The organism is Streptomyces sp. NBC_00683 (assembly GCF_036226745.1).
Classification (GTDB): Bacteria; Actinomycetota; Actinomycetes; order Streptomycetales; family Streptomycetaceae; genus Streptomyces.
Genome location: NZ_CP109013.1, coordinates 1,607,224 through 1,837,909, shown reverse-complemented (window position 1 = coordinate 1,837,909; position 230,686 = coordinate 1,607,224). Strand labels below are relative to the sequence as shown.

Genomic DNA, 230,686 nt, shown 5'->3' with positions numbered 1-230,686 from the left:
GTGGGGGATTGAGCTACCGAGGGGATGGCGCTGTACCTGCGGAGGCGGTCATGAGGGACCGCGGGGTCAGGGGGTGGTAGGGGACACCGAGGGCGTCCAGCCGCGCGGTGTGGTGGCGCAGGCGCTCGACGAACCCCGGCCAGTCACCGCCGCTGCCGGACCAGGCGCGGTCGGCCAGGGCGCACAGGCGGGGGTAGGTGAGGTACTCGATCCGGTCCTGCGTCCGCACGTACTCGGTCCACAACTGCGCCTGGGTGCCCAGGACCAGCTCGGCCTCGCCGGCCTCCCAGTCCTCCGGCGCCGGCTCGTTGCCGTACACGGTGTGCAGACCGACGGGGTCTCCCGGCTGCGCGGGCGGCTCGCCCGGATCCGTGGACTGGGCGTAGTCGAGGTACGTGGCACGGTGATGCGCGCTCACCACCCGGTGGCCGCGGCGGGCGGCGGCACGGGCGTGGGCCGGGTCGCGCCAGGTCATCACCGTGAAGTCGAGGGGGAGTTCGGTGCCGGTCTCGGCCCAGCCGGTGGGCCTGCGCCCCCGCTCCACGAGGAACGACCCGATGCGGCCCATGAACCAGCCGTGCAGCGCCCCGGGACCGGCGAGCCCCTCGGCCGCCGCCCGGTCACGGGCCGCGGGGCTGTTCTCCCATTCGGTGGTCGGGCACTCCTCGCCGCCGATGTGGATGTACGGGGACGGGAAGACGTCCATGACCTCCTCCAGCACCGTCCGGCAGAAGTCGAAGACCTGCTCGTGGACGCCGAGCACGGTGTCGCAGACGCCCCATTCGGTCCAGACATCGAGACTCCGGCCCGGGTGGTTGCCCAGCTCGGGGTAGGCGGCGAGGGCCGCGCGCACATGACCGGGCATCTCGATCTCGGGTACGACCGTCACCCCGCGGGCCGCGGCGTGGCCGACCAGGTCCCGCAGCTCCTGCTTGGTGTACGCCCCCGAGTGCGGGACACCGTCGGACAGCGACTCGGCCCGGTGGCTCCCCACCGAGGTCAGCCGCGGAAAGGCGTCCACCGGCATGCGCCAGCCCTGGTCGTCGGTGAGGTGCAGATGGAGCGTGTTGAGTTTGTGGAAGGCCAGGAGGTCGACGTACCGGCGCAGATACGACACGGGCTGGAAGTGCCGGGCCACATCGAGCATCGCGCCGCGCCACGGGTAGCGCGGCACATCGCTGATCTCGACGCACGGCAGCTCCCAGGACGCGGCCCGCGCACCGCCCGAAAGGGCTTCGGGGGGCAGCAGCTGACGGATCGTCTGCACCCCGCGGAGCAGTCCGGTCGGCCGGGCGGCGCGCAGCAGAAGCGCCTGCGGTCCGACGGTGAGGCCGTACCCCTCCTCGCCGAGCCCGCCGAGCTGCGGGTCGAGCGCCAGGACGATCCGGCCGTCGGCCGCGGGGGCCAGCGGCAGGCCGGTGGCCGGGCCGAGCAGCGTACGCAGCAGCTCGGCCGCCGCTTCGGTGCCCGGCAGGGCACGGACGCAGGTGCCGGCGTCGAGGACGAAGCGGCCGGGGCGGGGCGAGACCTTGCGGGGCCGGGGTACGAGGGAGAGCTCGGGGCGTGATGCGGGCATGGGGGCCTCCGGATTCGGATCTCGGGCGGTTCGCGGTACGGCGACGGGGGTCAGCCCTTGACGGCGCCGGCCGCGAAGCCGGAGGTGACATGGCGCTGGAGGAGCAGAAAGATGACCAGCGCGGGCAGGGCGAAGAGCGTGGAGGCGGCCATGGTGGCGCCCCAGTCCGTGCCGAAGGTGTTCTGGAAGGACGACAGCCAGACCGGCAGGGTGCGGTTGTCCTGCTGCTTGATGATCAGGAAGTTGGCGTACGCGAACTCGTTCCAGGCGGTGATGAATCCGAAGAGCGAGGTGGCCATCAGGCCGGGAGCGAGCAGGGGCAGCGCCACTCGCCGAAAGGCGCCGGTCCGGGTGCAGCCGTCGACCTGCGCCGCCTCCTCCAGCTCGGGCGGGATGGTCGCGATGAAGCCCCGCAGCACCACGATCGTGAACGGCAGCGTGATCATGAAGTAGACCAGGGTCAGCGTCGGCAGCCGGTCGAGCATGTCCGTGTCGCGGGAGATGATGTAGATGGGGATGATCAACGACTCCCAGGGCGCCATCTGGGCGATGAAGACCAGCAGCATGAACTGGCGCCGGCCCTTCCACCTCATCCTGGCCACGGCGAACGCCGACCCGAGCGCCACGACCAGCGCCAGCAGCACCGCGCCGAGCGTGACCAGGATGCTGTTGCGCCAGAACAGCTCGAACCCGTCGGCCTGCACGGCCCGTCGGAAGTGGTCCAGCGTCCAGGTGTACGGAACGAGCTGCGGGTCGGCCGACTGGATGTCCCGGGACGGCTTGAAGGCCGTCGAGATCATCCAGTACACCGGGAAGAGGCAGACGACGACGGTCACGACAGCGGCGGCGTTGAGCGGGATCCGCCGGATCCGGGGGCGTAGCAGGGTCATCGGAGTTCGTCCTCCTGGCGGAACATCTGGCGGAAGTAGAGGACGAGCACCCCGGACATCAGCACCACGGTGACCATCGAAGCGGCGGACCCCAGGTCGTAGCGCTGGCTGGAGAGCGCCGTCTGGACCGCGTACACGGGCAGGATCGTGGTGGAGTCGCCGGGACCGCCGCGGGTCATCACCCAGATCTGGACGAACGCCTTGAACGTCCAGATCACCTCGAGCGAGAAGACCAGCATGAAGATCGGCCGGAGCATCGGGAAGGTGACCGAGCGGAAGATCCGGACGCCGGACGCACCGTCCAGCCGGGCCGACTCGTAGAGCTCGGCCGGGACGGTGGTGAGCGCCGAGTAGAGGGTGATCGCCGCGAACGGCACGGACTGCCAGACGATGAGTACCACCAGGATCACGAAGGCCGCCGTACCGTTCGCGAACCACGGGTAGCGGTCGAACGAGCCGAAGCCGAGCGAGGTCAGCAACCAGTTGACGATGCCGAACTCGGAGTGGAACAGCCACTGGAAGACCGTGGTGGCCGCGACCACCGGCATGGCCCAGGCGAGCACCAGCGCACAGAGCACCGCTGTGCGCCCCGCCCGGCCGAGCCGCTCCGTCATCAGCGCGACCAGGGTGGAGATGACCATGATCAGTACGACGTTGACGGCCATGAACACGAAGGTGCGGCCGACCACCTCCCAGAACCGCGGGTCGGACAGCAGCGTCCGGTAGTTCCGCAGTCCGACGAACTCCGCGTCCCCGCTGATCAGCTGGCGGAGCCGGAAGTCCTGCAGCGAGATCAGCACGGCCCGCGCGAGCGGGTACACGAGCAGGTAGAGCATGCCGCCGATCGCGGGGGCGATCAGGGCGTACGGCCAGAGGTTGCGCGAGGGGCGGGGCCGCCGCCCCGGCGGTGCTCCCGCGGGATGATGGACGCGTGGTGCGGTCCGTTCACGGACGACCGGCACGGCAGGCCTCCTTTCGGTGAGGGGAAGGGCAGGGCGGAAGCGGGCGGGGTCAGGAGCCGGCGTTCATGGCCCTGGTGATGTCCGCCGAGGCCTTGGCGGCCTCCGCCGCGGCGTTCTTGCCGGTGAGGACCGCGGTCATGTAGTCCTTGATCGGGTTCTCGGCCTCGACCGCTGCCCAGCCGGGCGTGTTGGGCGTCGCATGGCCGTTCGCCGCGCCGACCGCCATCGCGGAGGCGCCCGGGTCACCGGCCACGGACGAGGCCAGCGTGGTCCGGTTGGGCACATAGCTCATGGCCACGGCGAGCTTCTTCTGCCAGGCGTCGCCCGTGAGTTCCTTGATGAACGTCAGCGCCTCGTCGGGGTGGCCGGCCGCGGCGGGCACGACCAGATCGGATCCCCCGGTGAACACCGCGCCCGGAGTGCCGGCCGTCTTGCCCGGGATCGGGAAGAAGCCGAGCTTTCCCTTGAGCTCCGGGTTGTTCTCCATGACCACGTTCGCCCCGCCCGGAGTGGAGATCACCTGGGCCACCTGCCCCTGCGCCATCACCTCGGCCTGCGGCGGATCGTCCTCGTCGGAGTCCTTGGGACCCTTGCCGAGTGCCTGGAGCTGGGCGTAGAACTCCATGCCGCGCAGCGCCTCGGGCGAGTCCAGCGCGCCCTTCCAGCTGCCACCGGACTCGGTGGCGAAGTCGCCGCCCTCGTCCCAGATGAAGCCGCCCAGCGCGTACCAGAGCTGTCCGGGCAGGTAAATGCCCTGCGTGCCGCCCTTGTTGAGCTTGGTGGTGGCAGCGATCCACTGCTCACGCGTGGTGATGGAGGCGGCGTCGACCCCGGCCTTCTCGAACAGGTCCGTGCGGTAGATGACGACCCGGTTGGCCGCGTAGTAGGGGATCCCGTACTGCTTCCCCTTGTACGAGCCGGGCTCGGCCAGGCCCTTCAGCCAGTCCTTCCCGTTCAGCTCGTCCTTCTTGTCGCTGAGGTCCAGCAGCCCGCCGCTCTCGGCGAACTGAGCCACCTGGGTGTTGCCCGCCTCGATCACGTCCGGGGCGTCGTTGCTGGCCAGCGCCGCGGTGATCTTCTGCCCGATCCCGTCCCACTCCTGGATCTGGACCTTGACCTTGATCTCCGGGTGCTGGGCCTCGAAGCCCGCGACGAACTCCTTCTGGAAAGCGGCCGAGACGCTGTCGCGCATCAGCCAGACGTCGACCGTCGTCACACCACCGGCCTCACCGGCGTCGTCCGAGGAGGAACTACAGGCACTGAGGGCGGCGGCCATCACAAGCGCGCAACCACCGGCAAGCAAGCGGTACTTCACGGTTCACCTCAACGAGAACAGGACCTGACCACCTGACCAGTGAAGCCCACTGGACAGCTCACCTCTTGGTGGTGGATGAAGGTGGCATAGACCAATGGGGCCGTCAACCCCTTGTGTACAAAGGGGTCTTGATGATCTCTGAGTGCCGGAGTCCTCTGTCCTTCTCGTAAAGGGCGGCTACACTGCCCTGACCAGTGAGAGCCTGTTGGTCAACTGGTCAGGTGAAACCTGACGTCAGGAGGGTGAAGGCATGGCAGACGACGTACCGGGGACGGTGCTCAAACGGGAGCGGGCCCGCGACGCCGTCCTCGAGCTCATCGAGTCGCGCAGTCCCGGGGACGCCATTCCCTCCGAGCGCGCCCTCTGCACCCTGCTCGGCGTGTCCAGGCCCACGGTGCGCGCCGCGATCGACGAGCTCGTGGCCGCCGGGCTCCTGGTCCGCGAACACGGCCGCGGCATGTTCGTCGCACCCGAGAAGATCACCCAGGAGCTCGTCTCCGCCGACCTCGCCCTGGGCGTCCCGCAGGCGGCCGGGGCGTGGTCGAGCCGCCTGCTGGAGTTCACCACCCTCCAGGCCGGCGCCCGGGTCGGCCGCAAGCTGCGGATGTCGCCCGCCGAGGAGATCGTGTACGTCGCCCGGCTGCGCCTGGTCGACGGGGCGCCGATGGCCATCGAGCACCTGCACATCAGGGCGGCGTTCGTCCCCGGCCTGTCGGCCCACGAGCTGGAGAGCGGCGACCTGTACGAGCACCTGCGGGACACCCACGGAGTGCACGTCCACGAGGCGGTCCAGGCCATCGAGCCCACCGTCGTCACCCGGGCGGAGGCGCGGCTCCTGGAGGTTCCGGAACTGTCCCCGGCGCTCCTCTTCGAGCGGCTGACCTCGGACACCGCCGGCCGGCCCGTGGAGTACGTCCACTCCGTCTACCGGGGCGACCGGTACCGGATCGTCTCCCGGCTCGCGCTCGGTCCGGCGGCCGCCGCCGCGGGGCTGGTCAGGGACGGGCACCACCCCGGCATCCCGCCCGGCGACTTCGCGCACGGCGACCCGATCAGCTCCTCCACCCGCGGGGACATCCAGTCGGGCTCCTGACCGCCGTGCCTTAGGGTCGGGAGCCAGCCGTGCGAGCAGACGACCGCGGCGGGGACATGAGGGAGGCACAGTGCGCTTGAGGGTGGAATTCACCACCGAGCCCTTCGATCTCGACGAGGCGCCCGCCCATGCGGTGGTGGCCCGCGAGGTGATCCGGACGGCCGAGCTGGACTCGGTGGATGTCGGACCGTTCGGCAACACGGCCGAGGGCGGCGCCGACCAGGTCCTCACGGCCGTGGACTCCCTGCTGCGCAAGGCCCTGGCCTCGGGTGCCACCCGGGTGTCGCTCCAGGTCAACGTGATCGGGGAGGACACCCCGTGACCGGACAGGGGGAGCACCCCCTGGTCGCCGCGGTGAAGCCGCTCGTGGACGCCATGGGCGCCGAGCTGCTCGGCCCCGAGCAGGCGCAGGCCGACGATGTGGTGCTCGCCTGGGAGGGGGAGGACGTCATAGCCGTGCGGCTCCCGCAGCTCTCCGACTCGCTCGACCACATCCTGGCCGGAATGGAGCGGCGGCACGGGATGCCGCTCGCCGACCTGGACCGCAAGACCAAACAGCGGATCGTGCGGACTCTGGAGGCACGCGGTGCCTTCGCCGTACGGCACGGCGTGGAGACCGTGGCGGGCGCCCTGGGCGTCAGCCGCTTCACCGTCTACAACTACCTCAACCGCGAAGACGGTACCAAGGGTGAGTAGTTGACCGAGGGGTGAGCCGTGCGCACCGAGAGCCGCTGTCCGGATGCCGGGACGGCGGCTCTCCGCGTTCGCGGAATTTCAACAAACTGTTGACGTGATGTTGTGAAAGGCGTTAGCTATCCGCAGCCCGTACAACGCACAGCGAAAAACAGCCACGGAGGCTCCCGTGACTTCGAGCTCCACACCGGGCCTCGCCCGGTTCAACACCCTGGCGGCCGTAGAGGCCACTGCCGCGCTGCACGAGGTGTGCGCCAGCGCGGCATGGGGGAGCACGGTCCTCGCTCACCGGCCGTACGCCACCGCAGAAGCCCTGTTCTCCACGAGCGACGCCGCCACGGCCGAGCTCTCTGTGGAGGACCTGGCCGAAGCGATGGCAGGCCATCCGCCGATCGGCCGCCCGAAGCCCGGGGATCCGGCCTCCGCCCGCGAACAGCGGGGGATGGCCGGAGCGTCCGAGGAGCTCAGGACCGAGATGCTCGAACTGAACCTGGCCTACCAGGAGCGGTTCGGCCACGTCTTCCTGATCTGCGCCACCGGAGCAACCGGTGAGCAGATGCGCGACGCGGTGAAGTCCCGGATCGGGAACTCGCCCGAGCAGGAGCGTGAGATCGTGCGCACCGAACTGGGCAAGATCAACCGTATCCGGCTGACCCGCCTCGTACAGGAAACCCCAGAACAAGGAGCGTGACGGCCTTGAGCACCGACACCACCGCATCGGTGTCCACCCACATCCTGGACACCAGCATCGGCCGCCCCGCCGAAGCCGTCACCGTCTCGCTCGCCGCCCGCGGCGGCGACGCGCAGTACGTGACGCTCGGCGGATCCGCGACCGACGCGGACGGGCGCTGCAAGGACCTGCCGGCCCTGCCGGAAGGCACCACCCACGTACGGCTCGTCTTCGACACCGAGTCGTACTTCACCAGCCAGAAGCAAGCCGAGGCGCAGCAGGACGCCCCCCGCGTAAGGGACAGCGGTGCGTTTTTCCCGGAGGTGGCGATCGCATTCGCCGTCACGCCGGGCGAGCACTATCACGTACCGCTGCTGCTCAACCCGTTCGGCTACTCCGTTTACCGAGGGAGCTAGCAGACAATGCCCACGATTCTCGGCCAGAACCAGTACGGCAAAGCAGAGAACCGCGTCGTCAGGATCACGCGGGACGGCGACACCCACCACATCAAGGACCTCAACGTCTCGGTCGCCCTCTCCGGCGACATGGACGAGGTCCACTACTCCGGTTCCAACGCGAACGTCCTGCCGACCGACACCACCAAGAACACGGTGTTCGCCTTCGCCAAGGAACACGGCATCGCGTCCGCCGAGCAGTTCGGCATCCACCTCGCCCGGCACTTCGTGACCTCGCAGGAGCCGATCAAGACGGCGCGGATCCGGATCCAGGAGTACGCCTGGGAACGCATCGCGACCTCGGACGGCAACTCCAAGTTCATCGGCGCCGACGAGGTCAACCACTCCTTCGCCCGCAAGGGCCAGGAGCTGCGCACCACCCAGATCACCTTCGACGGCGAGAACTGGGAGATCATCTCCGGTCTCAAGGACCTCACCGTCATGAACTCGACCAACTCGGAGTTCTGGGGCTACGTCAAGGACAGGTACACGACGCTCAAGGAGGCGTACGACCGCGTCCTGTGCACCGACGTGTCGGCCGCCTGGCGTTACAACTGGACCAGCGACGACGAGCGGATGCCCAACTGGGAGAAGTCGTACGAGCAGGCCAAGAAGCACATGCTGCAGGCCTTCGCCGAGACGTACTCCCTCTCGCTCCAGCAGACCCTCTACCAGATGGGTTCGCGCGTCATCAACAGCCGCAGCGAGATCGACGAGATCCGCTTCTCGCTGCCGAACAACCACCACTTCCTCGTGGACCTGGAGCCCTTCGGACTGAAGAACGATACCGCCGACGGTGCCGTCTACTTCGCCGCCGACCGGCCGTACGGCCTCATCGAGGCGACGGTGCTCCGGGACGGTGTCGAACCGAGGATCCCGGTCGACATGACCAACCTCTGACACAGCACCGAGCCGGCCTCCCGCCACCCCGCAGTCGTGCGGGGGGCCGGACGTCCTCCTCACACCTCGGCACCCACGGCCTCGACGCTGTGGCACTCAAATCCTCCTAGGGTCCTGCCGTGCCCACATCGCCAGAGACAGAAGAAGGAAGCACCATGGCAGCTTCGGCGGACCCCAGGCCCACAGAGCGCATCGTCATCGAGAACTGTTCGATCGCGACCGTCGACGCCCACGACACCGAGTACGCCTCGGGCCATGTCGTCGTGGCGGGCAACCGCATCGAATCCGTCGGCGCGGGCAAGGCGCCCGAAGGCCTCACCGATGTCGTACGACGCATCGACGGCACCGGCCACCTCGTCACACCCGGACTGGTCAACACCCACCACCACTTCTACCAGTGGATCACCCGGGGGCTCGCGACCGACCACAACCTCTTCGACTGGCTGGTCGCCCTGTACCCGACGTGGGCGCGCATCGACGAGCGGATGGCCGGCGTGGCCGCGCAGGGCTCGCTCGCCATGATGGCCCGCGGCGGTGTCACCACCGCGATGGACCACCACTACGTCTACCCGCAGGGCGCGGGCGACCTGTCCGGCGCGATCATCGGCGCCGCACGCGACATGGGCGTACGGTTCACCCTCGCCCGCGGTTCCATGGACCGCAGCGAGAAGGACGGCGGACTGCCGCCGGACTTCGCGGTCGAGACCCTCGAAGGCGCCCTCGCCGGCACCGAGGCGACCATCGACGCACACCACGACGCTTCGTTCGACGCGATGACCCGGATCGCCGTCGCGCCCTGCTCACCCTTCTCCGTGTCGACCGAACTCCTCAGGCAGGGGGCCGAGTTGGCCCGCCGACGCGGAGTGCGGCTGCACACGCACGGATCGGAGACCGTCGAGGAGGAGCAGTTCTGCAAGGAACTGTTCGGCATGGGCCCCACCGACTACTTCGAGTCGACGGGCTGGCTCGGTGACGACGTGTGGATGGCGCACTGCGTCCACATGAACGACTCCGACATCGCCGCCTTCGCCCGCACCGGCACCGGTGTCGCGCACTGCCCGTCCTCCAACGCCCGCCTCGCCGCAGGCATCGCCCGTGTCCCCGACATGCTCGCCGCGGGCGTCCCCGTCGGTCTCGGCGTCGACGGCACCGCGTCCAACGAGTCCGGCGAACTCCACACCGAACTGCGCAACGCCCTCCTCATCAACCGTCTCGGCGCCCACCGCGAGAAGGCCCTCAACGCCCGACAGGCCCTGCGCCTGGGGACGTACGGCGGCGCACAGGTCCTCGGCCGCGCCGAGGAGATCGGTTCCCTGGAGGCCGGCAAGCTCGCCGACCTCGTCCTGTGGAAGCTCGACACACTGGCCCACGCCTCCATCGCCGACCCGGTGACCGCGCTCGTCTTCGGCGCCGCGGCACCCGTCACCCTCTCCCTCGTCAACGGCAGAACCGTCGTCGAGGACAACCACCTCATCACGGTGGACGAGGACGCCATCGCCCGCGCGACCCGCGACGAGGCCAGACGCCTGGCGCAGATCGCCGCCGGAGCCTGACGCATGGCCGCCGGAGCCTGACGCTCCGCGCGCTTCCCCCGACTGGCCGGCCGAGGGGGACGGCCCTGGGCCGGCCGCCGTGGCCCGAACCGGGTCCACGGCAGCCGTTGCGAGGGCGCGTACCCATACGTACGCGCCCTCGCACCGGTGACGAAAGCTGCCGCATCAGCTGCACGACCTGCACCAACGCACCACTCAGCACCACCTCCCTGACACCCGCGTCCCCGACGCGTACCCGACCGGAGGAAGCCGTGGCAGCTACGCCCAGGTTTCGCACAGAGATATCCGAAGGAACCGACCGGAAGCACCCGGTCGACGAGACACTTCCCCCACTGAAGATGTTCACCAGCGGTCTGCAGCACGTGGCCGCCATGTACGCCGGTGTCGTCGCCCCGCCGATGATCGTGGGACCCGCCGTCGGCCTCACCGCGAAGGAGACCGCCTTCCTGATGGGGGCGAGCCTCTTCACCGCGGGCATCGCCACCCTCCTGCAGACCCTCGGCTTCTGGCGCGTCGGCGCCCGGCTGCCGTTCGTCAACGGGGTCTCGTTCGCGGGGGTCACCCCGATGATCGCGATCGGCAAGGACCGGGGGCACGACGGCATCGCCGTCATCTTCGGCGCGATCATCGTCGCCAGCCTCCTCGGCTTCGTACTCGCCCCGTACTTCTGCAAACTCGTCCGGTTCTTCCCGCCCGTCGTCACCGGCACCGTCATCACCCTGATCGGCGTCTCGCTGCTGCCGGTCGCCTTCAACTGGTCCCAGGGCGGCAACGCGGGTGCCGACGACTACGGTTCGACGACCAACATCACGATGGCCGCCGTCACCCTCGTGATCGTGCTCGCCCTGCGCAAACTCCTGCGCGGCTTCCTCCAGCAGATCGCGATCCTGCTCGGCCTGGTCATCGGCACGCTGATCGCGATCCCGGTCGGCATCACCGACTTCGGGACCCTCGGGGACGCCGACCTGGTCGGCTTCCCGACGCCGTTCCACTTCGGCGCCCCGCAGTTCGAGATCGCCGCGATCGTCTCGATGTGCATCGTGATGCTGGTCTGCATGACCGAGTCCACCGCGGACATGCTGGCCCTCGGCAAGATCGTCGGACGTCCGGCGGACGAGCGGACCATCGAGGGCGGTCTGCGCGCCGACACGCTGGGCAGCGCCATCAGCCCGCTCTTCAACGGCTTCATGTGCAGCGCGTTCGCCCAGAACATCGGGCTGGTCGCGATGACCAAGGTCCGCAGCCGCTTCGTCGTCGCGGCGGGCGGAGCGATCCTCGTGGTGCTCGGACTGGTCCCGGTCGCCGCGTCCGTCATCGCCCTCGTACCGCTGCCCGTACTCGGCGGCGCCGGCATCGTCCTCTTCGGCTCGGTCGCCGCGAGCGGTATCCAGACGCTGGCCGCCGCGGCCCTGGAGAAGGGCGAGAACGCGCTGATCGTCGCGACCGCCGTCGGCATCGGCCTGATCCCGATCGCCGCGCCGGACTTCTACCACGCCTTCCCCGAGGACCTGCTCGTCGTCCTCGACTCGGGCATCTCCACCGGCTGTGTTGTGGCGATCCTGCTGAACCTGGCCTTCAACCACCTGGGCCGGAAGCCGGCGGGCGACGAGGAGGCCGCCGGAGGCGAACCGTCGAAGGATCCGGTGGCCCTGCCCGTCGCCCACTGACCGGGCGGCTTCGGCGCCCGAGGCGCGTACGACGGCCCCTTGCGGGAACCGCCGTACGCGCCATGGGTGTTGGCGGGGTCAGCCGATGTGGAAGCTGTCGCCGTACACGTGCCAGTCCAGCGGCGGATCCAGATTCAGATTGCCGTTCCGAAGGAACACCCGCTGGGCGGTGTCCACCCGGCTGGTGTCCGAGTGGGCCTCCTCCTGCTTCATCGCCCAGACCCGCGCGTCCAGGAAGGCGTCAAGGTAGGCCACCTCGTCGCCGCCCTGCGACGGCGGTCGTGCCTGCTCCAGAGCCATCCGGCGGATGGAGCCGAAGCTTGTGCTGTCACTGCCGCCGCCGTGCATGACGATGGCGTCGTAGTACGCGAACTGGCCGAGCGTGCCGAGGCCGTCGGACTTGCCCTGGCTCACGGCCGGATCGAAGTACACCCGGTCCCGCTCGTCGTTCTGGGCCTGTTCGAAGGCGGGGTCGGACGCTGCCTCGGCCCAGTCCCCGGTGAAGCCCGGGTCGAGCCCCTCGTGCGAGTCGGAGCCGTCCACCGCGCGCAGGGCGGGCAGGTACTTCGCGAGTACGTTGCCCGGCTTGCGCTCCGTGTAGAGCTCGACCAGACCGAGCATGTCGCCGGTGCCGGAGCAGAATCCGATGATGCCGGCGGTGTAGCCGCGGCCGTCTCCGATGTCCTCGATGTAGCCGTACTGGGCCTTCCAGTCCAGTGAGGAGTTCTCCGCGCTGGACACCAGTTGCATGGCGATGTCCTTCTTCGCGGGGTCGTCGAGCCCGGTCGCGGCGGCCTCCAGGTGATGCGCGGCCGACGGCGTGGGGGCGCCGGCCTGAGCGGTGAACGGAATCGCCGTGAGCGTCAGCCCGAGGGCCACTGCGGCGAGACCGAGGGGTCGGGTGAGGCGGGGGAGACGGGTTCGGCGGGTGAGACGGGTGGTGCGACGTGCGGTGCCATTGTGGGGGTAGTGCACCAGTCCTCCAAACGGGAGTTCGTCGTTCCGATGTTCTGTTAGGAAGCTTTCCTATCAGGTAGTTGAGCCTGCGGTACAGACCCCGGACACGGATGTGCGGGGCTCTTTTTCCGTACACGCAAGAGCCCCGCACTGCGTGCAGACACGCGGTACGGGGCCCGGAACGATTACGCTCAGTAGTCGATGTGGTAGCTCTCGCCGTACACCTTCCACCGCAGCGGCGATTCCAGCTGAAGCTTTCCTTCGCGTACGAACACGCGTTGGGCGGTCTCCACGCGGCTGGTGTCGCTGTGGGAGGGCTCCTTGCGGATCGCGGCCACCCGGGCATCGAGGAAGGCGTTGAGATAGGCCTCCTCGTCCCCTCCGGCGGAGGGTGGCTCGGCAGTCGCGAGGGCCTGGGCACGCATCGTGCGGAAGCCGACCGTGCCCTCCGCGTCCTCGTAACCGTGCATCACATAGGCGTCGTAGTAGATGAACTGGCCCAGGGCGCTGAGTCCGTCGGCCTCGCCCTGACCGACTGCGGGATCGAAGTAGGAGCGGTCACGCTCCGTGTTCTGTGCGGCCCGGAACGCCGGGTCGGACGCGGCCTTCGACCAGGCCTCGGTGAACGGGTCGCCGAGCCCAGCGTGCGAATCGCTGCCCTTCACCGCGCGCAGCGCCGGCAGGAAGCGTTCGAGCGTGTTTCCGGGGCGCGCCGCCCCGTAGCGTTCGACGACCTTCAGCATGTCGCCGGTGCCGGAGCAGAATCCGATGATGCCGGCGGTGTAGCCGCGGCCGTCGCCGATGTCCTCGATGTAGCCGTACTGGGCCTTCCAGTCCAGCGAGGAGTTCTCCGCGCTGGACACCAGCTGCATGGCGACGTCCTTCTTCGCGGGGTCGTCGAGCCCCTTCTCCGGGGCGTCGGCGTCCGGTCCGGAGCAGCCCGACAGGGCGAGGACCACGGCGACGGCGAGGGAGCTGCACAGGTGCTTCACGCGACAAGCCTGCCAGGCACGTGCCCGGGACCGGACCACGTCCTTCGGCTGTAGCGTTCGGGGCATGGAAGATCGGTCTGTTGTCGATGTCGGCGAAGTGCGGCTGGCGTACCGGACCTGGGGTGACCCCTTCGGCTCGCCGGTGGTGCTGCTGCACGGCCTCGGCGGCTCCGCCGCGAGCTGGGAGCCGGTGGCGCGGCTGCTCGGCGAGGAATGGCGGGTGTACGCACTCGACATGCGCGGACACGGCGAGAGCGACTGGCCCGACGCGTACGCGCTCGAGGAGATGCGGGACGACGTCCTCGGCTTCCTCAACGAGTGCGACCTCGACCGGGTGGGCGTCGTGGGCCACTCGATGGGCGGAGTCGTCGCCTACCTGCTCGCCGAGGAGTACGCGGACCGGGTCGAGCGGCTGGTGCTGGTGGAGACCCCGCCGCCGTTCCCGGGGCAGGCGCTGGACGGTCGCCCCACCGGACCGGTGGACTGCGACGAGAACGCCCTCCCGGCCGTCAGGGCGCAGATCGCCGCGCCCGACCCGCAGTGGGAGGAGGAGCTGGGACAGATCGTCGCACCGACACTGATGATCGCCGGCGGGCCGGAGAGCGGTATGCCGCAGGAGCGTCTGCCGGACATGGCCTCCCTCATCCCCGACTGCCGGCTGATCACGCTGGGCGGCGGGCACCAGGTGCACCAGCGGCACGCGGACGAGGTGGCCCAGCAGATCACCGAGTTCTTCACCAGCTGAGCGGCCCCGGACTCCCGCTTTCCGTCCCGGACTCCCGCCTGCGCCCCGAACTCCCGCTTGCGCCCCGGGCTCCCGCCTCCGTCAGTCGCCCGGCTTCCAGTCCGGCCGACGACCGCTCAGCGCGATCACGCGGTCGAGCAGCGGCGCGTCCTGCGCGACCGGGACAGGCGGGCCGAAGATCGCGTCCGGACCGGACCTGTCGTCGTCCCCGGGCGCCAGCAGCGCCTCCGACGAGCGCAGGCTCGCCTCGTCGGCCCGGAATTCCTGCCCGGTCGACCGGGCCAGGTCCCAGCCGTGCACGACCAGCTCGTTCGACACGACCATGGCGGCCACCGAGCCGGGCAGGTCCACCCCGCCGGCCTGGGTCATCCCCTCCCGGGCGGCCGGGTCGCGCCACGCCGCGACGAGCTCGTCCAGCAGGGGAGGCAGCGACTTCCGCCAGTCGTCGGGGAGGACCGGCAGACCCGAGGACGGTGAGGTGCCCGTCGTCGGCCCCAGGTCCTTGCGTGCCGCGTCGCGGAAGGCGACGGACAGTCCGAGAATGTGGGCGAGCAGGTCGCGGACCGAGTACTTCGGGCAGGGCGTGGGTCCGGAGAGCTGCCGGTCGTCGACGGAGCTGATCAGTTCGGCGATCTGTCCGGCCGCCGGTTCCAGATCGAGGTCGGGTGTGGTCCCGCTGAGCGTATCCATACTCCTCTGACTGCTCGGGCGCCCGGAACTCATCGCACTCATCGCAGGACATTGCGGAACGTTCTGATCCACGCCCTTGTGGACACCCCCACCTGCATGGCATACAGGTCTGGACCAATTGCCGCCGGATGGAAGGCATCACCGTGCAACGCCCCCACGCACGCACCGCGTTGGCCTGCTCCGCCACCCTGCTCCTCGCCTCTCTCACCGCCTGCGCGGGCGCCGCGGAAGCGGACACCCAGAAACCGACGGCACCCCAGGGGGTGACCGCGCAGGCGGGCAGCTCCACGTCCGTCCACGTCATGTGGGAGCAGGCCACGGACAACAAGAAGATCACCGGCTACGAGGTCTACCGCGAAGGGAAGAAGGCGGCATCCGTCCCGGCCACCAAGCAGATGACGGACATCGTCGGCCTGACCCCGGCCACCGCCTACACCTTCACCGTCCGCGCCCGTGACGGCGGCGGGAACCTGTCCGCGCCGAGCGCGGCCGTCCCCGTCACCACCCCCGCCCCCACCCCTGCCGACGAGGAGCCCCCGACCCGCCCGGTGAAGCTCCGCGGCACGGCCGACGGCAGCCGGACGGCCACCCTCTCCTGGGGCGGCTCCACGGACAACGTGGGCGTCACCGCGTACGACGTCTACCAGGAGGACGCCAGGATCCACACCGTGCCGGGCACGCAGACGACGGCCCGGCTCACCGGACTGCGCCCCGGCACCGTCTACACCTTCACCGTCCGGGCCAGGGACGCCGCCGACAGGTCCTCACCCGACAGCAACGCGCTCGACCTGACCACCGCCTCCGCCCCCGGTGCCCCCGCGAGCACGGCACCCACCGGGCTGCGGACCAGGACGACCGCCGGGAGCAAGGAGTTCCTGGTCGACCTCTCCTGGGACCAGCCGGACACCGGCGGCACGATCCCGGCGTACGAGCTGTACCTGAACGGGAAGCTGACCACCACGATCGTCTGGGGCGGCACCCCACCCGCAGGCCGAGCGACGTACCGGCTCACCCTCAGCGATCCGCCCGGCACGCGCTACTCGCTCAAGATCCGGCCGAAACTGCCCGACGGGACGTGGGGCGACTTCTCGGCCCAGCGCACGGTCGTGCTCACCGGCTGAAAAGGCACGGCCCGGGCGGGGGCCGCGCGCGGTAAAGTACCGGCCCCCGCCCCCGGGCCGCCCGGGGCGCCGGCCCAGGAGGAGGCGAGCCCGCCATGCCGGGTGCGGCACCTGCCCGACGCGTGGTGAGCCGGGGCCACGTCGTGCACAGCGCCTGCCGGTACTTCCTGCGGCACGGCACGGTGGACATGGACGCGCTCGCCCAGGACCTCGCGATCAGCCGGGCCACGCTCTACCGCGTGGTGGGCAGCCGGGACGGCCTCCTGGCCGACGTGCTGTGGCAACTGGCGGACCACCTGCTGGACCGGGCGCGGCGCCGGCGTACCAGCGCGGGCGTGGACGGAGTCCTGGAGATCACCCGGTACTTCGTCACGGCCCTGCGGCGGTCCGCCCCCTTTCGGGACTTCCTCCGTGCCGAGCCCGAGACCGCCCGGCGTCTGCTGACGGGCGGGGGCGTGCACCGGCAGGCCGTGCTGGCCCAGCGGGGCATCCTGCTGGAGGAGTCGGGGGAGAGCGGACCGCTCTGGCCCGCGTCGGGCATCGACGAGCTGGCCTACCTCTACGTCCGGGTGGTCGAATCCGCCCTGTACGCCGAGCTGCTGAGCAGCCGCAGGCTCGACCCCGCCCTGGCCGAACGCACTGCCCGTGCCGTACTCCACCAAACCCTCCGAACGGTGCCGGGCCGGATCTGAGACCGCTGTCTCACGCTCGCGGCGGCGACTGGTGGGCCGTCGGCGCCGGCCGTAGTTTCCGACTCCGACGGCGCAACGACCCCGCACACGCCACCCGGAGGAGATCATGACCGGTTCCTTACCGGCCCGGACCATCCTGCTCGCTGTGTTCCTGGCCATCGCAGGGACGCTCACCGCCCTGACGACCCCGACGCAGTCCGCGGCCGCACCGCGCACGACGCCCAACCCGGTGATCTTCGTCCACGGTCAGCAGGGCTCGGCGCAGCAATGGCAGTCCCAGGCCAAGCGGTTCTCCGGCAACGGCTACCGCGACGACCTGTTGTACGTCCACGAGTACGACACCTCCATCGCGACCGACGACCACGCGATCGCCGGTCTGGAGGCACTGGTCGACTCCGTCCGGGCACGCACCGGAGCGGCGCAGGTCGACATCCTGGCGCACTCGCGGGGCACGAGAGTCCTGCACGCGTACCTCTCGGTGCCGGAACGGGCGGCCGAGGTCGCCAAGTACGTTAATCTGGACGGCCGTACGGCAACCGCGCCTCCCGGCGGGGTGCCCACGCTCGCCATCTGGAGCAGCCTCCAGCCGAACGGATCGATCGGCGGAGCGGTCAACGTCCACGAGCCACAGGCGGGACACACGGAGAGCGCCACATCCGCCGAAAGCTTCGCGCACATCTACGAGTTCCTCCGCGGCAGACCACCGCTCACCACCCGTGTGCTGCCCGAACTGCCCGGCCTCGTGAAGATCGCCGGCCGCGTCGTGCACTTCCCGCAGAACACCGGGCTCCAGGGCCGCCTCGAGGTCTGGAGGCTGGACCCCGCCACCGGTGCACGTGCCGGCTACCTGCCGCAGCACATCGTGCGGGTGGGTGCCGACGGCGCCTTCGGCCCGCTCGGCGTCAACGGGCGCGGACACTACGAACTGGCCCTCATCCGCAGCGGCGAGCGCACCAGCCACTTCTACTTCGAACCGTTCGAACGGAGCGACCGCTTCGTACGGCTCCTCGTCTCCCCGCCCGGCGGTGTCGCGGACAACATGGACACCTGCCCCGGTCACACGGCACTCACCATCGTCCGCGCCCGCGAGTGGCGGTCGGGCACGGCGGACGACGACCGGCTCCGCATCGCCGGGACCGACGTACTCAACCCGGCCATCGCACCCCAACTGCGGCAGATCCTCGGTGTGTTCGCGTTCGACAAGGACTGCGACCGCGCGAGCCACCTCGACGCGCCCCTGCCGCCCTTCGACAAGGTCCCGTTCCTGACGGCCACCGACCTCTACCTCCCGGCCGACGCCCAGGCCGGCGGGACGATCCCCGTCACCCAGACGATGCGCGGGACCGGCGGGACGGACGAAACCATCACGGTGCCCAACTGGCCCTCGGACGAGCACGCGGTGTCGCTGCAGTTCAAGGACTACGCGGACACGCCGTCCGCCGAAGGCGCCGCACCGCGCTGAGCCGGAGACCGTACGCACGGCTGCGCTGCTCCCGGACCGGCCGGGGGCGGCGCAGCCTGTTTCCGGGCTGCGGCTCAGCGCGGTGATGCTCACCGACCCTCCTCTCGGAGATAATTCGGTCCCTCTGGGTGGCCAGGAGCGGGGGCTGAGGCCGGCCGACGTGGGGGAGAAGGGTCATCCGAGGACATCAGGCGAGGAAGGCATGAAGCGCAACGAGCGGGCAAGGCAGGTTCTTGGGCGATTCGGGGATGTGGTGTGGTTCAGGTCGCCGGTGGAGCGCCACCCCATCTATGGCTACCGTCAGGTCGCGTTCGTCGGGTGGCGTTTTGCCGAGCCCCACGAAGAGCTGAAGGAAGTATTTGAATCAGCAGTGCGGCAAGCATCGACGCAGGTCGAGTGGACCTTCAGGCCGGTGAGGAACTGGATGATCGTTCCCACTCGTCTGATTCAAGAGGCCGGACCGAACGCTCAACATTTCAACGAGGCGATGGATGCGATCCGGGAAAGCGACCAGGATTTCTGTGCAGCAACAGCTGTAGATCTCGAAGGGATTTTCCGGGTGTTGTCGGGCAATCCGGCAAGGGAGGGATCTCCTAGTGGAAAGAGCAAATGCCCGATCAAGTAGAAGTCTCTGAAGTGTCGCTGGCGCGCGAAATCTTTGGTCCGCTCGGGGGAATCGTAGAAATCGGGGCCGTAGTCGACGCAGGGGCAGGTGCAGCACTTGCTCGTATTTCAGTTGGCGACTTCACTGCTCGAAACAAGTCCGAGCTGACTCATATTCTGCGGACGGTGCAGGCGGTCGGAAATTTTCATCCCTCAACCATGAATCTCGTGGACGAGCTCGGCTGGCACGCTGATCACGAAATTACCGCTGCGTCCCTGTTGCTGTGGTCCCGTGGAATCGAAGAATTCTCGTCGCATCTTGGCAGTCCTCGATCGGTGCGGCGAATGGTCAGTGCAGGTGCCGACCTTCACCTCGTGCACTTCACTCACGCTTTGGTAGGAGCGGCTGTTGCCCTGGGGAAACCCGCCGCCGCATCGTCCGAACGGATTGTCGAGACAGTGCGTCGTGCTGCGAGACTGACTGGCACGGATGCGCCTGGGGCCCCCTGGGATGTCTACCGCATGTGGCGGGCTTCTCTGCTGCCCACGGTCCTGATGCCGGCATCGGGATCCCCGAATTCCGTAAAAATGGGCTACAGGTCGTTCGCTCACGCTCTTGAGCTGTCAACTACCGCGAAAGCGATTTGAATGGACTTGGTGGGCTCACCGGGACTGGATTTCTGGAAGCTGAAGATATTTGTCGCTTCGTCAACTTCAGCGCAGCAAGCTGGGGGCATCAGGAGTGGAGTGCATCGACTATGTGGAGAGCGAGTATTTTCGACCTTGATTAATCCAGTAAACGTGATCGAGCCCGGCAGGTTGCAGATCTACGAGGTTGAGCGTTCTAGCGACCTGGAGGGAGTCTGCATCGTCAGGTGCATCGGTGGAGTCGTTCGGCGTGGGCAGATCTTCGTGCCCGAGGGCATCACCGAGAAGTTGGCTACTGATGTTCACCTCACCATCGCCGAGATCGAATGGTATGGGAAAAATGTAGATTTCATCGATCCGCCGCATGCAGCCAGAGTCTATTTTTCCGGAGGGTCGGTGGGGAATTTGACCCGGGGATCGGTGCTGACTGGACCTGCTTCCTGACACTCGCGAGCAGCCACGGTCGACGGCCGGTGCGCGCTGTGCGGATTCCAGGCGACGGTCCGAGACCGCTTCTGGGGCGAGTCAACTCCGCCCCGGCGACAAGGTGATAGGTTTCGAACGTGTTCAATAACGATGGTGTGGTCGGTCGAACCGAGTGGCCGCTCTCCGGTGCGCCGTGACGAGAGGACCGCAGTGATGGGCCGTTCCAGCCGTCCCCGTACCGCCCGGACCGTGGCCCTCGTGTACGTCGTCGCCATGATCGTCGGCGGGTTGGTCATGGGGGTCCAGGGCTCCTCGCACGTCGGTCCGTTGCTGTTCTGGTTGTCGCAGCCCGGGCTGAACTTCCTGTACGTCTTCGTTCTCATGCCGCTCACCGCGGTGTTCGGCGACCTCGGTGGGGGTGGGGGCGACGCCGGTCCGTTCAGTCTGGCTCTCTCGTGCGGGCTCGGGGCGGTCGTGAATGTGCTGCTCGTCCGGGCCGTGGTGTGTCTCGGGCGCATGGTCGCCGCCGACCTGCCCGTATGCCGGAAGCGCCGTACCCCGGCGCGGTGACCGTCCCGGAACGTGCGCGGTCGGAAAGCCAACCAGTGCGTGCTGATCTGCCGCCCGCTCCCGAGTGGAGCTCGCGGGCGTCGTGTACGTGCTGCGAACCGGTGTCGCGTGGTCCCTGCGGAGACGGTGGGCCGAGATCGGCGTCCGGTCCTCCTGCATGCTGCCCCGCCGGGGAGATGCATAAAGGATTCATATAAATCTGTTATGCTTCAAGCATGAGCCGCCGAGACGCCGCGCACGGCGCTTCCGATGCCATCGGGTCAGCCCTCTACGGTCTGGCCACCAGGGCCGTGAGACGCCTTCCCCGCGACATGAGCCTGACGTCCGCCGCCACCTTGGCCACCCTGGACAAGACCGGCCCGCGCCGGATCACCGATCTGGCGGTGGCCGAGGGCGTCACCCAGCCCGCGATGACCGTCCTGGTCCGCGTGATGGAGGAATCCGGGCTGGTCGAGCGGAAGGGCGATCCGTCCGACAAGCGGGTCACGCTGGTGTGCCTGACCGAGGCGGGCGCGTCGTACGTCCGGACGCGACGCCAGGCGGGCGTCGACGCGTACGCGCGGTTGATCGACGAACTCACCGGTGACGAGGTCGAGGCCTTGGCGGCAGCCCTTCCGGCGCTGCAGCATCTGGCGGAGCTCGAAAGCAACGCCCGAGAGGAGTCGGACCGGTGACCGCGGCCCAGGCTCATGACCAGCCCATGAGCACTGCCCCGATACGTTCCGAGGCACGTCTGCTGGTCCCCGCCCTGGTGTTCATCGCCCTGGTCGTGGCGGCGGTCGCCAGCCTCGGGACGCCGCTCATCACCAGCGTGGCGACCACGTTCCACGTCTCCCTCGACAGCGCGCAGTGGACGCTGACCATCGCCCTGCTCAGCGGCGCCGTCGCCACACCCGTCCTCGGCCGGCTCGGAGCCGGTCCGCACCGGCGGGCCACGATTCTCGCCACGCTGGCGATCGTCGTCGTCGGCAGCGCGCTCACCGTGCTGCCGCTGCCGTTCGCCTGGCTGCTCATGGGCAGAGCGGCCCAAGGCGTCGGACTCGGTCTCACGGCGCTGATGATGGGCGTGGCCCGCGACCACCTTCCCGAGGAGCGCAGCGCGGCCACGATCGCCCTGATCTCAGTGGTCTCCATCATCGGAGCCGGCGTCGGCTACCCGCTGGCCGCGTTGCTCGCCGAGTTCGGCGGACTGCGGGCCGCCTACGGCCTCGGCCTGCTCGTCACCGCCATCGCCTTCGTGACCGCGTGGCGCTCCATGCCCGCAGCTCCCGAAGGCCGCTCCGCTCACGTGAACGTGGCCGGTGCGCTCGTCCTGGCGGGCGGATTGCTCCTCGTCCTGTTCCTGGCCGGCGAGAGGAGCCTGTGGAGCCGACACCTCGCCGTGGCGGTGACCCTTGCCGTCGCCGCCGTACTCCTGCTCTGCGTCTGGACCGTTTCCGAACTGCGAACCAAGACGCCCCTGGTCGACGTCCGGGCGGTACGGCACCCGGCGGTCGCCGGGGCGAACATCGCCATGTTCGTCGGCGGGAGCGGCATGTACCTCCTGCTCACGCTCATCACCCGCTACGCGCAGACGCCGCACAGCGCCGGCTACGGCTTCGGACTGACCACCTTCGTGGCGGGGCTGGTCCTCATCCCGTTCTCCGTCCTGGGGTTCGTCGCCGGCAAGCTCACGCCGTGGGTCCGCGAACGGATCGACGGCCCCTTGCTCCTGGCCGGCAGCGCCGCGATCGTCGGCGGCGGGTTCGTCCTGTTCGCCACCGCCCGGTCCAACCTGGCCGAACTGCTGGCGGCCATGGGCGTGCTGGGCTTCGGCGTCGGCAGCTTCTCGGCCGCCATGCCCGGCGTCATCCTGGCCGTCACCCCCAAGAGCGAGACGTCGAGCGCCATGAGCTTCAACTACGTCGTCCGCAGCGTCGGGTACTCCCTGGGCAGCGCCATCGGCGGTCTGGTCCTGGCCGCCGGCACCGCCACGGGCCGCCTCTTCCCGAACGACGACGCCTACACGACCGCGGCACTGGTCGGCGTCGCCGCGATGGCGATCACGACGATGGCCGGCCTCGCCCTCGCCCGTCGACGCTCACCCGAGACCAACCCGGTCACAGCCCCAGTCGGTGTGCCGGGCCCGGGCCGGTCGAGTCGAACCGGAAGCTGAGGATCGAAGCCGTCCGACTTCGAAGCTTCTGAGCATCAATTCCGAACACAGGAGGAACCGTGGTCAAAGGCTATTGGGTCAGCGCCTACCGCACCATCGCGGACCCCGAGAAGCTGGCTGCCTACAACAAGCTGGCTGGTCCAGCCGTCGAAGCCGCGGGCGGGCGGCTGCTCGCCCGCGGCAGCCGGGTCGTCGCACACGACGCCGGAATCGCCGAGCGCACAGTCCTGATCGAGTTCGACAGCTTCGAGCAGGCGGTCGCCGCACATGCGAGTGCGGCCTACCAGGAGGCGCTGGCCGCACTCGCTGACGGCGTCGAGCGCGACTTCCGCATCATCGAAGGCCTCGACTGACGATCGAGGCCGCATCGGCGACGAACACGAAGGCGACTACGGGAATCGTCACACCGGCAACGCCCCACCAATGCAATCCGACAAGATCGTGTGCCGAGCTCTACGGACCCGGACCGGCAACGCTCCAAAATGTGTTACGCGCTCTTGCCGCGGCCCCGGCCCAGGTCCCAGGGCACGTCGGTGTACTTTCCCGGGGCGAATCGCTCGACCGCATCAACGATCAGGTCGTGGTGAGCCGGCCTCAGTCGGCGCCAGAAGGAGTTTCCGAGCGAGTAGTAGGGCACAGCCGCCGTCTGCCCGCCTACGGTGTTCGGCTTCCCCGGGCGGGAGCCTGCCTTCACCACCAGGACCAGGACGGCCCCTTTCCTGCTGAACTGAACCTTGTCGACATCAGCCCACCGCACGGTCTCCGTACCGCCAGGCCGCACCTTGCTGATGCCCGTTGAATCGATGCGCAGGGACGGATGCCGCCACACGACCGCGAGCAGAGGCAGGCACACCAATCCCTGGATCACCGGTAGTCCCGCATATCCGCCGACGCCCGGTGCGCCCATGATCTCCATGTCATCACCCGCGACCAGCACGCAGATCACATAGATCAGCAGGGCTTCGAGGATCAACAGGCACAGCATCGCCGTGAGGATGAGGCCGAGGTAGGTCACGCCTCGGCGCGCCCGCTCAGCGGGGAGCAGTATCCCTTCACCGGCTGTACGGGAGGGTATGGACAAGGCGTTCCCTTCGTCAGGTTCCGGGCGACTGTACGTCGCCAAGGAAGATCGTGTTACGAGCTCCTGGCGGCATGGCACTGCCCCCGGTGCCGACGGCGCCGGGGGCAGTCGCGTATGCGGGAGGGGGTCAGCGCAGCTGCTCGTACGCCGGCAGTGTCAGGAAGTCCGCGTAGTCCTGGTCCAAGGAGACCTGGAGCAGCAGGTCGTGGGCCTGCTGCCACTTGCCCGCGGCGAACGCCTCGTCGCCGACTTCCGCGCGGATCGCGGCCAGTTCCTCGGCGGCGACCTTGCGGGCCAGGTCCGCGGTGGCGTGTTCGCCGTTCTCGAAGACCACGTCCGCGTTGATCCACTGCCAGATCTGCGAGCGCGAGATCTCCGCGGTGGCCGCGTCCTCCATCAGGTTGAAGATGGCGACCGCGCCCATTCCGCGCAGCCACGCCTCGATGTAGCGGATGCCGACCGCGACGGCGTTGTGCAGGCCGTCGTACGTGGGCTTCGCGTCCAGGGTGTCGATGGCGATCAGGTCGCCCGCCGCCACCGAGACGTCCTCGCGCAGCCGTTCCTTCTGGTTCGGCTTCTCGCCGAGCACCGCGTCGAACGAGGCCATCGCGATCGGGACGAGGTCGGGGTGTGCGACCCAGGAGCCGTCGAAGCCGTCGTTCGCCTCGCGGTCCTTGTCCGCCTTGACCTTCTCGAAGGCGACCTTGTTGACCTCGGCGTCGCGCCGGGAGGGGATGAACGCGGCCATGCCGCCGATGGCGTGCGCGCCGCGCTTGTGGCAGGTGCGGACCAGGAGTTCGGTGTAGGCGCGCATGAACGGGGCGGTCATCGTGACGAGGTTGCGGTCCGGCAGGACGAACTTCGAGCCGCCGTCGCGGAAGTTCTTGACGATGGAGAAGAGGTAGTCCCAACGGCCCGCGTTCAGCCCGGAGGCGTGGTCGCGCAGCTCGTAGAGGATCTCCTCCATCTCGTACGCGGCGGTGATCGTCTCGATCAGGACGGTCGCGCGGACCGTTCCCTGCGGGATGCCGACGTAGTCCTGGGCGAAGACGAAGATGTCGTTCCAGAGGCGGGCCTCCAGGTGCGACTCCGTCTTCGGGAGGTAGAAGTACGGGCCCTTGCCGAGGTCGATCAGCCGCTGCGCGTTGTGGAAGAAGTACAGGCCGAAGTCGACCAGCGCGCCGGGCACCGGGGTGCCGTCCAGCTGGAGGTGGCGCTCGTTCAGGTGCCAGCCGCGCGGGCGCGTGACGACGGTCGCGAGCTCCCCGGCGGGCTTGAGGGCGTACGACTTGCCGGACTTCGGGTCGGTGAAGTCGATGTTCCGGGTGTACGCGTCGATCAGGTTGAGCTGGCCGGTGATCACGTTCTCCCACGTGGGGGCGGACGCGTCCTCGAAGTCGGCGAGCCAGACCTTGGCGCCCGAGTTCAGGGCGTTGATGGTCATCTTGCGGTCGGTCGGACCGGTGATCTCCACCCGGCGGTCGTCGAGCGCGGCCGGGGCCGGCGCGACCTTCCAGGAGTCGTCCGCGCGGATCGCCGCCGTTTCCGGCAGGAAGTCCAGCGTGGAGGTGCGGGCGATCTCGGCGCGGCGCTCGCCACGGCGGGCGAGCAGCTCGTCACGCCGGGGCGTGAACTGCCGGTGCAGCTCCGCCACGAACGCGAGAGCCGCGTCGGTCAGGACCTCGTCCTGCCTCGGCAGGGGCTCGGCATCGACGATGGCCAGCGGGGACGGCGCTGGTGCGGACATGAGCTGTCACTCCTTCAGCGGGTGGTGCGGGCGGCGGCCCACAGCCGCCGGGTCGCCTGGGACGGCACTGCGTGCCATGGCTCCGGGATGCGGCCGTGGGTGCCGTCCGGGTGCGGAAGTGGTACTCCGCGCTTCTGATCAGTGGATATTAGTTTCCTCATGGTGGAAGTTCAATGGTTTGTTGATATCGAGATTCTCCGGGTCGACAGAAGTGGGGAGGAGATGGCGCACCGTGCCAGGGTGGGTACCCTCCGTTCATTCCAGGTGCCCCAGGTCCTCCGCCGTGTCGATGTCGTACGCCTGAGCCACATCGGAACACTCGACGAGCGTGATCGCATCGCGGTGCGTCCGCAGATACGCCCGCGCACCCTGGTCGCCGACCGCGCCCGCCCCGACGTCCGCCCACCGCTCGGCGCCGAACATCACCGGATGGCCCCGTTGCCCGTCGTACGTCGCCGCCACCAGGCTCGTCCGGGACCGGTACGCCGACCGCACCCGCGCCACCGCCTCCGCGCCGATACCCGGCTGGTCGACAAGCAGGACGAGTGCCGCGTCCGCGTCCGAACCGGTGAGCGCATCGAGCCCCGCACGCAGCGAGGAGCCCATGCCGTCCTCCCAGCGGGGGTTCACGGTCACCGTGCACCTGGAGAGGTCCGCCCGTGCCCGTGCCTCGTCGGCCGAGGCGCCCAGCACCACATGGACCGGGCCGCACCCGCCGTTGCGCAGTGCCCGGACCGCGTGTTCGACCAGGGGGCGCCCGCGGTGTTCCAGCAGGGCCTTCGGCCGGCCGCCGAGCCTGCGGCCGCCGCCTGCGGCGAGCAGCACGCCGGCGACGACGGGGATCCTTTGTTTGTCAGCCATGCGCTCTGGATACCACTGCTCTGTTCGCACTGGCGAAATGGAGGTCACTCTCAGGGAGTACCCTCATTTTCCGGCCGCGGAGTGGCGCACGCCACCTTTCATGGCGTTAACTTGACGACGGACCCAGGCACTTGACCGCCGCCCGGGACCTGGTCGGTACACCGGCACAGAACGTGCGAGGGGGAGTGCTTTGTTGCGAAGCGTGGGGCAGAAGCGGTTGACCGGCAGTGATGAGGATCCGAGAGTCGCGGAGTTGCGTACGGCCGTGTCCCGGCTCCGCCGTGAACTGGCCGGGCACCCCGTGGAGTTCCCCGACCGCGGAATCGCCGAGGACGAGCTGGCCGCGCTGGACGCCATGGCGGTCAGCGGAACGCCCGAGATTCCCCGGCTGCGACGCTCCCTCCTCCTGGTGGCGGGGGCGATCGGCTCGGTCAGCGCACTCGCTCCCGGCCTGCGGGACGTCAGGATCGCCGTGGACCTCTTCGGGGAGCCGCCGCGCCCGTGAGGGCGCCGTGACGGGCCGGTCCGCCGGAGCTGCCGCCGCGCCCGTGGGGGAAGCGCGTCCGGTCAGCGGCGGATCAGGCGGCGTGCGGTCGCCGCGGCGACGGCCGAGGTGCGTGAGTCGACGCCGAGCTTGGCGTAGATGTGCACCAGATGGGACTTCACCGTTGCCTGGCTCAGGAAGAGCCGCTTGCTGATCTGCTGGTTCGACAGGCCCTCACCGACCAGCTGGAGCACTTCGAGTTCACGTTTGGTCAGGGCCTGGGCAGGGGTCCGCATCCGGTCCATCAGGCGGTGCGCGACCGCCGGGGCGAGCGCCGAGCGGCCGGCAGCCGCCGTGCGCACCGCTGCCGCCAGCTCCGTGGGCGGGGCGTCCTTCAGCAGGTAGCCGCCGGCCCCCGCCTCGACCGCGGCCAGGATGTCCGCGTCCGACTCGTACGTGGTGAGGATCAGCACCCGGGGCGCGTCCGCCGCCGCGGTGATCGCGGCCGTGGCCTCCGAGCCGTGCATCCCCGTGCCGAACTGCAGGTCCATCAGGACGACGTCGAACTGCCCGGTCGCGGCAAGGGCCACGGCCTGCTCCGCCGTGGACGCCTCGGCGACGACCCGGAAGTCCGGCTCGGTGTCGAGGAGGGCGCGCAGGCCTGCCCGGACCACCGGGTGGTCGTCGGCGAGCAGCAGCCTGATCGGGTCGGTCATGCGGCGGCGCCCTCCGGCTCGGCGGACGGCAGCGGCAGCGTGACGGCGACGGCCGTACCCTGCTCCGGCGCCGACTCGACGCTCAGCGTGCCGCCCAGCGAGCGGGCCCGCGAGCGCATGGCGGGCAGCCCGAAGCCCCCGCTCTCCGTGCCCCCGCGCTTCCCGTCAGCCGCCGGGTCGAAGCCCTTCCCGTCGTCCACCACGTCCAGGGCCACCGACGTCCCCATGAAGCTGAGGGTGATCTCCGCCCGCCGCGCACCCGAGTGGCGCACCGCATTGGCCAGCGCCGACTGGGCGGTACGGAGCAACGCCACCTCGTACGGAGTGGGCAGCTCCACCGGCGTACCGCTGACCGCGAACTGCACGGTGAGCTCCGGTGCCGAGGTGCGCGACGAGAGACGGGACAGGGCAGCGGCCAGCGAACCGTGCTCCAGGTCCGGCGGGCTAAGGGCGCGCACGAAGCGGCGGGCCTCGGCCAAATTCTCCTGTGCCGCCTCACGGGCCCGGCGGACATGGGGGGTGGCCGGAGCATCCTGGGGGAGCGTGCGTTCGGCGGCCCGCAGGAGCAGCTGGATGCTGGACAGGCCCTGGGCGAGCGTGTCGTGGATCTCGCGGGCCAGCCGCTCCCGTTCGGCCAGGGTGCCCGCGGTGCGTTCGGCGTCGGCCAGCTCCGCCCGGGTGGAGACGAGCTCCTCGATGAGCTCGCGGCGCTGCTCGCTCTCCCGGAACAGCGCGTCGTACCCGAGCACGGTCGCCACGGCCACCGCCGCACCGAGCAGCGGCCCGATGAAGGTGCCAGGTGTGACGGCGTCGCCGTGCACGACGAAGCTGGTGATCGCAGCCGCCGCCGTGGCCGCCACGGCGGGCAGGCCCCACCGCACGGGGAGCAGGTGCAGCTGCAGGAAGTAGAGCGGGAAGGCCACCCACAGGGCGTCGGACGACAGTGCGAGCAGGGCGAGCCAGACCGCGCCCAGGGCGGCGAGCCAGACGGCGGCGGCACGGGTCTGCGGCTGTACGAGGGGGGTGAGCGCGCCCGCCGCGTACAGGGCGGCCATCACCCCTGCCACGACGACGACGGCGGTGGAGTGCGCCGTGCCGTCGCCCGTCGCGCGTGCGGCGGCCAGCGCCAGCAGGCCCAGCAGCAGCGCGTGCAGGCAGAGCCGCAGCGCGGCGGTTACTGGGGTGTGCGAACGCGAATCCATGGTCGTTCCAGCGTAGACGCGCCGGACGCGCGGCCGGTCAATCGAAAGGTTGATGTCCGCCCCCTCCGGCGCGCGATGTCTCCCGAGGCCCGCGGCCCGAGTCTGGAGTCATGTTCGTTGCATGGAGAGACCTGCGGTTCGCCAAGGGACGGTTCGCCCTCATGGGCACGGTCGTGGTGCTGATCACGCTGCTGGTGGGCCTGCTGTCCGGTCTCACGGCCGGCCTGGCCAGGGAGAACACCTCGGCCGTGACAGGGCTGAACGCCGACCGGCTCGCGTTCGCCGCCCCGCCGGACGGCCAGTCGGAGTCGTTCACGGATTCGACCGTCGAGGAGAGTGCCTGGCGTACCTGGGCCGGCCGGCCCGGGGTCACCGCCGCGGAGCCGCTCGGGATCCGGACGCTGAACGCCGGGACGGCCGACGGCGACCGCACGGCCGCGGTCTCGGCGTTCGGAGTCGACCCGCACGGAGGGCTCGCGCCCGGCACCGTGGGAGCAGGCCGGGTCGTGCTCTCGGAGAAGGCCGCGGACGACCTCGGCGCCGGGGCCGGCGACACGGTCCTGCTCGGCGCCGTCGAAGTGACCGTGGACGCGGTTCGGGGTGACGCCTCGTACAGCCATACGCCGGTGGTGTGGACGTCCCTCGCCGACTGGCAGCGCATCGGCGGCACAGGGAATCAGGCCACCGTGGTCGCCCTGACCACGACCGCCGACGCCGATCCGGCCGCCGGTGACAGGGCGGCGGGCACGAGCACCCTGACTCTCGACGGCTCCCTGCAGGCGATCGGTTCGTACCAGGCGGAGAACGGCTCGCTCCAGTTGATGCGCGGCTTCCTCTTCGCCATCTCCGCGCTGGTCATAGGCGCCTTCTTCACCGTCTGGACGATCCAGCGCGGCGGCGACGTCGCCGTACTCAAGGCCCTGGGCGCCTCCACCCCGTACCTGCTGCGGGACGCGCTCGGACAGGCCGTGGTGATGCTCGCCCTCGGTACGGGGGCGGGCGCCGGGCTCGCCGCGGGCATCGGTGCGCTGGTCGGGGGCCCGGACGGCACCGTGCCGTTCGTCCTCGACGCGTCGACCGTCCTCGTGCCGGCCGCGGTGATGATCGCCCTCGGCGTGCTCGGGGCCGCCCTGTCCATCCGGCGGATCACCGCCGTCGACCCGCTCACCGCACTCGGGAGTGCCCGATGACCCTCACCCTCAGCGACGTCACCCTGACCTACCCCGACGGGGACGGCCGGCTCACGGCGCTCGACCAGGTCTCGCTGGACGTCGCCGCGGGCTCGCTGACCGCGGTCGTCGGACCGTCCGGCTCCGGCAAGTCCAGCCTCCTCGCGGTGGCGGCCACGCTCGTCACTCCGGACCGTGGACGAGTCGTCGTCGCGGGTACGGAGACCGCCGGGCTCAGCCGCGCGGACAGGGCGGCGCTGCGCCGGGAGCGCATCGGCATCGTCTTCCAGCAGCCGAACCTGCTGCCCTCCCTGACCGCCGCGGAGCAGTTGCAGGTCATGACCCACCTGTCGCGCGGCTCGGCACGGGCAGCAAGGCGCCGGGCACTGGAGCTCCTGGACGCGGTGGGTCTGGCGGACAAGGCCGACCGCAGACCGCACCAGCTGTCCGGTGGTCAGCGCCAGCGGGTCAACATCGCGCGGGCCCTGATGAACGAACCTGCGGTGCTGCTCGTCGACGAACCGACCAGCGCGCTCGACCACGAACGGGGCGCGGCGGTCCTCGACCTGCTGACCGGGCTGACCCGGCAATGGTCGACGGCGACGGTGATGGTCACCCACGACCGGGCCCACCTGGACCGGGCGGACGGGACGGTGGCGATGGGGGACGGCTGCCTGTCGGTGCCGTTGCGGGTCTGACCGCGGGGGCCGTCCCGGCCCCGGTGGTTCAGCCCGTCGAGCCGTTGCTGGCCAGGGCCTCGGAGAGCTCCTTCGAGATCTGCTGGAGGATCGGCACGATCCGCTCCGTCGCCGCCTCCGTCACCCGTCCCGCCGGACCCGAGATGGAGATGGCGGCCGAAGTGGGGGAGTTGGGCACGGACACCGCGAGGCAGCGGACCCCGATCTCCTGCTCGTTGTCGTCCACCGCGTAGCCGGCCCTGCGCACCTGTTCGAGCGCGTCGAGGAAGCCGTCCGGTGTGGTGATCGTCTTCTCGGTGGCCGCGGGCATTCCCGTACGGGCCAGCAGTGCCCGGACCTCGTCCGCCGGCGTGTTCGCGAGCAGGGCCTTGCCCACCCCCGTGGAGTGCGGGAGAACCCGGCGTCCCACCTCGGTGAACATGCGCATCGAGTGCTTCGAGGGCACCTGTGCGACGTAGACGATCTCGTCCCCGTCGAGCAGCGCCATGTTCGCCGTCTCGCCGGTCTCCTCGACCAGGCGCTGGAGATACGGACGCGCCCAGGTGCCCAGCAGCCGGGACGCGGACTCGCCGAGTCTGATCAGCCGCGGGCCCAGCGCGTAGCGGCGGTTGGGCTGCTGGCGCACGTAGCCGCACACGACCAGCGTGCGCATCAGCCGGTGGATGGTCGGCAGCGGAAGGCCACTGCTCGCGGAGAGTTCGCTGAGCCCGACCTCGCCCCCGGCATCCGCCATGCGCTCCAGCAGATCGAAGGCGCGCTCGAGGGATTGCACCCCGCCACTGGGACCGGCGGGCTTGGAGTCGGAAGTGCTGGCGTGGGACGGCGGCACGTCAACGGTCCTTTCGAAGCGGAGGCAAGGCAGCAGCCTACCGGGCTGCTCCCGATCGGCCCACTGCTCCCGGTGCGGCGTCCTTGCCGGTCAGAACCTGTTTTGTCCCGGTGTCGACAGTCCGGGCCACGGTCTGTCCGGAGTGTGGTGGTGCCGCTCCTGGCCCATTCTACGTTCCGCCTGGCGAAATTGGACTTCTACTTTGTGGAATTCTCCAATCTGCACCGTTCCGGGGCCGCCGGTGGCCCGCTCGTCGCCCCGCGGGGAAAGTGAGGTCTTGACGGGGTGCTTTCCCGAGTGAAGACTCCTTCAACAATTCGTTGAAATTCTGAGTGAGGAGCACGGGTGCCCGGTGCGGACGTGAAGGCGGACATGAAACTGGTACTGCGCTCGACGCGCGTCGTCACCCCCGAGGGGACCCGCGCGGCCGCGGTCGTCGTCGCCGGCGGGACGATCGAGGCGGTCCTGCCCTACGACACCGAGGTGCCCGACGGGGCACGTACCGAGGACTTCGGCGACGACGTACTGCTGCCCGGCCTCGTCGACACCCACGTCCATGTGAACGACCCCGGCCGCACCGAGTGGGAAGGCTTCTGGACCGCCACCCGGGCAGCCGCGGCAGGCGGCATCACCACGCTGCTGGACATGCCGCTCAACTCCCTCCCGCCGACCACCACCGTCCCGCACCTGCGTACCAAGCAGCAGGTGGCGGCGCCCAAGGCGCACGTCGACACCGGATTCTGGGGCGGTGCGATCCCGTCGAACACGAAGGATCTGCGTCCGCTGTACGAGGCCGGGGTCTTCGGCTTCAAGTGCTTCCTCTCGCCCTCCGGGGTCGAGGAGTTCCCCGAGCTTGACCAGGAGCAACTGGCCCGCTCCATGGCCGAGATCGCCGGATTCGGCGGACTCCTGATCGTGCACGCGGAGGACCCGCACCACCTGGCGTCCGCACCGCAGCGCAGCGGCCCCGCGTACGCCGACTTCCTCGCCTCCCGGCCGCGCGACGCCGAGAACACCGCCATCGAGGGGCTCATCGCCCACGCCAAGCGGCTGAACGCCCGCGTCCACGTCCTGCACCTCTCCTCCAGCGACGCCCTGCCGCTGATCGCCGCCGCCAAGCGCGAGGGCGTACGCGTCACCGTCGAGTCCTGCCCGCACTTCCTCACCCTCACGGCGGAGGAAGTCCCCGACGGTGCGACGGAGTTCAAGTGCTGCCCGCCCATCAGGGAGGCCGCCAACCAGGACGCGCTGTGGGCGGGCCTCGCGGATGGCACCATCGACTGCATCGTCTCCGACCACTCGCCCTGCACCACCGACCTCAAGACACCGGACTTCGCCTCCGCGTGGGGCGGCATCTCCTCCCTCCAGCTGGGTCTCCCCGCCATCTGGACCGAGGCGCGCAGGCGCGGCCACACGCTCGACGACGTAGCCCGCTGGATGTCCGCCGCCCCCGCCGCGCTCGCCGGTCTCACCCGCAAGGGCGCCATCGAGGCCGGACACGACGCGGACTTCGCGGTCCTCGCCCCCGACGAGACCTTCACCGTCGACCCGGCCGAGCTCTTCCACCGCAACCAGGTAACCGCCTACGCGGGCCGGACGCTGTACGGCGTCGTCAGGTCGACCTGGCTGCGCGGGCAGCGGATCGCCGCCGACGGCGTACTCGGCGAACCCACCGGCCGCCTCCTCGAAAGGAACCACTGACCATGACGGCGACACCCCACTTCACCGGCGACGCGAGCCCGTACGGAGGTGGCGACGAGTACGCCGACTACCGGACCGCGGACTTTCCCTTCACCCATCTCGTGGACCTCGCCGACCGCCGGCTCGGCGCCGGCGTGATCGCCGCCAACGACGAGTTCTTCGCCGAGCGCGAGAATCTGCTGAAGCCGGAGCCCGCCGCGTTCGACCCGGAGCGCTTCGGGCACAAGGGCAAGATCATGGACGGCTGGGAGACCCGCCGCCGACGCGGTACCGGTGCCGCCGAGCCGCACCCCACCGACGAGGACCACGACTGGGCCCTCGTACGCCTCGGCGCACCCGGAGTCGTGCGCGGACTCGTCGTCGACACCGCCCACTTCCGTGGAAACTACCCGCAGTCGGTCTCCGTCGAGGCGACCTCGGTGCCCGGCTCCCCGTCGCCCGAGGACCTCCTCGCACCCGACGTGAAGTGGACAACACTCGTACCCCGTACGGCCGTCGGCGGCCACGCGGCCAACGGCTTCACGGTCGACGCCGGGCAGCGCTTCACCCACCTCAGGGTCAACCAGCACCCGGACGGCGGCATAGCCCGGCTGAGGGTCCACGGCGAAGTGGCCCCCGACCCCGCCTGGCTGTCCGCCCTCGGTACGTTCGACCTCGTGGCCCTGGAGAACGGCGGTCAGGTCGAGGACGCCTCCGACCGCTTCTACTCCCCGGCCACGAACACCATCGCGCCCGGCCGCTCCCGCAAGATGGACGACGGCTGGGAGACGCGGCGCAGGCGGGACAAGGGCAACGACTGGATCCGCTACCGGCTGGCCGCGCAGTCGGAGATCCGCGCCGTCGAGATCGACACCGCCTACCTCAAGGGCAACGCGGCGGGATGGGCGACCCTTTCGGTGCGCGACGGGAGCAGCGGTGACTGGACCGAGATTTTGCCCCGCACCCGGCTGCAGCCCGACACGAACCACCGCTTCGTCCTCACGGAGCCCGCGCTCGGCACGCACGTCCGGATCGACATCTTCCCGGACGGCGGGATCTCCCGGCTGCGGCTCCTCGGCTCGCTGACCGAACAAGGGGCGGACCGGCTGGCCGCCCGTCATGAGGAGCTGGGCGGTTAGAACCGCAGGGCCCGTCGGCGGCACACGGGTGTGCCGGGCATGCCCTGGTTGATGGCATATGGGACCCTGGTCGACGCCCGCACCGCGGCACGCCGTCGACCAGGAGTCGCCATGATCTTCATCGCCGTCAGGTTCACCGTCCGTACCGCCGAGCGTGACAACTGGCTCCCGGCGGTCGACGACTTCACCCTCGCCACCCGTCAGGAGCCGGGCAACCTCTTCTTCGAGTGGTCGTACAGCGTCGAGAACCCGGACCAGTTCGTCCTGCTCGAAGCCTTCGCCTCTCAGGAGGCGGGTGTGGCGCACGTGAACTCGCAGCACTTCAAGGCGGCGATCGAGACGATGTCCGGGCTGGTCTCCGAGGTCCCGGAGATCATCAACGTCGAGGTGCCGGGCGACGACTGGTCCCGGATGTCGGAGGTCACCCCCCGCAACCGGTGACCCGGGCGTCGGCCGGCCGCCTGCGGCAACCGGTCGCGGCACCCGGCCCGACGTCAGAACTCCTCGTGCGTCTCGGGGTCGCCGCCGAAGCGGTGCTGCGGCCGGCCCCCGATCCCTGCCAGTTCCTCGGGCGTCAGCTCGAACCCGAACAGGTCCAGGTTCTCGCGCTGCCGCCCGGGATCGGCCGACTTCGGGATCGGTACCGCACCGAGCTGCGTGTGCCACCGCAGCACGACCTGGCCCGGCGTCACCCCGTGCGCCCCGGCGGCAGCCACGACCTCCGGGGCCTCGAGCACCTTGCGCCCCCGGGCCAGCGGGCTCCAGCTCTCCGTGAGGATGCTCTTCTCGGCGTGCACCGCCCGCAACTCCTCCTGCGGCAGCAGCGGATGCATCTCGATCTGGTTCACCGCGGGCAGCACGCCCGTCTCCTGCTCCAGCCGGGCCAGATGGGCCGCGGTGAAGTTGGAGACGCCGATGGAACGTACGAGCCCTTCCTCGCGGAGCTTGATCATCGCCTTCCAGGTGTCCACGAACCTGCCGACGCCGGGAAGGGGCCAGTGGATGAGGTACAGGTCGACGTACTCCAGCCCGAGATTGCCCCGGGACTCCTCGAAGGAGGCCAGCGTCTCCTCGTACCCGTGATGCCGGCCGGGCACCTTGGTCGTCACGAAGACGTCCTCGCGCGGTACGCCGCTGCGGGCGATCCCGCGTCCGGTGCCGGTCTCGTTGCGGTAGTTCAGAGCGGTGTCCACGAGCCGGTAGCCGAGGCCCAGCGCCCCGGCGACCGCCTGCTCGGCCGCCTCGTCGTCGAGCGGCCAGGTGCCGAGACCCACCGCGGGGACGGTGCGGCCGTCGTTGAGGGTGTGGACCGGGGTCGGGGTCTGGCTCATGGTCTCCCACTTCGTTCGCTGTCGTCCCCGTCAGCGTATGACCGGCAGCGGTACGGGGCAGCGCGGCGGGGCCCCAGTCAGCAGAGGTCGTTGTGCCACCCGCCGTCCTCCAGGACCCATGTGGACGTCTCGTCGAATCTCGGCTCACCGACGCCGTAGGTCACTTGTGCGGTGTCCTTCGTGACCCTGCCCACGGTCAGTCGCCGCAGGGTGTACGTCGTTCCGAGCTGCCGGGCCGTCGCCGTCGCCCGTTCGGGGAGTTCGGCGAAGGACTCCTCGGTCCACTGGTCCCGGCACGTCGCGGAGAGGAGCCGGTAGGCGGCGGCGGTGTCGGGCTCGTAGTAGGCCTTCACATAGGCGCGTACGGACGATTCCAGAGCCGCTGTGTCCACCGGTGCGCTCGTGGGCGCCGAAGTGGTCGGCCGCTGCCCGGGCGAAGTCGCCGCCCCGTGCGTGCAGGCGGTGAGTGCCACCAGTGCGCAGACTCCGGCGGCGGTGGTGAGAAGGGCTCGCATGGAGCCATCCCACCCCACCCCCGTGCCGGTCGCGGCCGAAGTGTTCGATCCGTGACGATCAGGCCGCGTGGCCTCCGTCCACCACCACCTCGGTCCCGGTGATGTACGCGGCCTCGTCGCTCGCCAAGTAGGCGATCAGGGAGGCCACTTCGTCCGCCGTGCCGAACCTGTCCAGTGCGGTGGCGGACCGCTGCCCGGCGGCGAACGGGCCGGACGCCGGGTTGAGGTCGGTGTCGACAGGGCCCGGCTGGACGATGTTCACCGTGATGCCGCGCGGGCCGAGCTCGCGGGCGAGCGGCTTGGTGAGACCGGCCAGGGCGGACTTGCTCATGGCGTAGAGCGAGCCGCCGGGACCGCCCGCGTGCCTGCTCAGCGCGGTGCCGAGCGAGATGATGCGCCCGCCGTCCGCCATCCGTCCCGCGGCCGCCCGGCAGGCCAGGAACACGGCGCGCACGTTGACGGCGAGTACCCGGTCCACGTCGGCAGTGGTCAGGTCCGTGATGGGGCCGAGGACACCGATACCCGCATTGTTGACGAGGATGTCGAGCCGCCCCAGCGTGTCCGCCGCCTCGTGCACGGCCGCCTCGGCCGCACCGGCGTCGGCCGCGTCCGAGTGAAGGGCGACCGCGCGGCGGCCGTACCCCTCGATCCGGCGGACGACTGCCTCGGCGGCCTCCTTGTCACGGACGTACGTCAGTGCCACGTCGACGCCGTCCCGGGCGAGCCTGAGGGCGGTCGCCGCACCGATGCCGCGGCTTCCGCCGGTCACGAGCGCGGTCCTGTTGGTGCTGGTCATCGCGTATTTCCCTGTCTGCCGGAGCTGCCGCGCCGTTCGGCGGCGGCAACAATAAGGAAAGCCCTCCGGAAGCCCGCTCACCGGCGGGAAACGGACAGGGAGCCCGGCGCCCGCCGGGCCTGCCGAATGAGTTGCGTCCGGGGGCCGGTTCCGCAGGAGCGGACGTGCGGACTGCCGGGGCCGACCGGCGAGTCAGGCCCCGGGAGGCCGCGGAGGAGGATCGCCGGTGCGACCGGTGAGCCGTCGCGGCGTTCAGGGGGCTGCGGGCAGCAGCGAGACGTCCGTCGCGGCGCCGCGCAGGCGCGCGAGGATCGCCCGCGCCGCCTTCGCGTAGCCGGGAGTGTTGCTGTGCAGGACCGACTCCGCGTTGGCCAGCTCCATGAACGCGATCAGCTCGAAGGCCAGTTGGGAGACGTCCGTGTCCTCGGCGAGCTCGCCCCGGACCCTGGCCTCGTCGATGGTCTCCTCCACGAACGTGACCCAGCCGGTCTGCGAGGAGGCCAGTGCGTCGTGCACCTTGCCGTCACGGGAGTCGAACTCGGCGATCGTCGAGTAGAAGAAGCAGCCGCCGAGGAACACCCGCCGGCTCGAGTAGGAGAGCCAGCTCTCGCACATGCGCCAGACACGGCCCAGCCCCGGGGCCGCCGCCCTGGTCGGTGTCAGCACGTGCTCCACGAAGACCGTCACGGCGGCGCGCACCGTGGCGAGCTGGAGCTCCTCCTTGGAGCCGAAGAGCGCGAACACCCCGCTCTTGCTCAGCTTCAGTTCCGTGGCCAGCCTCCCGAGCGACAGGCCCTCCAGGCCCTCCGTCGAGGCGACCTGGACCGCATGCTCCAGAACCAGCTGCCTGGTCTGGTTGCCCCGCTCGACCCGTCCGTCCGGCCGCGCTCCAGCCATGCGTCAACTCCGTGTCTCAGAGGGCCATAAGACCGACATTCTAGGATGTCCCGCCACCGGCGGAGGACCGCTTCGACGGGGGACAACCCCTGAGGGCGCGTGACAGGTCCGGTCACCGGACAGGTGTTCCCGCAGGTGGCGCGCGCCGGGTAGCGTGATCGCTCCGCGTGTGAGCCGGCGAGGTCTCCACATCGTTTCCCGCTGTGGAGAACCAGGAGAAGCCGACGTGTCCTCTGTCGCCCTGCCCGCCCTCGCCCCGCCCCGCCGGGCGTGGGCCACCGATCTGCCCGTACTGCTCGTCGCCTTCGTCTGGGGCGCCAGCTACCTCGCGGCCAAGGGCATCACCACCACGCACACCGTGATCGCCGTGCTGGTGCTCCGCTTCGCGATCGTGCTGCCGGTCCTCGCCGTGGCCGGCCGGCGCAAGCTGCGGGCGCTGAGTGCGGAGCAGTGGAGGGGCGCCGGGCTGCTGGGACTGGTACTCAGCGTGATCTTCCTGCTGGAGACGTACGGCGTCGTGCACACCTCGGCGACCAACGCCGGTCTCATCATCAGCCTCACCATGATCTTCACGCCGCTCGCCGAGGCCGCGGTCACCGGGATCAGGCCGCCCAGGGCCTTTCTCGCCGCGGCCGGCCTCTCGGTCGCCGGTGTCGTGCTCCTGACCCAGGGCGGCGGATTCACCAGCCCCTCGGCGGGGGACTTCCTGATGCTGCTCGCCGCCCTCGCCCGCACGGTCCACGTCCTGGCCATGTCCCGCATCAAAGCGATCCGGTCGGCGGACTCGCTGTCGCTGACCACCGTGCAGCTCGGCAGCGCGGTCGCCGTCTTCGCCGTGCTGGCCGCGGTCCCCGGGACGGGCCCGGCCCCCTGGACGGTGGCGGCGGACTTCGGCGCCGCCGAGTGGGCCGGGCTGGTCTTCCTCTCCGTCTTCTGCACGCTCTTCGCGTTCTTCGTGCAGGCGTGGTCCGTACGCCGTACCTCGCCGTCCCGCGTCAGCCTGCTGCTCGGTACGGAACCGCTCTGGGCGGCCGCGGTGGGCATCTCCCTCGGGGGCGAGCGGCTGGGCCTCCTCGGAGGGCTGGGCGCGGTGCTCGTGCTGGGGGGTACCGCCTGGGGGCGCCGCAGCGTGGACAGGCGGACGGCTACGCCCTGATGCGGTCCGCCGCGATCATCACCGCCCCACCCGTCACCACCAGCACGATGCTGACGAAGAGCCCGTGGTCGTCGAGGAAGTCCAGTCGCGCCACCACGGCCCACAGCCGGAACCACCTCGTCCACTCGTAGAGCAGTCCGGCGGCCCCCTGGACGAACACGATGAACCCGGCCGTCTCCACGAATTTCTTCATGACCCGAGCCTGTCGCGCACCGCCCCGCCCCGGCATCGGCCACCGGTCGTGCGGGGCCCGCCGAAAGTCTGGGATCGTGCGACTTCGGTCTCTGCCCCGGCCGCAACGGGCCTGCGGCGGCCCCGGCCTGCGTAGTTTTGTCGATATGACGCGCACGGAGTACCGCTGGCTGCTGCCCTCGGCCCTGGCCGACCACGAGCTGTCCGGCGGCGACGGGGGCCGGTCGCGCCGGACCGTACGGGACTGGATCGACGACATCACGGCCTTCCTCTGCGCAGCCTCCATCGGGGTGCTCGCCCTCGCCGCGATCGACGCGGACCACACCACCCCGGACGGTGTCGTCTTCGTCGACTCCCTGGTCGGTGCCGCCGCCTGCTGCGCCCTCTGGCTCCGGCGCCGTTGGCCCGTGGGGCTCGCGGTGTCGCTGACCGCCGTCGGCATCGTGGAACCCGTCGCGGCCGGCGCGCTGCTGATCGCCCTGTTCAGCCTGGCCGTGCACCGGCCGTTCAAGCCGGTGGCGATCGTCGGCGCGGGCGCCCTCGCCGTGGCCCCCCTGCAACCCCTGCTCCGCCCGGACCCGACCACCTCCTTCATCGCCTCCACGATCATCGGGGTGCTGCTGGTCCTGCTGGTGGTCAGCTGGGGCATGGTCGTACGGTCACGGCGCCAGCTCGTGGTCACGTTGCGTGAACGGGCGCGCCGGGCGGAGGCCGAGGCGGCACTCCGGGCGGAACAGGCCCAGCGGCTGGCCCGTGAGGCCATCGCCCGCGAGATGCACGACGTCCTCGCCCACCGCCTGACCCTGCTCAGCGTCCACGCGGGAGCCCTCGAATTCCGGCCCGACGCACCCCCCGCCGAGGTCGGCAGGGCCGCCGGAGTCATCCGGGACAGCGCCCACGAGGCGCTCCAGGACCTCCGCGAGATCATCGGCGTCCTGCGCGGCCCCGGGGAGGGCGACGAGGGCAACCGGCCGCAGCCCACGCTCGTCACCCTGGACGCGCTGGTCGAGGAGTCGGTGTCGGCCGGGATGAAGGTCACCCTGGACAACCGCGTCGCCGACCCGGCCGAGGCGCCCGCGGCCACCGGACGCACCGTCTACCGCATCGCACAGGAAGCCCTCACCAATGCCCGCAAACACGCACCCGGCGCCCCGGTCACCGTCACCGTGACCGGCGGCCCGGGCGACGGGCTCACGATCGAGGTCCGCAACCCCGCCCCCACCGAACCCTTCGAGCGGGTCCCCGGATCGGGCCAGGGCCTCATCGGCCTCACCGAGCGCGCCACCCTGGCCGGGGGCGGCCTGGAGCACGGACCCGGGCCCGACGGCGGATTCGGTGTCCGGGCCTGGCTACCGTGGCCCGCATGAACACCCCGACGCCCGAGGTACCACCACGACCGGTCCGGCTGCTCATCGTCGACGACGACCCGCTCGTACGGGCCGGGCTCACCCTGATGCTCGGCGGAGCCGACGGCATCGACATCGTGGGGGAGGGCGCCGACGGCACCGAGGTCGAGGGCCTGGTCGACCGGCTGCGCCCCGACGTGGTGCTGATGGACATCCGGATGCCCGTCATGGACGGACTGGCCGCGACCGAGGCACTGCGAAGCAGGCCCGAGGCCCCCGAGGTCGTCGTCCTCACCACCTTCCACGCCGATGAACAGGTGCTGCGGGCCATCCGCGCGGGGGCGGCAGGATTTGTCCTGAAGGACACCCCGCCCGCCCAGATCGTCGAAGCGGTCCGGCGCGTCGCAGCCGGCGAGCCCGTCCTCTCACCCGCCGTCACCCGCCGTCTCATGGCCCGTGCCGCGGGCGGCACGGCGGACGACCGGCCGGCCCGAGCGGACCGTGCGCGGCAACGGTTCGCCGAGCTCGCGGACCGCGAACGGGACGTGGCGCTGGCCGTCGGACGCGGCAGCTCCAACGCGGAGATCGCCGCCACCCTCTATCTGAGTGTGGCCACGGTGAAGACGCACGTCTCCCGGATCCTCGCCAGACTCGGGCTCAACAACCGTGTCCAGATCGCGCTGCTGGTCCACGACGCGGGCCTGCTGGACGAGGACGGACCGGCCGACGGCGGCCTACGCTGAACGGAGTCAGACCAGGACAGGGGGCGGGCCGATGTCCGTGATCGATCTGCGTGAGGTGCGGGACTTCACGGCGAATCCGTATCCGCACTACGCGAAGTTGCGCGCCGAGGGGCCGTTGCACGCCGTCCGTACCGACAACTTCGACCGCATCTGGCTGATCGTCGGATACGAGGAGGCCCGCGCGGCCCTCGCGGACCAGCGGTTCAGCAAGGACCGGCGGGTGGCGGAGCGCTGGTCGGCGGCGGGCAGTCCGATCAACGCGAGCATGCTGGAGCTGGACGCACCCCATCACACGAGGCTGCGGCGGCTCGTCGCCCGTGAGTTCACCCCCCGGCGGATCGAGGCGCTGCGTCCGCGGATCGAGCAGATCACCGCCGGACTCCTCGACGCGATGGTGCCCGCCGGGAGCGCCGACCTCGTCGACGCGCTCGCCTTCCCCCTGCCGATGACGGTGATCTGCGAACTCATCGGCGTACCCGGCTTGGACCGGGACGCCTTCCGGCTGCTGTCCAACGCCATCGTCGCGCCCGTCTCGCACGAGAAGGAGGACGCGGCGGTCCACGCCATGGGCGCCTACCTCGACGAGCTGATCGAGGACAAGCGCTGCGCGCCCGGCGACGACCTGTTGAGCGCCCTGATCCAGGCGCGCGACGAGGGGGGCGACCGGCTGTCGTCCGACGAACTGGTCGGCATGGCCTTTCTGCTCCTGGTGGCGGGCCACGAGACGACGGTGAACCTGATCGCCAACGGGGTACGCGCGCTGCTCGACCACCCCGATCAACTCGCCCTGCTCCGGGCCGATCCGGAGCTCATCGACGGGGCCGTCGAGGAGATGCTCCGGTACGACGGACCGGTCGAGAACGCGACCCTCCGCTTCACCAGGGAGCCGGTCCCCGTCGGCTCCCGTGTCATTCCGGCGGGGGAGGCGGTCCTGGTCGCCCTCGGCTCGGGGGACCGCGACCCCGACCGCTACCCGGACCCGGACACCTTCGACATACGGCGCGACGCCCAGGGGCACCTCGCGTTCGGGCACGGCATGCACTTCTGCATGGGCGCACCGCTGGCCCGGATGGAGGGGCGGATCGCGATCCGCGCCCTGCTGGACCGGTGCCCCGGCCTCGTACGGGATCCGGACGGCGGGGAGCCGGACTGGCTGCCGGGGATGCTGATCCGGGGGGTCCGTAGTCTGCCCGTGAGCTGGTAGGAACGGAATCGGGAGAAACGCCATGACGGAACCGTCTCTGCGGATGGCACAGAAGATCCTCGACAGTCAGCCCTTCAGCGGGCTCGTCGGTGCGCGGATCACGGAGTTCGGGGACGGGGCGGCCACCCTCGAGATCGACGTCCGTGAGGACCTGGAGCAGCAGAACGGGTACCTGCACGGAGGCGTGCTGGCCTACGCGGCCGACAACTCGATCACTTTCGCGGCCGGGACGACGCTCGGCCCCGCCGTGCTCACGGGCGGCTTCTCCATCCAGTACGTCCGCCCCGCGGCCGGCCGCACCCTCGTTGCCAGGGCCACCGTCGTGCACACCGGCCGCCGACAGGCCGTCGTGCGTTGCGAGCTGTACACCGTGGACGACGAGGGGGCCGAGGTGCTGTGCGCGGTCGCCCAGGGGACGGTTCTCTCGACCGGGCCGGCAGCCTGACGTCAGCCCCCGGCGAGCTCGGTCATCAGCACGGGGCGGCGCTCGCGGCGCGACAGTTCGCAGGCCTCGGCGATGCGCAGGGCGTGCAGCGCCTCCCGGCCGTCGCAGGGGTTCGCCAGTTCACCGCGGACGACGCGTACGAACGCGTCCAGCTCCGCCTCGTACGCCGCGGCGAACCGCTCCAGGAAGCCCGGCCACGGCTTGTCAGGGGCCGCGGGCCCCTTCGGCTCGGCCGACGTGATCGGCGTACGGTCGTCGAGGCCGACCGTGATCTGGTCCTGCTCGCCCGCCAGTTCCATCCGTACGTCGTATCCCGCCCCGTTGCACCGGGTGGCGGTGGCCGTGGCGAGTGTTCCGTCGTCCAGGGTCAGCAGGGCGGCCGCAGTGTCGACATCGCCCGCCGCCCGGAACATCGGGTGCCCGGCATCCGACCCGGTGGCGTACACCTCGGTCACCTCACGGCCCGTCACCCAGCGCAGGATGTCGAAGTCGTGTACGAGACAGTCCCTGAACAGGCCCCCGGAGAGCGGCAGATACGCGGCGGGCGGCGGAGCGGCGTCGGAGGTCGTCGCCCGTACGGTGTGCAGCCTGCCCAGGGCGCCGCCGCGCACGGCCGCGCGTGCCGCGGCGTAGCCGGGGTCGAACCGGCGCATGAAACCGAGCTGGAGCACGCTGCCCGCCCGGTCGACCTCGCGCAGTGCGCCGAGCGTCCCCGGCAGGTCCAGCGCGATCGGTTTCTCGCAGAAGGCGGGCAGACCCGCCCGTGCCACCCGGCCGATGAGCTCCGCGTGCGCGGAGGTGGCCGAGGCGATCACCACGGCGTCCACCCCCGCGCCGAGGACGTCGGCGGCGGAAGCGACGGCCGTCGCACCCGTCCGGCCCGCGACCTGTGCGGCGCGGGCCGCGTCGGGATCCGTCACCACCAGGGTGTCGACCCCGGGATGGCGTGCCAGGACGCCCGCGTGGAAGGAGCCGATCCGGCCGGTGCCGATGAGTCCGATGCGCATGGACCCAACGTGCCGCCCGCCCGGTGCCCTGTCAACTATATGTCCTGACAAATCGAAGGGTGCTGTGGTGCGGGACGGGGTACGCTCCCTGCCGTGTCCAAACCCACCGCCGACTCCGCCGCTCTGGGGCTTGGCGTGGACCGCACCAGCCCCGTCCCGCTCTACTACCAGCTGGCCCAGCAGCTGGAGGCGGCCATCGAGCAGGGCAGGCTCACACCCGGCAGCCTCCTCGGCAACGAGCTGGAACTCGCCGCACGGCTCGGCCTGTCCAGGCCCACCGTCCGCCAGGCCATCCAGTCGCTCGTCGACAAGGGGCTGATGGTGCGCCGCAGGGGCGTGGGCACCCAGGTCGTCCACAGCCGGATCAAGCGCCCGCTCGAACTGAGCAGCCTCTACGACGATCTGGAGGCGGCCGGTCAGCACCCCGCGACCCGGGTCCTGCGCAACACGGTCGAGGCGGCGACGGCCGAGGTCGCCGCGGCGCTCGGTGTCGAGGAGGGCAGCGACGTCCATCTCGTGGAGCGGCTGCGGTACGCGCACGACGAGCCCATGGCTCTCCTGCGCAACCATCTGCCCCCGGACCTGCTCGAACTGACCACCGAGCGGCTGGAGTCGACCGGGCTCTACCGGATGATGCGCCTGTCGGGGATCACGCTGCACAGCGCCCGCCAGTCCGTCGGGGCGCGGGCCGCGACCGCGGAGGAGGCGAAGCGGCTCATGGAGGACGAAGGGGCGCCGCTGCTGACGATGGAGCGGACCACGTTCGACGACGGAGGCAGGGCGGTCGAGTTCGGCTCCCACGTCTACCGTGCCTCGCGGTACGCGTTCGAATTCCAGCTGCTGGTACGGCCCTGAGCCCTCCTCCCCGTCCCGCTCTCGGTAAGAATGTTCGGACAAACTCTTGACGTGACCATGTAAGGCCGCTAGAACTCCCCCAGCCGCACTCGGGCGGCCGGGAGAGAAGGCGGGCCCACGATGCGTACGACTCGCACGGCAGCAGTCCTGATCGCCGTATGCGCCCTCGCGGTCGCCGGATGCAGCGGCTCCGGCGGCAAGGACTCCGAGGCCGGCTCCGGGGACGGCGCCCCGAAAGGCCCCCGGGGTGTCTCCACCCCGGAGATGAGGATCGCGATGGTCACGCACTCGGGCGAGGGCGACACCTTCTGGGACATCGTCCGCAAGGGCGCCGAGCAGGCCGCGGCCAAGGACAACGTCGACTTCCTCTACTCGGCCAACAAGGAGGGCAAGGAGCAGGCCCAGCTCGTCCAGGCCGCCATCGACCAGAAGGTCGACGGAATCGTCGTCACCCTCGCCAAACCGGAAGCCGTCCGGGACGTGGTGGCCAAGGCCGTGAAAGCCGGCATCCCCGTCGTCACCATCAACTCGGGCGCGCAGCACTCCCAGGCGGTCGGCGCCCTCGGCCACATCGGGCAGGACGAGGCGGTCGCGGGCCAGGCGGTCGGCGAGGAGCTCAACGCGCGCGGCCGGAAGAAGGCCCTGTGCGTCATCCACGAACAGGGCAACGTGTCCCTCGAGGAGCGCTGCGCGGGCGTGAAGAAGACGTTCGGCGGCACGGTGGAGAACCTCGGCGTCGAAGGCACGAACATGCCCGCCGCCACCTCCTCCATCGAGGCGAAACTGCAGGCGGACAAGGGCATCGACACGGTCGTCACCCTCGGCGCCCCCTTCGCCGCCGCCTCGGTCAAGGCCAGGGCGGGCGCGGGGAGCACGGCCGAGATCGACACCTTCGACCTCAACGCCGAGGTCGTCAAGCAGCTGAAGGCAAAGGAGATCGGCTTCGCCGTCGACCAGCAGCCCTACCTCCAGGGCTACCTCGCCGTCGACGAGCTCTGGCTCAACCGGTCCAACGGAAACGTCATCGGCGGCGGGAAACCCGTACTCACCGGGCCCGCGATCGTCACCGCCGACGACGTACCGCTGCTCGAGAAGTACACCGCTCGCGGAACCCGATGACGGGCCGGACCGTGGCCGTGCCGAATCGCCGCCGAGCCCCTGCCGAGCGACGGCGGCACCGGCTCGGGGATACTTGGGCGGCCGGGCCGGGAGTCCACTCTCCCCGGCTCCACCAGGCAGCACAGCGAGCAGCACAAGAAGGGCACGGCGTCGTGGCAAGGGTTCGGACAGGGGTACGTGCGATGGGTGCCGTGCTGGCAGCGGTGCTGGGAGCCTCCCTCATGGGATGCAGCAGCACCGGTGGCAAGCGGGCGGAGGAGCGCGCGGCCGAGGAGGCCGCAGAGGGCCGGTCCGCGGTGAACACGCCCCGCTGGACCTTCGCCATGGTCACCCACTCGGGCGACGGCGACACCTTCTGGGACATCGTCCAGAAGGGCGCCGAGCAGGCAGCCCTCAAGGACAACATCAACTTCCTCTACTCGCACAACGACGAGGCGCAGCAGCAGGCCGAGCTCGTCCAGACCGCGATCGACAAGGGCGTCGACGGGCTGATCGTCTCGCTGGCCAAGCCCGACGCGATGAAGGCCGTCGTCGCCAAGGCCACCGAGGCCGGCATCCCCGTGATCACGGTGAACTCCGGCTCCGCCGAGTCCAAGTCCTTCGGCGCCCTGACCCACATCGGACAGGACGAGGCCATCGCGGGCGAGGCCGTCGGCGACGAGCTCGACAAGCGGGGCCGCAAGAAGGCGCTCTGCGTCCTGCACGAACAGGGCAACGTCGGCCACGAGCAGCGCTGCGGCGGAGCGAAGGAGAGCTTCGACGGCACCATGCAGAACCTGTACGTCGACGGCACCAACATGCCCGACGTCCAGGCCTCCATCGAGGCGAAGCTCGACGCCGACAAGAGCATCGACGCGGTCGTCACCCTCGGCGCCCCGTTCGCCGCGGCCGCGGTCAAGGCGAAGGAGACCGCGGGCAGCAAGGCCGAGATCGACACCTTCGACCTGAACGCCAGTGTCGCCACCGGCCTGCAGAACAAGACGCTCGGCTTCGCCGTCGACCAGCAGCCCTACCTCCAGGGGTACGAGGCCGTCGACCTGCTCTGGCTCTACCGCTACAACCGCAACGTGCTCGGCGGAGGCCTGCCCGTCCTGACCGGGCCGCAGATCATCACCGCCGACGACGCCGACGAGCTCGCCGAGTACACGAAGCGGGGGACCCGATGACAGCGACCGGGCAACCGGTGGCCCCGGAGAAGACCGACGAACGGCTGCTGCGCACCTCACCGCTGCGCAGGCTCCTCGGCCGCCCCGAGCTCGGCTCCGTCGTCGGTGCCGTGGCCGTCTTCCTCTTCTTCGCGGTCGTCGCCGACAACTTCCTGCAGATGTCCAGCTTCGGCACGGTGCTGTACGCGGCGTCCACCATCGGGATCATGGCGGCGCCGGTGGCGCTCCTGATGATCGGCGGCGAGTTCGACCTCTCCGCCGGTGTGATGGTGACCAGCTCCGCGCTGATCTCGTCGATGTTCAGCTACCAGATGACGGCCAACGTCTGGGTCGGCGTCTTCGTGTCGCTGCTGGTCACCCTGTGCTTCGGTGCGTTCAACGGCTTCATGCTGACCCGCACCAAGCTGCCCAGCTTCATCATCACGCTCGGCACGTTCCTGATGCTGACCGGCCTCAACCTCGGCTTCACCAAGCTGATCAGCGGCACCGTGTCGACCAAGGCGATCGGCGACATGGAGGGCTTCGACTCGGCCCGCAAGGTCTTCGCCTCCCACCTCACGATCGGCGACATCGAGCTCAAGGTCACCATCCTGTGGTGGGTGGTGATCGTCGCCGTCGCCACCTGGATCCTGCTCCGCACCCGCTTCGGGAACTGGATCTTCGCCGTCGGCGGCGAGGCCGACGCCGCGCGGGCGGTCGGTGTACCGGTGATCCGTACGAAGGTCGGGCTCTACCTCGGTGTCGCCTTCGCCGCCTGGGTCTCCGGACAGCACCTGCTGTTCTCCTACGACGTGGTGCAGTCGGGCGAGGGCGTCGGCAACGAGCTGACGTACATCATCGCGGCCGTCATCGGCGGCTGCCTGATCACCGGCGGCTACGGGTCCGCGATCGGTTCCGCGGTCGGCGCGATCATCTTCGGCATGACCAGCAAGGGCATCGTGTACGCGGAGTGGAACCCCGACTGGTTCAAGTTCTTCCTGGGAGCGATGCTGCTCCTGGCCACCCTGCTCAACGCATGGGTACGCAAGCGCGCGGAGGCGACGAAATGACGGCCCCCCAGGATCCGGCTCCCCGGGACACGGCCCAGCGGGCGCTCGTCGCGCTCGAGCACGTCAGCAAGTTCTACGGCAACATCAAGGCCCTGGAGAACGTCTCGCTGGAGGTCCACGCGGGCGAGATCTCCTGTGTCCTCGGGGACAACGGCGCGGGCAAGTCCACCCTCATCAAGATCATCGCGGGACTGCACCGGCACGACTCCGGGACGTTCCTGATCGACGGCGAGGAGACCACGCTCGCCAACCCGCGCGACGCCCTGGACCGGGGCATCGCCACCGTCTACCAGGACCTCGCCGTCGTCCCGCTGATGCCGGTCTGGCGCAACTTCTTCCTCGGCTCCGAGCCGACGAAGGGGACCGGCCCGTTCAAGCGCCTCGACGTGGAGCTGATGCGCAGGACGACCCGCGCGGAGCTGCTGCGCATGGGCATCGACCTGCGGGACGTCGACCAGCCGATCGGCACCCTGTCCGGCGGTGAGCGCCAGTGCGTGGCCATCGCCCGTGCCGTGTACTTCGGCGCCAAGGTCCTCGTCCTGGACGAGCCCACCGCGGCGCTCGGCGTCAAGCAGTCCGGTGTCGTGCTGAAGTACGTCGCGGCCGCCCGGGACGCGGGGCTCGGCGTGGTCCTCATCACGCACAACCCGCACCACGCCTACCTCGTGGGCGACCGTTTCGTCCTGCTGAAGCGCGGCGCAATGTCCGGCAGCCACACCCGGGACAGCATCACGCTCGACGAACTGACCCGTCAGATGGCCGGTGGCAGCGAACTGGAGGAGCTCAGCCACGAGCTCGAGCGGGCCCCCGCGCCGGACCACATCGGCGGCCGTCCGGCCGGCGACGACACCCCGTAGCCGTCCTTGATGTTCCCCGTCCCCGGGCCGTCCAGCGGTTCCGGGGGCCCGGGAATGGCAGAATCGAGCACGGCGGGCACCGTCCGCCGCCGGAGGAACGACCAGCCGGCCCCCCGACCTGCGCAGGGACGATGAGCACGTACCGCGACTTCGCACACCGCGGCTCCGCCCGCGCCACCGTCCTGCGGACCGTAGGGACCCGGGAGCGGCGTTCGCACCTCACGGCGCCCCGCGTCCCCACCGTCGGCATCGACATCGGGGGTACGAAGGTGATGGCCGGCGTCGTCGACGCCGACGGCAACATCCTGGAGACCCTGCGCACCGAGACGCCGGACAAGTCCAAGAGCCCCAAGGTCGTCGAGGACACCATCGTCGAACTGGTCCTGGACCTCTCCGACCGGCACGACGTGCACGCCGTCGGCATCGGCGCGGCGGGCTGGGTCGACGCCGACCGCTCCAAGGTGCTGTTCGCCCCGCACCTGGCCTGGCGCGACGAACCCCTCCGGGACGCCATCGCCTCCCGCCTCGTGGTCCCCGTCATGGTCGACAACGACGCCAACACGGCGGCCTGGGCGGAATGGCGCTTCGGCGCCGGCCGCGGCGAGGACCACCTGGTCATGATCACGCTGGGCACCGGCATCGGCGGCGCGATCCTGGAGGACGGGCACGTCAAGCGCGGCAAGTACGGCGTCGCGGGTGAGTTCGGGCACATGCAGGTGGTGCCCGGCGGGCACCGCTGCCCGTGCGGGAACCGCGGCTGCTGGGAGCAGTACAGCTCGGGCAACGCCCTAGTGCGCGAGGCCAAGGAACTGGCCGCGGCGGACTCCCCGGTGGCGCACGGCATCATCGAGCGGGTCAAGGGCAACATCCCCGACATCACCGGGCCGCTCATCACCGAACTGGCCCGCGAGGGCGACGCGATGTGCGTCGAGCTCCTCCAGGACATCGGCCAGTGGCTGGGTGTCGGCATCGCCAACCTCGCCGCCGCGCTGGACCCGTCCTGCTTCGTCATCGGCGGCGGTGTGAGCGCGGCGGACGACCTCCTGATCGGCCCGGCCAGGGACGCCTTCAAGCGCCAGCTCACCGGCCGCGGCTACCGCCCCGAGGCCCGGATCGCGAAGGCCCAGCTCGGCCCGGAGGCGGGTATGGTCGGCGCCGCGGACCTGGCACGCCTGGTCGCCCGCAGATTCCGCCGGACCAACCGCCGGCGCGTCGAGCGGTACGAGCGGTACGCGCAGTTCTACGACCAGGCGGCGAGCACCATCCGGAACTCGCGGAGCACCCGCGCCGCCGACTGACCAGCGGCACCTTTGGCCGCCAGTACTCCGCAACTCCGCACCGTAGCTTCGAGGGACCACCGACCATGACCGCAGCCGAGCACCGCGCCGTGCCGCGCCAGTCCCCTTCTTCAGGTTCCCCCGGTTCTCCCGGTTCCGGCGGTGACGGGACTCCTCCGCCGGACCGGCGCCGGGTGATCCGCCGGCGGCTGATCACCCTGACGATCATCGTGCTGCTGATCGGCATCCCGGCCGGCTACCTGGTGATCTCCGCCGGCCAGAGCCGGCGCTCTGGCAAGGACAAGGAAGCCGAGGCCGCCGCGCAGGGACTGCGCGAGAGCTGGCCGTCCGGCATGCAGCGCCGGATCTTCGAGTTGCCGATCCCCGGCAATGCGATCGGCGTCCAGTACTACGAGACGAACAACTGGAAGGCCAGCCGGATGTACGTGAAGTTCCGTACGACATCCGCAGGACTCGACCGGTTCCTGAGCGGCGTCGGGACCGGTCGCGCGGCGCTGGAGACCGGCAAGGTCACCATCGGCGAACGCGATGTCAAGATCACCGGCTGGTACTTCGGGCCGGGCGTCGACTGGGCGGGAACCGTCCACAAGAACAAGGACCCGCGCCCCACGCAGGACATCACCGTCAACATGACGGACCCGGCCGCCCCGGTCGTCTACGTCGTGTCTGCGGCGACCCCCTGACGGGGAGCGGCCGGGCGGCTCATTACCCTGGAGCGAGTGAGTGAAGTGAGCGAGACGACCCCGCAGCCCGCCCAAGCCCCCCACCCCCTGCAACCGCAGCCCCCACAGCCCGTGAACCCCGGACAGGGCGAGCAGTCCCGGCAGCCCGGCCCCGCGCACGAACCGGCGCCGCAGCCCCCGCACCGGGACGGCGTGCCGCGGACGGCCGCACAGCCGCTGCAGGGCGAGCCGATCCAGCGGATCCCGCAGGCGATACCCGGGCAGCAGTACGCCGGCGCGGCACCGGTGCACGGGGAGGTCGTCCCGCCGCAGCACCTCGGTACGCCACCGGGCCCGCGTCATGCGGAGCCGGGTCCGTCCGTCGAGACCACTCAGCCGCTTTCGGCGGAGCAGCTCGCACCCCTGCAGGGTGAGCTGCTCCGGCCGGTCCAGCAGTACCCGGGGGCCCCGCTGGAGGCGCAGCCGGCCCGGACGCCGCAGCATGCCCCGCCTCCGCAGTACCCCGGGCCGTCCCAGGGTCCGCAGCACCCGGAGCCGTCGCGGCAGCCGGGGCTCCCGCAGGCACCGCTGTACCCCGGGCTGCCGCAGGCAACGCACAGCGCCCCGCAACACGCGCAGGTGCCGCACGGCCCGCAGAGCCCGCAGCCCCAGCCCCAGAGCCAGCAGAGCCCGCAGCCCCAGCCTCAAGGCCAGCAGAGCCCGCAGCCCCAGCCCCAGGGCCAGCAGAGCCCTCAGCCCCAGGGCTCGCAGGCGGGGCAGCTGCTCCAGTACCGCTTCGACGGGCCGGACGATGCGCCTGTCCTGGTCATCGGTCCTTCCCTCGGAACGACCTGGCACATGTGGGACCGCCAGATACCCGAGCTCTCGCAGCACTGGAGAATCTTCCGGTACGACCTGCCGGGGCACGGCGGAGCCCCCGCCCACCCCGCGGCGGCCGTCACCGACCTCGCCGACCGTCTGCTCGCCACGCTGGACAGCGTGGGCGTCCAGCGCTTCGGATACGCGGGCTGTTCCATCGGCGGCGCGGTGGGCGCCGACCTCGCGCTGCGCCACCCGCACCGGGTCGCTTCGCTCGTGCTGGTCGCCGCCTCGCCCCGGTTCGGCACCGCCGACGAATTCCGGCAGCGTGGCGTGATCGTCCGCAGCAACGGTCTGGAGCCGATCGCCCGCACGGCCCCGGAGCGCTGGTTCACCCCCCACTTCGCCGCCGCCCAGCCGGCCATCGTCGAGTGGGCCGTCCAGATGGTGCGTACCACCGACCCCGGTTGCTACATCGCTTCCTGCGAGGCCCTGGCCGCCTTCGACATCCGTACGGAGCTCTCCCGGATAGGTGTCCCGACCCTCGTCCTGGTCGGCGCAGAGGACAAGGTCACCGGACCCGCGGAGGCCCGTACCCTCGTCGCCGGCATCCCGGACGCCCGGCTCGCCCTCGTCCCCGGAGCCTCCCACCTGGCCCCCGTCGAGCAGCCCGGCGCCGTCACCGATCTGCTCCTCATGCACTTCTCCACGGCCTGGCAGGACACCCTGGCCTCGATCCCGGTTCCGGGAGCCCCGGGGCTCGCCGCTCCGTTCGTGCCCGTGGTGCCCGTCGCGGAGATCGGATCCGCGGCCGTCAGACCCGAAGCGGCCACCATGGGCCGGCCGGACCGGTACGACAGCGGGATGAAGATCCGGCGCGAGGTGCTCGGCGACGCCCATGTGGACGCCGCCACGGCGGCGTCGGACGCCTTCACCGACGACTTCGAGGAGCTCGTCACCCGCTACGCCTGGGGCGAGATCTGGAACCGTGAGGGCCTCGACCGCCGGGCCCGCAGCTGCGTCACCCTCACCGCGGTGGTCGGCTCCGGACATCTGGAGAGCCTTGCGCAGCACGTAAGGGCCGCGCTGCGCAACGGACTTACCCCCGTCGAGATCAAGGAGGTGCTGCTGCAGACGGCCGTCTACTGCGGCATCCCGGCTGCCGGCGCCGCATTTGCCATCGCGCAGTCCGTGATCCAGGAGGAAACCACACCTCCCGCGTAGCAGGATGTGGGTATGAACGCACCGTCTCTCACCCTGACGAAGAACACGCACTCCTGCATCCGGCTGGAGCGGAACGGCCAGGCGCTCGTCATCGACCCCGGCGGCTTCTCGGAGGACGACGCCGCCGTCGGCGCCGACGCGATCCTGGTGACGCACGAGCACCCGGACCACTTCGACGAGGCCCGGGTGCGGGCGGGGCTGGAGTCCAACCCGGCCGCGCAGGTGTGGACCCTGCGCAGCGTGGCCGGGCAGCTCTCCGCCGCGTTCCCCGGGCGCGTCCACACGGTCGGCCACGGCGACACGTTCTCCGCCGCCGGGTTCGACGTGCAGGTGCACGGCGAGCTGCACGCGGTGATCCACCCGGACATCCCGAGGGTGACCAACATCGGCTTCCTGGTGGGCGGTTCGGTCTTCCACCCGGGCGATGCCCTGACGGTGCCCGACCACCCCGTGGACACGCTGATGCTGCCGGTGATGGCCCCCTGGAACAAGATCTCGGAGGTCATCGACTACGTACGTGAGGTGAAGCCGCGGCGCGCGATCGACATCCATGACGCCCTGCTCACCGATCTCGCCCGGCCGATCTACGACAGGCAGATCGGCGGCCTGGGCGGAGCCGACCACGGCCGGCTGACTCCGGGCGGCACGACCCGGCTCTGACCCGCCGGGGACGGCGGACCGTGGGACGACTGTCAGTGGGAACGGATAGGTTTACTGCATGCGCATTGCCACCTGGAACGTCAATTCGATCACCGCCCGGCTCCCGAGGCTGCTGGCCTGGCTGGAGAGCACCGGCACGGACGTGCTGTGCATCCAGGAGACCAAGTGCACGGCCGAGCAGTTCCCCGCCGAAGCGCTGCGTGAACTGGGCTACGAGTCCGCCGTGAACGCCACGGGCCGGTGGAACGGGGTGGCGCTGGTCTCCCGGGTGGGCCTCCAGGATGTCGTGACCGGCCTGCCCGACGGGCCCGCCTACGAGGGCGTGCAGGAGCCGAGGGCGATCTCCGCGACGTGCGGTCCGGTCCGCGTCTGGTCGGTCTACGTCCCCAACGGCCGCGAGGTCGAGCACGATCACTACGCGTACAAGCTGAGCTGGTTCGAGGCCCTGCAGAAGGCGGTCGCCGCGGACGCCGCGGGAACACTGCCGTTCGCCGTCCTCGGCGACTTCAACGTCGCGCCGACGGACGAGGACGTCTGGGACCCGGCGCTCTTCGAGGGGGCCACCCATGTGACCCCTGCCGAGCGCGCCGCGCTGGCCACCCTTCGCGAGGAGGGGCTGTCGGACGTGATGCCCCGACCGCTCAAGTACGACCGCCCGTACACCTTCTGGGACTACCGCGAGCTGCGCTTCCCGAAGAACAGGGGCATGCGCATCGACCTCGTCTACGGCAACGCCCCGTTCACCGCGGCCGTCAAGGACAGCTACGTCGACCGCGAGGAGCGCAAGGGGAAGGGCGCGTCCGATCACGCCCCGGTGGTCGTGGACCTCGACCTCTGAGCGCCGGGCGGGGGAGTCCGGTGAACGAGCGCGAGGGCCGCGACTGGACGGCCATGACCCCCGCGGATTTCGATCCCGACGCCCCACTCCTGCTGGACGTGGGGACCGGTCCTGTCGTCATCCCGGCCGAGCCGGCCGAGTGCGGTACGCCCCCGCTGTTCGGGGTGGAGAAACCCGCACCGCGCACCGCACGCACGGACCGGCGCCCGGCCGCTCCCGTGCACCAGGAGGGCCTTTTCTGAGGGTCGGCGGGTCAGCGCCGCTTCGTGGGCAGCAGATGCGGGGCGTGCTCGGTGACGGCACGCACCACTTCGCGCTTGGACGGGTTCACCATCGCGTGCCCCGCCACCCGGACCGTCGGCACGGTCTCGTTGCCGTCCGCGACCGAGCGCACGAAGGCGGCGGCCTCCGGGTCCCTCCAGATGTTCACCTCGGTGTACGTCAGTCCCGAGAAGCGCAGCCGCAGCCGCAGTCTCATGCAGTACGGGCAGCCGGGCCGCCAGTAGACAACCATGCCGTCGCGGTCCCCGGTCATCGAGTGCCCCTCTGTTCACGTCCGTTGATCGAGCTCAGCCAACCGCGCCGCAGCGGCAGGGGCAAGGGACGGCAGGTGTCAACCATCGGTTGACACCTCTTGGGTGTCAACCTAGGGTTGCCTCATGACGAAGCCGCTCGGGCCCAACCCTCCCATCCGCCTCGACGACCTCATCGAGGCGATCAAGAAGACCCACACCGACGCACTGGGGCAGCTCTCCGGAGCAGTCGTCGCCGCGGATCACCTCGGCGAGATCGCCGACCACCTCATCGGCCACTTCGTCGACCAGGCGCGGCGCTCGGGCGCCTCGTGGACGGATATCGGCAGGAGCATGGGCGTCACCCGGCAGGCCGCCCAGAAGAGGTTCGTGGCCAAGAAGCCCGACGAGACCGCGGACCTGGACCCGAGTCAGGGATTCGGACGGTTCACCGAGCAGGCCAGGAACGTCGCCATGGCCGCGCACAACGAGGCCCACGCGGCCCGCAACGACGAGGTGCGCACCGCGCACCTGGTCCTCGGGCTCCTCGGAGATCCCGACACCCTTGCCGCACGGGTGATCACGGGGCAGGGCGTGTCGCCGGCCGCGGTCCGGGAGGCGGCGGCCCTCGCCCTGCCGGCCGCGTCCGACGAGGTGCCCGAGCTGATCCCGTACGACGCGGGAGCGCGCAAGGTCCTGGAGCTGACGTTCCGGGAGGCGCTGCGCCTCGGCCACAACTACGTGGGTACGGAGCACATCCTGCTGGCCCTGCTGGAGTTCGAGGGCGGCTCGGGCCTGCTCACGGGGCTGGGCATCGACAAGGGGGCGGCGACGGCGTCCATCGTCCCGGAGACCGCAGCGGGGGAAAACGGTGCGGCGTCTGAGGGTGCCGCGCCTTGATGCCGCCCCCACCGGGGGCGGCATCGCGCGTTCCCGTACCGGTCAGTGGACGGAGAATCCGCCGTCCACGAAGATCGACTGCCCGGTGACGTACGACGAGGCCGCACTCGCCAGGAACACCGCGGCGCCGGCGAAGTCCTCGGCCAGGCCGTTGCGCCCGACCATCGTGCGGGCGGCCAGTGCCGCCACCTTTCCGGGATCGGACGACAGCCGCTGGTTGAGCGGCGTCATGACGAAGCCGGGCACCAGGGTGTTGGACGTGACGCCGCGCGGGGACCAGGCCTCGGCCTCCGAGCGGGCGAGCGACTCCAGCGCACCCTTGGAGACCCCGTAGGCCCCGCTCTGCACGAACGCCCGGTGCGCCTGCTGCGACGTGATGTGGATGATCCGCCCGTAACCCCGCTCCGCCATGCCCGGTCCGTACCGCCGGCCCAGCAGGTGGGGGGCCTTGAGGTTCAGCGCCATCGTGGTGTCCCACACGTCCTCGTCGAGCTCGTCCATCGGCGGCCGCAGATTGATCCCGGCGCAGTTGACGAGGATGTCCGGCTCGCCGAAAACGGCCGCCGCCTCCTCGGCCGCCGTGCGCACACCCTCGCTCGTCCCCAGATCCGCGCTCACCCACGCGGCCCGGCAGCCGTCCGCCGTGAGCTCGTCGGCGGTCCGCCTCAACTCCGTCTCCCTGCGTGCCACGACCACGACACTCGCGCCCGCGTGTGCGAGCGCCCCGGTGATCGCCCGGCCGATGCCGGAACTGCCGCCGGTCACCACGGCGACCCGGCCGTCCAGGGAGAAGAGTTCGGAGAGATAGTTCTGCGATGTCATCTCCGCAGCCTATGTACGCCACCCCACGGCAACCCGTCCTGGGTCCCGAATCAGGAACAGTCGCGCGCCCTGCGGCGCGGAACAGGCCTGAGGTGGGATCCTAGTGGTATGAACATCCCTTTCCTGGACAACTGGCGTAAGCGTCAGGGCGGTACGCAGGGGGTGGCTCTCGCGGCTGCCGTCCGAACCGATCCGGACGGCATCGCCGAACTGTTCGCAGAATGCGAGCTGCTGCGTGCCCGGGCAGGGCAGGCCGGACTCGAACTCGACGACAGTGCCGCCTCGTTGTCCGCGCTCGACCAGCTCCCGCCGCTGTGGCGCGACGACCCGGAGGAACTGCCCTGGCTGGGCAACGACGCGGGCCTGTACCTCGGCACCGTTCTGGTGCGCACCGTCCCCGGCGCGGTGTGGGACATCCTGGCCGGTGGCCGGCCGGTCGTGCGCCTGGCTTCGGGCCGGGAGATCGACGTCGTCGCGGCGGGTCTGGACTGGGCGATGTCGGGCAGCCCCGAGCTCTCCGAGATGTACGCGGAGTCGGCGGAGATCGGGCCGGGGCCCAAAGCGCGATAAGCAGCCTTATGCGCTATTGGTGCGTGTCGGGCGAGAAGTCCGTTGCGGGCCTGGATAGTTTGCGCTGACCTCGACACAGCGATAAGTGGGTAGGGCAGCGTATGGCCGTCGATCCGTTGATCGAGCTGCGGGACGTACACAAGTTTTTCGGAGAGCTGCACGTTCTGCAGAGCATCAATCTCACCGTCGGCCGCGGGGAGGTGGTGGTGGTCATCGGCCCTTCCGGATCAGGCAAGTCAACGCTCTGCCGGACCATCAACAGACTCGAGACGATCGAGTCCGGCTACATCGCCATCGACGGGACGCCCCTTCCCGAGGAGGGGAAGGGGCTCGCTCAGCTCAGGGCCGAAGTCGGCATGGTCTTCCAGTCGTTCAACCTGTTCGCGCACAAGACCGTGCTGGAGAACGTCTCGCTCGCCCAGATCAAGGTCCGCAAGCGCAAGAAGGACGAGGCCGACCAGCGCTCCCGTGAACTGCTGGAGCGGGTCGGGCTCGCCTCGCAGGCCGACAAGCTCCCCGCCCAGCTCTCCGGCGGCCAGCAGCAGCGAGTCGCCATCGCCCGAGCCCTGGCGATGGACCCCAAGGCGCTCCTCTTCGACGAGCCCACATCGGCGCTCGACCCGGAGATGATCAACGAGGTGCTCGAGGTCATGCAGCAGCTCGCCCGGGAGGGCATGACCATGGTGGTCGTCACGCACGAGATGGGGTTCGCCCGGTCCGCGGCCAACCGCGTGGTGTTCATGTCCGAAGGCTGCATCATCGAGGACCGCACTCCGGAGGACTTCTTCACCGCCCCGGAGAGCGACCGCGCCAAGGACTTCCTGTCCAAGATCCTCAAGCACTGACAGGGGGCACCGTGCTGCGTACGAGAAGACTCGCGACCGCGCTGGCCTGCTTCCTGCTCGCCGTGCTCGTCGCCGGCTGCGGCCGGGAGGGCAGTCCACCCGTCAAGGGACCGAAGGCCGGGGCGCTGCCCCAGTACACGGTCGACACGGATTTCCAGCTGCCCGAGTCGAAGACCTGGAAGAAGGCCAAGAAGCGTGGATACCTGGTCGTCGGCGCCAAGGAGGACCAGCCCTATCTCGGCGAGAAGGATCCGGCCACCGGCATCTACTCCGGCTTCGACATCGAGATCGCCCGCATGATGGCAGCGTCCCTGGGCTTCGAACCGGACACGATCCGCTTCCGGACCATCGCCTCCGCGAACCGCGAGACGGCACTCCAGAACGGGCAGATCGACTACTACGTCGGCACCTACACCATCAACGACATGCGCAAGAAGCTCGTCGGCTTCGCGGGGCCGTACTACATGGCCGGCCAGGGGCTGCTGGTGCGCACCGACGAGAACGACATCAAGGGGCCGCAGGACCTGGCGGGCAAGACCGTCTGCTCGGCCGCCGGATCCACCCCGTACCAGCGCATCGCCGCCGACTACCCGAAGGCGGACCTCGTCGCCTACGACACGTACTCGATCTGCGTCGACAACCTCCTGACCTACCAGGTCGACGTCGTCACCACCGACGACGCCATCCTCCTGGGCTTCGCGGCCAAGGCGCCGGACGAGATGAAGGTCGTCGGCAAGCCCTTCTCCGAGGAGCCCTACGGCATCGGCGTCCCGCGCAGCGACAACGCGCTGCGCTTCGCCCTCAACGACGCCCTCGAAGAGAACGAGAAGAACGGCAACTGGAAGAAGGCCTTCGAGGCCACGCTGGGCCTGTCCGGGGTGCCCGCGCCGACACCTCCGCCCATCGACAACTATCCGGCGAACTGAGGGGCCGGCCACCATGGATGTACTCACAGAGAACTTCTCCCTCTACGGCGAGGGCTTCCTCGGAACCGTCGAGCTCACCGTCTACGCCTCGATCCTGGCGCTCGTGCTGGGCTTCCTCATGGCGTCCTTCCGGGTCGCGCCCGTCGGCTCGCTCCGGGTGATCGGCACCGTCTGGGTGGCGGTGCTCCGCAACACCCCGCTGACGCTGCTCTTCTTCGCCGTCCTGCTGGGGCTGCCGCGCTTCGGGCTGGTGCTGCCGTTCCAGGTCTTCGCGGTCCTCGCCCTCGGCTGCTACACCTCGGCCTTCATCTGCGAGGCGCTGCGCTCCGGCATCAACACCGTGCCCACGGGCCAGGGTGAGGCGTCCCGCAGCCTCGGTATGTCCTTCGGCCAGACGCTGGGCAACGTCGTGCTGCCGCAGGCCTTCCGCTCGGTGATCCCGCCGATCGGATCGACGCTCATCGCCCTCGCCAAGAACTCCGCGATCGCCGGAGCGTTCAGCGTCACCGAGCTGCTCGGTGTGTACAAGCCCCTCAACGAACTCGGCTACAGCATCATCTGGACCTTCGTCTGGATCGCCGTCGGCTACCTGATCATCACCCTGACCATCAGTGCGCTCTTCAACCTGATGGAGAAGCGCTGGGGAGTCGCCCGATGACCCACTCCACCGTCTCCGCGACCGCTCTCTACGACATTCCGGGGCCGGTCACCCGCAAGAGACACTTCACCTACGGGGTCATCTCGACGATCGTGATCCTGGCCCTGGTCGGCTGGGTCCTGTACCTGCTCTTCGACACGGACCAGTTCACCAGCGAGAAGTGGGCGCCCTTCACGTACAAGGGCATCCAGGAGCTTCTGCTCCGCGGGCTGGGCAACACCCTCAAGGCGTTCGCGTACGCGGCGGTGCTCTCCCTGGCGCTCGGGGCCGTGCTCGCCGTCGGGCGGCTGTCCGTCCACCGACCGGTGCGCTGGGTCTCGACGTTGCTGGTCGAGTTCTTCCGGGCCATGCCCGTCCTGGTGATGATCTTCTTCATCTTCGTCGCGCTGAAGGTGCAGCCGCTGCCCGCGCTGGTGGCCGGACTGACGCTCTACAACGGCTCCGTGCTCGCCGAGGTCTTCCGGACCGGCATCAACTCCGTCGACCGGGGCCAGCGGGAGGCGGGGTACGCCCTCGGGATGCGCAAGACACAGGTCACCACCTTCGTCCTGGCCCCGCAGGCCGTGCGCGCCATGCTGCCCACCATCATCAGCCAGCTGGTGGTGGCCCTGAAGGACACCTCGCTGGGATACCTGATCACCTACGAGGAGTTCCTCCACGCGGGCAAGCTGATCGCCTCGAACCTCGACTACGGGCTCCCGTTCATCCCCGTGGTGATGGTCATCTCGCCCATCTACATCGGGATGTGCATGCTGCTCTCCTGGTTTGCCACCTGGGTGGCCAGACGGGAGCGGCGCAACCCGAAGACCAAGGCGGTGGGCGTGACCCCCGCCGACCCAGGGACGCTCCTGCCGGGCGCGAAGTAACCGACAGCCGCCCCACGGGGCAGGCCGGAAAGGGCAGTGCCCGCCCGGCAGCAGCCGGTGATCACCTCTCGCCCGAGCGGGACCGGGACATGCCCCGGTTCCGCCCCCGGGCGGGGGGAAGGTCAGCTGCGCGCCGGTCGGATCGTGCTCGACACGGAGCGGATCGACGGTGTCGATCATCAGGACGGGCCGGTGTCTGTCCGTGGAACGTATAGGGGGCGTTGCCGACCAGCCTGCCGAGGCCGAGCGGGCCCACGTCGCGGAGGAGGCGACGGGGGTGCCGCTCTCCTTCGTTCCGGCGAGGCTGTCACCGCGGTCGAGCTGTGGTGGCCCGGCTGCGTGTACTCCTCGAAGACGACGACGTCTCCACGACACCGACCGAGGACCTTTTCGCCGGGCAGAATTACTCAGGCGCCAATAGGTATGCACCACAGGGTCGTTGAACCCCCGTTTATTGTTTCTTGATTCCGGCTGCCTACGATCGCCCGGTGGATTCCGCGCCGAACGAACACCGGTGCGTTGCAGAGCAGGAGCCGAGTTCAACTGGGGGAACGACATGCTCCGCATTCACTTCACCGATGTGGACCTGGCGAGGACCCGGCTCGCCTCCGCTCCCGATCCGCTCTTCGACATCGCCGCGAGTCTGCACCGGTTCCAGACCCGGAGGGGAAGGTGGGCGTTCGCCGGGTGGTACCGCACGACACGGCAACAACTGCGGGAGAAGGGGCTGGAGCGCGCCCTGCGGAGTGTTCTTCTGCCCTTGTATCCAAGGGCGGCGTACTACCCGGATTTCCTCACCCCGGTCGGTGCGGTGGACGGACTGGACATGGGACTGGAGTCGATTCTGGCTACGCCTCCGCAACGGGTCATGGCGGAGATCGCCATCCTCGACCGAATCGTCGGAGCACCTGCCTGGGCCGGGCAACTCGCCGGACTCGAAGCGCGCAAGGAGTTCGTGAGGGTGCTGCGCGCGTACTACGAGGTCGTCGTCGCCCCCCACGAGGAGCAGGTGCGGGCGCGTATCGAGGCCGAGCGGGCGGCACGCTGCCGTGGGCTCCTCGACGGCGGAGTGGAGGGCATGCTCGCGGGACTGGGGCCCATGCTGCGCTGGCGCCCTCCCGTCCTGGAGGTCGCCTACCCCAGGCAGGCGGACGACCGGGACCTGCACCTGAACGGCCGTGGGCTCACCCTCGTCCCTTCGTACTTCAACTGGCGCGAGCCGGTTGCCTTCGCCGACCCTGGACTGCCGCCCGTGGTCTGGTACTCGCTGCTCCACGAGCCCGAGGTCCGCTCCGTGACCGGCAGCGCTCCCGAGCAGCCCCTGACCAACGTGCTCGGGCGTGCCCGAGCGGTCGCGCTGCGCGCCGCGTCCGCCGGTGCCACGACCGGCGAGATCGCCCGTGCTGCCGGAGTCTCGGCCTCCGCCGCCAGCAGACACGCCACCGCGTTGCGCGACGCGGGACTCATCAGCACCGTGCGCAACGGCCCGACCGTGCTGCACACCCTCACACCCACGGGCGCATCCCTGCTGCGCGCCGCCCTGCGCAAGGCTGAGGCCGACCTCACGGGCACCGTCGTCTGAGCGGGCCTCAGTCGGCCGCCCGGTGCGAGGCGGGGGCCGGGACGGGCAGCGGGGCCTGCGCGGTGCGTGTCACGTCGCCGATGACCTCCACCACATCGGGCCCGTACGCATGGGTGTTGACCACCTTCAGCAGCAGGACGAAGCTGTTGTTGCGGTGCTTGCGCTGCAACTTCTCGTAGTTGCGGGCGAGGTATCGCGATGCCGCCTGATTGGTGATGGCGCGCTGTCCGCAGAACAGGAAGACGGGGCGGGCGTCCTGACCGCCCGTCAGCCGAGCGAGGAGCACGTGCTCGGCGACGCCGGACTCCAGGCGGTAGCGCTCCGAGCCCACCTGGAAGGCGGCGCGGTCCGGGCCGGGCTCGGGATCCGTGTTGATCTTCACGCCGGGCAGCAGGGACTGCAGGTGAGCGGCCATCCGCCGGTTCGACACCGGGCCGCCGACACAGAACTCCGTACGCTCACCGAACCCTTGCTGGGCCACGTCGTGGGACACGATCTGCGCATGGGCCTGGCAGTCCTTGATCAGCGCCGAGAGTTCGAGCAGGGCGAAGACGTCGTGGCGGTGGACAGCGCCGTCGCCGCCGGCCTCACGATTCACCACGAGCATGCACTCGGAGTTCCCGGGCAGTCCGAAGAAGGCCTGCTTGCGGCGGAGTCTGCGCCGCCACAGGTAGGTACGGGCGATCCAGCCGAGGGAGGCGCTGAGTCCGGCAGCTATGACACCCAGCACGATGTTGCGCACGTCGTCAGTCATGGGCGGGCATATTAGCGGTCGTCCGAGCCCGTGTCCGAGGCGGTCCTGTGGATACGGGCGGGGCGGCGTTACCCTGCGCGGACGATCCTTCACTGGAGGTACGGATGCGTCGTTCCGTCGGCCGGAATGTGTCGTTCTTGAGCGTGATCGCTGTCATCGGTTCGATCGGTGCCGCGGCCCCGGCGGCTTCGGAGCCGTCCGGACCACCACCCAAGTCACCGGTTGCGGTCGGATACGGGGGAGCGGTGGCGAGCGTCGACGCGGACGCCTCGGCGGCCGGGATCGAGGTGCTCCGCAAGGGGGGCAACGCGGTGGACGCGGCCGTGGCGACCGCGGCGGCGCTGGGTGTCACCGAGCCCTACTCGGCGGGCATCGGAGGCGGAGGCTACTTCGTCCTGTACGACGCCGAGAAGCGCACCGTGCAGACCATCGACGGCCGTGAGACCGCGCCGCGCAGCGCGGACTCCTCGCTCTTCCTGGAGAACGGGCAGCCGATCCCGTTCAACGACGCCGTCACCAGCGGCCTCGGAGTCGGTACCCCCGGCACCCCGGCCACCTGGGAGAAGGCCCTGGACGCCTGGGGCAGCAAGCCGCTGCGGCAGCTGCTGAAGCCGGCCGAGCGGCTCGCCCGCGACGGATTCGTCGTGGACGGCACCTTCCGCTCACAGACCGCGGGGAACCAGGCGCGGTTCGCCGACTTCCCCGCGTCCGCGGAGCTCTTCCTGCCCGAGGGGCAGCTGCCCGTGGTCGGATCGGTCTTCAAGAACCCCGATCTCGCCCGTACGTACGAGACGTTGGGCCGCGAGGGCATCGACGAGCTGTACCGCGGCGGGCTGGCCGAGGACATCGTGGAGACGGTACGCAAACCTCCCGTCGACCCGGCCGCCACCCGCGTGGTCCGTCCGGGGGATCTGACGGCCGAGGACCTGAAGTCCTACCGTGCCCTGCGCCAGGCCCCCACCAAGGTCGGCTACCGCGGCCTCGACGTCTACGGCATCGCGCCCTCCTCGTCCGGTGGTACGAGCGTGGGCGAGGCGCTCAACATCCTCGAGTCGACCGACCTCTCGAAGGCGAGCGAGGTGCAGTACCTGCACCGGCTCATCGAGGCGAGCAGGATCGCCTTCGCCGACCGGGGACGCTGGCTCGGCGACCCCGCGTTCGAGGACGTGCCGACACGGGAGTTGCTCAGCCAGCGCTTCGCGGACTCGCGCGAGTGCCTGATCAAGGACGACGCCGTGCTCACCAGCCCGCTCGCGCCGGGCGATCCACGCCACCCCGTCCCGTGCGCCGCCGGAGGCACCGCGGCACCGACGACGTTCGAGGGCGAGAACACGACGCATCTGACCGCCGCCGACAAGTGGGGCAACGTCGTGGCGTACACGCTGACCATCGAGTCGACGGGCGGCAGCGGCATCACCGTGCCGGGGCGCGGCTTCCTGCTCAACAACGAGCTGACGGACTTCTCCTTCGCGCCCGCCAACCCGGCGGTCCACGACCCGAACCTTCCCGGTCCGGGCAAGCGCCCGCGGTCGTCGATCTCGCCGACCATCGTGCTGGAGCACGGCAAGCCCGTACTGGCCCTGGGGTCGCCGGGCGGTGCGACGATCATCACCACCGTGCTGCAGTCGCTGACCGGGCACGTGGACCGCGGGCTGCCGCTCGTCGAAGCGATCGCCGCGCCCCGTGCCAGTCAGCGCAACTCGGCCACGACCGAGATCGAACCCGGGCTGTGGGACAGCAAGGTGCGCGGGGAGCTGGAAGCGCTCGGTCACGTCTTCAGGCTCAACCCGGAGATCGGAGCGGCCACGGGTGTCCAGCGGCTGCCCGACGGACGGTGGCTCGCGGCCGCGGAAAAGGTGCGGCGGGGCGGCGGCTCGGCCATGGTGGTGCATCCGAGCGGACGATCATGACCGATCGGCAGTAGCAGAGCCCTCGGGGCCGGTGCGACGCGCTCAGCAGCGTCGTACCGGCCCCGAGGCGTGACCCGGCCGGGCCTGTCCCGGCCGCGTCGGCAAGGAAGGGCCCGCCGGGGTCCTTCGCGTCCAGTGAAAGGGCATCCCCACGGTGCGTACACGAATGCTCGTTCTCTCCGTCGTCTCAGGCGCGGCTCTGCTCGCCGCCGCGGCCCTTCCGGCCGCAGCTCTCCCCGCGGTCGCCGGCGGCGGGGAGACCGGGGCGGACCCGGTGAGCGCTGCAGACCTGCTGGCCCGGGTGAAGACCTGCACCCCGGTCTCGCACGGGAAGTACCGAATGGACCAGGGCGGGCCGGCGAAGGTCCCGGTGTGCGGGACGAAGGGAGCCGTGTTCTGGGAGGCGGACATGGATATCGACTGCGACGGCCGGGTCACCGCTGCGTGCAGCAGGAAGACGGACCCCTCCTTCCTGCCCGCCACGGCGTTCCAGACCTCGGGCGGCAAGCCCCTGGACTCCGCCCGGCTGCCGTACGTGGTCGTGCCCGGCCCCGGGCCGCTCTGGAACCACACCGAGTCCGGGATCGCGGGCGGTGGCGTGGCCGCCGTCATCTACCGCGGAAAGGTCCAGTACGCCGTCGTCGGGGACACCGGTCCCACCGGGATCATCGGCGAGGCGTCGTACGCCGCCGCGCAGGCGCTCGGCATCGATCCCGACCCGAAGTCCGGCGGTACCGCGTCCGGCGTCACCTACATCCTGTTCAAGGACTCCAGGGTGTCGCCGATCGAGAGCCACGAGGCCGCCGTCACCGCCGGCCGGGAGCTGGCCCGCAAGTTCGTTGCCGACGGGGCCTGATGCCGAGGCCCGGCTCGCGGTCCTGCGGCAGGCCGACGCTCAGAGCGCCGTCAGGATCCGGGGGCCGCTGTCCGTGATGGCCACCGTGTGCTCGGTGTGGGCCGCCCGGCTGCCGTCGGTCGTACGGAGGGTCCAGCCGTCCGGGTCCGGACGGAAGTCGTCGCGGCCGCTGCCGATCAGCATCGGTTCGATGGCGATGACCATCCCGTGCCGCAGCGGCATGCCGCGGCCGGCCGGCCCCTCGTTCGGCACGGACGGGTCCTCGTGCATCGTGCGGCCCACACCGTGGCCGCCGAAGTCCTCCATGATTCCGTAGCCGGCGTCCCGGCACACCGTGCCGATCGCGTGGGCGATGTCGCCGATCCGGTTGCCGACGCGCGCCGCCGAGATGCCGGCGTCCAGGGCCGCGAAGGCCGTGTCGATCAGCCGGGTGTCCGCGGGGCGGGCACGGCCGACGGTGAAGCTGACCGCCGAGTCGCCGACCCAGCCGTTCAGGGTCGCGCCCGCGTCGATGCTCACCAGATCGCCGTCGCGGAGCCGGTAGTCGTTCGGGATGCCGTGCACGATCGCGTCGTTGACGGACGCGCAGATCACCGCGGGGAACGGGGTGGGAGCGAAGTGCGGCCGGTAGTTGAAGAACGGCGAGGTGGCGCCCGCATCCCGCAGGATCTCGCGCGCGGTCCCGTCGAGCTCGCGCAGCGATACGCCGACCGCGGCCGCCTTCTGTACGGAAGTGAGCACCTGCGCGACGACCCGGCCGGCCTCACGCATGGCTTCGATATGTGTGTCTGTCTTGAGCTGAACCATGCCAATTACTATACCGGTCGAAGCGGTATTACAATGACGGCATGGTACGGACACCCCTGACCCCGGAAGAGCGCCGCCGCGGCGAGCGGCTCGGCGAGCTGCTGCGTGAGGCGCGCGGCGGACGCAGCATGGTCGCGGTCGCCGCGAGCGCCGGAATCTCCGCCGAGACGCTCCGCAAGATCGAGACGGGCCGGGCCCCCACCCCCGCCTTCTTCACCGTGGCGGCGGTGGCGGGCGTCCTCGGCCTGTCGATGGACGACGTGCTGGCGCGGTGCGGACCCGAGCCGGAACCGGTGGCCGGACCGCGGCCGGTACCCGCGTCCGGACCGCTCCCCGGGGTGCTGCCCGCACCGGGGGCGCTGCCGCTCACGGCGTAGGGCGGAGTAGGGTCACGCCCGTGACTCTCCAGGACTTCGCCCGCAGCGAGTACGTCAGCCTGACCACGTACCGGAAGGACGGCACGCCCGTCGCCACGCCCGTCTGGGCCGCGGCGGACGGCGATGTCCTGTACGTCTGGACGCGAAGCGATTCGTGGAAGGTCAAGCGGCTGCGCAACGACCCCCGGGTCGTCGTCACCGTGTGCGACGTCCGCGGCCGGATCGCCGAGGGCGCGCCGAGCGCCGAAGGGACCGCGCGGCTGCTCGACGGGACGGAGATGGCGGGGGTGCGCAAGGTGCTTGCCCGCAAGTACACCTGGAAGTTCTGGATCCTGGACTGGCCCGCCATGGTCGTACGGCTCGGCAAGCGCCCCCACACCGGGATCGCCGTCACCTTCTGAGGGGCGTGCGCGGCCCGTTCCGCACTCCGGACGCACCACGCCCGAAAAGCGCGCGTAGCCCGCCTGTAACACGCCTGCGGTCGAATGCCAGCGGACTGGAATGTTCCAGTCGGCAGCCGGTGAGGGCGACGGTGACAGTGCATCAACATGCGTGGGACATAAGGAAGTTCGCACAGTACCTACGAGATCTTGCGGCCCTGCTCGATCCGGGGCAGGGCTGGTACGGAGTCTTCTGCGCGCGCGATCCCGAGGGCATGCGTGCCTGCTTCGACGGCGTGGAGGTGCCCCCCTGGGACGTCGTCGAATCGCTCCTCCAGGACCTCGCGGCGGCACGCGGCAACGAAGTCGCCGCGCAGGAATCCGTACGGGCCGCCGCGCTGTACACAGCTTCCGCCGGTGCGCACGACCGGCGACCGGGCGGACGGCAGGCCCTCGTCGACCGTCTGGGGCTCATGCTCCGGGAACAGACCCATGCCGCCCAGCGGTTGAGGGCCGCCGGGGGTGACGGGGCGCACGCATCGAGTGTGGAGCCCGACGCCCTGGCCTGGGCGCGCGACGACCATGCCCGCGCCACGGCCCGCTGCGCGGAACTCCGCAGCCGGCTGGCCGCCGTGGAGAGCACCGTGCCGGACACCTGGTTCCGTGCGGACGGGGACGGGCGCACACCGGAACCGGAACACGCCGGGAGTACGCACCGGGTCCCGGAACCCCGCCGCCCGTCCGGGACGCGGGCCCAGGACTCCGGCCCCGGTCCGGAGGCGCGGCCCGTGCCCAAGCGCAAGAAGCCGCGCGGAGCCCGTTTCGCCGGCCTGGAGCTGGAGGACGACACGGAGGCGGCCCCCGCCCCGTCCGTCGTCCCCGTGCTGCCCGAGCCCACACAGGCCACCGCCGTACCGCGCGGCGCCCGCTTCGGCGGTGCTCCCGCGGAGAGCGCGACCGCGCCGGCACCGCAGGCCGCCCCCGACCCGGCCGCCCGCCGCGCCGCCGACGACGCCGTCGCACTGCTCGTACGGCTGCGCGCGGAGGGCCGCAGCGGCGAGGCGCACGTGGTGCTCTGCGAGGCGGCGGCCTGGCCGGCCGGGCATCTGCCGGTACTCGCCGTAGCCCTGCACCGGGCCGGTCTGGCCGCCGACTGGGGCACCCTGCTGTGGGAGGTGTCCTCCCTGCCGCCCGCGGAACTCGCCGCAGCGGCAGGCGCGTTGGCCTCGGCAGGCCGCGCCGAGGACTGTGGGCAACTGCTCCGGCAGGGCGTGGCCCGGCCCGCTGCCGAGATCGCCGACGCCGTGGTCGCCCTCGACCGGGCCGGCCTGGAACCCGAGGCGCGGGCCCTGCTGGGCGCCTTCGTGCGTGTACGGACGGCACAGGACGCGGCGCTGATCGCCGAGGGCGGGCCGAGCCACCTCGTCCCCCAACTGCTGGCCGCCGCCCGCGAGGTGTCCGCGGCGCGGGAGTGGGACCTGGTGCACGCCCTGCGGGTGGCGGGCATCGCCGCACCGTAGACCGCACCCGGGCCCGCCCCTGTACCGCTGGTAAAGGCGCCCGCTCCTGGGGCGTGTATCGGGTCGTGATCAATGAGCATCGCAGTGTGGGTGCGGGTGGCCGGAAGTGTTGCCGCAGGCAGGCAGCAGCGGGGCCCCGGCTGCGTGCACGCCGGGACGGTGTGTCAGAGCATGGCGAGCCGGTCCACCAACAGCTCCACCCTCGGCTCAGCGTCCTCGGGCAGCAGACGGCCCGCTCGGGTCAGGGTCGCCAGGCCGTGCAGAGCCGCCCAGAACACCTCGGTGAACAGCCCCGGGTGGACGCCGTCGCCGGCGACCTCGGCGAGGCACTCGAGCAGGGCGGCGAAGGCGTCCTTCAGCGGCTCGGGGGTGTCCTCCCGCGCGTACGGCAGGCCGCCGTCGAGCTGGAACAAGGCCTCGTAGACCGCCGGGTTGTGCTCGGCGAAGACCAGGTAGGCGCGGGCGAGGGCGGCGACCCGCTCGCGCGGGCTGTTCGCTCTGGAGGTCGCGGCCCGCAGCGCCGTGGCCATCTCGGCGGCGCCCTCCAGGGCGACGGCGCCGATGATCTCGCGCTTGCCGCGGAAGTGGCTGTAGAGGACGGGCTGGCTGTATTCGATGCGCTCGGCGAGCCGACGCGTGGTGACTGCGTCCCAGCCCTGCTGCTCAGCGAGTTCGCGGGCTGTCGCCACGATGAGGCGCTCGCGCTCCGCCCGTTCGCGCTCCTTGCGTTCCTGTACCGACATGACTCGATTCTAGCACCGCTAGACAATCAAGCGGCGTTAGTACTAGCGTTGCCTCGTCAGCTAGCAACGCTAGATGTCAGAGGTAACTGCGCTCGCAGCAAGCTGCGCCCCTCGACCGGCCGCGTCCATGCGGCCTGATCAGGCCCCACACGACTCGGCAAGCTCCACGAAGCTCACCAAGCCGACGAAGACTCGCATGGAGAAGAACAATGTCGCTGAAGAAGATCAACACCGTCCTGGCCGCCGCCTTCATCCTCTTCATCCTCTGGTTCGGAACGGAGTACATCCTGAGCCCGGAGACGACGGCGCCGGGCTACGGCCTGCCGAGCTGGCCGTCCGGCGACGGCGACGGCTTCCTGATCATCAAGGGAATCCGCGACGTCGTCCTGGCCCTGGTACTGGGCATCCTGCTGGTGACAGGTCGCCGCCGGGCGCTGGGCTGGGTGCTGCTGGTGGAAGCACTCGCCGCGTACGGCGACATGGCCAACGTCCTGGCCCACCACGGCTCCGTGGCCACCGCGCTCGGCGTCCACTGCCTGACCGCGACACTGATGGTGGTCAACGGTCTGCTGATCATGCGCGAGACCCGCAACGTCGCGGCCGCTCCGGAAACGCCCGCCCCGCAGCCCGCCTAGCGCGGATCGGGCCGTGATCAATCCCGGATCCGTCGCACTCGCCCGGGCTGCGGGGCCGCGGTGACCGAACCGCCACAGGCCTGCCGCCTCCAGCCCCTGCCGGCGGCGGCCAAGGGGCCGGGTGCAGCGGTGGCGGCCCTCCGCGGTGACGGCTCCGGTACTGGCCCGGCTCCCGGGTCCACTACTCCAACTTCGCCGGTGGCCTGCTGGGCCACGTGCTCGCCCGTGCGGCGGGCGGCGCCGGGGGCGCCTACGCCGCAATGCTGGCCGAGCGCGTCACCGATCCCCTCGGGCTGGCAGGCACCGACTGGGACTCCAACCGGCCCCAGGCCACCGGACATTGGCACGGCAGGGCGCGTCCGGCCCTGCTGATGCCCGGACTGGCGGCCGCCGGCGCGGTGCGGTCCAGCGCCCGGGACCTGCTCGGCGTCCTCGCCGCGCTGCTCGACCCGGACGCCGCGCCCGGACGGAGCACTGCTCCACCACTCCGGGGGGACCCGGGGTTTCACCGCGTTCGCGGGCTTCCTCCCCGGCTCGGGTACCGGACTCGTCGCGTGGACGAACTCGGCCCCCACACCGCTCGCGCCGTTCGTCCAGGCCGCGTACGGGACCCTGCGCGCACTGGACCGGCCGCCGCCGGAAGCGGTGTGGACCGCTCGGGTGTGAAACATGATCGACTCCGCCGGTTCACGGCGATGGTCTTGCCCCGTTGTGTGACGGGGCTTACGTTCTCCTCCTATGCATCGTGTCTACGGGCGTAGAAAACGCGTAGAGGCTCTCTGACGCCGCGTCGAAGGAGCAGCTCATGTCCCACGTCGTACGCGCCGCACTTGTCCAGGCGACCTGGACCGGCGATACCGAATCCATGATCGCCAAGCATGAGGACCATGCTCGCGAGGCAGCCCGGCAGGGCGCGAAGATCATCGGCTTCCAGGAGGTGTTCAACGCCCCGTACTTCTGCCAGGTGCAGGAGCCCGAGCACTACCGCTGGGCGGAAGCCGTCCCGGACGGGCCGACCGTCCGCCGGATGCAGGATCTGGCCCGGGAGACGGGCATGGTGATCGTCGTGCCGGTCTTCGAGCTCGAACAGTCCGGTTTCTACTACAACACCGCGGCGGTGATCGATGCCGACGGCTCGTACCTCGGCAAGTACCGCAAGCACCACATCCCGCAGGTCAAGGGCTTCTGGGAGAAGTACTACTTCAAGCCCGGGAACGCCGGCTGGCCGGTCTTCGACACCGCCGTCGGCAGGGTCGGCGTCTACATCTGCTACGACCGGCACTTCCCCGAGGGCTGGCGCCAACTCGGACTGAACGGTGCTCAGTTGGTATACAACCCGTCGGCCACCTCGCGCGGCCTCTCCAGCTACCTGTGGCAGCTGGAACAGCCCGCATCCGCCGTCGCCAACGAGTACTTCATCGCCGCGATCAACCGCGTCGGCCAGGAGGAGTACGGCGACAACGACTTCTACGGCACGAGCTACTTCGTCGACCCGCGCGGCCAGTTCGTCGGCGAGGTCGCCAGCGACAAGGCGGAGGAACTCCTCGTACGCGACCTCGACTTCGGCCTCATCGACGAGGTCCGGCAGCAGTGGGCGTTCTACCGGGACCGCCGGCCGGACGCGTACGACGGGCTGGTGGAGCCGTGACCGGACTGCACGAGCGGCACCTGGCCGTCAGCCCCGACTGGCTCGCCCTCTACTACCGGAAGCCCCTGGAGATCACCCACGGCGAGGGGCGCCACGTCTGGGACGCGGACGGGAACCGCTACCTCGACTTCTTCGGCGGCATCCTCACCACGATGACCGCGCACGCCCTGCCCGAGGTGACCAAGGCCGTCACCGAGCAGGCCGGCCGGATCATCCACTCCTCCACGCTCTACCTCAACCGGCCGATGGTGGAGCTCGCCGAGCGGATCGCCACGCTCTCCGGCATCCCCGACGCCCGGGTCTTCTTCACCACCTCGGGAACCGAGGCCAACGACACCGCCCTGCTGCTCGCCACCGCGTACCGCAGGTCGAACCAGATCCTGGCGATGCGCAACAGCTACCACGGCAGGTCGTTCTCGGCGGTGTCCATCACCGGCAACCAGGCCTGGTCGCCCACGAGTCTGTCACCGCTCCAGACGCTGTACGTCCACGGCGGCGTCCGGACCCGCGGACCGTACGCGGAGCTGAGCGACGACCGGTTCATCAAGGCGTGCGTGGCCGATCTGGAGGATCTGCTCGGGCACACCAGGGAGGCCGCGGCGCTGATCGCCGAGCCCATCCAGGGCGTGGGCGGATTCACCGCGCCGCCCGACGGGCTGTACGCGGCCTTCCGCGAGGTCCTCGACCGGCACGGCATCCTGTGGATCTCCGACGAGGTGCAGACCGGCTGGGGACGGACCGGTGACCACTTCTGGGGCTGGCAGGCGCATGCCGAGAACGGGCCGCCGGACATCCTGACCTTCGCCAAGGGCATCGGCAACGGCATGTCCATCGGCGGAGTCGTCGCCCGCGCCGAGGTCATGAACTGCCTGGACGCCAACTCCATTTCGACGTTCGGCGGCTCTCCGGTCACCATGGCGGCGGGCCTGGCCAACCTCTCGTACCACCTGGAACACGACCTCCAGGGCAACGCCCGCCGGGTCGGCGGGCTGCTCATCGAGCGGATCCGGGCGGTCGGTGCGGGCTGCCCGGCCGTGCGCGAGGTGCGGGGAAGGGGCCTCATGATCGGCATCGAACTGGTGAGACCCGGCACCGACGAGGCGGATCCGGAGGCCGCGGCGGCCGTGCTCGAAGCGGCCCGCGCGGGCGGACTGCTCATCGGGAAGGGCGGCGGTCACAGCACCAGCGTCCTGCGGATCGCACCGCCCCTGTCGCTCACCGTCGCCGAGGCCGAGGAGGGCGCCGCGATCCTGGCCGACGCCCTGCAAGCGGCGACCTGACCCCTGCCCGCCGGGCGCCGGAGCGCTCCGGCGCCCGGCGGGCAGCGCGTCTCCCGGCCGTCCGCGTGACGCGGAGCGGACCGGCGGAGGCGCGGACACAGACGCCCGGTTCGACTCGACAGACAGCTCGACGACCACATCGACCGACGGGCCGGTGCCGTCCGACGCCCGGTCCAGGGAGGCGCGAAGAATGACTCGCACACTGATCACCGGCGGCCTCGTCATCACGGCCGCAGAAGAGATCCACGCCGACGTACTGATCGAAGGCGGCCGGATCGCGGCCCTCGCTTCCGCGGGAACCCAGGAGTGGAGCGCCGACCGGGTCATCGACGCGTCCCACAAGTACGTGATCCCGGGCGGTGTCGACGCGCACACGCACATGGAGCTGCCGTTCGGCGGCACCGCCGCCTCCGACACCTTCGAGACAGGCACCCGCGCGGCGGCCTGGGGCGGCACAACGACCATCGTCGACTTCGCCGTGCAGAGCGTGGGCCGTGCCCTGCGCGAGGGTCTGGACACCTGGTACGCGAAGGCCGACGGCCGGTGCGCGATCGACTACGCGTTCCACATGATCATGTCGGACGTGAACGAGTCGTCCCTGCGGGAGATGGACCTTCTCGTCGCGGAAGGAATCACCTCGTTCAAGCTCTTCACCGCCTACCCCGGGGTCTTCTACAGCGACGACGGCCAGATCCTGCGGGCGATGCAGCAGGCCGCATCCAACAGCGGCCTGATCATGATGCACGCCGAGAACGGGCTCGCCATCGACGTCCTGGTCCAGCAGGCCCTCGCACGCGGCGAGACGGACCCCCGCTACCACGGAGAGGTGCGCAAGGCCCTCCTGGAGGCGGAGGCCACGCACCGGGTGATCCGGCTCAGCCAGGTGGCCGGAGCGCCGGTGTACGTGGTGCACGTCTCGGCCCAGGAGGCCCTGGCCGAAGTGACCCGGGCCCGCGACGAGGGGCTGCCGGTCTTCGGCGAGACGTGCCCCCAGTACCTGTTCCTGTCCACCGACAACCTCGCCGAGCCGGACTTCCAGGGCGCGAAGTACGTGTGCTCCACGCCGCTGCGCCCGCGCGAGCACCAGGAGGCTCTGTGGCGCGGCCTGCGCACGAACGACCTCCAGGTGGTCTCGACCGACCACTGCCCGTTCTGCTTCACCGGCCAGAAGGAGCTGGGCCGCGGCGACTTCTCGAAGATCCCCAACGGCCTCCCCGGGGTGGAGAACCGGATGGACCTCCTCCATCAGGCCGTCGTCGAGGGCCGTATCACCCGCCGCCGCTGGATCGAGATCGCGTGCGCCGCACCGGCCCGGATGTTCGGCCTGTACGGGCGGAAGGGCACGATCGCCCCGGGCGCGGACGCCGACGTCGTGATCTACGACCCGGCGGCCGAGCAGGTCATGTCGGCAGACACCCACCACATGAACGTCGACTACTCGGCCTACGAGGGCAAACACGTCACCGGCCAGGTGGAGACCGTCCTGTCCCGGGGCGAACTCGTCATCGACCAGCGGAAGTACGTGGGCCACGCAGGCCACGGCACGTACGTGCCCCGGGCCACGACCCAGTTCCTCGGCTGAGACGTCCGGCTCTACCTCCGATCGAGGGGGTCGAGGAGGTCGAGGGGAACGACGGGTGACAGCGACGGGCGGACCGCGCGGATCCGGTCCAGCAGCGCCCGCCGTTGCGGGGCCTCGGCGCAGTCCACCAGGGCCCAGGCGATCCGGTCCGCCGAGGAACGCGGCGGACCCACCGGATCACCCGGCCCGGCGTCGACACCGTGACGGGCGACGCCGGGCCACCCCGACCACTCCGGCTCGCGGGCCGACTCCAGGGTTCCGTCGCGGTCGGCCACCACGAAGCCGCTGCCGGTGAACCGTTCAAGGCTGCGGCCGTGCGCCAGGTCGGGGTCGGCGCCCGTCGAGAGCTTCAGTATTTCCGCGAAGACGTCGAAGCCGTAGCCCAGCGATATCGCGTCCATGCAGTGGTCGCCCGGGGCGCGTACCGCGACCTCCATGATGACCAGCCGGTCGCCCCGGGTCCGGAACTCCACGAACATGACGCCGGAACCCATCCGCACGGCCCGCGCCACCGCCTGCCCGAGCGCGTCCGCCGCCCGGCCGAGCACCGGGTCGGTCCGCTCGTGCCCGGTCAGGTGGGCCAGTTCGACGAAGTACGGGGCTCCGGTGGTCTCCTTGAAGGTCAGGCTCCCGAAGACCACCCGCCCGTCCTGCACCAGGCCCTCCCAGGAGTACTCCTGCCCCTCGACGTACTCCTCGACGAGCAGCGTGCCCTCGGACTCGCGGCGGGTCACCGCATCGGCCCACCGGTCCGCTCCGTCGATCCGCTCGACACCGTCGCTGCCGGCCCGGTTCAGCGGCTTCACCACCACCGGGAAGTGCGCGGACGCCCAGTCACCCGCCTCGGAGAGGTGGCGCACCTTCAGGTGGGCGGGCTGGTCCAGGCCGGCGCCGGCGAACCGGAACCGCTGCTGGGACTTGTCCCGGGAGATCGCCGCCGCGTCGAGCCCCGGACCGGGCAGCCGGTACTGCTCCTGGACCAGACTCGCGGCCAGCACGTGGATCTCCGAGGAGGCGAGCACGCCGTCGGGGCGCAGCCGTTCCGTGAGCGCGGCGGTCGGCTTCATCCAGCCGTCGTCACGCCCGGCGGCCCCGGGGTCGACCTGCTCGGTGTCGATGATGACGTCGTCGAAGCGGGACCGGAGCGCACGGGCGCGTTCCGGTGCCTCGACCAGGCCGATCTCCATGCCGAGCTGCCGGGCGGCGGTCAGGTATCCCTCGGCCATCGGCGCCGCTCCCACCAGGACCAGACGTGCCGTCATCGGACTGCTTCCTTCTCGAGACCGGCGGCCAGCGCCCTGCGGTCGATCTTGCCGTTGGCGTTCAGCGGCAGTGATGCCAGGAAGCTGATCGCGCGCGGGATCATGGGTGCGGGCAGCCGCTGACCGAGCGAACTGCGGAGGGCCACCGGATCCTGCTCCGCACCCGTGTACAGGGCGTGCAGCCCCAACTCACCGTGCGGATCGGACAGGGCCAGCACCACGGCCTCCTCGACGTCAGGCAGCGTCCGCAGCGCCGCCTCGACCTCGGCCAGCTCGATCCGGTGGCCGCGGATCTTCACCTGCTGGTCGATCCTGCCCAGGTGGAGCAGCCCGCCGTCGACCCGCGCCACCCGGTCGCCGGTCCGGTAGTAGTGCTCCGGTGCGGGCGGTGAGACATCGTGGCGGACCGACGCCCGCTGTCCGTCGAATTCCACGAACCGGCCCGCGTTGTCTGCCGGATCGAGATAGCCGGGGAAGCGCTGCGAGCCCCTGACACAGAGTTCGCCCTCGTCGGCGGGGTGTCCCAGCTCGTCCAGCACCAGGTGCTCCAGATGCGGGTAGGGAGTGCCGATGGGCAGACTGCCGTTGGCCGAGGGCGGCCACTCGGCGGGCCGGGAGGGCAGCCGGTACTGCGTGCAGGCGACGGTGGTCTCCGTAGGTCCGTAGAGGTTCTCGATGATGCTCCCGGGCGCCGCCCGTTGCCAGGCGGCGGCCTGCTCGACGGTGAGCCGTTCCCCGCCGAAGAGGCTCCAGCGCAGGCTGGGCATGGCCTCCGGGGCGAGGTCGTGCAGCCGGGCGGCGTAGGTGATCACGGAGGGCACCGAGAACCAGTGGGTGATCTCCCGCCGGGCGATGAAGCGGGCCGGCCGGACCAGCTCGCTGCGGGTCGGTACGACCAGCGTCGCACCGGAGGCCCAGGTGGTGAACATGTCCCAGACGGCCGGGTCGAAGGTGAGGTCGAAGGACTGCGAGACCCGGCTGCCGGGGCCGAGCCCGTAGCGAGGGATCGCGTGGTCGAGCATCGCCGACACATTGCGCTGGAGTACCGGCACGCCCTTGGGTGTCCCGGTGGAGCCCGAGGTGAAGACGATGTACGCGATGTCGTCACCGCCCGCGGGATGAGGTACGGGCCCGGAGGCAAAGGAATGTGATGATGCGTCAGGCGTAGCTGCCGGCTCCGGGTCCAGCCGCAGGACCGGTACGGGGAGCAGCCCCGGGTCCGCCGTGTCGGTCACCACCGCGTCGAGCCGCGCCAGGGACACGATGGCGGCCGACCGCTCGGTGGCGGCGGTCGGGCTCAGCGGCACCACCGTGCTCCCCAGCCGGGTCGCCGCCAGGTAGCCGAGGTACGCGGCCGGGCTCCGGTTGGCCAGCACACCGACCCTCCGGGGCCGCTCGCCCCGGAGGAGTGCCAGCAGGTCCTCCGCCACCCGCCCGGCCCGCCGATGGAGTTCGCCGTACCGGATCCGCAGGCCGTCGACCTCCAGTGCGGTCCGCTCGGGGTGGCGCTCGGCCGAGAGGGCGAACCGGTCGTACAGGGTGAGTCGTTGCTCAGCGGTCATCGCGGGTCCCCCTTGAGGTGGGCCCGGTAGTAGACCGGAGTGCCGAGGTACGAGGACGTGAACACGCCGCCCACCCGGGATCCGCTCAGCGCTACGTGCATGTAGGAGAACAGCGGGACCATCGGGGCGTGGTCGCGCAGCAGTTGCTCGTCCAGGTCGGCCCAGGCCTCGGCCGCCCGTTCCGCGGGGATCCCTCCGATGCGGGCGATCGCCGCGTTGACCTCGGGATCGTCCAGGTAGACGAAGTTGTCGTTGCCGGTGGGACCGATGGTGCGGCCGTCGAACATGCCGAGCAGGGTGGACGCTCCCGGCCAGTCGCCCGCCATGCACATCAGGGCGAGGTCGTAGCCGTGTCCCCGGGTCTTGAGCACGGCGTTGTGCGAGGGCCGGTCGATCTCGACCAGTTCGGTGCGGAAGCCGATCCGGTCCAGGTTCTTCGCCACGACCCGAGCGGGCACGGCGAAGTACTCGCCCTCCCGGTGCAGTATCCGCAACTCGGGCGTCGCACCGTCGCGCACGGCGGCGTCCAGCAGCGCGCGTGCGGCGGCCGGGTCGAGAGGGTGCGGATCGGGGTAGTCACGGTGGCCGACGGTCGCGGAGGGCAGGAGGGTGTGCACCACCAGCCCCTGGCCCCGCCCCACCATGTCGTCCCGCACCGCGGCCTTGTCGACCGCGTGGGCGACGGCCTTGCGCAGCCGCAGGTCCGACAGCCGGGCGGTGTTGACGGCGAGGTACCAGATCAGCGGTGTCGGGTCCCGTCGAAGCCGATCCGCCAGGGACGGATCGGCGGTCAGCTCGTCGGCCAGGACCTGCGGGGCGGTGTTCTCGGCGACCGCGAAGGCGTCCTCGCCGCTGTCCTTCCTGACTCGCTCGTTCTGCGGCCCGGCCTCGATGCCCATCTCCACGTACACCTGGTCCGGATGGTCGTGCCGTACCGGGTCGGTCGCCGGGTCCCAGTGCGGGTTGCGGCCCAGGACCAGCAGCTCGCCCGGGCGGTGCTGCTCGATCCGGTAGGGGCCGGAGGCGACCGGGCGGAGGCCGTAGCCGGTTCCCTCGTCCCGGTCGCGCGGCACCGGCGCGGTCGTGCTGAGCGTGGCCGCGAAGGGCAGGTCGGGGTGGGGGTCGCGGAAGGCGAAGTGCAGGGTGCGCTCGTCCAGCACGCGCAGCCCCGGCACCTCCACCCCGCCGTCGGCGTACGGGCCTTCGTAGTCGCCGTTCTCCCGGAGCCAGGTCTGCAGGTGCGTGGGTCCGTCGGAGATCTCCTCGGCGAAGGAGCGGGCGATGCCGTAGGCGACGTCCGCAGCGGTGATTTCGCGGCCGTCCTCGAAGCGGACGCCCCGCCTGAGCACGAACTCCCAGACCCGGCCGTCGCCGTGGACGTCGCGGCCGGGGGTCTCGGCGAGGTCGCCGACCAGGACGCGTCCGCCCGAGCCGTCCTCGGCGAACATGGTCAGGGTACGGAACAGCAGATGGCCGATGGCCACCGACTGGAGGGTGGAGCTGCGCTGCGGGTCGAGGTGGTCGTACGCCGCGTCCCTGAGGATGCGCAGGACTCCGCCCCGGCGCGCGCCGGGCTGTGCGTTCATGCCGTGCCGTCCCTCGTGGTCGCGCTGCGCAGCCGGTCCAGCGGGACGAGCGCGTCGAGCACCTTCCCGGCCGGAATGCCGAAGTCGATCAGGCAGGCCAGTTCGTCCACCCCTGCGGCGCGGGCCTGTTCGACCACCGCGCCGGCCTGCTCCACCGTGCCGAACAGACCGCTGGAGGAGTAGTAGGTGTCGAAGGACCGGCGGACCAGGAAGTCGATGTCCGACTCCCGCAGCCGGTCCGGGTCGAAGCCCTTCAGGATGCTGCTCGCCGAACGGGCGATCAGCCCGAAGGAGCTCTTCAGATAGGCCGTGAAGGGTTCCCGCACGTTCTCCCGAACCTGCTCGGGGTCGTCGCCCAGGTGCGTGTGCAGCATCAGCGCGACATGCCCGGGCCATCCGTCGTGGTCGGGCCGCTCGGCCAGGGCCTTGCGGTAGAGCGTGATCTTCTCGGCGAGTTCGGTGAAGTCCTGGCCGAGGAGGTGGGTCAGCACCCCGGCGCCCGCCGTTCCGGCGGCCTGGAAGGTGGCGGGGCCGCCGGCACTGGTCACCCAGACCGGCAGTTCGCGCTGGACCGGCGGGGGGAAGGTCCGTATCTCCGCCGCGTTGCCGGCCCCGTCCTTCAGGGCCAGCGGCTCCCCCCGCCACAGCGAGCGGAGCTGCCCGACGGCCTCGATGACGGCGTCCTTGCGGCCGGCGTAGCCCTCGGGGCGGAGCGCGAAGTCCACCGCGTTCCAGCCCGAGGCCAGCGACACCCCGGCCCGGCCGCCGGAGATGTTGTCGACCACGGCCCACTCCTCGGCGATCCGCGCCGGGTGGTGCAGCGGTACCACGACGCTGCCGGCCCTGATCCCGACCCTGCGGGTGACCGCGGCGACGGCGGCCCCGGTCACCGCGGGGTTCGGATAGAGGCCGCCGAACTCGTGGAAGTGGCGTTCGGGAGTCCAGACGGCGGCGAAGCCGTGCTCGTCGGCGAAGCGGGCTCCTTCGAGCAGCAGGTCGTAGCGTCCTGCGCCCGGCGCGACGGCCGCTCCGTCCGCGAAGTAGAACAGTGAGAATTCCATGGGTCGTTGCCTCGGTTATCGGATGCTGAGGGGACGGAGGTCGGTCCAGACCGACTCGATGTGCTCCAGGCACTCGGCGCGGGTGCCGCGCCGGCCGGTCTCCCGCCAGCCCTGCGGCACGGGCACCAGGACGGGCCAGACCGAGTACTGCTCCTGGTCGTTGACGACAACGGTGTGCACCTGCTGGTCCTTCTGATCGGACATGGGGCGGGCGCCTCTCTGGTGAGTGTGCGGACGGGTGGGGGAGTGCTCAGGACGCAGCGGGTTCCGGCTTGTCGGCCGGTTCCACCGTGATCGGCGCGGGCAGTTCGTACTTGATCCGCGCGAGCGAGGAGAGCGCCAGCGGGACGAGGGCCAGGCACAGGCCGATCGTGGTGACCAGGACGGTGCTGCGCAGCCCCAGGGCTGCGCCGAGCGCCCCGCCGATCAGCGCGCCGATCGGCGCCACGCCCATGGCCACGAACCGGTTGGTCGCGGCGACGCGGCCCTGCAGGTTGTCCGGGGTGATGACCTGACGGATCGTCAGCATGGTGATGTTGTTGGCCGTGCCGAAGGAGGCGAAGAGGAAGTTGACCAGGACCAGGATGCCCACGGTGACCACGCCGTTGCCCTGCACCACGGCGATCACGGGCATCACCAGGTTGGCGACGGCACCGGTCAGCAGCAGCGCGCGGCCGTAGCCGAGCCGCTTGGGCAGCTTGCCCGCGAAGAGCGCGCCCACCAGGAAGCCGGGGCCGAGGCCGGCCAGCACAAATCCGATGGAGGAGGCCGACAGCCCCAGGGTGCGCGGCATGTACTGGAGGTAGGCGACCTCGAAAGCGGTGAACGACAGGTTGAAGACACAGGCCATCAGGCTCATGGCGCGCAGCTGCTCATTGCCGAACACCACCCGCAGGCCGTCCTTCACCTGGCGCAGCGTGCCGCCGGCCCCGGTCGCCCCGGACGCCTCGGTGGTGGTCTCCCGGTGCCGGATCAGCCATATGTTCAGTGCCGAGACCAGGTACGACACCGAGGCGGCGCAGACCGCGACGGGTGCGCTCAGCCACTGGATCAGAACACCGCCCAGCGCCGGTCCGCCGATCGTCGCGGCCGACTGGCTGCTGCCGAGCAGCGAGTTCCCGGCGCTCAGGTCCTCACGGTCGACCAGCCGCGGCAGATACGCCTGCCCGGCGACGTCGAACAGGACGGTGCAGCAGCCCGCCAGGAAACCCAGCACGTAGAGCCAGCCGATTCCCAGCCAGTGCAGCCAGAACAGGATCGGCACCACCGCCAGGACCACGGCGCGGCCCAGGTCGGCGCTGATCATGAGGCTGCGCCGGCGGATCCGGTCGACCAGCACCCCGGCGAACAACGACACCAGCAGATAGGGGAGGTTGATCACCGAGGTCAGCAGACCGACCTGCTGCGACGTCGCGGACAGGGCGAGGACCGCGGTCAGCGGAATGGCCAGTGTGCTGATCTGCGCCGCGAACAGCGAGGCCGTCTGGCCGATCCAGAGCTTGGTGAAGTCGGTGTTCCGCCACAGGCTTCGACGCGGCGCGGGACCGGTCTCCTGCTCGGTGGTGACGCTGGACATGTACTGCTCCTTGTGGGGGACGGGACGGGATGGGATGGGAGTGGGGCTCTCGGGCCACGGCGACAGGCGTCGCCCGGCTCAGCGGACCGGTGAGCCCTGGGGCTCGCCCGCGGCGGCGGCCTCGATCCTGGAGGCCACCTCCTTGACGTTCGGCTGCTCGAGCATCGTGAAGTGGGTGCCGGGCGACTCGTCGATCAGCAGCGTTCCGTCGACGCGCTCGCGCCAGCCGAAGTCCCAGCCGGTGAACAGCTCGGTCTCGGCCCGGATCAGCAGGGCGTCCCCGCGGAACGGCTCACGGGGCGTGTCACGGTAGGTCAGCAGGGCCCGGGCGTGCCGCTGGTAGAGCCGGACCAGCCGGCGCAGGTCCTCCGCGGTGGACGCGTCGGCCCGCTCGTCGTCGGTGCCCCGGGTCAGCTGGAGCACATGCCGGATCCGGGCCTCGTCGTCCAGCTGCTCCAGTTCCTCCTCGGTGGTGGGCAGCCGGTGCCCGAACGCGCCGATGATCGCGGCCGCCTCGGAGGTGGCGTAGCGCGGCGGAACCGGGTCGTCGATGCTTGCGCTGACGATGGTGAGTGCGGCCACCTCCTCGCCCCCGGCCTGGAGCTGACGGGCCATCTCGTACGAGACCATGCCGCCCATGCACCAGCCGCCCAGGTGATACGGACCCTCCGGCTGGACGGTCCGCAGTTCCGACAGGTAGAGCGCCGCGATCTCCTCGATGCTCTCGGGTCTGGGCGTCTCGGGACCCGCGTACTCGGGCGCCTGGACCGCGTAGAACGGCTGGTCGGGGTCGAGCACCTCGACCAGGTCGGAGTAGCAGAAGACACTGCCGCCGAGCGGGTGCACGAAGAACAGCGGCGGCTTGGATCCGGCCGAGCGCAGGGTGACCAGGGTGGCGGCCGCGGCTGCGCGGCTGCCGTCGATGATCTCGGCGATCCGCTCCACGGTGCCGCCCTCGAACAGCGCGGCGACGGGGACCTCCGTGTCGGTGATGTCCGGCAGTCGCATCACCACCCGCAGCGCCGAGATCGAGTCGCCGCCGAGGCCGAGGAAGGAGTCGGTCGCCCCGACCTTCTCCACGCCGAGGATGTCCGACCAGATCGCGGCCAGCGCCCGTTCGGTGTCGGTGCGGGGTGCGACGAACTCCCCGGCCGTACTGTTCGCCCGGTCCGGCACGGGCAGGGCACTGCGGTCCACCTTGCCGTTGGGGGTCAGCGGGAACGACTCCAGCAGCACGAACGCGCTCGGCACCATGTACTCGGGCAGGGACTCCGCCACCAGGTCGCGCAGTTCCCCGGTCGAGGGGGCTGCGCCGTCGGGGGTGAGGTAGGCGACCAGGCGCCGTTCCCCGGGCTGGTCCTCACGGGCCACCACGACCACCCGGCCCACCTCGGGGTGCCGGCCGAGCACGGACTCGATCTCGCCGAGTTCGATCCGGAAGCCGCGGACCTTCACCTGGTGGTCCGAGCGGCCCAGGAACTCCAGCTCACCGGAGGGGAGCCGGCGCACCACGTCACCCGTCCGGTACATCCGCGCGCCGGGCCGTTCGGCGTAGGGGTCGGGCAGGAACCGGTCGGCCGTCAGGCCGGTCCGCCCGAGGTAGCCCCGGGCCAGGCCGTCGCCCGCGATGTGCAGGTCGCCGGGTATGCCGTCGGGGACCACCCCGAGCACCTCGTCGAGTACGTACAGACGGGTGTTGGCGATCGGGGCGCCCAGTGTGACCGGCTGCCCGGGCCGCACCTCCTGCAGACTCGACCAGATGGTGGTCTCGGTCGGACCGTAGGCGTTCCACACCTGGGGGAAGCGCCGGACCAGCTCGTCCGCGAGGTCCTGCGGCAGCGCCTCGCCCCCCGAGACGACCCGCAGCCCCGGTTCCACTCCGAGCCCGGCCTCGAGCAGCAGCCGCCAACTCGACGGTGTGGCCTGGACGATGCTCGGCCCCACCTGTTCCAGGTAGGCCCGCAGCCGAGCCCCGTCGACCGCGATATCGGGCGCCACCACGAGTTCCGCGCCCGCGAGCAGCGGCAGGTACACCTCCAGCGCGGCGATGTCGAAGGACAGCGAAGTCACCGCGAGCCAGCGGTCCTCGGCGGTGATCCGCAGCTCCCGCTCGAACGAGAGCAGCAGGTTGAGCAGGGCCCCGTGCGGGATCTGGACGCCCTTGGGGCGGCCGGTCGATCCGGACGTGTAGATGACATAGGCGAGGTTCTGCGGCCCCAGGTCGCGCGGGGGCTCGTCCTCGGGAAAGCCGGGCGCCGGATCCGCCGTCACCGGCAGCACCACGGCACCCGCCGGGTCCAGGGTGCCGACCAGGCCGGGATCGCTGAGCAGCACCGCCACCCGGGCGTCGGAGAGCATGTAGGCGAGGCGGTCGGCCGGGTAGTTGGGGTCGAGCGGCACATAGGCGCCGCCCGCCTTGAGCACCGCCAGGAGGCTGACGACGAGTTCGGCGGAGCGCGGGAGGTGCACGCCGACCAGGACGTCCGGGCCGACCCCGTGCGAACGCAGCTGCCAGGCCAGGCGGTTGGAGCGGGCGTGCAGTTCGGCGTACGTCAGAGTGGTCCCGTCGAAGCGCAGCGCGACGGCGTCGGGGTCCGCGGCAGCGGCGAGCCCCCGCGCGGCCAGCAGGTCGGGGAGGGTGGAGTCCGCCCAGGCCGCGGCCTCCGGGTCCGCGGGCACCTGGAGCAGCCGCGCCCGCTGCTCCGAACCGAGCAGATCGGCGGCAGCGGCCTGCGCGTGCGGGTCGGCGACCAGGGCGGCGAGGGCACGGGCGTAGTACCCGCCGAACTCGGCGGCCCGCTCCGCGGCGAACTGCGCCTCGTCGAAGTTGATCCTCAGCCGGACGGCGCCGTCGGCGGGATCCGTACCGAAGTTGGCGGTGAAGGGGAAGTTGGTCTGCTCGAAGAAGTCCCCGCCGCTGACCGCGGTGTGCTCCAGTGCCATGTCGTAGCTGCGGAAGCTGCGGTGGTCCACCACGGTCTCGAACAGCTCGGGCCGCGCCAGATCCTGCAGCAGCTGGGCCATGGGGTACCGGCGGTGGGGCAGCGCCTCGCTCTCGCTGCGATGGATCTGCTGGGCGAGCCCGATCCAGCTGACCCCGGTCAGGTCGGCCACCAGCGGCAGCGTGTTGAGGAACAGGCCGACCACCTGGTCACCGTCGGCGGTCTCCGGACGGCCGTTGCTGACCCGTCCGGTGACCACCCGGCTGCGGCCGGAGAGCAGGGAGAGCACCCGGGCGTGGGCGGCGAACATCACGGCCTTCACCGGCACCCTGGCCTCGGCGGCGACCGAACGCAGGCCGTGCGCCAGGTCCGCGGGCAGCGGCACCTCGTGCACCCGGGCGGTCCGGACCGGGGCACGGCCGGGGTCGTCGTGCCGGGGCAGGCCCGTGAAGTCGGTGTCCTCGAGCGTCCTGGCCCAGTAGCCGCGGGATTCCGGGTCGGCCAGGGACTCCTGCTCGAGCGCGAGGTAGTCCCGGAACCTGGTCAGCGGGGCCGCTGCCGGGGCCGCTTCGCCGGCCAGCCGGGCGTCGTATCCGGTGAGCAGCTGGGAGGTGACCAGGGAGAGGCTCCAGCCGTCCAGGATCGCGTGGTGGAAGCTCAGCCCCAGCTGGAACGCGTCGTCGGCGAGGACCTGGACGTGCAGCCTGAGCAGCGGTGCGGCGCTGAGGTCGAACGCCGCGGACTTCTCCGCCGCTGTCCACTCCTCACTCCGCCGGAGCTGCTCGGCCCCGGTCAGCCCGCGCAGGTCCTCGACGGTGAGCGGGGTCGGCACGGCGGCGTGGACCAACTGCATCGGTGTGCTGAAACTGCCCAGGTCGATGCTGCTCCGCAGGATGTCGTTGCGTTCGATCACCCCGGCCAGCACCTCGCGCAGCGCGCTCTCGTCGAAGCGGCCGGAGATCCGGATGGTGGAGATGTCGTGGTAGGTGGGGGTGTCCTTCTCCAGGAGGCTGTGGAACAGCATTCCCGACTGCAGCCTGGTCAGCGGGTAGGCGTCGGTGATGTCGTCGTAGCTCGGCACGGGTCGTCTCTCCGGGTGGTCGATGGTCTCGCCGGTGCGAGGAAGGTGGGTACGGGCAGGGGGCGGCCGGGGCGCGGGCGGATGTCAGCCGGAGCGCAGCCTGGCCAGGTCCTCGGGGGAGAGCAGGGCGAATGCGGCCACCCCCGGCCGATCGGCCGGCGGCGTCGGCCCCGGTCCGGCCGAAGGCCCGGTCCTGGTCGCCAGGCCTGCGGCGACAGCCTCGATGGTCGGGTGCGCGAACAGTTCGGTCAGCGGGAGGTCGAGTCCCCGCTCCCGGGCGAGGCCGCTGATCCGCACCGCGTGCATGGAATCGCCGCCGAGCTCGAAGAAGTTGTCCCGCACGCCGATCCGGTCGATCAGCAGGACCTGCTGCCACAGCTCGGCGAGCTGCCGCTCGGCCGGGGTGCCCGGTGCGCGGTACTCGGTCGCCTCGGCCCGGGCGTGCCCGGGTGCCGGCAGGGCGCCGCGGTCGACCTTGCCGTTGGGGCTCAGCGGCAGGGCGTCGAGCAGTACGAAGGCGCTGGGCACCATGTGCTCGGGCAGTACCCTGCCCAGCCCCGCCCGCAGCTCCCGGCCGGTCGGACCGGCGGTTCCGGTGCTGCCGGGCGTCAGGTAGGCAACGATGCGCCGGTCCCCGGGGCCGTCCGCGCGCACGACGACCACCGCCTGGCCGACACCCGGCAGCGCGGTCAACGCCGCCTCGATCTCGCCGAGTTCGATACGGAAGCCGCGGACCTTCACCTGGTCGTCGGTCCTGCCGAGGTACTCGACCACCCCCTCGGGCAGCCACCGGGCGAGGTCACCGGTGCGGTAGAGCCGGGAGCCGTCACCGGCGAAGGGGTCGGGCACGAAGCGGTCGGCGGTGAGCGCGGGCCGCCCGCCGTAACCGCGGGCCAGCTGCACCCCGCCGAGATACAGCTCCCCGGGCACTCCGATCGGTGCCGGCGACATCAGGCCGTCCAGCACGTACACCCGGGTGTTGGCGATCGGGGTGCCGATCGGCAGCCCGGGGCGTGACCAGTCCGGGCGCGACGACCAGCGGGTGACGTCCACGGACGCCTCGGTGGGTCCGTAGAGGTTCTCCAGGGCCGCGGGCAGCGTGCGGTGGAAGCGCTGGGCGAGTTCGGCGGGCAGCGCCTCACCGCTGCACACCACCAGCCGGAGCGAGCCGCACCGGGCCGCCTCCGGCGCGTCCAGGAACGAGCCGAGCATCGGCGGGACGAAATGGCAGACCGTCACCTTCTCCCGCTGGACGAGCTCGGCCAGGTAGCCGGGGTCGCGGTGGCCGCCCGGGTCGGCGAGGACCAGCACGGCCCCGGTGAGCAGCGGCCAGAACAGCTCCCAGACCGATACGTCGAAACTGATCGGAGTCTTCTGCAGCACGGTGTCATCGGCGTCGAGGTGGTACGCCGACTGCATCCAGCGCAGCCGGTTGACGATGCCCCGGTGCGGCACCTGCACGCCCTTGGGCCGCCCCGTGGAGCCGGAGGTGTAGATGGTGTACGCCAGATGGTCGGGGCCGGCGACCGGGTACGGTGCGTCGGCCGGCGCTTCGACGGGCGCGTCGTACGGCGTTCCGTCCCCGGTGCCGTCCTCCGCGTCGCCCCGCCCGAGGGTCAGCACGGTGACGCCCTCGGCCACCACCCCACTGCTCCCAGGACCGGTCAGCAGCACCGCCGCCCCGGAGTCGGCGAGCATGAACTCCAGCCGCTCCGCCGGGTATCCAGGGTCGAGCGGCAGATAGCCGCCCCCGGCCTTCAGCACCGCGAGCAGGCCGATCATCAGCTCCAGCGACCGCTCCAGGCGGACACCCACCACCACGTCCGGGCCCACCCCCAGCCCACGCAGCCGCAGGGCCAGCCGGTCGGCACGCCGGTGCAGCTCGGCGTAGTCGAGCTGCCGGCCGCCGAAGCGGACGGCCACGGCGCCGGGGGTGCGCCGGCTCTGCTCCTCGAGCAGCGAGGTCAGGGTCGGCTCGGGTGACCACGACTCGGCCGTGTCGTTCCACGTGGTCAGCAGGCGCTCGCGCTCCGCACTGCCGATCAGTTCCACGGTGGAGACCGGCACCTGCCGTTGCGCCACGACGGCCGCCGTGACATTGCTGAGGTGTTCCACCAGCCGCTGAACGGTCGCCTCGTCGAACAGGTCCGTGTCGTAGTCGAGCCAGCCCAGGATCTCCCGGCCGTCGTCCAGCATCCGCAGATTGAGGTCGAACTGGCTGTTGGCCGCGGTCGCTTCGACGAGTTCGGAGCTCAGCCCCGGGGCGTCGAAGGAGCCGAGCCTGACGTTCTGGAGCGCGAACAGCACCTGCACCAGCGGGTTACGGGACAGGTCCCGCTCCGCGACGTGGGCGCCGACCAGCTTGCTGAACGGCACCTGCTGGTGCTCGAAGGCGGCCAGAGCGCTGTCCCTGACCCGGCCGAGCAGCTCCGTGAAGACCGGTTCGTCACGCAGGTCGACGCGCACCGGGACGGTGTTGACGAAGCAGCCGACCAGTTCCTCGAACTCGGGCCTGGACCGGTTCGCCACCGGGGTGCCGACCAGGAGCTGCCGCTGCCCCGTGTGGCGGGACAGCACCACGCCGAAAGCGGAGAGCAGTGTCATGAACAGCGTGGCGCCGGTCTCCCGCCCCAGCGTGCGAAGCCCTTCGGAAGTCGCCGCGTCGATCGCGAAGCGGTACCGGGCGCCCCGGTGCGCCTGGACCGGCGGGCGCGGTCGGTCGGTGGGCAACTGGAGCAGGGTGGGGGTGTCGCCGAGGTACTCGCTCCACCAGGACAGCAGTTCTTCCAGACGGCGGCCGGCCAGTTCCCCGCGCTCCCAGCGGGCCACATCGGCGAACTGGAGCCCGTCCGGCCGCTCCGACGGCTGCGGCGTGTCCCCGGCGTCGGCCCGGTACGCCTCCCCGAGAGCATCCAGCAGGAGCCCGAAGGACCAGCCGTCGAACACGATGTGATGAACCGTCAGCACCAGCAGTGCGGTGCCCCCACCGGACCGGAGCACCGCGACCCTCAGCAGCGGACCCTCGGCGAGATCGAACGGCCGCTTGGTCTCCCGCATCGCGGACTCCAGGGCGGACGCCTCGGACACCGCACCCAGGTCGGCTTCCCGCACCACGACCCGTGCCCGGGGCACCGTGGTCTGCACCGGGGCGCCGTCCACCAGCGAGAAGCGCGAGCGCAGCACGGCGTTCCGTGCCACGACGGAGTCCACGGCACGCTGGAGCACGCCGGTGTCCAGCGGTCCGCTGATCCGGAGTACCAGCGGCATGTTGTAGGCCGCGTCGCCGGGGCGCAGCTGCTCCTCGAACCAGAGGCTCTCCTGGGTCCAGGAGAGCGGGGCGGGCCCCGGGGCGGTGGATCTCGGAACAGGCAGCGCGTGCGCTGCGCCGGCTTCCTCCGCCGTGCCTGCCGTGGTGCCGACCAGCTGGGCAAGTCCGGCGACCGTGGGGTGCTCGAAGAGGTCCCGCAGCGTCAGGTCCGTGCCCAGCTCGCGGCGCACCCGTACCAGCACCTGGCTGAGCAGCAGGGAGTGGCCGCCGAGTGCGAAGAAGTCGTCGGTCGCCCCGATCCGCTCGCGGCGCAGCACCTCGGCCCAGATCGCGGCCAGCTCCGTCTCGATGCCGGCGGCGGGAGGCACGTGCGCTGCGACGGCGGACTCCTCGGGTCCCAGGGACGCCAGCCCCGCCCGGTCCAGCTTCCCGTTCGCGGTCAGCGGGAACGTGTCGACGACGACGAAGCTGCCCGGAACCTTGTGGTCGGCGAGCCGGGCGGCCAGTGACCGGCGAACCGCCGCGAGGTCGGGCCGCTCACCGCCGGTCGCCAGGTAGCCGACCAGCCGGTGCCCCGCGCCGGGTTCCGGCACGGCCAGCACCGCCGCCGCGCGCACGGACGGCAGGGTCAGCAGCGCCGTTTCGATCTCTGCGGGCTCCACCCGGAACCCGCGTACCTTCACCTGCTGGTCGGCCCGGCCCACATAGTCCAGGAGTCCGTCCGGTCGCAGCCTGGCCCGGTCGCCGGTGCGGTAGACCCATTCGGATCCCCGGTCCGCGAAGGGGCTCCCGGTGAAGCCCGTGCGCCGTTCGGGGCCTTCCGGCCGGTCGGTGCCCGGCCGTTCCTCGGCGTAGCGCGCCAGATGCGGTGTGCGGACGACGACCTCGCCGAGCTCCCCGATGCCGGTCTGCCGTTCCCCGTTGAGCACCAGCAGCTGGACGGCGTCGATGCCCGCTCCGAGCGGGACACGGCCACGGCCGGACGGTACGGGGCCGCCGGCCGCCCGGGCGAGGTGAACCGACACCGCCTGCGGTGTCTCCGTGGCTCCGTACAGGTTGAGCAGATCGGCGCCGGGGGCCAGCGCGGTCCACTCCTGGACGGTCCGCCAGGTCAGCACGTCTCCGCCGAAGCCGGCCAGCCGCAGCTGCGGCCAGCCCGGCCCGCCGACGGCTGCCAGCGAGTCCGCGAGTGCGGGCGTCAGGTGGGTCACGGTGACCTCGCGGCTGCGCAGTTCAGCGGCGAGGGTCTCGGCGTCGCGTACGTCGGCGTCGGGGAAGACGGCCGCCGCACCGGCCCAGAGCGGGGCCAGCACATCCCGCAGGAACGGGTCGTGGCCGAGCCCGGACAGCACCGAGAACCGATCGGCCGGGGTGAACCTGAACTCCCGGGCGTACCAGTCGAGGAAGTGGATCAGCGGGCCGTGGGTGCCGATGATCCGCCGCGGACGCCCGGTGGTGCCCGAGGTGAAAGCCACATAGGCGGGGTCGTCGGGGCCGGGCGTGGTGCCGGTACCGCTTTCCGGTACGGCGTCGTCCGGGAGCGCACCGGCCAGGACGGCGCCGACGTCCAGCACCGGCCCGTCGGCGAAGGCGCCGGGCTGCCGACCGGGTGCCGCCGCGAGCCAGGCGCGCGGGGCGAGTTCCGTGGCTCGGAGCGCGGTCTCCTCGGCGGGACGGTCCGCGTCGAGGACCGCGAAGGCGGCTCCGGAGCGCAGCACGCCCAGCAGCGCCACCGCGGTGGCCGGATGGCGGCTCGCGTGGACCGCGACGACGTCGCCCCTGCCCACCCCACGGCCGTGCAGCCACCGGGAGATCCGCTCGGTGCCGTCCCAGAGGTCCGCGTAGTTCAGGGTCCTGCCCGCACCGATGAGAGCCGGCCGGTCCGGGGTGCGTCTCGCGTGTTCGGCGAGTCTGCTGGTCAGTGGTTCGGGGTGCCGTGCCGGCTGGTCGAGCGACGGGTCGGCCGACCGTGCCCGGGAGCGGGAGGTGCCGAGGTCGAGGTCGCTGATCCTGACGTCCGGCCGGGCGACCGCCTGGGCCAGTACCGCCGCCGTCTGATCGAGCAGGTCCTCGATCCGTGCGGGCAGGTAGAGCTCCGCGTCGTAGACCGCGTCGAGGGTCAGCAGGCCCTCGGCATCCGAGACATAGAGCGTCAGGTCGAACTTGTTGTCCACGTCCTCGAACGGGAGGCTCTCGACCGTGCAGCCGGCGAGGTCCGGTGCCGAGACGGGAGGCACGACGTTGAAGAAGACCTGGACCAGCCGGCTGCGGGCGAGGTCACCGCCGGGACCCTGGTCGTCGACCAGCCGGTGGAAGGGCACCCGCTGGTGTGCGAAGGCCTCCTGCGAACTGTGCCGCACCCGGTCGAGCAGATCCCCGAAGGCCGGGTCCCCTGCCAGGTCGAGGCGCACCGGGAGGGTGTTCAGGAAGCAGCCGAGCAGCCGGTACTGGCCGGCCCCCCGTGTGGAGACCGGAGAACCGACCAGCATCGTGTCCTGGCCGGTCTGGCGAGCGAGTACCACCCCGAAGGCCGCGAGCAGTGTCGTGTACAGGGTCGCCTCACGGGACCGGCCCAACGCCCGGGTGCCCGCACTGACGGTGGGGTCGAGCCGAAGTCGCGCCTGCGCGCCGCGGTGGCCCCGGACGGCGGGACGGGCGTGGTCCACCGGCAGGTCGAGCAGCTGCGGGGTGTCCGCGAGGTACTCGCGCCACCAGGACAGCAGTCCCTCGACCGCCTCGCCGTCGAGCTGCTCCCGCTCGGTGCGCGCGGCATCGGCGAAGTTCTTCCGCAGAAGCGGCAGTTCGGCCGTGGCCCCGTTCCTTGCTGCGGCATAGGCCGAGGAGAGCTCGCCGAAGAGGATGCCGAAGGACCAGCCGTCGAACACGATGTGATGAACCGTCACAACAAGCAGCCACTCGGCTGCGGCGCTCCGGATCACGAGAACCCGGATCAGCGGCCCGTGCGCCAGGTCGAAGAGCCTTCGCCCCTCCCGCAGCGCCTCGGCCCGCGCCGCCGCCTCCGGGTCGGTCCGGTCCCGTACGTCGCGCTCCTCGACGACCACCTGCGCCTCGGCGGCCGAAATCACCCGCTGCACCGGGTTGCCGTCGCTGCTCCGGAAGACGGTGCGCAGCGCCGAGTGGCGCCGGACCAGCAGGTCGACAGCGCTCCGGAGTGCGGGCAGATCGAGGTCGCCGCGGACCCGGGAGACCACCGGCATGTGGTACGTGGTGCTGCCGGGGTTCAGCCTCTCCTCGAACCAGATGCGCTCCTGGGTCCAGGTCAGCGGGGCCGTTCCGGCCGGGTCGGGAGCCACCGGAACTGCTCTCGGCAGGGTGTCGCTCATATCAGGTCCTTCTCAAGCAGGTTGGTCAACTCGGTGGTGAAGAGGTGGCTGAGTCGGGCGAGTTCGGAGGGTTCGATCAGCCCGGCCGGCGTGTGCAGTGCGCCGGACAGTTCGTCGCCCTCCTCCCACAGTTCGCAGCAGAGCTCCGCCTGTGGTCCCAGCGGCGGCGCCGGCCGGGGTGTGAAGGTCACCCCGCCCGAACGCACCGGCGGGGTGACCCGTTGGAGCACCAGCAGGTTCTGGTAGAGCGGCATCCGCCCGTCCCCCGGACGCGGGGCCAGGCTCGCGATCTCGTCCGTCGGCAGCGCGGCATGGGCGAGCGCGTCCAGCAGCTGCTCCCGCACCGTGGCGAGCGGTTCGCCGCCGAACGAACCGGGGACTCCGGGCAGCCGCACCGGCAGGCCGTTGGCGAAGTAGCCGACCGTCCGCTCCTCGGCGGGTTCCCGGCCGGCCACGATGGTGCCGACGGTCACGTCGTGCTGCCCGGTCCAGTCCGCGAGGGCCCGCCACCAGGCGGTGAGGAGGGGGACCAGTGCAGGGCTGCGGTTCGTGGCAGCCGCCGCCCGGAGCAGGTGCGCGGCCCGTTCCGGCAGTGCCAGCGGCACCGCCGGGGCCGGGGGCGAGGTCCAGAGCCCGCGCATCGTCGGATACCGCCCGCCCGGCAGGGCGAGAGGCCGGACGCCCTCCAGCCGGCTGCTCCAGAACTCCCGGTGGGAGTCCCGTACGACGTCGGCCGTTCCCTTCGGCGCCCGGTGGCCGGCCAGGGGTTCCCCCGCGTAGGCGGTGGCCAGATCGGCGAGAAGGATCTCCTCCGACCTCGCGTCATAGACGCTGTGGTGCACGGCGACGAGAAGGGAGTGCCGGTCCGCTGCCCCGGTCAGCAGCCCGGCTGCCAGCAACGGGCCGTGGGCCAGGTCGTGGACCGAGGCGGCGAGCTCCCGGAGCATCGCGGCCAGGTCGGCCTCGAGGTCGGGACCCGCGGCACGGACCAGCAGGGGCTGCGGCGCCGGTTGTGCCGTCACGGACCGCCGCGGGCGACCGTCCCGCAGCGGATACGAGGTCCGTAACGCCGGGTGCGCCGCGACGACCGCGGTGAGGGCCTCGCCCAGCCGGTCCGGGTGGACCGTTCCCGTCACCTCGATCCTGCTCACCGCGACATGGCCGGGTGCGCCCGGCGCCAGGCGCTCGGCCAGCCAGAAGCGCCGCTCCCCGGCCGAGAGGTCGCCCTCCCTCCCTGTCCGGTCCGGCTTCATCTCCCTTTCCCGGGACGGAAGTCGGGACGCGAGGAGCTCCAGCCCGGCGACGCTGCCGTGACGGTAGACGTCACCCGCCGAGAGCTCCACGTCCAGGAGCCGGGACAGCCGGGCGGCGATCCGGATCACCTGAAGCGAGGTGACCCCCTCGGCGATCAGGTCCTGGCCGGGGGACAGCGAGGGCAGGCCGAGCAGCTCCCGGACCTCGCCGAGCGCGGGCGACGCCTCTGCCAGGGGCCCCGGTTCGGAGGCGGACGTGCCCGTACGGCCCTGCTCCGGGCGCACCAGCGCCTCGATCCCGCGGAGGTCGGCCTTCCCGGTGGCTCCGAGCGGCACGGACTCCAGCAGCACGAAGCGGTCGGGACGCAGATGGGCGGGAAGCGCGGCGGCACTCAGCCGGCGCAGCTGCTTCGGCGCGAGGTGCCGTCCCGGTTCCGCCGTGTACGCGCACACCGCCTCGGTCACCGTGCCGGCCGCGTCCCTGAGCGGGACCAGGAACGCCTCCCGGACCCCGTCGACCAGGGCCACCGAGCGCTCGACCTCGCCGGGTTCCACCCGGTAGCCGCGCAGCTTGAACTGGCGGTCCTCACGCCCGAGGTAGGAGAGCCGGCCGGAGTCGTCCATCCGGACCCGGTCGCCGGTGCGGTACACCCGCAGGTGCTCGCCGGAGGGGAGGTCCAGGCGGGTGAACCGGCGGGCGTCCTCCTCCGGGCGGTTCAGGTATCCGAGGGCCAGCCCCTCACCCCCGACGAGGAGTTCGCCCTCCGAGCCGAACGGGACCAGGGCGGAGTCCTGGTCCACGACGGCGAGGACCGTGCCGCGGATCGCGCTGCCGACGGGTACCCCGGCGGGGTCGGCGAGGTCGGCCGCGGACACGTCGTGGGTGGAGACGAACACCATGGACTCGACCGGTCCGTAGCCGTTGGACAGACGCAGCCGCGGGTGTTCGGCGAGCAGGCGCCCGAGATGCGCCGCCGACACCCGTTCACCGCCGGTCAGCAGGTGCCGGATCCCGGCGAAGGCGCCCGGGTCCTCGTCCGTGATCAGGTTGAGCAGGGAGCTGGTCAGCCAGAGGGTGGTGATCCGCTCGGAGCGGACCAGGCGGCGCAGTGCGTCAGGGGTGAGCAGTGCCTCGTCCACCTCGACGCAGCAGCCGCCGTTGAGCAGCGGGCCGAAGACCTCCAGGGCGCCCGCGTCCCAGTAGGGCGCGGCGAGCAGGGGCATGACCGTGTCGGGGCCGAACTCCGCGAATCCGCCGTCGACGAACGTGCGCAGGAAGGCGCGGTGCGGGACAACCACTCCCTTGGGCCGACCGGTGGAACCGGAGGTGAAGAACACGCAGGCCGCCGCATCCGCAGTGACCTCGACAGCCGGCGGGGCCGGTGAAGGGGCCGGCGCGGCGTCCGTGGCCCCGGGTAACGCCAGTACCTCGGTGACCTCGGCCAGCGCCGGCGGCAGGCCGTTGCCCGTCGCGTCGAGCAGCAGGGCCGATCCCAGGTCGTCGAGCACCCCGGTCAGCCGGGCCACCGGCCAGGCCGGGTCCACCGCCGCGTACGCGCCACCTGCCATCAGCACGCCCAGCGCGGCCACCGTGAACAACTCGCCGGAACGGGCCGCCAGTACGGGCACCACTGTTCCGGGCTGCATCCCACGCGAGAGCAGCGTGGTCCGCACCGCCTGGGCCCTGTCGACCAGCCGCCGATAGGTGACGGTCCGTCCGTTCGCCCTGAACGCGGGTGCCTCGGGTGTACGGACCGCCCACTCCAGCACCCCGCCATGGGCGGTCGCGCCATCCGGGACGCCGACGGGGGAGCCGGCCGAGAGGGAGAGGCTCATGACTGGAGGGCCTCGGCGACCAGCTCGACGAGGCGGTCCGGAGTGGACTGCAGGACATCCAGGAAGTCGACCTCGACGCCCCATATCTCCTCGATCCGGGCGACGATCAGCACCGCGTGGAACGAGTCGCCGCCATGGGCGACGAACGACCCGTCACCAGGGACGTCCGTTCCCAGGACGTCGGCGACGACCGACCGCACATCGACCGGGGCCGCGCTGCTCTCCGGGGTAGTGGACTGGGTCATTCGGAACCATCTCCATACGTAATTTCATGCAGCTGACATGCGTATGCAATGTCTGTGCCATGCTGGGCAATAAACGGAATGTGAACGCACGTAAAATCCGAGCCACGCGGCCCCGACGGATATCAGGAAAACGGCATGGCGAAACCGGCGGCGACGCCGGAAGGACGTGCGGAAATTACCTCGGCCGACTGGGCGAAGCGGAACAGGGGAAGCCTGTTTCTGGGGCCCTCAGCAGGTGGAGAAGGGTGCGGCGGGACAACAACACGCCAATTCGGGACAACAGGAACAACGTGCGGATATAGTGTTCCGGACCATCGTCCCCCCCTGGATTGTCCCGGCTGATCGACCCTATGTGAATACCCCCGGGCCGCGTCAACACCTGTCGGGAACCCTTTCTCGGGAATGCGTTCCTAAATCCCGCAAAGCAGACGAACTTTCTGTGGACCCGAGATGCTCGGCACCCGCCCGCGCCCAACGCCCGGGCCTATGTCCCGTTCACTTGTCCCGTGCACGGCTTCCGGCGGAGCCGCCTTCCGAATCCCTCCTCCGGGACCGGACGGGCAGGGCGCCGACCCCGCTCACCGAGGAGCGCGGGGCACCTGCGGCGGGCCTCTTCCCAAGACCCCGGAACCGGTCCAGAATCATTCCCCCGCGACTCGCGTGCGAGGCGTCGTTCTACAGGGTTCGGCACGGGCTCCTGTGGAAAGATCTGCGGAGCACGTCACTCGGGGGCAGTGCCCCGAAGCCGCTGCCGGCGTGCCCATGAGTATGTGAGGACCGGAGCTCGGGAGAGGACGGTATGCGCACTCGGCGACGGCACTGCCGCCCCTCCACGGACCACCGGATCCGCCGTCCCGTGGTTGACGTCCTCGTCGACGAACGGACCTTCACCGGCGCGCGGCGTGCACGCCGCGCGCGCCACCTGTAAGTACCCGGACCAGGAGCGCCTGCCATGGACTTCGGACTCGTCCTCCAGACCGACCCGCCCGCCTCGGCCGTGGTCGGGCTGATGCGCCGCGCGGAGCGGAACGGATTCCGCTACGGATGGACCTTCGACTCGGCGGTGCTCTGGCAGGAGCCCTTCGTCATCTACAGCCGGATCCTGGAACACACCGAGCGGCTGATCGTCGGCCCGATGGTCACCAACCCCGGCACCCGCACGTGGGAGGTCACCGCCTCCACCTTCGCGACCCTCAACGAGATGTACGGCAACCGCACCGTCTGCGGCATCGGGCGCGGCGACTCGGCGATGCGCGTGGCAGGCCGCAAGCCCAACACCCTGGCCCGGCTCGGCGAGGCCATCGAGGTGATCCGCGACCTCGCCGAGGGGCGCGAGGCCACCGTCGACGGGCAGCCCGTCCAGATCCCCTGGGTGAAGGACGGCAGACTTCCCGTCTGGATGGGGGCGTACGGACCCAAGGCGCTCGCACTCGCCGGGCAGAAGGCCGACGGGTTCATCCTCCAGCTGGCCGATCCCTACCTCACCGAGTGGATGGTCAAGGCGGTACGGGACGCGGCGGCCGACGCCGGCCGTGACCCGGACTCCATCACCATCTGCGTCGCCGCGCCCGCCTATGTGAGCGAGGACCTGGACCACGCCCGCGAGCAGTGCCGCTGGTTCGGCGGAATGGTCGGCAACCACGTCGCCGACCTCGTCTCCCGGTACGGGGAGCACTCGGACCTCGTGCCCGAAGCCCTCACGGCGTACATCGCGGGACGGTCGGGATACGACTACAGCCATCACGGCCGCACCGGGAACCCGGACACGGCCTTCGTCCCCGACGAGATCGTCGACCGGTTCTGCCTGCTGGGTCCGGCCGAGGCGCACATCGAGAAGCTGCAGGCCCTGCGGGACCTGGGCGTCGACCAGTTCGCCGTGTACAACATGCACGACGCGCGGGAGGCGACCATCGACGCCTACGGTTCCACGATCATTCCCGCGCTCTCCGCCTGACGGTCCCCGAGCGACCGTCTCCACCACCGTCCGCACGGCACAACCCCCCGCGCCCCGCACGGCACAACCCCCCGCGCCCCGCACGGCACAACCCCCGCGCCCCGCACGGCACCGCTCCCGAGCGAAGGGTCCCGTCGCCATGACCGCCACCGTCCCACCCGGCCCAGCCGGCCCACCGTCCAGTACCGGCGAGCAGATAGCCGACCCGTCCGGCCGGATCGAACTCGCCCCCGGATCCGTCCCCGACGACCCCCGCTTCGTCAACGACGACCTGCTGCCCGTCCCCCTGGAGCGGCGCCGCTGGACGACGTACAACTTCGCCGCCCTGTGGATCGGGATGGCGCACAACATCCCGTCCTGGCTCCTGGCCTCGGGGCTCGTCGCACTCGGCATGGACTGGAAGCAGGCCGTCTTCACGATCGCTCTGGCCAACCTGATCGTGCTGGCACCGATGCTGCTCACCGGGCACGCCGGACCCAAGTACGGGATCCCGTTCCCCGTGCTGGCCCGCGCCTCCTTCGGGCTGCGCGGCGCCAACCTGCCCGCGCTGATCCGGGCAGGAGTCGCCTGCGCCTGGTTCGGGATCCAGACCTGGATCGGCGGAGTCGGCATCTTCACCCTGCTCGGCAAGATCTTCGGCGGCTGGGCACAGGCCGACGAGATCGGCGGGCAGCCCTGGACGCTCTGGCTCTGCTTCGCCCTCTTCTGGGTGCTCGAACTCGCCATCATCTACCGGGGCATGGACACCCTGCGGCGCTTCGAGAACTGGGCGGCGCCCTTCGTCATCGTCGGCGCGGTGGTCCTGCTGGTGTGGATCGCGGTCAAGGCGGGCGGTCTCGGCCCGCTCCTGGACCAGCCCTCCGCGCTCGGCTGGGGATCCGACTTCTGGCCGGTCTTCTTCCCGTCCCTGATGGGCATGATCGCCTTCTGGTCCACGCTGTCGCTGAACATCCCCGACTTCACCCGCTTCGGTGCCGGTCAACGCGCGCAGATCTGGGGCCAGTCGCTCGGGCTGCCGACCACCATGACGTTCTTCGCGCTGCTCTCCGTCTTCGTCACCTCCGGCTCGCAGGCCGTGTACGGGGAAGCCATCTGGGACCCGGTGCAGCTCGTCGCCAAGACCGACAACGTCTTCGGTCTCCTCTTCGGCCTGATCACGGTCCTGATCGCAACGATCTCCGTGAACATCGCGGCGAACGTCGTGTCACCCGCGTACGACCTGGCGAACCTGGCGCCCAAGTTCATCAACTTCCGTACGGGCGCCATGATCACGGGAGTCGTCGGCGTCCTGATCATGCCGTGGAAGCTCACCGAGACCCCCGAGCTGTACATCTTCACCTGGCTCGGCCTGGTGGGGGGTCTGCTCGGTACGGTGGCCGGCATCCTGATCGCCGACTACTGGATCGTCCGCCGCACCGTCCTGGACCTGCCTGATCTCTACCGGCCCGGCGGCCGCTACTGGTACACGAACGGCTGGAACTGGCGTGCCGTGGCGGCCTTCGTGACCGGCGGCGTCCTCGCGGTGGGCGGCTCCCACTCCGCCCCGGGCAAGGGGCCGTTCCCCGCCGACGGCCTGATCCCGTTCCTGAAGCCGCTCGCGGACTACGGCTGGGCGGTGGGCCTCGCCTCCTCCCTTCTCCTGTACACCTTCCTCAGCCTCGGCAGCCTCGGCGAACGCACCAGGCGCTGAGAGCCCGGAACTCCGCAACTGCCCCCGCCCCGCGACGAAGCGTCGCGGGGCGGGGGCAGTTGCGGAGTTCCACGCCTCCCGCGGTCAGCGGGGCCACAGCGTGACGCGCTGGACGCTGTGGTCCGAGAAGCCCTTCGAGTCGAGCAGGTCGTAGCGTGAAACGGCGACATTCGAGGTCGTGAAGAGCCAGTCGAGCCGCCAGACACGCTTCCCCGACGGCCAGGAGGCGGGATAGAGCGACGGGAGCGCGTGCGACTGGTCGACGAGCCGGTCGGGAATCATCGACTTGATTCCCATCGCGGCCGATGTGTTCAGATCGCCGCCCAGAACAATCCTGTGGGGATTGTCCGCGACGTCCTTGCGAATGGCCTCGTAACTGGCACGCCGCATTTCGAAGTTGAGCCGGTCGACCTCGAACATGCTTCCTTCAGGGCCGTTCTGGAGACGCATCAGCCGCTGCGGTGGCTGGAACAGATGGGAGTTGTAGAAGGATACGGTCTTCCCGTTCACTCGAATGTCCGTCACTTGTGTCTGCGACGAGTAGAACAGCGGACGGTCCCGCAGTGCGTCCGGAACGGGCTTGAGGTCGTCGGGCAGCCAGGTGGTCGTGTCCAGCCAGCGGTGCCCGACGACCGGCAGTCGGGACAGGGTGACGTTGCGGCCCTCGATCACGACCTCGTAGCCGGGGAACTCCGCGCGCAGCCGGGCCGCTTGGTCGATGCCGCGAGCCTGCGCCCAGTGCGTCTTCGTCATGTCGACGTGCGCGTATTCCTGCAGGAGATACACATCGGCATCGAGGCCGCGGAGAAACGCGTAGAAGCCGTCGGTGGTGTGCGGACCTCCGGGTTGGAGGTCCTGGTCCCAGTACTGGGTGTTCCAGGTGACGAGCTTGATCGCGTCGGAGGGTGCCGACGGGGGCGTGTACCACAGGGTGCTGAAATTCAGCCCGGAACAACTCAGGCCGAGCACGAGCGCGAGCACCGGCGCGGCGGTGAGGCGCCACCGAACGGGCCGTGCCAGCTGCGCCACGGCGATCAGCGCCAGCGGAATGAGAGCGAAGGCCAGCGGCGGGATGACGTCGAAGGGGCCCCACCAGTAGAACCGGTTGCTGAGGAGCCGGTGCAGCACGACGAAGGCCAGCCACGCGGTGCAGGCGAGGACGGCCAGGCGTACGCGCCAGGGCCGGCGCCTACGGCCGGCCTGAGCCACGCCGTCCGACTGCGCCGCGTGGTCCGCCCGCTCTTCTTCGGTGATGGATGGTTCGACGTTCGCAGTCTCGCTCACGGACTCACACTTCTCCCCGCTGGCTGGTCGTACAAGCCTGCAGATCCTCGCACCGGGACCTTGCCCCGACCTTGGGGCGACCGCCAAGACCGGTGCAATCACCGGTCGGTAAGGTCCGACTCCTGGCCTGGCGAGAATGAGCCAGTGCGGTCCCGAAATTGTCGCGCCAGGTCAATGCCCCGGTGGATCGCATGTTTTTCCTCGACGGGCCCTGCGAGTGCGGTACGTGCTTGAAGAAAGGGACGTGAAATGAACATTGTCGTCACTGGCGCGGCCGGAATGCTCGGCACTGCCCTTCTGGCCCGGCCCTGGCCCGGCATCGAATGGACGGGCGTCGATATCCGCCCGCTCGCACCCGGTGCCGGTGACCGTGCCGAATACGTCCGGGCCGATGTCCGCGACACGGCGGCGCTCATCAACGCCTTTCGCGGCGCCGACGTGGTCATCCACTCGGCCGCCGCCCTGCCGAGCCACCGTGCCGCCGACATCCGGTCGGTCGACGTGGACGGCACCGCTTCGGTCGTGGAGGCCGCCCGGCACGTCGGCGTGCAACGGCTTGTGCACATCTCGTCGACCGCCGTCTACGGCCTGCCCCGCCACTGCCCGACCCCCGAGGACTACCCGTGTGAGCCGGTGGACGCGTATTCCTCCGCCAAGCTCGCCGCCGAATCGGTCGTGCTGCGCGCGCGGGAGCAGGGCTTCTGCGTCCCGATCCTGCGGCCCAAGACGTTCCTCGGGCCGGAGCGGCTGGGGCTCTTCGCGATGTTGTTCGAATGGGCCGACGAGGGGCGCAACTTCCCCCTGATGGGTGGTGGCCACGCCGCCGCGCAGATGCTGGACGTCGACGACCTCTGCGAGGCGATCCGGCGCGTGTGCGAGGGACCGGACAGCGCTGTGAACGACACCTTCAACATCGGTGCCGCCGAGTTCACTTCGCTGCGCGACGACTTCCAGGCGGTGCTCGACGCCGCAGGCCACGGGCGGCGGGTCGTGACGGTTCCGGTCGGGCCGGCAGTGGTGGTGCTGCGAGCCCTCGCGGCCCTGCGTCTCTCGCCGGTGTACGGGCGCCTGGTGCACAAGCTGACCCGTGACTCCTACGTGTCGACGGACAAGGCACGGGAGCAGCTGGGCTTCACCCCCAGGGTCAGCAACAGGCAGGCGTTGCTCAGGACGTACGAGTGGTGGCGCAGCGCGGGACGTGCGCGGCGGAGCCCCAGCGGCAGGACGCACCGGGACCCGTGGCGGCAGGGGGCCCTGCAGCTCGCCAAAGCATTGTTCTGACCGGCCGTCACACTAGGGGAGGCGTTCATGGATCACTATGTAGGTCCGGACAGGCTTGCGCTCGACGTTGTGGAAGGACCCATCGCCGCCCGGCGGGTGAGGGCATCGGGCGCCTACGTGGCACTCTTACGGCCCCGTCACTGGGTCAAGTGCTCCCTGGTGCTGGTGGCGCCGGTCACAGCCCCGCCGGAGGTGATCCCGCACCTCGGTGGGATCGTCCTGACCCTGCTCGCCTTCCTGTCCGCCTCCTCCACCGTGTACGTCCTGAACGACCTCCGCGACTGTGCGGCCGACCGGCTGCATCCGGTCAAGAGGCTGCGGCCGCTCGCGAGTGGCGACGTGAGCTTCCGAGGTGCCGTGGCCATGCTGGTCGCGCTGCTGCTCGTCACGGTCGGACTGCTCGTGGCAGTACCGCCCCTGGCGGCGCTGATACTCGGGGGCTATGTCCTCATGAACATCTGGTACACCCTGGCCCTCAAGCACCAGCCGCTCGTCGACGTCTCCGTGGTAGCCGCCGGCTTCGTCCTGCGGGTCCTGGCCGGAGCGGTCGCCGCCGGTCTGGACGTCCAGCCGCTTCTGCTCATCTGCGTCTACTGCGCGTCCGTGGCCCTGTCGTTGGGCAAACGCCGGCACGAACTGGCCGGCCTGGCGGTGGCGGGGGAGCGACACAGACCGGCGCTGTCGGCGTACTCGGTGCCGTTCCTGGATCACGTGGTCGTCCTGAACCTCGTCGCGGCCCTGATGTGCTACTTGGCCACGATGTGGCAGCTGAAACCGCCGTACGGGAAGGTGGGAGCCGCGCTCACCTTCCCGTTCGCGGCGTTCCACGTCACCCGCTACCTGCAGATGCTCATCGTGGAGCGCTCCGGCGGCGACCCGGTCGACGACCTCATGCGCGATCGGCAGATGCGGCTCAACCTCGGCCTGTGGACCGCGGTCCTGGCCTCGACCTTCCTGGCGAGCTTCCTGTGACCTATGACGTCTGCATCGCGGTCAACTACTACGCGCCCTATGTGAGCGGTCTGACCGAGACCGCCCGGATCGTCGCCGAGGGGCTCGCCGCCCGCGGCTGGAAGGTCGCCGTCGTCGCCACCCGCCACGATCCGCAGCTGCCCTTGCGCGAGAACCTGAACGGCGTGGACGTCCATCGGTGTCCGGTCATCGCCTCGATCGGCCGAGGCCTGGTCAGCCCCTCGTTCGCCCGTACGGTACGTCGGCTGAGCAGACGGTCGCGCGTGCTCCACCTGCACCTGCCGATGCTCGAGGCCGGGCTCATCACGGGGCCGCGGCTGAAGATCCCCGTCGTCTCGACCTATCACATCGACCTCTGGCTGCCGCCCGGCCCGGTGGCCCGGGCCGCGACAGCGGCGGTGAGTGTCTCGTCGGCAGTCACACTGCGCCGGTCCGCGGCCGTCGTGGTCAACAGCGACGACCAGGCCGAGCACTCCCGGATGTGGCCGACGCTCCGCAACGCCAGACGATTCGCGATAGCGGCCCCCTGCCTGGACCGGCGAGGCGGTTCGGCCGCGTACCGGCAGACCACCGGGCCGCACATCGGCTTCCTCGGGCGCATCGTGCCCGACAAGGGACTGCCCTACCTCCTCGACGCGTTCAGCGGGATCGACGACCCCGACGCCCGGCTGCTGGTGGGTGGCGACTACGTGACCGTGGCGGGAGGCAGCGTCATCGAGGAGATCCGGGAGGCCGCCCGGCAGGACCCGCGGATCAGCATCCTGGGTCTGCTGCGGGGCCAGGAGATCGCTGACTTCTACGCGTCGATCGACGTCTTCGCGCTGCCTTCGGTAGCGGAGTCGTTCGGGATCGCCCAGGCCGAGGCGATGATGTGCGGCGTTCCCTCGGTCACGACCGATCTGCCGGGCGGGCGCTACCCCGTGGTGGCCACCGGCATGGGTGCTGTCGTCCCGCCACGTGATCCCGTGGCGCTGCGCGAGGCACTCCTGGAGACGGTCAGCTGGGATGCGGCTGTGCGAAAGGACGGGGCCGAACGCGCCAGGAACCTGTTCGGCCTCGAAAGCTGCCTCGACCGGTACGCCGCCGTTCTGAAGGAAGTGCAGGCATGAGCGCATCATCCGCACCGGGCTCCCGGATCACCAAGGCGGTCATCCCGGCGGCCGGCCTCGGCACCCGCTTCCTGCCCGCCACCAAGGCCACCCCCAAGGAGATGCTGCCGGTCGTCGACAAGCCGGCGATCCAGTACGTCATAGAGGAGGCCGTCACCGCCGGCCTCTCGGACATCCTCATGATCACCGGGCGGAACAAGCGTCCCCTCGAAGACCACTTCGACCGCAACTACGAGCTGGAGGAGGCCCTGCGCCGCAAGGGCGACGACGCCAGGCTCGACCAGGTGCAGGCCTCGAGCGAGCTGGCCAACATCCACTACGTCCGGCAGGGCGACCCCAGGGGACTGGGCCACGCGGTGCTGTGCGCCGAGGAGCACGTGGGAGAGCAGCCCTTCGCGGTGCTCCTGGGCGACGACATGATGGACCCGCGCGACCCGCTGCTCACCCGCATGATCGACGTGCAGCAGCGTCACGGCGGCAGTGTCGTCGCGCTGATGGAGGTCGACCGTTCCCAGCTCCACCTCTACGGCTGCGTCGCTGCCGCCCCGAACGGGGACGACGACGTCGTCGCCGTGAGCGGCCTCGTGGAGAAACCCAGGCCGGCGGACGCCCCCAGCAACCTCGCGATCATCGGCCGCTACGTGCTGGACCCGCGGATCTTCGAGGTGCTGCGCAAGACCGATCCGGGCCGCGGCGGCGAGATCCAGCTCACCGACGCCCTGCAGGCCCTGGCCGCCGACCCGTCCCTGGGCGGCCCCGTACACGGTGTCGTCTTCCGCGGCCGCCGCTACGACACCGGGGACCGCGCCGACTATCTGCGGGCCATCGTCCGCCTGGCGTGCGAGCGCGAAGACCTGGGACCGGACTTCAGGACCTGGCTGCGCAGCTACGTCCAGCAGGAGATGCCCCAAGGGGTGTGACGGCGCGAGCGGCAGAAGCCCGGTCGACCTGCCCGGGGGCGCGGTGACGACGTCTTTGTCGTTCCGCCACCCCGGGGCGCCGTCGTGACCACCCGGTCCCGGCGAGGCTCAGTTCCGCCGTTCAGCACTCCTGGGCGAACAACCGCAGGAGATCGTTCATCTGGTAGCGGCCCGGGGACACGGACTCCAGGAGCTGGGCGTCGACGAGCCGCTCCAGGCACAGTTCCGCGCGCGCATTGGACTGGGAGAGCAGCCGCGCGGCGTCCGAGAGGCTGACCACCGGCTGGCTGCACCCGCTGAGCAGCTTGAAGGCCTCCGCAGCCGCCCGCATGGCCGGATCGGCATTTCCGGAGAGCCGCCGGTAGGAGCCGGACAAGCTGGCCCGCACCCCGATGCCTTCGATCTCGAGGTTGTCGAGCCGCCGGGCCTCGTCGGCGAGGCGGGCGTGCAGCTCGGCCAGGGGCCAGCTCGGCCGGGACACGAGACGGGCAGCCGCGGTGGTCACGGCGAGCGGCAGGCACTGGCACAGCTTCGCGATCGCTTCGGCCGCTGCGGGTTCGGCGGCCACCCGGTCCGGGCCCGTCAGCCTGCCGAGAAGAGCGACGGCCTCGTCCACCGAGAGCGGCCGGACAGGCAGTTGGCCGGCTCCGCCCAGGGCGGACAGCGGCTGCCTGCTCGTCACGATCACGCCGAATCCGCCCCCGTTCAGCAGCAGCGGCTTTATCTGGTCCGAGTCGGAGGCGTTGTCGAGCACGAGGAGCATCCTGCGACCGGCCACCAGGGAGCGCAGCAGGGCGGCGGCCTCATCGGCCTGCACGGCCGGCGGCGGCGGTTCCGTGCCGAGCGTGCGGAACAGGCGGGCCAGGGCCTCCGACGGGCTGAGCGGTGGCGCTCCCGTGCCGCTCCCGCTGAGCTCCACGTACATCTGGCCCTCGGGATAGCGGTGGGCGAGCTGGTGTGCGGCGTGGATCGCCAGGGCCGACTTTCCGACACCGGCGGCTCCATGGATGCTCACCAGCGGGGTCGCGGCCTGCGGTCGCGGTGTGGCGAGCGCATCCTCGATCCAGGCGAGCTCCTCGGTCCGTCCCACGAAGTGAGCGACATTCATGGGGAGTTGGCGGGGCAGTGGCGCGGAGCTGATGGTGGTGCCCTGGTGGGGGGTCTGGAGCTCACCGCGTAACACGGCCATGTGCAGGTCACGCAGCTGCGGGCCGGGCTCGTGCCCCAGTTGCTCGGCGATCTGCTCACGCACGGCGGCGTAGTGCTGCAGAGCCTCCGAAGTACGGCCGAGCGCGCACAGCGCGCGCATGTACAGATCCTCCAGCGGCTCGGCGAGCGGATACGAATCCAGGACCTTGGCCAGCCGGTCGGCGACGGCCTGGGCGTTGCCCAGCCGCAACTCATCGGCGGCCCAGGCACTCGCGATGCCTATGAACTGCGATTCGGCGTTCCGGCGTATCGTGCTGGCCCAATACCCCATCAGATTCACCAGTGGCCGGCCGCGCCAGAGGCCCATCGCCTCGCGCAGGGCGAGCACGCGCTGCTCCCCGTGCGCGGCGCGAGCGTCCTCCGCGAGGGAGCCGATGTGGTGTAAGTCGACGTCCCGATGGTCGATCTGCAGAACGTACCCCTGCGCCCCCTTGACGAGGGGCACCGGTTTCGCGGCCGACTCCTCGGCCCGTGCGGCCCTGGTCAGGAAATGCCGCAGCCGGGCTATATGGGCATAGAGGGCGCTGCGTGGCGCGTCGGGAGTGTCCTGGCCCCAGACTCGTTCGATCAGGGCGTCGATGGGGACCGGGCTGCCGGCATCAACCGCCAACGCCGCCAGCACCAGGCGTCTTTGGCGCGGCCCCACATCCAGGGACCGACCGGCCACTTCCACATCCATCGGACCCAGCAGTTTGATTCTCATTGTCCCCCGTCTTTCGGCGAGATCGCGCTGGGAGCGCTCCCAAGGGCGATGCGTACGCCATGCCAGAAATGGTACGAAAGGTCAGAGTCATGTTGCCGCGAGGCCATCACGGTATCGCCGCCGGAAACGCGGGTCGACGAGGTAGCGCAGCGCCCCGGTCAGGCCGCCCGCCGAAACGGCCAGTCCGTAGAGGTAGTTCAGCGCTGTCGTCACCAGGACCATGCGCCAGCCGGCGGCGCGCCGGACGTAACCGAGCAGCGGGAGGTTCGCCCAGAGGAACCAGGCAAGACCTGCCGCCGGAAGCACCGCGAGCGCGGGTGCGAGGAGCGGCAGTGGCGCTGTCGCCGCGGTGAGGGTGATCGCGAAGATCTCCGGCGGCCGGTGCAGCGCCTCCCGCTCGGGCTTGAGGTCACGCTGCAGGAAGATCAGGGGCACCAGCGACACGGCCCGGCCGAAGCGCTTGCGCAGCACCGACGACATCCGGTCCTCGTCGTCGTGGTAGCCGACGACGTCGAGCGCACGGGCCACCGGGAAGCGCCCGGAGATCCGCAGGCCGTACTCGTGGTCCTCGTTGGCCCACTGCCCGGTGAGCCGCTCGTCGAAGCCGCCGAGCTCGTCGACGACCCAGCGGCGGATCGCCCCGACCGCGAAGTGCCCGGTGAGCACGGGGCGGGGCTGGATCTGCCGGAAGTGGCCGTGCAGGACCTGGACCTGTTCCACGACGCTGTCGTCCACGAGCGGCCGGTCGCCGTAGATGCCCCAGGCCGCGGCGCACTCAGGGCTCTCCTCGAGGGTCCGGACGGCGTTCGCCACGGCGCTCGGAGCGAGCGCGACGTCGGAGTCGAGGAAGAACAGGACATCGCCGTGGCTGGCGGCGATGCCGCGGTTCCGCGCGATCCCCGCCCCGGAGTTCTCCGTGAGCCGGACAACTGTGCACTCGTACGCCTCGGCGATCGACGCCGTCTCGTCGGAACTCGAGTCGTCCACGACGATCAGTTCAATAGGTGAGTACGTCTGTGCCAGCACCGACTCCAGGCACAGCGCGACGGTCTTCGTGCTGTTGTAGCAGGGCACGATCACTGACACGAGTACGTGTCCGGATCCAGTCACGTCAGCTCCACGGAAATGAGGTCAATGCCCCCGACTTCAGGGCAATGTGATGGAATGGGGATCAGTACAACACCGTCGGACGAGTAAGCCACAGTGCTGTCGTACCTGCGACTCGATTTCATCGCCGGACTCTCCTCCTTGTCGTTCATCCGTGAGCCGGACATTCATCAAGGTAGTCGGTCGCTCAGCCGCACTGACGTGAGTTCTTGAAAACGTTCGAGGCGGCCGCCGGGCGTTGCCCCGCTATGTGGACACCTGCGAACTATGCAACCGAGTTCAGGCTCACCGATATTTGGCCGATCGTATACTCGACAGGGCTGCTGCGGCAGTGCGGAATGGCGGCTTCAATTTGTTGTACCGGGCAGGCCGGGAGAACGCCGCCGTATGCCCATCGGAATTCTTCGGACACCTTTGGGCGCAGCTCGGCCACAAGGGAACGCCTGGTGGTGAGGCTGTATCCGTACCGGTGGTCCGTCCGGTGGTCAGTACCGGTGGTCAGCCCGGTGGGCACGTTCGTCCTCGCGTCGGATGCGAAAGGCTGCCACTGTCGTCGCAGGGGGCGTATCGCACGCCCGAGGGGCGGCCTCTTGGAGACCGCCCCTGACGACACCGGTACCGGCTGCACCCGTCATCGAATCCGGAGCGGCACGCATGGCGCGCCCGGAAACGCCAAGATCCCCGACAGGGCCGAGCTCAGGAAGGGCTCCCCCCTGCGGCGAACGCGTCGACCCCGGTCAGCTCGGCCGACAAGGCCCAGAGCCGGGCGGCCTGTTCGCGGTCCGCAGGCTCGTCGAACCGGCGGTCCACCGCACCGTGGTGGAGGTAGGAGCCGCCTGCGCCGGCGAGCTCGGGCGAGGTCGCTGCCCACACCTGGGTTGCGGCACCCTGTTCGGGCGACCGGAACTCGGGCAGCAGCGGAGTCCCGGCGTCGTCGATCCAGCCCGCGGCAATCATCTCCTCGGTGGTGAGGTGCCGTTGCAGCGGTGTGAGGATGTAGCCGGGGTTCACGGAGTACGCCTGCACGCCCGCCGAACCGCCCAGTAGGTCGAGCTGGGCCGCGAACAGCGCATTGGCGAGCTTCGACTGTGCGTAGGCCGCCCACTTGTCGTAACCCTGCTCGAAGTGCACGTCGTCCCACTGGATGGTTCCGGTCGGGCTGACGCCCGACGAGACGGCAACCACGCGCCCACCCTCGACGATTGCCGGAAAGAGCCGGTTGACCAGCGCGTAATGGCCAAGGTGGTTGACCGCGAAGTGCGCTTCCCAGCCCGGCCCGACACGGGTCTCCGGAAGAGCCATGACACCGGCGTCGTTGATGACGATGTCAATGTTCCGGCCCGAAAGGAGGAAGCGGTCCGCGAAGTCGGCCACGCTCTTCAGGTCGGCGAGATCCAGTTCGTCGACTTCGGCGTCGAGACCGTCGAGCGCTTTCTGCGCGAGTTCCGGGCGGCGGGCCGGGACAATGACATGGGCGCCGGCATTCACCAGTGCCCGGGTCGTCGCCAGACCCAGGCCGGAGTAACCTCCGGTGACTACGGCCAGCTTCCCGTGCAGGTCGATATCGACCAGCGCATCCGCGGCGGAACTGTCGATGGTAAGTGTCATGCGTGCCTCAGCTTTGCGGGATGGTCAGGCAGGGGTATTCACGCCGTAGAGCCGACGTACCGAACGGGGAAACAGCAGTCCTTGCAGGATTCCGATTCCGGCGGCGAGCGCGGACGTCAGCGTCACCAAGAGGTGGAGCACCGTGAATTGGAGGCCGAACAGGACTCCATGGTGCCGATACGCGTACGCGTACGTCCGCCAGTCGAGCAATATGCCCACGGAAAGGGTGGCCGCCGTCGCGAGCAGGGCAAGCGGGCCGAACAGCAGCACGCCGAGGAGGCTCAGGGCCGCAGTCAGGACGAAACCGCTGCCGAGCGCGCGGTAGCTCGTGCCGGCACCGCCGGGCAGGGACCGCAGGCGTACCCAGTTGGGGGCGCCGATCCGAGTGCGCTGGAACACCTTCGTCAGCATGACGCGCAGTGTGCCGTCGTGGTCGTGGCGGCCGCGGACGGACGAGGTCGCCCACACGGAATAGCGCTCGTTGAGGCGGAAGCCGTAGTCCTGCTCCTCGGTCCAGCGCAACTGGTCGTTGAACGGGCCGATTTCACGGAAGACGGCAGTCCGGATCGCGAAGAGGGCGGAGTGCAGGCCCGGGATCAAGCCGTCCACCTCGTTGAACCAGACGTACTGCTGGATCGCCCGGTACTTCTTGACAACGCTGTCCGGGAACAGGGACTCGGCCTGGTACATACCGCAGACCGCACCGAGGTTGTCATCGGCGAGGAGGACCTCCACCGCTTTGGCCACCGCGTCGGGCGCCAGGGCCACGTCGGAGTCGACGAAGAAGAGCACCTCGCCGCGGGCGGATTCCGCACCGAGGTTGCGAACCGTGGAGACACCGCGGTTGACCGGACTCTCCAGCACCGTCACGCCCAGTCGGCGTGCGATGGCGACGGAGTCGTCGGTGCTGCAGTCGTCCGCCACGATGACCTCGATCGCGGGGTACGTCTGGCCCTGCGCCGCCTCAATGCACGCCGCGAGCGTCCGGGCGTAGTTGTAATTCGGGATTATCACCGAAACCAGCGGTGCCTCAGTCATTGCTCCTCCGAATTCGTCTTCTCAGTCGTCAACAACTGGCGATGCAACGGTGGCGACCCTAGCTGTCCGGAGCTTGGCCGGATCTTGTCCCGGATTCGCGCTGCCCGAACCGGCGCGGCGGGGGAGCCCGCTCGCCGCCGGAGTACCTCGGTCACCGCCAACCCCAGTCCGGCCGTGATGAGTTCGCTCACGGCCACGACCAGTCGGCTGATGACCGCCACCACACCCGCCGCCGGCAGCGGAAGGACCGCGCCGAGCGCGCTCAGCAGGATCACCTCGCGCACCCCCAGACCATCGGGTGTGAAGACCGCGAAGACACCGGCGGCCGCACCGAGGGCGAACGCACCGACGCACAACGGCAGCGAGCGGGCCGGTGGGGCCCCCAGCGCGATCGCCAGGCACCACAGCTGAATTCCGCCGAACAGCCAGGAAAGCATCTGGATCACCACGTTGCGGCGGATGACCCGTCCCGGCAGGGTGATCGCAGGCGGCGGGCGCCGGCGCAGCCTGGCCACCACGGTGGCGGCCTCGTTGACGAGCTGAGGCCGTAGCAGGATCACCGCCAGGGGAACTGCCGACGCGGCCGCCAGCCAGGCCTCCGATCCGCCGAGCACCTGGGGCCCTGCCACCAGCCCGGCCGAGGCCGCGGTCAGGAGCCCGATCACCAGCGTCAGCAGCCACGCCGTGGCGGTCCGGGCAGCCGGTATTCCCATCGCCCGGCCCATCTTCACGCTGAGCACGAACCCGAAGACCTTGCCGGGCATGTACTTGGCGAATTGGCCGACGAAGAAGATGCGGGCCGCACCCACCGCTGTGAGCCCGCCGCCCCCGGCCGTGGGCGCGACATCCGCGTTGACGGCCGACAGCATCGACCACCAGGCGAGCAGGGCCGCCAGCACCGCGACAGCGTTCGCGAGCAGCGCGAGCCCGACCAGAAGCGCAAAGGATCCCGGCGGCCGGCTGCGCATCTCCGTGGCGAGGACGGACCAGTCCTGGCCACGCACGAACATCATCACCGCCACGGCCATGCCCACGAGCAGCACGGTCGTGAACGCTCGCTGGAGGAGTCTGGCCGGACGGGAGCTGCGAACTTGGAGATCCTGGGTGTCCGCCATGTCTCACCGACCCGCATAGTTCGGCTGGATCATGGAACCGACCGTAGGGGAACGGTTCTTGGCAAGTCCTTGGCCCGTCCCTGACGAGTGCTTCCTGGTCCGCGCTGTCGCCGGGCATCCGGCTTCCCCCGCTTCGATCCCGCTTCGACGTCGGTCGGTTCGTCAGTGTGATGACGGTTCTGCCATGTGATTCAAGAAGTGAACGAGCCGCGATGTCAAGACTCTGGTACGGACCATTAATGAACCAGCAGGTGAGGGGAGTTGACGCCCGGTCAGGCATTGAACGGCCTGAATTCACCTTTCGTACGCGCACTCTTGACGCGCTCAGGGAACGGGCCTAACTTCACGGCCTAAAGTAAGCCCCCCACCGCGCAGGAGACACGTATGAGAACTCGGTCCAGACCTCGAGTCACCCCGCTGCTGGCCCTGGGCGGCCTCCTCGCCACGCTCGTCACCACCGCTGTCTCGGCGCCCGCCGCGCAGGCCGCCGCCCTGCCCGACGGATGGGCCACGGTCACCGCGAAGCACAGCGGGAAGTGCGCGGACGCCGCCGCGGCGGGCACCGCCGACGGCACCGCGGTGCAGCAGTACGCCTGCAACGGCAGCACCGCACAGCAGTGGCAGTTCCAGGCGACGAGCGACGGCTACGTCCGCGTGAACAACCGCAACGACGCGTCCAAGAGCTGGGACGTCACCGATGTCTCCACGGCGGACGCGGCGCCGGTGCAGCTGTGGTCGTACTCGGGTGGCGCCAACCAGCAGTGGCTGCCCGTGGAGGAGGCGGGCGGTACCTACCACTTCGTGAACCGCAACAGCGGCAAGTGCCTCGATGTCCCCTCGGCCTCGACTGCCGACAGCACCCGGCTGCAGCAGTACACGTGCAACGGTTCGGCCGCGCAGTCCTTCGGCGTCGACTCCACCGACATCCCGCCGCCCGCAGGTACACCCGATCTCGGCCCGAACGTCACGGTCTTCGACCCGTCGATGACCAAGTCGGCCGTCCAGGGCAAGATCGACCAGGTCTTCGGCCAGCAGGAGGAGAACCAGTTCGGCCCGCAGCGCCAGGCCCTGCTGTTCAAGCCGGGCAGCTACGACGTGGACGCCAACGTCGGCTTCTACACCCAGGTCGCGGGCCTGGGCCTGTCGCCCGACGACGTCACGATCAACGGCGCCGTGCACGCCGAGGCCGACTGGTTCCAGGGCAACGCCACCCAGAACTTCTGGCGGTCCGCCGAGAACCTCTCCGTCAACCCGACCGGCGGCACCGACCGGTGGGCCGTCTCCCAGGCCGCCCCGTACCGCCGCATGCATGTGCGCGGCAACCTCCAGCTCGACGACGGCGGCTGGTCCAGCGGCGGCTTCATGGCCGACTCCAAGATCGACGGCCAGGTGCGGTCCGGCTCCCAGCAGCAGTGGCTCTCACGCAACAGCCAGTGGGGGAGCTGGACCGGATCCAACTGGAACATGGTCTTCGTCGGCGACGTCAACGCCCCGGCGAACTCCTTCCCCAACCCGCCGTACACCACGGTCGCGCAGAGTCCTGTGACCCGTGAGAAGCCCTTCCTGTACGTGGACGGGGCCGGCGCCTACAAAGTGTTCGTGCCCGCTCTTCGTACCAACTCCCAGGGCACGACCTGGGCATCGGGCACCCCCGCCGGGCAGTCGCTCCCGCTGGACCAGTTCTTCGTGGTCAAGCCGGGCGCCACCGCGGCCGCCATCAACGCCGCACTCGCGGCCGGCAAGGACCTGCTGTTCACCCCGGGTGTCTACCACCTCAACCAGACCCTCAACGTGAACCGCGCGAACACCGTCGTCCTCGGCCTCGGCCTCGCCGCCGTGATCCCCGACAACGGAATCACCGCGATGAACGTCGCCGACGTCGACGGCGTCAAGATCGCCGGACTGCTGATCGACGCGGGAACCACCAACTCCCAGACGCTGATGCAGGTCGGCCAGCCGGGCGCCACCGCCCGGCACACCGGCAACCCCATCTCGCTGCACGACGTCTTCTTCCGCATCGGGGGCGCGGCGGTGGGCAAGGCGACCCAGAGCCTCGTCGTCAACAGCTCGGACGTCATCGGCGACCACATGTGGCTGTGGCGGGGCGACCACGGCACCGGCATCGGCTGGAACAGCAACACCGCCGACACCGGGCTCGTCGTCAACGGCACCGACGTCACGATGTACGGCCTGTTCGTCGAGCACTACCAGAAGCACCAGGTCATCTGGAACGGCAACGGCGGGCGCACCTACTTCTTCCAGAACGAGATGCCGTACGACCCGCCCAACCAGGCCGCCTGGACGAACGGTTCGACCCGGGGCTACGACGCCTACAAGGTGTCCCCGTCCGTCACGACACACCAGGCCTGGGGGCTGGGGAGCTACTGCTACTTCAACGTGAACCCCTCGGTGGTGGCCGAACGGGCCTTCGAGGCGCCGGACAACGCGGGCGTCCGCTTCCGCAACATGGTGACGGTCTCCCTCGGCGGCACGGGGACCATCAACCACGTCATCAACAACACGGGAGGACCGTCCAACTCCGGGAGCAACGTGGCCAACCTGGTCGCCTACCCGTAGGAACGGTGCTCCTCAGACGGGCGCGGGTGACTTGCCCAGCAGGGCGCTGACGTCCACCGTGTCCTCCGCCGGCGGTGTGGCCGTGGGCACCGGCTTGTCGAAGCCGGAGAAGTCCACGGCCGCGTCCGCCCCGTTGCCCCGCACGGTGATCCGCACCGGATAGGGCTTGCCCTCGGAGGCCACGTACAGCGTCAGCTCCTGGTCGTCCCCGGTCCTGGTGACGGGGACGGCCCGTACCCCGTCGACCGTCGTGCCGGTGCCCTTGGTGAGCGTCCCCCCGGGCGCGTCGGCGTTGTCCGCGAGCAGTTCGTGGAACGTGTCGAGATCGCAGACCTGCACCACGGTGCGCAGCCTCGGGTCCGAGGTCTCGCCCTTCATGTACCGCCCGGCCAGAATCGCTTCGAAGGTCGTGCCCCCGACCGGGACCTGGTTCTTCCAGAAGTTCGAGTCCGGCTTCAGCCAGACCACGTCGCCACGCTTGACGATCTCGACCGAGCCCTCGTCCTTGCCCAGGTCGATACCGCCCACGCAGTTGCCGTCCTGGTCCAGCGTGAGGTCGACCGTCATGGGGGAACGTCCCTCGCCCATGTCGCCCTCCGAGTGCAGGTGCAGCGACCGGGTGTCCAGAAGTGCGTCACGGGAGCGGTCGGCGATCTCCCGGGCGGGGAGCGACTCGATGTCGTCGTCCGCGTGGGCCACCGCGCCACTCGTCACGGTGAGTACGACCACCGCCGCGCAGGCGGCCGCACGGGCGGTGATGCGCTGTCCGGTCACGGCGCCTCCTCGGAAACAGCCCTGTCCAGGCTTCTTTTCGAGCGTGCGTTCCCCCGAAGCGAGCGTACGCCCGAGACCCTTCGCCCGCGCGGCGGAAGGGTGCACGGAGTGTGAGGTTCGGCGCTGTTTTCGGTTACGGAACGTGGGGGAGAGCTGCCGTGAAGAGCAAGGGATCAAAGGGGAGACATGAAGAAGCTGTCCAAGGGGAACGCCGTCCGCACCCTGCTGCGCGGTGCGGCCGTCACGGGCCTGACCGTGGCGCTGGCCGTTCCGGTGACCGCGGCGGTCGCCGTCGCTCCGGCCGCGGTGCCGCCCGGTCTGTCCTGCGACACCGGGAAGCACGCGATCGACGACTACACGGGGTACGCGCTCTGCCGGAACGACGGATCGGCGCCTCAGACCTTCTGGGTCCATCTGGTCTGCGGCTGGTCCCCGGACGTGGACGGCGAGCACGTCACGCTGAACCCGGGTCAGTCCGGACAGTCGACCGCCCACTGCGCCGGTCTCGGTTCGGGGATCGGCGAGATCCATGTGAGGCCGTAGACCTTCGTACTGTCTGCGCCGCGCGCGGCGCAGACAGTACTTCCCGGCAGGCATGCTTGAGCGGACCCCGCCCCCTCGTTACTCTCCAGTAGGACCGCTCGGGCGGCCCCGGGGCGCACCTCGGGGACCGTGCTCCGGCGGCAGCGAGGAGGCGGCAGCGATGTCTTCGGCAGACCCCGCGGAGCGGACCGGACCGAGCAGGCGGGACGAGCCGGCCGAACCGTCCGGACTCGTCGGCAGCGCACAGGAACTCGCGGACGGCCGGACGACATCCCAGGAGCTCGTCGCCGCCGCGCTCGCGCGCATCGAGGCGAGCCGCGACACCCTCAACGCCTTCCGCCACCTGCGGACCGACGCCGCACTCGCCGAGGCCGCCGAGGCCGACCGGCGGCTCGCGGCCGGTGAACGGCTGCCCCTGCTCGGGGTGCCGGTCGCCGTCAAGGACGACACCGATGTCACCGGCATGCCCACCTACTTCGGCTGCGCGGGCGAACTGCCGCCCGTCACCGCCGACAGCGAGGCGGTCCGCAGGCTCCGCGCGGCCGGGGCCGTCATCGTGGGCAAGACCAACTCCTGCGAGCTGGGCCAGTGGGCCTTCACCGAGGGGCCCGCCTTCGGCGTCACCCGCAACCCGTGGAACACCGCCCACACGCCCGGTGGTTCGTCCGGCGGCTCCGCGGCAGCCGTCGCCGCGGGGCTCGTCCCGGCGGCACTCGGTTCGGACGGCGCCGGCTCCATCCGTATCCCTGCCGCCTGGACCCACCTCGTCGGCATCAAGCCGCAGCGCGGCCGCATCTCCGTCCACCCCAACAGCGACGCCTTCCAAGGCCTCACCGTCAACGGCCCCCTCGCCCGTACGGTTGCCGACGCGGCCCTGCTCCTGGACGCCGCCGCGGGCCCGCACCCCGGCGACCCGCACCGGCCGCCCGCCGTCAGCGCGTCCGCGGCCGCCCGCCGCGACCCCGGCACGCTGCGGATCGGCCTCGCCCTGCAACCCCCGCTCACCCTCACCCGCAACGCACCCCACCCCGAGGTGGTGCGCGCCGTCACCGCACTCGCCGAAGTCCTCGCCCGCCTCGGCCACCACGTCGAGGAGGCCCGCCCCCGCTACGGACTCATCGGCCTCTCCTTCGTCCCCCGCGCCACCGCCGGAATCGCCGAACTCGCAGCCCTGCACCCCGACCCCGCGCTCCTGGACCCGCGCACCCGCAGCGCCCTGCGCACCGGCACCCGCCTCGGCGGCCGGGTGGTCCGGGCGGCCCGGGCCCGCGAGGTGCGCCAGCACCGCCGGATCGGCGCCTTCTTCGACACGGGCAGGAACGGCGGGTACGACGTGCTGCTGACCCCGACCACCGCCGCCCCACCGCCCCGTGTCGGTACCTTCGACCACCTGAGCGCGTGGCGCACCGACCTGGCGATGACCGCGGCATGCCCGTACGCCTGGCCCTGGAACGTCCTCGGCTGGCCCGGCGTCAATGTCCCGGCGGGCTTCACCCGCGACGGCCTGCCCCTCGGTGCCCAGCTGCTCGGCCCCTCCCGCAGCGAGGAACGGCTCGTCTCGCTCGCCGCCCAGCTGGAAGCCGATCAGCGCTGGTACGAGCACCGGCCGCCCAGGGACGAGCTCGGCAGGCCGAGTTCCTGATCACGGGCCCGGTGGCAGGCTCCGCGGGACCGGGCCTCGCGTCGGCGACGCTCATGCCTGCTCCCCGGCGGGCGTCCGCAGGTTGGCCTCGACCCGCTCGACGGCGCACATCGCGCCGAAGGCCACCAGATGGACCAGACAGTGATCGGTGAACGGCGGCACACGCCAGGCCGCCACGTCCTCGTCGGTGATCCGGTACGGGGCGCGCGCCGCGAGCAGAGCGAGCCGGGCGCCCGGCCGCTCCGCCCGGTCGGGCAGCGCGGCGGTCAGGGGCAGGGGCGTGACACCGTCCCAGCCGGCCACCGACTCCCGTACGAACGCGGCGTCCTCGTCGCTCAGAAGGCCCGCACCCAGCTGCGCGGCCGTGCGCAGCGCGCCGTACGCGGTACCCACCGGGGTGTCATCCCCGGCCCACTGCGGCGCGGCGCCGGCCGTGTCGAGCAGCGCGAGGCTGTCGCCCGGCCGCAGTTCGCGGCGCACCGTGCGGGCCAGCGAACGGCCCGCCGTGCTCCGCACCAGCCGGTACTTCTCGGCGCCACCCGGCAGCATCACCTCCGACAACAGGGAGGACACGACGCGGTTGATGAAGTGGAAGGCCAGCGCCGTCCCCACGTACTCGGGTGCCTCCCGCACCGGGAACGGCTGCGGCGTACCCATGTCCTTGCCCCAGGCGAGCAGTCGGCGATGGCCCGGCTCGTCCGGCTCGCCGCCCCGCAGGATCGTCTCGGCCAGCCGGTGATCACCGGTGGCATGCAGCAGCACGGTGTGCGCGTGCACACAGAACGGGCAGCGGTTGGCGAGCGAGACACCCGCCGCCACCACCTCCTTCCCGGTACGTGACGCCTGCCCGGCCAGCAGGGACTCCCGCATCAGGGCCCAGGTGGCGGTGAGCAGCGGAGGGGAGACGGACAGGACGACGAAGGTCGTGGCGTCCTTGATGCCGAAGTCGGTGGCGAGCTGGGCGTAGACGTCGGCCACCACCCCGGTGGCCGACTTCGGAGGTACGGGCGAGGTGTATCGGAAAGGTCCGGTCATGGCGACGATGCTCGTCCCCGCCACCCGCTCCCGTCGTCGTACAGCGGAAGGCAGTCCGGGCTGCGCCGGCCCGACGGGTGGGCGACCGCACTACTCCCCGGGGAGCAGCCCGGACCCCCTCCCGGAGGACGACGCGCCCCCGGCCGTACGGGAGTTAGGGTGCGGCTCATGCGGGTGCAGGGGGACATCGACCGGCGGGCACTCCTGCTGGACACGGCGGGTGCCGCGGTGATCGGCGCGATCGTGATCGCGGCGGCCCGGGCGGCGTCCTCGCCGGACGTCCTCGACCTGCTGCTCGTCGCGGCCGGCTCCCTCGCCCTCGCCGCGCACCGACGGGCACCCCGCACGGTGCTCGCCGTGACCACCCTGAGCATGTTCGCGTACGTCGTCCACGCCCACCCGGGCAGCTGGGTGGCTCTGCCCGTCGTGGTCGCCGTCCACGCCGCGGCGCGCAGCGGACACCGGGCGCAGGCGATCGGGGCCGGGACCTTGTTCCTCCTCGGCTATTTCGTGGTGCTGATCGTCGCCGTACCGGGAGTCCAGGACACCGTCGAGCGGACGCTGCTCCTGCTCGGCTGGTTCCTCTGCGCAGGGGTCACCGGCCTCATCGACAAGAACTGGCAGGCCTACCTGCGCCAGACCGAACAGCGGGCGCTCGACGCCGAACGGACCCGCGAGGAAACCGCGTTGCGCCGAGCAGGAGAGGAACGGCTGCGTATCGCGAGGGAGTTGCACGACTCTCTGACCCATTCGATCTCGATCGTCAAGCTCCAGGCGGGCGTTGCCGTCCACCTCGCCCGCAAACGCGGCACCGAGGTGGAGCCCGCCCTGCTCGCCATCCAGGAGGCCAGCGGCGAGGCGATGCGGGAACTCCGCTCGACGCTGGAGGTGCTGCGCACGGACGTGCTCGACCCCGGCACGGGGCTGGACCGCATCGACGAGCTGGCCGAACGGGCGCGGGCCGCGGGCATCGCCCTCGTGGTCACCGTCGACGGCGTCGAACGGCCTCTTCCGGCCGATATCGGCGGAGCGGCGTACCGCATCGTGCAGGAGGCCCTGACCAATGTGGCCCGGCACGCGGACCGCGCGGAGACCACCGTCCGTCTCCTCTATACGGACTCGGCGCTGGAGCTCCGCGTCGACGACCGGGGACCGTGTCTGCCCGGCGACCGGATCACTCCGGGCACCGGACTGACCGGCATGCGGGAGCGCGTCGCCGCGCTCGGCGGCACCCTTGAGGCCGCGCCCGGTGCACACGGAGGTTTCTCGGTACGTGCCGAGCTGCCCCTGGAGCCAGGGATGCCGACGGAGTCCAGGGTGTCCGTGGAATCCAGGGGTTCCGCAGGATGATCCGCGTGCTGATCGTCGACGACCAGGCCCTCATGCGCGCGGGATTCCGGGCCCTGCTGGAGGCCGAGGAGGGCATCGAGGTCGTCGGGGAGGCTGCCGACGGACGCCGGGGCGTGGAGCTGGTCCGCCGGTACACCCCGGATGTGGTGCTCATCGACGTACAGATGCCCGTGATGACCGGAATCGAGGCGACCCGCGAGATCGCCGCCGACCCCCTGCTGGCCGATGTGCACGTCGTCATCCTGACGAACTACGGCCTCGACGAGTACGTCTTCGACGCCCTGCGCGCCGGGGCCGCCGGATTCCTGCTCAAGGACACCGAGCCGGCCGAGCTCCTGCGGGCCATCGAGGTCGCGGCCCGCGGCGACGCCCTGCTGTCGCCCGCCATCACCCGCCGGCTCATCGGCGCGTTCGTCTCCCGGCCCCCGGACCGTGCCACCGCACCGGGCCTCGAATCCCTCACCCGCCGCGAGCGCGAGGTCACCGCCCTGGCCGCCCGGGGGCTGACCAACGAGGAGATCGCCGCCCACATGGTGATCAGCCCGTTCACGGCCAAGACCCACATCAGCCGCGCCATGATCAAACTGGGCGCCCGCGACCGGGCGCAGCTGGTCGTCTTCGCGTACGAGTCGGGGCTGGTCGAGGCACGCAGGCCGCCGGGGGTGCAGGGGTCCGCGCCGTCCGGGGCCGGACGCGACTGACCGGTTCCGGCCGAAAACGGGGGCGGGCCCCTGTGGAGAGGGGGGCGGGCACGAGATATCTTGATGTCAAGCAATGTTGCAGACGTGGAGCGGAGCACCCGGTGACTGACTCGACCATCATCTATACGCACACCGACGAGGCCCCTGCCCTGGCGACCTACTCGTTCCTGCCCGTCGTCGAGGCCTACGCCTCGACCGCAGGGGTCACGGTGGAGAGCCGCGACATCTCCCTGGCGGGCCGGATCATCGCCAGCTTCCCGGAGCACCTCGAGGCCGGTCAGCGTATCGATGACGCACTCGCCGAGCTCGGCGAGCTGGCCAAGGCTCCCGGCGCCAACATCATCAAGCTGCCCAACGTCTCGGCGTCGATCCCGCAGCTGAAGGCCGCGATCGCGGAGCTGCAGGGGCAGGGCTACGCGCTGCCGGACTACCCGGACGACGCGAAGACCGACGCGGACAAGGACGTCCGCGCGCGCTACGACAAGATCAAGGGCAGTGCGGTCAACCCCGTCCTGCGTGAGGGCAACTCCGACCGCCGGGCCCCCGCCTCGGTCAAGAACTACGCGAAGGCGCACCCGCACCGCATGGGCGCCTGGACGGCCGACTCGAAGACGAACGTCGCCACCATGGGCGTCGACGACTTCCGGTCCACCGAGAAGTCCGCCGTCATCGCCGAGCCCGGCACCCTGCGCATCGAGCTCGTGGGCGACGACGGCACCACCACCGTCCTGCGCGACTCGGTACCCGTCCTGGCGGGCGAGGTCGTCGACGCCGCCGTGATGCGGGTGGCCGCGCTGCGCGAGTTCTTCACCGCGCAGATCGCCAAGGCCAAGGCGGAGGGCGTGCTGTTCTCCGTGCACCTCAAGGCCACGATGATGAAGGTCTCCGACCCGATCATCTTCGGTCACGTGGTGCGCGCGTTCTTCCCGAAGACGTTCGCCGAGTTCGGTGAGGTGCTCGCCGCGGCCGGCCTGACCCCGAACGACGGTCTCGGCGGCATCCTCAAGGGCCTGGAGGCCCTGCCCGAGGGCGCGAAGATCAAGGCGTCCTTCGAGGCCGAGCTCGCCGAGGGCCCCGCCCTGGCGATGGTCGACTCCGACAAGGGCATCACCAACCTGCACGTCCCCAGCGACGTGATCGTCGACGCCTCCATGCCGGCCATGATCCGCACCTCCGGTCACATGTGGGGTCCGGACGGCCAGGAGGCCGACACCCTCGCCGTCCTGCCGGACAGCAGCTACGCGGGCGTCTACCAGGTCGTCATCGACGACTGCCGTGCGAACGGCGCCTACGACCCGGCCACGATGGGCTCGGTGTCCAACGTCGGCCTCATGGCCCAGAAGGCCGAGGAGTACGGCAGCCACGACAAGACCTTCGAGATCCCCACCACGGGTACGGTGCGGGTCCTGGACGCCGCCGGCAACGCGGTGCTGGAGCAGGCCGTCGGCGCCGGCGACATCTTCCGGATGTGCCAGGCCAAGGACCTGCCGATCCAGGACTGGGTCAAGCTCGCCGTCAGCCGCGCCCGCGCGACCGGCAACCCGGCCGTGTTCTGGCTCGACGAGGACCGCGCGCACGACGCCAAGCTCATCGAGAAGGTCCGTACGTACCTCGCCGACCACGACACCGACGGTCTCCAGATCGAGATCATGTCGCCGGTGAAGGCCACCGCGTTCTCCCTGGAGCGCATCCGCCGCGGCGAGGACACCGTGTCGGTCACCGGCAACGTACTGCGTGACTACCTCACCGACCTCTTCCCGATCCTCGAGCTGGGCACCAGCGCGAAGATGCTCTCCGTCGTTCCGCTCATGAACGGCGGCGGACTGTTCGAGACGGGCGCCGGCGGCTCCGCGCCGAAGCACGTCCAGCAGCTCGTCAAGGAGAACTACCTGCGCTGGGACAGCCTGGGTGAGTTCCTCGCCCTCGCGGTCAGCTTCGAGCACCTCGCGCAGACCACGGACAACGCCCGCGCCCAGGTCCTCGCCGACACGCTGGACCGTGCGACGGCCACGTTCCTCAACGAGGACAAGTCGCCCAGCCGCAGGCTCGGCGGCATCGACAACCGCGGCAGCCACTTCTACCTGGCGCTCTACTGGGCGCAGGAGCTGGCGCAGCAGACCGCGGACGCCAAGCTCGCCGAGGCGTTCTCCACGCTGGCCAAGACGCTGGCCGAGCAGGAGCAGACGATCGTCGACGAGCTGATCGCCGTACAGGGCTCGCCGGTCGACATCGGCGGCTACTACCAGCCCGACCCGGCGAAGGCCGCGGCCGTCATGCGTCCGTCGGCCACGTTCAACGAGGCCATCGCGACGCTGGGCTAGATCCGGCACCGCGCTCCGGGAAGCCCCCTGGAAGCGCAAGCACCGCCCCGGCAGGCACCCGCCTGCCGGGGCGGTCTGCGTTGTGGCCGGGGGTCCGAGGGCGCCCGGGTCGGCTCTCCACGTGGAGTGCGGACCTGAACCTCAACACCGAGGAAAGTGCAGGGTGTTGGGAATCGGACCCTCGTGGGGCGGGTCGCGGTCCGGAGAATTCGGCCGACGATGACGAAGTTCATGTTCTCGAACGATGACCACCCTTGTGAATTTCTGCGGCGTCCTTCCCGCGGTGATCGGTCCGTCCGGGGCGTGTCGACCGGGAAGACCTGCGGCTGGAGTGCCGGGCGGCGGGAACAGCTGCTCCGGAGTGGCTGCCGGGTGGGGCGGCGGCGTGGCCCGAAGTGTGGCGGTGCGCATTCCGCATGTGACAAGAACCTTGTCAGTCCAGTCGGAGCAGCCCTATCCTCGCGGACAGAAAGCGCTTTCCTCGTTCGCGAGCCTCGTTCCGGTTGATGCGGCTTCCACGGCATCGACCGCGACTTTCGCATGGGCCGGTACCGGCGCGGCGGAACCGTCGGCCCGGCCGTGTCGAGGAGGGCACCCGCAATCGGACCGTCGAGGGACTGCCCAGCGGCAGGACGTTGTCTCGAAAGTTCATGGATATGACCAGCGTACGAGTACCAACACCCAGAGTTCGAAGACGAATCGGGAGATGGACATGAGACGACCAGTCGCACTGCGACTTTCTGCGGCGCTCGCCACGACGGCCCTGGCCGCCGCGGTCGGTGTGGTTGTGTCGATGCCCTCGGCATCGGCGGCAGTGACCGGCAGCGCCACCGGCTACGCGAGCCAGAACGGTGGGACCACCGGCGGGGCGGGCGGGCAGACGGTGCGTGCCACCACGGGCACCGCGATCCATCAGGCCCTGTGCGGTCGGGCCAGCGCCAGCACCCCGATCATCATCGAGGTCGAGGGCACGATCAACCACGGCAACACCGCCAAGGTGTCGGGCGACAGCTGCAACACCGCCGATGGCGTCATCGAGCTCAAGCAGATCAGCAACGTCTCGATCGTCGGCGTCGGCGGCGGAGCCGTCTTCGATCAGCTGGGCATCCACATTCGCGAGTCCAGCAACATCATCATCCAGAACGTGACCGTCAAGAACGTCAAGAAGTCGGGCTCGCCCACCTCCAACGGCGGTGACGCCATCGGCATGGAGAGCGACGTCCGCAACGTCTGGGTCGACCACACCACGCTCGAAGCGTCGGGCGGTGAGTCGGAGGGCTACGACGGCCTCTTCGACATGAAGGACAACACCCAGTACGTGACCTTGTCCTACAGCACCCTGCGCAACTCCGGCCGCGGAGGCCTCATCGGGTCCAGTGAGACCGAGCTCTCCAACGGCTTTGTGACCTACCACCACAACCTGTACGAGAACATCGACTCCCGTGCGCCCCTGCTGCGCGGCGGCATCGCCCACATGTACAACAACTACTACCTGAAGCTCAACGAGTCCGGGATCAACTCCCGGGCCGGGGCCCGCGCCAAGGTGGACAACAACTACTTCAAGGACTCCAAGGACGTCCTTGGCACCTTCTACACCGACGCGGCCGGCTACTGGCAGGTCGCCGGCAACATCTTCGACAACGTGACCTGGTCCGCCCCCGGTACCGACACCAACCCCGCCGGGCCCAACGTGCAGTCCACGACCACGGTCAGCATCCCCTACTCCTTCAGCCTCGACGCGGCCAACTGCGTGCCGAGCGTCGTCGGCCAGACGGCAGGGGCCAACAAGGGCCTGAAGGTGTCGGACGGAAGCTGCACGCCGACGAACCCGTCGCCGAGCCCGACCACCCCCACGCCCGACCCGACGACCCCGACGCCGGACCCCACCACCCCCACGCCGGACCCGACCCAGCCCAGCGGGACCAACCTCAGCCTCGGCGCCGGTGCCGACGGCTCCAGCAAGGCCAGCGGGACGAGCTTCGGCAACGTGCGTGACGGCAACCTGAGCACCTACTGGTCGCCGGCCGGCTCGACCGGCTCCGTCTCGGTCAAGTGGTCCTCCGCCACCACCGTTGCCCGCATCAACATCCGGGAGGCATCCGGTTCCGCGGGCAGCATCGGATCCTGGAGGGTCCTCAACGGCGACACCGGTGCCGTCCTGAAGTCCGGTACCGGCGCGGGCGCCATCGCGGTGCCCAGCACCTCGCTGAGCAAGATCACCTTCGAGATCACCGGCTCGACCGGAACGCCGAAGGTCGCCGAGTTCGAGACCTACGCGAGCTAGTTGACGCGGTCCCGTTGTCCGGGACCACACCATCTGGATCCACCGGGCCTGGAGCAGCGCAAGCGGTAGTGACACCGCGACCGCTACCTGCTGCTGATCACCCGGAACGGGGGCCGTCGCATGCGACGGCCCCCCAATTCGTGTGGGCGGCTGGGCTGACCTGGGCATTCGGGCTCCGGAGCGATGCCTGGCCCCGGGAGGTGGCCGGCCTCGACGGGCGCGGCGGCGAGGTCTTCGGCCTCAACTTGACGACCCTGGCTGACGAGAGCCCCGATCCGCGACCAGAATGACCGATTTCAGGGATGCGGGTCACACGTCTGCTGTACGTTCCTGGCATGGTCACGGGCAAAGTGAGCGAGAACGCGGAGTCGCGCTTCTCCGCTCTTCTGGTCGGCGCAGCAAGGCTTCCGGGCGTGCGAGTCGACAGGGAGGCGTACCTCCGGACGGCGCTGGCCCGTCTTTGCTCGGAGGATGAACTGCGCAGAGCGATTGAGGAGACCCCCGCAGCGGCAGGTATCCCTCTCGCTGTTCTGGACAGGGTGGCCAACGCGTCCATTCGCTACGAAACCGCCAAGGTGAGCGCGCTCTCTGCGGCTGCCGGGATTCCTGGATTCATCGCCCTGCCCGCCACGGTGCCGGCTGATTTGGCGCAGTATGTCGGCCACATGCTGCGCATCGCGCAGAAGCTCGCCTACCTCTACAGCTGGCCCGATCTGTTCTCCGTGGACAACGACGACCTTGATGACGCGACCAAGGGAGTGCTCACGCTCTTCTTCGGAGTGATGTTCGGAACCCAGTCCGCGAACGCTGCCGTGGGGAAGGTGGCGGGGATGATGTCCGAGCAGGTCGCCAAGAAGCTGCCTCAGAAGGCGCTGACACAGGGTGTCGTCTACCCCATCGTGAAGAAGGTCGCTGGGTACCTCGGCGTCGAGATGACGAAGCAGACCTTCGCCAAGTCCGTCTCGAAGGCCATTCCCCTCGTCGGGGCTGCCGTGTCCGGCGGGCTCACCTTTGCGACCTTCCGCCCCATGTCCAGAAGGCTCAAGACGCATCTCTCCGGCCTGGAACTCGCCAAGCCGGTCGGCCAGGTCATCACAGGGGAAGTCATTCGGGACGAGGACCCCCCGACTGCGGACCAGGCGAAGATCCCACAGCCGGGCCGTGAATGGCGTGTCTTGAGGCGTCGGTAGGTAGCGGCTCAGGTCGTAGACGAGGGAGATCAGGCGTGGTCGAGTTCTGCGATCCCGTCGTGGTTGCCAATGGTGTGCCAGTTGCGGCTTACAGTCGCCCCTGCTTGCGGTGCTCTCAACGAAACGACCCAGACCCGGTGTTGGCGTCGGCAGGACGGTCATGGCCGAGCTGGACCTGCGGGCGCTGACGGTGCCGACGCTCCCGGATTGGCGCGCTGACAGGCCGTAAGACCGTCGACTGGCTGGGCCGGCGCCTCCGGGCTTTCGGGTCTGAGCGAGTCATTTGGCTTCAGTTGTCTGTAGACACAGATTTTTTGACGCAGCATCAGTTCTCGCCGTCGGTGCCGACCCCGCCCAACCGAGCCGAACCTGTGCCGCGCTTCGAGGGGGTGCGGCTCCCGTGGGTTCGTGATCCGGGGCCCGGTTTCCGAGGCTGGTGGAACAGGCTGCCGACCGCGGCGGGGTGATGGCCCGTTTCCGGCCACCTGTTCACTCGTGGGGCCGAATTTCACCTTCAGGTTAGGTTAGGCTAACCTCTGCCGGGTGATCGTGACTGCACCCGACCGAGAAGAATCGCCACCGCCTCGCCGCGCCGTGGCAGACCCCGGCGTTCCCGCCGCGGGTACCGCTGCCCCGTCCGGCCTCGCCGCCGTGGGAATCACGGTCGCCTATGACGGCGTCGACGTCGTACACGAGGCGGACCTCCGTCTTCCGCGAGGGCAGGTCACCGCGCTGATCGGCCCGAACGGGAGTGGGAAGTCCACCCTGTTGCGTGCCGTCGCGCGCCTGCACCGGGCTCGCAGCGGGAGTGTGACCGTAGGCGCCGAGGGTGACCCGATCGACGCCCTCGCCCTCTCGCGCACCGATTTCGCCCGGCGTGTCACGTTGCTCGCCCAGAGCCGTACGACCCCGGCCGGCCTCAGCGTCCGCGACGTGGTGGGCTTCGGGCGGCATCCGTACCGCAGCCGTATGCGGGGGAGCGACCCGGACGGGGCGCGGCTCGTCGAGCACGCCCTGGCCGTCACGAACGTCACCGACCTCGCCGACCGCGGCGTCGAGAGCCTCTCCGGCGGCCAGCTGCAACGCGTCTGGTTCGCCTGCTGCCTGGCTCAGGACACCGACGTGCTGCTGCTCGACGAACCGACGACCTATCTCGACCTGCGCTACCAGGTGGAGATCCTGGACCTCATCCGGAGCCTCGCCGACACGCACGGCGTGACGATCGGGGTCGTCCTGCACGACCTGGACCAGGCAGCCGCTGTGGCGGACCGGGTCGTCCTGCTGTCCTCCGGACGCGTCGCCGCTGCCGGAAACCCCGCCCAGGTCTACGAACCCGGGCTCCTGACCGACACCTATGGCATCCGTATCGAGGTCGAACCCGACCCTTCGACGGGCATCCCCCGCACCCGCGCGGTGGGAAGACACCACCTTCGGCTCGAAAGGCCCTGAACTCTCCATGACGACCAAGCACTGGGCATGGCCTGTGATCGCCGGCACCGCGGCGCTGACCCTCGTCGGCTGCGGCACCACAGAGGCACCCAAAGAGGCGTCAGCCTCCGACTCCACGCTGACCGTCACCGACGCACGCGGCACGAAGGTGAAGCTGGACGGGCCCGCCAAGCGTGTCGTCGGCACCGAGTGGAACGTCGTCGAATCGCTCATCACGCTGGGCATCGACCCGGTCGGCGTCGCCGACGTGAAGGGCTACCGGGCCTACGACACCGCGGCGCCGCTGACCGGCGACGTCAAGGACATAGGCACCCGGGGCGAACCCAGCGTCGACACGGTCGCGGCTCTGAAGCCCGACCTCATCGTCGCGACGACCGACCTGCCGGACGCCGCCGTCAAGCAGCTCTCCAAGGTGGCCCCGCTCATCGTGGTGAAGGCGGCCGATGCCTCCCGGCAGATCGACCAGATGACAGACAACGTCACCCTGATCGCCGAGGCCACCGGAACCCAGGACAAGGCCGAGTCCGAGATCGCCGCCTTCCGCAAGAAGCTCGCCGACGGCAAGAAGGAGCTCGCCACCGCCGGCCTCGGCGGCGAAGAGGTCGCCTTCGCGGACGGCTGGAAGGAAGGGAGCCAGGTCTCGGTGCGCCCGTACGTGAAGGGAGCACTGCTCACCGACATCAACACCGAACTCGGCCTGGTCAGCCCCTGGTCCATGAAGGGTGACGCGGGCTACGGCCTGGCTGCGACGGACGTCGAGGGCCTCACGAAGATCGGCGACGCCCAGTTCGTCTACATCACCAACAGCGCGGACACCGCCGACCCGTTCGCCGACGGGCTCAAGGACAACGCCGTGTGGAAGTCGCTGCCGTTCGTGAAGAACGGCGACGTCCACCGACTGCCCGACGGCATCTGGATGTTCGGTGGCACGGCGTCGATGACGCAGTACGTCGACGCTCTTGTGGACGCACTGACCAAGTGAACGTGAACACCCTTACGACGAAGGCCGAGCCTGCGTCGTCGACCGCCCCGACGGAGGACACGCCGTCCGTCGGGGCCGGGCGGCCCGCACGCCGCGGGCCCCTCTTCCTCCTCGCGCTCGGGGCGCTGACCGCCCTGCTCGCCCTGGCGGTCGTGCACATCAGCCAAGGCACGGCACCCGTCGGACTGCGCACCCTCTGGGGCGCTCTCGCCACCCTGTGGACGGACACCGACGGGACCCACCAGGCGGACGCCGTACTGGTGGCATCCCGGCTGCCGCGCCTCGCCGCAGGGCTGGTCGTCGGCTGCGCCCTGGGCGCGGCCGGAGCCGTACTGCAGTCGGTGTCCCGCAACGTACTGGCCTCGCCCGACACGCTCGCCGTGAACGCCGGCGCCTACTTCGCGGTCGTCGCCGTCGCCGCGTTCGGCATCAGCCTGCCGCCCCTCCCGGCCGGTGGCACGGCCATGGTCGGCGGACTCCTCGCTGCCGGGACCGTGCTGGGACTAGCCCGCGCCGGAGCGGGAACCACCCGGCTCGTACTCGCCGGATCGGCACTCACTCTCGGGCTCAGCGGCCTGAGCCACATGCTCCTCCTGCTGCGCGCCCAGCAGACCACCGGTCTCTACGCCTGGGGCAACGGCTCCCTCGCACAGATCGGCATGCAGACGATCGACCGGCTCGCCCCGGTCGCGCTCCTCGCGCTGATCGGGCTGGTCGTGCTCGCCAGGCGGCTCGACATCCTCGCACTCGGTGACGACGGTGCCGTCGTGGTCGGCGTCAGCCCCCGTCTCACGCGGGCAACGGCCGTCGTCCTCGCGGTGGTTCTCTCCGCCGTCTCCGTCACCGTCGCCGGACCCATCGGCTTCGTCGGACTCTGCGCGCCCGCGATCGTCCGGCTGATCGGCGCCAAGGTGCCCGCGCTCGTCCGGCACCGCGCCTTCATCCCGGCTTCGGCGGTGGCGGGCGTCCTCGTCGTGCTCGGCGCCGACGTACTGCTGCGCGCCCTCTTCGGTGCCCAGGCGGGTGCGTCCGTGCCGACCGGCATCGTGACGAGCTTCTTCGGCGCCGTCGTACTCGTCTACCTCGCCCACCGGTCCCGCGGAGGCGGATCAACCGGCCCCGAGGCGGCCTTCGCCCGGCTGCGCAGCCGCCGCGCGTTCGTCGCCACCCTCACGGCGGTGACCACCGCGCTCGTCCTCGCGGTCGTCGCGGCGACTCTCCTCGGCGACGCCCCCCTGCTGCTCGGCGACGTGGGGAACTGGCTCACCGGCCGTTCCGGCAGGCTCGTCACCTTCGTACTCGACACCCGTGTGCCGCGGATCGCCGCGGCACTGCTCGCCGGTGCCGCGCTGGCGACCGCGGGAGCGGTGGTGCAGGCCGTCTCACGGAACCCGCTCGCCGAACCGGGCATCCTCGGGGTCGTCGGGGGAGCGGGAGTCGGCGCCGTCGTCACCCTGACCGCCGTCCCGCTTGCCGGCTTCTGGCTCATCAGCGGATCGGCGCTCGCCGGGGCGGCAGCCGCCGCGGCGCTGGTCTTCGGGCTCGCGGCCCGGCGCGGACTCGAGCAGGACCGGCTGGTGCTGATCGGGATCGGTGTCTCCGCGGGAACGGCGGCGCTGGTCAGCCTGATGATCGTGCTGACCGATCCGTACAACGGGACCAAGGCGCTCGTCTGGCTCTCCGGCTCGACCTACGGGCGGACGTTCCCCGAGGTCCTCCCGGTCCTTGGGGCTCTTGCCGTATCCCTGCCGGTTCTTGCCCTCAGGCGTCGCGAGCTCGACCTCATCGGTCTGGACGCGGACACACCGAGGCTGCTCGGGATCCGGCTCGGCAGCGCGCGGCTGGGCCTGCTCGGCATCGCCGTCGTCCTCACCGCGGCCGCGGTGGCCGCGGTCGGCGTGATCGGCTTCGTCGGACTGGTGGCACCGCACGCGGCGCGTGCCCTGGTGGGCCAGCGTCACGGGCGGGTGCTTCCGGTGGCCGCGCTGATGGGATCCCTGCTGGTGGTCGTCGCCGACACGATCGGCCGTACGGTCATCGCGCCCGCGCAGATCTCGGTGGGGGTGGTCACGGCGGTGATCGGAGCCCCGTACTTCGGCTGGCTGCTGTGGCGGTCCAAGGCCTCGCGATAGAAGAAAGCGTGCGGACAGCGGGTCCCGTCGCTCCCTCGTGCCCCGGCTCAGGCCGGGCCGGGGAAGCCTCGGCGGCCCGCTCCCGCATGTGTGCAGTCACCACGCACCGATTGTCAGGTACCTGACTTTCACCGTGCGCCATCCCGGTTCGGCGCATCCGAAAGTGTCGGGCGACCGGCCCCCACCTGCACAGTTCAGGCAATCCGTGCATCCCTGGGCGACCCGCCCCCGCCGTTACCCGATCGTCAGAATTATCCGTCCGCTATGTGGGAGACCCCCTTGCACTGCGGACTGTATGCGAAATACGGTCTGCGATATTCCCTTGATCACTCCTGGCGGGAGGTAGGCCTTCGTGCGCCGAAAAACGGTAGCCATGGTGGCGGTTGCCCTGGTGTCCCTGACCTCGGGCTGCGCTTCGCTGCAGTCCTCGGCGACCGAGGTCGGCGGTGTACGGAAGACCGATGAACGGTCCGTGCGCGACGGCGGGACCATCACGGTGGCCCTCAACTCGGATCCCGACAAGCTCGACCCCACGCTCGCCCAGACGCTCGTGGGCCGCACCGTCTTCGCGGGCATGTGCGAGAAGCTCTACGACATCGACGAGAACGGCACCCTCGTGCCGCAGCTCGCCGCAGCCCTGCCCACCACCTCGGCCGACGGCCTCACGGTCACGGTCCAGGTGCGTCCCGGCCTCACCTTCAGCGACGGAACGGCGCTCGACGCCGAAGCCGTGGCCACCTCACTGCTGCGCCACCGCGATCTCCCCGGCTCGGCGCGCGGTACGGAGCTCGCTCCGGCCCGCACCATCGAGGCCACCGGTCCGCACACCGTACGGATCGTGCTCGACCATCCCTACGTCCCGCTCACCGGCGTGCTCGCCGACCGCTCCGGGATGGTGATGTCGCCGACCGCGCTGAAGAAGTACGGGAAGAACTTCACCAACCACCCGTCCTGTGTCGGCCCCTTCCGCTTCGTCGAGCGGGTCGGCGGCGACCGGATCGTCCTGGAGAAGGACCCCCACTACTACGACGCCGCCAAGGTCCACCTCGACCGGGTCATCTACAAGCCCATCCCCGACGGCAACGTCAGGCTGGCCAATCTGCGCTCCGGCGACCTCCAGATCGGTGACCAGATGGCCCCGGTCGATGTGCAGAGCGCACTCACCGAGCCCAAGCTCCAGCTCTTCAACTCGCCCTCGCTCGGCTACCAGGGCATCGGCATCAACGTCGGCAACGTCAAGGGCCTCGGCGAGAAGCCCGGGAAGATCGACACCCCCCTCGGCCGTGACGTCCGGGTCCGGGAGGCCTTCGAGCTCGCCATCGACCGCGACCTCATCAACAAGGTCGTCTTCCAGGGCATGTACGAACCGGCCTGCGGCCCGATCTCCCCGCAGTCCGCCATCGCCCCCGGCGTACCGCCGCAGGACTGCCCCGAGCGCGACGTCGCCAAGGCGAAGAAGCTGCTCGAGGAGGCGGGGGTGAAGACTCCCGTCAAGATCGAACTGAAGACCTCCACCACCCCGGAACAGGGGCGCGTCGGCCAGGTCCTCCAGGCCATGGTCAAGGAGGCGGGCTTCGAACTCTCCCTGCGGCCCACCGAGTACGCCACGATGCTCGCCGAGACGGACGCCGGGAAGTACGACGTCTTCACCAGCGGCTGGTCCGGCCGGCTCGACCCGGACGGCAACGTCTCCAACTTCCTCAAGACGGCGGGCGCGATGAATGCCTACGGTCTGGGCGACCCGGAGATCGACAGGCTGATCGCCGAAGGCCGCTCCGTCGCGGACCCGGCCGAGCGCGCCGGCATCTACGACGAACTGACCCGCAAGGTCCAGGACGCCCACGCGTTGATCTACCTCTACCGGCAGAAGAACTACGTCGTCGCCAACAAGAACGTCGCGGGCATCCGCGTCTACGGCGACGGACTGGTGCGCGTCACGACTGCGGGGTACACACGATGACCAAGTACTTGCTGACGCGCCTGCGCCAGTCCCTCATCACCCTCTTCCTCGTCAGCATGGTCGTCTTCGCGGGGATCCGGGCGCTGCCCGGCGACCCGGCACTCGCCCTCGCCGGTGAGGAACGCAGCCCGGAGGCGCTCGCCGCGATCCGCGAGAGCTACGGACTGAACGACAACATCGTCGTCCAGTACGCCCGGTTCATCGGCCACGCGCTCACCGGGGACCTCGGGACCTCCTCCCGTACCGGACTCCCCGTGAGCGACGCCATCGCCCAGGCCCTGCCCGTCACCCTGGAACTCGCCGCGCTCTCCCTCCTCCTCGCGGTCGTCGTCGGCATCGGCGCCGGTGTGGTCGCCGCGGTCCGCCGCGGCAGGCCGGAGGAGTGGCTCGCCAACGCCATCGCGCTGATCGGCCTCTCCATCCCGACCTTCTGGCTCGGCATCGTGCTCGTCCTCGGACTCGCCATCGCCGTCCCCGTCTTCGCCGCCTCGGGCTACGTCCCCTTCGGTACCGACCCGGTCGACAACCTGCGGCGCATGGTGCTCCCCGCGATCGTCCTCGGATCGGGGCTCGCCGCCGTCGTGATGCGGCAGACCCGGGCCGCGATGCTCGACTCGCTGTCCGCCGACTACGTCCGTACGGCACGAGCCAAGGGCCTCTCCCGTCGCGAGGTCATCGGCGGTCACGCCCTGCGCAACTCACTCGTCACCGTGGTCACCGTCCTCGGCCTGCAGCTCGGCCATCTGATCTCGGGGGCCGTCGTCACCGAGCAGATCTTCGTCCTGCCCGGATTCGGCAAGCTCACCATCGACGCCGTCTTCACCCGTGACTACGCGACGCTGCAGGCCGTGGTGCTCTGCACCTCGGCCGCGTACATCCTCATCAACCTGCTGGTCGACGTGATCTATTCGGTCATCGACCCGCGCATCCGGCTCGGAGGTGCCCGGTGACCACAGTTACCCCCTCGCTCCCCGCCACGCCGAAGGTCACCGGGCGGCGTGCCGGCGGCGGACGGCTGCGGGCCCTGCGGAAGAACCGGCTCGCCCTCACCGGCGGGATCATCGCGGCCGTCTTCATCCTGGTCGCACTGTTCGCCCCGCTCATCGCCCCGTACGACCCCTCGCAGCCCGACTTCGGCAACGTGCTCGCGGAACCCGGCGGGGCCCACTGGCTCGGCACCGACGACCTCGGCCGTGACCAGCTGTCCCGCATCGTGTTCGGCGCACGGGCCTCCATGCAGGTCGGTCTCGTCGCCGTCGTGCTGGCGTTCGTCATCGGTGTACCGCTCGGGCTCATCGGCGGCTACTACGGGAAGTTCGCCGACGGTGCGATCTCCCGCCTCACCGACACGATGCTGGCGTTCCCGTTCCTGGTGCTCGCCGTCGGACTCGCAGCCATCCTCGGCCCGTCGCTGACCAACGCGACCATCGCGATCGGCATCTCCCAGATCCCCGCGGTCATCCGCATCACCCGCGCCGAGACGCTGAGGCTCAAGCACGTCGACTACGTCGCGGCGGCCGTCGCCAACGGCGGCGGCGACGGCACCGTGCTCTTCCGGCACATCCTGCCCAACGCCACCTCCGCCCTGATCGTCCAGGCGACCGTCGGCATCCCCGCCGCGATCATCGGCGAGGCACTGCTCAGCTTCCTGGGCCTCGGTGTCCAGCCGCCCGACCCCTCGCTCGGCGTGATGCTGTCCGGCGCCCAGTCCTTCCTGGCCCCGGCCCCCTGGCTGGCGGTCTTCCCCGGCCTGGCGATCGTCGCGGCGACGCTGGCCTTCAATCTGCTCGGCGACGGGCTGCGTGACGTCCTCGACCCCCGTGGAGGAACCCGATGACCGGAACACCCGTGCGCGAACCCATCCTGAGCGTGCGCGACCTGTCGGTGTCCTTCCGCTCCGACACCCGCACCGTGCACGCCGTCGACGGGGTTTCCTACGACCTGGCACCCGGCGAAGTCCTCGCCGTGGTGGGGGAGTCGGGCTGCGGCAAGTCCGTGACCTCGATGGCCGTGATGGGGCTGCTGCCGCCCACCGCACACATCGGCGGCTCCATACGGCTCGCCGGCCGTGAGCTGGTCGGGGCGTCCGAGAAGGAGCTCCAGAAGGTCCGCGGCAAGGACATCGCGATGATCTTCCAGGAGCCGATGACCTCCCTGAACCCGGTCCTCACCATCGGCCGGCAGATCGGCGAGGTGCTCCGCAGGCACCAGGGGCTGAGCAAGAAGGAGGCCAAGGCGCGTGCCGTGGAACTCCTCGAACTCGTCGGCATCCCCGCCCCGTTGCGCCGCATCGACGAATACCCGCACCAGCTCTCCGGCGGCATGCGCCAGCGTGTGATGATCGCGATCGCCGTGGCCTGCGACCCGGCGGTACTCATCGCGGACGAGCCGACGACAGCGCTGGACGTGACCGTGCAGGCCGGGATCCTCGAGGTCCTGCAGTCGCTGCGCGAACGGCTCGGCACCGCCATCGTCCTGGTCACGCACGACCTCGGTGTGGTCGCGGACGCCGCCGACCGGGTGCTCGTGATGTACGCGGGACGCGGCGTCGAACAGGCCCCGGTCCACGACCTGTTCGGCTCGGGACGCCACCCGTACACCCGGGGTCTGCTCGGCGCCGTACTGCGGCCCGGCGGCGAGGGCAAGCGGCGGCTCCCCGAGATCCCCGGCCTGGTTCCCAGCCTCGACACCCAGCCCGACGCCTGCACGTTCGCGCCGCGCTGCGCCCGTGCCGACGACACCTGTACCTCGTCCCGTCCAGGCCTCACCGCCATCGACCTGCAGGCGGGCGCCGACGCGGCGCACCGGGCCGCCTGCTGGCACCCGCACCCCGCGGACCCGGTCGCAGAGGCCGGAGCGCCGGCCGACGAGTCCGCGCGAACCACCCAGGAGGCCGGAAAGTGACCACAGCGCAGACCGTCCCCGCCCCGCGCGGGAGCGACGACGAGAACGCACCCGGCCCTCAGGGACCGGTGCTCGAGATCGACGCCATGGAACGGCACTTCGGTGCCTCCGGCGGCGGTACCGTCCGTGCCGTCGACGGTGTCTCGATCACCATCGGCCGAGGTGAGGTCGTCGGCCTCGTCGGCGAGTCGGGCAGCGGCAAGTCGACCGTGGGCCGCTGCGCCGTGCGCCTCGACGAACCCACCGGTGGCAGCGTCCGCATCAACGGCACCGACATCACCCACCTCTCGCGCCGGGCCCTGCGGCCGCTGCGCAAGGACTTCCACCTGGTCTTCCAGGACCCGTCGTCCTCGCTCGACCCCCGCATGACCATCGGCCAGATCATCGCCGAGCCGCTGAGACTGAACCGGCAGGCCCGCGGGCCCGCCGTGCGCGCCCGGGTGGAGGAGCTCCTCGCCCAGGTCGGCCTGCGCCCCGAGCACGCCGACCGGCATCCGCACGAGCTCTCCGGCGGGCAGCGCCAGCGCATCTCGATCGCCCGCGCGCTGTCCTGCGACCCCGACCTGGTCGTCGCCGACGAACCGACGTCGGCCCTGGACGTCTCCGTCCAGGCCTCCGTCCTGAACCTCCTCGCCGACCTCCAGCGCGACCGCGGTTTCGGCTGCCTCTTCATCACCCACGACCTGGCAGCCGTCGAGTTCCTCGCCGACCGGATCGCCGTGATGTACCTCGGCCAGATCGTCGAGCAGGCCCCGACCGCCGAACTGTTCGCCGCACCCAAGCACCCCTACACCCAGGCCCTGCTCTCCGCCGCTCCCGTCCCGGACCCGGTCGACCAGCGCTCCCGCCGGCGCATCGTGCTCCACGGCGAGCTGCCCAGCCCCCTGGACCCGCCGCCCGGCTGCCGCTTCCACACCCGTTGCCCGCTCGCCACCGACCGGTGCCGCACCGAGGTCCCCGTCCTGCGGGAGCTGCCCGGCGGGCGCCAGGTCTCCTGCCACCTCGTCGACGACGACGGGACCGCCCCGGACGCGGCGGCCCCGGCTGCCGTGGCCCCGGCCGCGGCATCCTGACCCGTCGTCCTTACGATCCGAACAGCGCACCTCACAGCATCACCGCACCAAGGAGCCCTATCCCGTGTTCACCACCAGGCCCACCCTCCAGGGCACCTTCGGCATGGTGTCCTCCACCCACTGGCTCGCCTCGCAGTCCGCGATGGCCGTCCTGGAGGACGGCGGCAACGCCTACGACGCGGCCGTCGCCGCCGGATTCGTCCTGCACGTCGTCGAACCGCACCTCAACGGGCCCGCCGGTGAGGTGCCGATGATCGTGGCGCCCAGGGACGGCGACGTACAGGTCCTGTGCGGCCAGGGCCCGGCGCCCGCGGGGGCGACCATCGCCCACTACCGCGGACTCGGCCTCGAGCTCGTTCCCGGCACCGGACCCCTCGCGGCCGCCGTACCCGGCGCCTTCGACGCCTGGATGGTGCTCCTGCGCGACCACGGCACCAAGACGCTCGCCGAGGTGCTGCGGTACGCGATCGGGTACGCCGAGGACGGCCACGCACCGGTCGAGCGGATCGGGCAGACCGTCGAAACGGTCCGCGAGCTGTTCGAGAACGAGTGGAAGTCGTCCGCCGAGGTGTACCTGCCCGGCGGGAAGTCCCCCGAGCCCGGGAAGCTGTTCCGCAACCCCGCACTCGCCGCGACCTGGCGGCGCCTGCAGACCGAGGCCGAGGAGACCGGCGGCGACGACCGGATCGCACAGATCGAGGCCGCCCGGAAGGTCTGGAGCGAGGGCTTCATCGCCGAGGCGCTCGTCCGCCAGGCCGCCGTACCCACCCTGGACACCAGCGGTGCCCACCACACCGGCACCCTCACCGCCGCCGACCTGGCCGACTGGTCGGCGTCCTACGAGGCCCCGGCCACGTACGACTGGAACGGCTGGACCCTGGCCAAGGCGGGCGGCTGGAGCCAGGGCCCCGCCTTCCTCCAGCAGCTCGCCCTGCTGCCGGCCGAACTGCCCGCCTACGGCTCCGCGGACTACGTCCACCTCCTCGTCGAGGGCTGCAAGCTCGCCATGGCCGACCGCGAGGCCTGGTACGGCGACGCCGCCGACGTACCCCTGGACGCACTGCTCTCCGAGCCGTACAACGCGGCACGCCGCGCCCTCGTCACCGCCGAGGCCTCGCGCGAGCTGCGCCCCGGCAGCCCCGAGGGCCGTACCCCCGTCCTCAGCGCGCACGCCCACGCCGTCGCCTCCGGCGAGTCCGGCTTCGACGCCATGGGCATACCGGCCGCGGGCGCGGGCGAGCCGACCGTCGCCAAGGACGGCGCGACCCGCGGCGACACCTGTCACCTCGACGTCGTCGACCGCTGGGGCAACATGGTCTCCGCCACCCCCAGCGGTGGCTGGCTCCAGTCCAACCCTGTGGTGCCCGAGCTCGGCTTCCCGCTCGGTACCCGCCTCCAGATGGCCTGGCTCGACGAGGGACTGCCCAACTCCCTCACCCCGGGCCGCCGCCCCCGGACCACCCTGACCCCGTCCCTCGCGCTCCGCGACGGCGTCCCGGTCATGGCGTTCGGCACGCCGGGCGGCGATCAGCAGGACCAGTGGCAGCTCCACTTCTTCCTCGCCGTCGCACTGCGCTCCGAGGTCCGCGGCGGCCTCGACCTGCAGGGCGCCATCGACGCCCCGAACTGGCACAACGACAGCTTCCCCGGCTCCTTCTTCCCGCGGGGCATGCGGCCCGGCAGCATGACCGTCGAGGAGGGGATGGACCCCGAGGTCATCGAGGAGCTGCGCCGGCGCGGGCACGACGTCACGGTCGGCGACGCCTGGTCCGAGGGGCGCATGTGCGCCGTCGCCCGCGACCCGGAGACCGGAGTGCTGTCCGCCGCCGCCAATCCGCGCGGCATGCAGGGGTACGCGGTAGGCCGCTGACCGCCCACCTGCAATGTTCCCCGGCGACCGTGCTTAGCTGGAGGCATGATCGATGACTTCCTCGCTGCGGACGCAGGGAACCTGACCGAGGTCGAGGCGGCGGTCCGCGCAGCGGCCGCCGCCGAGATCATGCCGCGGTACCGGCAGCTCGCCACGCACGAGATCGTGGAGAAGAGCGGCCCGCACGACCTGGTCACCGCGGCCGACCGGCGTGCCGAGGAGCACCTCACCGCGTCGCTGACCCGGCTCCTGCCCGGCTCGGCCGTCGTGGGCGAGGAGGCCGTCCACGCCGACCCGTCGGTGTACGACGCACTGGGCCAGGACGCACCCGTCTGGATCGTCGACCCGGTCGACGGCACCCGCCAGTTCGTCCACGGCGAACCCGGCTTCTGCACCCTGGTGGCCCTCGCCCACCGCGGCGAGGTGCTCGCCTCCTGGACGTACGCCCCCGCGCTCGGCGAGATGGCCGTCGCCGTACGGGGCCGTGGCGCCACGCTCAACGGCACGCCGTTGCACAGCGGTTCGCCCGTGCCGGGAGCCGTCCTCAGGGTGGCGATGTCCCACCCCGACTACACCTCCGAAGCCCAGAAGCGTGCGCTGCTCGGCCTGCGCACGGAAGGCATCGAGGCGCGGTCCTGCGGATCGGCGGGCCTCGAGTACCTCGCCGTCGCCTGCGGTGCGCAGGACGCGGTGGCCTTCAACTGGGAACTGGCCTGGGACCACGCGGCGGGCCTGCTGCTGGTCGCCGAGGCGGGCGGCACCGAGTCCACGCTCGCCGGGGTCCCGTACCGCATCACCGGCGGCAACGCCCTGCCCTTCACGGCTGCCCGCGACGCGGCGACGGCCGAAGCGGTCCTCACCGCGCTGCGCACCGGCGCACCCGGTTCAGGCCCCTCCGGCGCCTGAGGCCGCGTCGCCGCCGTCCAGCACCCGCTGGACCTCCCGCACGACTCCGGCCGCCGTCTCCACCGCGTCCGCGTCCAGGCCACGGAGCGCCCGGGAGACCCGGTCCGCGAAGCCGGCCGGGGTGTCCGGGAGGACGGCGGCCGCCGCGAGCGCGCCCTTCTCGTTGAGGCACCAGGTGCGGTGGTGGGCGTGGAGGGACTGGGCGAGGACGCCGAACGCCTTCGACAGGCACAGGGCCACGTGGAGCGTGTCGCCGGACGGGGCGGACTTGCGGGCCGATTCGACGGAGAAGCCGGCTTCCCACGCGGCGTCGACGAGTGCCTTGCGCAAGGGCTCCGGGTAGGAGCCCACCGCCTCCTGAAGCGCCGTCAACTCCCCGTACGGGTCCTCGAGTACGCGCCCGAGCGCGACCTCACCCGGATAGCAGGGGGACCAGAAGCCCAGCGGGTGGCCGGGCTGGACGCCCACCTCGAAGCGGCCCTCGCGGCAGTCGGACCAGACCGACTCCACCCGGTCCAGATCGCGCAGGATCCAGTCGACGGCGACGCCGTCCACCGTCAGCCACGCACCGCCGTTGACCCACGGTCCCCAGCCGCCCGGCCCCGCAACCTCCACCGGGGAACCCTGGGCCTCGGACGCCAGCGCGGTCAGTCCTGCCAGGTCGGGGGTGCCGCGGTAGTAGACACCCAGGTCCCAGTCGGAATCCGGCCGGTGGGTGCCGCGGGCCCGGCTGCCGCCGAGGACGACGGCCCTGATACCGGGCAGAGCGGCAAGCCGGGAGGCCATCGTGGAGACGGCGGACGACGGTTCGGATGCGTTGTTCATCGGTCGGGAGGCTACCCGCGGGCCCGTTGTCGGCGCGTCCGAATATCCTGGGTGTCCTGGCCACCGGCTGACAGAGGAGTCCGAAGGTGCCATCGATGCTGGATGCCGTCGTCGTGGGGGCGGGCCCCAACGGGCTGACGGCCGCGGCAGAACTGGCCCGCCGCGGCTTCGCCGTCGAGGTCTTCGAAGCTGCGGAGACCGTCGGAGGCGGTGCCCGCACGGAGGAGCTGACCCTTCCGGGCTTCCGACACGATCCGTGTTCCGCCGTGCACCCTCTGGGCATCGGCTCGCCCGCCTTCGACGCGATGCCGCTGGCCCGGCACGGCCTCGAATGGCTGCAGCCCCGGCTGGCGCTCGCCCACCCCTTCCCGGACGGATCCGCCGCCGTGCTCACACGGTCCGTGGGGGAGAGCGCCATGTCGCTCGGCGCCGAGGACGCGGGCGCGTACCGCAGGCTGGTCGCGCCCTACACCGGCCACTGGGACACACTGGCCACGGACTTTCTGCGCACCCCCTGGGACGGGCTGCCCCGCGACCCGTACCGCTGGGCGCGCTTCGGCCTCGACGCGATCCAGCCCGCCACGTTCCTCTCCCGCCGCTTCCGGGGCGCCAAGGCGCGCGGGCTCATCGCCGGGCTCGCCGCCCACGCCATCGCACCGACCAGCGGCATCGCGACGAGCGGCATCGCCCTGATGTTCGCGCTCGCCGCACACGAGAAGGGCTGGCCGGTGCCCCGCGGCGGCTCGCAGGCCATCTCCGACGCCCTCGCCTCGTACCTGCGTGAACAGGGGGGTGAGATCCGTACGGGCATCGAGGTCAAGCGCCTGGACGAGCTTCCGCCCGCCCGTGCGTACATCTTCGACACCTCTCCCACCGCACTCGCCCGCATCGCCGGACTCGGCAGCGCCTACAGCGGCTACCGCTACGGCGCCTCCTGCTTCAAGATCGACTACGCCCTGTCGGGCCCCGTCCCGTGGACCGCGGAGGAGGCCAGGCGGGCCGGCACGGTCCATATCGGCCCCACGGCCGGTGAGATCGACGCCGCCCTGCGCGCCGCCGTGTCGGGCCGCGACCCGAGCGTCCCCTTCCTGATCACCGCACAACCGAGCCTCGTCGACCCGTCCCGCGCCCCCGAGGGCCGCCATGTCTTCTGGGTGTACGGACACGTCCCCGCGGGCTGGGAGGGCGACGCGACGGAGGTCATCGAACGGCAGCTGGAGCGCTTCGCCCCCGGATTCCGCGATCTCGTCCTCGCCCGCGCGACCGCCGGACCGCCCCAACTCGCTGTGCGCAACGCCAATTACGTCGGCGGAGACATCGCCACCGGAGCGTTCGCGGGACTCCAGACGGTGATACGCCCCAAACTCGCCCGCGTCCCGTACGCCACCGCCCACCCAGCGGTTTTCCTCTGTTCCTCGGCCACCCCGCCCGGGCCCGGTGTGCACGGAATGTCCGGCCATCACGCGGCGAAGGCGGTGTGGCGCCGTCTGCGGGCCACGTGAGCGTCCCGCACGGCCCCGCCCGACAACGGCATGATGTCCGCATGAGCAGATCTGAGGCCGTCACCGTCACCCTGGCCCGCGGCGACATCACCCGGCAGAAGGCCGACGCCCTTGTCAACGCCGCGAATTCGAGTCTCCTCGGCGGGGGCGGCGTCGACGGTGCGATCCATCGCCGCGGCGGCCCGGAGATCCTGGCCGCCTGCCGTGACCTGCGCGCGTCGAAGTACGGAAAGGGGCTGCCGACCGGCGGGGCCGTGGCCACCACCGCAGGCCGGCTCGACGCCAAGTGGGTCATCCACACCGTCGGCCCGGTCTGGAGCGGCGCCGAGGACCGGTCGGAGCTGCTCGCCTCCTGCTACCGCGAATCCCTGCGCGTGGCAGCGGAGTTGGGTGCGCGCACAGTGGTGTTCCCGGCCGTGTCCACCGGCATCTTCGGCTGGCCCATGGACGACGGCGCCCGCATCGCCGTCCGCACCGTGCTGGCCGAGGCGGCTCCGCCCGTCGAGGAGGTGCGCTTCGTGCTGTTCGACGCACACGCGTACATCGAGTTCGAGGAGGCCCTGGCAGCGCAAGGCTGATGTCGGATTTCCGCCAGCCCTGCCGCCGTGGATGCCCGATGCTTGAAGCATGCACACCGACACCGAGCGCTGCGTGCGGGCCGTACAGTCGAAGGACGCCCGTTTCGACGGCTGGTTCTTCACCGCCGTCCTGACCACCCGGATCTACTGCCGGCCCAGCTGTCCCGTCGTGCCGCCCAAGGTCCGCAACATGACGTTCTACCCCAGCGCCGCCGCTTGCCAGCAGGCCGGATTCCGGGCCTGCAAGCGATGCCGGCCCGACACCAGCCCCGGCTCACCGCAGTGGAACGCCCGCGCCGACTCCGTGGCCCGCGCCATGCGCCTCATCCAGGACGGAGTGGTCGACCGGGAGGGCGTACCGGGTCTCGCCGCGCGGCTCGGCTACTCGGCCCGGCAGATCGAGCGCCAGCTGCTCGCCGAGCTCGGCGCCGGCCCGCTCGCGCTGGCCCGTTCCCAGCGTGCCCAGACCGCGAGGGTGCTCATCGAGACGACCGGACTCCCCATGGCCGAGGTGGCGTTCGCGGCCGGATTCGCCTCCGTCCGTACCTTCAACGACACCGTCCGCGAGGTCTTCGCGCTCGCCCCCGGGGAGTTGCGCACCCGTGCGGCACGCGGGGCCGGGGCGGCCGAGGCCCCCGGAGTCATCGCTCTGCGGCTGCCGTACCGTGCCCCGCTCAACCCCAGCAACCTCTTCGGGCACCTCGCCGCGACGGCGGTCCCCGGGGTCGAGGAATGGCGTGACGGCGCCTACCGCCGCACGCTCACCCTCCCGCACGGACACGGCATCGTGGCCCTCACCCCGCGGCCCGACCACATCGCCTGCCGGCTCTCCCTCACCGATCCGCGTGATCTCACCCAGGCCATCAGCCGGTGCCGCAGACTGCTCGACCTGGACGCCGACCCCGTGGCCGTGGACGACCAGCTGCGCTCCGATCCGCTGCTCGCGCCGCTGGTCGACGCGGCCCCCGGCCGCCGTGTGCCGCGCACGGTCGACGCCGCCGAGTTCGCCGTACGCGCGGTGCTCGGCCAGCAGGTCTCCACGGCCGCCGCCCGCACCCACGCGGCCCGCCTGGTCACCGCCCACGGTGTGCCCGTCGAGGACCCCGAGGGGGGCCTCACCCATCTCTTCCCGACCCCCGAGGCCCTGGCCGGGCTCGATCCCGAGTCACTCGCGCTGCCGCGCAGCCGCCGCACCACGCTCACCACCCTGGTCGGGGCGCTCGCCGACGGCTCGCTCCACCTGGGGGAGGGCACCGACTGGGATGCGGCCAGGGCCGAGCTGACCGCCCTGCCGGGCTTCGGCCCCTGGACCGTCGAAGTGATCGCCATGCGCGCGCTCGGGGATCCGGACGCGTTCCTCCCCACCGACCTCGGCATCCGCCGGGCGGCCGAGCGGCTCGGCCTCCCCGCGACCCCCGCGGCGCTCACCGCACGTGCCGCGCACTGGCGGCCCTGGCGCGCGTACGCCGTCCAGTACCTGTGGACCGTCGACGACCACCCCATCAACCACCTGCCCGTCTGAGGGCGTAAGGACGAACCATGACCGCCACACCCACGGTGACCCGGCAGCACACGGTCATCGACAGCCCGTACGGGGCCCTCACCCTGGTCGCCACCGACGGCGTCCTGGCCGGCCTGTACATGACCGGACAGCGGCACCGCCCGCCGGAGGAGACCTTCGGCGTACCGGACCCGCGGCCCTTCACCGAGACGGTCCGCCAGCTGGACGCGTACTTCGCCGGAGAGCTGAGGACGTTCGACCTGCCGCTGCACCTGGCCGGCACCCCGTTCCAGCGCAGCGTCTGGGCCGGGCTCCAGCAGATTCCGTACGGCGAGACCTGTTCGTACGGCGAACTGGCCGAACACCTCGGCAAGCCCGGCGCCTCCCGTGCGGTGGGCCTCGCCAACGGCAAGAACCCGATCGGGATCATCGTCCCCTGCCACCGGGTCGTCGGAGCGTCGGGGAGCCTCACGGGGTACGGCGGCGGGCTGGAGCGCAAGCAGCGGCTGCTGGACTTCGAGCGGGGGACCGGGGACGAGGTACAGGCCCTGTTCTGAAGGACCGGTCAGCCCGTGAAGATCTCGACGACCGACCAGATCGCGAGACCGAGCATGCACACACCGCCGATGCGCTGCACGGTCTTCAGCGGCACCCGCTTGGCGATGAAACGCCCGGCCAGCAGGGCCAGCGCCGAGACGGACATGAGGGCGGCGGCCGCACCGATGGCCGTGGACCAGGCGCCGTTGCTCGCGGCGAGGTTCGCGGTGGTGATCTGCGTCAGGTCGCCCCACTCGCTGATGAAGACGGCCATGAAGGCGGTCGAGTAGACCGGCCAGAAGCCGGTCACCGTCTTGATCTCGTCCTCGTCGTCCTCGTCACCGCCACCACTGCGCAGCAGCATGAACGCGCCGAAGGCGAAGAGGGAGGCCGAGACCAGCTTGACGATCCAGTCGGGCAGCAGACCGATCAGACCGCCCGCGCCGACCGCGATGGCGACATGCACGACGAAGGCGGACGACGTACCGAACCAGACGTACAGCGGCCGCATGCGCGTGCCCATGGCCAGCGAGGCGAACATCGTCTTGTCGGGGAGCTCCGCGAGGAAGATCAGCCCGAAGGCGGTGAGGATCGCCAGGAGGTCGAGATGCATTCCGGGTGGCTTTCTGTACGAGCCGGGCCCCGGGCCTTTCGCGAAGCGCCGCTCGGGCTTCTCGGAGGACCACTCGGCCCGGCATGACGGCACCGCCCACAGGACGCGGGCGTGTCATACCTGACCGAAGGTCTCGCCCACCCGTAAGGATCTACGAGCCCGGCCACCGGGAACCCGAGGGCTCCAGTGTGTCGACGACCGGTTTGCGGGGCTACTCCCCTTCGCAGCCGTCAACACTACCCCACCCGGGGGCCCGGACCTTCGGGGGGAGCCGCTCGGTACAGTCCTACGGTGATCAGCCGCGCCACCACCGGGAGTGCCTCCGCATGAGCCGCCGTACCCGCAGGCCCGCCGCCGGGCCGGGACCTTCCCGGCCCACCGTCAGCGTCTGCCGGGGCTGCTGCTGCGGCACCCCGAAGATCCCCGGCGTGGACCACGCCGGGCAGCTGGCACAGCTGCGGCAGTCACTCGACGGGGTCGCCACCGTGCGTGCGGTGGAGTGCCTGGACGCCTGCGAGCAGGGCAACGTCATCGTGGTGCAGCCCTCCGCCGAGGGGCGCGGCGCCGGTGGCCGGCCGGTCTGGCTCGGGCTGGTGAACGATCCGCACGCCGTCGCGGACATCGTGACCTGGGCGGGGGACGGCGGACCCGGTCTCGCCGATGCGCCCGAGATCCTGGACCTGTACACGTTCAAGCCGTCGCGCCGGGTCCAGGGGGGACTGAAGGAGTAGGCCCCGTCGGAGGGTGCCGCACGAAAACGATCACAGTGTGACGGCGGCGGCTACGGGCCCTCTCCGGCGGACAGCCGCTCCAGCAGTGCCGGCAGGGCCGTCCCGATGGGTTCGCGGATCGTCTCCTCCGCCAGCTCGTCGTACGGGGTCGGGTCGGCATTCACCACGAAGAGCCGGGCGCCGTGCTCCACGGCGATGCCCGCCAGCGAGGCTGCCGGCTGGACCTGAAGGGTCGTGCCCACCGCGACGAACACCTGGCACGCCTTGGTGATCGCCATCGCCTCGGCCAGGACCCGCGGATCCAGGCGCTCACCGAACATGACCGTTGCGGACTTCAGGATCCCGCCGCAGACAGCACACGGCGGGTCCGCCTCACCGGCTTCGACCCGGGACAGCGCCTGCTCCATGGAGGACCGGGCATGGCAGCGCGTACAGACGACCTCGCGTGCCGTGCCGTGGAGCTCGACTACCTTGCGTGCCGACAGACCGGCCAGCTGGTGCAGTCCGTCCACATTCTGCGTGAGGACCCGCACCGCTGTACCCGACCGCTCGAGTCCCGCGACGGCACGGTGGGCCGCGTTCGGCTCGGCCTTCCAGGACGCACTGGTGCGGCGCATCTGCCAGGAGCGGCGCCGGATCTCCGGATCGGACATGTAGAAGTCGTAGGTGACGAGCTTCTCCGCCTCCGGGTCCTTCCGCCAGAGCCCTTGCGGCCCACGGTAGTCGGGGATGCCGGAGTCCGTGGAGATGCCGGCGCCGCTGAGGATCGCGACGAGAGTCATGGCACGAGCGTACGCACGGGCCCGTACCGCCCGCGATCAGATTTCGTCACCGGCCTGCCGGTTCGCCGTCCTCCAGCTCGGCCGTGCCCGCCCCTGAGTCCCGCACCTCCAGCGCGGAGAGGACCCTGCGGCCGAGAGACCCCGGCAGATGACCGGCGAGGTCGGCGCGGTCCACCAGCTTCCAGGACAGCAGCTCCTCCTCCTGGATGCGGATCGACGCGAACTGCTCCGCCGACAGGACACCACCGTCGTACAGGTACGCGGCTATCGGCGGACGCGCCGGACCGCGCGTCCAGTCGACCGCGAGCAGCCGGCCCGGCTCCAGGTCGAGGCCGATCTCCTCCGCCGTCTCCCGGCGCGCGGCCTGCCGCGGGCTCTCGCCCGCATCGGATTCGACCGTGCCGCCGGGCAGCGCCCAGCCTTCGCGATAGTTCGGCTCGACGAGCAGGACCCGCCCCTGCCCGTCGAGGAAGAGCGATGCCGCCGCGGCCAGTACCCGGGGCAGGCCTGCGATGTACGTGGCGTAGTCAGTGGAGGTCATGGTGGCAGCGTAAAGGCAGGCCGGACGGTCCTGGACAGCCATGGGCAGAGAGGGGGTGGTCCGGATAGGGTCGGGGCGGCGCGACTGCCTGTTCGAAAGCAAAGGATGCAAGGTGACGGACGGAGCAGTGATGGAGACCGCCCGCGTGCTCGTCGCGGCGGACAAGTTCAAGGGCTCGCTCACGGCCGTACAGGTCGCGGAGCGGGTGACGGCCGGACTGCGGCGCGTCGTACCCGGGGTGCAGGTCGAGACCCTGCCCGTCGCGGACGGCGGCGACGGCACGGTCGCGGCGGCTGTGGCCGCCGGATTCGAGCGCCGCGAGGCGCGGGTGACCGGACCGCTGGGCACACCGGTCGACGCGGCGTACGCGGTGCGCGGCACCACGGCCGTGGTGGAGATGGCCGAGGCATCGGGCCTTCAGCACCTCCCGGCGGGGCAGTTCGCCCCGCTCACGGCGACCACGTACGGCTCCGGCGAACTGCTGCGGGCCGCGCTCGACGCGGGCGCGCGGACGATCGTGTTCGGGGTCGGCGGCAGCGCCACCACGGACGGCGGCGCAGGCATGCTCGCCGCGCTCGGTGCCCGCTTCCTGGACACGGACGGCAAGCCCGTCGGCCCCGGCGGCGGCGGGCTCGCCGAACTGGCCGAGGCCGATCTGTCGGGGCTCGACCCCCGGCTGACGGACATCGACCTGATCCTGGCCAGCGACGTGGACAACCCGCTGACCGGCCCGAAGGGCGCCCCCGAGGTGTACGGGCGGCAGAAGGGCGCCACCGAGGACGACATCGCGGTCCTCGACGCGGCGCTCGCCCACTACGCCTCCGTCCTGGGACCCGAGCACGCAGCGCTCCCCGGGGCGGGCGCCGCCGGAGGCATCGGCTACGGCGCACTGGTCGCGCTGGGGGCGCGCTTCCGGCCCGGCATCGAGGTCATGCTCGACGTCCTGGGCTTCGCCCCGGCGCTCGCCCGCGCCACGCTCGTCATCACCGGCGAGGGATCGCTCGACGAGCAGACCCTGCACGGCAAGGCCCCGGCGGGCGTCGCCGCGGCGGCCCGCGCCGCGGGCGTGGAGGTCGTCGCCGTGTGCGGACGGCTCGCCCTGCCGCCCGAGGCGCTGGAAGGGGCCGGGATCCGGCGGGCGTACGCCCTGACGGAACTCGAACCCGACCCGGCGGTCTCCATGGCACAGGCCGGACCCCTGCTCGAACGCGTGGCCGAGGCGATCGCCCGCGACTTCCTGTCGTGACGCACAGCGTCCCGTCGTGATGCGCGGGGGTGAGGGGGCGGGCCCGCGGACCCGCCCCCTCACCCCCGCGCCGCCACCGAGAGCCGGAAGGCCTCCAGGGCCAGCATGATCTCGATCAGCTCGCGGGGCCGTGACAGCGACCGCGACGTCAGCTGTTCCAGCCGCCGCAACCGGTTCAGCACGGTGTTGCGGTGGCAGTACAGCAGGCCCGCCGCCCGCCCCGCGGACCCTCCGCAGTCCAGCCAGGCCTCCAGCGTCCGCACCAGCAGGTCCCGGTCCGCCGGGTCCAGACCCAGCAGCGGGCCGAAGACAGTCGCGACCAGCCGGGCCGCGAGCTCCGGCCGGCTCACCACCAGCGCCGCCGGCAGCCGCTCCTCCAGCCGCACGATCCCGGCGGTGCCCGGGGGACAGGTCAGCAGCGCCACATCGGCCAGCCGGCGTGCCGATCCCAGCTCGGCCAGCGAGTCCACCACCGGGCTGATCCCGCCCGGACCCGGACACCGCTCCGCCATGACCGCGGTGAGTTCGTCCGCACCCCGCTCGCCCAGGGCGACCACCACGATCTCGCAGTCGGCCCGCATGCGCCGGAGGAACGTCATCCCGTCAGCGTCCATGACCGGACGGTCCGGTCCGCCGCCCGTCCGCAGCACCGCCACCGCGTAACGGCCCTGCTCCGGCAGGCCCAGACCGGCCGCCGCGCGCGCCGCGAGTCCCGGTGCGGACCGGTCCTCGAGGAGGGCGTCGAGCAGCGCCTGGACCCGTTCGTCACTGCGCCGCTGCATGTCATCGCTCCGTTCCGCAGCCGGGCCGCTCATGGCTCGTGACGATGCCACCCGCCGCGAGGCGTACGACAGCGGATCACGCGCCTCTGTGCGCGTGCACAACGGCACCCTTCGAACGCTGGTCAGCCGCAGCGATTGCGCCGCGGACCGTGGACGCGCGGCCCGCCCCCTGCTGGTCTGTGGCACCACAACGACCAGTCGGAAGGAGGAGGACGCATGGCAACGCTCGAGATCCGCGAACTGTCCGTGGGCTACGGCCCGGTACGGGCACTGCGCGACGTCTCCGTCGACGTGCCGGCCGGCGCGATCACCGCGGTGCTCGGCGGCAACGGCGCCGGCAAGACCACGCTGCTGCGGGCCGTGTCGCGGACCCTCGGCTTCCACCGCGGGACGGGCACGGGCACCATCCGCTTCGACGGCGTGCCCCTGGACGGGCTGCGCCCCGCCCAGGTGGTGGCCGCAGGAGTGATCCAGGTGCCGGAGGGGCGACAGGTGTTCGCCCGGATGACGGTGGCGGACAACCTGCGGGCCGGTGCACTCGGAGCCCGGGGCGGGCGCAAGGAAACGACCGCGGCGCTCTCACGCGTACACGAGCTGTTCCCCGTCCTCGCCCAGCGCGCCCACCAGCGTGCCGGGCTGCTGTCCGGCGGGGAGCAGCAGATGCTGGCGATGGGACGGGCCCTGATGGCCGGGCCCCGCCTGCTCCTGCTCGACGAGCCGTCCCTCGGTCTCGCGCCGCTCATGGCGGCCAAGATCGCCGAGACGATCCAGGAGATCAACGCGGCCGGTACCTCCGTCATGCTCGTCGAGCAGAACGCGGCGATCGCGCTCAGGCTCGCCTCCACCGCGTACGTCCTGGACGTCGGCGAGGTCGCCATCGAGGGCCCGGCCGACGAACTCGCGGCCTCCGACGAGGTACGCCGCCGCTATCTGGGCGTCGTCGACGAGGAGGCGGCCGAGGTCGCGCGGCAGGCCGTCGGCGGACCCTCACGCACCCTGAGCAGGTGGTCCGCGTGACAACCGCTCCGGCCACCACGGCCCCCGTCACCGCCCCGGCCGCACTCGCCGTGCGCGACGTGACCGTACGCTTCGCCGGACTCACCGCCCTCGACGCGGTCTCGTTCACCGTCGAACCCGGCAGTGTGCACGCCGTCATCGGACCCAACGGCGCCGGCAAGTCCACCACCTTCAACGTGCTCTCCGGCGTCTACCGCGCCACCTCCGGCACGGTGCACCTCGGCTCGACCGAACTCACCGGCCTCGCCCCGCACAAGATCGCCGGACTCGGAGTCGCCCGCACCTTCCAGAACCTGGCGCTGCCCCCGCACGCCACCGTCGCCGACAGCCTGCTGCTCGGCCGGCACCGCCTCACCCGCGCCGGCTTCCTCGCCAGCGGACTGCGGCTGCCCTCGGCGGCCCGCGAAGCGCGGCGACACCGCGAACGGGTCCGCGAGATCGCCGAGTTCATCGGCCTGGACAAGGAGCTGGAGCGGCCCGCCGGTGCGCTCCCGTACGGGAAGCAGAAGCTCGTGGAGCTCGGCCGTGCGCTCTGCATGGAGCCGCAGGTGCTGCTGCTCGACGAGCCCATCGCCGGCATGACGGCCGACGAACGCCGTCGCGTCGCGGCCGTCGTCGCGGACGTACGCGACAGCCTCGGCATCTCCATCGTGCTCGTCGAACACGACATGGGCGTGGTGATGCGGCTCGCGGACGCCGTGACCGTACTCGACTTCGGACGCAGGATCGCGGGCGGCACCCCCGCCGAGGTCCAGAACGATCCGGCCGTCGTCCAGGCCTACTTGGGGACACAGGAATGACCACCTTCATCGAACTCCTCCTCGGCGGACTCTCCATCGGATCGGTCTACGCACTGATCGCGCTCGGCTTCGTCGTCATCTTCAAGGCCACCGAGGTCGTCAACTTCGCCCACGCCTCCCTCCTGCTGGCGGGCGGATACGTCACCGCCGTCCTCCACGACGACATCGGCTTCTGGCCGGCGCTCGGCGTCGGGATCGCGGGCGCCGCGGTCGTCGGCTCCGCCATCGAGTTCTTCGTGATGCGCCGCTACCGGGGCAGCGACCACAGCGTCCTGGCCATCGTCACCATCGGCGTCGACATCCTCATCACCACGGAACTCGTCCGGCGGATGGGCACCGAGGTCATGTCGCTCGGCGACCCGTGGGGGGACGACGTCGTCACCATCGGCGGTGTCACCCTGGCCGAGACCCGTATCGCGGCCTTCGTCGTCGCGGGGCTGCTCATCACGGTGTTCCTGCTCGCGTTCCGCTACACCTCGTGGGGCGTGTCGATGCGGGCCGCCGCCGAGAACCCGCAGACCGCGGCCCTGATGGGCATCAAGCTCGGCCGGGTGTCCCTCTCGGCCTGGGCGGTGGCCGGGGCACTCGCCGCGGTCGCCGCGCTCTTCCTCACCGTCTTCCCCACCCCGGGCCTCGAGCGGGCCACCTCCTTCGCCGCGCTCAAGGCGTTCCCGGCCGCGATCCTCGGCGGCCTCGACTCGACGACGGGTGCGCTGGTCGGAGGGCTCATCGTCGGAGTCACCGAGTCGCTCGCCACCGGCTACCAGAGCGATCTGTCCTTCCTGGGACGCGGCATCGGAGACCTCGCGCCCTATCTCGTGATGGTGGTCGTCCTGCTCATCCGGCCCGCGGGACTCTTCGGTACGAAGGAGCTGGCCCGTGTCTGAAACCGTCAAGGACGCCGGGACGCCCGCCGAAGCCGGCGTCCCCCAGGCCCCCGTGCCGCCCGGCCCGGGGAAGTCGCTCACCGGAAGGCTGCGGCACCCCCGCACCTACCTGTGGCTCGCCGGCTCCGTCCTGCTCCTCGTGTTCCCGTTCTACCTGGACCGCTTCTGGCTCCAGGCCGGACTCTTCGCGATGGCTGCCGCGATCGGGGCGATCGGCCTCAACCTGCTCACCGGCAGCACCGGCCAGCTCTCCATGGGCCACGCCTTCTTCCTCGCCGTGGGGGCGTACAGCTACTGCATCCTGGCCGGCGAGAGCAGCACCGAGAACGGCCACGAACTCTCCGGCCTGGGCCTGCCCACCTGGCTCGCCGCGATCCTCGCCGTCCTGCTGGCGGGCGCGGTGGGCGGACTGTTCAGCCCGATCGCGGGCCGGCTGCGCGGCGCGTACCTCGGTATCGCCACGCTCGCGCTGATCTTCATCGGCCAGCACGTGCTGTTCAACGCGGGCTCCCTCACCGGCGGGTTCAACGGCCGTGCGGTGCCCCCGCTCTCGCTGTTCGGGTTCACCTTCGACGACACCGAGGTGGTCGTCGCCGCGGTGCCCTTCCAGTCCTCCGAGAAGCTCTGGTACGTGGGACTGCTCGCCCTCGCCCTGAGCGGGCTCTTCGCCCGCGGGGTGCTGCGCGGCAGGCCCGGCCGGGCGCTCAACGCCATCCGCGACCACCGGATCGCCGCAGGCGTGATGGGCGTGCCGGTGGCCAAGTACCGGGCGGGGGTCTTCGTCCTCTCCTCGATGTACGCGGGCCTCGCGGGTGTCCTGCTCGCGCTGGTCTTCCAGCGGACCGTGCCCGAGTACTTCGGCATGGTCCTGTCCCTCGAGTACCTCGCCATGATCGTCATCGGCGGGCTCGGCAGTGTCGCGGGGGCCGTCGTCGGCGCCGCGTTCGTGTCACTGCTCCCGCAGGTGCTCACCCACTACAGCGACTCCCTGCCCCTGGTGTCCGCCCCCGGTACGGGCGGACTCACACCGGGTGAGGCGTCCCGCTATCTGTACGGCGCCGCGGTGGTCGCGGTGGTCCTGTTCCTGCCCGGCGGCCTTACGCGTCTGAAGAATCCAGGGGAGAAGAAATGAAAATGCGTGTGTACGGAGCGGTCCTTGCGGCGCTCACCCTCACCCTCGTCGGGTGCAGCGAGAAGGCCGGGAAGGGGGACGCCGCCGGTACGGACAAGAGCGGCGTGAAGACCGGCGAAGGGGTCACCGACTCCAAGATCACCCTCGGCGCCCTCACCGACATGACGGGGGTGTACGCCTCGCTCGGCAAGAGCGTCACCCAGGCCCAGCAGCTGTGGGTGAAGGAGACCAACGCCGCGGGCGGCATCTGCGACCGGCAGATCGAACTGACGGTCCGCGACCACGGCTACGACCCGCAGAAGGCCATCGCGGCCTACACGGAGCTGGAGCCGAACGTGCTGGGCTTCGCCCAGTTCATCGGTTCCCCGTTCGTCGCCGCCGTCGAGCAGCGCATCGACGGCCAGGACAAGGGCATCGTCCTGCCGCAGGCCTGGTCGGCGAACCTCCTCGGCTCCAAGTACGTCCGGGTCATCGGCGCCACGTACGACGTCGAGACGATCAACCTGGTCGACTTCCTGCTCGACGAGAAGCGCGTCGCCAAGGGCGATAAGATCGGTCACGTCTACTTCGAGGGCGACTACGGCGAGAACGCCCTGGCCGGCTCCAAGTACGCGGCCAAGGAGGCGGGCCTCACCGTCGTCGAGCAGAAGATCAAGCCGACCGACAACGACATGACCGCCCAGGTCTCCGCGCTGAAGCAGGCGGGCGTCAAGGCGATCGTGATCAGCGCCGGACCGCGCCAGGCGGCCTCACTGGTCGGCGTCGCCGCCGCCACGGGCTTCAACGTCCCCGTCGTGGGCAACAACTCGGCCTACGCGCCGCAGCTCCTGGCGACCCAGGCGGGCCCGGCCCTGCAGAAGGACTACTACATCGGTTCCTCCACCCTGCCGATCGGCGACGCGGCGGCCGGCCCGTCCAAGCTCTCCAAGGCGTACAAGGCCCAGTACCCGAAGGACGGCCTCGACAACGGAGTCGTCGCCGGATACAACGCGGCGGCCGTCTTCGGGGAGGCACTGAAGAAGGCCTGTGAGTCCAAGGACCTGACCCGCGAGGGTGTCGACAAGGCCCTGCTCACCATCAAGGGCTTCGGCAGCGACTTCGGGATCTCGCACGACTTCACCGACCCCGCGGCCCCGTCGACCAACCAGACCGTCATCATGAAGCCGGATGCCAAGACCCCCGGTGGTCTCAAGGTGGTCCGCCCGGCCGAGGTGTCGACGGCCGCGGAGGGCTTCGCGTCCAAGTCCTGACCCCCCGCCGAAAGCGATGACGGGCCCGGCCGTGAAGGCCGGGCCCGTCATCGCGTCGTCGAATCAGCTGGTGTAGGCCTCCAGTTCGGAGAGCTGGGCCGCCGGCCAGCCCGTGTTACCGGTGAAGGTCAGCCGCAGGTAGCGGGTCGACGTCCCCGGCAGGGTGATGGTCGCGGTGTTGCCGGTCGACGGGTTGAAGGTGTAACCCGCCGAAGCCTTGAGCGAGTTGTACGTGGAGTTGTCGGTGCTGCCCGTGACGCCGACGGTCTGCGTGCGGGTCGCCCAGGCGGCGGCCGGCGGCAGTTTCAGCACCAGCCGCTTGACGGCCTTGGCGGCACCGAGGTCCACGGTGACGGACTGCGGAAAGGCGTTGTTACGGCTCTCCCAGTAGCTGTTGGCGTTGCCGTCCACCGCGTTGCCCGCGCCGTACACGTCCACGTGACTGGTCTCGGTGACCGTACGTCCCTGGGCGAGGTTGCCCGTCTCCTCGGGCGGGTCCGTCGGGTCCGGGGGGTCGGTCGGGTCGGGCGGGTCCGTGGGACCGCCGCTCCCGGGCACCCCGCCGTTCGTCCACACCGGGTCCGGCCAGACACCGGTGCAGGCGGGCGGGTTCGCGTACCAGCCGGAGTTGCCGCTGCCCTGGGTGATCTGGAAGCCGCTGCCGACGCAGTTGTGGATCGGGTTGGACTGGGCGATGTGGGTGGCGACGACCTTGTTGAACGAGGCGGTGCCCGGCGACTGGATCTGCAGGGCGTACGTACCGGCGCCGTCGATCTTGATGTTGTCGAAGTGCAGCCCGTTGGACGCGCCCTCGATCAGGTGGATCGCGGCGTAGGAACTGTCCAGGATCTCGCTGTCGGTGATGTTGATCGTGGCGTTGCTGATCGGCTCGTTGAGACCGCTGAACCAGATCGCACCGACGCCGAAGCGCCAGTTGAAGTCGTTGTTGCCGGTGCGGATCAGGGTGTTGCGGGCGGCCGTGTGCGTGCCCGACACCGCGGTGCCCTGACCGGAGTTGACGCCCGGATAGCGGTTGGCGATGTGCAGTCCGCCGCCGTTGGTGATGGTGTCCGACATGACGTTGTCGGAGATCGTGATGTCCTTGCCGCCGTAGGTCACGATGTTGTTGGCGAGGATCGGCAGGATCACGGTGTTGAACGTGAACTTGTTCTTCACGTTCGGGATGTTCTCCGCCCACATGGCCAGGCCGTCGTCACCGGTGTTGCGGACGAAGGTGTTCGTCACGGTGGAGTTCGTGACGCCGTAGTGGAAGTTGACGCCGTCCGCGGTCTGGTCGAGGATCCGGCTGTTCCTGATGGTGAAGTTGTCCATCGGGCCGTCCATCCAGGCGCCGCACTTGGTGTGCTGCATCCAGACGTTGTCGACGACCGAGTTCGACATGGCCCCGCCGATGGCGTTGACCTGGTCGTTGTCCACCCGCTCGCGGATGTCGCCGATGATGGCGAAGTCCTTTAGTGTGACGTTGCTGCTGCCGCCCTGGGCGGCGTACTTGCCGTAGACACCGACAGCCTTGCTCCGGTCCGTGGGGTGGCGTCCGGTCAGCACGCTGTACCAGGGACCGGCACCCCGCAGCGTCACCTTGTCGACGACGATGTGGTCGTTGACCTGGAAGGTTCCCTGCGGGATGTACACCTCCCTGCCCTGGGTGCGGCCCGCGTCGACGGCCGCCTGGAACTTCGCGGTGGAATCGGTGTTGCCTGTCGGGTCGGCACCGAAGTCACCCACCACGTCCAGGGCGCCGGAGGGCTTGCCGATCGGCGCGCCGACCTGCTCGAAGTCCGCCAGGTCGATCGTGAAGGAGGGGGAGGCCGCGGTGGAGGTCACCTGGAGCCGGACCTTCGTACCGGCGGCCAGCGTGGACCCGAACATGGTGCGGGTCTCGTCGTAGAAGTGGTGCGGGTTGGTGTCGCCCGGGTTGTTGTTGAAGGGGTAACCGCCGTAGTACCAGCCGTACTTCGAGGTCACCGGCACGCTCTTGAGCGAGGAGCCGTTCACCCGTACGTCGATCGAGGCGTCCCGGCCCGTCCCGGCGGAGTTGTCCGGCAGTGAGTAGCGGAAGGACATCGCGTTCGCGGGGGCCGTGAGGGTGAACTCCACGTACTCACCCGCCGAGTCGAGCGTGACGGCCTGCCGGCCCGATGCCTCCGAGGGCAGCGAACCGTACAGCCGGTCGGGGCCGATGAGCGCGCCGTTGGTGGCGGCGTACTCGGCTTCCTGTTCCGTGAAAGGAACGGTGGCGCCCCGGCCGGGTATCCCGACGGGCGACGGTGCGGGGACACCGGCGGCCTGGGCGGACGGTGCGCCGGCCATCACGACGGCGGCAGCGGTGCCGACGGCGGCGAGGGCCAGGGAGAGGGATGCGGACAGGGAGCGCCTGAGCAGGCGTCGTCCAGGTGGTGAGGTCACGTGTAGGTCGTCCTTGCGGCTCGTGGGGGCTCTGCGGACGCCCCACAGGCTAGGAGCATCTCCGCAAGGAAGTCCACGCTGCTGCGCAAGATTTCGTGTTCAGAACTCAAAATAATGACTCAGATGCGTGAATACTGAGCTCACTCGGGGCCGGTTCGGCTTCCCGGCGACCGTCGGGCGGCTGCCCGTGCGCCTTCAGGAAGTGAAGATTGACATGCCCATTGACACCACATGCGACGCACTGGCTTCATGTGGGAGATGAATGGGAGCGCTCCCATGATCCTCTGCCGGCCTTACCCCATGAAAGGCAACGACGGATGAAGCTATCGATGAGAAAGCGCCTGGGCGCGGCGGTCGCCGCAGCCGTCACAGCGACCGCCGTTCTGATGACGCTGTCGGGCCCGGTCGCCGCGCAGGCGGCGACGGGCTCACCCCCGGCAACCGCGGCGGTCCCCGCCCCGCACGCGACGGCCGCTGCCGGCACCGGCAAGGACTGGCTGCACACCGAGGGCAACCGGATCGTCGACGAGCAGGGCAACCGGGTCTGGCTGACCGGCGCCAACTGGTTCGGCTTCAACGCCACCGAACGCGTCTTCCACGGACTGTGGTCCGCGAATCTGGAGACGGTCACCCGGCAGATGGCGGAGCGGGGCATCAACATCGTCCGCGTGCCGATCTCCACCCGGCTCCTGCTGGAGTGGAAGGACGGCCGGGCCGCTGTCTCCAGCGCGGTCAACACCTGGGCGAACCCGGAGCTCAAGGACAGAACGACCCTCCAGGTGTTCGACGCCTTCCTCGCCCTGTCGGAGAAGTACGGCATCAAGGTGATGCTCGACGTGCACAGCGCGGAGGCCGACAACTCCGGCCATGTGCACCCCGTGTGGTGGAAGGGGGCGATCACCACCGAGCAGTTCTACTCCGCCTGGGAGTGGGTGACCGCCCGCTACCGCACCAACGACACCCTCGTGGCGATGGACATCAAGAACGAGCCGCACGGCAAGCAGTCCGACAGCCCGCGGGCGAAGTGGGACAGCTCCACCGACCAGGACAACTTCAAGTACACCTGCGAGACCGCGGGCAGGCGCATCCTCGCGATCAACCCCGACGTCCTCGTCCTGTGCGAGGGCATCGAGATCTATCCCAAGGACGGCGCCAACTGGTCCTCCACCTCCGCGACCGACTACCACAACATGTGGTGGGGCGGGAACCTGCGGGGCGTCCAGGACCACCCGGTCGACCTGGGTGCCCAGCAGGACCAGCTCGTCTACTCGCCGCACGACTACGGGCCGCTGGTCTACCAACAGCCCTGGTTCCAGGGCGAATGGAGCCGCACGACCCTGGAGCGCGACGTCTGGGACCCGAACTGGCTCTTCGTGCACAAGACCGGCACCGCACCCCTGCTCATCGGCGAATGGGGCGGCTTCCTCGACAACGGCCCGAACCAGAAGTGGATGACGGCACTGCGCGACCTCATCGTCGAGAACGGGATCCACCAGACCTTCTGGTGCCTCAACCCCAACTCCGGTGACACGGGCGGGCTGCTGAACCACGACTGGACGACGTGGGACGAAGCCAAGTACGCCCTGCTCAAGCCGGCGCTCTGGCAGTCGGGCGGCAAGTTCGTCAGCCTCGACCACCAGGTCAGGCTCGGCGGCGCGACCGCCACCACCGGCATCAGCCTGGGCGACCTGTACGGCGGCTGAAACCGAACAGGGCTCACCGCACCACCCGTTGACCGTCCTGGGGTGTCGATGAAACCCCACCGCCTCGGCACCCCGGGACACCCACGGCCCACCCCCCACCACGAAGGACAGACACCATGCCCTCCGGATACGGGCAGGCCGACGCTATGGCCGCGGTGGAGCGTCCGTCCCCAGGGCGTTGATGAGGAGCAGGGCGATGTCGTCGGTGCCGGGTGTGTACCGCTCGGCGTACCGCACGAGCGTGTCGGCGACGTCGTCCATGTCCTGGTCGAGGGCCAGGGCGAAGTGTTCGGCGAGCTCGGCCGTCGCGTCGTCGAAGTCCACCCCCGGAGCTTCCACGAGTCCGTCCGTGAACAGGGCGAGCGTCGCACCCGGCGGCAGCGGGATCTCGGTCGTCGGGTAGTGGGACGCCGGATCGATGCCCAGCAGGAGGCCGGGCGGCAGGTTGAGCATCTCGGTCTGTCCGTCCGGCTGCCTCAGGAGCGGCGAGGGGTGGCCGGCGGTGGCCAGGACCGCACGGTGCCCGGCGAGGTCGAGATGGACGTACAGACAGCTCGTGAACAGGCCGGGATCGAGATCGGTGAGCAGCCGGTTGGTGCGTGCGAGCACTTCGTCGGGCGGCGCTCCGGCGGAGGCGTGCACGGCTGTACGGACCTGTCCCATGAGAGCGGCGGCGTTCACGTTGTGGCCCTGCACGTCACCGATGGCTGCCGCGGCCGTCGTGTCGTCCAGCCGGATCAGGTCGTAGAAGTCGCCGCCGATGCCCGTGCCGCGGGCTGCCGGGAGGTAGCGGGCTGCGACGTCCAGTCCGGGGATGCGGGGCAGGGTGTGGGGGAGGAGGTGTGCCTGCAGGCTGTGCGCGAGCCTGTCCTTGGTGTCGTAGAGGCGTGCGCGGTCGAGCGCCTGGGCGAGCAGGCCGGCGATGGACGTGAGCAGGGCGCGTTCCTCGGGCGGGAATTCGTGGGGCCGGTCGTAGGAGAGCACCAGTGAGCCGATGGGCTGCCCGGAGACGACCAGGGGGAGAAAGGCGCAGGCTGCGACCGTCTCGCGCAGGACGAGTGCCGGGTAGGCGCGCTTCAGCTCCCCCGTGGTGGTGAAGAAGGCGGGGACGCCCGTGGTCAGCACGTGCGCGGCGGGGTTGTCGGCGGACAGCGGCACACCGTCGAAGCCGTCCACGAGCGCGGCACGACTGCCGCGGCCACCCTCGATCCGCAGCCGTCCCTGGTCCGAGGTCAGCACGACGAGGGAGTGGATCCGGAAGGCGGGCATGAGCTGGTCGCCGGCCAGCTCGATCACATCGCGCGTACCGACAGCCTCGGTGAGGGTCGCGGCGAGGTGCATCAGGTGATAGAGGGCGGTGGCCCGGCTGGGCGTCTCGGGCGTCGGCGCGGCCTGCGGCAGCGGGGAGTCCGCCGAATCGGGTTTGACGGCGGGAAGGATGCGGACGCTGATGCCCGTGGCGTTCGGGAAGAGGTGGAAGGAGAGCCACCGGTCAGGTGGGCGCAGAGCGGTGAAGGACGTCTGCTGGCGGCTGATGACCGCGGCCCGGTAGTGGTCCTCGATGGCGGGATTGTCCATCCAGGGGAGCGACACCCACGGCAGGGTGCCCAGGACGTCCTCAGGACGGGTCCCGAGCAGCTCCGCGGCCGCGGGGGTGAGGAAGCTGACGGTCCCGTCCAGCTTCAGCGCGCAGCTGCCCCCGGGCAGCCGCCGGACGAACTCCATCGCTGCAGAGCCCTCGGCCGGCTCCGGGACCGGCGGCTCCGGCGGGGGCAGCACCCGCGGCTGTGCGCCCGGCAGCACCGGGTAGCCGCTGCTCTCGGACTGCTGCATGAGCATGCCGATGTTGCGGCAGCCCCTGACCACGGCATCACGTTCCCGGGGCGCCAGCTGAGGGGGGTGCGAGCCGGGCCACAGCAGGACCAGCCCGCCCCAGTCGGTGTCTCCCGTACGGATCGGTGCGGCGGCCAGCGAGAACCGGTAGGGCAGCACCAGGGCGGGGCGCGGATAGCGGCGCGCCAGCTCCTCCTGGCTGCCGAGCCAGATCAGACACCGGTGGCGCATGGCGTCGGACACCGGCATCGGTGCGGACAGCGTGACCCGGTTCCAGGGAATGGCCAGCTGGCCCGGCGCTCCGGCCAGCACCGTCAGGCGCAGCGTGGTCTCGTTCCTCGGCAGCAGGTACAGCATGGCCACGGACGCGCCGGCCTCCTCGACGACACGGGCCACGGGGCCGTCCAGAAGCTCGGTCCAGGAACCCGTGGCGGCGACGGAGGCGGCTTGGTCCTGCACGCTTCAACCCCTCACCGTGACGAGCGGCGGGGCACCCACTACCGAATACGGCATATATGGACAATACGCCCACTGGGCCTTGAGGACATCGTGGTGTACCCGGACGCACGAAGGCCCGGATGCCGGGGAGCATCCGGGCCCTCGTGACTGTCTGTGCCGTGCGCTACGGGAGCTGAGCCGCCCGTGCCTCGCGCCGGTTGTCGCGGAAGGTGTTCACCCGCCGCGCCGTGGCGAAGAGCGGGATCACCGCACCCAGCACGACCTGCAGCGCGCAGCCGGTCTGCAGGAGCAGCTGGCCGCCGGGGGCGTCGAACGCCCATGCGGCGAGCAGGCCCATCGCGGCCACGATCCAGCCGAGCATCGCCACCGCGAGGACACCCCGCGGTTTGGGGTACTCGACCCGGCTGACCATCAGCCACGCCACTCCGACGATCGCGAGCAGCGTCGGCACGAAGGGCAGCTCCAGGAGCACGATCGAGACGACCGTGAGTGCACCGAAGGGGCTCGGCATGCCCTGGAACATGCCGTCCTTCAGCGTCACGCAGGAGAATCTCGCAAGCCGGAGCACCACCGCGAGCAGCACCACGATCGCCGCGAGCGCCGACACCCGCTGGTGCGCGTCGTCCGCGACCATCCCGTACACGAGCACGAAGTAGGCCGGGGCGAGCCCGAAGCTGATCAGGTCGGAGAGGTTGTCCAGTTCCGCGCCCATCGGCGAGGAACGCAGCTTGCGTGCCACGAGCCCGTCGAAGAGGTCGAACACCGCGGCCATGAGCATGAGGATCACCGCGGTGGCGGCGGAGTGGCGGGCCATGCCCGTCTCGTCGCTGCCGGTGAGGTGCGGGATGAGGATTCCCGTGGTGGTGAAGTACACCGCCATGAATCCGCACGTGGCGTTACCGAGGGTGAGGGTGTCCGCTATCGACAGCCGCATCGAGAGCGGCATGTCCTCGGCGTCGGCATCCTCCTCGGCCTCCGGTACCCAGCCGGCCTGTGTATCAGGATCAATCACGGTCAATTCGAGTCACCCCCGCGGTGGTGGCCTGTCCGACCTCGACCGCGACATCGATACCTTCCGGAAGGTAGATGTCGACGCGCGAGCCGAACCGGATCAGACCGATGCGTTCGCCCTGCTCCACCTTCGTACCCTGCGGGATGTAGGGGACGATGCGACGGGCGACCGCTCCCGCGATCTGCACCATCTCGATGTCGCCGAGCTCGGTGTCGAAGTGCCAGACAACGCGCTCGTTGTTCTCGCTCTCCTTGTTGAACGCCGGGACGAACCCACCCGGGATGTGCTCGACCGACGTCACGGTGCCGGCCAGGGGGGCCCGGTTGACGTGGACGTTCAGCGGGCTCATGAAGATCGCGACGCGGGTGCGCCCGTCCTTCCACGGCATGATGCTCTGCACCACACCGTCGGCCGGCGAGATGACGCGGCCCTGGGTGATCTCGCGCTCGGGGTCACGGAAGAACCACAGCATGCCCGCCGCGAGCGCGGTGGTGGGCACGGCCACAGCGGCCCAGCGCCCGGACCTGCGGGCCCGGGTGAGGCTGAGTGCCGCGGTGGCGACGGTCGGGAGGAGCCACGGCGATGCTCCGCGCGCAAGGCGGACCCCGCCGCGTGGTGCAGAGTTTTGGCTGTCGGGCATGGATGACCTTCGTAGCGGATGATGCCGCGCTGGCAACGGGGGGACGGCGGCTTTCCGGCGATGCTATCGGGTGCGAGCGGCAACTGGGCAAGCCAGCAGCCGAGTCGGACAGCTGAAAGGCTCCGGACGAGGGTGACTCGGTGTGATGTTCTTCGCCACCAAATCACCCTGAAGGGGACAATCAGCCCTGGAACCGGTACTCCTCGAGGAGCCGGCGACCGATGATCATTTTCTGGATCTCGGCGGTACCTTCACCGATCAGCAGCATCGGTGCCTCACGGTAGAGGCGCTCGATCTCGTACTCCTTGGAGAAGCCGTAGCCGCCGTGGATACGGAAGGCGTCCTCGACGACTTCCTTGCAGTACTCGGAGGCGAGGTACTTCGCCATCCCTGCCTCCAGGTCGTTTCGCTCCCCGGAGTCCTTTTTGCGCGCTGCATTCACCATCATCGCATGAGCTGCTTCGACCTTGGTGGCCATTTCAGCCAGTTTGAACTGGATCGCCTGGTGCTGGGCGATCGGCTTTCCGAAGGTATGGCGCTGCTGGGCGTACGAAACGCCCAGTTCGAATGCACGCTGTGCGACGCCGCAGCCACGTGCGGCGACATTCACGCGGCCGACTTCGACGCCGTCCATCATTTGGTAAAAACCTCGGCCGGTGGTGCCGCCCAGTACGCGATTGGCCGGAATGCGCAGTCCGTCCATGATGAGCTCGGTCGTGTCGACGCCCTTGTAGCCCATCTTGTCGATCTTCCCCGGGATGGTGAGACCGGGGCGGACCTCACCGAAGCCCGCCTCCTTCTCCACGAGGAAGGTCGTCATCGACTTGTGGGGGGCGGTGCCCTCGGGGTGTCCTTCGTCACTCTTGCACAGCACGGCCACCAAAGTGGACGTTCCGCCGTTCGTCAGCCACATCTTCTGGCCGTTCAGAACGTACTCGTCGCCGTCCCTGACGCCCTTGGACGTGATCGCGGAGACATCGGAGCCCAGTGCCGGCTCGGACATCGAGAAGGCGCCCCGCACCTCGCCCAGTGCCATCCGCGGCAGGAAGGTGTCCTTCTGCTCCTGCGTGCCGTGCTGCTTGAGCATGTACGCCACGATGAAGTGCGTGTTGATGATGCCCGACACGCTCATCCAGCCGCGGGCGATCTCCTCGACGCACAGCGCGTAGGTGAGCAGTGACTCGCCCAGACCGCCGTACTCCTCGGGAATCATCAGCCCGAACAGGCCGAGTTCCTTGAGTCCTTCGACGATTTCCGTCGGGTACTCGTCGCGGTGCTCCAGCTGGGTCGCGACAGGAATGATCTCCTTGTCGACGAAATCCCGGACCGTGGAGAGGATTTCCTGCTGGATATCGGTCAGACCGGCGGTCTGCGCGAGTCGGCTCATGGCTACTTCTCCACGTTCTTCTGCGGCGGCTGGACCAGCTCCGGGCGGCCGGGCTGCTCGCCGCCCCGCTCCTTGATGTACGTCTCGGTGGGGACCATCACCTTGCGGCGGAACACGCAGACCAGCGTGCCGTCCTGCTTGTAGCCCTTTGTCTCGACGTAGACGATGCCGCGGTCGCTCTTGGACCTCGACGGCGTCTTGTCGAGCACGGTCGTCTCGCCGTAGATCGTGTCGCCGTGGAAGGTCGGCGCGACGTGCTTCAGCGACTCGACCTCCAGATTGGCGATCGCCTTGCCGGACACGTCCGGCACCGACATGCCGAGCAGCAGCGAGTAGATGTAATTGCCGACGACGACGTTCTTTCCGAAATCCGTCGTCTTCTCGGCGTAGTTGCTGTCCATGTGCAGCGGGTGGTGATTCATGGTCAGCAGACAGAAGAGGTGGTCGTCGTATTCCGTGACCGTCTTTCCGGGCCAGTGCTTGTAGACAGCACCGACCTCGAACTCCTCGTATGTGCGTCCGAACTGCATGATCAGGCCTCCGGGGCTTCGAACTTGGAGGTGCGCTGCATGCCGGCCGCGCGTCCCTTGCCGGCGATCACCAGCGCCATCTTGCGGCTGGCCTCGTCGATCATCTCGTCGCCGAGCATCGCCGAGCCCTTCTTGCCGCCCTCCTCCGAGGTGCACCAGTCGTACGCGTCGAGGATGAGCTCGGCGTGGTCGTAGTCCTCCTGCGAGGGCGAGAACACCTCGTTGGCCGCGTCGACCTGGCCGGGGTGCAGTACCCACTTGCCGTCGAAGCCCAGCGCCGCGGCACGGCCCGCGACCTCGCGGTACGCGTCCACGTCGCGGATCTGCAGGAACGGGCCGTCGATCGCCTGGAGGTCGTGCGTACGGGCCGCCATCAGGATGCGCATCAGGATGTAGTGGTACGCGTCCGCCGGGTAGCCGGGCGGCTGCTGGCCGACGACCAGGGTCTTCATGTTGATCGAGGCCATGAAGTCGGCCGGGCCGAAGATCAGTGTCTCCAGGCGGGGCGAGGCGGCGGCGATGTCGTCGATGTTCACCAGGCCCTTGGCGTTCTCGATCTGCGCCTCGATGCCGATCTTCCCGACCTCGAAGCCCATCGTCTTCTCGATCTGGGTCAGCAGCAGGTCCAGCGCGACGACCTGCTGGGCGTCCTGGACCTTCGGCAGCATGATGCAGTCGAGGTTCGGGCCCGCGCCCTCGACGACCGTGATGACGTCGCGGTACGTCCAGTGCGTCGTCCAGTCGTTGACGCGCACGACCCGGGTCTTGCCCGTCCAGTCGCCGTTGTTGAGCGCGTCGACGATGTGGTGACGGGCGCCTTCCTTGGCGAGCGGCGCGCAGGCGTCCTCCAGGTCCAGGAAGACCTGGTCGGCGGGAAGGCCCTGGGCCTTCTCCAGGAACCGCGGGTTCGAACCCGGCACGGCCAGGCAGGAGCGGCGCGGACGCAGGCGGTTCAAGGGGTGCGCGGCGGAGCCGCCCGAAATCGGGGTGGTGGCGGGCGACGGGCTGGGCGTGGTCATGCGGGGACCTCCAGAGGGTCGAGCTTGTTGGCTTTCCGGATCTCGTCGACGATACGGCCGATGATCTCCGTGATACCGAAGTCCTTCGGGGTGAAGACGGCGGCGACGCCGGCCCCGATCAGTGCGGCGGCGTCGGCGGGCGGAATGATGCCGCCCGCGATCACCGGGATGTCGGTCGCGCCCGCCTCGCGCAGCCGGGTCAGTACGTCCGGCACCAGTTCGGCGTGCGAGCCCGACAGGATCGACAGGCCGACGCAGTGCACGTCCTCCGCGACGGCGGCCGAGACGATCTGCTCCGGCGTGAGCCGGATGCCCTGGTAGACCACCTCGAAGCCCGCGTCACGGGCCCGTACGGCGATCTGCTCGGCGCCGTTGGAGTGTCCGTCCAGGCCCGGCTTGCCCACCAGCAGGCGCAGCCGGCCCACGCCCAGGTCGTCGGCGGTGCGCGCGACCTTCTCACGGACCAGGGCGAGCGGGGTGCCGGCCTCGGCGGTGACGGCGACCGGCGCGGACGAGACACCCGTCGGCGCCCGGAACTCGCCGAAGACGTCCCGCAGCGCCCAGGACCACTCGCCGGTGGTGACGCCCGCGCGGGCGCACTCCACGGTCGCTTCCATCATGTTCTCGGTGCCGGCCGCGGCCTTCTTGAGCGCGGCGAGCGCCTCGGAGGCACGGGCCTCGTCACGGTTGTCGCGCCACTCGTGCAGGGCCGCGACGACCCGGGCCTCGTTGGCGGGGTCCACCGTCATGATCGCCGCGTCCAGATCGGCGGTCAGCGGGTTCGGTTCCGTCGTCTCGTAGATGTTGACGCCGACGATCTTCTCGTCGCCGCCCTCGATCCGTGCCCGCCGCGCGGCGTGCGAGGAGACGAGCTCCGACTTGAGGTAGCCGGACTCGACGGCGGCCATCGCGCCGCCCATCTGCTGGATCCTGTCGATCTCGGCGAGCGACTCGGTGACCAGCTCGTCCACCTTGGCCTCGATGACGTGCGACCCGGCGAAGATGTCCTCGTACTCCAGCAGATCGCTCTCATGGGCGAGGACCTGCTGGATGCGCAGCGACCACTGCTGGTCCCAGGGGCGCGGCAGCCCCAGTGCCTCGTTCCAGGCGGGCAGCTGCACGGCGCGGGCGCGGGCGTCCTTGGAGAGCGTGACAGCCAGCATCTCCAGGACGATGCGCTGCACGTTGTTCTCCGGCTGCGCCTCGGTCAGCCCGAGGGAGTTGACCTGCACGCCGTAGCGGAAGCGCCGCTGCTTGGCGTTCACGATGCCGTACCGCTCGCGGGTGACCCGGTCCCAGATGCGGCCGAAGGCGCGCATCTTGCACATCTCCTCGATGAAGCGGACGCCCGCGTTCACGAAGAAGGAGATACGGGCGACGACTTCGCCGAACTTCTCCTCGGGCACCTGTCCGGAGTCGCGCACCGCGTCGAGGACCGCGATGGCCGTCGACATGGCGTACGCGATCTCCTGGACCGGAGTGGCTCCCGCCTCCTGCAGGTGGTAGCTGCAGATGTTGATCGGGTTCCACTTCGGGATGCGGTTGACCGTGTACGTGATCATGTCGGTGGTCAGCCGCAGCGAGGGGACCGGCGGGAAGACGTGCGTCCCGCGCGAGAGGTACTCCTTGACGATGTCGTTCTGCGTCGTTCCCTGGAGCTTGTCGGGGTCGGCGCCCTGCTCCTCCGCGACCACCTGGTAGAGCGCCAGCAGCCACATCGCGGTGGCGTTGATCGTCATCGAGGTGTTCATCTGCTCCAGGGGGATGTCCTGGAACAGACGCCGCATGTCACCGAGGTGCGAGACGGGCACGCCCACCCGGCCCACCTCGCCGCGGGCGAGGATGTGGTCGGGGTCGTATCCGGTCTGCGTCGGCAGATCGAAGGCGACCGACAGACCCGTCTGGCCCTTGGCGAGGTTGCGCCGGTAGAGCTCGTTGGACGCTTCGGCGGTCGAGTGACCGGCGTACGTCCGCATGAGCCACGGGCGGTCCTTCTGACGTTCGGTCATCGATGAACCTCAGACGTTGCGGAAGCGGTTGATGGCGTCGATGTGCTGTTCGCGGAGCTCCTCGTTGCGCACGCCCAGGCCCTCGCGGGGCGCCAGCGCGAGGACGCCGACCTTCCCCTGGTGGAGGTTGCGGTGCACGTCGTACGCGGCCTGGCCGGTGTCCTCGAGGGAGTAGACCTTGGAGAGCGTCGGGTGGATCTTGCCCTTGGCCACCAGCCGGTTGGCCTCCCAGGCCTCGCGGTAGTTGGCGAAGTGCGAGCCCACGATCCTCTTGAGGGACATCCACAGGTAGCGGTTGTCGTACTCGTGGTTGTAGCCCGAGGTCGAGGCACAGGTGACGATCGTGCCGCCCTTGCGGGTCACGTACACGCTCGCGCCGAAGGTCTCGCGGCCCGGGTGCTCGAAGACGATGTCCACGTCCTCGCCGCCGGTCAGCTCACGGATGCGCTTGCCGAATCGCTTCCACTCGCGCGGGTCCTGGTTGTGCTCGTCCTTCCAGAACTTGTAGCCCTCGGCGTTGCGGTCGATGATCGCGGTCGCGCCCATCTTCCGGCAGATCTCCGCCTTCTGGTCGCTGGAGACGACACAGATCGGGTTGGCGCCGCCGGCCAGCGCGAACTGCGTGGCGTACGAGCCGAGTCCGCCGCTCGCGCCCCAGATCAGCACGTTGTCGCCCTGCTTCATGCCCGCGCCGTTGCGCGAGACGAGCTGGCGGTATGCCGTCGAGTTGACGAGCCCGGGGGCCGCCGCCTCCTCCCAGCTGAGGTGGTCCGGCTTGGGCATCAGCTGGTTGGACTTCACGAGCGCGATCTCGGCGAGTCCGCCGAAGTTCGTCTCGAAGCCCCAGATGCGCTGCTCGGGGTCGAGCATCGTGTCGTTGTGGCCGTCGGAGGACTCCAGTTCGACGGACAGGCAGTGCGCGACGACCTCGTCACCGGGCTTCCAGGCGTTGACGCCGGGACCGGTGCGCAGCACGACGCCCGCGAGGTCGGAGCCGATGACGTGGTACGGGAGGTCATGGCGCTTGCTGAGGTCGCTGAGCTTGCCGTACCTCTCCAGGAAGCCGAAGGTCGAGACCGGCTCGAAGATCGAGGTCCAGACGGAGTTGTAGTTCACGGAGCTGGCCATGACCGCGACGAGGGCCTCGCCCGGGCCGAGCTCGGGCACCGGCACGTCCTCGACGTGGAGGGACTTGCGCGGGTCCTTGTCGCGGCTGGCGACCCCGGCGAACATCTCCGCCTCGTCCTTGTGCACGGTCACCGCGCGGTACGACTCGGGGATGGACAGGGCCGCGAAGTCCGCGGCGGTGCTGTCCTGCGATTGGATCGCGTCCAGGATTTCCTTCACGGTGATGCCTCCGGCAGATCGGGTCTCCAACGCCGAGGGAACGCTGGAGGGACCCCTGTGGACAGGGGGGGGCGGTGCGGTTTGGAGGTGTGCCGTCGGTTCGGCGGGGTGGTGCTTCGGCCTGCTCGGTGGAGCAGAAGGGTTGCCTGTGACGCAGGCGTCCGGGCGCGCAGACACGGTGGATTGCGGGGACAGCCGACGTACGAGAGGTCTCTGCACGCCGGCCGCCCGGACACCTTCAACGTATGGCACTCCGTGACAGGTGGCAAGGCACCGAGTGCCAACAATTTCTCTCACTTGTCATCTGCATGGCACGCATGAGCAATATGATGGGCGCTATGTCGGATTGCTCCCGGAGGTGGAGCGGTTACGGCGTGGTGCGGTAGACGTACGGGGTCGTCGTGCTCAGGGCCGTGAAGCCGAGCCGGCGCAGGATCGGGGCCGACTCGTCGGTCGCGTCGACCTGCAGATACCGGTAGCCGCGCTCGGCGGCGATACGGGCCCGGTGGGCGATCAGCGCCCGGTAGATGCCCCTGCCCCGCCAGGGCGCCGCCGTCCCGCCGCCCCAGAGGCCGGCGAAGCCGGTGCCCGGATACAGCTCCATACGGGCCGAGCTCACCGGCTCGCCGCCCGCCACGGCCAGGACGGCCACGAAGGTGTCAGGGGCCCCGGAGAGCCTGGCCAGGCTCTGGTGACGCAGTCGTGAGCCGTCGGTGCCGAAGGCCAGTTCGTGGGCCCGGACCATCAGTTCCACCCCGGCCGCGTCGGTCACGGTCCGCAGCTCGACACCTGCGGGGAGCTCCACGGACGTCGACAGTTCGGCCACCTCGGCGACCAGCAGTGTCTCCGTCGGCTCGGCCTCGAAACCGGCCGCGGCCAGCCGCCCGCCCAGATCGGCGGGGCTGTCGTGTGCGTACAGCTTCCATTCGAACGCGTCGTGCCCGAGCGAGGTGTAGTGCTCCACCTGCGCCGCGATCGCCGCGTCCGCCTGTTCGGGATCGAGGTCCGGAGCGGTCCAGACGACACCGTTCCAGTCGTCGGCGCCGCCGGTCTGCCGGACGAGGTCTCCCGTGCGTTCGACCCGTACACCGGGGCCGTCGGGGCGCGCGTGCTCACGCATCTCGTGGTCGAAGAGGGCCAGTGCGCTCTGGGGTTCCATCCGCGCATCCGACCACGCGGTGCGCCACCGGGCCATCGGGTTTCCCCAGGCAGGTGCGTCAACGGGGCGGGCGGGGGCAGATGGAAGTGATCTTGATCCGGTCACGACGAACAGGGGTGGGGCATCCGATGCCGATACAGGTGGGCGGACACGTCCGAAGAGACCGCCGGTCCGAATTCAGCGTCCGCCGGACGGCGTTCGGCTTCGTTCTCGTCGCCGTACTGGTCTGCGGTGCCGGGCTGACCCTCCGCACGGCTCTGGAGAGTGCCGAACGGCATCCGGTGGCAGCCGGCTTCGCGGTGGTCGCGGTGGTCTCCGGGGCGGTGGCGCTCCTGCATCACCGCCGCAACCGCAGGGCGGCCGCCAGGGCGGCGTCGGCGGCTCTGGACGCCGCGCGCGAGGTGGTGGACACCGCGCTGGAGGATCCGCCCGCGGCCGGCCCCGAGCCTGTACGGCACCCCGAGCCGGTCGACTGGGAGGGCATGGACCCGTACGACTTCGAGGAGGCTGTCGCCGCCCTCTGCCGCCGGGACGGCTGCACGGACGCCGAAGTCGTCGGCGGTGCCGGAGATCTGGGGGCCGATGTCGTGGGTACCACGCCCGACGGCCGCCGCCTGGTCGTCCAGTGCAAGAGGTACACGTCCGAGAACAAGGTCGGCTCGCAGGATCTCCAGCGTTTCGGCGGTACGTGCTACGCCGTGCACGAGGCCGGGACGGCCGTCGTCGTCACCACCGGCACCTTCACCGAACCGGCTCTCGAGTACGCGGAGCAGTGCGGCATCGTGTGCGTCGACCTGGAAGGACTCCTCGCGTGGAGCGAGTACGGCGCTCCCCTGCCCTGGCACGCCGGGGAGGCCGTACAGCCCGCCGGGAACTGAACGCCCGCTCAGCGGTCCTTGAGGGCCTGCTGGATCGTGCGCATGACCTCGTCGAGCGGTGCATCGGTCCGCGCCACCGCGACCAGCACCTCGCCCTCCGTCGCAACGGAGGCGACCGGGGCCTTCGCGGGCTCGCTCCCCGCGGTCCGTCCGGCGCCGATCCCCGTCCCGAACGTGTCCCGCACGATCGCGAAGGCGTGGTCGAGCTGGGCCTCCACATCGCCCTGGCCGCCCGCCCGCAGCCAGCGCCGCAGCACATGGTTGTGCGCGGTCACCACGGCGGACGCGGCCACCTCGGCCAGCAACGGGTCGTCATTGCCCACATGATGGTCACGCTCGTCGAAATGGCCCAGCAGATAGCGGGTGAACAGCCGCTCGTAGCGGGCCACCGAGGCGATCTCGGCCTCCCGGAGCGTGGGGACCTCACGGGTCAGCTTGTAGCGCGCCACCGAGACCGCCGGCTTCGCCGCGTACATCCGCATGACTTCCTTGATGCCGCGGCACACGGTGTCCAGCGGATGCTCGTGCGCGGGAGCGGCATTGAGGACGGCCTCGGCCCTGACGAGGGTGTCGTCGTGGTCCGGGAAGATGGCCTCTTCCTTGGAGCGGAAGTGGCGGAAGAACGTGCGCCGGGCGACCCCGGCAGCGCCCGCGATCTCGTCGACCGTCGTCGCCTCGTACCCCTTCGTGGCGAAGAGCTCCATTGCCGCGGCGGCCAGTTCGCGGCGCATTTTGAGCCGTTGGGCAGCGGCGCGGGTGCCTGCGGCACTCTCCGTGGCGTCGGGCGCGGCGGCGGAACGGGTGGACCTGGCAGGCTGCGACATGGTGTGAACGTAACTCATCCGTGCAGGAGAGTGCGCCTGTGGGGGCGGGTCGCCCGAGGGCCCGAGCAGCCCGCCCCACCCGGCTCCCGCCTCAGCGGCGGGCATATTCGCGGAAGCCGCGCCCCGTCTTGCGGCCGAGGCAGCCCGCGGCCACCAGATGCTCGAGCAGCGGTGCCGGGGCCAGGCCCGGATCGCGGAACTCGCTGTGCAGAACCTTCTCGATGGCGAGCGAGACATCGAGACCGACGACGTCCAGGAGCTCGAACGGACCCATCGGGTAGCCGCCGCCCAGCTTCATCGCCGCGTCGATGTCGTCGAGCGTCGCGTAGTGCTCCTCGACCATCTTGATCGCGTTGTTGAGGTACGGGAAAAGCAGCGCGTTCACGATGAAGCCCGCACGGTCCCCGCAGTCGACGGGGTGCTTGCGCACCTTCACACAGACCTCGCGCACCGTGGCGTGCACGTCATCGGCGGTCAGCACGGTGCGGACCACCTCGACGAGCTTCATCGCGGGCGCCGGGTTGAAGAAGTGCATCCCGATGACGTCCTGGGGACGCGAGGTGACCTTCGCGATCGCCACGACCGGCAGCGAGGAGGTCGTGGTGGCCAGCACCGCACCCGGCCTGCAGACCTTGTCGAGCGTCGCGAACAGCTGCTGCTTGATGTCCAGGTCCTCGGCGACCGCCTCGACGGCGAGGTCGACCTCGGCGAACGCGTCCAGGGACCCGGCCGGTGTGACCCGGGCGAGCGTCTCCTCGCGCGCCTCGGCCGTCAGGCGCCCCTTGGAGACCGAACGGTCCAGGGACTTGGCGATCCGGGCCTTGGCCGTGTCCGCCTTCTCCTGGCTGCGCGCGGCGAGCACCACGGTGTACCCGGCCTTCGCGAAGACCTCGGCGATGCCGGAGGCCATCGTCCCGGAGCCGGCGACACCCACCGAGGACACCTCGCGCCCGGCCACCGAACCCGCGTCGGCCAGGGGGGTCCGGGCGTCCGGCACCACGGTCTGGCCGCCGGGGGCGTCGTACGTGTAGAAGCCGCGGCCCGCCTTGCGGCCGGTCAGGCCCGCCTCGCTGAGCTGCCCGAGCACCGGAGCAGGTGCGTGCAGCCGGTCGTGGGACGCCGAGTACATGGCCTCCAGGACCGTGCGGGCCGTGTCGATGCCGATCAGGTCGAGCAGGGCGAGGGGGCCCATCGGCAGCCCGCAGCCCAGCTTCATCGCAGCGTCGATGTCCTCACGGGAGGCGTAGTTCGCCTCGTACATCGAGGCGGCCTGGTTCAGGTAGCCGAACAGCAGCCCGTCCGCGACGAATCCGGGGCGGTCGCCGACCGCGACCGGCTCCTTGCCCAGCTCGCGTGCCAGCCGGGTGACGGTCTCCACGGCAGTCGGCGCGGTCAGCACGGAGGAGACCACCTCGACGAGCTTCATCGCGGGCGCCGGGTTGAAGAAGTGCAGGCCGAGGACGCGCTCGGGGTGCTGCGACTCGGCGGCCAGCCGGGTCACCGACAGGGCGTTCGTGCCGGTCGCGAGGATGGCGGTGGGGGAGACGACGGCGTCGAGCTCCCGGAAGACCTGCTGCTTGATCTCGTAGGACTCGGGCACGACCTCGATGACCAGCTCCGCGTCCGCGGCGGCCTGGAGATCGGAGAACGTGCGGAAGCGGGCGAGGATGTCGCGCCGCTCCTGCTCCGTGATCCGCTCGCGCTGCACGGCGCGTGCGGTGGAGGCCTCCAGGGCAGCGACGGCCTGACGGGCGACGGCTTCGCTGATGTCGATGCCGATGACCTCGCGGCCCGCACGGGCCAGGACCTCGGCGATGCCGGTTCCCATGGTGCCGAGGCCGACGACGGCAATGGTGCTGAGCGGGGTGTCCATCACGGGACTCCAGGGTGAGTGACGACTGAGAGGAGCACGGGCGGCGCGTGCGGTCGAAGAGAACCGGCGCTCGGCGTGCGGGAGTTGTGTCGTGGTGCTCAGGGCCCGGGGCGTGCCGGGCACGCACAGGACCGGGGAAAAGGTGACGGACTCTGTCCCGAGTCGCGTCTCTCAAAGCTGCCGAACCGACAAGCACTCCGGGTGGCTGCGTCACCAGGCCACCCGAGTCGGCGGGTGTGTGTCCCGCTCACATGAGGTTAACCGGCAAGTAATGAGCGCGCCAGCCCTGGACGGATGTGCGCTGGCACACAGTTGGGACCGACACGGTGCGTGTGCGCCGATAAGCTGACTGTCATGGACGAGGAGTTGCGCTCGCTGACGGACAGGCTGCGGGACGAGGCCGAGGAACCGGCGGTCTACCGGTGGCTCCTGGCCACGGACGACGACGAGGAGCTGGCCCGCGTTCTCATCGAGCCCGCGCGCCCGCTGTGGGCGCGCGAGATCGCGGCGTTCCGGCTCGGCTGCCGGGGCGACCGGCGGGCCTTCGAGGCGCTGGTCCTCCTCCTCAACCACCGCGACCCCGAGCGCTGTGTGTCGGCCGCCCATGCCCTTCTGCTCCTGGATGACCCCCGAACACCCAGGGCCGCCGCGGCACTTGCCACGAACGCACTGCGCACCGCCTACGCGATGCACCCGGTGCGTCTGCTGACCGCCCTGCGCGCGCCGGAATCGGTGCCCGCGCTGGTCAGCACCCTGCGGCGACTGCTGACGCCGGAGGAACCGCACTGGCGCGTGGCGCTCGCCTGCGTGGAAGGGCTGGGGAGCCTGGGGGACGGCGAGGCCAGGCCGGTCCTGGAGGCTGCGCTGCCGCACCCCCGCCTCGGCCGGGCCGCGGCGGAGGCGCTCAGCCGGCTGCCGACCCCCTGAGGGCCCGCACGTACCGGACCTCGGGCACCATGGCGCCGCCCACCTCGAAGGGCTCCTCGGCGCCGTCCGGCAGGAAACCCGCCCGCTCGTAGAAGCGGCGGGCGCGCCGGTTCTCCTTCAGCACCCACAGGGCCATCTCGTCGAAACCGGCCGCCACGGCACGGTCGGTCAGCTCGGCCAGGAGTGCGCGGCCGGCCCCCGCGCCGGTCCGTTCCGGGTGCACGTAGATCGCGTACAGCTCGCAGCGCCCGTCCCTGCCGGTGCCGTCGCGGTCGGGACCGTAACAGGCCCAGCCGGTCACGGCGGAGTCCGGTGCCGACCTGGAGACGACGTCGACGGCCGGACCCTCGGTGAGGAAGCCGCGGCGGCGCTCGGCATCCGACGCGATGTCCATCGCGTCCAGATACGGCTGCGGGATCATTCCGGCGTACGCGGTCTGCCAGCCGCGCACCCGGATCTCCGCCACGGCGGCACAGTCGTCGAGCGTCATGTCCTCCACCCGCACGCCGGGGGCGTACGCGGGAGTGGGCCGTGTCGTCATACGGTCCATCCTGGCGTACGCCCCCGGCGGTTCGGCTGCGCGGTGCGGCTGCTCGGTGGGGCTTCAGCCGCGGAAGCCGAGCAGCCCGTGCAGCGTGCTGCCCTTCGTGCTCGTCCCCGCCTTCGTGGCCTTGGGCGGCTTCGGCTCGGGCAGCGCCTCGCAGACCGCGTCGGCGCCGCTGCCGTCGGCGCGAGGGAGGGTGCCGTCGGTGAGGTAGTCCACCAGGTACGCGTCCAGGCAGGCGCTTCCGCTCAGGGTGATGCCGTGGTTGCCGCCGCCCTCCTCGACGACCAGGCTGGAGCCCTTGAGCCTGCGGTGCATGGTGACACCGCCCTCGTACGGCGTGGCGGCGTCGTCGGTGGCCTGGAAGAGCAGCGCGGGCGGGATGCTGCGGTTGGTGACCCTCACCGGCTCCAGCGGTTCCACCGGCCAGGTGGCGCACGGGGCGTTGTACCAGGTGTTGTTCCACGACATCAGGGGCGCCTTGCGGTGGGCCTGCCAGGTGTCGTTGCGCCAGGTGCTCCAGGTCCGGGGCCAGGCGGCGTCGCGGCACTGCACGGCCGCGTAGACGGAGTAGCCGTTGTCGCCGCTCGCGTCCACGGCCGCGAAGTTCTCGTACGCGGAGACCAGCGCCTCCTGGTCCTCGTCCTTCACGTACGCCGCGAACGCCTGGGCCAGGGAGGGCCAGTAGCCGTCGTAGTACCCGCCGGGCAGGAAGGTGTCCTCCAGCTCGCTGGGGCCGACCCTGCCGCCCGCGGGGTGTTCCTTCACCGCGGCGCGCATGTCGTACCAGGCGGCTTCGACGCCCGCGGGGTCGGTGCCGAGCCCGTAGGTGGCGTCGTTCCTCGCGACCCAGGCCGCGAACGCCTTGTGGCGGGCGTCGAACGCATGGTCCTGGGCGAGGTTGTCCTCGTACCAGACGCCGTCCGGGTCGACGATCGAGTCGAGGACAAGGCGGCGCACGCGCTCCGGGAACAGCTTCGCGTACACCGCGCCGAGGTAGGTGCCGTAGGAGTAGCCGAAGTAGTTGATCTGCTGCGAGCCGAGGGCCCGGCGGATCACGTCGAGGTCCTTCGCGGCGCTGACGGTGTCCATGAAGGGCAGCAGGTCGCCGTGCTTCTCGCCGCAGGCCGCGGCGAACGACGCGGCCCGGTCCCTGTTGGCCTTCTCCGCCGGATAGGAGTCCGGCACGGCGTCCGGGCGCACCGGGTCGAAGTATTTCGGCACACAGTTCAGTGCGGGCGTGCTCTTCCCGACCCCGCGCGGGTCGAACCCGATCACGTCGTACTGGGCGGCGAGCTTCTTGGGGAGCGAGCCCGCCACGAAGCCCGCCATCGAGAGCCCGCTGCCGCCGGGGCCGCCGGGGTTGACCAGCAGAGGACCCTGCGAGGTCTTCGCCGTGTGCGGGATCCGGGAGAGCGCGAGGGTGACGCGTCTGCCCGACGGACGGTCATGGTCCAGCGGGGTGCGGACCGTTGAGCACTGCAGGGTCGGATACGACGCCGTCCCGCACGCGGTCCACTTGAGCGGTGCGACGGCGCGCGGTGCGGCCGTACCCGTTCCGGCGGTCGCGGTGGACGGCACGGCGGTCACCAGACCCGCGACCGTGGCGCCGACTGCGACCAGAATTCCTGCACGTTTCGTCATATGGCCTCCCGTGGTGGAGGGAACGCGCCTGTGAGCGGCACAGCCCCCGCCGGATGCTCCCCGAATTCGGGCACGGCAGGACAGATTCCATCGAGAGTTGACCCGTTCGGGCAGGGGTGCGGGTGCGGTCAGAGCAGGGTGAGCTGGGTGGGGCCGGTGGCGGGAGCGTCGGGCAGGGGCACCGGCACCTCGGGTGCGGAGATCCGGCGGGTCTCGCCCCGGTGCGCGGGGCCGATGCCGAACTCGGCCGCCAGTTCGTGCACCCGGCGGGTGATGCGGCGCTGGTACCAGGTCGGGGCGTACGCCCCGTCCGCGTACATCCGCTCGTACCGCCGCACCAGGTGCGGGTGGTGCTCGCCCAGCCACTGCATGAACCACTCGCGGGCGCCGGGGCGCAGATGCAGCACGAGAGGGGTCACCGACGTGGCCCCGGCGGCGGCGATGGCGCGGACCGTGGTGCGCAGCTGGTCGGGGCCGTCGCTCAGGAAGGGGATGACCGGCGCCATCAGCACACCGCAGCCGATGCCGTTGTCGGTGAGGGTGCGCACGACGTCCAGGCGGCGCTCGGGGGAGGGGGTGCCAGGCTCGACCGTGCGCCACAGGGCGGGGTCGGTGAAGCCGACCGAGACGGAGATGCCGACCTCGGTGACCTCGGCCGCCTGCCGCAGCAGTTCCAGGTCGCGCAGGATCAGCGTGCCCTTCGTCAGGATCGAGAAGGGGTTCGCGTGATCGCGCAGGGCGGTGATGATGCCCGGCATCAGCCGGTAGCGGCCCTCCGCCCGCTGGTAGCAGTCGACGTTCGTGCCCATCGCGATGTGCGCACCGTGCCACTGCCGGGAGGCGAGGTGGCGGTCGAGCAGTTCGCCGGCGTTGATCTTGACGACGATCTGCGAGTCGAAACCGAGGCCGGTGTCCAGGTCCAGATAGCTGTGGGTCTTGCGGGCGAAGCAGTACACACAGGCGTGGGAGCAACCCCGATAGGGGTTCACGGTCCACTCGAACGGCATGCGGGACGCCCCGGGCACCCGGTTCACGATCGAGCGGGCCCGGATCTCGTGGAAGGTGATCCCTCGGAATTCGGGGGTGTCGAAGGTGCGCGTGGTCACCGCGTCCGCGGCGAAGAGCGCGCCGTTACCCGCCTTTGCGGTGTTCTCGGCCAGATTGTCCCAGCGCATGGACGCCTCCTTGGTAGCACTGCGCAGAGAATAGAACACTTGTTCCCTTGATCGTGCGCGCCGGGATCGCGAGGCCCGATTTTGAGGGGCGGTACCGGAGGTGGTTGGCTCAGCTACACCCCGAACAACCGAGTGCTGAGGAGCAGGCATGGCGCAGGTCGAGGCCACGACGGAGCGGATCATCGCGGCGGACGCAGAGACTGTGTTCGATGCGCTGGCCGACTACAAGGAGGTCCGGGGCAAGGTGCTGACGGGCCACTTCAGCGAGTACGAGGTGCGTGAGGGCGGAGACGGCGAAGGCACCCTCGTGCACTGGAAGCTCCAGGCCACCAGCAAGCGGGTCCGCGACTGCCTGCTCGAGGTCACCGAGCCGACCGACGGGCAGCTGGTCGAGAAGGACCGCAACTCCTCCATGGTCACCACCTGGACCGTCACTCCGGCCGGCGAGGGCAAGTCCAAGGCCGTCGTCTCGACCGTCTGGGACGGCGCCGGCGGCATCGGCGGCTTCTTCGAGAGGACCTTCGCGCCGAAGGGCCTCGGCCGGATCTACGACGAGCTCCTGCAGAACCTCGCCACCGAGGTCGAGAAGTAGTCCGTCCGCCGACCCCGCCGGTTCCACAGCCGGCCTCACCGGAACGGGTGGTTTTCCGGGACGGCCGGTTGTGCGCCGTAGCGCCTCCCACCGGCGCATAAGCCCTCTGTGTGCGCCTCCCGTGCGCCTGGTCGCGTTTGCCCTGCCTTGCCGCCTGATGCGAGAAATGGGCGGCGCAGCAGCGACGAGGGGAGCGTCACGTGGTGGGTGGGATCACTCTGGTGAAGGACGAGCCGAGTGGCGCAGGAGGCGCCGCCGCGGCCACGCCACCCCCACCGCCCTCCGCAGCGCCCGAGGACATCAGCCCCCGCCGGGTCCGCCTCGTCTTCCTCGGGCTGATGCTGACCCTGCTCCTCGCGGCGCTCGACCAGATGATCGTGGCCACCGCCCTGCCGAAGATCGTCGGCGAGCTCCACGGCCTGGACAAGATGTCCTGGGCCGTCACGGCCTATCTGCTCGCCTCCACCATCGGCCTGCCGGTCTACGGAAAGCTCGGCGACCTCTTCGGCCGCAAGGGCGTCTTCCAGTTCGCGATCGTCGTCTTCGTCATCGGCTCCGCGCTCGCGGGCTGGTCGCGCACGATGGACGAACTGATCGCCTTCCGGGCCGTCCAGGGCATCGGCGGCGGCGGACTGATGATCGGTGTCCAGGCGATCATCGCGGACATCGTCCCGCCCAGGGAACGCGGCCGCTACATGGGCCTCATCGGGGCCGTCTTCGGCCTCGCGTCCGTCGCGGGACCGCTGCTCGGCGGCTTCTTCACCGACCACACCTCCTGGCGCTGGTGTTTCTACATCAACGTGCCGTTCGGCCTGGTCACCCTCGCCGTCATCGCCGTCGTACTGAAACTGCCGAAGCCTTCCGCCCGCCCCCGCCTCGATGTGCTCGGGGCGCTGCTGCTCGCCGCCGCCTCGACCTGCCTGGTGCTGCTGACCAGTTGGGGCGGCACGGAGTACGCCTGGGGCTCGCGCACCGTCCTCGGGCTCGCCGCCGGTGCTGCCGGAACGACTCTGCTCTTCCTCGCCGTCGAACACCGCGCGGCCGAACCCGTCATCCCCCTGCGGCTGTTCCGCGACTCGGTCTTCAACGTCACCGCGCTCGTGGGCGCCGTCATCGGGGTCGCGCTCTTCGGAGCCGCCAGCTACCTGCCGACGTACCTCCAGATGGTGGAGGGCGCGACCGCGACCGAGTCGGGCCTGCTGATGCTGCCCATGATGGGCGGCATCGTCGGCGCGTCCATCGTCTCCGGCCAGCTGATCTCGCGGACCGGGCGCTACCGGATCTACCCCCTCGTCGGCAGTGCGGTCTCGGCCCTCGGCATGTGGCTGCTCTCCCGGCTGGAGACCGGCACCTCAGCGGTCGAGTACGGCTTCGGGCAGGCCGTGCTGGGCATCGGGATCGGCCTGGTCATGCCGGTGCTCGTCCTCGCCGTGCAGAACTCCGTACGCCCCGCCGACCTCGGCAGCGCGACCAGCGCCAACAACTACTTCCGCCAGATCGGCGGCAGCGTCGGCGCGGCGATCTTCGGAACGCTGTTCGCGGGGCGGCTCGGGGACGCCCTCGGGGTGCGGCTCCCGACCGGAGCCGACCTGCCCGACCCGGAGTCGATCACCCCGCAGCTGGTCCACGCCATGGAGCCCGCCCTGCGCGACGCCTACATCCAGGCGTACGCCGACGCGATGCCGCGGATCTTCCTCTACCTCGTGCCGGTGCTCCTGCTCGGCCTGTTCCTCGCCTTCTTCCTCAAGGAGAAACCCCTGGTGTCCCACCACACCCCCGGCACGGCCGCCGACCCGTCCGCGACGCACTCCACGATCCCCGCGGCCCGCACCGACCCCGGCCCGCCGCCGGCCGGACGGCTGTCGGGCGTCCCGGTCTGCGGCAGCGTCCAGCACCCCGACGGTACGAAGGTGGGGCGCGCCGCCCTCACCCTCATCGACGTCCAGGGGCAGCAGATCGGACGTGGTGCGAGCGGCGACGACGGGCGGTACGCGCTGAGCGCGCCCGGTGCCGGTTCGTACGTGCTGATCGCCGCGGCGGGCGGGCACCAGCCGCAGGCCGTCAGCGTCACCGTCGGCGAGCGGCCCGTGGAGCTCGATGTGGTGCTCGGCGGTGCGGGACGGCTCGCGGGCGCGGTCGTCACCCCCGACGGCGCCCCGGTCCGCGACGCGGCGGTGACGCTCACCGATGTGCGCGGCGAGGTCGTCGCGACCACGCGCACGGGGCGCGAAGGCAGCTATGTGATCGGCGAGCTGGTGGCCGGCGAGTACACCCTGGCGGCCAGCGCCCCCGCCTTCCGCCCCGCTGCCCTGCCGGTCAGCGTGCAGGCCGCGAGGGAGACCAGGCAGGACATCGAACTGGCCGGCGGCGCCGTGCTGCGCGGTGTCGTACGGGCTCCCGGCGGGCGGGTCGTCGAGGACGCCAGGGTCACCCTGCTGGACGCGGCGGGCAATGTCGTCGACACCCTCGCCACCGGACCTGACGGAGCGTTCCGCTTCGTGGACCTGTCGACCGGTGAGTACACCGTGATCGCCGCCGGCTACCCGCCGGTCGCCACCGTGCTCCAGGTCCCCGGGGGCGGACGGACCGAACGTGATCTCCAGCTGGGGCACGAGGACTGAACAGCCCGCGACGGGGGAAGTCGGTACGCATGAACGTGTCGGAGGGGCATCGCGAGGCGTGGGAAGGCTTCTGGGCGGCCGCCTCGGGCGCACCGGGTGAGGCCCTCTGGGACGCCGACCCCTCCCTGGCCTCCGTACCGCACAGCAAGCTGCTCCTGCCGTACGCCGACGCCTCGTTGCCCGTCGTCGACCTCGGCTGCGGCAACGGCACCCAGACCCGCGCTCTCGCCACCCTCTTCCCGCGGGCGATCGGTGTGGACCTTTCGCACGCGGCGATCGGGCACGCACGCCGGGCGGACACCGAAGGCGTTGCCGAGTTCGCCCGGCTCGACCTCGTCGACGGGGAGGCGGTGCGCGCGCTCCACGAACGGATCGGCGACACCAACGTGTACATGCGTGCGGTCATCCACCAGAGCGAGCCGGGGGCCAGGCCCGCCGTCGCCGCGGCCGTCGCGGAACTGGTGGGGGAGAAGGGGCGGGCGTTCGTGACCGAACCGACCCCGGCGGCCAAGGACGTGATCCGGCGGGCGGCGGCGGGCCCGGGCGGGCCGCCCCCGAAGCTGCGCCGGCCCCTCGACCCGCGGCTGAAGCCCGCGAGCGCAACGGCGGAGGAGGTGCCCGAACTCCTGCGGGCCGCGGGCCTGACCGTACTGGCCGACGGAGACACCGCGCTGGCCCAGACCGAGTACCTGCCGGACGGCACCCGCATCGAACTGCCCGCCCGCTGGCTCGTCCTGGCCGGCGCGCCCCGGGCCGCCTGACACCGGGAGCGGCCGGGCCCGCGCCCGGTGCGTTCACGGCAGCAGGCGCGGCCTCCTCCTCGCCGCCAGGTCCTCGACCCAGCCGAAACACACCACAGCGGCGGCTATGAGCACCCAGGCGACACCGAACTGCACCCACAGGCTGTCCAGCGGAAGATGCCGCTCCAGGGCCGGCACCTCCCACATCAGATCGATCAGCGGCACGGCGGCCATCAACGCCACCTCGTGCCAGAGGTAGACCGTCACGGCGCGCGCGTTGAACACGGTGACGAGCCGGTCCGCCACCGGATGGCGTGCGAGCGAGTCGAACCGGGGCCGGAAGCGCAGCAGAAGCAGCACGAACCCCGCCGACCACAGCGCCTGGGCGAGCGGAATGTCGTCCAGGTCGAACGAGCCGTCCACCCGGTGCCGCACCGCCCACCAGGCACCGGCCGCCATCAGCGGCAGCGCGGCGGCAGCCGCCCCCGCCCCGCGCAGCCGGTCCAGGACACCCTCCCGGTGCGCGAAGCCCAGCAGCCAGCAGAACAGGAACACCGACAGGTCACTGATCGCGCTGCCGAGCCGCCCCTCCGGCACGCCCGTCACCGTCTCCAGGACCACGACGGGCACGAGCGACAGCGCGAGCACGGGCAGCGGAGCCGACCGGAAGACGCGCAGCAGAACCGGCGACAGCAGCACGAACCACAGATAGGCGCGCAGGTACCAGAGCACCGCCCAGGCCTGCTCGCCCCACGCGTTGCCCGGCGGATCACCGAGCGGAAGCACCCAGTACAGGACATCCGGTCCGGGCACCCAGCCGTGCAGCAGCATCGCCACCCCGAGTACGAGACCGAAGAACCACACCGGAATCAGCAGCCTGCGCAGCCGGCCGCGGATCACCCCCGCGGCGGGCCGCTCCAGCGAGCGGGCCATGAGCGAGCCGGCCAGCGCGAACATCACGCCCATGGAAGGGAAGAGGAACCCCAGCCACGGCCACGCGAACGCGTGGTACGCCACGACCCGTACGAGCGCCAAGGCCCGCAGCACGTCGAAGGAGCGGTCGCGGCCGGTCACCGGCCCGGCCGCCGGGGGTGGCGCGAGCGTGGTCCTGCGGTGCGCACCCGCCATCACCCGGCCTCCGCACCCGTCCGGGGCGCGCCGACTTCGCCGGTGCGCTTCAGCTTCTGCCAGCGCAGCCGGCCGCCCGTCGCGGCGGTCACGCACGAGTGGATCAGTACGAGGTACATCAGCTGCCGGTACGCGAGCTGCTGGAGCGGCAGCATCAGCAGGTACCGGTACTTCTCCCGGTCGAGACGGAAGGCGTAGGCCGCACAGAACAACTGCACGCCCAGCACCGCCAGCCACGCGAACAGCGAGGCCCTGAAGTCCACGAAGACCATCGCGTAGACCGTGAACACATCGATGAGCGGGGCGAACACCGGCGTGACGATCTGGAAGAGGACGACCAGCGGCATGCCGACCCGGCCGAAGCGCCCGGACGGTCCCCGGTCGGTCACGGACCCGCGGTGCTTCCAGAGCGCCTGCATCGTGCCGTAGCTCCAGCGGTAGCGCTGACGCCACAACTGGCCGAGTGTCGCGGGTGCTTCGGTCCAGGCGCGCGCGTGCTCGGCGTACACGACCCGCCAGCCCGCCCGGTGCAGGGCGATGGTGATGTCGGTGTCCTCGGCGAGCGTGTCCTCGCTCATCCCGCCGACCCCGAGGACGGCCGCGCGGCGGAACGCCCCGATCGCGCCGGGGATGGTGGGCATGCAGCGCAGCAGGTCGTACATCCTGCGGTCCAGGTTGAAGCCCATCACGTACTCGATGTGCTGCCAGGCGCCGATCATCGTGGAGCGGTTGCCGACCTTCGCGTTGCCGGCGACGGCACCGATCTCCGGGTCGGCGAAGGGCTGCACGAGCCGGTGCACCGTGTCCGGTTCGAAGACGGTGTCCCCGTCCATCATCACGACGATGTCGTAACGCGCCTGCCGCACACCGTTGTTCAGCGCCGCGGACTTGCCCGCGTTCTCCTGCCGCACGACCCGGACGTTCGGCAGGCCGAGCGCCTCGACGATCTCGGCCGTGCCGTCGGTCGAACCGTCGTCGACGACCACGATCTCGATCGGATGCGTACTCGCCGCAAGGGAGCCGATGGTGCTCGCGATGCACTCCTTCTCGTTGTACGCCGGAACGATCACGCTCACCGGCCCGGTCACCTCCGGACCCCAGGAGAACCGGCGCCGGTTGCGCCGGCGGTAGTGGCGCCGCGCGAGCAGGAGCATCAGGCCGAACCGGCCCAGGACGGCGAACCCGACGACCGCCAGCACCGCCGCCAGCCCGGGTACGGTCCATTCGGCGACCGCGACAGCCGCGAGCAGCGCACGGCCCTCCCAGCGCGTGGCCGTGTCCGCGCTGCGATGGGCGGCCTGTGCGGAGGAGGTGCCCCCGGGGCCCTGTGCTCCAGGGCCGGCCTGCACGTCCTCCTGCCCCCGCTCAGCCTCGGCGGCCTGCTGCTGCGCGCCGCTGACGGTGGTGAAGGTGTAGCCCTTCGCCTTCATCTTCTTGATGTACTCCGGCAGCGCGGCCAGCGTCTCGGAGCGGTCGCCGCCGGAGTCGTGGAAGAGCACCGAGGCGCCCTTCCCGTCCTTCGGTGTCGCCCACTTGATGATCTTGGAGACCCCGGGCCGCTGCCAGTCCTCGCTGTCGGTGTCGATGAACACGCTGGTGTAGCCCATCGCGCCGAGCCGCTGGTAGACCGGCCAGCTGTAGTCGTCGATCGCCTCGTTCGTCGAGGAGTACGGGGCACGGAACAACGTGGTCGTGATGCCCGCGGCCCCCGCCAGCGCGAGCTGCGTCTGGGCGATCTCCCGCTTGACCCGGGCCTCGCTCTGGTACGAGAGGTCGACGTGGGTGAAGGTGTGGACCCCCACTTCGCTGCCGTCGTCGACCATCCTGCGCACCACGTCCGGATAGCGCGAGATCATCGAGCCGACGAGGAAGAAGGTGCCCGGAACGTCGTTGTCGGCCAGGACGTCGAGCACCTTGCCGGTCCACTCCGGATCGGGGCCGTCGTCGAAGGTGAGCACGATGGTCCTGTCCGGTACGGACTGCGCACGGGCGCTGCCGCCGGCGAAGCTCAGCAGCGGTCCGCCGTCCAGGACGCTGTCGGGCACGGTGTCCGCGGAGGCCTCGGAGCGCACCCGCTGGTCGTCGCCGACCTCGGCGCGGAGGTAGCCGTCGAGGAGCATGACGCAGACGAGCCCCAGGAGAAGGAGCAGGGCCATGATCACGCGCGGTTTCGGGACCGCCTGGCGCCGGACCCGGTCGATCGTGCCGGGGGTGGCGTGCCGCCGTCGGGAGGCCGCCATCAGCCCGCCTCGCCGGACGGGGACGGGGTGCCCGACGGGGGCGTCGTGCCGAACGGGTTCGGCGCGCCGCTCGGGGGCGCTCCGGAGCCGCCCGGCGCCGAACCGTACCCGGGCCGCATCCCTCCGCCCGGGCCCGCCTCCGCGGCCGGACCGCCGTCGAAGGGCAGCAGCTGGGACGGGGTCAGCGAGATGCCCCCCACGAAGGCGAGCCCCAGGACGGCGGCGTAGCCGGCGCAGGTGATGCCCAGCAGCATGCCGGCCCGGCGCAGCAGCCGGGCCCGGCGGCCGGAACTGTCCACGAACACGGGTCCCTCCTGGGACCGTCGATCCGAGCGGGGCCGCCCTGCGTGTGCCCGGCGGCGGCCACGCGGTGCCGGGTCTTTCTCGATGACGGGGTCGGATTGCATGTGCGCATGGTGGCGAACCCCGTTGTGCGAAACCTGGAGCTCTGCTGGCCGTCCGCTGTGAAAGGGCGCCGAACCTGTCGGGCCGCTGAGAGTGCGGCCGGCGCCCTCGACGCTCCCGGCCCGGCACCGACCGCCGCTGAACGGCGAGTTGACGGAAACCGGGTCCACCTTCCGGCCCCGCCCATGAGTTGGCTGTGTCTTCGCACGGACCCGCGATGTGAGAGGTTCGTGGTGTCCCGGCACCATCGGTTGCCGTTTCTGGGCGCGACTCCCGAGAACAGGTGCACACATGATGCAAAGGCGCACACGCGTTCCCTCCGTCATCGCCGGGCTGGTCGCACTGGGCCTCGCGTGTTCGGCCTGCGCGACCGGAACGGCGGCCGACCAGACCGAGGGATCGGCCCCCTCCCCGCAACGCGAACCGCGGACCGCCTACACCCCGTACGTGAGCGCGACGACCCCCGCCGACGCCGATACGGCCGTCGCCACCGACACGTACAACCTGGCCTTCGTCACCGCCGACGGCTCCGGCTGCACACCCGTCTGGGGCGGCACCGAACCCGCCACCAGCGAGGCGGTCGTGGCGCGGGTGGCCGCGCTCACCGCCACCGGGGCGGGAATCCGGGTCTCCTTCGGCGGTGCCGCGGGCACCGAGACGGCACTGGCCTGCGACAGCGCGGAGGAACTGGCCGACGCCTACGCCGAGGTGCTCGACGCGGTCGGTGCCACCGAGGCCGACTTCGACATCGAGGGCGACGCGCTGACCGACCGCGCCTCGGTCACCCGCCGCAACGAGGCCCTGGCCCTCCTCCAGGAGGAGCGCGACCTCGACATCACGTACACGCTCCCCGTCATGCCCGACGGACTCGAGGACAGCGGGCTCGCCCTCGTCGAGGACGCGGCCGACCGGGGCGTCCGGCTCTCCGCGGTCAACATCATGGCCATGAACTACAGCTCGTCCCACCGCGGCGACATGGGTGACTACGCGGAGCAGGCCGCGGCGGCGGCCCACGACCAGCTCGTGGACGTACTCGGGCTGTCGCAGGACGCGGCGTGGCAGGCACTCCACCTCACCGTGATGATCGGGGTCAACGACGTGGCCGGGGAGACCTTCACCCTCGCCGACGCCGCTTCCCTGCGCGGCTTCGCCACCCGGAAGGGGGTCGGCGCGCTCTCCATGTGGGCGGCCTTCCGCGACCGGCCGTGCGCCGACGGCGAGGACACGGCGGTGGCCGACGACACCTGCAGCGGGGTCGCACAGGAGCCGGGAGCGTTCGCCGAAGCCCTGAGCGGCTGAGCGGCCCGGTCGAACACCCCGCGAGCTCAGCGCAGCGGGTCCTCCCGGACCAGCGACATCAGCGCCTTGGCCCCCGGGCTCATGGCCCGGGCCGGCGGAAGCAGCACGACGCTCTCGTAGACCGGCCGGTGCGCACCGTCGAGCTCCACCACCACGAGCCCACGCGCCTCCTGCTTGCGGGAGAAGTGGTGCGGGACCACCGCGATGCCGAGGCCCTCATGGACCAGCTCCAGCAGGCTGTGTACGTCGTTGACCTCGAGCGCCACCGTGCGGCGCACCCCCGCCGCGGCGAACGCCTCGTCCGCCGCGCGGCGCGGGCCCCAGTCCGGATGGAAGTCGATGAACGACTCGCCGTGCAGCCCGGTCCACGCCACCCGGGGCTCCTCCGCGAGACGGTGACCGGGGGCGCACAGGACGACCATGGGCTCCCGCGCCAGTGGCATCAGCTCGCCCGGCCACTCCAGCGGGCTGACGGTGGCGGCGAACGCGAGGTCCAGGCGCCCGCCGGCCACCCCCTCCAGCAGGCTGGAGGTGCCCTCCTGCCGCAGCCGGATCTCCATGTGCGGATGGTCCCGGTGGAAGGCCGCGAGCAGCCGGGCCGGGCTGACCCCGGCCACGCACTGCTCGACCCCCAGCGTCAGTGTGCCGCGCAGCAGCCCCCGTACGGCGTCGACGGCGTCTCGTGCCGCCCGCGCCCCCGCCAGCGTGCGCTCCGCCTCCACGAGCAGCGCCTGACCGGCCTCGGTGAGCCGCACCGTGCGCGTCGTACGGCTGAACAGAGGGGTCTTCAGCTCGTGCTCCAGCGCCCGGACGGACGCGGACAGTCCGGACTGGGACACGGCGAGCCGTTCGGCCGCGCGGGTGAAGTGCTGCTCCTCCGCGACGGCCACGAAGTGCTCCAGCTGACGCAGTTCCATGATTGAGCAATCTAGTCGATGAATCCCAGCGGAATCTCCTGTTGGACCGCTGGATCGTTCTCCGCCAGTCTGGACGCTGCGCACCAGACCTGGCGCGCTCCCCCCGGACCTCTCCCGTGGAGTGCTCGCATGTACCTTCCGTCCGCCGACCGCTACACCGCCATGCCCTACCGGCGCACCGGACGCAGCGGCCTGCTGCTTCCCGCGCTGTCGCTCGGGCTCTGGCACAACTTCGGAGGCGACCGGACCCCGGAGAGCCAGGGCGAGATCCTCCGCAGGGCGTTCGACCTGGGCATCACCCACTTCGACCTCGCCAACAACTACGGCCCGCCTCCCGGCTCCGCCGAGATCGCGATGGGCCGTGCCCTGAAGACGGACTTCGCCCGCCTCCGGGACGAGATCGTCATCTCCACCAAGGCCGGCTACCACATGTGGGACGGCCCGTACGGCGAGTGGGGGTCCGCCAAGTACCTGCGCTCCTCGCTGGACCAGAGCCTGACCCGGCTCGGCATCGAGTACGTCGACATCTTCTACTCGCACCGCTTCGACCCCGACACCCCGCTCGAGGAGACGATGCGGGCGCTCGACACCGCGGTCCGCCAGGGCAAGGCGCTGTACGCCGGCATCTCCAACTACTCCGCCGAGCAGACCCGCGAGGCCGCCCGGATCCTGAACGACCTGGGAACCCCGCTCCTCATCCACCAGCCCCGCTACTCGATGCTGGACCGCTGGGTGGAGGACGGGCTGCTGGACGCCCTGGACGAGCTCGGCACCGGCTCCATCGCCTACTCGCCGCTGGAGCAGGGCATCCTCTCCGACCGCTATCTGCGGGGCATTCCGGAGGGCTCGCGCGCGGCGGGTACCAGCCCCTTCCTGTCGGCCGACGCGGTCACCCCCGAGCTGGTGAGCCGGCTGGGCGCGCTGAACGAGCTGGCGCGGGAGCGCGGGCAGTCCCTGGCCCAGCTGGCGCTGGCCTGGGTGCTGCGCGGCGGCCGGGTCACCTCCGCCGTCGTCGGCGCGAGCAGCGTCGCCCAGCTGGAGAACAGCGTGGCGACGGTCCGCAACCTGGAGTTCGGCGAGGACGAGCTCGCCCGCATCGACGAGCTCGTCAAGGGCACGGTCCGGCCCTGACGGCCCGCCGCCCCGACGGCCGGCGCACCGGCGGCCCGACGGGTCAGAGCCAGCCGTTGCGCCGGAAGCCGCGGTGGATGACGAAACAGGCGACCGCCATCACACCCACGACGAACGGGTAGCCGTAGGTCCAGTGCAGTTCCGGCATGTGGTCGAAGTTCATGCCGTACACCCCGCACACCATGGTGGGCACGGCGATGACGGCCGCCCATGCGGTGATCTTGCGCATGTCCTCGTTCTGGGCGACGGTCACCTGCGCGAGATGGGCCTGCAGCACGGAGTCGAGCAGAGCGTCGAACGCGGCGATCTGCTCGGCCGTGCGGGCCAGGTGTCCGGCGACATCGCGGAAGTAGGGCTGGAAGTCCGGCCCCACCGGCTCCATCGTGCGGCCCGCCAGGGCCTGCAGCGGCCGGTCCAGCGGGGACACCGCCCGCTTGAACTCCAGCAGCTCGCGCTTCAGCTGGTAGATGCGGCCCGCGTCGCCCCGGCCGGCGTGCTCGCTGAAGACGGCGGTCTCCACGGCGTCGATGTCGTTCTGCATGGACTCGGCCACGACCAGGTAGGCGTCGACCACATGGTCGGCTATCGCGTGCAGCACGGCCGCGGGGCCCTTCGCCAGCTGCTCCGGCGCGGACTCCAGGCCCTCGCGCAGCGGGCCGAGCGAGCCGTGGCTGCCGTGCCGGACGGTGATCACGAAGTCGGGACCGGTGAAGACCATGATCTCCCCGGTGTCCACCACCTCGCTGGTCGCGGTGAGTTCCTCGTGCTCGACGTAGCGGCACGTCTTGAACACGGCGAACAGCGTCTCGTCGTACCGCTCGACCTTGGGCTGCTGATGGGCGTGCACCGCGTCCTCGACGGCCAGCGGGTGCAGCGCGAACAGTTCGGCGACACCGGCGAACTCGGCCGCGGTCGGCTCGTGGAGCCCGAGCCAGACGAAACCCCGGCCGGAGGTGCGGACCCGGCGCAGGGCCTCGTCCGCCGGGCAGTCGAACGGATGGCGCACCCCGTCCTCGTACAGCACGCAGTTGACCACCGCGCTGCCGAGCGGGGAGCGCGCGGGGTGGCTCAGGTCCACCTTGCCGCGGTAGGCACGGCGCACCACGCGGCGGAGGCTGCGGATCATCGTCACGGGGGCTCCTTCGCACGATCGGCGGCCAGTGTGCCACCGACGCGTGACCGTCCGGCCGCCGCCCCCGGCATCACCGGACTGGACCAGTGACAGATCCTGACGGCTCTGGTCCGGTGCCCCTGCGGCGCGTACCGTGATGCGGCACGAAGATCTTCTTCCCGGGGGGCGGGCAGGGGATATCCGTCGGCCGTGCGGGTACCGATGTCGCACGACCGATGCGGTTGCCGTTCGACCGCCCCCGACCGACCAGCGACAGGACCGTGCACCGTGAAGATCCTCGTCAGCGCCGACATGGAGGGCGCCACCGGCGTGACATGGCCGGCCGACGTGCTGCCAGGCACCCCGCAGTGGGAGAGGTGCCGCTCCCTGTTCACCTCCGATGTGAACGCGGCGGCTCTCGGCTTCTACGACGGGGGCGCCGACGAGGTACTCGTCAACGAGGCCCACTGGTCGATGCGCAACCTCCTCCTGGAGCGGCTCGACGACCGCGTCCAGATGCTCACCGGCAGGCACAAGTCCCTCTCCATGGTCGAGGGCATCCAGCACGGGGACGTCGACGCCATCGCGTTCGTCGGCTACCACACCGGTGCCGGCACGGAGGGCGTCCTCGCGCACACCTACCTCGCCAACTCCATCACCGGGGTCTGGCTGAACGGTGTCCGCGCCAGCGAGGGCCTGCTCAACGCCCATGTCGCGGCGGAGTACGGTGTCCCCGTCATCCTGGTCACCGGCGACGACCTGACCTGCAAGGACGCAGAGCTCTACGCCCCCGGTGCCCGCAAGGTCGCGGTGAAGGACCATGTCTCGCGGTACGCCGCCGTGTGCCGCACCCCCACCCGTACCGCCGCCGACATCAGGGCGGCGGCCAAGGACGCGACCGCCCTCGCGGTACGCCACACACCGGTGACCGGGGGCTCCTTCACCGTGGAGCTCGAATTCGACGCCGCGCATCTGGCGGCGGCAGCGACCGTGGTCCCCGGCGTGGCGGCCCGCGGCGAGCGGCGCGTCGCCTATACCAGCGGGACGATGTACGAAGGTATTCGCACGTTCAAGGCGGTGACGACGATCGTGTCGTCCGCCGTGGAGGAACAGTATGGCTGAGACGACCGACCTGCCCGGAGCTGTCGACGACCTGGCACTCGACGAATCCGTGACGTTCACCTCCGAACTGATCCGGATCGACACCACCAACCGCGGCGACGGCAGCTGCCGGGAGCGCCCGGCCGCCGAGTACGTCGCCGAACGGCTGGCCGCCGCCGGACTGGAACCGACGCTGCTCGAGCGCACGCCCGGACGGACCAACGTGGTCGCCCGGATCGAGGGCACCGACCCGTCCGCCGACGCACTCCTCGTGCACGGGCACCTGGACGTGGTGCCCGCCGAGGCCGCCGACTGGGCCGTGCACCCGTTCTCGGGCGAGGTGCGCGACGGGGTCGTTTGGGGGCGCGGCGCCGTCGACATGAAGAACATGGACGCGATGGTCCTCGCCGTCGTCCGGGCCTGGGCGCGCGCCGGTGTCCGCCCGCGCCGGGACATCGTCATCGCCTACACGGCCGACGAGGAGGCCAGCGCCGACGACGGCTCCGGTTTCCTCGCCGACCGGCACCCGGAGCTCTTCGAGGGCTGCACGGAAGGCATCAGCGAGTCCGGGGCCTTCACCTTCCACGCCGGACCCGGCATGTCGCTCTACCCGATCGCGGCGGGCGAACGGGGTACGGGCTGGCTGAAGCTGACCGCCGAGGGCAAGGCGGGACACGGCTCCAAGGTCAACAGGGCCAACGCCGTCAGCGCGCTCGCCGCCGCCGTCGCCCGGATCGGGGAGCACGAGTGGCCGGTGCGGCTGACCCCGACCGTACGGGCGGCCCTCACCGAGATCGCCGCGCTCCACCACATCCCCGTCGACCTCGACGCGCCCGGATTCGATGTGGACGAGCTGCTGGGCAAGCTCGGCCCGGCCGCCGCGCTGGTCGAGTCGACCGTCCGCAACAGCACCAACCCGACGATGCTGGAAGCCGGTTACAAGGTCAACGTGATCCCGGGCCGGGCCACCGCCCTGGTCGACGGCCGCATGGTGCCGGGCGGCGAGGACGAGTTCATCGAGACCCTCGACCGGCTGACCGGACCCGGTGTCGACTGGGAGTTCCACCACCGCGAGGTGGCGCTTCAAGCCCCGGTCGACTCACCGACGTACGCGAAGATGCGTGCCGCCGTCGAACTGTTCGACCCGGGCGCCCATGCCGTCCCGTACTGCATGTCGGGCGGAACGGACGCCAAGCAGTTCTCCCGGCTCGGCATCACCGGCTACGGGTTCTCCCCGCTGAAGCTGCCCGTCGGCTTCGACTACCAGGCTCTGTTCCACGGTGTCGACGAGCGGGTCCCCGTCGACGCCCTGCACTTCGGCGTACGGGTCCTGGACCACTTCCTGCGCAACGCCTGACGACTACGGGGGAACCGACCATGGTGTCCACAGCGGCGTACGGCACATGGCCGTCACCGATCGACGCGGCACTGGCCGCCTCGCACGACGGCCGGCCCGAGTTCGTCGGGGACGTCGGCGACGAGGTGTGGTGGACGGAACCGCGCCCGTCGGAAGGGGGCCGGCGCGCCCTCGTACGACGCCGGGCCGACGGCACCACCGCCTCCGTCCTGCCCGCCCCGTGGAACGCCCGCAGCCGCGTCATCGAGTACGGCGGCCGGCCGTGGGCCGGGGCGCCGCGCGAGGAGGGCGGACCGCTGGTCGTATTCGTCCACCACCCCGACCAGCGGCTGTACGCCTACGCCCCGGACGGGCCCGACGAGCCCTGGCCGCTCAGCCCCGTGTCGGACATCGGCGGCGGACTGCGCTGGGTCGACCCCCAGCTGCACCTCGACCGCGGCGCCCACGGCGAAGTCTGGTGCGTGCTGGAGGATTTCACCGGCGAGTCGCCCACCGATGTCCGCCGGGTGATCGCCGCCGTCCCCCTGGACGGCTCGGCGGCCGGTGACCGGAGTGCCGTACGGGAACTCAGCGGCGACCGGCACCGGTTCGTCACCGGGCCGAAGCTCTCCCACGACGGCCGCAGGGCTGCCTGGATCGCCTGGGACCACCCGCAGATGCCGTGGGACGGCACGGTCGTGATGGTCGCCGAGGTCACCGAGGACGGCTCCTTCACCGGCGAACGGCCGATCGTCGGCGACATCGACGAATCGGTCGTCCAGGTGGAGTGGGACCGGGACGGCTCGCTGCTCTTCGTGTCGGACGTCGGCGGCTGGTGGGAGCTCCAGCGGATCCGGCCGGACGCCGTGGCGGGTGCCGTGGTGCCCAGCAGCCGGCTCTGCTCCGGCCGGGGCGAGGAGTTCGGCGGGCCGCTGTGGAAGATCGGCCTGCACTGGTTCCGGCTGCTGGACAGCGGGCTGATCGCCGTCATCCACGGCCGGGGCACCACCCGGCTCGGAGTGCTCGACCCGGAGACCGGTGAGCTCGTCGACGTCGCCGGGCCCTGGACCGCGTGGGCCGAGACGCTCGCCGTGCAGGACACCCGGGTCATCGGCATCGCCGCGAGCCCCCACAGCTCCTACGAGGTGGTGGAGCTGGACACCGCGACGGGCCACACCCGGACCCTCGGGCCGCCCCACCGGGACGCCGTCGACCCCGCGTACTACCCCGAGCCGCAGATCCGCACCTTCACCGGACCGGGCGGCCGCGAGATCCACGCCCACGTCCACCCACCGCGCCACCCCGCAGTCACCGGCCCCGGTGACGAGCTGCCGCCCTACGTGATCTGGGCGCACGGCGGTCCCACCGGACGCGACCCGGTCGCACTCGACCTGGAGATCGCCTACTTCACCTCCCGCGGCATCGGCGTCGCCGACGTCAACTACGGCGGCTCCACGGGCTACGGCCGGCTCTACCGCGAACGCCTCCGCGAACAGTGGGGCGTGGTCGACGTGGAGGACTGCGCCGCCGTCGCCCTGGGGCTGGCCGAGGAGGGCTCGGCCGACCGGGAACGGCTGGCCATCAGGGGCGGCAGCGCCGGCGGCTGGACCGCCGCCGCGTCCCTCACCGGCACCGACGTGTACGCCTGCGGGGCGATCATCTACCCCATCCTCGATCTGGAGGGCTGGGCGACCGGTGAGACGCACGACTTCGAGTCGCGGTACCTCGAGTCGCTCGTGGGCCCGTTGGCCGAGGTGCCCGAGCGCTACCGCGAGCGCTCGCCCATCAACCGCACGGACCGGCTCACCGTTCCCTTCGTGCTGCTCCAGGGACTCGACGACCCGATCTGCCCACCGGTCCAGTGCGAGCGGTTCCTCGCGGCCCTCGAGGGCCGCGGCGTTCCCCACGCGTACATCACCTTCGAGGGGGAGAGCCACGGATTCCGCCGCGCGGACACCGTGCGCCGGGCCCTGGAGGCCGAACTCTCCCTCTACGCACAGACGTTCGGCATCGACCGCACCGACATCCCCCGTCTGGAGCTGAAGAAGTGACCCTGCAGCCCCTCACCCGGCCGGCCCGGCTGCGCCCCGGCGCCCGGGTCGCGATCGTGGCCCCCAGCGGTTCCGTGCCGGCCGAGCGCCTCGAGACGGGCCTCGACCTGCTGCGCGGCTGGGACCTGGACCCCGTGGTCGCACCCCATGTCCTGGATGTGCACCCGGAGTTGGACTACCTCGCCGGTACGGACGAGGACCGTGCCCGGGACCTGCAGGAGGCGTGGTGCGACCCGTCCGTGGACGCGGTGCTGTGCGCCCGCGGCGGGTACGGCGTCCCCCGCATGGTCGATCTCCTCGACTGGCCGGCGATGCGGGCGGCCGGGCCCAAGGCGTTCGTCGGCTACAGCGACATCACCGTGCTGCACGAGGCGTTCGCCCTGCGGGCGGGATTCTCGACCCTGCACGGACCGATGATCGCCACCGAGGTCTTCCTCAAGGACGCCGCCACCCAGGAGTCGCTGCGCTCCACCCTGTTGGAGCCCGAGTCGGTGCGCACGCTCGGACTGGACGCGGCGGCCGCGCTGGTCCCCGGGCGTGCCCGGGGGATCACGTACGGCGGCTGTTCGAGCCTGCTCGCGGCCGACGTGGGGACCCCGCAGGCCCGGACCTCCGCCCGGGGCGGCCTGCTCATGCTCGAGGACATCACGGAGGAGCCGTACCGGCTCGACGGCATTCTCACCCGGCTGCTGCGCATGGGAGCCCTCGACGGCATATCCGGGGTGGCGTGCGGCTCCTGGGAGGGTTGCGGACCGTACGAGCAGGTCCGGGCCGTGCTCCACGACCGGCTGGGCGGACTCGGGATACCCGTCGTCGAGGAGTTGGGCTTCGGCCACTGCGCCGCGGCGCTGACGATTCCGCTCGGTGTGCCCGCGGTGCTCGAGGCGCCGGCCGACGGCGGTCGCTGCACGCTCACCATGGAGGTGCCGGCCCTGGTGTGAAGTGCCGCACCGCGCCGATTTCCTGAATATCTGCCAGGAAACCGCGGTCCGGTGCGTTGACAGCGGTATGACGCGTGTCACAGCATGGGCCCGGCTCGGTACTTACCGGTCGGTAAGGTGTCCTCGGCGTGGAGGTCCATGTGTCGCGTGCTGTCCCCAGGTTCCGCAGTCCACTCACCTTCCTCGCCGGGGCGGCGCTCATCGCCCCGCTCGCCCTGCTCGGCGCGGGTCCCGCGTCGGCCGCATCCGAATTCACCGTGACCCCACTGGAGTTCACGGTCCGTGCGGGAGACCGCTCCTGCACCGTGGACGCCGACCTCTACCGGCCCGCCGGTGTCGACGCGGAGCACCCAGCCCCCGCGGTACTCGCGACCAACGGCTTCGGCGGAAGCAAGTCCGACGGCTCCACCGACGCCATCGGCAAGGCCTTCGCGTCCCGCGGCTACGTCGGCCTCGTCTACTCCGGACTGGGCTTCGGTGAGTCCGGCTGCCTCATCACGCTCGACGACCCCGCCGTCGACGGAAAGGCGGCCTCCGGGCTCATCGACTTCCTCGCCGGGACACGGGCCGCCGACGACGGCACCAGGGCGGACTACGTCACGGGCGACGGCCCGGGTGACCCGAGGGTCGGCATGATCGGCGGCTCGTACGGCGGGGCCGTCCAACTGGCCACCGCGTCGGCCGACCACCGGGTCGACGCGCTCGTCCCGCTGATCACCTGGAACGACCTGGCGTACGCACTCGCCCCCAACGCCACCGGAGCCGCCCGGGGCGTCTCCTCCGACACCCCCGGTGTCTTCAAGTGGCAGTGGACCAACGGCTTCTACCTGATGGGTGAGGCCCAGCCGCTCCTGGTCCCGAGCCTCGACCCGTCGCGCTTCGGCAACCTCACCTGCCTCCACTTCGCCCTGCGGGCGTGCGACACCATCCGCCTCCTGAACTCCGGCCGCTACCCGGCAGCCGAGGCCGACGCCATGCTGGACTATGCCCGCAGCGTCTCACCGGCCTCCTACCTGCCGGGCGTCACGGCACCCACCCTGCTCGTCCAGGGCCAGGCGGACAGCCTGTTCAACCTCAACGAGGCGACCGCCACCTACCGGACGCTCGCGGCGCAGGGCACGACGACGAAGATGATCTGGCAGGCCTGGGGTCACAGCGGAGGTGAGGTGCCCGGCGAACTAGACCTCGCGGAAGGCAATCTGGAGACCAGCTACGTCGGACAGCGGATCCTCGCCTGGTTCGACCGCTACCTCCAGCACGAGCAGGACACCGACACCGGGCCCGCGTTCGCGTACTACCGCGACTGGACGAGCGGCTACGGAACCGCGGCCGCCGTCCCCGCCCTCTCGCGGAAGATGTACCTCTCCGGCGACGGCACCCTGGCCGGCAGCCGTGCGCAGGTCACCCGGGGCAGCCGCCAGTACACGAACTGGCTCCTGCCCACCAGCCACTCCGAGAGCTCACTGGCCGGCCTGATCGGGATCGGCGACCCGGCACCGTACGACACCACGGGCACCTACCTCGGCTGGACCAGCGCCCCGCTCACCTCCGCGGTGGATGTCGTCGGAGCGCCGAAGGCCACCCTGAAGGTCGTCTCACCGAAGGCGGAGCGGGTCCAGAACAGCGGGGACGCCGCGGACAAGCTGGTCCTCTTCGCGAAGGTGTACGACGTGGCGCCCGACGGCAGCAAGAAGCTCGTCAACCGTCTGGTCGCGCCGGTACGCGTCCCGGACGTCACGCGCCCCTTCACCGTGGAGCTGCCGGGCATCGTCCACCGGTTCGAGCCGGGGCACCGGCTGCGGTTCGTGATCGCGGCGAGCGACACGGCGTACTTCGGCAACCGGGGCATCAAGCCGGTCACCGTCGTCAGCACCCCGCAGGACACCGGCGTCCTGGAGCTCCCCGTGGTCGGCTGACCATCACCCGAACGGCCGCGCTCCACTGCCCCCGGGCCTCGGGACGGAGAGATCCTGAGGTCCGGGGACCGCCGTTCCTGGTACCGGAGCCAGGACCCAGCGAAAGGGCCGCGCATGAGCCCCAAGGACGTCACCACAGGCAGGTCGGGCGCGTTCAGCCCCGCCCGGATCGCCGTCACCGTCCTGGCGGTCCTCGCGATCATCTTCATCTGCGTCAACACCGCCGAGGTCACCATCCGCGTGATCATCCCGAAGGTCACGATGCCGCTCTGGGCCGCGCTGCTGGGAGTGTTCGTGGCGGGACTGCTCTGCGGGGGTTATGTGATGCACCGGCGCGGGCGGGTGGCCAGGTAGAACCCCGGGCCTCAGGCCGCCGCGGTCGTCTGAGCGTCCAGCGCCGCGAACAGCCAGTCGTGTGCGGACCCGGGGGTCGGCTCCGGCGGACCGCCCGGGATGCTGATCACCTCGGTCACCAGCTCCCAGTAGCGGTCGATCCGGGGGTCGGCCGCGAGCTGCCGGGCCAGCCGGCTGCGGAAGGCAGGGGTGTCCCGGGCGCCGTACACACTCGTGTACGCACCCACGAAACTGTCCAGCTCCTCGCCCGCGTACGGTTCCCGGCCGCGGCGCAGTTGTGTGCCCGCAAGCTCGTACGCCCGGGCCAGACCGGCGTACAGCACGGCCGGTCCGTGGGCCCCCGCCGTCCTGTGCGCCTCGGGCCGGGGCTGTTCGGCGCCCGTGCACGGGCGGGTCACGAACGCGTTGAGCCGGGCGAAGGCGAGCGCCTGGGCCGGTTCCGGGTCGTCGGGCGGCTCGGGGACCGCTGCCTCCAGGAACGCGGCCGTCGCCCGGGCCGGCATCCTCGCCGGCAGCCAGGACCGCCAGAACCGGGCCAGCGGGGCCGTGCTCGGCGGGGCGGCCAGGGCGCCGATCAGGGCCAGCCGGCCGGCCCGCTCCCCGGGCGGGCACTCCTGCACCAGCTGCAGACCCGCCTCCCGCCAGCGCAGGGCCTTGAGCTGGGAGCCGAGTTCGCGCAGCTGTCCGGCGACGGCGTCCTCCAGGACGCTGCCCGCCTCGTCCTCCTCGTCGAGGATGCGGTGCACTTCGCGCACCGGCAGCCCGAGGGCACGCAGGGAGCGGACCAGGCGCAGCCGGCCGAGCGCTTCGGGGCCGTACCGGCGATGCCCGCCGGCGCTGCGGGAGGCTTCCGGCAGCAGGCCGCGGTCGGAGTAGAAGCGGACGGCCTTGACGGTGACGCCCGCGCGCTCGGCGAGTTCGCCGATGCTGCACAGGCCGTCGTGCGACGTGAACACTTGAACCTCCCTCAGGGGGAGCTTCTACCGTACCGGCGAGCGCGGCCCGCCGATCGTGGCGGTCCGCCGACAACGGCGCACGGAGGAGAGGCCCATGACTGCATTCATCCTGGTTTCCGGGATGTTCACCGGCCCGCACGTATGGGAGGACACGGCCGCGCACCTCGTTTCGGAGGGCGCCGAGGCGCACGCCGTGGCCCTCACCGGACTCGACGGGTCCCGCGCTGCCGACGCGGCCGGCACCGACCTGGAGACCCACATCGCGGACGTCCTCGCGGTGATCGACTCGGTCGACGCCGCGGCCGGCCGGGAGATCGTGCTGGTCGGCCACGACTACGGCATCCACCCGGCGCTGGGTGCCGCGGACCGGCGGGCGGAGCTGGTCGACCGCATCGTCTACCTGGACTCGGGGATGCCGCAGGACGGGGTTCCCGCCCTGGCCGCGGTCCCGGACCAGTCCCTGCGCGAGGAGTTGACCGGGCACGCCGGTGCCGACGGGCCCCGTCGGGAGCTGCCCTCCCCGGCCCGCGACGAGTGGCAGCGCTGGGGCAGCACCGCGGGCATTCCCGACGCGGCGCTCGACCGGCTCACCGCCCTGGCAGCGCCGCAGCCGCTGCGCACCCTGCTCCAGCCGCTGCGGCTGACAGGGGCGGAGGCCTCGCTGCCCATCACCGGGGTGCTGTGCAACGGAAACGGTGCGAGCATCGAACTGATCCAGATGCGGGTGGGCTTCGGTGATCCCGCACTCCAGGCCCTGACCGATCCCCGGGTGACGTTCTTCGAACTCCCCACCGGACACTGGCCGATGCTCTCCCTCCCGGCCGAGCTCGCGGACGTCCTGCTGCGGGCCGCCGCAGGCGGGGGACACCGGCTGGTGCCTCCCGGCTCCGCGGAGCCGCCCGCACACCTGCGGCCGTTCCTGCTGGACGTTCCGGACGTCCCCCGTGAGCGGACCGGGAACGTCGACCTGTACCTGCCCGACGCCGAAGGCCCGCGGCCGGCCGTGGTGTTCGTGCATGGCGGGCCGGTGCCCGCCGAGGCCCGGCCGACCCCGCGGGACTGGCCGGGCCTGAGGGGGTACGCCCGGTACGCGGCAGGGCAGGGGGTGGTCGGCGTGACCCTCGACCACCGCCTGCACGACCTGACCGACCACAAGCGCGCCGCCGCGGACGTGGCCGCGGCGGTGGAACTGGTCCGGGCAGATCCGCGGGTGGACGCGGACCGGGTCGCCCTGTGGTTCCTCTCGGGCGGCGGCCTGATCGCGGCGGACTGGCTGCGCCGGCCTCCGGTGTGGCTCCGCTGCCTGGCGGCCAGCTACCCGATCCTGGCACCGCTGCCGAACTGGGGGCTGCTGGACAGCCGGTTCCACCCGGTGGACGCGGTGGCGGGCGCGGGCACCCTTCCCGTCGTGATCACGAGGGTGGGGCGTGAGTTGCCCGAGATCGCCGCCACCGTCGAGGAGTTCCTGGCCGCGTCTACGGAGTGCGGGGCGAACGTCGAGGTCGTCGACGTACCGAACGGCCACCACTCCTTCGATACCGTCGACCCGACGGAGGAGTCGCGCGAGGCCGTACGCCGCGCGATGCGTTCGGTACTGACCCATCTGGCGGCCTGAACCGGAACCTGCGAGCCAGGCGTGGTCCGAGCGGGAGTCACCCGGTCGAGACCGGAAGCGAGACCAGCCCGCGAATGAGGCGTGTCGGACGCCAACTCAACTGCTCCGTAGGCACGGCCAGTTGGAGACGGGGGAAGCGCGTCAGGACAGCACGTAGGACGATCTCCGCCTCGGCCTTCGCCAGGGGAGCTCCGACGCAGCGGTGGATTCCGTGGCCGAAGGCGAGGTGGCCGGCGGCATCCCGGTCGGGGTCGAGCCGGTCCGGTACCGGAAACCTCGCCGGGTCGCGGTTGGCGGCCCCGAGGGCGATCAGCACCGGGACGCCGGCGGGGACAGCGGTGTCTCCGAGCGTGACGGGTTCCGTGGTGAAACGGAACGTGGACGTACTGACGGGGGAGTCGAAGCGAAGGAGCTCATCCAGTGCGGCCGGAATGCTCCCCGGGTCCCGGCGTAGCCGTTCCGACTCGGCGGGGTGCTGGAGGAGGGCCAGGGCGGCGTTGCCGAGGAAGGCTGTGGTCGTCTCGTGTCCTGCGACGAGCAGCAGCACGGCCAGGGAGACCAGTTCCTCCTCGCTGAGGCGATCGTCGCCGTCGCCGGCCGCGATGAGGCGGTCCAGGAGCGAACTGCCAGGGCGGAGGCGCTTGGCCGCGATGAGGCCGGTCATGTAGTCGGCCATGGCGTGCGAAGCGTCATCGACACGCTCCGGCCGGCCGGCGGCGAACAGCTCGGCGGACCACCGCTGGACCGCGGGCCGGTCGCCCTCCGGCACACCCAGCAGCTCGCAGATCACGATGACCGGCAGGGGCACGGCGAGTTCGCTGACGAAGTCGACCTGCCCGCCCACCGGCCACCGGTCCAGGAGCTCATCGGTCAGACCGGCGATGAAGGGGCGCAGACCGGCGACGGCGCCGGTCGTGAACGCACCGGTCACCAGCTTCCGCAGCCGGGTGTGCTCGGGCGGATCGGTGGCCAGCATGCTGTGTGCGACCGCGGGGTGCAGGCGGCGCTGCGACCCGCTGCCCGCGAAGAAGGCCGCCGTGTCCTTCGAGAGGCGGGAGTCGCCGAGGGCCTGCCGGGCTTCCGCGTACCCCGTGACCAGGTAACTGCTGCGCCCGCTCGAACCGACTGGCACCGCCTGCACCGGGCGCGTGGCACGCATGGCCGCGAGCGCGGGGTACGGGTCGCGGTGGAAGTGGGGGTCTTCGGTCGGGTCGCTCATGGTGTCAGACTCCCACCGTGTCCCCCTCGCCGCGCACCGGGGAGCCCGGCACCCATGCCGCAACAGGGCCAATGGAGCAGCCCAGCTCCTGAACGGCTTTTTGTGCTGCGGTTTTTGACGCCCTTCAAACAGCGTGGCGCACCGGTTGTCCGCATGGGCACTATGCGTTCGAAAGTCAGTCGGAATGTGGGGCAAGTGAAGGGAACGCACGTGTCCAAGACCATCTCGCAGGTGCCGCTTCGACGCCTGAGAACCTTGCTGATCGCTGTCATCTCGGTGTTCGCCGTGATGCTGGCCGTACCGGCCGCGGACGCCGCGGACAAGGACAAATCGATCAACAGTCGTCCGTCCGCCGCCGCGGCAGCCCCCGCCAGCGTAGGGACCCTGGCGGTCCCCGCCGGCTGCACCGCCGGCAACCTGTGCTTCTGGGTGAACGACAACTGGAACGACGGGCCCGGCCGGCTCTACGGCGACAACCCCGACTGGGGTGTGTACAGCCACTCGACGTGCCAGACGGGCACATGGGCGGACTGCGCCTCGTCCGTGTACAACAACGGCAACAGCTGTACAGCAACCGTGTACTACCTGGAGAACTACCGGGCCCCCAAACTGACCATCTCTCGACAGAGCGGCTACAGCTCCTTGTCCGCGGTTCAGTTGGGCTACGACGACGACGGGAACTGGGTCCCCGGGAACTGGAACGACAACATCCGTTCCAACAAATGGTGCTAGCTGGTCAGACAGCGAATCCACTCTTCACGGAACGGTGGGCTCTTCATGCCGGCGCGCTACGCAACCCTGACGCGACCCGCGATCGTCGCCGCCATGCTGCTCGACCTCGTCGGCTGCGCCTTCGCGCAGTCGGCGGGTCGAGGCGACGAAGCCGCGGCCGACAAGCCGACACTCGGCGCGGCCGCTGTCGCACTACTTACCAAGGACGACTCCTACTACGCGGATCAGCAGATTCTCCAGGCGGCAGAGCTCAAGCTCAGTGACAGGTGCATGAGGCAGCAGGGCTTCCGCGATCCGGCGGTCGATGCCCCGGCACAGATCGATCGCGACGAGGACTGGCATCCCGATCTTCAACAGCGCCGCATCCACGGTTACCGGCTGGGCGAGGCAAATGACAAGTCGGCGTCTGAGGGCAGTGTCGATGTCTATCTGCGGACGCTCTCGGCCCGGCAGCGGGAACGATTCCACCAGGCGCTGGCCGGCGGGTCGACCGACCAGACTCCCCTCACACTCAGCAGCGGTCAGACTTTCACCTTCCCCACCGCCGGCTGCATCGCCGAGAGCCGTGGACAGCTCTACGGCTCGCCGACCACGGCCGCTCGCATCGAGTTCATCCCACAAGGTCACTACGTGGGCCTGTACTTCAAAGCCATTGAGGACACCCGTTACCACCGCGCCATCGAGGTCTGGGGCGGCTGCATGCACGGCCGCGGCTATCCCTTCGCCACCCAGAAACAGGCGCGTGCTCAGGCCGCGGCTGCCCACAAGTCCAGCAGTGCGACGGCCGCTGCGAAGCAGGAGATCGCCATCGCGGTCGCGGACGCGCAGTGTGCCGGCACTGCCGGGCTCACCCAGACCGTCCAGGGGCTCCTGCGCGGCTACGCCAAAGGGCTGCCGGCCGCCCAGGCGAAGGAGCTGGAGGAGCTGGCTGCCATGCGCACCGAAGCTGTCCGACGGGCGGAGGATCTGGTCAACTGAGGTGCTGTCATGCAGCCGGCACGCCGCGCATCCGCTGAAGCACGTCGGTCGCGACCCACCTCGGTCGCGAACCGCCTTGGGGGGACCACTTGCTCCGGATCCACTTCACCGACGCCGACCTCGCCAGAGTCACGGTCGCGACCAGGCCCGATCCCCTGTGGGAGATCACGGGCAGTCTCCATCGTCTGCAGACCCGCAACGGACGCTGGGCCTACGCCGACTGGCTTCGGGACTTCGGGCCCCGCATCCACGAGGCCGGTCTGTCCCGGGCGTTACGCACCGTGCTGCTGCCGCTGTTCGTGCGGGCGGCGTACTTCCCGGACTTCCTCACTCCCGCAGCAGGGGCGGCCGGGCTGACACCAGGGCTGAAGGCCGTCCTGGACGCGCCCGCCAAGCACGTCGAGGGCGAGCTCGACCTGCTGACCCGGAGGGTGATCTCCACACCGCCCGGGCTGCGCCGGTTCGCGGAGCGCGACCAGCGGGAAGACCTGGTCCGGCTGCTGCGCGAGTATTACGACGCTGTGATAGCACCGCACAGCGACCGGATTCTTGCAGGTGTGACGACGGATCGGCTGATGCGCAGCCGTGCACTGCTGTCCGGGGGCGTCGCCGGGCTGCTGGACAGCCTGACCCCCAGGATGCGCTGGCGGCCGCCGGTCCTTGAGGTCGACTACCCGGCCGAGGACCGCCACTTCCACCTCGACGGCCGTGGCCTGACCCTCGTGCCCTCCTACTTCTGCTGGAACTTTCCGGTCGCCCTGGCAGATCCCTCGCTTCCTCCGGTGCTGATCTACCCGTTGAACCATGAGCCGAGCGCGACAACCAGCCGGCACTGCGAGGACAACCATCCTCTGGCGGCCTTGATCGGCAGCACCCGTGCCGTGCTCTTGCGGATCGTTGCGAACGGAGCCTCCAGCAGTGAACTCGCGCGCCTCGCCGGGATTTCCCCGGCGACCGTCACCTTTCACACCCGGGCGCTCCGGGACGCGAAGCTCATCAGCAGCCAACGGCACAGCAGTGTCGTTCTGCATGTCCTGACGCCGTTAGGGGCTGCCCTGCTCAGGGGGACGGTGCCGAGCGAGGAGGCGTCGGTGGGCCCCGTTGTCCCACCGAGGCTCTGAACACCTCACCGCCTTCTTACGTATGGGGGTGCGCACCCGGCTCACGGCCGGGGACATGCACGTCCGACACGGCAGAGGCGCAAGGAGTTCTCGGTGAGCAGGTCCACACGAAAACGATCGAAGAGAGGCAGACGCACCGTCGCCGCCTCGGCTGCGCTCATCCTCGGCGGCGGCGGACTCATCGTTGTCAACACCTACGCCGCGGCCGGTGAGGGCCAAGGCGCCTGGCCCGGCGGGGACACAGGGACCCGGACCCAGGAGGCCGGTTTCGGGGCGGCCACAGTCAGCTGTCCCGAGCTTGCCGACACCCTTACCGAGGTGCCGGAGGCGGCGAGGGCGGAGGTCGACCGTGAACTCGCCTCGCTGGACTCCCGGATCACGGACGCCTACCGGCGGTTCGCCGACCGCAGGCAGCGGATCGAGAAGGATCCGCAGGTCCTTGAGAAGGAGGTCCTCGGCCCGCTGAGGAGTGAGCGCGCGGCGGGCATCCAGCGGATTGCCTCAGCTGTGGAGAAGGCCGGGGGGACGCCTCCTGCCGGGCTCGAAGGGCTGGCCGCGTGTTCCGTGAAAGCGGACGAGGCGGACGGGGGTGCCGACGCGGCCGGGACAGTCGGCGAGGGGGCCTCCGACGCTCCGGTCCAGGAGCAGGACGGGGACATCGACGAACAGGCCGAGGGCAGCGGCGGACAGGCCGGCAACGGCCCCGCAGCGTCCGACTTCGCCGACATCACCTCCGTCGAGCCGCAGGCGGCCCGGCCGGTCTTCGGCGCCGACGCCTCCCGGGGAACCTTCGTGACCGAGTGCGGTGTGAACGCGAACGGGAAGTTCAACCCCGACAACGTCATCGTCGCGCCCGGCGTGAGCAACGGCGCGCACCACATGCACGACTACGTCGGCAACCAGGCCAACGACGCGTTCGCAAGCGACGACGACCTGGCCGCCGGCGCGACGACCTGCCGCGACCAGGGTGACCGCTCCACGTACTACTGGCCCGTGGTGCGGCTGCAGGACGGGCAGGAGGAGAAGGACGCCAGGGCGGGTGGTGGTGGAGCCGACCTGAACGTCGGCAAGATCCTCACTCCGTCGCAGGTCACCCTGACGTTCGTCGGCAGCCCCGCCGGCCGGGTGACGGCCATGCCGCGCTTCCTGCGGATCATCACGGGGGACGCGAAGGCGTTCGTCAACGGCGACAAGAACGCGAACGCCTCATGGAGCTGCACCGGTTCGGAGGACCGGCAGCTGCGCGACAAGTACCCGATCTGTCCGGCCGGCAGCCAGGTCGTACGCACCTTCGCGTTCCAGAGCTGCTGGGACGGCCAGAACACGGACAGCGCGAACCACCGGACCCATGTGGCGTTCGCGGACGGCAACGGCGCCTGCCCGGAGGGGTTCCGGGCGATCCCGCAGCTGGTGCAGCGGATCGTCTACGACGTACCGCCTCCGGACTTCGACGGTGAGAGGCCCGTGGTCTTCGCGCTGGACTCGTTCCCCGAGCAGCTGCACAAGCCGGTGACGGATCACGGCGACTTCATCAACGTCTTCGACGAGACACTGATGGCAGAGCTGGTCGGCTGCCTCAACGAGGGCCGGAAGTGCGGCGCCGGCGAAGGCAACGACGAGGGCGGGGCCGCCCCGGGAGCCGGAGCCGGAACCGGCGATCCCGGCAAGGACGCACCCGACCAGCCGGGCGGTGAGGACGGTCCGGAGCGGCCGGACGGTGAGAAGGAGTCCGGCCCTCAGAAACCGCCGCCCGCCGACGCACCGGCCGCGCAGCCCACCGCCGACGCACCGGCCGTGCGGCCCACCGCCGACGGAGCGAAGGCCGAGCGGCCCCGGCCGCCGCGCGGAAAGAGCACCGAGTTGCCCGCGCTTCCGTCCGGCGAGGGCGTCGAACCATCCCCTGCGCGAAGTGCCCCCGCCCAGGACGTGACACCCGAGGCGGCCCCCGGCGCGGAAGAGAGGGCCGCTGCCCCCGAGCCGCGGAGCGGGTCGAGCGAACCGGTCACCGGTGTCGTGGGCCAGAGCACCGGCTCCGTGCCGCAGGCGGAAAAGGGAACACCGCCCGGCAAGGGTGCACTGGCTTCCACCGGCGCCCAGTGGTGGCCCTCCGCCGCCGGAGCGGTCCTGCTGATCGTCGGCGTCCTGCTCTTCCGGGCGCGGCCGCGACGGCAGGCCACGCGCGATCGATGAGATCGGCCCCGCTCGCGTCCTCCCGGGCACGAGCGGGGCAGGGCCGGGACACCTGGACTGCCCGCCTTCACCCCACCCGGCGCAGACTCAGCATCCGGCTTGCGTACCCGCCGGGCGGCAGCTCTGCCGGCACCCCGTACGCGGCCAGCGCGGCGCCCCTGTGCTCCGTCCCCGGCGGGAGCGCCCCGCTGTCGTCGTCGACGCGGTACACCGCCTCCGGATCGAGACCGCGCAGCCGTAGCCGGGGCACGGCCGAGTGTTCCGCCGGTCCCACCCGCCACTGGAGGGCCACGGACTCGCCGCCGTCGCGCGCCACGAACTGCACGGCGTGAGAACGGTCCGCCGGGGAGCCCAGGCGGTACAGGTCGCCGGTCTGGATCGTGGACCGTACCTCCTTGTAGAGGGCGACGTACGCGGCCGTCTCGTCCAGTTCCACCTTCGACCAGTGCGTCAGGTCGCCGCCGATGCCGAGCGCCCCGGCCATCGCGCTGTGCAGCCGGAACCGCAGGGGCACGGCGCGCCGGGTGTACGGGTTCGGGCTGTCCGTCACCCAGGCGCCCATCACCTGCGCGGGATAGAGCTGCGAGAAGCCGTACTGGATGGTCAGCCGGTCCACCGCGTCCGTGTTGTCCGAGGTCCACGCCTGGTCGGTACGGGCCAGGCTCGCCAGGTCGACCCGTCCGCCGCCGCCCGAGCAGCTCTCGATCCGCAGGGCGGGGCGTGCGGCGCGCAGCCGATCGAGGACACGGTGGGCGCCGAGGGCGTGCTCGACGAAGACCCTGCGTCCATCAGGGCGGCGGGCCGCGGAACCCGCCTCCGTGAAGGACCGGTTGAAGTCCCACTTGAGGAAGTCGACATCGAACCCGTCGACCGTGCGGAGCAACCAGTCGAATGCCCAGTCGGTGACCTCGGGCCGCGAGAAGTCGAGTACCAGCTGGTTCCGCAGGGGGTGGGCGGTGCGGTCGGGCAGATGCAGGACCCACTCCGGCCGTTCGCGGAACAGATCGCTGACGGGATTGACCATCTCCGGTTCCACCCACAGCCCGAACCGCATGCCGAGTCCGTGGACGTGGTCGGCCAGCGGGCGCAGCCCGTCGGGGAAGGCGGCCGGCCGGGGGGTCCAGTCCCCGAGTCCCGCACGGTCGCTGTCACGGGCACCGAACCAGCCGTCGTCGACGACGAACAGTTCGGCGCCGGTCTGCGCGGCCAGATCGGCCAGTTCCCTCTGCCCGTCGAAAGTGACGTCGAAGGCCGTCGCCTCCCAGGAGTTGTACAGCACGGGCCGCGGTTCCCCGGGTGCGGGCAGGACCTGGTCCCGCACGTAGGCGTGGTAGGCCCGGGACGCCCCGCCGAATCCGCCCGGCGTGTACAGCCCCGTGCTCACCGGCGTCGTCCAGGTCTCGCCCGGTGCGAGGGAGATCTCCACGCCCTCGTGGCCGCTGCCGCCCAGCACGCTGCACCGGCCGTCCGCGGACCGCACCGCCGTCATCCGCCAACTCCCCGCGGTGGCGAGGGCGACGGTCCACACCTCGCCGCTCTCCTCGGTCGCGTCCCCGGCGTCGAGGGCGAGCCAGGGGTTGCTCTGGTGGCCGGTGTGGCCGCGCCTGCTGGTGAGCGTCGTCTCGCCGACGGCGAGAGGGGTCCGCCGCAGTTGGAACTCGTCCGCCCACTGCCCGTGCACGGAGCTCATCCGGTACGTCCGGAGGACGGGCAGGTTCCACTGTGCGGCAGAGTGCCGTACCAGCGACAGCGGCGGCTCCTCGCGTGCCCCGGTGTGCTGAACTTCGGTCCACCGTTCGATCACCGGGCAGTCCTGGCGGACCCGGTAGTGAAGGTGCCACCCGAGCGGGCGGCCGACGTCGCGGAGGCTGACCGACAGCTGCGCGCTGTCACCGTCCTCCCGGACGTCGTAACCGTCCACGACGGGCTCGGTCGCACTGGTGCCATCCGCGTACCGCACGTCCAGGGCAGGCGGGGCGAACCGCACCTGTCCGTCGACGGCCAGCTCCTCCGTGCCGTCGAGCGGGCTGTGGAAACTGCTCCCTGCGGAATCCGGCTCCCGCAGCACGAGGGCGTCCTCCAGGACGAGAGGCGCCCCCCAGTGCAGCAGGCGTACGGTGCCGGCGGACGCGTCGACCCGCAGCACGTAGCCGGTGTCGGCGGCGCGCAGGAGTACGGTCCCTGAGGGGCGGTCGATCTCGACGAGAGACATCAGCGGTCCTCTTCCCTGTGTCATACGGCCCGTTCCCCTACAGGCTGTTCCCGCAGGACCACGACATCCCCCGCTGGGACGCTTGCGCACCCCGACAGCGCCGAACCGTCCAGCCGCGTGTGGCCGTCGACGGGGACGGTCACCTCCCCGTCCGTGTGGTTGACGAGGAAGAGGTACGACCGGTCGCCGGCGCTGCGTCGTACGGCTTCGACGCCCGGGGGAACGGCGGCCACGGGGGCGGCCCCGGCCTCCCGGCACACGGAGTTCATCAGGTCGCGCAGGGAATGCGCGGGAAGGGCCGCCGCCGCGTACCAGCCGGCGCCGGCACCGTAGGAGTGCCGGGTCACGGCGGGGCCGCCGCGGGCGGGGCCCCCGTCGGGGCCGTCCACGAACCGCAGCCGGGCGGTACAGCCGCGCGACTCGACCCGCTCGGTCCACAGCAGCGCGCGGCCGCCGTCGGACAGGAGCGCAGACTCCCCCTCCCTCAGGGGGACGTACTCGTCGACGACGAGTCCGAGGAGGTCCCGGAACGCGCCGGGGTGTCCGCCGGTCCGCACCCGGTCATAGGCGTCGACGGCCCCGCTGAACGGGCCGAGCACGGCGTGGCCGCCGCCCCGCACGTAGGCGTGCAGGGCGTCCGCATCCGCGTCGGACACCAGATAGAGGCTGGGCGCGACGACGGCCCGGTACGGGGTCAGGTCGGCGTCGGGCGCCACAAGGTCGCAGGTGACGCCGAGATCCCACAGGGCCCGGTACCAGTCCCTGACCGTGTCCAGGTACCGCAGGCGCTCGGAGGGGCGTGCTTCGAGTTCCAGGGCCCACCAGGTGTGCCAGTCGAAGAGCAGCGCCACGTCCGCCTGCACCTGGGTGCCGCACACCTCGGCCAGGGTGGCGAGTTCGGCGCCGAGGGCGGTGACCTCGGCCCAGGTGCGGGTTCCGGTTCCGCCGTGCGGAAGCATCGCGGAGTGCCACTTCTCCGCACCCGCCCGGGACTGCCGCCACTGGAAGAACATGATGCCGTCGGCGCCGCGGGCCAGGTGGGTGAGGCTGTTGCGGCGCATCTCCCCGGGAGTCTTGGGCACGTTGACGGGCTGCCAGTTGACCGCGGACGTGGAGTGTTCCATGAGGAGCCAGGGGCGGCCGCCGGCCATGCCGCGGGCGAGGTCGGCGTTGAGCGCCAGGTCGACGTGGTTGCCGGGATCGGCCGCGACGAGATAGTGGTCGATGGAGACGATGTCGGAATGCCGGGCGAAGGCGTGCCCGTCGACCTTCTTCTCCAGGGTGCCCAGCAGGTTGGTCGTGATCGGGATGCCGGGCGCCAGGCCACGCAGGAGCGCCCTCTCCGCCCGGTGCCGGGTGAGCAGGGCGTCGGAGGAGAAACGCCGGTAATCGAGCTCCTGGCCCGGGTTGCGGAAGGCGGTGGTGTCGCGCGGCGGGTCGATCTCTTCCCAGTCGCCGTACCGTTGGCCCCAGAAGTCGGTACCCCAGACGTCGTTGAGCCGTTCCAGGGTGGTGTACCGGTCGCGCAGCCAGTCGCGGAAGGCAGCGGCGCTGGTGTCGCAGTAGCAGAGGGCGTTGTGGTTGCCCCACTCGTTGTGCACGTGCCACATGACAACGGCCGGGTGGGCGGCATACCGGGTCGCCAGCGCGGCAACGACGGCGTCGGCGGCCCGGGCGTAGTCCGGGCTGCTGGGGCAGAACGCCTGCCGGCTGCCGTGGGTGAGGCGGGCGCCGGACGCGTTCTGCGGGAGCGAGGTGGGGTGCGCCTTGCTGAACCAGGGCGGCGGCGCGGCGGTTGGGGTGGCGAGGTCGACGGCGATGCCGTTGCCGTGCAGCAGATCAAGGACCGTGTCGAGCAGCGACCAGTCGTAGGATCCCGCGCGGGGTTCGAGGCGGGACCAGGAGAACACCCCGAGGGTGACGAGGTTGACCCCCGCGTCGCGCATGAGGCGCACGTCCTCGTGCCAGACGTCCCCGGGCCACTGCTCCGGGTTGTAGTCGCCCCCGTAGGCGATTCCGCCGAGCCGCTCGGCGAGTGCGTCCAGGGGCTCGGCCGTAACGTTCTTCGGACCGGTCACTACTTCACCGCCCCGGCAGCCAGGCCCGCACGCCAGTAGCGCTGGAGCAGGAGGAACGTGATCACGATCGGCACGACCGAGACGAGCGCGCCGACCAGGGTCAGCGTCTGGAGCTCGGGCATCCGGCTGGTCTGTGACTGCCAGGTGAACAGGCCCAGGGTGACCGGGTAGAGACGCTCGTCCTGGAGCATGATCAGCGGCAGCAGGAAGTTGTTCCAGATGACGACGAACTGGAAGAGGAAGACGGTCACCAGGGCGGGCGACATCATGCGTAGCGCGATGCTGCGGAAGATGCGCCACTCCCCGGCCCCGTCGATGCGGGCCGCCTCGATGACCTCCTCGGGTATGGAGGCGGTGGCGAAGATCCGCGAGAGGTAGACGCCGAACGGGCTGACGACGCTGGGCAGGAACACCGACCAGAAGGTGTTGGTGGCGTCTGCCTCTGCGAAGAGCAGGAACAGGGGCAGCGCGAGTGCGGTGGCGGGCACCAGCACGCCGCCGAGGATCACCGAGAAGACCGCCTCACGGCCCTTGAACCGGTAGACGGCCAGCGCGTATCCGGCCATGGCGGCGAGGAGCGTGCCGACTGCCGCACCGGCCCCGGCGTACGCGAGGCTGTTGACGAGCCAGCGTGCGTACACCCCGTCCTGCTGCGCGAAGAGCGAGCCGAGGTTCTCGCCCAGGTGCCAGTCGGCGGGGAGCAGACCGGGCGTGCTGACCAGGTCGCTCTGGCTCTTGGTGGCGGAGACGAGCAGCCAGTAGACCGGCAGCAGCATGTAGCCGGCGACCAACGCCATGAACACGAACACCGGCACGGTCGACAGGCCGGGTATGCGGCGCGGGCGTACGGGCGCGGGGGCGTGTGCACCCTCGGTACGGGTGAGGAGGGTCATCCCTGCCTCCTGGCAGTGAAACGGAGAAACAGGAAGGACAGCACGAAGGTGGCCACGGCGAGCAGCACCGACAGGGCGGCGGCCTCGCTGTAGCGGTCGCCCGCCGCGAGCGAGTACGCGGCCAGGTTCGGGGTGTACGTGCTGGTCACACTGGTGGAGATGGCACGGAACACCTGCGGTTCGGTGAACAGCTGGAACGTGCCGATGAGGGAGAAGACGCCGGTCAGTACGAGCGCCGGCCGAATGACCGGCACCTTGATACGGAGGGCGATCGTCCACGGCCCGGCCCCGTCCACCCGCGCGGCCTCGCTGAGGTCGGCGGGCACAGCCTGCAGCGCCGCGTACATGATCAGCATGTTGTAGCCGGTGTAGGTCCAGGTGACGACGTTGCCGATCGACCACAGGATGGCGTCGGGGCCCAGGAGGTCGACGTCGATGTGCGCCGAACGGAGCAGGTCGACGACGGGGGAGAGGCGCGGGTCGTAGAGGAATGCCCACATCAGGGCGGCCACGACGCCGGGGATTCCGTACGGGACGAAGTAGACGAGGCGGAAGAACCGCTTGAGGCGGGCCACCGCCGAGTCGAGCAGCAGGGCGAGGGCGAGGGCGAGCGCGATCATCACCGGGATCTGCACCAGCGCGAAGAGCGCCACGCGCAGCAGGCTGTCCACGAAGAACGGCTCGGACACGACGTCGCCGTACTGCTCGAACCCGGCGAAGACCGTCTCGGTGCGGCCGAAGGTGCCACCCGTGCGCTCGGTCTTGTGCAGGCTCTGCCAGAACGCGTAGCCGACCGGCACGAGCGTGAAGAGCACGAAGGGAATCAGGAAAGGGGCGAGGAACGCGAGTGGTGCGAGGGTGTGGCGGTGGCGGCGGGGCGCCGCCACCGGGGTGCGGGTGGTCGTCACGGGTGACCTTCGGGTTGGGCCGTACCGGCGGAGCGGAGGCGGAAGAAGACCGGCCGGAGGGGTCAGTCCGTCACATCCAGCGACTGCTTGCGCAGCGACTCGACGCTCTGGGAGTCGGTGTCCTTCAGTACGTCGGCGAGCGTGCTGTCGCCTCCGGTGGCCTTCGCGGTGCCGTCACTGAGGAAGCGGTAGGTGTCGGTCATGGTCGGACCCCAGGTGAAATCGGTGTCGACGTTCGCCGATGCCTCCGAGAAGACGTCGAAGATCTTCTGCTTGCCGTAGAAGTCGACCGGCTGCTGCAGTGCCGGCAGTTCCAGACCGGCCGTGGCCGCGGGGTAGAGGCCGCCCTCCCGGTTGAGGATTTCCAGCGCCTTCGCGTCGGTGTTCAGCCACAGCGCGAACTTCGCCGCCTCGGCAGGGTGCTTGCTGCCCGCGAGGACGGCGGTGGTCGAACCGCCCCAGTTGCCTGCCTGCTTCTGGCCCTTCTCCCACTGCGGCATGGGGGCGACGGCCCACTTGCCGGAGGTGGACTTCGCGTTGTCCCGAATGGTGCTGTAGCCCCAGGCGGCACTGATCCAGGTGACGACCTCACCGTCGTTCCACGACTTGTACAGAGCGGGTGAGAAGCCCTGGAGGTCGGTGGCGACGAGCTCGTCGTCGATGAGCTTCTGCCAGTAGTCGGCCACCTGGCGGCTCTCGGGCCGGTCCACGCTGACCTTCCACTTGTCGCCGTCGCGCTCGAACATGGGGGCCTTGTTCTGCCACAGCAGCCCGGTGAACCAGTTCGGGTCGGTCTGCGAGAAGTGGGTGATGTACTGCCCCTTCTTCGCCGCCTTGATCTTCCGGGCGGCGGCCTCGTACTCCTCCCAGGTCGTCGGGGCGGTCAGGCCGAGCTTGTCGAAGACGTCCTTGCGGTAGAAGAGCGCCATCGGACCGGTGTCCTGGGGCACCGCCCAGACGCCGTCCTTGCCGTCGGCTCCGAAGTCCACCTGCGACCAGGTCCAGTCGACGAACTTCGATCCGGCTTCCGTCACGCCGTCGCACTTCGCTATGTCCGTCAGCCCACCCTTGAGGCGGAAGCTGGCCAGCGAGTCGTACTCGACCTGCCCGAGGTCGGGGGCCTTGCCGGCCTTCAGGGCGTTGGACAGGTTCTGGTACGTGCCCGCGTTGCCGGACGGCGTCGTCTTGAGTTTGACCTGGACATCGGGATTCTCGCTGTTCCAGAGGTCGACGGCCTTCTGCATGCCGGGTACCCAGGACCAGTAGTCGAGCGTGACCTTGCCGGAGGAGGGCTCGCACGCGGAGTCCGCCGAGTCCGTGCTGTCATCCGAGCCGCCGCCGCACGCGGTCAGCGCCGCGAGGGTGAGAACCACGCCCCCGGCCAAGCTGCGCCGGACGAGGGAGCCGCGCCGGGTGACCGGGCCGCGCCTAAGAACTGCCATGAGGGTGCTCTCCTTTGAGCCGACGCCGTCACGTCTGAGTGAGGCAATGGCGGCTACCTTCACAACAGAGATCAACAGAAGTCAACAGTTGCGGTGAATTTTGGTGTCCATCGCGACCGTTTCGTAATGCGGAAGAGTGTGGTGCTGTGGTCCTCGGACACGCTTTGAGCTGCGAATATGGCGTTGGTGGTGGTCCCGTGAGTCTGCGCGGAGAAGATGACGTAATCGATTACGTGACCGGCCGGTTCCGGGCGCTGATCGCGCCGTCCGGTGGGGCGGGGGAGCGTGCTGCGCACTGCCGTGAGTGCCGCGGGACAGCGGCGGGCCGACGGGCCGGCGAACGGGTCGGCGGACGGGTCGGTTCAGACGGTCCCGCGCGAGACGAACTCCGCCTTGACGTGCACGGTCTTCCGCGTGACGCGTCCGTTGAGGCGCTCGATGAGTAGCCGCGCAGCGGCCTTTCCCACGTCGACCGCCGGATATCTGACCGTGGTCAGACGCGGACGCACCAGCGATGCGAACGATGCGTCGTCATGGCCGATCAGGGCCACATCGCCGGGGATGCCGACGCCGAGTTCCTCCGCCTTGTCCATCGCGCCGATCGCGACGGCGTCGTTCGCACAGAAGACCGCGTCCGGGCGGTGTTTCATGCGCATCAGGTGCCCGAACCCCGTCGCGCCGGCCTCCCGGGTGTGCTCACCGCGCACGACCAGCCGGCCGGGGAGCGTGGTGCCGAACTGCACGGCCAGGGTCCGCAGCAGTTCCATCCGTGGGTCGCCGCCGGTGGCGTCCCGAGGGCCGGCGATCATGGCGATCCGCCGACGTCCGGCGCCCGTCACCTCCGTCAGCGCCGCGCGCATGGCGGCCCGCGCGTCCGGCGTCACCAGGTCTGTCTCCCCGAAACGCAGGTCGGCGCTGACGACCGCCGGGATACCTGCCTCCGACAGCGTCAGGAAGTCCTTCGCCACCAGCCGGAACGGGGTGATCACGACCCCCGCGAACCGCTGCTGGACCGCCTCCCGCAGGAATGCCCGCTCCTCGTCCCGGTCAGCCTTCGTGTCACAGACCATGACGTGCAGACCGAGCATCCGCAGCTCCTCCTGGAGGGAGGCCGCGAGCTGGGCGTAGAAGGGGTTGGACAGATCGGGTACGACCAGTGCCACGATGCTGGAACGCCCGGTCCGCAGGCTTCGAGCCACCGTGTTGACGGTGAAGCCCAGATCGGCGATGGCTGCTTCGACCACCCGCCGGGTCTCGTCCGCGACGGCTCGCTTGCCGGAGAGGACGTAGGACACGGTCGCTGTCGACACTCCGGCCGCACGGGCGACGTCGGCCATGGTGACCCGAACTGCCAACGCACACGCTCCCTCCGTACGGTTCGTCACCATACTTCACAGCGCGACACCGCAGCTCACGCGCCCGTTTCGAAGACCGGTCCGGGTGCGAGGGTGCCACAACCGCACGGGGCGGGGACGCGTGGTGCCGCCCGAGGGCGGCGGACTCCGGCTGGGGTGGCGGCCGGGTCCGGCGGTCTTCTCCCAGGGGCGGCGGAGGTCCTCGGCGAGCGGGCGGCCGAGCCGCAGCTGGGTGTGCGCGGTGATGACCAGCCACGTCCAACGGCTTCCCGCACTTTGCGTTCCCTTCCGGGCAACAGGCGCTCCCCCTGGGGGAGCGTATTCACCGCCGACTCGTCGTACGTTGGCCACCGGCTGCGCGGGCATCGGCGGAGGGCGGCCGTGCACCAAGGTGGGCGGGGAGTCGGGAGTCGCCGTGAGCTGGGAACCGGCCAACTTCACCGACTAGGCGAAAGGGGTTCGAACACGGACTCGGGCTCGCTCGTCGCCCGGTTGTGCGTACAAGAGGTTTGCGAGAGCGGGACTGCGGCGAATAACAGCGACGACCCGACACCCCATTTGGGCCGCGTGGCGCTCGACGGGGACATCGGTGAGGTGACGGTGCAAGTGCGGTTCACGGTCACTTCGCAGGACGACGGCAAGCGCGTCCTTTCGACGAGCGTACTGATGTCGAGTTGCGCAAGTTCCAGCCCAATGGGAAGGGCTGCGACCCGACACTTTTCCGAGCCGGGCTCACGGTCGACCCGGAGCGGGGAATGATCGCCGACAGCAGTTGAAGACGTGAGTTGACCGGCACTCAGCTCGTTCTTGATGGTCTGGACTCGAACGATTCCCCGAACGTGATCACTCGTAGGGGATTCCGGGGACGTGAACACGTCCTTCGTCTGATCCTGTGCTCCGTCTGAAGAGGCACGTGACCAGTACGAAGGCCATGGGAAATTAAGACCCTTTCGAAGTTCGGAACAGGTGCTGGGGCCACTACCGGGCGTGGGCTACGCGTGAAGCTTGGCCCCGGTCGTCAGCATCACCACCGCATGTACCGACCGGCGGTGACCCGGGACGCCGGGTCGGACTTTCATTTCGAGAAGCTTTAAAGGGCGACCCACGTGGCCGACTACTTCAAGCCGGACGGTAGACCACTCACGCGGCCCCGAACCCCCGCCGCCCCTTGTAGTTGATCTTCATCGTGTCCATGTCGGTCGCGGTGGAGCGCAGCACCCCGTATCCCAGGCCCCGCTCCGCGAGCTGCGTCTGCGCACGGTCCTCGGCGATCGCCACCGCCATCTCCTCGCCGTCCGCGGCATCCGAGACGACGACGTAGCGGAAGCTGAAGTGCTTCAGGGCGGAGTCATAGGTGAGGGTGCCCTCCTCGGTGAACTGCATCCCCGTCAGCCCGTGCTCCGGCGCCTCGGACAGCAACCGTTCCCGGTCCGTGTCCGTCAGCCCCTCCCAGGTGCCCCGCACGATCACCCGGTACGTGTGCTGCGTGTCCATCGTCCTGCCTGCCCTCTGCTCGAAAACCGTTGAGGACGAAGGCTACGGCGGTGAGGATGGAGCGCATGCGGAATATCGTGGTCCTCGACGCCCCTTCCAACCTGGGGCTCCGGCCCCCGGCGCCGGGCACCGTGCCCGGCTGCTACAAACTGGCCGGCGCGTTGCGTGAGCAGCGGATCGTGCAGCGCCTCGGGGCGTTCGAGGGCGGTGTCGTCGTACCGCCGCGCTACGACCTCGGCGACTGGCAGGAGGGCGACGGGGTCTTCAACGCGGCGGCCATCGCCCGTTACACCCGCACCCTCGCCGACCGTATCGAGGGCCACGTGAGAGCCGGTGAGTTCCCGCTCGTGCTCGGGGGCGACTGCTCCATCCAGCTCGGAGCGACCCTCGCCCTGCGCCGTATCGGGCGGTACGGGCTCGCCGCCGTCGACGGCTCCGCGGACTTCCGCCACCCGGGAAACAGCACCCGGATCGGCGCCGCGGCCGGGGAGGAACTGGCGCTCGCCACCGGTCGCGGGCAGGCCGACCTCACCGACCTGGAAGGGCTCGGGCCCTATCTCAGGGACGAGGACGTCCGGCTCTTCGGAATGCGCGACCACGACGAGGACCGCGCCGAGATGACCGCGCTGAAGATCTCCAACGCCACCGTCGGGGAGCTCCGGGAATGGGGCGTCGCCGAACTCGCGAACGGTGTGCTGCAGACCCTGGAGATCCCCCTCCTCGACGGCTTCTGGGTGCACCTCGACGCCGATGTGCTCGATCCGAGCGTCATGCCCGCCGTCGACAGCCCCGACGACGGCGGGCTGTTCCCCGACGAACTCGGCACGCTGCTGCGGATCCTGGTCCGATCGCCGCGCTGCGCCGGGCTCAACGTCACCGTCTACGACCCGGATCTCGACCCGGACGCCACCGCGGGCGCCCTGCTCACCGACGTTGTCGTCGCCGCCTTTGCCGAAGACTGACACCTCGACCCCCTGGCCCGGGCGCCGTCCAGCGTGTTCCATGGTCATCGGGGGGCGCCCGGACCTGTGGCGGCCCGCGAGGGAGCGAGGTTGTCTTGGCCACGACCGTACGACGTGCCGTACTTACCCTGCCCGCAGCACGAACCGGGCCGGAGAACCCACTGGCCGCGCTGCGGCCACTCGACGAGATGCACGCCGTCAGCAGCCGCGAACGGGACGGTCTGCCCCGGGACATGGCGCGGCAGCTCGGGCACGAGCCGCTGCGCACCGTCCTGCCGGTCCGGATCCTCGACGGGTACGGCCGTGACCGCACGCCCACCGCCCTGGACGCGATCGTCATCGAGAACGACCGGCTGCGCGCCACCGTCCTGCCAGGACTGGGGGGCCGTATCCACTCCCTCCACCACAAGCCGACCGGCCGCGAACTCGTGTACCGCAACCCGGTCCTGCAGCCCGCGGACTTCGCGCTCAACGGCGCCTGGTTCTCCGGCGGCATCGAGTGGAACATCGGCGCGACCGGCCACACCACACTGTCCTGCGCCCCGGTCCACGCCGCCCTCGTCACCGCCCCCGACGGCGGAGACATGCTCCGGCTCTGGGAGTGGGAACGCCTGCGCGACCTGCCCTACCAGGTGGACCTGTGGCTGCCCGAGGACTCCGACTTCCTGTACGTCGGCGTGCGCGTACGCAACCCGCACGAGCATCCCGCGCCCGTCTACTGGTGGTCCAACATCGCCGTGCCCGAGGACGAGCACACCCGTGTCCTGGCCCCCGCCGACGAAGCCTGGCACTTCGGCTACGAGCACACCCTGAACCGGGTCGCCGTCCCGGAGACCGACGGCACCGACCGCACGTACCCCCTGCGCAGCGAATACCCCGCCGACTACTTCTACGAGGTCCCCGACGGCGCCCGGCGCTGGATCGCCTCCCTCGACGGGGACGGCCACGGACTCGTCCAGACCTCCACCGACGTCCTGCGGGGCCGGAAGCTCTTCCTCTGGGGCAGCGGCACCGGCGGACGCCGCTGGCAGCGGTGGCTGACCGAGCCCGGCACGGGCGGGTACGCCGAGATCCAGGCCGGACTCGCCCGTACCCAGCTGGAGCACGTCCCTCTCGAAGCGGGCGCCGAGTTCAGCTGGCTGGAGGCGTACGGTCCGCTGTCCGCGGACCCCGCGGCCGTGCACGGTGACGACTGGGCGGCGGCCCGGGCCGAGACCGAGCGGCAACTTGCCCGTGCCCTGCCGCGTGCCGACGTGGACGGCGCGTACGAGGCGTGGCGCCGCTGCGCCGACACCGAACCGGGCGAGGTGCTCGCCACCGGCTCCGGCTGGGGCGCGCTGGAGGTCCGGCGCGCCGGGTACAAGCTTCCCGGTACGCCCTTCGACCGGTCCACGCTCGGTGAACAGCAGGCCCCCTGGCTGGAGTTGCTGGAACAGGGCACCTTCCCGCAACCACTGCGGGTCGCTCCGCCCGGACCGTCCCTGGTCTCCCCGCACTGGCGCGACATGTTGGAGACGGCACCCGCCGAACCCCTCACCGAATACCACCTGGGCATCGCCCAGTGGCACGCCGACGACCGGGCCCAGGCGGTGCGCAGCTGGGAGCGTGGGCTCCCGCTCGCGCCGTCCCGCTGGCCCCTGCTGCGATGTCTCGCCGTGGCTGCCCGGGAGAGCGGCCAGAGCGAACGGGCCGCCGACCACTACACCGAAGCCTTCGACGACCTGTGTGCGGAGCGCCGGGACGACGGCGAGATCTGGACGGCGGCGACGTCCGCACTCGGCCGTGAGGCCATCGAGGCACTGCTGACGGCCGGACGCACCGCCGCCGCCCGCGCGGTGCTCGAAAGCCTGAGCACGGAGATCCGGGCACGGGGCCGCTTCCGGCTGCTGGAGGCCCGAATCCTGCTGGCCGAAGGGGACACCGCGGCTGTGCGCGCGCTCTTCGACGCCGGCTTCGAGGTCGAAGACCTGCGGGAAGGGGCCGAGGTCCTGGACGAGATCTGGCGCTCCGTCACCGACGACCCGCTGCCGGACCTCTACAACTTCAGGATGCGTCCGCCGCGTTGAGACCCTGATCGCCGAGGACCGAGGTCGCCGCGCGCGATCCGGCCGATGACGCCACGGCGTTCATCGGCCGGATCCGCGTCAGGCGGACACGTTCCGGTCCACGTACTCGAAGACCGAGCCGTCCGGGTGCAGGGCGATCAGATTGCGGCCGGCCGGGGTGGGGACCGGGCCCGCGACGATCCGCGCCCCTACCCGGGTCAGGGCCGCGTGCGCCTCGTCGACATCCTTGACCGCGATGGTCGCAGACACCTTGCGCAGAATCTCCAGCTCCGACTCCGGGCCGCTCATCAGCAAGAAGCAGCCGATCGCCGCGACCGAGACCCCGCCACGCTCGAAGCGCAGCGCCGGAGTACTGGTGAGGCCCTCGTAGAAGGCCACCGAGGCCTCCAGGTCGTCGACGCAGATTCGCAGCGTGGTTCCCAGGATTTCCATGCCCACGAGGGTAGTCGGCGGCCGGACGGCATGTGATCGGATCCGCGCGGGAGCGCGGGAACGCGGGTGGTCAGGGCCGGCAGAGCACCTCGCCGTGCGGCACCATGAACCACCCGTCGGGCTCCTCGCCCCATGCGCGCCAGGCCGCCGCGACGGCCGTCAGTTGTTCGGCATCGGCATGTCCGCCGTCCACCGCCAGCTTCGCGTACACCGACGCCGTCGTACGGTCCGCCCACAGGCCGCTCCACCAGGCGCGGTTCTCCGGGGTGGCGAAGCACCAGGCCGCCGCGGTGGGGGTGATGTCGGTGAAGCCGGCCTGCCGGGCCCAGGACAGCAGTCTGCGTCCGGCGTCGGGCTCGCCCCCGTTGGCGCGCGCCACCCGTCCGTAGAGCTCCTGCCACTGCTCCATGCCCGGCACTTCCGGGTACCAGGTCATCGCCGCGTAGTCGCTGTCGCGCGCCGCGACCACACCGCCGGGCCGGCACACCCGCCGCATCTCGCGCAGTGCCTGCACCGGATCGCCCACGTGCTGGAGCACCTGGTGGGCGTGGACCACGTCGAAGGAGTCGTCGGGGAAGTCCAGCGCGTGCACATCGGCCGTGGCGAACTCGATGTTGTCCAGGCCGCGTTCAGCAGCCGTCGCGGCGGCCCGGTCGAGGATGTCGCGGCCCGTGTCGACAGCGGTCACCCGGCCCGGGGCGACCAGCGCCGCCAGATCGGCGGTGATGGTGCCCGGACCGCAGCCCACGTCCAGTACCGCCTGGCCCGGGCGGAGTTCACCAATGAGGTAGGCCGCCGAGTTGGCCGCGGTCCGCCATTGGTGCGAGCGCAGCACCGACTCGTGGTGACCGTGGGTGTACACGGCGGTCTCCTTGGGCATGGCGGTACGTCCTCTCTCGGGACTTCGCAAGCGGTAGGGCAACGGTACGCCGCGATGTCGCATCCTGAGATACGTGTCTTGCCATACGGACGGGCTAGACCGGCATCGGGCAGTAGACCGTCAACGCCTCCGGCAGCTTGTCGATCATCAACTCCTTTCCGGAGTGCGCCACTTCGCCGTCGTACGCGTACGGAGTGCCCGGCGCGAGGCCGGAGATGCGCACCCTGTGGCGCCGTACCGCCGCATGGACGGGTGAACGGGTCAGCGGTCCGGCGACCGCGGCGGCGAGCAGTCGCAGGGCCGGGGTCCGGCCGCCGTGCACCACCCGGACGTCCAGCAGGCCGTCCGCCAGGTTGTGCCGTCGGCCGGGCGCGGGGCCGACCCGCTGGAACAGTCCGTTGCCCACGAAGAGCAGCCACAGGGGCCGCCGCCGTCCCTGTACTTCCGCTGTCAGCGGGCGGGCGCCGCGCAGCGCCTCGGCGGCCGCCAGCACTCCTGCGGGCCAGCCGCCGATCCGGGGTGCCCAGCGCTCCCGGGTCCGTACGAGCTCCGGATACACCCCGAGGCTGAAGGCGTTGAGGAAGTAGCCGTGCGCCCCGCCGGGGCCCTGGGGGCCTGGCCGGAAGCGGCCGAGGTCCACCCGGACCGCGTCACCCGCGGCGAGCGCGGCCACCGTGTCCTGCACCGTCTCGATGCCGAGGTCGTAGGCGAAGTGGTTGAGGGTCCCGCCGGGGAACACGGCGAGCGGCAGGCTGTGCGTCGCCGCGACGGCCGCCGCCAGATTCACCGTGCCGTCGCCTCCGCAGACGCCCAGGGCCTTGCCCCGTCGTGCTGCCTTCTCCAGCGTCCCGGACAGATCGGCGGGCGCGCACTCCACCACCTCGGCGAGCGGCAGCGCCTCGCGGACCAGGTCGGCCGTAGCGGTCGCCGAACCGGATTCCTGATTGACGATCACGACCAGATCCTGCCCGGTCGGCATCGCCGGAGCACTGGCCGGCGGTCTCCCGGGCGCGGGCAGCTGTCCACGGGTCGGTACGACACCCCGCAGTGCGAACGCCGCCCCTATGCCGAGAGCCGCACCTGCCACCACATCGCTCGGATAGTGGACCCCGGTGTAGACGCGGGAAGCGGCCACGGCCACCGCGACCGGGGCGACGACCGCTCCCCAGCCCTTCGACTCCAGGGCGACGCCCGTCGCGAAGGCCGCGGCGGACGCCGCGTGCCCGGAGGGGAAGGACGTGGTGAACGGCTGCCGCTTGAGCTGTCGTATCACCGGCACCAGATCGAGTATCGGGCGTTCCCTGCGTACCGCGCCCTTGCCCACGGTGTTGATCGCGGCCGAGGCCACGGCCAGCGAGGCGATGCCGCGCAGTGCGGCCCTGCGTGAGCGTGCGCTGCTGCCCAGCGCCGCCATGCCTGCCGCCGCCCCGAACCACAGCAGCCCGTGATTGGCGCTGCGGCTCAGCCGGGGCAGCAGGGGCTCGGCGCCCGGCCAGTGCCGTTCGGCCACACTCTGGAATGCGGCGAGGTCGCGTTGGTGGAGCCAGGTCTGCCAGCGGGTGGGCGAGGAGAGGTTGCGCGGTGTCGACATGGGACAGCGAATACCCTGCCGCGGGGCCGTGAACCAGGAGGCGCGCACACCGACCCCTGTCGGAACCCGGCCGGATCGAGGACAATCCGATGAATTGCCCCGGTGTCCGGCCTCTGCGGTGCGTCACGGACATTGCCCGGACAAGTTCTCTGCCGTTAGCCTGCGTTCGTAATTCCGGCCATTGGCCGGAGTGTCGAACGAGATGGGTGGGCGATCATGGGGCGACTCGTCCCTGCGGTGACCAGGGCGCTGGACGTACTCGAGCTCTTCCTCCAGGGCGAGGAAACCCTCTCGGCCCCCGAGGTCACCCGCAGGCTCCAACTGCCGAGGACCACCGTCCACGAACTGCTCACCACGCTGGCCGCGCGCTCCTACCTCGTCACGGTCCCCGAGCAGCCCGGCCGCTACCGGCTCGGCGTGCGGACGTACCAGCTGGGCAGCCGGTACGCGGAACAGCTCGACCTGGCGGCCGAGGGGCAGCAGGTGGCCCGGGAGGTCGCCGAGACCTGCGGCGAGACGGTCCATGTGGCGATCCTCGAGGACACCGAGGTCATCTACATCGCCAAGGTGGACTCCACACACGCCGTCCGCATGGTCTCGGCCGCCGGGCGCAAGCTTCCCGCTCACTGCACCTCCGTGGGCAAGCTGCTGCTTGCCGCCCTGCCCGAGGCGGAGCTCGACGCCCGCCTCGCCGGCCGCGAACTCGTCGCGATGACGGACAACAGCCTCACCGACGCCACGGAACTGCGCGCCGCGCTCGGCGTCGTGCGCAAGCGGGGGATCGCGGTCGAGCACCGGGAGTCGAACCCGGACGTGAGCTGTGTGGCGGCGCCGGTCCGGGACCGGTCCGGACGTGTCGTCGCGGCGCTCTCCATCTCCGTGCCGATGATCCGCTGGAGCGAGGAGCGTGAGGAGGAGCTCGCGCAGCTCGCCGCGGGCGGCGCGGACGCGTTGTCCGGCAGGCTCGGACACCACCGGGCGCAGGGGTGAGGCCCACCGCGGAGGTGGCCGTACGGGAACCGGCCGAGCTCGGTGAGGGCCCCACCTGGGACCCGGCTGCCGGGCGGCTGATCTGGGTCGACATCCTCTCCTCCCGGATCCACACGTACGACCCGTCGAGCGGTCGCCGTACGGTCATGGCCACCGAGCAGCACGTCGGAGCGGCGAAGCCGCGGGCCGGCGGCGGGCTCGTGGTCAATCTGCGGGACGGCGTCGGCCTGTACGACCGCGACGGCGCCTTCTGCTGGCTGGCCCGCGACCCCGTTCCGGGGCGCCGGGGCAACGACGCGGCCGTGGCACCGGACGGCGCGCTATGGGCGGGCACCATGCGCTACGACGAGCGGGAGGCGGGCGGCAGCCTGTCCCGGATCGGGCCGGACGGCGGCGTGGCGGTCGTGCCGGACGCGGTGACGGTCAGCAACGGCACCGGCTGGAGCCCCGACGGGCGGCTCATGTACTACATCGACAGCCCGACACGGCGGATCGACGTCTTCGACGTGGAGGGCGAGCACATCCGCAACCGCCGTACGTTCGCCGTCGTCGAGCCGGGCGCCGGCTGGCCGGACGGGCTGACGGTGGACGCCGAGGGCTGTGTGTGGACCGCCCTCTGGGACGGTGCGGCCGTGCGGCGCTACACGCCGGACGGCCGGCTGGACCTGATCGTGGACCTGCCGGTCCGGCGGCCGACGTCATGCGCGTTCGGGGGGCCGGACCTCGCCGATCTGTACGTCTCCTCGGCCCGGACCGGTCTCCTGGCACCGCATCCGCTGTCGGGGTCCCTGCTGGTGCTTGCCGACGCGGGGCGAGGCGTGCCGGAGGTTCCGTTCGCGGGCTGACCGGCCCTTTTCCCGCCCTCTGTCGGTGGTGCGCCCGGCGGTGCCCCGGCCCGCCGGGCGCCTCCCGTCCGCCCCGGGCGCCACATCTGGGTCCGGTGCGGGGGCGGAGCGGGTGAAACCTCCGTATAAAGGGCCCAGGGTGATGCAGGCGGAGGAGGCCCCGGGATGCACTGGAGCGAGCGGAAGCAGCCCCACGCCGTCCGGCAGGACCACGGCCCCGTGCGGTACGGGCCGCCCGCCCCCGAACCCGGTCTTCCCGTGCTCCCGGAGCTGGCCGAGGTGCTGGCCGCCTCGGCCGCCAGGACCAGCCCCGAGCCCCCGGGTGGCGGAACGATCCTGCGGGAGGCCGCCTGCGCCTACTGGGAGCGGCGAGGCCTGCACAGCGGCCCCGGGGACATCGCGGCGGCCCCGGGCGCCCAGCCGCTGCTTCTCGCGCTCATCGCCGCGCACGGCGGCGATGTGCTCATGCCCCGCCCCAGCCCCGCCACCTGGATGCCGCAGGCGCGGCTGCTCGGCCGGCCCGCGTACCACGTGCCCACCCCGGCCGAGTGCGGCGGCATACCCGACCCGTTCGCCCTGCTGGAGACCGTACGCAGGGTGCGTGCCGAGGGCGGCAGACCCCGGCTGCTGCTGATCTCCGTGGTCGACGACCCGACCGCCACCGTCGCTCCGCCGGAGCTGGTCCGGGAGGTCTGCGAGGCCGCCGTCGGCGAGGGGCTGCACATCGTCAGCGACGAGACCTGGCGCGACACCGTGTACCGGCCCCTCGACACGGTCCTGCTCAGCCCCGCCGAGATGTGCCCCGACGACGTGACCGTCCTCGTGGACCTGGCCGGTGCGCTGACCCCGTCCGCGTGGCCGGTCGCCGTCGCCCGTTTCCCGGCCACCGGGCGCGCGGCCGTCCGCCGCGCACGCGCCCTCGACATCCTCACCGCCCTCGGCGCCCTCGTGGCGGAACCCGTCGCACGGGCGGCCGCCCACGCGCTGCGGGAACCGGAGGCGGTCACGGAAAGGATCCGGCAGGCCGCCGGCCTCCAGGCCCAGGTCGCCCCCGCCGCGCACCGTGCCGTGCTCACCGCCGGCGCGCTGGCCAGGCCTCCGCAGGCGGGCCGGCACCTCTACGCCGACCTCGGCCCGCTGCGCACCAGGCTGGCCGCCCGGGGCGTCACGGACTCCATGGAGCTGGAGGAGTACCTGACGCAGCGGCTCGGCACCCCGACTCCGGGCGGACACCGGTTCGGGGACGAACTGGGTGCCCTGAGGGTCCGGCTGGGCACGGGGCCGCTGCTCGGCTCAACCCCGCAGGAGCAGATGGAGTCCCTCACTGCGGTGGAGCCCTTGAAATTGCCCCATGTCGCACAAGCGTTGAGCATTTTCGCAGCAGCCCTCGATGAACTCCGATGACAGGAGCCTCTCGATGACGGAACAGACCGAGCGCCCGGTCGCGGATCCCGGCCCCGCGGCCACCGGCCGCGTCGTCCCGGCGCGCCCCCTCGGTGAGGTCCGGTCCTGGCCCAGCAGCTTCGCGGACCGCCTCACCGCCCCGCTCCCGGGTGTCAGGGGCATGACGCGGCTGGCCCGCGAGCGCGCCCTGCGGCCCAACACCGAAGGGCTGCGCGGGATCCACCGGCTGCCGTACGCTCCCGGCCCGCTGCCCGCCGCGGGGACGGACACGATGGCCGTCACCTGGGCAGGACACGCCAGCTGGATCGTCAGGGTCGGCGGGCTCACCGTCCTCACCGACCCGGTCTGGTCGCGCCGGATCCTCGGCACCCCGGCGCGGATCACCCCGGTCGGCGTCCGCTGGGAGGAACTGCCGCCCGTCGACGCCGTCGTCATCAGCCACAACCACTACGACCACCTGGACGCCCCGACGCTGCGCAGGCTGCCGCGGGCCACTCCGCTGTTCGTCCCCGCCGGGCTCGGCTCCTGGTTCCGGCGCCGCCGGTTCACCTGCGTCACCGAGCTCGACTGGTGGGAATCGGCTGAACTGGGCGGCGTGCGGTTCGACTTCGTACCCTCCCACCACTGGTCCAAGCGCACCCTCGTGGACACCTGCCGCTCACTGTGGGGCGGCTGGGTCCTCGGCGACCGGCAGGGGCGGCGGATCTACTTCGCGGGGGACAGCGGCTACGGGCACTGGTTCAAGGAGATCGGCCGCCGCTACCCCGGACTCGACCTGGCGATGCTGCCCATCGGCGCGTACGAACCGCGCTGGTGGCTCTCCGACGTGCACACGGACCCCGAGGAGGCCGTGCAGGCGTACGAGGACCTCGGCGCCCGCGCGATGGCACCGATGCACTGGGCGACGTTCCTGCTCTCCGCCGAACCCGTACTCGAACCGCTGATCCGGCTCCGTACCGCCTGGAACCAGGCCGGATACCCCCGCGAAGACCTCTGGGACCTGCCGGTCGGCGGCTCACGTGTCCTCGGCGGCTGAAAATGCCGGGTCAGTGGCCCAGCCTGGCCCGCAGCCGGCGCCACACCGCCGGTGCCCCGCTGATCAGCAGCGTCAGGGCGACCGCGGCGAGCACACCCTGCCACGGCTCGGCGAAGAGGGAACCGCCCAGGATCCCGATCAGCTGATACGTCGCGGCCCAGGCCAGACACGCCGGCACGTCACCGCGGGCGAACTGCCGCAGCGGCATCCCGCCGAGCAGACAGGCCAGCATCACCGGTATCCGTCCGGCCGGCACCAGCCGGGACAGCACCAGCACCGTGGCGCCGTGCTCGTCCAGCTTCTGCTGCGCCTGAGCGAGGCGCTCCGGAGCGGCCCGGCTGCTGATCGCCTCCAGCCACCTCGAGCCGTTCTTGGACCGCACCCCGCGCTGCCCCAGCCAGTACAGGCATATGTCCCCGAGGAACGCCGCGGCCGACGCCACCACGAAGACCGCCAGCAGGGCGAACGGTGACGTCTGGTGGAACGCCACCACGGCGGCCGAACTCACCAGCGCCCCCGTCGGCACCACCGGCACCAGCGACCCCAACGCCACCAGCGCGAACAACGACGGATAGCCGAAGGCCTGCTGCGTCGACTCCGTCGGCAGCTGCCGCACGACTTCCTGGATCATCTACGGGCCTCCGGCCGCACATGCTCGCCGTGCCCCAGCCGGTGCACCGCCACCCCCGGCGCCACGAGTGCGGCCTGCCGTACGAATTCGTCGCCCGGCGCGTGGAACTCGTGCGGCCGGACCCCGTCCATCCCGATCGGCCAGTACGTGCCGTAGTGCACCGGCACCGCGGAGCGCGGCGCCAGCATGGCCAGCGCCTGCGCGGCGCGGGCGGCATCCAGATGGTGATGGCCGAGATAGGGACCCCAGCCGCCGACGGGCAGCAGCGCCACATCGACCGGCCCCACGGCATCGGCCATGTCGTCGAACAGCCCGGTGTCACCGGCGAAGTAGGTGCGGGCCTCGCCCTCGACCACGAAGCCCAGGGCGGGCACACGGTGCGGGCCGACCGGCAGCCGCCGGCCGTCGTGCAGGGCGGGTACCGCCCTGACCAGCACCGCGCCGACACGGACCTCGTCGCCCGGGGCGACCTCGGTGATCCGCAGCCCGCGCATCCGGCGCAGCACCCTCAGCCCCCGTACGGCCCCGGTCGCCCCCTTGGGCACGATCAGCAGGCTGCCCGGGGAGAGACGGGCCAGGGAGGGGAGATGCAGATGGTCGGAGTGCAGATGGGAGATCAGGACCGCGTCGGCGACAGCGGCCTCGGGAGGTGGCACCTCGCCCCGGCGCCGGCGCAGATGCGCGAAGCGCCGTACGAACAGAGGATCGGTCAGCACCCGGACCCCGGAGTCCTCGATCGTGCAGGTGGCGTGACCCCACCAGGTGACCTCCACCGCCCCGCCTCCTCGCTCCGTCGGCCCGCGCACCCGTTCCGGCCGTGCGCTGTCCCGTACGAGCCTAGGCGCTCCGCGCCGTCCTCACGCCGGTGCGCACCTTTCCGCTCCTGTCCGCCCGGGTACACGCGGCTACGGAGGGCTACGACCGGGGTAGGGTCGGGCGCAGCATCCGAGTGCGGGGGGATCCGTTCATGGGGGACGTCATCGACGGCGTACGGGTGGCGGCCATCGCCAGTCTCACACCGCTGGAAGAGCTCGACGGCGATCCGTTCATCGTCGACACCCGCAGCCAGCACGCCATGTGCGCACGCTGGGCCGCCGACCAGGGGTACGTCGTCACCCGGCAGCTGCGCGTCTACGGACTGCGCCCCGATCACCACGCGCTGTGGGCCGACGTCGAGGGCGGGCAGGTCGAACTGTTCGTCGCCCCCAACGACCGGGTGCTCGCCCGGGCCGTCGCCTCGGTGCCGGACTTCGCCGCCGAGTGCGCGCGGCGCGGAGTACGGCTGGAGCTCGCCGGCCTCGCGGAGCCCGTGTACACCGCGCGCTCGAAGGCGAGCGTCCACCGCAGACTGTCCATGCCGACCGCGGGATACGACGGCTGCTGACCTGCGGCCGGGGCACGGACCAGCTGTGAAAAGCTGGAACCGGACCCACGACGGCACCGGGTCCGGACGTGAGGTGGAGCGGCGTGGGTGACGGGCGATGGCGTACGGCGGGCAGAGCCCTCCTGCGCGTGGTCGCGGTGTGGGCGGTCTCCACCCTCACCCTGCTGGCCCTCGCCGGGATCCTGCCCGACTTCCAGCTCCAGTCCGACGACGGCGACAGCGTCACGAGGACCGCGTTCACCGCGGCCTGGGGGGCGGGCGCCTTCGGTCTGCTCTCCGCACTGGTGTGGCCGGTCCTCGTCCGGGCGCTGCTCATCGTGCCCGCCCTGGTGCTGGGCGCGCTGGTCTTCTTCCTCAACGGCTCGCTGCTGCTGATCGCCCTCAGCCTCATCCCCGACGGGCGCGGCACGGCCAACCCGGAGACCGCGGTGGTCGTCGCGGCCGTCATGTCCGCCGTCGCCTCGGCCACCTCCACCGCGCTCGCGGTCCGCGACGACGACGCCTACCGGCGAAGGCTCTCCCGGCTGGCCGACCGGCGCCGCCGGCGCAGCGGCACGGCAGGCACCGCGGACGGCGGCCGAGGCGGCCCGCCGGGCATCGTGTTCGTCCAGCTCGACGGCGTCGGTCACGACGTGCTCGAGCAGGCCGCCGCCGCAGGCCTGATGCCGACCGTGGCCGGACTCCTCGCCGACGAGGCGGGCCACCGGCTCACCCCGTGGAGCACCGACTGGTCCAGCCAGACCGGCGCCAGCCAACTCGGCATCCTGCACGGCAGCAACTTCGACGTGCCCGCGTTCCGCTGGTACGAGAAGGAGACCGGCACCGTGATGGTCTCCAGCAGGCCGGCGAGCGCACTCGAGCTGCAGCGCAGAGCCATCGTCCGAACCCGTGACGGCGGCCTGCTCACCGTCGACGGGGCGAGCCGGGGGAACCTCTTCAGCGGCGGTGCCGACCAGCTCGCCCTCGTCCTGTCGATGGCTGCCAGGCGGGGCAAGGGACGCCGCTCGCGCGCCGGATACTTCGCGTACTTCTCCGACCCGGCCAACGCCGTCCGGACCGCGCTGTCCTTCGTCGCCGAAGTGGGCCGTGAGATCGGCCAGTCCACGCGGGCCCGGATCAAAAAGGAGTCCCCCCGGGTCAAGCGCGGCGGACTGTACCCCTTCATCCGGGCGTTCGCGACGGTGGTCGAACGCGATGTCGTGGTCGCCGCGGTCATCGGCGACATGTTCGCGGGACGCACCGCCGTCTACGCCGACCTCGTCGCGTACGACGAGGTCGCCCACCACTCGGGGCCGCACAGCAGGGACGCGGAGAAGGTCCTGACACGGCTCGACCGCTCCCTGGGCCTCATCGCGAAGGTCGCGGAACACACCCCGCGCACCTACCGGATCGTGCTGCTGTCCGACCACGGCCAGAGCCCCGGGGAGACCTTCGCCGGGAGGTACGGACTCACACTCAAGGACCTGGTGAGGGCGGGCTGCGGACTGCCCGTACCCCGCAGGGCGCAGCGCACCCGCAGCGCGTCCGAGGCGCGTGACGCCGTACGCATCGCGCTGCACCGGCCCGTCGGGGAGAAGGAGTCGGAGCATCCCGCGACGCCGTCCGACCCGGTCGTGCTCGCCTCCGGCAACCTCGGGCTGCTGTCCTTCCCGGACATCGAGGGGCGCGCCTCGCGCGAAGAGCTCGAACGCCGCCACCCCGCGCTGCTCGCCACGCTCGCCGGCCATCCGGGCATCGGCTTCCTGCTCGTGCGGAGCGAGGAGCACGGCTCGGTGGTGCTGGG

At 70.8% G+C, this 230,686-nt stretch carries 201 protein-coding genes and 2 pseudogenes (1 of these 203 cut by a window edge); 119 read left to right on the top strand and 84 right to left on the bottom strand.

Annotation, left to right across the window (positions count from 1 at the left end; all coding sequences use genetic code 11):
- Positions 1-13 precede the first annotated feature (13 nt).
- From OG257_RS08130 to OG257_RS08115, 4 genes are read right to left on the bottom strand one after another with little or no spacing between them, the layout of a single operon-like run.
- Entirely contained in the window at positions 14-1,576 is a 1,563-nt protein-coding gene (locus OG257_RS08130) for a beta-N-acetylhexosaminidase (protein ID WP_329206069.1), read from the bottom strand.
- A gap of 50 nt (positions 1,577-1,626) precedes the next feature.
- Positions 1,627-2,466, bottom strand: a complete 840-nt coding sequence (locus tag OG257_RS08125) for a carbohydrate ABC transporter permease (RefSeq protein ID WP_329206068.1) — start codon at positions 2,464-2,466, stop codon at positions 1,627-1,629.
- Positions 2,463-3,428: a carbohydrate ABC transporter permease gene (locus OG257_RS08120; RefSeq protein WP_329206067.1), complete on the bottom strand. Its 966-nt coding sequence runs from the start codon at positions 3,426-3,428 to the stop codon at positions 2,463-2,465. Before OG257_RS08120 ends, OG257_RS08125 begins: the two co-directional genes overlap by 4 nt.
- Positions 3,429-3,477: 49 nt before the next feature.
- Positions 3,478-4,743: an extracellular solute-binding protein gene (locus OG257_RS08115; RefSeq protein WP_329206065.1), complete on the bottom strand. Its 1,266-nt coding sequence runs from the start codon at positions 4,741-4,743 to the stop codon at positions 3,478-3,480.
- Between the two features lie 250 nt (positions 4,744-4,993).
- On the opposite strand from OG257_RS08115, the gene OG257_RS08110 reads away from it, so the two are divergent.
- The 8 genes from OG257_RS08110 (at position 4,994) to OG257_RS08075 (ending at position 11,774) form a co-directional block, all read left to right on the top strand.
- Entirely contained in the window at positions 4,994-5,836 is an 843-nt protein-coding gene (locus OG257_RS08110; RefSeq protein ID WP_329206063.1) for a GntR family transcriptional regulator, read from the top strand.
- Positions 5,837-5,906: 70 nt separating this feature from the next.
- Positions 5,907-6,158 (top strand): hypothetical protein, encoded by a 252-nt coding sequence (locus tag OG257_RS08105; protein WP_329206061.1) that lies wholly within the window; start codon positions 5,907-5,909, stop codon positions 6,156-6,158.
- Positions 6,159-6,211: 53 nt separating this feature from the next.
- Positions 6,212-6,532 (top strand): helix-turn-helix domain-containing protein, encoded by a 321-nt coding sequence (locus OG257_RS08100; RefSeq protein WP_329214978.1) that lies wholly within the window; start codon positions 6,212-6,214, stop codon positions 6,530-6,532.
- Positions 6,533-6,698: 166 nt separating this feature from the next.
- Positions 6,699-7,220 carry a 2-oxo-4-hydroxy-4-carboxy-5-ureidoimidazoline decarboxylase gene (gene uraD, locus OG257_RS08095; protein WP_329206058.1) on the top strand — a complete coding sequence of 174 codons (522 nt, stop codon included), beginning with the start codon at positions 6,699-6,701 and terminating at the stop codon, positions 7,218-7,220.
- 5 nt (positions 7,221-7,225) lie between these two features.
- A complete protein-coding gene (gene uraH, locus OG257_RS08090; RefSeq protein ID WP_329206056.1) occupies positions 7,226-7,615 on the top strand; it encodes a hydroxyisourate hydrolase in 390 nt (129 codons plus the stop codon).
- Between the two features lie 6 nt (positions 7,616-7,621).
- The gene (gene pucL, locus OG257_RS08085; RefSeq protein ID WP_329206054.1) at positions 7,622-8,554 is read left to right on the top strand and encodes a factor-independent urate hydroxylase; all 933 of its coding nucleotides are present in this window, start codon (positions 7,622-7,624) and stop codon (positions 8,552-8,554) included.
- Between the two features lie 155 nt (positions 8,555-8,709).
- The gene (locus OG257_RS08080; RefSeq protein WP_329206052.1) at positions 8,710-10,107 is read left to right on the top strand and encodes an 8-oxoguanine deaminase; all 1,398 of its coding nucleotides are present in this window, start codon (positions 8,710-8,712) and stop codon (positions 10,105-10,107) included.
- 251 nt (positions 10,108-10,358) lie between these two features.
- On the top strand, positions 10,359-11,774 hold the full coding sequence (locus tag OG257_RS08075) for a nucleobase:cation symporter-2 family protein (protein ID WP_329206050.1): 1,416 nt from the start codon (positions 10,359-10,361) through the stop codon (positions 11,772-11,774).
- Between the two features lie 78 nt (positions 11,775-11,852).
- Here the strand turns inward: OG257_RS08075 and OG257_RS08070 are convergent, their stop codons facing one another.
- Both OG257_RS08070 and OG257_RS08065 read right to left on the bottom strand, forming a co-directional pair.
- Positions 11,853-12,749 carry a chitosanase gene (locus tag OG257_RS08070; RefSeq protein WP_329206048.1) on the bottom strand — a complete coding sequence of 299 codons (897 nt, stop codon included), beginning with the start codon at positions 12,747-12,749 and terminating at the stop codon, positions 11,853-11,855.
- A 173-nt stretch (positions 12,750-12,922) separates the two neighbouring features.
- Positions 12,923-13,723, bottom strand: coding sequence for a chitosanase (locus OG257_RS08065; protein ID WP_329206046.1), 801 nt, complete (start codon positions 13,721-13,723; stop codon positions 12,923-12,925).
- 64 nt (positions 13,724-13,787) lie between these two features.
- Here OG257_RS08065 and OG257_RS08060 point away from each other — a divergent pair, with 64 nt between their 5' ends.
- A complete protein-coding gene (locus OG257_RS08060) occupies positions 13,788-14,468 on the top strand; it encodes an alpha/beta fold hydrolase (RefSeq protein ID WP_329206045.1) in 681 nt (226 codons plus the stop codon).
- Positions 14,469-14,549: 81 nt separating this feature from the next.
- Here the strand turns inward: OG257_RS08060 and OG257_RS08055 are convergent, their stop codons facing one another.
- Positions 14,550-15,158 carry a TIGR03086 family metal-binding protein gene (locus OG257_RS08055; protein WP_329206043.1) on the bottom strand — a complete coding sequence of 203 codons (609 nt, stop codon included), beginning with the start codon at positions 15,156-15,158 and terminating at the stop codon, positions 14,550-14,552.
- A 128-nt stretch (positions 15,159-15,286) separates the two neighbouring features.
- Between OG257_RS08055 and OG257_RS08050 the strand changes: the two genes are divergently transcribed.
- The 5 genes from OG257_RS08050 to OG257_RS08030 all read left to right on the top strand — a co-directional run bounded on the left by OG257_RS08050 (position 15,287) and on the right by OG257_RS08030 (position 19,684).
- Complete coding sequence (locus OG257_RS08050; protein ID WP_329206042.1) at positions 15,287-16,279, top strand: fibronectin type III domain-containing protein; 993 nt, start codon at positions 15,287-15,289, stop codon at positions 16,277-16,279.
- Positions 16,280-16,374: 95 nt separating this feature from the next.
- Positions 16,375-16,971 carry a QsdR family transcriptional regulator gene (locus OG257_RS08045; protein ID WP_329206040.1) on the top strand — a complete coding sequence of 199 codons (597 nt, stop codon included), beginning with the start codon at positions 16,375-16,377 and terminating at the stop codon, positions 16,969-16,971.
- A gap of 106 nt (positions 16,972-17,077) precedes the next feature.
- A complete protein-coding gene (locus OG257_RS08040; protein WP_329206038.1) occupies positions 17,078-18,433 on the top strand; it encodes a hypothetical protein in 1,356 nt (451 codons plus the stop codon).
- A gap of 202 nt (positions 18,434-18,635) precedes the next feature.
- Positions 18,636-19,058, top strand: coding sequence for a hypothetical protein (locus OG257_RS08035; RefSeq protein ID WP_329206036.1), 423 nt, complete (start codon positions 18,636-18,638; stop codon positions 19,056-19,058).
- Positions 19,043-19,684, top strand: coding sequence for a hypothetical protein (locus OG257_RS08030; RefSeq protein WP_329206034.1), 642 nt, complete (start codon positions 19,043-19,045; stop codon positions 19,682-19,684). The genes OG257_RS08035 and OG257_RS08030 overlap by 16 nt, the downstream gene beginning before the upstream one ends.
- A gap of 108 nt (positions 19,685-19,792) precedes the next feature.
- Here the strand turns inward: OG257_RS08030 and OG257_RS08025 are convergent, their stop codons facing one another.
- Positions 19,793-20,050 carry a hypothetical protein gene (locus OG257_RS08025; protein ID WP_329206032.1) on the bottom strand — a complete coding sequence of 86 codons (258 nt, stop codon included), beginning with the start codon at positions 20,048-20,050 and terminating at the stop codon, positions 19,793-19,795.
- Between the two features lie 273 nt (positions 20,051-20,323).
- Between OG257_RS08025 and OG257_RS08020 the strand changes: the two genes are divergently transcribed.
- From OG257_RS08020 to OG257_RS08005, 4 genes are all read left to right on the top strand, one after another.
- On the top strand, positions 20,324-20,680 hold the full coding sequence (locus OG257_RS08020) for a hypothetical protein (RefSeq protein WP_329206030.1): 357 nt from the start codon (positions 20,324-20,326) through the stop codon (positions 20,678-20,680).
- 215 nt (positions 20,681-20,895) lie between these two features.
- A complete protein-coding gene (locus OG257_RS08015) occupies positions 20,896-21,354 on the top strand; it encodes a MarR family winged helix-turn-helix transcriptional regulator (RefSeq protein WP_443054330.1) in 459 nt (152 codons plus the stop codon).
- A 26-nt stretch (positions 21,355-21,380) separates the two neighbouring features.
- On the top strand, positions 21,381-22,835 hold the full coding sequence (locus OG257_RS08010; RefSeq protein WP_329206028.1) for an MFS transporter: 1,455 nt from the start codon (positions 21,381-21,383) through the stop codon (positions 22,833-22,835).
- A gap of 59 nt (positions 22,836-22,894) precedes the next feature.
- The gene (locus tag OG257_RS08005) at positions 22,895-23,188 is read left to right on the top strand and encodes a DUF1330 domain-containing protein (RefSeq protein ID WP_248966384.1); all 294 of its coding nucleotides are present in this window, start codon (positions 22,895-22,897) and stop codon (positions 23,186-23,188) included.
- Positions 23,189-23,322: 134 nt separating this feature from the next.
- On the opposite strand, the gene OG257_RS08000 is transcribed toward OG257_RS08005, so the two are convergent.
- The 3 genes from OG257_RS08000 to OG257_RS07990 form a co-directional block, all read right to left on the bottom strand.
- The gene (locus OG257_RS08000) at positions 23,323-23,850 is read right to left on the bottom strand and encodes a PH domain-containing protein (RefSeq protein ID WP_329206023.1); all 528 of its coding nucleotides are present in this window, start codon (positions 23,848-23,850) and stop codon (positions 23,323-23,325) included.
- Positions 23,851-24,043: 193 nt separating this feature from the next.
- A complete protein-coding gene (gene aceB, locus OG257_RS07995) occupies positions 24,044-25,663 on the bottom strand; it encodes a malate synthase A (RefSeq protein ID WP_329206022.1) in 1,620 nt (539 codons plus the stop codon).
- Between the two features lie 255 nt (positions 25,664-25,918).
- Entirely contained in the window at positions 25,919-26,524 is a 606-nt protein-coding gene (locus tag OG257_RS07990) for a nucleotidyltransferase family protein (RefSeq protein ID WP_329206020.1), read from the bottom strand.
- 202 nt (positions 26,525-26,726) lie between these two features.
- Between OG257_RS07990 and OG257_RS07985 the strand changes: the two genes are divergently transcribed.
- On the top strand, positions 26,727-27,029 hold the full coding sequence (locus tag OG257_RS07985) for a DUF5955 family protein (protein ID WP_329214973.1): 303 nt from the start codon (positions 26,727-26,729) through the stop codon (positions 27,027-27,029).
- Between the two features lie 62 nt (positions 27,030-27,091).
- On the opposite strand, the gene OG257_RS07980 is transcribed toward OG257_RS07985, so the two are convergent.
- Together OG257_RS07980 and OG257_RS07975 are read right to left on the bottom strand one after the other, a co-directional pair.
- A complete protein-coding gene (locus OG257_RS07980) occupies positions 27,092-27,724 on the bottom strand; it encodes a response regulator transcription factor (protein WP_329206019.1) in 633 nt (210 codons plus the stop codon).
- Positions 27,721-28,926 carry a sensor histidine kinase gene (locus OG257_RS07975; protein ID WP_329206017.1) on the bottom strand — a complete coding sequence of 402 codons (1,206 nt, stop codon included), beginning with the start codon at positions 28,924-28,926 and terminating at the stop codon, positions 27,721-27,723. The genes OG257_RS07980 and OG257_RS07975 overlap by 4 nt, the downstream gene beginning before the upstream one ends.
- Before the next feature lie 110 nt (positions 28,927-29,036).
- On the opposite strand from OG257_RS07975, the gene OG257_RS07970 reads away from it, so the two are divergent.
- Both OG257_RS07970 and OG257_RS07965 read left to right on the top strand, forming a co-directional pair.
- Positions 29,037-30,116, top strand: coding sequence for an ABC transporter permease (locus OG257_RS07970; RefSeq protein ID WP_329206015.1), 1,080 nt, complete (start codon positions 29,037-29,039; stop codon positions 30,114-30,116).
- Positions 30,113-30,793, top strand: coding sequence for an ABC transporter ATP-binding protein (locus OG257_RS07965; RefSeq protein WP_329206013.1), 681 nt, complete (start codon positions 30,113-30,115; stop codon positions 30,791-30,793). Before OG257_RS07970 ends, OG257_RS07965 begins: the two co-directional genes overlap by 4 nt.
- A gap of 28 nt (positions 30,794-30,821) precedes the next feature.
- Here OG257_RS07965 and OG257_RS07960 read toward each other — a convergent pair whose 3' ends face one another.
- Positions 30,822-31,622, bottom strand: coding sequence for an IclR family transcriptional regulator (locus OG257_RS07960; RefSeq protein ID WP_329206012.1), 801 nt, complete (start codon positions 31,620-31,622; stop codon positions 30,822-30,824).
- 372 nt (positions 31,623-31,994) lie between these two features.
- Here OG257_RS07960 and allB point away from each other — a divergent pair, with 372 nt between their 5' ends.
- From allB to OG257_RS07945, 3 genes are all read left to right on the top strand, one after another.
- Positions 31,995-33,323, top strand: coding sequence for an allantoinase AllB (gene allB, locus OG257_RS07955; RefSeq protein ID WP_329214971.1), 1,329 nt, complete (start codon positions 31,995-31,997; stop codon positions 33,321-33,323).
- A 2-nt stretch (positions 33,324-33,325) separates the two neighbouring features.
- Positions 33,326-34,441 carry an allantoicase gene (gene alc, locus OG257_RS07950; RefSeq protein WP_329206011.1) on the top strand — a complete coding sequence of 372 codons (1,116 nt, stop codon included), beginning with the start codon at positions 33,326-33,328 and terminating at the stop codon, positions 34,439-34,441.
- Positions 34,442-34,552: 111 nt separating this feature from the next.
- Positions 34,553-34,882, top strand: coding sequence for a putative quinol monooxygenase (locus tag OG257_RS07945; protein WP_329214970.1), 330 nt, complete (start codon positions 34,553-34,555; stop codon positions 34,880-34,882).
- A 53-nt stretch (positions 34,883-34,935) separates the two neighbouring features.
- Here OG257_RS07945 and OG257_RS07940 read toward each other — a convergent pair whose 3' ends face one another.
- The 4 genes from OG257_RS07940 to OG257_RS07925 form a co-directional block, all read right to left on the bottom strand.
- Positions 34,936-35,772, bottom strand: a complete 837-nt coding sequence (locus OG257_RS07940; protein WP_329206010.1) for an aldo/keto reductase — start codon at positions 35,770-35,772, stop codon at positions 34,936-34,938.
- Positions 35,773-35,849: 77 nt separating this feature from the next.
- A complete protein-coding gene (locus tag OG257_RS07935; protein ID WP_329206009.1) occupies positions 35,850-36,287 on the bottom strand; it encodes a hypothetical protein in 438 nt (145 codons plus the stop codon).
- Positions 36,288-36,345: 58 nt separating this feature from the next.
- Positions 36,346-37,083, bottom strand: a complete 738-nt coding sequence (locus OG257_RS07930) for an SDR family NAD(P)-dependent oxidoreductase (protein WP_329206008.1) — start codon at positions 37,081-37,083, stop codon at positions 36,346-36,348.
- Between the two features lie 252 nt (positions 37,084-37,335).
- A complete protein-coding gene (locus tag OG257_RS07925; protein ID WP_329206006.1) occupies positions 37,336-37,980 on the bottom strand; it encodes a TetR/AcrR family transcriptional regulator in 645 nt (214 codons plus the stop codon).
- A gap of 226 nt (positions 37,981-38,206) precedes the next feature.
- On the opposite strand from OG257_RS07925, the gene OG257_RS07920 reads away from it, so the two are divergent.
- On the top strand, positions 38,207-39,136 hold the full coding sequence (locus OG257_RS07920) for a DMT family transporter (RefSeq protein ID WP_329206004.1): 930 nt from the start codon (positions 38,207-38,209) through the stop codon (positions 39,134-39,136).
- Here the strand turns inward: OG257_RS07920 and OG257_RS07915 are convergent.
- Entirely contained in the window at positions 39,126-39,329 is a 204-nt protein-coding gene (locus tag OG257_RS07915; RefSeq protein ID WP_329206002.1) for a hypothetical protein, read from the bottom strand. The genes OG257_RS07920 and OG257_RS07915 overlap by 11 nt on opposite strands.
- Positions 39,330-39,474: 145 nt before the next feature.
- On the opposite strand from OG257_RS07915, the gene OG257_RS07910 reads away from it, so the two are divergent.
- Genes OG257_RS07910 through OG257_RS07895 form a run of 4 tightly spaced genes read left to right on the top strand, consistent with a single transcriptional unit; the run spans position 39,475 to position 43,066 of the window.
- Entirely contained in the window at positions 39,475-40,695 is a 1,221-nt protein-coding gene (locus OG257_RS07910) for a sensor histidine kinase (RefSeq protein WP_329206000.1), read from the top strand.
- A complete protein-coding gene (locus OG257_RS07905) occupies positions 40,692-41,417 on the top strand; it encodes a response regulator transcription factor (protein WP_329205998.1) in 726 nt (241 codons plus the stop codon). The genes OG257_RS07910 and OG257_RS07905 overlap by 4 nt, the downstream gene beginning before the upstream one ends.
- Before the next feature lie 31 nt (positions 41,418-41,448).
- Positions 41,449-42,621 carry a cytochrome P450 family protein gene (locus tag OG257_RS07900; protein ID WP_329205996.1) on the top strand — a complete coding sequence of 391 codons (1,173 nt, stop codon included), beginning with the start codon at positions 41,449-41,451 and terminating at the stop codon, positions 42,619-42,621.
- Between the two features lie 22 nt (positions 42,622-42,643).
- Positions 42,644-43,066, top strand: a complete 423-nt coding sequence (locus OG257_RS07895; RefSeq protein ID WP_329205993.1) for a PaaI family thioesterase — start codon at positions 42,644-42,646, stop codon at positions 43,064-43,066.
- 2 nt (positions 43,067-43,068) lie between these two features.
- Here OG257_RS07895 and OG257_RS07890 read toward each other — a convergent pair whose 3' ends face one another.
- On the bottom strand, positions 43,069-44,073 hold the full coding sequence (locus OG257_RS07890; protein ID WP_329205991.1) for a Gfo/Idh/MocA family protein: 1,005 nt from the start codon (positions 44,071-44,073) through the stop codon (positions 43,069-43,071).
- Positions 44,074-44,166: 93 nt separating this feature from the next.
- On the opposite strand from OG257_RS07890, the gene OG257_RS07885 reads away from it, so the two are divergent.
- The 11 genes from OG257_RS07885 (at position 44,167) to OG257_RS07835 (ending at position 54,862) form a co-directional block, all read left to right on the top strand.
- A complete protein-coding gene (locus tag OG257_RS07885; RefSeq protein ID WP_329205989.1) occupies positions 44,167-44,928 on the top strand; it encodes a GntR family transcriptional regulator in 762 nt (253 codons plus the stop codon).
- A gap of 120 nt (positions 44,929-45,048) precedes the next feature.
- Positions 45,049-46,047 carry a sugar ABC transporter substrate-binding protein gene (locus tag OG257_RS07880; RefSeq protein WP_329205987.1) on the top strand — a complete coding sequence of 333 codons (999 nt, stop codon included), beginning with the start codon at positions 45,049-45,051 and terminating at the stop codon, positions 46,045-46,047.
- Between the two features lie 152 nt (positions 46,048-46,199).
- On the top strand, positions 46,200-47,213 hold the full coding sequence (locus OG257_RS07875) for a sugar ABC transporter substrate-binding protein (RefSeq protein WP_443054328.1): 1,014 nt from the start codon (positions 46,200-46,202) through the stop codon (positions 47,211-47,213).
- Positions 47,210-48,262 carry an ABC transporter permease gene (locus OG257_RS07870; RefSeq protein WP_329205983.1) on the top strand — a complete coding sequence of 351 codons (1,053 nt, stop codon included), beginning with the start codon at positions 47,210-47,212 and terminating at the stop codon, positions 48,260-48,262. The genes OG257_RS07875 and OG257_RS07870 overlap by 4 nt, the downstream gene beginning before the upstream one ends.
- Positions 48,259-49,119, top strand: coding sequence for an ATP-binding cassette domain-containing protein (locus OG257_RS07865; protein WP_329205982.1), 861 nt, complete (start codon positions 48,259-48,261; stop codon positions 49,117-49,119). Before OG257_RS07870 ends, OG257_RS07865 begins: the two co-directional genes overlap by 4 nt.
- A 131-nt stretch (positions 49,120-49,250) precedes the next feature.
- Positions 49,251-50,417, top strand: a complete 1,167-nt coding sequence (locus OG257_RS07860; protein ID WP_329205980.1) for an ROK family glucokinase — start codon at positions 49,251-49,253, stop codon at positions 50,415-50,417.
- Between the two features lie 65 nt (positions 50,418-50,482).
- Positions 50,483-51,100: a hypothetical protein gene (locus OG257_RS07855; RefSeq protein WP_329205978.1), complete on the top strand. Its 618-nt coding sequence runs from the start codon at positions 50,483-50,485 to the stop codon at positions 51,098-51,100.
- 759 nt (positions 51,101-51,859) lie between these two features.
- A complete protein-coding gene (gene pcaDC / locus OG257_RS37225; RefSeq protein WP_443054556.1) occupies positions 51,860-53,122 on the top strand; it encodes a bifunctional 3-oxoadipate enol-lactonase/4-carboxymuconolactone decarboxylase PcaDC in 1,263 nt (420 codons plus the stop codon).
- A gap of 12 nt (positions 53,123-53,134) precedes the next feature.
- Positions 53,135-53,782 carry an MBL fold metallo-hydrolase gene (locus OG257_RS07845; protein WP_329205976.1) on the top strand — a complete coding sequence of 216 codons (648 nt, stop codon included), beginning with the start codon at positions 53,135-53,137 and terminating at the stop codon, positions 53,780-53,782.
- 58 nt (positions 53,783-53,840) lie between these two features.
- Positions 53,841-54,620, top strand: coding sequence for an exodeoxyribonuclease III (locus tag OG257_RS07840; RefSeq protein ID WP_329205974.1), 780 nt, complete (start codon positions 53,841-53,843; stop codon positions 54,618-54,620).
- A 20-nt stretch (positions 54,621-54,640) separates the two neighbouring features.
- On the top strand, positions 54,641-54,862 hold the full coding sequence (locus OG257_RS07835) for a hypothetical protein (RefSeq protein WP_329205972.1): 222 nt from the start codon (positions 54,641-54,643) through the stop codon (positions 54,860-54,862).
- Positions 54,863-54,873: 11 nt separating this feature from the next.
- On the opposite strand, the gene OG257_RS07830 is transcribed toward OG257_RS07835, so the two are convergent.
- Positions 54,874-55,155, bottom strand: coding sequence for a mycoredoxin (locus OG257_RS07830; RefSeq protein WP_329205970.1), 282 nt, complete (start codon positions 55,153-55,155; stop codon positions 54,874-54,876).
- 124 nt (positions 55,156-55,279) lie between these two features.
- On the opposite strand from OG257_RS07830, the gene OG257_RS07825 reads away from it, so the two are divergent.
- Entirely contained in the window at positions 55,280-56,032 is a 753-nt protein-coding gene (locus OG257_RS07825) for a Clp protease N-terminal domain-containing protein (RefSeq protein ID WP_329205969.1), read from the top strand.
- A gap of 42 nt (positions 56,033-56,074) precedes the next feature.
- Here OG257_RS07825 and OG257_RS07820 read toward each other — a convergent pair whose 3' ends face one another.
- Entirely contained in the window at positions 56,075-56,854 is a 780-nt protein-coding gene (locus OG257_RS07820) for an SDR family NAD(P)-dependent oxidoreductase (protein WP_329205967.1), read from the bottom strand.
- A 108-nt stretch (positions 56,855-56,962) separates the two neighbouring features.
- Between OG257_RS07820 and OG257_RS07815 the strand changes: the two genes are divergently transcribed.
- From OG257_RS07815 to OG257_RS07795, 5 genes are all read left to right on the top strand, one after another.
- Complete coding sequence (locus tag OG257_RS07815) at positions 56,963-57,424, top strand: DUF6278 family protein (RefSeq protein WP_329205965.1); 462 nt, start codon at positions 56,963-56,965, stop codon at positions 57,422-57,424.
- A 101-nt stretch (positions 57,425-57,525) separates the two neighbouring features.
- Entirely contained in the window at positions 57,526-58,269 is a 744-nt protein-coding gene (locus tag OG257_RS07810) for an amino acid ABC transporter ATP-binding protein (RefSeq protein WP_329205964.1), read from the top strand.
- 11 nt (positions 58,270-58,280) lie between these two features.
- Positions 58,281-59,195, top strand: a complete 915-nt coding sequence (locus OG257_RS07805; RefSeq protein WP_443054327.1) for a glutamate ABC transporter substrate-binding protein — start codon at positions 58,281-58,283, stop codon at positions 59,193-59,195.
- Between the two features lie 13 nt (positions 59,196-59,208).
- Positions 59,209-59,853, top strand: coding sequence for an amino acid ABC transporter permease (locus OG257_RS07800; protein WP_329205963.1), 645 nt, complete (start codon positions 59,209-59,211; stop codon positions 59,851-59,853).
- Complete coding sequence (locus OG257_RS07795) at positions 59,850-60,719, top strand: amino acid ABC transporter permease (protein WP_329205962.1); 870 nt, start codon at positions 59,850-59,852, stop codon at positions 60,717-60,719. The genes OG257_RS07800 and OG257_RS07795 overlap by 4 nt, the downstream gene beginning before the upstream one ends.
- Positions 60,720-60,793: 74 nt before the next feature.
- Here OG257_RS07795 and OG257_RS07790 read toward each other — a convergent pair.
- Positions 60,794-61,025 (bottom strand): annotated as a pseudogene (locus tag OG257_RS07790) (acyl esterase); the annotation flags it as partial.
- A 250-nt stretch (positions 61,026-61,275) separates the two neighbouring features.
- Between OG257_RS07790 and OG257_RS07785 the strand changes: the two are divergent.
- A complete protein-coding gene (locus tag OG257_RS07785; RefSeq protein ID WP_329205960.1) occupies positions 61,276-62,301 on the top strand; it encodes an ArsR family transcriptional regulator in 1,026 nt (341 codons plus the stop codon).
- Positions 62,302-62,308: 7 nt separating this feature from the next.
- On the opposite strand, the gene OG257_RS07780 is transcribed toward OG257_RS07785, so the two are convergent.
- Positions 62,309-63,055: a hypothetical protein gene (locus tag OG257_RS07780; RefSeq protein WP_329205958.1), complete on the bottom strand. Its 747-nt coding sequence runs from the start codon at positions 63,053-63,055 to the stop codon at positions 62,309-62,311.
- A gap of 104 nt (positions 63,056-63,159) precedes the next feature.
- Here OG257_RS07780 and ggt point away from each other — a divergent pair, with 104 nt between their 5' ends.
- Both ggt and OG257_RS07770 read left to right on the top strand, forming a co-directional pair.
- Positions 63,160-64,965 (top strand): gamma-glutamyltransferase, encoded by a 1,806-nt coding sequence (gene ggt, locus OG257_RS07775; RefSeq protein WP_329205957.1) that lies wholly within the window; start codon positions 63,160-63,162, stop codon positions 64,963-64,965.
- Positions 64,966-65,119: 154 nt separating this feature from the next.
- A complete protein-coding gene (locus OG257_RS07770; RefSeq protein ID WP_443054325.1) occupies positions 65,120-65,821 on the top strand; it encodes a glycoside hydrolase family 75 protein in 702 nt (233 codons plus the stop codon).
- A 39-nt stretch (positions 65,822-65,860) separates the two neighbouring features.
- On the opposite strand, the gene map is transcribed toward OG257_RS07770, so the two are convergent.
- A complete protein-coding gene (gene map, locus OG257_RS07765; RefSeq protein ID WP_329205954.1) occupies positions 65,861-66,628 on the bottom strand; it encodes a type I methionyl aminopeptidase in 768 nt (255 codons plus the stop codon).
- A 41-nt stretch (positions 66,629-66,669) separates the two neighbouring features.
- On the opposite strand from map, the gene OG257_RS07760 reads away from it, so the two are divergent.
- From OG257_RS07760 to OG257_RS07750, 3 genes are all read left to right on the top strand, one after another.
- Positions 66,670-67,005: a helix-turn-helix domain-containing protein gene (locus OG257_RS07760; RefSeq protein WP_329205952.1), complete on the top strand. Its 336-nt coding sequence runs from the start codon at positions 66,670-66,672 to the stop codon at positions 67,003-67,005.
- A gap of 20 nt (positions 67,006-67,025) precedes the next feature.
- Complete coding sequence (locus tag OG257_RS07755) at positions 67,026-67,406, top strand: PPOX class F420-dependent oxidoreductase (protein WP_329205950.1); 381 nt, start codon at positions 67,026-67,028, stop codon at positions 67,404-67,406.
- 131 nt (positions 67,407-67,537) lie between these two features.
- Positions 67,538-68,905, top strand: coding sequence for a hypothetical protein (locus tag OG257_RS07750; protein ID WP_329205948.1), 1,368 nt, complete (start codon positions 67,538-67,540; stop codon positions 68,903-68,905).
- Positions 68,906-69,069: 164 nt separating this feature from the next.
- On the opposite strand, the gene OG257_RS07745 is transcribed toward OG257_RS07750, so the two are convergent.
- Positions 69,070-69,648, bottom strand: coding sequence for a TetR/AcrR family transcriptional regulator (locus OG257_RS07745; protein WP_329205946.1), 579 nt, complete (start codon positions 69,646-69,648; stop codon positions 69,070-69,072).
- Between the two features lie 209 nt (positions 69,649-69,857).
- Between OG257_RS07745 and OG257_RS07740 the strand changes: the two genes are divergently transcribed.
- The 5 genes from OG257_RS07740 to hydA all read left to right on the top strand — a co-directional run bounded on the left by OG257_RS07740 (position 69,858) and on the right by hydA (position 74,793).
- On the top strand, positions 69,858-70,283 hold the full coding sequence (locus OG257_RS07740; protein WP_329205944.1) for a DUF4267 domain-containing protein: 426 nt from the start codon (positions 69,858-69,860) through the stop codon (positions 70,281-70,283).
- 203 nt (positions 70,284-70,486) lie between these two features.
- The gene (locus tag OG257_RS37220) at positions 70,487-71,044 is read left to right on the top strand and encodes a serine hydrolase (RefSeq protein ID WP_443054555.1); all 558 of its coding nucleotides are present in this window, start codon (positions 70,487-70,489) and stop codon (positions 71,042-71,044) included.
- 44 nt (positions 71,045-71,088) lie between these two features.
- Positions 71,089-71,931: a nitrilase-related carbon-nitrogen hydrolase gene (locus OG257_RS07735; protein ID WP_329205942.1), complete on the top strand. Its 843-nt coding sequence runs from the start codon at positions 71,089-71,091 to the stop codon at positions 71,929-71,931.
- Positions 71,928-73,211 (top strand): aspartate aminotransferase family protein, encoded by a 1,284-nt coding sequence (locus OG257_RS07730; protein WP_329205941.1) that lies wholly within the window; start codon positions 71,928-71,930, stop codon positions 73,209-73,211. The genes OG257_RS07735 and OG257_RS07730 overlap by 4 nt, the downstream gene beginning before the upstream one ends.
- A gap of 190 nt (positions 73,212-73,401) precedes the next feature.
- Positions 73,402-74,793 carry a dihydropyrimidinase gene (hydA, locus tag OG257_RS07725; RefSeq protein ID WP_329205939.1) on the top strand — a complete coding sequence of 464 codons (1,392 nt, stop codon included), beginning with the start codon at positions 73,402-73,404 and terminating at the stop codon, positions 74,791-74,793.
- An 11-nt stretch (positions 74,794-74,804) separates the two neighbouring features.
- On the opposite strand, the gene OG257_RS07720 is transcribed toward hydA, so the two are convergent.
- The 10 genes from OG257_RS07720 to OG257_RS07675 form a co-directional block, all read right to left on the bottom strand.
- Positions 74,805-76,055, bottom strand: coding sequence for an ATP-grasp domain-containing protein (locus OG257_RS07720; RefSeq protein WP_329205937.1), 1,251 nt, complete (start codon positions 76,053-76,055; stop codon positions 74,805-74,807).
- The gene (locus tag OG257_RS07715; RefSeq protein ID WP_329205935.1) at positions 76,052-77,617 is read right to left on the bottom strand and encodes an amino acid adenylation domain-containing protein; all 1,566 of its coding nucleotides are present in this window, start codon (positions 77,615-77,617) and stop codon (positions 76,052-76,054) included. The genes OG257_RS07720 and OG257_RS07715 overlap by 4 nt, the downstream gene beginning before the upstream one ends.
- The gene (locus tag OG257_RS07710) at positions 77,614-79,203 is read right to left on the bottom strand and encodes an ABC transporter substrate-binding protein (RefSeq protein ID WP_329205934.1); all 1,590 of its coding nucleotides are present in this window, start codon (positions 79,201-79,203) and stop codon (positions 77,614-77,616) included. The genes OG257_RS07715 and OG257_RS07710 overlap by 4 nt, the downstream gene beginning before the upstream one ends.
- Entirely contained in the window at positions 79,200-80,264 is a 1,065-nt protein-coding gene (locus tag OG257_RS07705; RefSeq protein WP_329205932.1) for a MupA/Atu3671 family FMN-dependent luciferase-like monooxygenase, read from the bottom strand. Before OG257_RS07705 ends, OG257_RS07710 begins: the two co-directional genes overlap by 4 nt.
- 15 nt (positions 80,265-80,279) lie before the next feature.
- Positions 80,280-80,468 (bottom strand): MbtH family protein, encoded by a 189-nt coding sequence (locus OG257_RS07700; RefSeq protein WP_329205930.1) that lies wholly within the window; start codon positions 80,466-80,468, stop codon positions 80,280-80,282.
- Between the two features lie 46 nt (positions 80,469-80,514).
- Positions 80,515-81,840: an MFS transporter gene (locus tag OG257_RS07695; RefSeq protein WP_329205928.1), complete on the bottom strand. Its 1,326-nt coding sequence runs from the start codon at positions 81,838-81,840 to the stop codon at positions 80,515-80,517.
- A gap of 78 nt (positions 81,841-81,918) precedes the next feature.
- The gene (locus OG257_RS07690; RefSeq protein WP_329205927.1) at positions 81,919-85,863 is read right to left on the bottom strand and encodes a non-ribosomal peptide synthetase; all 3,945 of its coding nucleotides are present in this window, start codon (positions 85,861-85,863) and stop codon (positions 81,919-81,921) included.
- Between the two features lie 84 nt (positions 85,864-85,947).
- Positions 85,948-92,475, bottom strand: coding sequence for a non-ribosomal peptide synthetase (locus OG257_RS07685; RefSeq protein ID WP_329205926.1), 6,528 nt, complete (start codon positions 92,473-92,475; stop codon positions 85,948-85,950).
- Positions 92,472-95,564 (bottom strand): amino acid adenylation domain-containing protein, encoded by a 3,093-nt coding sequence (locus tag OG257_RS07680; protein WP_329205924.1) that lies wholly within the window; start codon positions 95,562-95,564, stop codon positions 92,472-92,474. The genes OG257_RS07685 and OG257_RS07680 overlap by 4 nt, the downstream gene beginning before the upstream one ends.
- Positions 95,561-95,809, bottom strand: a complete 249-nt coding sequence (locus tag OG257_RS07675) for an acyl carrier protein (protein ID WP_329205923.1) — start codon at positions 95,807-95,809, stop codon at positions 95,561-95,563. Before OG257_RS07675 ends, OG257_RS07680 begins: the two co-directional genes overlap by 4 nt.
- Positions 95,810-96,761: 952 nt before the next feature.
- Between OG257_RS07675 and OG257_RS07670 the strand changes: the two genes are divergently transcribed.
- A complete protein-coding gene (locus tag OG257_RS07670; RefSeq protein WP_329205922.1) occupies positions 96,762-97,763 on the top strand; it encodes a TIGR03842 family LLM class F420-dependent oxidoreductase in 1,002 nt (333 codons plus the stop codon).
- Positions 97,764-97,902: 139 nt separating this feature from the next.
- Complete coding sequence (locus OG257_RS07665; protein WP_329205920.1) at positions 97,903-99,453, top strand: NCS1 family nucleobase:cation symporter-1; 1,551 nt, start codon at positions 97,903-97,905, stop codon at positions 99,451-99,453.
- An 84-nt stretch (positions 99,454-99,537) separates the two neighbouring features.
- On the opposite strand, the gene OG257_RS07660 is transcribed toward OG257_RS07665, so the two are convergent.
- The gene (locus OG257_RS07660; protein ID WP_329205919.1) at positions 99,538-100,737 is read right to left on the bottom strand and encodes an endonuclease/exonuclease/phosphatase family protein; all 1,200 of its coding nucleotides are present in this window, start codon (positions 100,735-100,737) and stop codon (positions 99,538-99,540) included.
- Positions 100,738-100,986: 249 nt separating this feature from the next.
- Here OG257_RS07660 and OG257_RS07655 point away from each other — a divergent pair, with 249 nt between their 5' ends.
- Genes OG257_RS07655 through galU form a run of 4 tightly spaced genes read left to right on the top strand, consistent with a single transcriptional unit; the run spans position 100,987 to position 105,019 of the window.
- Complete coding sequence (locus OG257_RS07655; protein ID WP_329205917.1) at positions 100,987-102,018, top strand: NAD-dependent epimerase/dehydratase family protein; 1,032 nt, start codon at positions 100,987-100,989, stop codon at positions 102,016-102,018.
- A gap of 27 nt (positions 102,019-102,045) precedes the next feature.
- Complete coding sequence (locus OG257_RS07650; RefSeq protein ID WP_329205915.1) at positions 102,046-102,990, top strand: UbiA prenyltransferase family protein; 945 nt, start codon at positions 102,046-102,048, stop codon at positions 102,988-102,990.
- Entirely contained in the window at positions 102,945-104,099 is a 1,155-nt protein-coding gene (locus OG257_RS07645; protein ID WP_329205913.1) for a glycosyltransferase family 4 protein, read from the top strand. Before OG257_RS07650 ends, OG257_RS07645 begins: the two co-directional genes overlap by 46 nt.
- Positions 104,096-105,019: a UTP--glucose-1-phosphate uridylyltransferase GalU gene (galU, locus tag OG257_RS07640; protein WP_329205912.1), complete on the top strand. Its 924-nt coding sequence runs from the start codon at positions 104,096-104,098 to the stop codon at positions 105,017-105,019. Before OG257_RS07645 ends, galU begins: the two co-directional genes overlap by 4 nt.
- 121 nt (positions 105,020-105,140) lie before the next feature.
- On the opposite strand, the gene OG257_RS07635 is transcribed toward galU, so the two are convergent.
- The 5 genes from OG257_RS07635 to OG257_RS07615 form a co-directional block, all read right to left on the bottom strand.
- Positions 105,141-106,931: an AfsR/SARP family transcriptional regulator gene (locus OG257_RS07635; RefSeq protein ID WP_329205910.1), complete on the bottom strand. Its 1,791-nt coding sequence runs from the start codon at positions 106,929-106,931 to the stop codon at positions 105,141-105,143.
- 87 nt (positions 106,932-107,018) lie between these two features.
- Positions 107,019-108,041, bottom strand: coding sequence for a glycosyltransferase family 2 protein (locus OG257_RS07630; RefSeq protein WP_329205908.1), 1,023 nt, complete (start codon positions 108,039-108,041; stop codon positions 107,019-107,021).
- Positions 108,042-108,734: 693 nt separating this feature from the next.
- Positions 108,735-109,646 carry an SDR family NAD(P)-dependent oxidoreductase gene (locus tag OG257_RS07625; protein ID WP_329205907.1) on the bottom strand — a complete coding sequence of 304 codons (912 nt, stop codon included), beginning with the start codon at positions 109,644-109,646 and terminating at the stop codon, positions 108,735-108,737.
- Positions 109,647-109,670: 24 nt separating this feature from the next.
- Positions 109,671-110,660, bottom strand: a complete 990-nt coding sequence (locus tag OG257_RS07620; protein WP_329205905.1) for a glycosyltransferase — start codon at positions 110,658-110,660, stop codon at positions 109,671-109,673.
- Between the two features lie 20 nt (positions 110,661-110,680).
- The gene (locus tag OG257_RS07615) at positions 110,681-111,799 is read right to left on the bottom strand and encodes a lysylphosphatidylglycerol synthase domain-containing protein (RefSeq protein ID WP_329205903.1); all 1,119 of its coding nucleotides are present in this window, start codon (positions 111,797-111,799) and stop codon (positions 110,681-110,683) included.
- Between the two features lie 384 nt (positions 111,800-112,183).
- On the opposite strand from OG257_RS07615, the gene OG257_RS07610 reads away from it, so the two are divergent.
- Positions 112,184-114,376 (top strand): RICIN domain-containing protein, encoded by a 2,193-nt coding sequence (locus tag OG257_RS07610; protein WP_329205901.1) that lies wholly within the window; start codon positions 112,184-112,186, stop codon positions 114,374-114,376.
- 12 nt (positions 114,377-114,388) lie between these two features.
- Here the strand turns inward: OG257_RS07610 and OG257_RS07605 are convergent, their stop codons facing one another.
- The gene (locus tag OG257_RS07605; protein ID WP_329205899.1) at positions 114,389-115,150 is read right to left on the bottom strand and encodes a hypothetical protein; all 762 of its coding nucleotides are present in this window, start codon (positions 115,148-115,150) and stop codon (positions 114,389-114,391) included.
- Between the two features lie 186 nt (positions 115,151-115,336).
- Here OG257_RS07605 and OG257_RS07600 point away from each other — a divergent pair, with 186 nt between their 5' ends.
- Both OG257_RS07600 and OG257_RS07595 read left to right on the top strand, forming a co-directional pair.
- On the top strand, positions 115,337-115,693 hold the full coding sequence (locus tag OG257_RS07600; RefSeq protein WP_329205897.1) for a hypothetical protein: 357 nt from the start codon (positions 115,337-115,339) through the stop codon (positions 115,691-115,693).
- A gap of 160 nt (positions 115,694-115,853) precedes the next feature.
- Positions 115,854-117,335, top strand: coding sequence for an amidase (locus OG257_RS07595; RefSeq protein WP_329205896.1), 1,482 nt, complete (start codon positions 115,854-115,856; stop codon positions 117,333-117,335).
- A 51-nt stretch (positions 117,336-117,386) separates the two neighbouring features.
- On the opposite strand, the gene OG257_RS07590 is transcribed toward OG257_RS07595, so the two are convergent.
- Positions 117,387-118,370, bottom strand: a complete 984-nt coding sequence (locus OG257_RS07590; protein ID WP_329205894.1) for a carboxymuconolactone decarboxylase family protein — start codon at positions 118,368-118,370, stop codon at positions 117,387-117,389.
- A gap of 168 nt (positions 118,371-118,538) precedes the next feature.
- Between OG257_RS07590 and OG257_RS07585 the strand changes: the two genes are divergently transcribed.
- The 15 genes from OG257_RS07585 to OG257_RS07515 all read left to right on the top strand — a co-directional run bounded on the left by OG257_RS07585 (position 118,539) and on the right by OG257_RS07515 (position 139,492).
- Positions 118,539-119,720, top strand: coding sequence for a sensor histidine kinase (locus tag OG257_RS07585; protein WP_329205892.1), 1,182 nt, complete (start codon positions 118,539-118,541; stop codon positions 119,718-119,720).
- Complete coding sequence (locus OG257_RS07580) at positions 119,717-120,421, top strand: response regulator transcription factor (RefSeq protein WP_329205891.1); 705 nt, start codon at positions 119,717-119,719, stop codon at positions 120,419-120,421. The genes OG257_RS07585 and OG257_RS07580 overlap by 4 nt, the downstream gene beginning before the upstream one ends.
- A gap of 101 nt (positions 120,422-120,522) precedes the next feature.
- Positions 120,523-122,742, top strand: a complete 2,220-nt coding sequence (locus OG257_RS07575; protein ID WP_329205889.1) for an NADP-dependent isocitrate dehydrogenase — start codon at positions 120,523-120,525, stop codon at positions 122,740-122,742.
- A 712-nt stretch (positions 122,743-123,454) separates the two neighbouring features.
- Positions 123,455-125,026, top strand: coding sequence for a pectate lyase family protein (locus tag OG257_RS07570; protein WP_329205887.1), 1,572 nt, complete (start codon positions 123,455-123,457; stop codon positions 125,024-125,026).
- A gap of 335 nt (positions 125,027-125,361) precedes the next feature.
- On the top strand, positions 125,362-126,216 hold the full coding sequence (locus OG257_RS07565; RefSeq protein ID WP_329205886.1) for a hypothetical protein: 855 nt from the start codon (positions 125,362-125,364) through the stop codon (positions 126,214-126,216).
- A 657-nt stretch (positions 126,217-126,873) separates the two neighbouring features.
- The gene (locus OG257_RS07560) at positions 126,874-127,665 is read left to right on the top strand and encodes an ABC transporter ATP-binding protein (RefSeq protein ID WP_329214966.1); all 792 of its coding nucleotides are present in this window, start codon (positions 126,874-126,876) and stop codon (positions 127,663-127,665) included.
- 7 nt (positions 127,666-127,672) lie between these two features.
- Positions 127,673-128,647 carry an iron-siderophore ABC transporter substrate-binding protein gene (locus tag OG257_RS07555; RefSeq protein WP_329205885.1) on the top strand — a complete coding sequence of 325 codons (975 nt, stop codon included), beginning with the start codon at positions 127,673-127,675 and terminating at the stop codon, positions 128,645-128,647.
- A 2-nt stretch (positions 128,648-128,649) separates the two neighbouring features.
- The gene (locus tag OG257_RS07550; RefSeq protein WP_329205883.1) at positions 128,650-130,779 is read left to right on the top strand and encodes an iron ABC transporter permease; all 2,130 of its coding nucleotides are present in this window, start codon (positions 128,650-128,652) and stop codon (positions 130,777-130,779) included.
- 352 nt (positions 130,780-131,131) lie between these two features.
- Positions 131,132-132,739 (top strand): ABC transporter substrate-binding protein, encoded by a 1,608-nt coding sequence (locus tag OG257_RS07545; protein WP_329205881.1) that lies wholly within the window; start codon positions 131,132-131,134, stop codon positions 132,737-132,739.
- Complete coding sequence (locus OG257_RS07540) at positions 132,736-133,689, top strand: ABC transporter permease (protein ID WP_329205880.1); 954 nt, start codon at positions 132,736-132,738, stop codon at positions 133,687-133,689. Before OG257_RS07545 ends, OG257_RS07540 begins: the two co-directional genes overlap by 4 nt.
- Positions 133,686-134,576, top strand: a complete 891-nt coding sequence (locus tag OG257_RS07535; protein WP_383808507.1) for an ABC transporter permease — start codon at positions 133,686-133,688, stop codon at positions 134,574-134,576. Before OG257_RS07540 ends, OG257_RS07535 begins: the two co-directional genes overlap by 4 nt.
- On the top strand, positions 134,573-135,643 hold the full coding sequence (locus tag OG257_RS07530; RefSeq protein WP_329205878.1) for an ABC transporter ATP-binding protein: 1,071 nt from the start codon (positions 134,573-134,575) through the stop codon (positions 135,641-135,643). The genes OG257_RS07535 and OG257_RS07530 overlap by 4 nt, the downstream gene beginning before the upstream one ends.
- An 86-nt stretch (positions 135,644-135,729) precedes the next feature.
- Positions 135,730-136,716 carry an ABC transporter ATP-binding protein gene (locus OG257_RS07525; RefSeq protein ID WP_329214962.1) on the top strand — a complete coding sequence of 329 codons (987 nt, stop codon included), beginning with the start codon at positions 135,730-135,732 and terminating at the stop codon, positions 136,714-136,716.
- A 64-nt stretch (positions 136,717-136,780) separates the two neighbouring features.
- On the top strand, positions 136,781-138,586 hold the full coding sequence (locus OG257_RS07520) for a gamma-glutamyltransferase family protein (protein ID WP_329205876.1): 1,806 nt from the start codon (positions 136,781-136,783) through the stop codon (positions 138,584-138,586).
- A 45-nt stretch (positions 138,587-138,631) separates the two neighbouring features.
- Positions 138,632-139,492 (top strand): inositol monophosphatase family protein, encoded by an 861-nt coding sequence (locus OG257_RS07515; protein WP_329205874.1) that lies wholly within the window; start codon positions 138,632-138,634, stop codon positions 139,490-139,492.
- Here the strand turns inward: OG257_RS07515 and OG257_RS07510 are convergent.
- Complete coding sequence (locus OG257_RS07510) at positions 139,472-140,317, bottom strand: nucleotidyltransferase domain-containing protein (RefSeq protein WP_329205873.1); 846 nt, start codon at positions 140,315-140,317, stop codon at positions 139,472-139,474. The genes OG257_RS07515 and OG257_RS07510 overlap by 21 nt on opposite strands.
- 86 nt (positions 140,318-140,403) lie before the next feature.
- On the opposite strand from OG257_RS07510, the gene OG257_RS07505 reads away from it, so the two are divergent.
- The 4 genes from OG257_RS07505 to OG257_RS07490 are packed head-to-tail and all read left to right on the top strand — an operon-like array spanning position 140,404 to position 144,455.
- Positions 140,404-141,819 carry a phytoene desaturase family protein gene (locus OG257_RS07505; protein ID WP_329205871.1) on the top strand — a complete coding sequence of 472 codons (1,416 nt, stop codon included), beginning with the start codon at positions 140,404-140,406 and terminating at the stop codon, positions 141,817-141,819.
- A 41-nt stretch (positions 141,820-141,860) separates the two neighbouring features.
- Entirely contained in the window at positions 141,861-142,397 is a 537-nt protein-coding gene (locus OG257_RS07500) for an O-acetyl-ADP-ribose deacetylase (RefSeq protein ID WP_329205869.1), read from the top strand.
- A 49-nt stretch (positions 142,398-142,446) separates the two neighbouring features.
- The gene (locus tag OG257_RS07495; RefSeq protein WP_329205867.1) at positions 142,447-143,919 is read left to right on the top strand and encodes an AlkA N-terminal domain-containing protein; all 1,473 of its coding nucleotides are present in this window, start codon (positions 142,447-142,449) and stop codon (positions 143,917-143,919) included.
- 17 nt (positions 143,920-143,936) lie between these two features.
- Positions 143,937-144,455, top strand: coding sequence for a methylated-DNA--[protein]-cysteine S-methyltransferase (locus OG257_RS07490; protein WP_329205865.1), 519 nt, complete (start codon positions 143,937-143,939; stop codon positions 144,453-144,455).
- Between the two features lie 8 nt (positions 144,456-144,463).
- On the opposite strand, the gene OG257_RS07485 is transcribed toward OG257_RS07490, so the two are convergent.
- Positions 144,464-145,048 (bottom strand): TMEM165/GDT1 family protein, encoded by a 585-nt coding sequence (locus OG257_RS07485; RefSeq protein WP_329205863.1) that lies wholly within the window; start codon positions 145,046-145,048, stop codon positions 144,464-144,466.
- Positions 145,049-145,374: 326 nt separating this feature from the next.
- Between OG257_RS07485 and OG257_RS07480 the strand changes: the two genes are divergently transcribed.
- The gene (locus OG257_RS07480; protein ID WP_329205861.1) at positions 145,375-145,779 is read left to right on the top strand and encodes a (2Fe-2S) ferredoxin domain-containing protein; all 405 of its coding nucleotides are present in this window, start codon (positions 145,375-145,377) and stop codon (positions 145,777-145,779) included.
- A gap of 50 nt (positions 145,780-145,829) precedes the next feature.
- Here OG257_RS07480 and OG257_RS07475 read toward each other — a convergent pair whose 3' ends face one another.
- Both OG257_RS07475 and OG257_RS07470 read right to left on the bottom strand, forming a co-directional pair.
- Positions 145,830-146,561, bottom strand: coding sequence for an SIR2 family NAD-dependent protein deacylase (locus tag OG257_RS07475; RefSeq protein WP_329205859.1), 732 nt, complete (start codon positions 146,559-146,561; stop codon positions 145,830-145,832).
- Positions 146,562-146,607: 46 nt separating this feature from the next.
- Positions 146,608-147,102, bottom strand: a complete 495-nt coding sequence (locus OG257_RS07470) for an NUDIX hydrolase (RefSeq protein WP_329205857.1) — start codon at positions 147,100-147,102, stop codon at positions 146,608-146,610.
- 130 nt (positions 147,103-147,232) lie between these two features.
- On the opposite strand from OG257_RS07470, the gene OG257_RS07465 reads away from it, so the two are divergent.
- Positions 147,233-148,348: a glycerate kinase gene (locus OG257_RS07465; RefSeq protein WP_329214960.1), complete on the top strand. Its 1,116-nt coding sequence runs from the start codon at positions 147,233-147,235 to the stop codon at positions 148,346-148,348.
- Positions 148,349-148,407: 59 nt separating this feature from the next.
- Here OG257_RS07465 and OG257_RS07460 read toward each other — a convergent pair whose 3' ends face one another.
- Entirely contained in the window at positions 148,408-149,130 is a 723-nt protein-coding gene (locus tag OG257_RS07460; protein ID WP_329205856.1) for a PucR family transcriptional regulator, read from the bottom strand.
- A 216-nt stretch (positions 149,131-149,346) separates the two neighbouring features.
- Between OG257_RS07460 and OG257_RS07455 the strand changes: the two genes are divergently transcribed.
- From OG257_RS07455 to OG257_RS07435, 5 genes are read left to right on the top strand one after another with little or no spacing between them, the layout of a single operon-like run.
- Positions 149,347-150,147: an ABC transporter ATP-binding protein gene (locus OG257_RS07455; RefSeq protein ID WP_329205855.1), complete on the top strand. Its 801-nt coding sequence runs from the start codon at positions 149,347-149,349 to the stop codon at positions 150,145-150,147.
- A complete protein-coding gene (locus OG257_RS07450) occupies positions 150,135-150,947 on the top strand; it encodes an ABC transporter ATP-binding protein (RefSeq protein WP_329205854.1) in 813 nt (270 codons plus the stop codon). The genes OG257_RS07455 and OG257_RS07450 overlap by 13 nt, the downstream gene beginning before the upstream one ends.
- On the top strand, positions 150,944-151,834 hold the full coding sequence (locus tag OG257_RS07445) for a branched-chain amino acid ABC transporter permease (RefSeq protein ID WP_329205853.1): 891 nt from the start codon (positions 150,944-150,946) through the stop codon (positions 151,832-151,834). Before OG257_RS07450 ends, OG257_RS07445 begins: the two co-directional genes overlap by 4 nt.
- Complete coding sequence (locus OG257_RS07440; protein WP_443054320.1) at positions 151,827-152,966, top strand: branched-chain amino acid ABC transporter permease; 1,140 nt, start codon at positions 151,827-151,829, stop codon at positions 152,964-152,966. The genes OG257_RS07445 and OG257_RS07440 overlap by 8 nt, the downstream gene beginning before the upstream one ends.
- A complete protein-coding gene (locus tag OG257_RS07435) occupies positions 152,963-154,216 on the top strand; it encodes an ABC transporter substrate-binding protein (protein WP_329205852.1) in 1,254 nt (417 codons plus the stop codon). Before OG257_RS07440 ends, OG257_RS07435 begins: the two co-directional genes overlap by 4 nt.
- 63 nt (positions 154,217-154,279) lie before the next feature.
- Here OG257_RS07435 and OG257_RS07430 read toward each other — a convergent pair whose 3' ends face one another.
- Positions 154,280-156,643 (bottom strand): discoidin domain-containing protein, encoded by a 2,364-nt coding sequence (locus tag OG257_RS07430; RefSeq protein WP_329205851.1) that lies wholly within the window; start codon positions 156,641-156,643, stop codon positions 154,280-154,282.
- A 329-nt stretch (positions 156,644-156,972) separates the two neighbouring features.
- Between OG257_RS07430 and OG257_RS07425 the strand changes: the two genes are divergently transcribed.
- Entirely contained in the window at positions 156,973-158,346 is a 1,374-nt protein-coding gene (locus OG257_RS07425; RefSeq protein ID WP_329205850.1) for a glycoside hydrolase family 5 protein, read from the top strand.
- Positions 158,347-158,490: 144 nt separating this feature from the next.
- On the opposite strand, the gene OG257_RS07420 is transcribed toward OG257_RS07425, so the two are convergent.
- From OG257_RS07420 to OG257_RS07380, 9 genes are all read right to left on the bottom strand, one after another.
- Positions 158,491-160,638, bottom strand: a complete 2,148-nt coding sequence (locus tag OG257_RS07420; protein WP_329205849.1) for a SpoIIE family protein phosphatase — start codon at positions 160,636-160,638, stop codon at positions 158,491-158,493.
- A gap of 163 nt (positions 160,639-160,801) precedes the next feature.
- Complete coding sequence (pssA, locus tag OG257_RS07415; RefSeq protein WP_329205848.1) at positions 160,802-161,656, bottom strand: CDP-diacylglycerol--serine O-phosphatidyltransferase; 855 nt, start codon at positions 161,654-161,656, stop codon at positions 160,802-160,804.
- Positions 161,643-162,290, bottom strand: a complete 648-nt coding sequence (locus tag OG257_RS07410; RefSeq protein WP_329205847.1) for a phosphatidylserine decarboxylase — start codon at positions 162,288-162,290, stop codon at positions 161,643-161,645. The genes pssA and OG257_RS07410 overlap by 14 nt, the downstream gene beginning before the upstream one ends.
- A gap of 181 nt (positions 162,291-162,471) precedes the next feature.
- Positions 162,472-163,677, bottom strand: a complete 1,206-nt coding sequence (locus OG257_RS07405; protein WP_329205845.1) for an acyl-CoA dehydrogenase family protein — start codon at positions 163,675-163,677, stop codon at positions 162,472-162,474.
- Between the two features lie 2 nt (positions 163,678-163,679).
- Positions 163,680-164,207: a MaoC family dehydratase gene (locus tag OG257_RS07400; RefSeq protein WP_329205844.1), complete on the bottom strand. Its 528-nt coding sequence runs from the start codon at positions 164,205-164,207 to the stop codon at positions 163,680-163,682.
- 2 nt (positions 164,208-164,209) lie between these two features.
- Positions 164,210-165,226 (bottom strand): HpcH/HpaI aldolase/citrate lyase family protein, encoded by a 1,017-nt coding sequence (locus OG257_RS07395; RefSeq protein ID WP_329205843.1) that lies wholly within the window; start codon positions 165,224-165,226, stop codon positions 164,210-164,212.
- Complete coding sequence (locus OG257_RS07390) at positions 165,223-167,235, bottom strand: protein meaA (RefSeq protein WP_329205841.1); 2,013 nt, start codon at positions 167,233-167,235, stop codon at positions 165,223-165,225. The genes OG257_RS07395 and OG257_RS07390 overlap by 4 nt, the downstream gene beginning before the upstream one ends.
- 9 nt (positions 167,236-167,244) lie before the next feature.
- The gene (gene ccrA / locus OG257_RS07385; RefSeq protein WP_329205840.1) at positions 167,245-168,582 is read right to left on the bottom strand and encodes a crotonyl-CoA carboxylase/reductase; all 1,338 of its coding nucleotides are present in this window, start codon (positions 168,580-168,582) and stop codon (positions 167,245-167,247) included.
- Between the two features lie 367 nt (positions 168,583-168,949).
- Entirely contained in the window at positions 168,950-169,741 is a 792-nt protein-coding gene (locus OG257_RS07380; RefSeq protein WP_329205838.1) for a GNAT family N-acetyltransferase, read from the bottom strand.
- A 128-nt stretch (positions 169,742-169,869) separates the two neighbouring features.
- Here OG257_RS07380 and OG257_RS07375 point away from each other — a divergent pair, with 128 nt between their 5' ends.
- Complete coding sequence (locus tag OG257_RS07375) at positions 169,870-170,619, top strand: restriction endonuclease (protein WP_329205836.1); 750 nt, start codon at positions 169,870-169,872, stop codon at positions 170,617-170,619.
- Positions 170,620-170,627: 8 nt separating this feature from the next.
- Here OG257_RS07375 and OG257_RS07370 read toward each other — a convergent pair whose 3' ends face one another.
- Together OG257_RS07370 and OG257_RS07365 are read right to left on the bottom strand one after the other, a co-directional pair.
- Positions 170,628-171,443 carry a TetR family transcriptional regulator gene (locus tag OG257_RS07370; protein WP_329205835.1) on the bottom strand — a complete coding sequence of 272 codons (816 nt, stop codon included), beginning with the start codon at positions 171,441-171,443 and terminating at the stop codon, positions 170,628-170,630.
- A gap of 91 nt (positions 171,444-171,534) precedes the next feature.
- The gene (locus OG257_RS07365) at positions 171,535-173,316 is read right to left on the bottom strand and encodes a 3-hydroxyacyl-CoA dehydrogenase family protein (protein WP_329205834.1); all 1,782 of its coding nucleotides are present in this window, start codon (positions 173,314-173,316) and stop codon (positions 171,535-171,537) included.
- A gap of 354 nt (positions 173,317-173,670) precedes the next feature.
- On the opposite strand from OG257_RS07365, the gene OG257_RS07360 reads away from it, so the two are divergent.
- Positions 173,671-174,243, top strand: a complete 573-nt coding sequence (locus OG257_RS07360; protein ID WP_329205833.1) for an adenylosuccinate lyase — start codon at positions 173,671-173,673, stop codon at positions 174,241-174,243.
- On the opposite strand, the gene OG257_RS07355 is transcribed toward OG257_RS07360, so the two are convergent.
- The 3 genes from OG257_RS07355 to OG257_RS07345 all read right to left on the bottom strand — a co-directional run bounded on the left by OG257_RS07355 (position 174,221) and on the right by OG257_RS07345 (position 177,606).
- The gene (locus OG257_RS07355) at positions 174,221-174,784 is read right to left on the bottom strand and encodes a GNAT family N-acetyltransferase (protein WP_329205831.1); all 564 of its coding nucleotides are present in this window, start codon (positions 174,782-174,784) and stop codon (positions 174,221-174,223) included. The two genes, OG257_RS07360 and OG257_RS07355, sit on opposite strands and share 23 nt — an antisense overlap.
- 63 nt (positions 174,785-174,847) lie before the next feature.
- The gene (locus tag OG257_RS07350; protein ID WP_329205829.1) at positions 174,848-176,431 is read right to left on the bottom strand and encodes an alpha/beta hydrolase; all 1,584 of its coding nucleotides are present in this window, start codon (positions 176,429-176,431) and stop codon (positions 174,848-174,850) included.
- Positions 176,432-176,559: 128 nt separating this feature from the next.
- Positions 176,560-177,606: an Rv2578c family radical SAM protein gene (locus OG257_RS07345; RefSeq protein WP_329205827.1), complete on the bottom strand. Its 1,047-nt coding sequence runs from the start codon at positions 177,604-177,606 to the stop codon at positions 176,560-176,562.
- A gap of 148 nt (positions 177,607-177,754) precedes the next feature.
- On the opposite strand from OG257_RS07345, the gene OG257_RS07340 reads away from it, so the two are divergent.
- From OG257_RS07340 to OG257_RS07330, 3 genes are all read left to right on the top strand, one after another.
- Positions 177,755-178,198 carry an SRPBCC family protein gene (locus OG257_RS07340; RefSeq protein ID WP_329205825.1) on the top strand — a complete coding sequence of 148 codons (444 nt, stop codon included), beginning with the start codon at positions 177,755-177,757 and terminating at the stop codon, positions 178,196-178,198.
- 200 nt (positions 178,199-178,398) lie between these two features.
- Positions 178,399-180,819, top strand: coding sequence for an MFS transporter (locus tag OG257_RS07335; RefSeq protein WP_329205823.1), 2,421 nt, complete (start codon positions 178,399-178,401; stop codon positions 180,817-180,819).
- Positions 180,820-180,848: 29 nt separating this feature from the next.
- Positions 180,849-181,580: a class I SAM-dependent methyltransferase gene (locus OG257_RS07330; RefSeq protein ID WP_329205821.1), complete on the top strand. Its 732-nt coding sequence runs from the start codon at positions 180,849-180,851 to the stop codon at positions 181,578-181,580.
- 33 nt (positions 181,581-181,613) lie between these two features.
- Here OG257_RS07330 and OG257_RS07325 read toward each other — a convergent pair whose 3' ends face one another.
- Genes OG257_RS07325 through OG257_RS07315 form a run of 3 tightly spaced genes read right to left on the bottom strand, consistent with a single transcriptional unit; the run spans position 181,614 to position 185,232 of the window.
- A complete protein-coding gene (locus tag OG257_RS07325; protein WP_329205819.1) occupies positions 181,614-182,687 on the bottom strand; it encodes an acyltransferase family protein in 1,074 nt (357 codons plus the stop codon).
- Positions 182,687-184,927 (bottom strand): bifunctional polysaccharide deacetylase/glycosyltransferase family 2 protein, encoded by a 2,241-nt coding sequence (locus OG257_RS07320; RefSeq protein WP_329205817.1) that lies wholly within the window; start codon positions 184,925-184,927, stop codon positions 182,687-182,689. Before OG257_RS07320 ends, OG257_RS07325 begins: the two co-directional genes overlap by 1 nt.
- Positions 184,927-185,232, bottom strand: coding sequence for a hypothetical protein (locus OG257_RS07315; protein ID WP_329205815.1), 306 nt, complete (start codon positions 185,230-185,232; stop codon positions 184,927-184,929). The genes OG257_RS07320 and OG257_RS07315 overlap by 1 nt, the downstream gene beginning before the upstream one ends.
- 394 nt (positions 185,233-185,626) lie before the next feature.
- Here OG257_RS07315 and OG257_RS07310 point away from each other — a divergent pair, with 394 nt between their 5' ends.
- Positions 185,627-186,631, top strand: a complete 1,005-nt coding sequence (locus OG257_RS07310; RefSeq protein ID WP_329214956.1) for a chitinase — start codon at positions 185,627-185,629, stop codon at positions 186,629-186,631.
- A gap of 26 nt (positions 186,632-186,657) precedes the next feature.
- On the opposite strand, the gene OG257_RS07305 is transcribed toward OG257_RS07310, so the two are convergent.
- A complete protein-coding gene (locus OG257_RS07305) occupies positions 186,658-187,548 on the bottom strand; it encodes a LysR family transcriptional regulator (protein WP_329205813.1) in 891 nt (296 codons plus the stop codon).
- Between the two features lie 129 nt (positions 187,549-187,677).
- On the opposite strand from OG257_RS07305, the gene OG257_RS07300 reads away from it, so the two are divergent.
- Entirely contained in the window at positions 187,678-188,679 is a 1,002-nt protein-coding gene (locus OG257_RS07300) for an aldo/keto reductase (protein ID WP_329205811.1), read from the top strand.
- A gap of 43 nt (positions 188,680-188,722) precedes the next feature.
- Here the strand turns inward: OG257_RS07300 and OG257_RS07295 are convergent, their stop codons facing one another.
- A complete protein-coding gene (locus OG257_RS07295; protein WP_329205809.1) occupies positions 188,723-189,805 on the bottom strand; it encodes a magnesium and cobalt transport protein CorA in 1,083 nt (360 codons plus the stop codon).
- Positions 189,806-190,078: 273 nt separating this feature from the next.
- Between OG257_RS07295 and OG257_RS07290 the strand changes: the two genes are divergently transcribed.
- From OG257_RS07290 to OG257_RS07265, 6 genes are all read left to right on the top strand, one after another.
- Positions 190,079-190,912 (top strand): M55 family metallopeptidase, encoded by an 834-nt coding sequence (locus tag OG257_RS07290; protein ID WP_329205808.1) that lies wholly within the window; start codon positions 190,079-190,081, stop codon positions 190,910-190,912.
- Positions 190,905-192,248, top strand: a complete 1,344-nt coding sequence (locus OG257_RS07285) for a M20/M25/M40 family metallo-hydrolase (RefSeq protein ID WP_329205807.1) — start codon at positions 190,905-190,907, stop codon at positions 192,246-192,248. The genes OG257_RS07290 and OG257_RS07285 overlap by 8 nt, the downstream gene beginning before the upstream one ends.
- Positions 192,249-192,268: 20 nt before the next feature.
- Complete coding sequence (locus OG257_RS07280) at positions 192,269-194,278, top strand: S9 family peptidase (protein WP_329205806.1); 2,010 nt, start codon at positions 192,269-192,271, stop codon at positions 194,276-194,278.
- Positions 194,275-195,219 (top strand): S66 peptidase family protein, encoded by a 945-nt coding sequence (locus OG257_RS07275; RefSeq protein ID WP_329205805.1) that lies wholly within the window; start codon positions 194,275-194,277, stop codon positions 195,217-195,219. Before OG257_RS07280 ends, OG257_RS07275 begins: the two co-directional genes overlap by 4 nt.
- Positions 195,220-195,347: 128 nt before the next feature.
- Positions 195,348-197,135 (top strand): CocE/NonD family hydrolase, encoded by a 1,788-nt coding sequence (locus tag OG257_RS07270; protein ID WP_329205804.1) that lies wholly within the window; start codon positions 195,348-195,350, stop codon positions 197,133-197,135.
- Positions 197,136-197,249: 114 nt separating this feature from the next.
- Positions 197,250-197,489, top strand: a complete 240-nt coding sequence (locus OG257_RS07265; protein WP_329205803.1) for a LapA family protein — start codon at positions 197,250-197,252, stop codon at positions 197,487-197,489.
- Between the two features lie 11 nt (positions 197,490-197,500).
- Here the strand turns inward: OG257_RS07265 and OG257_RS07260 are convergent, their stop codons facing one another.
- Positions 197,501-198,445 (bottom strand): helix-turn-helix domain-containing protein, encoded by a 945-nt coding sequence (locus OG257_RS07260; protein WP_329205801.1) that lies wholly within the window; start codon positions 198,443-198,445, stop codon positions 197,501-197,503.
- A gap of 94 nt (positions 198,446-198,539) precedes the next feature.
- On the opposite strand from OG257_RS07260, the gene OG257_RS07255 reads away from it, so the two are divergent.
- Positions 198,540-200,060, top strand: a complete 1,521-nt coding sequence (locus OG257_RS07255) for an alpha/beta fold hydrolase (RefSeq protein WP_329205800.1) — start codon at positions 198,540-198,542, stop codon at positions 200,058-200,060.
- Positions 200,061-200,097: 37 nt separating this feature from the next.
- On the opposite strand, the gene OG257_RS07250 is transcribed toward OG257_RS07255, so the two are convergent.
- A complete protein-coding gene (locus tag OG257_RS07250) occupies positions 200,098-201,279 on the bottom strand; it encodes a cytochrome P450 family protein (protein WP_329205798.1) in 1,182 nt (393 codons plus the stop codon).
- A gap of 210 nt (positions 201,280-201,489) precedes the next feature.
- Here OG257_RS07250 and OG257_RS07245 point away from each other — a divergent pair, with 210 nt between their 5' ends.
- From OG257_RS07245 to OG257_RS07230, 4 genes are all read left to right on the top strand, one after another.
- Complete coding sequence (locus tag OG257_RS07245) at positions 201,490-202,011, top strand: peptidase inhibitor family I36 protein (RefSeq protein ID WP_329205796.1); 522 nt, start codon at positions 201,490-201,492, stop codon at positions 202,009-202,011.
- Between the two features lie 93 nt (positions 202,012-202,104).
- Positions 202,105-202,989 (top strand): hypothetical protein, encoded by an 885-nt coding sequence (locus OG257_RS07240; protein WP_329205794.1) that lies wholly within the window; start codon positions 202,105-202,107, stop codon positions 202,987-202,989.
- Between the two features lie 89 nt (positions 202,990-203,078).
- Positions 203,079-204,110 carry an ArsR/SmtB family transcription factor gene (locus OG257_RS07235; RefSeq protein WP_329205792.1) on the top strand — a complete coding sequence of 344 codons (1,032 nt, stop codon included), beginning with the start codon at positions 203,079-203,081 and terminating at the stop codon, positions 204,108-204,110.
- A 93-nt stretch (positions 204,111-204,203) separates the two neighbouring features.
- On the top strand, positions 204,204-206,300 hold the full coding sequence (locus OG257_RS07230) for a DUF1996 domain-containing protein (protein WP_329205790.1): 2,097 nt from the start codon (positions 204,204-204,206) through the stop codon (positions 206,298-206,300).
- A 67-nt stretch (positions 206,301-206,367) separates the two neighbouring features.
- On the opposite strand, the gene OG257_RS07225 is transcribed toward OG257_RS07230, so the two are convergent.
- The 8 genes and pseudogenes from OG257_RS07225 to OG257_RS07195 all read right to left on the bottom strand — a co-directional run bounded on the left by OG257_RS07225 (position 206,368) and on the right by OG257_RS07195 (position 216,682).
- Complete coding sequence (locus OG257_RS07225; protein ID WP_329205788.1) at positions 206,368-208,512, bottom strand: alpha-galactosidase; 2,145 nt, start codon at positions 208,510-208,512, stop codon at positions 206,368-206,370.
- A gap of 20 nt (positions 208,513-208,532) precedes the next feature.
- On the bottom strand, positions 208,533-210,590 hold the full coding sequence (locus OG257_RS07220; protein ID WP_329205786.1) for a beta-galactosidase: 2,058 nt from the start codon (positions 210,588-210,590) through the stop codon (positions 208,533-208,535).
- A complete protein-coding gene (locus OG257_RS07215) occupies positions 210,590-211,483 on the bottom strand; it encodes a carbohydrate ABC transporter permease (protein ID WP_329205784.1) in 894 nt (297 codons plus the stop codon). The genes OG257_RS07220 and OG257_RS07215 overlap by 1 nt, the downstream gene beginning before the upstream one ends.
- Positions 211,480-212,391 (bottom strand): carbohydrate ABC transporter permease, encoded by a 912-nt coding sequence (locus OG257_RS07210; RefSeq protein WP_329205782.1) that lies wholly within the window; start codon positions 212,389-212,391, stop codon positions 211,480-211,482. Before OG257_RS07210 ends, OG257_RS07215 begins: the two co-directional genes overlap by 4 nt.
- Positions 212,392-212,453: 62 nt before the next feature.
- The gene (locus OG257_RS07205) at positions 212,454-213,833 is read right to left on the bottom strand and encodes an ABC transporter substrate-binding protein (RefSeq protein ID WP_329205781.1); all 1,380 of its coding nucleotides are present in this window, start codon (positions 213,831-213,833) and stop codon (positions 212,454-212,456) included.
- A 362-nt stretch (positions 213,834-214,195) separates the two neighbouring features.
- Complete coding sequence (locus OG257_RS07200; protein WP_329205779.1) at positions 214,196-215,188, bottom strand: LacI family DNA-binding transcriptional regulator; 993 nt, start codon at positions 215,186-215,188, stop codon at positions 214,196-214,198.
- Between the two features lie 83 nt (positions 215,189-215,271).
- Positions 215,272-215,470: pseudogene (locus tag OG257_RS37215) on the bottom strand (NF041680 family putative transposase); the annotation flags it as partial.
- Positions 215,471-216,328: 858 nt separating this feature from the next.
- A complete protein-coding gene (locus OG257_RS07195) occupies positions 216,329-216,682 on the bottom strand; it encodes a DUF6204 family protein (protein ID WP_329205777.1) in 354 nt (117 codons plus the stop codon).
- Positions 216,683-216,747: 65 nt separating this feature from the next.
- On the opposite strand from OG257_RS07195, the gene OG257_RS07190 reads away from it, so the two are divergent.
- Positions 216,748-217,644, top strand: a complete 897-nt coding sequence (locus tag OG257_RS07190) for an arginase family protein (RefSeq protein WP_329205775.1) — start codon at positions 216,748-216,750, stop codon at positions 217,642-217,644.
- 95 nt (positions 217,645-217,739) lie between these two features.
- A complete protein-coding gene (locus tag OG257_RS07185) occupies positions 217,740-219,710 on the top strand; it encodes a DUF5107 domain-containing protein (RefSeq protein ID WP_329205773.1) in 1,971 nt (656 codons plus the stop codon).
- A 78-nt stretch (positions 219,711-219,788) separates the two neighbouring features.
- Here OG257_RS07185 and OG257_RS07180 read toward each other — a convergent pair whose 3' ends face one another.
- The 3 genes from OG257_RS07180 to OG257_RS07170 all read right to left on the bottom strand — a co-directional run bounded on the left by OG257_RS07180 (position 219,789) and on the right by OG257_RS07170 (position 222,613).
- The gene (locus OG257_RS07180) at positions 219,789-220,142 is read right to left on the bottom strand and encodes a VOC family protein (protein WP_329205772.1); all 354 of its coding nucleotides are present in this window, start codon (positions 220,140-220,142) and stop codon (positions 219,789-219,791) included.
- 70 nt (positions 220,143-220,212) lie between these two features.
- Positions 220,213-221,022, bottom strand: a complete 810-nt coding sequence (locus tag OG257_RS07175; RefSeq protein ID WP_329205770.1) for a methyltransferase domain-containing protein — start codon at positions 221,020-221,022, stop codon at positions 220,213-220,215.
- A 94-nt stretch (positions 221,023-221,116) separates the two neighbouring features.
- Positions 221,117-222,613, bottom strand: coding sequence for a bifunctional phosphatase PAP2/diacylglycerol kinase family protein (locus OG257_RS07170; RefSeq protein ID WP_329205768.1), 1,497 nt, complete (start codon positions 222,611-222,613; stop codon positions 221,117-221,119).
- Positions 222,614-222,829: 216 nt separating this feature from the next.
- On the opposite strand from OG257_RS07170, the gene OG257_RS07165 reads away from it, so the two are divergent.
- The 4 genes from OG257_RS07165 (at position 222,830) to OG257_RS07150 (ending at position 226,888) form a co-directional block, all read left to right on the top strand.
- Positions 222,830-223,603 carry an IclR family transcriptional regulator gene (locus OG257_RS07165; protein ID WP_329205766.1) on the top strand — a complete coding sequence of 258 codons (774 nt, stop codon included), beginning with the start codon at positions 222,830-222,832 and terminating at the stop codon, positions 223,601-223,603.
- The gene (locus tag OG257_RS07160) at positions 223,600-224,448 is read left to right on the top strand and encodes an SMP-30/gluconolactonase/LRE family protein (RefSeq protein ID WP_329205764.1); all 849 of its coding nucleotides are present in this window, start codon (positions 223,600-223,602) and stop codon (positions 224,446-224,448) included. The genes OG257_RS07165 and OG257_RS07160 overlap by 4 nt, the downstream gene beginning before the upstream one ends.
- Positions 224,449-224,613: 165 nt before the next feature.
- Complete coding sequence (locus OG257_RS07155) at positions 224,614-225,852, top strand: aminotransferase class I/II-fold pyridoxal phosphate-dependent enzyme (protein WP_329205762.1); 1,239 nt, start codon at positions 224,614-224,616, stop codon at positions 225,850-225,852.
- A 13-nt stretch (positions 225,853-225,865) separates the two neighbouring features.
- Positions 225,866-226,888, top strand: a complete 1,023-nt coding sequence (locus OG257_RS07150; protein ID WP_329205760.1) for an MBL fold metallo-hydrolase — start codon at positions 225,866-225,868, stop codon at positions 226,886-226,888.
- A gap of 10 nt (positions 226,889-226,898) precedes the next feature.
- Here the strand turns inward: OG257_RS07150 and OG257_RS07145 are convergent, their stop codons facing one another.
- Together OG257_RS07145 and OG257_RS07140 are read right to left on the bottom strand one after the other, a co-directional pair.
- Positions 226,899-227,519: a DedA family protein gene (locus OG257_RS07145; protein WP_329205758.1), complete on the bottom strand. Its 621-nt coding sequence runs from the start codon at positions 227,517-227,519 to the stop codon at positions 226,899-226,901.
- On the bottom strand, positions 227,516-228,292 hold the full coding sequence (locus OG257_RS07140) for an MBL fold metallo-hydrolase (protein ID WP_329205756.1): 777 nt from the start codon (positions 228,290-228,292) through the stop codon (positions 227,516-227,518). Before OG257_RS07140 ends, OG257_RS07145 begins: the two co-directional genes overlap by 4 nt.
- Before the next feature lie 194 nt (positions 228,293-228,486).
- On the opposite strand from OG257_RS07140, the gene OG257_RS07135 reads away from it, so the two are divergent.
- Entirely contained in the window at positions 228,487-228,903 is a 417-nt protein-coding gene (locus tag OG257_RS07135; RefSeq protein ID WP_329205755.1) for a hypothetical protein, read from the top strand.
- 83 nt (positions 228,904-228,986) lie between these two features.
- Positions 228,987-230,686, top strand: the 5' portion of a protein-coding gene (locus tag OG257_RS07130; RefSeq protein ID WP_329205753.1) for a phage holin family protein. 463 nt of this gene lie beyond the right edge of the window; 1,700 of the gene's 2,163 nt are visible here — the first part of the coding sequence; it begins with the start codon at positions 228,987-228,989; its stop codon lies off the right edge, out of view.

Coding starts and splice junctions, on each gene's coding strand:
- OG257_RS08020 (WP_329206030.1), top strand. CDS start 20,324: ATGGGCCGTTCCAGCCGTCCCCGTACCGCCCGGACCGTGGCCCTCGTG.
- OG257_RS07680 (WP_329205924.1), bottom strand. CDS start 95,564: ATGAGCCTCTCCCTCTCGGCCGGCTCCCCCGTCGGCGTCCCGGATGGC.
- OG257_RS07325 (WP_329205819.1), bottom strand. CDS start 182,687: ATGGCGGGTGCGCACCGCAGGACCACGCTCGCGCCACCCCCGGCGGCC.
- OG257_RS08010 (WP_329206028.1), top strand. CDS start 21,381: ATGAGCACTGCCCCGATACGTTCCGAGGCACGTCTGCTGGTCCCCGCC.
- OG257_RS07485 (WP_329205863.1), bottom strand. CDS start 145,048: ATGCATCTCGACCTCCTGGCGATCCTCACCGCCTTCGGGCTGATCTTC.
- OG257_RS07300 (WP_329205811.1), top strand. CDS start 187,678: ATGTACCTTCCGTCCGCCGACCGCTACACCGCCATGCCCTACCGGCGC.
- OG257_RS07655 (WP_329205917.1), top strand. CDS start 100,987: ATGAACATTGTCGTCACTGGCGCGGCCGGAATGCTCGGCACTGCCCTT.
- OG257_RS07265 (WP_329205803.1), top strand. CDS start 197,250: ATGAGCCCCAAGGACGTCACCACAGGCAGGTCGGGCGCGTTCAGCCCC.
- OG257_RS07295 (WP_329205809.1), bottom strand. CDS start 189,805: ATGATCCGCAGCCTCCGCCGCGTGGTGCGCCGTGCCTACCGCGGCAAG.
- OG257_RS07745 (WP_329205946.1), bottom strand. CDS start 69,648: ATGTCGGTACAGGAACGCAAGGAGCGCGAACGGGCGGAGCGCGAGCGC.
- OG257_RS07340 (WP_329205825.1), top strand. CDS start 177,755: ATGGCGCAGGTCGAGGCCACGACGGAGCGGATCATCGCGGCGGACGCA.
- OG257_RS07135 (WP_329205755.1), top strand. CDS start 228,487: ATGGGGGACGTCATCGACGGCGTACGGGTGGCGGCCATCGCCAGTCTC.
- OG257_RS07830 (WP_329205970.1), bottom strand. CDS start 55,155: ATGACCGGGGACCGCGACGGCATGGTTGTCTACTGGCGGCCCGGCTGC.
- OG257_RS07675 (WP_329205923.1), bottom strand. CDS start 95,809: ATGACCCAGTCCACTACCCCGGAGAGCAGCGCGGCCCCGGTCGATGTG.
- OG257_RS07935 (WP_329206009.1), bottom strand. CDS start 36,287: ATGCGAGCCCTTCTCACCACCGCCGCCGGAGTCTGCGCACTGGTGGCA.
- OG257_RS07700 (WP_329205930.1), bottom strand. CDS start 80,468: ATGTCCGATCAGAAGGACCAGCAGGTGCACACCGTTGTCGTCAACGAC.
- OG257_RS07970 (WP_329206015.1), top strand. CDS start 29,037: ATGTTCGTTGCATGGAGAGACCTGCGGTTCGCCAAGGGACGGTTCGCC.
- OG257_RS07240 (WP_329205794.1), top strand. CDS start 202,105: ATGCTGCTCGACCTCGTCGGCTGCGCCTTCGCGCAGTCGGCGGGTCGA.
- OG257_RS07910 (WP_329206000.1), top strand. CDS start 39,475: ATGACGCGCACGGAGTACCGCTGGCTGCTGCCCTCGGCCCTGGCCGAC.
- OG257_RS08035 (WP_329206036.1), top strand. CDS start 18,636: ATGAAGCGCAACGAGCGGGCAAGGCAGGTTCTTGGGCGATTCGGGGAT.
- OG257_RS07925 (WP_329206006.1), bottom strand. CDS start 37,980: ATGGCTGGAGCGCGGCCGGACGGACGGGTCGAGCGGGGCAACCAGACC.
- OG257_RS08025 (WP_329206032.1), bottom strand. CDS start 20,050: ATGCGGCGGATCGATGAAATCTACATTTTTCCCATACCATTCGATCTC.
- OG257_RS07540 (WP_329205880.1), top strand. CDS start 132,736: ATGACCAAGTACTTGCTGACGCGCCTGCGCCAGTCCCTCATCACCCTC.
- OG257_RS07225 (WP_329205788.1), bottom strand. CDS start 208,512: ATGTCTCTCGTCGAGATCGACCGCCCCTCAGGGACCGTACTCCTGCGC.
- OG257_RS07705 (WP_329205932.1), bottom strand. CDS start 80,264: ATGGAATTCTCACTGTTCTACTTCGCGGACGGAGCGGCCGTCGCGCCG.
- OG257_RS07785 (WP_329205960.1), top strand. CDS start 61,276: ATGCTCCGCATTCACTTCACCGATGTGGACCTGGCGAGGACCCGGCTC.
- OG257_RS07855 (WP_329205978.1), top strand. CDS start 50,483: ATGACCGCAGCCGAGCACCGCGCCGTGCCGCGCCAGTCCCCTTCTTCA.
- OG257_RS07635 (WP_329205910.1), bottom strand. CDS start 106,931: ATGAGAATCAAACTGCTGGGTCCGATGGATGTGGAAGTGGCCGGTCGG.
- OG257_RS07895 (WP_329205993.1), top strand. CDS start 42,644: ATGACGGAACCGTCTCTGCGGATGGCACAGAAGATCCTCGACAGTCAG.
- OG257_RS07945 (WP_329214970.1), top strand. CDS start 34,553: ATGATCTTCATCGCCGTCAGGTTCACCGTCCGTACCGCCGAGCGTGAC.
- OG257_RS07405 (WP_329205845.1), bottom strand. CDS start 163,677: ATGAGCCGACTCGCGCAGACCGCCGGTCTGACCGATATCCAGCAGGAA.
- OG257_RS07795 (WP_329205962.1), top strand. CDS start 59,850: ATGACCCACTCCACCGTCTCCGCGACCGCTCTCTACGACATTCCGGGG.
- OG257_RS07470 (WP_329205857.1), bottom strand. CDS start 147,102: ATGACCTCCACTGACTACGCCACGTACATCGCAGGCCTGCCCCGGGTA.
- OG257_RS07355 (WP_329205831.1), bottom strand. CDS start 174,784: ATGACGACACGGCCCACTCCCGCGTACGCCCCCGGCGTGCGGGTGGAG.
- OG257_RS08130 (WP_329206069.1), bottom strand. CDS start 1,576: ATGCCCGCATCACGCCCCGAGCTCTCCCTCGTACCCCGGCCCCGCAAG.
- OG257_RS07455 (WP_329205855.1), top strand. CDS start 149,347: ATGGCAACGCTCGAGATCCGCGAACTGTCCGTGGGCTACGGCCCGGTA.
- OG257_RS08055 (WP_329206043.1), bottom strand. CDS start 15,158: ATGGATACGCTCAGCGGGACCACACCCGACCTCGATCTGGAACCGGCG.
- OG257_RS07530 (WP_329205878.1), top strand. CDS start 134,573: ATGACCGGAACACCCGTGCGCGAACCCATCCTGAGCGTGCGCGACCTG.
- OG257_RS07170 (WP_329205768.1), bottom strand. CDS start 222,613: ATGTCGACACCGCGCAACCTCTCCTCGCCCACCCGCTGGCAGACCTGG.
- OG257_RS07930 (WP_329206008.1), bottom strand. CDS start 37,083: ATGACCAGCACCAACAGGACCGCGCTCGTGACCGGCGGAAGCCGCGGC.
- ggt (WP_329205957.1), top strand. CDS start 63,160: ATGCGTCGTTCCGTCGGCCGGAATGTGTCGTTCTTGAGCGTGATCGCT.
- OG257_RS07880 (WP_329205987.1), top strand. CDS start 45,049: ATGCGTACGACTCGCACGGCAGCAGTCCTGATCGCCGTATGCGCCCTC.
- OG257_RS07215 (WP_329205784.1), bottom strand. CDS start 211,483: ATGACCCTCCTCACCCGTACCGAGGGTGCACACGCCCCCGCGCCCGTA.
- OG257_RS07580 (WP_329205891.1), top strand. CDS start 119,717: ATGATCCGCGTGCTGATCGTCGACGACCAGGCCCTCATGCGCGCGGGA.
- OG257_RS07460 (WP_329205856.1), bottom strand. CDS start 149,130: ATGCAGCGGCGCAGTGACGAACGGGTCCAGGCGCTGCTCGACGCCCTC.
- aceB (WP_329206022.1), bottom strand. CDS start 25,663: ATGTCCGCACCAGCGCCGTCCCCGCTGGCCATCGTCGATGCCGAGCCC.
- OG257_RS07500 (WP_329205869.1), top strand. CDS start 141,861: ATGAGCAGATCTGAGGCCGTCACCGTCACCCTGGCCCGCGGCGACATC.
- OG257_RS07780 (WP_329205958.1), bottom strand. CDS start 63,055: ATGACTGACGACGTGCGCAACATCGTGCTGGGTGTCATAGCTGCCGGA.
- OG257_RS07365 (WP_329205834.1), bottom strand. CDS start 173,316: ATGGACACCCCGCTCAGCACCATTGCCGTCGTCGGCCTCGGCACCATG.
- OG257_RS07375 (WP_329205836.1), top strand. CDS start 169,870: ATGCCGATACAGGTGGGCGGACACGTCCGAAGAGACCGCCGGTCCGAA.
- OG257_RS07205 (WP_329205781.1), bottom strand. CDS start 213,833: ATGGCAGTTCTTAGGCGCGGCCCGGTCACCCGGCGCGGCTCCCTCGTC.
- OG257_RS07760 (WP_329205952.1), top strand. CDS start 66,670: ATGGTACGGACACCCCTGACCCCGGAAGAGCGCCGCCGCGGCGAGCGG.
- OG257_RS07330 (WP_329205821.1), top strand. CDS start 180,849: ATGAACGTGTCGGAGGGGCATCGCGAGGCGTGGGAAGGCTTCTGGGCG.
- hydA (WP_329205939.1), top strand. CDS start 73,402: ATGACTCGCACACTGATCACCGGCGGCCTCGTCATCACGGCCGCAGAA.
- OG257_RS07255 (WP_329205800.1), top strand. CDS start 198,540: ATGACTGCATTCATCCTGGTTTCCGGGATGTTCACCGGCCCGCACGTA.
- OG257_RS07905 (WP_329205998.1), top strand. CDS start 40,692: ATGAACACCCCGACGCCCGAGGTACCACCACGACCGGTCCGGCTGCTC.
- OG257_RS07820 (WP_329205967.1), bottom strand. CDS start 56,854: ATGACATCGCAGAACTATCTCTCCGAACTCTTCTCCCTGGACGGCCGG.
- OG257_RS07165 (WP_329205766.1), top strand. CDS start 222,830: ATGGGGCGACTCGTCCCTGCGGTGACCAGGGCGCTGGACGTACTCGAG.
- OG257_RS07585 (WP_329205892.1), top strand. CDS start 118,539: ATGCGGGTGCAGGGGGACATCGACCGGCGGGCACTCCTGCTGGACACG.
- OG257_RS07555 (WP_329205885.1), top strand. CDS start 127,673: ATGACGACCAAGCACTGGGCATGGCCTGTGATCGCCGGCACCGCGGCG.
- OG257_RS07360 (WP_329205833.1), top strand. CDS start 173,671: ATGGACGAGGAGTTGCGCTCGCTGACGGACAGGCTGCGGGACGAGGCC.
- OG257_RS07915 (WP_329206002.1), bottom strand. CDS start 39,329: ATGAAGAAATTCGTGGAGACGGCCGGGTTCATCGTGTTCGTCCAGGGG.
- OG257_RS07320 (WP_329205817.1), bottom strand. CDS start 184,927: ATGGCGGCCTCCCGACGGCGGCACGCCACCCCCGGCACGATCGACCGG.
- OG257_RS07840 (WP_329205974.1), top strand. CDS start 53,841: ATGCGCATTGCCACCTGGAACGTCAATTCGATCACCGCCCGGCTCCCG.
- OG257_RS07400 (WP_329205844.1), bottom strand. CDS start 164,207: ATGCAGTTCGGACGCACATACGAGGAGTTCGAGGTCGGTGCTGTCTAC.
- OG257_RS07180 (WP_329205772.1), bottom strand. CDS start 220,142: ATGGAAATCCTGGGAACCACGCTGCGAATCTGCGTCGACGACCTGGAG.
- OG257_RS07695 (WP_329205928.1), bottom strand. CDS start 81,840: ATGTCCAGCGTCACCACCGAGCAGGAGACCGGTCCCGCGCCGCGTCGA.
- OG257_RS07175 (WP_329205770.1), bottom strand. CDS start 221,022: ATGCCCAAGGAGACCGCCGTGTACACCCACGGTCACCACGAGTCGGTG.
- OG257_RS07685 (WP_329205926.1), bottom strand. CDS start 92,475: ATGAGCGACACCCTGCCGAGAGCAGTTCCGGTGGCTCCCGACCCGGCC.
- OG257_RS07870 (WP_329205983.1), top strand. CDS start 47,210: ATGACAGCGACCGGGCAACCGGTGGCCCCGGAGAAGACCGACGAACGG.
- OG257_RS07370 (WP_329205835.1), bottom strand. CDS start 171,443: ATGTCGCAGCCTGCCAGGTCCACCCGTTCCGCCGCCGCGCCCGACGCC.
- OG257_RS07395 (WP_329205843.1), bottom strand. CDS start 165,226: ATGACCACGCCCAGCCCGTCGCCCGCCACCACCCCGATTTCGGGCGGC.
- OG257_RS07600 (WP_329205897.1), top strand. CDS start 115,337: ATGAAGAAGCTGTCCAAGGGGAACGCCGTCCGCACCCTGCTGCGCGGT.
- OG257_RS08125 (WP_329206068.1), bottom strand. CDS start 2,466: ATGACCCTGCTACGCCCCCGGATCCGGCGGATCCCGCTCAACGCCGCC.
- OG257_RS07465 (WP_329214960.1), top strand. CDS start 147,233: ATGGAGACCGCCCGCGTGCTCGTCGCGGCGGACAAGTTCAAGGGCTCG.
- OG257_RS07810 (WP_329205964.1), top strand. CDS start 57,526: ATGGCCGTCGATCCGTTGATCGAGCTGCGGGACGTACACAAGTTTTTC.
- OG257_RS07305 (WP_329205813.1), bottom strand. CDS start 187,548: ATGGAACTGCGTCAGCTGGAGCACTTCGTGGCCGTCGCGGAGGAGCAG.
- OG257_RS07250 (WP_329205798.1), bottom strand. CDS start 201,279: ATGAGCGACCCGACCGAAGACCCCCACTTCCACCGCGACCCGTACCCC.
- pucL (WP_329206054.1), top strand. CDS start 7,622: ATGCCCACGATTCTCGGCCAGAACCAGTACGGCAAAGCAGAGAACCGC.
- OG257_RS07980 (WP_329206019.1), bottom strand. CDS start 27,724: ATGACCGACCCGATCAGGCTGCTGCTCGCCGACGACCACCCGGTGGTC.
- OG257_RS07965 (WP_329206013.1), top strand. CDS start 30,113: ATGACCCTCACCCTCAGCGACGTCACCCTGACCTACCCCGACGGGGAC.
- OG257_RS07590 (WP_329205894.1), bottom strand. CDS start 118,370: ATGACCGGACCTTTCCGATACACCTCGCCCGTACCTCCGAAGTCGGCC.
- OG257_RS07990 (WP_329206020.1), bottom strand. CDS start 26,524: ATGGCTGACAAACAAAGGATCCCCGTCGTCGCCGGCGTGCTGCTCGCC.
- OG257_RS07625 (WP_329205907.1), bottom strand. CDS start 109,646: ATGACACTTACCATCGACAGTTCCGCCGCGGATGCGCTGGTCGATATC.
- OG257_RS07515 (WP_329205874.1), top strand. CDS start 138,632: ATGATCGATGACTTCCTCGCTGCGGACGCAGGGAACCTGACCGAGGTC.
- OG257_RS07285 (WP_329205807.1), top strand. CDS start 190,905: ATGGCTGAGACGACCGACCTGCCCGGAGCTGTCGACGACCTGGCACTC.
- OG257_RS07570 (WP_329205887.1), top strand. CDS start 123,455: ATGAGACGACCAGTCGCACTGCGACTTTCTGCGGCGCTCGCCACGACG.
- OG257_RS07595 (WP_329205896.1), top strand. CDS start 115,854: ATGTCTTCGGCAGACCCCGCGGAGCGGACCGGACCGAGCAGGCGGGAC.
- OG257_RS07425 (WP_329205850.1), top strand. CDS start 156,973: ATGAGAAAGCGCCTGGGCGCGGCGGTCGCCGCAGCCGTCACAGCGACC.
- OG257_RS07195 (WP_329205777.1), bottom strand. CDS start 216,682: ATGGACACGCAGCACACGTACCGGGTGATCGTGCGGGGCACCTGGGAG.
- OG257_RS07900 (WP_329205996.1), top strand. CDS start 41,449: ATGTCCGTGATCGATCTGCGTGAGGTGCGGGACTTCACGGCGAATCCG.
- map (WP_329205954.1), bottom strand. CDS start 66,628: ATGGTTCAGCTCAAGACAGACACACATATCGAAGCCATGCGTGAGGCC.
- OG257_RS08060 (WP_329206045.1), top strand. CDS start 13,788: ATGGAAGATCGGTCTGTTGTCGATGTCGGCGAAGTGCGGCTGGCGTAC.
- OG257_RS07975 (WP_329206017.1), bottom strand. CDS start 28,926: ATGGATTCGCGTTCGCACACCCCAGTAACCGCCGCGCTGCGGCTCTGC.
- OG257_RS07815 (WP_329205965.1), top strand. CDS start 56,963: ATGAACATCCCTTTCCTGGACAACTGGCGTAAGCGTCAGGGCGGTACG.
- OG257_RS07145 (WP_329205758.1), bottom strand. CDS start 227,519: ATGATCCAGGAAGTCGTGCGGCAGCTGCCGACGGAGTCGACGCAGCAG.
- OG257_RS07565 (WP_329205886.1), top strand. CDS start 125,362: ATGGTCACGGGCAAAGTGAGCGAGAACGCGGAGTCGCGCTTCTCCGCT.
- OG257_RS08110 (WP_329206063.1), top strand. CDS start 4,994: ATGGCAGACGACGTACCGGGGACGGTGCTCAAACGGGAGCGGGCCCGC.
- OG257_RS07445 (WP_329205853.1), top strand. CDS start 150,944: ATGACCACCTTCATCGAACTCCTCCTCGGCGGACTCTCCATCGGATCG.
- OG257_RS07710 (WP_329205934.1), bottom strand. CDS start 79,203: ATGAACGCACAGCCCGGCGCGCGCCGGGGCGGAGTCCTGCGCATCCTC.
- OG257_RS07940 (WP_329206010.1), bottom strand. CDS start 35,772: ATGAGCCAGACCCCGACCCCGGTCCACACCCTCAACGACGGCCGCACC.
- OG257_RS07350 (WP_329205829.1), bottom strand. CDS start 176,431: ATGACGAAACGTGCAGGAATTCTGGTCGCAGTCGGCGCCACGGTCGCG.
- OG257_RS07510 (WP_329205873.1), bottom strand. CDS start 140,317: ATGAACAACGCATCCGAACCGTCGTCCGCCGTCTCCACGATGGCCTCC.
- OG257_RS07670 (WP_329205922.1), top strand. CDS start 96,762: ATGGACTTCGGACTCGTCCTCCAGACCGACCCGCCCGCCTCGGCCGTG.
- OG257_RS07825 (WP_329205969.1), top strand. CDS start 55,280: ATGACGAAGCCGCTCGGGCCCAACCCTCCCATCCGCCTCGACGACCTC.
- OG257_RS07310 (WP_329214956.1), top strand. CDS start 185,627: ATGCAAAGGCGCACACGCGTTCCCTCCGTCATCGCCGGGCTGGTCGCA.
- OG257_RS07155 (WP_329205762.1), top strand. CDS start 224,614: ATGCACTGGAGCGAGCGGAAGCAGCCCCACGCCGTCCGGCAGGACCAC.
- OG257_RS07480 (WP_329205861.1), top strand. CDS start 145,375: ATGAGCCGCCGTACCCGCAGGCCCGCCGCCGGGCCGGGACCTTCCCGG.
- allB (WP_329214971.1), top strand. CDS start 31,995: ATGAAACTGGTACTGCGCTCGACGCGCGTCGTCACCCCCGAGGGGACC.
- OG257_RS07800 (WP_329205963.1), top strand. CDS start 59,209: ATGGATGTACTCACAGAGAACTTCTCCCTCTACGGCGAGGGCTTCCTC.
- OG257_RS07865 (WP_329205982.1), top strand. CDS start 48,259: ATGACGGCCCCCCAGGATCCGGCTCCCCGGGACACGGCCCAGCGGGCG.
- OG257_RS07190 (WP_329205775.1), top strand. CDS start 216,748: ATGCGGAATATCGTGGTCCTCGACGCCCCTTCCAACCTGGGGCTCCGG.
- OG257_RS08030 (WP_329206034.1), top strand. CDS start 19,043: ATGCCCGATCAAGTAGAAGTCTCTGAAGTGTCGCTGGCGCGCGAAATC.
- OG257_RS07615 (WP_329205903.1), bottom strand. CDS start 111,799: ATGGCGGACACCCAGGATCTCCAAGTTCGCAGCTCCCGTCCGGCCAGA.
- OG257_RS07150 (WP_329205760.1), top strand. CDS start 225,866: ATGACGGAACAGACCGAGCGCCCGGTCGCGGATCCCGGCCCCGCGGCC.
- OG257_RS08100 (WP_329214978.1), top strand. CDS start 6,212: ATGGGCGCCGAGCTGCTCGGCCCCGAGCAGGCGCAGGCCGACGATGTG.
- OG257_RS07410 (WP_329205847.1), bottom strand. CDS start 162,290: ATGCCCGACAGCCAAAACTCTGCACCACGCGGCGGGGTCCGCCTTGCG.
- OG257_RS07435 (WP_329205852.1), top strand. CDS start 152,963: ATGAAAATGCGTGTGTACGGAGCGGTCCTTGCGGCGCTCACCCTCACC.
- OG257_RS08050 (WP_329206042.1), top strand. CDS start 15,287: ATGGAAGGCATCACCGTGCAACGCCCCCACGCACGCACCGCGTTGGCC.
- OG257_RS07650 (WP_329205915.1), top strand. CDS start 102,046: ATGGATCACTATGTAGGTCCGGACAGGCTTGCGCTCGACGTTGTGGAA.
- OG257_RS07610 (WP_329205901.1), top strand. CDS start 112,184: ATGAGAACTCGGTCCAGACCTCGAGTCACCCCGCTGCTGGCCCTGGGC.
- OG257_RS07715 (WP_329205935.1), bottom strand. CDS start 77,617: ATGACCGCTGAGCAACGACTCACCCTGTACGACCGGTTCGCCCTCTCG.
- OG257_RS08045 (WP_329206040.1), top strand. CDS start 16,375: ATGCCGGGTGCGGCACCTGCCCGACGCGTGGTGAGCCGGGGCCACGTC.
- OG257_RS07740 (WP_329205944.1), top strand. CDS start 69,858: ATGTCGCTGAAGAAGATCAACACCGTCCTGGCCGCCGCCTTCATCCTC.
- galU (WP_329205912.1), top strand. CDS start 104,096: ATGAGCGCATCATCCGCACCGGGCTCCCGGATCACCAAGGCGGTCATC.
- OG257_RS07280 (WP_329205806.1), top strand. CDS start 192,269: ATGGTGTCCACAGCGGCGTACGGCACATGGCCGTCACCGATCGACGCG.
- OG257_RS08080 (WP_329206052.1), top strand. CDS start 8,710: ATGGCAGCTTCGGCGGACCCCAGGCCCACAGAGCGCATCGTCATCGAG.
- OG257_RS07490 (WP_329205865.1), top strand. CDS start 143,937: ATGACCGCCACACCCACGGTGACCCGGCAGCACACGGTCATCGACAGC.
- OG257_RS07720 (WP_329205937.1), bottom strand. CDS start 76,055: ATGACGGCACGTCTGGTCCTGGTGGGAGCGGCGCCGATGGCCGAGGGA.
- OG257_RS07845 (WP_329205976.1), top strand. CDS start 53,135: ATGAACGCACCGTCTCTCACCCTGACGAAGAACACGCACTCCTGCATC.
- OG257_RS07390 (WP_329205841.1), bottom strand. CDS start 167,235: ATGACCGAACGTCAGAAGGACCGCCCGTGGCTCATGCGGACGTACGCC.
- OG257_RS07665 (WP_329205920.1), top strand. CDS start 97,903: ATGACCGCCACCGTCCCACCCGGCCCAGCCGGCCCACCGTCCAGTACC.
- OG257_RS07890 (WP_329205991.1), bottom strand. CDS start 44,073: ATGCGCATCGGACTCATCGGCACCGGCCGGATCGGCTCCTTCCACGCG.
- OG257_RS08040 (WP_329206038.1), top strand. CDS start 17,078: ATGACCGGTTCCTTACCGGCCCGGACCATCCTGCTCGCTGTGTTCCTG.
- OG257_RS07495 (WP_329205867.1), top strand. CDS start 142,447: ATGCACACCGACACCGAGCGCTGCGTGCGGGCCGTACAGTCGAAGGAC.
- OG257_RS08015 (WP_443054330.1), top strand. CDS start 20,896: ATGAGCCGCCGAGACGCCGCGCACGGCGCTTCCGATGCCATCGGGTCA.
- OG257_RS07735 (WP_329205942.1), top strand. CDS start 71,089: ATGTCCCACGTCGTACGCGCCGCACTTGTCCAGGCGACCTGGACCGGC.
- OG257_RS07860 (WP_329205980.1), top strand. CDS start 49,251: ATGAGCACGTACCGCGACTTCGCACACCGCGGCTCCGCCCGCGCCACC.
- OG257_RS07525 (WP_329214962.1), top strand. CDS start 135,730: ATGGAACGGCACTTCGGTGCCTCCGGCGGCGGTACCGTCCGTGCCGTC.
- alc (WP_329206011.1), top strand. CDS start 33,326: ATGACGGCGACACCCCACTTCACCGGCGACGCGAGCCCGTACGGAGGT.
- OG257_RS07380 (WP_329205838.1), bottom strand. CDS start 169,741: ATGGAACCCCAGAGCGCACTGGCCCTCTTCGACCACGAGATGCGTGAG.
- OG257_RS07345 (WP_329205827.1), bottom strand. CDS start 177,606: ATGCGCTGGGACAATCTGGCCGAGAACACCGCAAAGGCGGGTAACGGC.
- OG257_RS07475 (WP_329205859.1), bottom strand. CDS start 146,561: ATGACTCTCGTCGCGATCCTCAGCGGCGCCGGCATCTCCACGGACTCC.